At 70.6% G+C, this 192304-nt stretch carries 182 protein-coding genes, 1 tRNA gene and 7 pseudogenes; 107 read left to right on the top strand and 83 right to left on the bottom strand.

The annotated features are described in order from the left end of the window. Window positions 1–216: 216 nt before the first annotated feature. Window positions 217–798: a TetR/AcrR family transcriptional regulator gene (locus ACWDBE_RS14170; RefSeq protein ID WP_449808118.1), complete on the top strand. Its 582-nt coding sequence runs from the start codon at window positions 217–219 to the stop codon at window positions 796–798. Between the two features lie 390 nt (window positions 799–1188). Here the strand turns inward: ACWDBE_RS14170 and ACWDBE_RS14165 are convergent, their stop codons facing one another. Further along, window positions 1189–1776 carry a TetR/AcrR family transcriptional regulator gene (locus ACWDBE_RS14165; protein WP_449808117.1) on the bottom strand — a complete coding sequence of 196 codons (588 nt, stop codon included), beginning with the start codon at window positions 1774–1776 and terminating at the stop codon, window positions 1189–1191. Between the two features lie 122 nt (window positions 1777–1898). On the opposite strand from ACWDBE_RS14165, the gene ACWDBE_RS14160 reads away from it, so the two are divergent. From ACWDBE_RS14160 to ACWDBE_RS14150, 3 genes are all read left to right on the top strand, one after another. Further along, window positions 1899–2555: a DUF998 domain-containing protein gene (locus ACWDBE_RS14160; RefSeq protein ID WP_449808116.1), complete on the top strand. Its 657-nt coding sequence runs from the start codon at window positions 1899–1901 to the stop codon at window positions 2553–2555. Further along, window positions 2552–3328, top strand: coding sequence for an SDR family NAD(P)-dependent oxidoreductase (locus tag ACWDBE_RS14155; protein WP_449808115.1), 777 nt, complete (start codon window positions 2552–2554; stop codon window positions 3326–3328). Before ACWDBE_RS14160 ends, ACWDBE_RS14155 begins: the two co-directional genes overlap by 4 nt. A gap of 152 nt (window positions 3329–3480) precedes the next feature. Beyond that, window positions 3481–4353 carry an alpha/beta fold hydrolase gene (locus ACWDBE_RS14150; RefSeq protein WP_449808114.1) on the top strand — a complete coding sequence of 291 codons (873 nt, stop codon included), beginning with the start codon at window positions 3481–3483 and terminating at the stop codon, window positions 4351–4353. A 151-nt stretch (window positions 4354–4504) separates the two neighbouring features. Here ACWDBE_RS14150 and ACWDBE_RS14145 read toward each other — a convergent pair whose 3' ends face one another. After that, on the bottom strand, window positions 4505–4807 hold the full coding sequence (locus ACWDBE_RS14145) for a hypothetical protein (protein ID WP_449808168.1): 303 nt from the start codon (window positions 4805–4807) through the stop codon (window positions 4505–4507). Between ACWDBE_RS14145 and ACWDBE_RS14140 the strand changes: the two genes are divergently transcribed. From ACWDBE_RS14140 to ACWDBE_RS14120, 5 genes are all read left to right on the top strand, one after another. Further along, window positions 4694–4957: a glutamate--tRNA ligase family protein gene (locus tag ACWDBE_RS14140; RefSeq protein ID WP_449808165.1), complete on the top strand. Its 264-nt coding sequence runs from the start codon at window positions 4694–4696 to the stop codon at window positions 4955–4957. The genes ACWDBE_RS14145 and ACWDBE_RS14140 overlap by 114 nt on opposite strands. Next, entirely contained in the window at window positions 4908–5213 is a 306-nt protein-coding gene (locus ACWDBE_RS14135) for a hypothetical protein (protein ID WP_449808113.1), read from the top strand. Before ACWDBE_RS14140 ends, ACWDBE_RS14135 begins: the two co-directional genes overlap by 50 nt. Window positions 5214–5426: 213 nt before the next feature. Continuing rightward, the gene (locus ACWDBE_RS14130; RefSeq protein WP_449808112.1) at window positions 5427–6716 is read left to right on the top strand and encodes a tyrosine-type recombinase/integrase; all 1290 of its coding nucleotides are present in this window, start codon (window positions 5427–5429) and stop codon (window positions 6714–6716) included. Between the two features lie 1185 nt (window positions 6717–7901). Beyond that, window positions 7902–9146, top strand: a complete 1245-nt coding sequence (locus ACWDBE_RS14125) for a PP2C family protein-serine/threonine phosphatase (protein ID WP_449783939.1) — start codon at window positions 7902–7904, stop codon at window positions 9144–9146. A 302-nt stretch (window positions 9147–9448) separates the two neighbouring features. Continuing rightward, window positions 9449–9925 carry a DUF5994 family protein gene (locus ACWDBE_RS14120; RefSeq protein WP_449808111.1) on the top strand — a complete coding sequence of 159 codons (477 nt, stop codon included), beginning with the start codon at window positions 9449–9451 and terminating at the stop codon, window positions 9923–9925. 269 nt (window positions 9926–10194) lie between these two features. Here the strand turns inward: ACWDBE_RS14120 and ACWDBE_RS14115 are convergent, their stop codons facing one another. Further along, on the bottom strand, window positions 10195–10446 hold the full coding sequence (locus tag ACWDBE_RS14115; protein ID WP_033355443.1) for a hypothetical protein: 252 nt from the start codon (window positions 10444–10446) through the stop codon (window positions 10195–10197). A gap of 394 nt (window positions 10447–10840) precedes the next feature. Here ACWDBE_RS14115 and ACWDBE_RS14110 point away from each other — a divergent pair, with 394 nt between their 5' ends. Further along, window positions 10841–13030 (top strand): APC family permease, encoded by a 2190-nt coding sequence (locus ACWDBE_RS14110; RefSeq protein ID WP_449808164.1) that lies wholly within the window; start codon window positions 10841–10843, stop codon window positions 13028–13030. A gap of 237 nt (window positions 13031–13267) precedes the next feature. Beyond that, window positions 13268–13480, top strand: a complete 213-nt coding sequence (locus ACWDBE_RS14105; RefSeq protein WP_449783922.1) for a hypothetical protein — start codon at window positions 13268–13270, stop codon at window positions 13478–13480. Window positions 13481–13634: 154 nt separating this feature from the next. On the opposite strand, the pseudogene dnaK reads toward ACWDBE_RS14105, so the two are convergent. Next, a pseudogene (gene dnaK / locus ACWDBE_RS14100) lies at window positions 13635–15490 on the bottom strand (molecular chaperone DnaK). A 232-nt stretch (window positions 15491–15722) separates the two neighbouring features. Here dnaK and ACWDBE_RS14095 point away from each other — a divergent pair. The 3 genes and pseudogenes from ACWDBE_RS14095 to ACWDBE_RS14085 all read left to right on the top strand — a co-directional run. Further along, window positions 15723–15851 (top strand): annotated as a pseudogene (locus ACWDBE_RS14095) (serine/threonine-protein phosphatase); the annotation flags it as partial. 155 nt (window positions 15852–16006) lie between these two features. Further along, the gene (locus tag ACWDBE_RS14090) at window positions 16007–16498 is read left to right on the top strand and encodes a DUF5994 family protein (RefSeq protein WP_449808110.1); all 492 of its coding nucleotides are present in this window, start codon (window positions 16007–16009) and stop codon (window positions 16496–16498) included. A 54-nt stretch (window positions 16499–16552) separates the two neighbouring features. Continuing rightward, the gene (locus tag ACWDBE_RS14085; RefSeq protein WP_449783924.1) at window positions 16553–16801 is read left to right on the top strand and encodes a hypothetical protein; all 249 of its coding nucleotides are present in this window, start codon (window positions 16553–16555) and stop codon (window positions 16799–16801) included. On the opposite strand, the gene ACWDBE_RS14080 is transcribed toward ACWDBE_RS14085, so the two are convergent. The 3 genes and pseudogenes from ACWDBE_RS14080 to ACWDBE_RS14070 all read right to left on the bottom strand — a co-directional run bounded on the left by ACWDBE_RS14080 (window position 16774) and on the right by ACWDBE_RS14070 (window position 17549). Beyond that, a complete protein-coding gene (locus ACWDBE_RS14080) occupies window positions 16774–17310 on the bottom strand; it encodes a DDE-type integrase/transposase/recombinase (RefSeq protein WP_449803913.1) in 537 nt (178 codons plus the stop codon). The two genes, ACWDBE_RS14085 and ACWDBE_RS14080, sit on opposite strands and share 28 nt — an antisense overlap. Window positions 17311–17331: 21 nt before the next feature. Further along, window positions 17332–17421 (bottom strand): annotated as a pseudogene (locus tag ACWDBE_RS14075) (hypothetical protein); the annotation flags it as partial. A 5-nt stretch (window positions 17422–17426) separates the two neighbouring features. After that, window positions 17427–17549 carry a hypothetical protein gene (locus tag ACWDBE_RS14070; RefSeq protein ID WP_449783926.1) on the bottom strand — a complete coding sequence of 41 codons (123 nt, stop codon included), beginning with the start codon at window positions 17547–17549 and terminating at the stop codon, window positions 17427–17429. Between the two features lie 161 nt (window positions 17550–17710). Between ACWDBE_RS14070 and ACWDBE_RS14065 the strand changes: the two are divergent. Together ACWDBE_RS14065 and ACWDBE_RS14060 are read left to right on the top strand one after the other, a co-directional pair. Next, window positions 17711–17993 (top strand): annotated as a pseudogene (locus ACWDBE_RS14065) (integrase core domain-containing protein); the annotation flags it as partial. Window positions 17994–19082: 1089 nt separating this feature from the next. Then, entirely contained in the window at window positions 19083–20339 is a 1257-nt protein-coding gene (locus ACWDBE_RS14060) for a tyrosine-type recombinase/integrase (RefSeq protein ID WP_449808109.1), read from the top strand. Between the two features lie 147 nt (window positions 20340–20486). On the opposite strand, the gene ACWDBE_RS14055 is transcribed toward ACWDBE_RS14060, so the two are convergent. The 3 genes from ACWDBE_RS14055 to ACWDBE_RS14045 form a co-directional block, all read right to left on the bottom strand. Further along, the gene (locus tag ACWDBE_RS14055; RefSeq protein WP_449783928.1) at window positions 20487–20786 is read right to left on the bottom strand and encodes a DUF4193 domain-containing protein; all 300 of its coding nucleotides are present in this window, start codon (window positions 20784–20786) and stop codon (window positions 20487–20489) included. 87 nt (window positions 20787–20873) lie between these two features. Then, entirely contained in the window at window positions 20874–21239 is a 366-nt protein-coding gene (locus ACWDBE_RS14050; RefSeq protein WP_449803915.1) for a hypothetical protein, read from the bottom strand. A 331-nt stretch (window positions 21240–21570) separates the two neighbouring features. Beyond that, a complete protein-coding gene (locus ACWDBE_RS14045; protein ID WP_224277403.1) occupies window positions 21571–21774 on the bottom strand; it encodes a cold-shock protein in 204 nt (67 codons plus the stop codon). Between the two features lie 341 nt (window positions 21775–22115). Between ACWDBE_RS14045 and ACWDBE_RS14040 the strand changes: the two genes are divergently transcribed. Both ACWDBE_RS14040 and ACWDBE_RS14035 read left to right on the top strand, forming a co-directional pair. Further along, complete coding sequence (locus tag ACWDBE_RS14040) at window positions 22116–22526, top strand: hypothetical protein (protein ID WP_449783929.1); 411 nt, start codon at window positions 22116–22118, stop codon at window positions 22524–22526. Window positions 22527–22635: 109 nt separating this feature from the next. Then, window positions 22636–22827 carry a hypothetical protein gene (locus tag ACWDBE_RS14035; RefSeq protein WP_449783931.1) on the top strand — a complete coding sequence of 64 codons (192 nt, stop codon included), beginning with the start codon at window positions 22636–22638 and terminating at the stop codon, window positions 22825–22827. Window positions 22828–23768: 941 nt separating this feature from the next. Here the strand turns inward: ACWDBE_RS14035 and ACWDBE_RS14030 are convergent. Then, a pseudogene (locus ACWDBE_RS14030) lies at window positions 23769–23953 on the bottom strand (transposase); the annotation flags it as partial. Between the two features lie 261 nt (window positions 23954–24214). Here ACWDBE_RS14030 and ACWDBE_RS14025 point away from each other — a divergent pair. The 5 genes from ACWDBE_RS14025 (at window position 24215) to ACWDBE_RS14005 (ending at window position 32455) form a co-directional block, all read left to right on the top strand. Continuing rightward, on the top strand, window positions 24215–25372 hold the full coding sequence (locus ACWDBE_RS14025) for a hypothetical protein (protein ID WP_449808108.1): 1158 nt from the start codon (window positions 24215–24217) through the stop codon (window positions 25370–25372). 1069 nt (window positions 25373–26441) lie between these two features. Then, entirely contained in the window at window positions 26442–27662 is a 1221-nt protein-coding gene (locus tag ACWDBE_RS14020; protein ID WP_449808107.1) for a tyrosine-type recombinase/integrase, read from the top strand. Between the two features lie 673 nt (window positions 27663–28335). Further along, the gene (locus ACWDBE_RS14015; RefSeq protein ID WP_449808106.1) at window positions 28336–28887 is read left to right on the top strand and encodes a hypothetical protein; all 552 of its coding nucleotides are present in this window, start codon (window positions 28336–28338) and stop codon (window positions 28885–28887) included. 163 nt (window positions 28888–29050) lie between these two features. After that, window positions 29051–29536, top strand: a complete 486-nt coding sequence (locus ACWDBE_RS14010; RefSeq protein WP_449808105.1) for a hypothetical protein — start codon at window positions 29051–29053, stop codon at window positions 29534–29536. Between the two features lie 528 nt (window positions 29537–30064). Beyond that, window positions 30065–32455 carry an ATP-binding protein gene (locus ACWDBE_RS14005; RefSeq protein WP_449808104.1) on the top strand — a complete coding sequence of 797 codons (2391 nt, stop codon included), beginning with the start codon at window positions 30065–30067 and terminating at the stop codon, window positions 32453–32455. 225 nt (window positions 32456–32680) lie between these two features. Here ACWDBE_RS14005 and ACWDBE_RS14000 read toward each other — a convergent pair whose 3' ends face one another. From ACWDBE_RS14000 to ACWDBE_RS13980, 5 genes are all read right to left on the bottom strand, one after another. Beyond that, window positions 32681–33559: a phosphoadenosine phosphosulfate reductase gene (locus tag ACWDBE_RS14000; protein WP_449808103.1), complete on the bottom strand. Its 879-nt coding sequence runs from the start codon at window positions 33557–33559 to the stop codon at window positions 32681–32683. 142 nt (window positions 33560–33701) lie between these two features. Next, window positions 33702–34346 carry a hypothetical protein gene (locus ACWDBE_RS13995; RefSeq protein WP_449808102.1) on the bottom strand — a complete coding sequence of 215 codons (645 nt, stop codon included), beginning with the start codon at window positions 34344–34346 and terminating at the stop codon, window positions 33702–33704. A gap of 187 nt (window positions 34347–34533) precedes the next feature. Further along, on the bottom strand, window positions 34534–35445 hold the full coding sequence (locus ACWDBE_RS13990; protein WP_449808101.1) for a phospholipase D family protein: 912 nt from the start codon (window positions 35443–35445) through the stop codon (window positions 34534–34536). Continuing rightward, the gene (locus ACWDBE_RS13985; RefSeq protein ID WP_449808100.1) at window positions 35442–37310 is read right to left on the bottom strand and encodes an ATP-binding protein; all 1869 of its coding nucleotides are present in this window, start codon (window positions 37308–37310) and stop codon (window positions 35442–35444) included. The genes ACWDBE_RS13990 and ACWDBE_RS13985 overlap by 4 nt, the downstream gene beginning before the upstream one ends. Next, window positions 37307–38926, bottom strand: coding sequence for a DEAD/DEAH box helicase (locus ACWDBE_RS13980; protein WP_449808098.1), 1620 nt, complete (start codon window positions 38924–38926; stop codon window positions 37307–37309). Before ACWDBE_RS13980 ends, ACWDBE_RS13985 begins: the two co-directional genes overlap by 4 nt. 439 nt (window positions 38927–39365) lie before the next feature. Here ACWDBE_RS13980 and ACWDBE_RS13975 point away from each other — a divergent pair, with 439 nt between their 5' ends. The 7 genes from ACWDBE_RS13975 to ACWDBE_RS13945 all read left to right on the top strand — a co-directional run bounded on the left by ACWDBE_RS13975 (window position 39366) and on the right by ACWDBE_RS13945 (window position 49297). Next, window positions 39366–40535 (top strand): cysteine desulfurase family protein, encoded by a 1170-nt coding sequence (locus ACWDBE_RS13975; RefSeq protein ID WP_449808097.1) that lies wholly within the window; start codon window positions 39366–39368, stop codon window positions 40533–40535. A gap of 53 nt (window positions 40536–40588) precedes the next feature. Further along, complete coding sequence (locus ACWDBE_RS13970) at window positions 40589–41689, top strand: DUF4007 family protein (RefSeq protein ID WP_449808096.1); 1101 nt, start codon at window positions 40589–40591, stop codon at window positions 41687–41689. Continuing rightward, entirely contained in the window at window positions 41686–45246 is a 3561-nt protein-coding gene (locus ACWDBE_RS13965; protein ID WP_449808095.1) for an ATP-binding protein, read from the top strand. Before ACWDBE_RS13970 ends, ACWDBE_RS13965 begins: the two co-directional genes overlap by 4 nt. 2 nt (window positions 45247–45248) lie before the next feature. Further along, window positions 45249–46082 carry a phosphoadenosine phosphosulfate reductase domain-containing protein gene (locus tag ACWDBE_RS13960; protein ID WP_402598979.1) on the top strand — a complete coding sequence of 278 codons (834 nt, stop codon included), beginning with the start codon at window positions 45249–45251 and terminating at the stop codon, window positions 46080–46082. Window positions 46083–46225: 143 nt separating this feature from the next. Continuing rightward, on the top strand, window positions 46226–46828 hold the full coding sequence (locus tag ACWDBE_RS13955; protein WP_402943686.1) for a hypothetical protein: 603 nt from the start codon (window positions 46226–46228) through the stop codon (window positions 46826–46828). 32 nt (window positions 46829–46860) lie between these two features. Then, on the top strand, window positions 46861–48153 hold the full coding sequence (locus ACWDBE_RS13950; RefSeq protein WP_449808094.1) for a DNA sulfur modification protein DndB: 1293 nt from the start codon (window positions 46861–46863) through the stop codon (window positions 48151–48153). Between the two features lie 259 nt (window positions 48154–48412). Next, window positions 48413–49297 carry a DUF5655 domain-containing protein gene (locus ACWDBE_RS13945; protein ID WP_449808163.1) on the top strand — a complete coding sequence of 295 codons (885 nt, stop codon included), beginning with the start codon at window positions 48413–48415 and terminating at the stop codon, window positions 49295–49297. Window positions 49298–49387: 90 nt separating this feature from the next. On the opposite strand, the gene ACWDBE_RS13940 is transcribed toward ACWDBE_RS13945, so the two are convergent. Continuing rightward, window positions 49388–50134 carry a DNA-methyltransferase gene (locus ACWDBE_RS13940; protein WP_449808093.1) on the bottom strand — a complete coding sequence of 249 codons (747 nt, stop codon included), beginning with the start codon at window positions 50132–50134 and terminating at the stop codon, window positions 49388–49390. 570 nt (window positions 50135–50704) lie between these two features. Here ACWDBE_RS13940 and ACWDBE_RS13935 point away from each other — a divergent pair. From ACWDBE_RS13935 to ACWDBE_RS13800, 28 genes are all read left to right on the top strand, one after another. Then, on the top strand, window positions 50705–51892 hold the full coding sequence (locus tag ACWDBE_RS13935) for a C40 family peptidase (protein WP_449808092.1): 1188 nt from the start codon (window positions 50705–50707) through the stop codon (window positions 51890–51892). Window positions 51893–51960: 68 nt separating this feature from the next. Then, window positions 51961–52269 (top strand): DUF6112 family protein, encoded by a 309-nt coding sequence (locus tag ACWDBE_RS13930; RefSeq protein WP_449808091.1) that lies wholly within the window; start codon window positions 51961–51963, stop codon window positions 52267–52269. Then, the gene (locus ACWDBE_RS13925) at window positions 52269–52964 is read left to right on the top strand and encodes a hypothetical protein (protein WP_449808090.1); all 696 of its coding nucleotides are present in this window, start codon (window positions 52269–52271) and stop codon (window positions 52962–52964) included. The genes ACWDBE_RS13930 and ACWDBE_RS13925 overlap by 1 nt, the downstream gene beginning before the upstream one ends. A gap of 22 nt (window positions 52965–52986) precedes the next feature. Further along, window positions 52987–54438, top strand: a complete 1452-nt coding sequence (locus tag ACWDBE_RS13920; protein ID WP_449808089.1) for an SCO6881 family protein — start codon at window positions 52987–52989, stop codon at window positions 54436–54438. 149 nt (window positions 54439–54587) lie between these two features. After that, the gene (locus ACWDBE_RS13915; RefSeq protein ID WP_449808088.1) at window positions 54588–56057 is read left to right on the top strand and encodes an SCO6880 family protein; all 1470 of its coding nucleotides are present in this window, start codon (window positions 54588–54590) and stop codon (window positions 56055–56057) included. Window positions 56058–56091: 34 nt separating this feature from the next. Further along, entirely contained in the window at window positions 56092–56541 is a 450-nt protein-coding gene (locus tag ACWDBE_RS13910; protein ID WP_449808087.1) for a DUF6238 family protein, read from the top strand. Window positions 56542–56567: 26 nt separating this feature from the next. Beyond that, window positions 56568–58070, top strand: coding sequence for an ATP-binding protein (locus ACWDBE_RS13905; protein WP_449808086.1), 1503 nt, complete (start codon window positions 56568–56570; stop codon window positions 58068–58070). A gap of 17 nt (window positions 58071–58087) precedes the next feature. Beyond that, complete coding sequence (locus tag ACWDBE_RS13900) at window positions 58088–59353, top strand: hypothetical protein (protein ID WP_449808085.1); 1266 nt, start codon at window positions 58088–58090, stop codon at window positions 59351–59353. A 105-nt stretch (window positions 59354–59458) separates the two neighbouring features. Continuing rightward, window positions 59459–60523, top strand: coding sequence for a hypothetical protein (locus ACWDBE_RS13895; RefSeq protein ID WP_449808084.1), 1065 nt, complete (start codon window positions 59459–59461; stop codon window positions 60521–60523). A 93-nt stretch (window positions 60524–60616) separates the two neighbouring features. Next, window positions 60617–61375 (top strand): hypothetical protein, encoded by a 759-nt coding sequence (locus ACWDBE_RS13890; RefSeq protein WP_449808083.1) that lies wholly within the window; start codon window positions 60617–60619, stop codon window positions 61373–61375. Between the two features lie 33 nt (window positions 61376–61408). Further along, window positions 61409–61906, top strand: coding sequence for a hypothetical protein (locus tag ACWDBE_RS13885; protein ID WP_449808082.1), 498 nt, complete (start codon window positions 61409–61411; stop codon window positions 61904–61906). Window positions 61907–62039: 133 nt separating this feature from the next. Further along, window positions 62040–63320 carry a hypothetical protein gene (locus ACWDBE_RS13880; RefSeq protein ID WP_449808081.1) on the top strand — a complete coding sequence of 427 codons (1281 nt, stop codon included), beginning with the start codon at window positions 62040–62042 and terminating at the stop codon, window positions 63318–63320. A 101-nt stretch (window positions 63321–63421) separates the two neighbouring features. After that, window positions 63422–65203, top strand: a complete 1782-nt coding sequence (locus tag ACWDBE_RS13875; RefSeq protein WP_449808080.1) for a type IV secretory system conjugative DNA transfer family protein — start codon at window positions 63422–63424, stop codon at window positions 65201–65203. Beyond that, the gene (locus tag ACWDBE_RS13870; RefSeq protein ID WP_449808079.1) at window positions 65200–65685 is read left to right on the top strand and encodes a hypothetical protein; all 486 of its coding nucleotides are present in this window, start codon (window positions 65200–65202) and stop codon (window positions 65683–65685) included. The genes ACWDBE_RS13875 and ACWDBE_RS13870 overlap by 4 nt, the downstream gene beginning before the upstream one ends. Before the next feature lie 28 nt (window positions 65686–65713). Continuing rightward, window positions 65714–65932, top strand: coding sequence for a hypothetical protein (locus tag ACWDBE_RS13865; RefSeq protein WP_449808078.1), 219 nt, complete (start codon window positions 65714–65716; stop codon window positions 65930–65932). Further along, window positions 65933–67111: a DnaB-like helicase N-terminal domain-containing protein gene (locus tag ACWDBE_RS13860; protein ID WP_449808077.1), complete on the top strand. Its 1179-nt coding sequence runs from the start codon at window positions 65933–65935 to the stop codon at window positions 67109–67111. Further along, window positions 67108–67683: a hypothetical protein gene (locus ACWDBE_RS13855; RefSeq protein WP_449808076.1), complete on the top strand. Its 576-nt coding sequence runs from the start codon at window positions 67108–67110 to the stop codon at window positions 67681–67683. Before ACWDBE_RS13860 ends, ACWDBE_RS13855 begins: the two co-directional genes overlap by 4 nt. A 625-nt stretch (window positions 67684–68308) precedes the next feature. Beyond that, window positions 68309–69517 (top strand): MFS transporter, encoded by a 1209-nt coding sequence (locus tag ACWDBE_RS13850; protein ID WP_449808075.1) that lies wholly within the window; start codon window positions 68309–68311, stop codon window positions 69515–69517. 29 nt (window positions 69518–69546) lie between these two features. Then, a complete protein-coding gene (locus tag ACWDBE_RS13845) occupies window positions 69547–70260 on the top strand; it encodes an HAD family hydrolase (protein ID WP_449808074.1) in 714 nt (237 codons plus the stop codon). A 135-nt stretch (window positions 70261–70395) separates the two neighbouring features. Next, on the top strand, window positions 70396–70986 hold the full coding sequence (locus ACWDBE_RS13840) for a DUF4913 domain-containing protein (RefSeq protein WP_449808073.1): 591 nt from the start codon (window positions 70396–70398) through the stop codon (window positions 70984–70986). Next, a complete protein-coding gene (locus tag ACWDBE_RS13835) occupies window positions 70983–71726 on the top strand; it encodes a glycosyl hydrolase (RefSeq protein WP_449808072.1) in 744 nt (247 codons plus the stop codon). The genes ACWDBE_RS13840 and ACWDBE_RS13835 overlap by 4 nt, the downstream gene beginning before the upstream one ends. Further along, window positions 71723–72211 carry a hypothetical protein gene (locus ACWDBE_RS13830; protein ID WP_380415930.1) on the top strand — a complete coding sequence of 163 codons (489 nt, stop codon included), beginning with the start codon at window positions 71723–71725 and terminating at the stop codon, window positions 72209–72211. The genes ACWDBE_RS13835 and ACWDBE_RS13830 overlap by 4 nt, the downstream gene beginning before the upstream one ends. Next, entirely contained in the window at window positions 72211–72858 is a 648-nt protein-coding gene (locus ACWDBE_RS13825; protein ID WP_449808071.1) for a hypothetical protein, read from the top strand. Before ACWDBE_RS13830 ends, ACWDBE_RS13825 begins: the two co-directional genes overlap by 1 nt. Beyond that, the gene (locus tag ACWDBE_RS13820; RefSeq protein ID WP_449808070.1) at window positions 72855–73697 is read left to right on the top strand and encodes a hypothetical protein; all 843 of its coding nucleotides are present in this window, start codon (window positions 72855–72857) and stop codon (window positions 73695–73697) included. The genes ACWDBE_RS13825 and ACWDBE_RS13820 overlap by 4 nt, the downstream gene beginning before the upstream one ends. A 15-nt stretch (window positions 73698–73712) precedes the next feature. Next, window positions 73713–74534, top strand: a complete 822-nt coding sequence (locus tag ACWDBE_RS13815) for a winged helix-turn-helix transcriptional regulator (RefSeq protein ID WP_449808069.1) — start codon at window positions 73713–73715, stop codon at window positions 74532–74534. A gap of 112 nt (window positions 74535–74646) precedes the next feature. Further along, window positions 74647–75429: a DUF317 domain-containing protein gene (locus tag ACWDBE_RS13810; RefSeq protein ID WP_449808068.1), complete on the top strand. Its 783-nt coding sequence runs from the start codon at window positions 74647–74649 to the stop codon at window positions 75427–75429. Window positions 75430–75597: 168 nt separating this feature from the next. Then, complete coding sequence (locus ACWDBE_RS13805) at window positions 75598–76302, top strand: DUF317 domain-containing protein (RefSeq protein ID WP_449808067.1); 705 nt, start codon at window positions 75598–75600, stop codon at window positions 76300–76302. Window positions 76303–76330: 28 nt separating this feature from the next. Beyond that, entirely contained in the window at window positions 76331–76816 is a 486-nt protein-coding gene (locus ACWDBE_RS13800) for a hypothetical protein (protein WP_449808066.1), read from the top strand. Window positions 76817–76823: 7 nt separating this feature from the next. Here ACWDBE_RS13800 and ACWDBE_RS13795 read toward each other — a convergent pair whose 3' ends face one another. Then, the gene (locus tag ACWDBE_RS13795) at window positions 76824–77087 is read right to left on the bottom strand and encodes a hypothetical protein (protein WP_449808065.1); all 264 of its coding nucleotides are present in this window, start codon (window positions 77085–77087) and stop codon (window positions 76824–76826) included. Between the two features lie 194 nt (window positions 77088–77281). On the opposite strand from ACWDBE_RS13795, the gene ACWDBE_RS13790 reads away from it, so the two are divergent. The 8 genes from ACWDBE_RS13790 (at window position 77282) to ACWDBE_RS13755 (ending at window position 80114) form a co-directional block, all read left to right on the top strand. Then, entirely contained in the window at window positions 77282–77629 is a 348-nt protein-coding gene (locus tag ACWDBE_RS13790) for a DUF317 domain-containing protein (RefSeq protein ID WP_449808064.1), read from the top strand. Window positions 77630–77657: 28 nt separating this feature from the next. Next, window positions 77658–78002 (top strand): hypothetical protein, encoded by a 345-nt coding sequence (locus ACWDBE_RS13785; RefSeq protein WP_449808063.1) that lies wholly within the window; start codon window positions 77658–77660, stop codon window positions 78000–78002. 262 nt (window positions 78003–78264) lie between these two features. Then, window positions 78265–78405 carry a hypothetical protein gene (locus tag ACWDBE_RS13780; protein WP_449808062.1) on the top strand — a complete coding sequence of 47 codons (141 nt, stop codon included), beginning with the start codon at window positions 78265–78267 and terminating at the stop codon, window positions 78403–78405. A gap of 22 nt (window positions 78406–78427) precedes the next feature. Then, window positions 78428–78865: a hypothetical protein gene (locus tag ACWDBE_RS13775; protein ID WP_449808061.1), complete on the top strand. Its 438-nt coding sequence runs from the start codon at window positions 78428–78430 to the stop codon at window positions 78863–78865. 50 nt (window positions 78866–78915) lie between these two features. Then, window positions 78916–79128, top strand: coding sequence for a hypothetical protein (locus ACWDBE_RS13770; protein ID WP_449808060.1), 213 nt, complete (start codon window positions 78916–78918; stop codon window positions 79126–79128). Further along, window positions 79055–79534, top strand: coding sequence for a hypothetical protein (locus ACWDBE_RS13765; protein ID WP_449808059.1), 480 nt, complete (start codon window positions 79055–79057; stop codon window positions 79532–79534). Before ACWDBE_RS13770 ends, ACWDBE_RS13765 begins: the two co-directional genes overlap by 74 nt. A 112-nt stretch (window positions 79535–79646) precedes the next feature. After that, a complete protein-coding gene (locus tag ACWDBE_RS13760; protein WP_449808058.1) occupies window positions 79647–79883 on the top strand; it encodes a MarR family transcriptional regulator in 237 nt (78 codons plus the stop codon). Window positions 79884–79919: 36 nt separating this feature from the next. Beyond that, complete coding sequence (locus tag ACWDBE_RS13755) at window positions 79920–80114, top strand: hypothetical protein (protein WP_449808057.1); 195 nt, start codon at window positions 79920–79922, stop codon at window positions 80112–80114. Between the two features lie 591 nt (window positions 80115–80705). On the opposite strand, the gene ACWDBE_RS13750 is transcribed toward ACWDBE_RS13755, so the two are convergent. The 12 genes from ACWDBE_RS13750 to ACWDBE_RS13695 form a co-directional block, all read right to left on the bottom strand. Beyond that, the gene (locus ACWDBE_RS13750) at window positions 80706–81509 is read right to left on the bottom strand and encodes an HNH endonuclease (RefSeq protein ID WP_449808056.1); all 804 of its coding nucleotides are present in this window, start codon (window positions 81507–81509) and stop codon (window positions 80706–80708) included. Between the two features lie 71 nt (window positions 81510–81580). Then, window positions 81581–83017, bottom strand: coding sequence for an AAA family ATPase (locus tag ACWDBE_RS13745; protein ID WP_449808162.1), 1437 nt, complete (start codon window positions 83015–83017; stop codon window positions 81581–81583). A gap of 344 nt (window positions 83018–83361) precedes the next feature. Then, on the bottom strand, window positions 83362–84540 hold the full coding sequence (locus ACWDBE_RS13740; protein WP_449808055.1) for a DUF6236 family protein: 1179 nt from the start codon (window positions 84538–84540) through the stop codon (window positions 83362–83364). Between the two features lie 216 nt (window positions 84541–84756). Continuing rightward, window positions 84757–85155, bottom strand: coding sequence for a hypothetical protein (locus ACWDBE_RS13735; protein WP_449808054.1), 399 nt, complete (start codon window positions 85153–85155; stop codon window positions 84757–84759). A gap of 110 nt (window positions 85156–85265) precedes the next feature. Continuing rightward, window positions 85266–87011: a relaxase/mobilization nuclease domain-containing protein gene (locus ACWDBE_RS13730; protein ID WP_449808053.1), complete on the bottom strand. Its 1746-nt coding sequence runs from the start codon at window positions 87009–87011 to the stop codon at window positions 85266–85268. Next, complete coding sequence (locus ACWDBE_RS13725; RefSeq protein ID WP_449808052.1) at window positions 87008–87430, bottom strand: MobC family plasmid mobilization relaxosome protein; 423 nt, start codon at window positions 87428–87430, stop codon at window positions 87008–87010. The genes ACWDBE_RS13730 and ACWDBE_RS13725 overlap by 4 nt, the downstream gene beginning before the upstream one ends. 179 nt (window positions 87431–87609) lie before the next feature. After that, complete coding sequence (locus tag ACWDBE_RS13720; protein WP_449808051.1) at window positions 87610–87834, bottom strand: hypothetical protein; 225 nt, start codon at window positions 87832–87834, stop codon at window positions 87610–87612. Between the two features lie 84 nt (window positions 87835–87918). After that, window positions 87919–88938, bottom strand: coding sequence for a DUF2637 domain-containing protein (locus ACWDBE_RS13715; protein WP_449808050.1), 1020 nt, complete (start codon window positions 88936–88938; stop codon window positions 87919–87921). Then, window positions 88935–89510, bottom strand: a complete 576-nt coding sequence (locus ACWDBE_RS13710; RefSeq protein ID WP_449808049.1) for a WhiB family transcriptional regulator — start codon at window positions 89508–89510, stop codon at window positions 88935–88937. Before ACWDBE_RS13710 ends, ACWDBE_RS13715 begins: the two co-directional genes overlap by 4 nt. 109 nt (window positions 89511–89619) lie before the next feature. Beyond that, window positions 89620–90327 carry an ATP-binding protein gene (locus ACWDBE_RS13705; protein WP_449808048.1) on the bottom strand — a complete coding sequence of 236 codons (708 nt, stop codon included), beginning with the start codon at window positions 90325–90327 and terminating at the stop codon, window positions 89620–89622. After that, window positions 90327–91364, bottom strand: coding sequence for a hypothetical protein (locus tag ACWDBE_RS13700; protein WP_449808047.1), 1038 nt, complete (start codon window positions 91362–91364; stop codon window positions 90327–90329). The genes ACWDBE_RS13705 and ACWDBE_RS13700 overlap by 1 nt, the downstream gene beginning before the upstream one ends. Before the next feature lies 1 nt (window position 91365). Next, window positions 91366–91521 carry a hypothetical protein gene (locus ACWDBE_RS13695; protein ID WP_449808046.1) on the bottom strand — a complete coding sequence of 52 codons (156 nt, stop codon included), beginning with the start codon at window positions 91519–91521 and terminating at the stop codon, window positions 91366–91368. Window positions 91522–92098: 577 nt separating this feature from the next. On the opposite strand from ACWDBE_RS13695, the gene ACWDBE_RS13690 reads away from it, so the two are divergent. Next, complete coding sequence (locus ACWDBE_RS13690) at window positions 92099–92542, top strand: Secondary metabolite protein (RefSeq protein WP_449808045.1); 444 nt, start codon at window positions 92099–92101, stop codon at window positions 92540–92542. 4 nt (window positions 92543–92546) lie between these two features. Here the strand turns inward: ACWDBE_RS13690 and ACWDBE_RS13685 are convergent, their stop codons facing one another. Then, window positions 92547–93371, bottom strand: a complete 825-nt coding sequence (locus ACWDBE_RS13685) for an MmyB family transcriptional regulator (RefSeq protein WP_449808044.1) — start codon at window positions 93369–93371, stop codon at window positions 92547–92549. A gap of 422 nt (window positions 93372–93793) precedes the next feature. Here ACWDBE_RS13685 and ACWDBE_RS13680 point away from each other — a divergent pair, with 422 nt between their 5' ends. The 4 genes from ACWDBE_RS13680 (at window position 93794) to ACWDBE_RS13665 (ending at window position 97545) form a co-directional block, all read left to right on the top strand. After that, on the top strand, window positions 93794–94504 hold the full coding sequence (locus tag ACWDBE_RS13680; RefSeq protein WP_449808043.1) for an SDR family oxidoreductase: 711 nt from the start codon (window positions 93794–93796) through the stop codon (window positions 94502–94504). A gap of 102 nt (window positions 94505–94606) precedes the next feature. Next, window positions 94607–95104 carry a regulator component gene (locus ACWDBE_RS13675; protein ID WP_449808042.1) on the top strand — a complete coding sequence of 166 codons (498 nt, stop codon included), beginning with the start codon at window positions 94607–94609 and terminating at the stop codon, window positions 95102–95104. A gap of 18 nt (window positions 95105–95122) precedes the next feature. Continuing rightward, window positions 95123–96367: an MAB_1171c family putative transporter gene (locus ACWDBE_RS13670; protein ID WP_449808041.1), complete on the top strand. Its 1245-nt coding sequence runs from the start codon at window positions 95123–95125 to the stop codon at window positions 96365–96367. Between the two features lie 2 nt (window positions 96368–96369). Then, a complete protein-coding gene (locus tag ACWDBE_RS13665) occupies window positions 96370–97545 on the top strand; it encodes a cytochrome P450 family protein (protein WP_449808040.1) in 1176 nt (391 codons plus the stop codon). A 106-nt stretch (window positions 97546–97651) separates the two neighbouring features. Here the strand turns inward: ACWDBE_RS13665 and ACWDBE_RS13660 are convergent. Continuing rightward, window positions 97652–97822: pseudogene (locus ACWDBE_RS13660) on the bottom strand (IS701 family transposase); the annotation flags it as partial. Between the two features lie 166 nt (window positions 97823–97988). Between ACWDBE_RS13660 and ACWDBE_RS13655 the strand changes: the two are divergent. Then, the gene (locus ACWDBE_RS13655; protein WP_449808039.1) at window positions 97989–98492 is read left to right on the top strand and encodes an NUDIX hydrolase; all 504 of its coding nucleotides are present in this window, start codon (window positions 97989–97991) and stop codon (window positions 98490–98492) included. A gap of 60 nt (window positions 98493–98552) precedes the next feature. On the opposite strand, the gene ACWDBE_RS13650 is transcribed toward ACWDBE_RS13655, so the two are convergent. Further along, window positions 98553–99350, bottom strand: a complete 798-nt coding sequence (locus tag ACWDBE_RS13650; protein ID WP_449808038.1) for a methyltransferase domain-containing protein — start codon at window positions 99348–99350, stop codon at window positions 98553–98555. Window positions 99351–99695: 345 nt separating this feature from the next. Here ACWDBE_RS13650 and argS point away from each other — a divergent pair, with 345 nt between their 5' ends. After that, window positions 99696–101420, top strand: a complete 1725-nt coding sequence (gene argS, locus ACWDBE_RS13645) for an arginine--tRNA ligase (protein WP_449808037.1) — start codon at window positions 99696–99698, stop codon at window positions 101418–101420. A 17-nt stretch (window positions 101421–101437) separates the two neighbouring features. On the opposite strand, the gene ACWDBE_RS13640 is transcribed toward argS, so the two are convergent. The 5 genes and pseudogenes from ACWDBE_RS13640 to ACWDBE_RS13620 all read right to left on the bottom strand — a co-directional run bounded on the left by ACWDBE_RS13640 (window position 101438) and on the right by ACWDBE_RS13620 (window position 105980). After that, entirely contained in the window at window positions 101438–101578 is a 141-nt protein-coding gene (locus ACWDBE_RS13640; protein WP_449808036.1) for a hypothetical protein, read from the bottom strand. 250 nt (window positions 101579–101828) lie between these two features. Continuing rightward, window positions 101829–103127 (bottom strand): serine--tRNA ligase, encoded by a 1299-nt coding sequence (gene serS, locus ACWDBE_RS13635; RefSeq protein WP_449808035.1) that lies wholly within the window; start codon window positions 103125–103127, stop codon window positions 101829–101831. A 315-nt stretch (window positions 103128–103442) separates the two neighbouring features. Beyond that, window positions 103443–104443: pseudogene (locus tag ACWDBE_RS13630) on the bottom strand (IS481 family transposase). Beyond that, window positions 104440–105618 (bottom strand): MFS transporter, encoded by a 1179-nt coding sequence (locus ACWDBE_RS13625; RefSeq protein ID WP_033355365.1) that lies wholly within the window; start codon window positions 105616–105618, stop codon window positions 104440–104442. Before ACWDBE_RS13625 ends, ACWDBE_RS13630 begins: the two are co-directional and overlap by 4 nt. After that, the gene (locus ACWDBE_RS13620) at window positions 105615–105980 is read right to left on the bottom strand and encodes a RidA family protein (RefSeq protein ID WP_449808034.1); all 366 of its coding nucleotides are present in this window, start codon (window positions 105978–105980) and stop codon (window positions 105615–105617) included. The genes ACWDBE_RS13625 and ACWDBE_RS13620 overlap by 4 nt, the downstream gene beginning before the upstream one ends. An 88-nt stretch (window positions 105981–106068) precedes the next feature. Between ACWDBE_RS13620 and ACWDBE_RS13615 the strand changes: the two genes are divergently transcribed. Further along, a complete protein-coding gene (locus ACWDBE_RS13615) occupies window positions 106069–106881 on the top strand; it encodes a TrmB family transcriptional regulator (RefSeq protein WP_449808033.1) in 813 nt (270 codons plus the stop codon). Between the two features lie 175 nt (window positions 106882–107056). Here the strand turns inward: ACWDBE_RS13615 and ACWDBE_RS13610 are convergent, their stop codons facing one another. Beyond that, a complete protein-coding gene (locus ACWDBE_RS13610) occupies window positions 107057–107521 on the bottom strand; it encodes a GNAT family N-acetyltransferase (RefSeq protein WP_449808032.1) in 465 nt (154 codons plus the stop codon). Window positions 107522–107710: 189 nt separating this feature from the next. Here ACWDBE_RS13610 and gltX point away from each other — a divergent pair, with 189 nt between their 5' ends. Continuing rightward, entirely contained in the window at window positions 107711–109072 is a 1362-nt protein-coding gene (gene gltX, locus ACWDBE_RS13605; RefSeq protein WP_449808161.1) for a glutamate--tRNA ligase, read from the top strand. A gap of 60 nt (window positions 109073–109132) precedes the next feature. On the opposite strand, the gene ACWDBE_RS13600 is transcribed toward gltX, so the two are convergent. From ACWDBE_RS13600 to ACWDBE_RS13575, 6 genes are all read right to left on the bottom strand, one after another. Continuing rightward, window positions 109133–110227, bottom strand: coding sequence for a radical SAM protein (locus ACWDBE_RS13600; RefSeq protein ID WP_449808031.1), 1095 nt, complete (start codon window positions 110225–110227; stop codon window positions 109133–109135). A 17-nt stretch (window positions 110228–110244) separates the two neighbouring features. Continuing rightward, the gene (locus ACWDBE_RS13595; RefSeq protein WP_449808030.1) at window positions 110245–111360 is read right to left on the bottom strand and encodes a radical SAM protein; all 1116 of its coding nucleotides are present in this window, start codon (window positions 111358–111360) and stop codon (window positions 110245–110247) included. Beyond that, window positions 111357–112145 carry a nucleotidyltransferase domain-containing protein gene (locus ACWDBE_RS13590; RefSeq protein ID WP_449808029.1) on the bottom strand — a complete coding sequence of 263 codons (789 nt, stop codon included), beginning with the start codon at window positions 112143–112145 and terminating at the stop codon, window positions 111357–111359. Before ACWDBE_RS13590 ends, ACWDBE_RS13595 begins: the two co-directional genes overlap by 4 nt. Beyond that, a complete protein-coding gene (locus tag ACWDBE_RS13585; protein ID WP_449808028.1) occupies window positions 112142–113569 on the bottom strand; it encodes an FAD-dependent oxidoreductase in 1428 nt (475 codons plus the stop codon). The genes ACWDBE_RS13590 and ACWDBE_RS13585 overlap by 4 nt, the downstream gene beginning before the upstream one ends. Next, window positions 113566–114522, bottom strand: a complete 957-nt coding sequence (locus tag ACWDBE_RS13580) for a hypothetical protein (protein WP_449808027.1) — start codon at window positions 114520–114522, stop codon at window positions 113566–113568. The genes ACWDBE_RS13585 and ACWDBE_RS13580 overlap by 4 nt, the downstream gene beginning before the upstream one ends. Before the next feature lie 102 nt (window positions 114523–114624). Then, window positions 114625–115038: an ATP-binding protein gene (locus tag ACWDBE_RS13575; RefSeq protein ID WP_449808026.1), complete on the bottom strand. Its 414-nt coding sequence runs from the start codon at window positions 115036–115038 to the stop codon at window positions 114625–114627. A gap of 422 nt (window positions 115039–115460) precedes the next feature. On the opposite strand from ACWDBE_RS13575, the gene ACWDBE_RS13570 reads away from it, so the two are divergent. The 3 genes from ACWDBE_RS13570 to ACWDBE_RS13560 are packed head-to-tail and all read left to right on the top strand — an operon-like array spanning window position 115461 to window position 116874. Next, window positions 115461–116339: a helix-turn-helix domain-containing protein gene (locus ACWDBE_RS13570; protein WP_449808025.1), complete on the top strand. Its 879-nt coding sequence runs from the start codon at window positions 115461–115463 to the stop codon at window positions 116337–116339. Next, a complete protein-coding gene (locus ACWDBE_RS13565) occupies window positions 116336–116566 on the top strand; it encodes a DUF397 domain-containing protein (protein WP_449808024.1) in 231 nt (76 codons plus the stop codon). The genes ACWDBE_RS13570 and ACWDBE_RS13565 overlap by 4 nt, the downstream gene beginning before the upstream one ends. Beyond that, window positions 116563–116874, top strand: a complete 312-nt coding sequence (locus ACWDBE_RS13560) for a DUF397 domain-containing protein (protein WP_449808023.1) — start codon at window positions 116563–116565, stop codon at window positions 116872–116874. The genes ACWDBE_RS13565 and ACWDBE_RS13560 overlap by 4 nt, the downstream gene beginning before the upstream one ends. A 65-nt stretch (window positions 116875–116939) precedes the next feature. Here the strand turns inward: ACWDBE_RS13560 and ACWDBE_RS13555 are convergent, their stop codons facing one another. The 6 genes from ACWDBE_RS13555 to ACWDBE_RS13530 are packed head-to-tail and all read right to left on the bottom strand — an operon-like array spanning window position 116940 to window position 121561. After that, window positions 116940–117659, bottom strand: coding sequence for a class I SAM-dependent methyltransferase (locus tag ACWDBE_RS13555; protein ID WP_449808022.1), 720 nt, complete (start codon window positions 117657–117659; stop codon window positions 116940–116942). A 52-nt stretch (window positions 117660–117711) separates the two neighbouring features. Then, entirely contained in the window at window positions 117712–118542 is an 831-nt protein-coding gene (locus tag ACWDBE_RS13550) for a hypothetical protein (protein WP_449808021.1), read from the bottom strand. Window positions 118543–118545: 3 nt separating this feature from the next. Then, window positions 118546–119394 carry a hypothetical protein gene (locus ACWDBE_RS13545; protein ID WP_449808020.1) on the bottom strand — a complete coding sequence of 283 codons (849 nt, stop codon included), beginning with the start codon at window positions 119392–119394 and terminating at the stop codon, window positions 118546–118548. Then, window positions 119375–120220 carry an aldo/keto reductase gene (locus tag ACWDBE_RS13540; protein WP_449808019.1) on the bottom strand — a complete coding sequence of 282 codons (846 nt, stop codon included), beginning with the start codon at window positions 120218–120220 and terminating at the stop codon, window positions 119375–119377. The genes ACWDBE_RS13545 and ACWDBE_RS13540 overlap by 20 nt, the downstream gene beginning before the upstream one ends. Continuing rightward, window positions 120217–121407 (bottom strand): cupin domain-containing protein, encoded by a 1191-nt coding sequence (locus ACWDBE_RS13535; RefSeq protein WP_449808018.1) that lies wholly within the window; start codon window positions 121405–121407, stop codon window positions 120217–120219. Before ACWDBE_RS13535 ends, ACWDBE_RS13540 begins: the two co-directional genes overlap by 4 nt. Before the next feature lie 13 nt (window positions 121408–121420). Further along, complete coding sequence (locus tag ACWDBE_RS13530) at window positions 121421–121561, bottom strand: hypothetical protein (RefSeq protein WP_449808017.1); 141 nt, start codon at window positions 121559–121561, stop codon at window positions 121421–121423. 252 nt (window positions 121562–121813) lie between these two features. Here ACWDBE_RS13530 and ACWDBE_RS13525 point away from each other — a divergent pair, with 252 nt between their 5' ends. Continuing rightward, window positions 121814–122851 (top strand): NAD-dependent epimerase/dehydratase family protein, encoded by a 1038-nt coding sequence (locus ACWDBE_RS13525; RefSeq protein ID WP_449808016.1) that lies wholly within the window; start codon window positions 121814–121816, stop codon window positions 122849–122851. Between the two features lie 64 nt (window positions 122852–122915). On the opposite strand, the gene ACWDBE_RS13520 is transcribed toward ACWDBE_RS13525, so the two are convergent. Next, window positions 122916–124241 carry a DNA-binding protein gene (locus ACWDBE_RS13520; RefSeq protein ID WP_449808015.1) on the bottom strand — a complete coding sequence of 442 codons (1326 nt, stop codon included), beginning with the start codon at window positions 124239–124241 and terminating at the stop codon, window positions 122916–122918. A gap of 454 nt (window positions 124242–124695) precedes the next feature. Between ACWDBE_RS13520 and ACWDBE_RS13515 the strand changes: the two genes are divergently transcribed. The 17 genes from ACWDBE_RS13515 to ACWDBE_RS13435 all read left to right on the top strand — a co-directional run bounded on the left by ACWDBE_RS13515 (window position 124696) and on the right by ACWDBE_RS13435 (window position 141296). Then, window positions 124696–125601: a hypothetical protein gene (locus ACWDBE_RS13515; protein ID WP_449808014.1), complete on the top strand. Its 906-nt coding sequence runs from the start codon at window positions 124696–124698 to the stop codon at window positions 125599–125601. A 53-nt stretch (window positions 125602–125654) separates the two neighbouring features. Next, on the top strand, window positions 125655–127154 hold the full coding sequence (locus ACWDBE_RS13510) for an amino acid permease (protein ID WP_449808013.1): 1500 nt from the start codon (window positions 125655–125657) through the stop codon (window positions 127152–127154). Further along, entirely contained in the window at window positions 127151–128572 is a 1422-nt protein-coding gene (locus tag ACWDBE_RS13505) for a glutamine synthetase family protein (RefSeq protein ID WP_449808012.1), read from the top strand. The genes ACWDBE_RS13510 and ACWDBE_RS13505 overlap by 4 nt, the downstream gene beginning before the upstream one ends. Before the next feature lie 93 nt (window positions 128573–128665). Then, window positions 128666–130174, top strand: a complete 1509-nt coding sequence (locus ACWDBE_RS13500; protein WP_449808011.1) for a glutamate ligase domain-containing protein — start codon at window positions 128666–128668, stop codon at window positions 130172–130174. Between the two features lie 32 nt (window positions 130175–130206). Continuing rightward, window positions 130207–130725 carry a helix-turn-helix transcriptional regulator gene (locus tag ACWDBE_RS13495; RefSeq protein WP_449808010.1) on the top strand — a complete coding sequence of 173 codons (519 nt, stop codon included), beginning with the start codon at window positions 130207–130209 and terminating at the stop codon, window positions 130723–130725. Beyond that, window positions 130722–130967, top strand: a complete 246-nt coding sequence (locus ACWDBE_RS13490; protein ID WP_449808009.1) for a hypothetical protein — start codon at window positions 130722–130724, stop codon at window positions 130965–130967. The genes ACWDBE_RS13495 and ACWDBE_RS13490 overlap by 4 nt, the downstream gene beginning before the upstream one ends. Window positions 130968–131085: 118 nt before the next feature. Next, window positions 131086–131577, top strand: coding sequence for a hypothetical protein (locus ACWDBE_RS13485; RefSeq protein WP_449808008.1), 492 nt, complete (start codon window positions 131086–131088; stop codon window positions 131575–131577). A gap of 31 nt (window positions 131578–131608) precedes the next feature. Continuing rightward, window positions 131609–133504 (top strand): glycoside hydrolase family 15 protein, encoded by a 1896-nt coding sequence (locus tag ACWDBE_RS13480; RefSeq protein WP_449808007.1) that lies wholly within the window; start codon window positions 131609–131611, stop codon window positions 133502–133504. 499 nt (window positions 133505–134003) lie between these two features. Next, complete coding sequence (locus ACWDBE_RS13475) at window positions 134004–134444, top strand: NUDIX hydrolase (protein WP_449808006.1); 441 nt, start codon at window positions 134004–134006, stop codon at window positions 134442–134444. Continuing rightward, window positions 134441–135025: an AAA family ATPase gene (locus ACWDBE_RS13470; RefSeq protein WP_449808005.1), complete on the top strand. Its 585-nt coding sequence runs from the start codon at window positions 134441–134443 to the stop codon at window positions 135023–135025. The genes ACWDBE_RS13475 and ACWDBE_RS13470 overlap by 4 nt, the downstream gene beginning before the upstream one ends. A 64-nt stretch (window positions 135026–135089) precedes the next feature. Continuing rightward, on the top strand, window positions 135090–135578 hold the full coding sequence (locus ACWDBE_RS13465; RefSeq protein WP_449808004.1) for an NUDIX domain-containing protein: 489 nt from the start codon (window positions 135090–135092) through the stop codon (window positions 135576–135578). Window positions 135579–135737: 159 nt separating this feature from the next. Continuing rightward, window positions 135738–137723, top strand: coding sequence for an ABC transporter ATP-binding protein (locus ACWDBE_RS13460; protein ID WP_449808003.1), 1986 nt, complete (start codon window positions 135738–135740; stop codon window positions 137721–137723). Window positions 137724–137778: 55 nt separating this feature from the next. Next, complete coding sequence (locus ACWDBE_RS13455) at window positions 137779–138408, top strand: DUF5753 domain-containing protein (protein WP_449808002.1); 630 nt, start codon at window positions 137779–137781, stop codon at window positions 138406–138408. Between the two features lie 106 nt (window positions 138409–138514). Beyond that, window positions 138515–139132 carry a hypothetical protein gene (locus ACWDBE_RS13450; protein WP_449808001.1) on the top strand — a complete coding sequence of 206 codons (618 nt, stop codon included), beginning with the start codon at window positions 138515–138517 and terminating at the stop codon, window positions 139130–139132. Then, window positions 139129–139494 (top strand): carbamoyltransferase C-terminal domain-containing protein, encoded by a 366-nt coding sequence (locus tag ACWDBE_RS13445; protein ID WP_449808160.1) that lies wholly within the window; start codon window positions 139129–139131, stop codon window positions 139492–139494. The genes ACWDBE_RS13450 and ACWDBE_RS13445 overlap by 4 nt, the downstream gene beginning before the upstream one ends. Window positions 139495–139579: 85 nt before the next feature. Further along, the gene (locus ACWDBE_RS13440) at window positions 139580–140392 is read left to right on the top strand and encodes an SGNH/GDSL hydrolase family protein (protein ID WP_449808000.1); all 813 of its coding nucleotides are present in this window, start codon (window positions 139580–139582) and stop codon (window positions 140390–140392) included. A 130-nt stretch (window positions 140393–140522) separates the two neighbouring features. Further along, a complete protein-coding gene (locus tag ACWDBE_RS13435) occupies window positions 140523–141296 on the top strand; it encodes a phytanoyl-CoA dioxygenase family protein (protein ID WP_449807999.1) in 774 nt (257 codons plus the stop codon). A 333-nt stretch (window positions 141297–141629) separates the two neighbouring features. Here ACWDBE_RS13435 and ACWDBE_RS13430 read toward each other — a convergent pair whose 3' ends face one another. After that, window positions 141630–141911 (bottom strand): hypothetical protein, encoded by a 282-nt coding sequence (locus ACWDBE_RS13430; RefSeq protein WP_449807998.1) that lies wholly within the window; start codon window positions 141909–141911, stop codon window positions 141630–141632. 93 nt (window positions 141912–142004) lie between these two features. Here ACWDBE_RS13430 and ACWDBE_RS13425 point away from each other — a divergent pair, with 93 nt between their 5' ends. Together ACWDBE_RS13425 and ACWDBE_RS13420 are read left to right on the top strand one after the other, a co-directional pair. Continuing rightward, on the top strand, window positions 142005–142664 hold the full coding sequence (locus ACWDBE_RS13425) for a helix-turn-helix domain-containing protein (protein ID WP_449807997.1): 660 nt from the start codon (window positions 142005–142007) through the stop codon (window positions 142662–142664). A gap of 10 nt (window positions 142665–142674) precedes the next feature. After that, window positions 142675–143874, top strand: a complete 1200-nt coding sequence (locus tag ACWDBE_RS13420) for a tyrosine-type recombinase/integrase (RefSeq protein WP_449807996.1) — start codon at window positions 142675–142677, stop codon at window positions 143872–143874. Between the two features lie 115 nt (window positions 143875–143989). Here the strand turns inward: ACWDBE_RS13420 and ACWDBE_RS13415 are convergent. From ACWDBE_RS13415 to ACWDBE_RS13390, 6 genes are all read right to left on the bottom strand, one after another. Beyond that, window positions 143990–144063 (bottom strand) — tRNA-Pro (locus tag ACWDBE_RS13415). A 135-nt stretch (window positions 144064–144198) separates the two neighbouring features. Next, entirely contained in the window at window positions 144199–145575 is a 1377-nt protein-coding gene (locus ACWDBE_RS13410) for an MFS transporter (RefSeq protein ID WP_449807995.1), read from the bottom strand. A gap of 76 nt (window positions 145576–145651) precedes the next feature. Further along, a complete protein-coding gene (locus ACWDBE_RS13405) occupies window positions 145652–146443 on the bottom strand; it encodes a DUF1684 domain-containing protein (RefSeq protein ID WP_449807994.1) in 792 nt (263 codons plus the stop codon). Between the two features lie 231 nt (window positions 146444–146674). Continuing rightward, window positions 146675–147544 carry an acyl-CoA thioesterase gene (locus ACWDBE_RS13400; RefSeq protein ID WP_449807993.1) on the bottom strand — a complete coding sequence of 290 codons (870 nt, stop codon included), beginning with the start codon at window positions 147542–147544 and terminating at the stop codon, window positions 146675–146677. Window positions 147545–147778: 234 nt separating this feature from the next. Beyond that, complete coding sequence (locus ACWDBE_RS13395; RefSeq protein ID WP_449808159.1) at window positions 147779–148468, bottom strand: alpha-ketoglutarate-dependent dioxygenase AlkB family protein; 690 nt, start codon at window positions 148466–148468, stop codon at window positions 147779–147781. A gap of 436 nt (window positions 148469–148904) precedes the next feature. Further along, window positions 148905–149678 carry a transglycosylase family protein gene (locus tag ACWDBE_RS13390; protein ID WP_449807992.1) on the bottom strand — a complete coding sequence of 258 codons (774 nt, stop codon included), beginning with the start codon at window positions 149676–149678 and terminating at the stop codon, window positions 148905–148907. Between the two features lie 600 nt (window positions 149679–150278). Between ACWDBE_RS13390 and ACWDBE_RS13385 the strand changes: the two genes are divergently transcribed. Both ACWDBE_RS13385 and ACWDBE_RS13380 read left to right on the top strand, forming a co-directional pair. After that, on the top strand, window positions 150279–151118 hold the full coding sequence (locus ACWDBE_RS13385) for a hypothetical protein (RefSeq protein ID WP_449807991.1): 840 nt from the start codon (window positions 150279–150281) through the stop codon (window positions 151116–151118). Between the two features lie 192 nt (window positions 151119–151310). Continuing rightward, window positions 151311–152201, top strand: coding sequence for a hypothetical protein (locus tag ACWDBE_RS13380; protein WP_449807990.1), 891 nt, complete (start codon window positions 151311–151313; stop codon window positions 152199–152201). 178 nt (window positions 152202–152379) lie between these two features. Here ACWDBE_RS13380 and der read toward each other — a convergent pair whose 3' ends face one another. From der to ACWDBE_RS13360, 4 genes are all read right to left on the bottom strand, one after another. Further along, window positions 152380–153834 carry a ribosome biogenesis GTPase Der gene (gene der / locus ACWDBE_RS13375; protein ID WP_449789059.1) on the bottom strand — a complete coding sequence of 485 codons (1455 nt, stop codon included), beginning with the start codon at window positions 153832–153834 and terminating at the stop codon, window positions 152380–152382. A gap of 180 nt (window positions 153835–154014) precedes the next feature. Further along, the gene (cmk, locus tag ACWDBE_RS13370; RefSeq protein WP_392922892.1) at window positions 154015–154728 is read right to left on the bottom strand and encodes a (d)CMP kinase; all 714 of its coding nucleotides are present in this window, start codon (window positions 154726–154728) and stop codon (window positions 154015–154017) included. A gap of 239 nt (window positions 154729–154967) precedes the next feature. Next, on the bottom strand, window positions 154968–156065 hold the full coding sequence (locus ACWDBE_RS13365) for a DUF4419 domain-containing protein (protein WP_449789060.1): 1098 nt from the start codon (window positions 156063–156065) through the stop codon (window positions 154968–154970). Between the two features lie 72 nt (window positions 156066–156137). Beyond that, a complete protein-coding gene (locus ACWDBE_RS13360) occupies window positions 156138–157223 on the bottom strand; it encodes a prephenate dehydrogenase (RefSeq protein WP_449789061.1) in 1086 nt (361 codons plus the stop codon). A 407-nt stretch (window positions 157224–157630) separates the two neighbouring features. Here ACWDBE_RS13360 and ACWDBE_RS13355 point away from each other — a divergent pair, with 407 nt between their 5' ends. The 3 genes from ACWDBE_RS13355 to ACWDBE_RS13345 all read left to right on the top strand — a co-directional run bounded on the left by ACWDBE_RS13355 (window position 157631) and on the right by ACWDBE_RS13345 (window position 161832). Then, entirely contained in the window at window positions 157631–159832 is a 2202-nt protein-coding gene (locus ACWDBE_RS13355) for a DUF4139 domain-containing protein (RefSeq protein WP_449807989.1), read from the top strand. Between the two features lie 3 nt (window positions 159833–159835). Then, window positions 159836–161383, top strand: a complete 1548-nt coding sequence (locus ACWDBE_RS13350; RefSeq protein WP_449807988.1) for a mucoidy inhibitor MuiA family protein — start codon at window positions 159836–159838, stop codon at window positions 161381–161383. A gap of 86 nt (window positions 161384–161469) precedes the next feature. Then, complete coding sequence (locus ACWDBE_RS13345; RefSeq protein ID WP_224284232.1) at window positions 161470–161832, top strand: DUF952 domain-containing protein; 363 nt, start codon at window positions 161470–161472, stop codon at window positions 161830–161832. Between the two features lie 144 nt (window positions 161833–161976). Here the strand turns inward: ACWDBE_RS13345 and ACWDBE_RS13340 are convergent, their stop codons facing one another. From ACWDBE_RS13340 to ACWDBE_RS13295, 10 genes are all read right to left on the bottom strand, one after another. Then, on the bottom strand, window positions 161977–162984 hold the full coding sequence (locus ACWDBE_RS13340) for a helix-turn-helix domain-containing protein (protein WP_392922884.1): 1008 nt from the start codon (window positions 162982–162984) through the stop codon (window positions 161977–161979). Window positions 162985–163394: 410 nt separating this feature from the next. Continuing rightward, window positions 163395–164600, bottom strand: a complete 1206-nt coding sequence (locus ACWDBE_RS13335) for a pseudouridine synthase (RefSeq protein ID WP_449789065.1) — start codon at window positions 164598–164600, stop codon at window positions 163395–163397. Between the two features lie 62 nt (window positions 164601–164662). Then, window positions 164663–165256: an SMC-Scp complex subunit ScpB gene (gene scpB, locus ACWDBE_RS13330; RefSeq protein WP_449789090.1), complete on the bottom strand. Its 594-nt coding sequence runs from the start codon at window positions 165254–165256 to the stop codon at window positions 164663–164665. 356 nt (window positions 165257–165612) lie between these two features. After that, complete coding sequence (locus ACWDBE_RS13325; protein ID WP_449789066.1) at window positions 165613–166494, bottom strand: segregation and condensation protein A; 882 nt, start codon at window positions 166492–166494, stop codon at window positions 165613–165615. Window positions 166495–167018: 524 nt separating this feature from the next. Next, entirely contained in the window at window positions 167019–167639 is a 621-nt protein-coding gene (locus tag ACWDBE_RS13320; RefSeq protein WP_449789067.1) for a hypothetical protein, read from the bottom strand. Between the two features lie 41 nt (window positions 167640–167680). Next, on the bottom strand, window positions 167681–168748 hold the full coding sequence (locus ACWDBE_RS13315) for a ParA family protein (protein ID WP_030245868.1): 1068 nt from the start codon (window positions 168746–168748) through the stop codon (window positions 167681–167683). 425 nt (window positions 168749–169173) lie between these two features. Continuing rightward, a complete protein-coding gene (gene ald, locus ACWDBE_RS13310; RefSeq protein ID WP_392882756.1) occupies window positions 169174–170289 on the bottom strand; it encodes an alanine dehydrogenase in 1116 nt (371 codons plus the stop codon). A 261-nt stretch (window positions 170290–170550) separates the two neighbouring features. Beyond that, window positions 170551–172818 (bottom strand): AAA family ATPase, encoded by a 2268-nt coding sequence (locus tag ACWDBE_RS13305; protein ID WP_449807987.1) that lies wholly within the window; start codon window positions 172816–172818, stop codon window positions 170551–170553. A 287-nt stretch (window positions 172819–173105) separates the two neighbouring features. After that, complete coding sequence (locus tag ACWDBE_RS13300; protein ID WP_449807986.1) at window positions 173106–173753, bottom strand: NUDIX domain-containing protein; 648 nt, start codon at window positions 173751–173753, stop codon at window positions 173106–173108. Between the two features lie 124 nt (window positions 173754–173877). Beyond that, on the bottom strand, window positions 173878–175557 hold the full coding sequence (locus ACWDBE_RS13295; protein WP_392882748.1) for a CTP synthase: 1680 nt from the start codon (window positions 175555–175557) through the stop codon (window positions 173878–173880). Window positions 175558–176275: 718 nt separating this feature from the next. Here ACWDBE_RS13295 and ACWDBE_RS13290 point away from each other — a divergent pair. After that, window positions 176276–178276: a glycoside hydrolase family 15 protein gene (locus ACWDBE_RS13290; protein WP_449789070.1), complete on the top strand. Its 2001-nt coding sequence runs from the start codon at window positions 176276–176278 to the stop codon at window positions 178274–178276. 77 nt (window positions 178277–178353) lie between these two features. On the opposite strand, the gene ACWDBE_RS13285 is transcribed toward ACWDBE_RS13290, so the two are convergent. The 3 genes from ACWDBE_RS13285 to yczE form a co-directional block, all read right to left on the bottom strand. Next, window positions 178354–179532, bottom strand: a complete 1179-nt coding sequence (locus tag ACWDBE_RS13285) for a glycosyltransferase family 4 protein (RefSeq protein WP_449789071.1) — start codon at window positions 179530–179532, stop codon at window positions 178354–178356. Between the two features lie 164 nt (window positions 179533–179696). Continuing rightward, a complete protein-coding gene (gene recN / locus ACWDBE_RS13280) occupies window positions 179697–181454 on the bottom strand; it encodes a DNA repair protein RecN (protein WP_449789072.1) in 1758 nt (585 codons plus the stop codon). A gap of 64 nt (window positions 181455–181518) precedes the next feature. Then, entirely contained in the window at window positions 181519–182139 is a 621-nt protein-coding gene (gene yczE, locus ACWDBE_RS13275; RefSeq protein ID WP_449789091.1) for a membrane protein YczE, read from the bottom strand. 257 nt (window positions 182140–182396) lie between these two features. Between yczE and yczR the strand changes: the two genes are divergently transcribed. Next, window positions 182397–183896: a MocR-like transcription factor YczR gene (gene yczR, locus ACWDBE_RS13270; RefSeq protein ID WP_449789073.1), complete on the top strand. Its 1500-nt coding sequence runs from the start codon at window positions 182397–182399 to the stop codon at window positions 183894–183896. Between the two features lie 110 nt (window positions 183897–184006). Here the strand turns inward: yczR and ACWDBE_RS13265 are convergent, their stop codons facing one another. The 4 genes from ACWDBE_RS13265 to ACWDBE_RS13250 form a co-directional block, all read right to left on the bottom strand. Beyond that, the gene (locus tag ACWDBE_RS13265; protein ID WP_392882735.1) at window positions 184007–184912 is read right to left on the bottom strand and encodes an NAD kinase; all 906 of its coding nucleotides are present in this window, start codon (window positions 184910–184912) and stop codon (window positions 184007–184009) included. A gap of 93 nt (window positions 184913–185005) precedes the next feature. Beyond that, window positions 185006–185812, bottom strand: a complete 807-nt coding sequence (locus ACWDBE_RS13260) for a TlyA family RNA methyltransferase (RefSeq protein ID WP_392922917.1) — start codon at window positions 185810–185812, stop codon at window positions 185006–185008. Between the two features lie 36 nt (window positions 185813–185848). Next, window positions 185849–186124, bottom strand: coding sequence for a hypothetical protein (locus ACWDBE_RS13255; protein WP_449807985.1), 276 nt, complete (start codon window positions 186122–186124; stop codon window positions 185849–185851). Then, window positions 186108–186965 carry a hypothetical protein gene (locus ACWDBE_RS13250; protein ID WP_449807984.1) on the bottom strand — a complete coding sequence of 286 codons (858 nt, stop codon included), beginning with the start codon at window positions 186963–186965 and terminating at the stop codon, window positions 186108–186110. The genes ACWDBE_RS13255 and ACWDBE_RS13250 overlap by 17 nt, the downstream gene beginning before the upstream one ends. Before the next feature lie 182 nt (window positions 186966–187147). On the opposite strand from ACWDBE_RS13250, the gene ACWDBE_RS13245 reads away from it, so the two are divergent. Continuing rightward, window positions 187148–187495, top strand: a complete 348-nt coding sequence (locus ACWDBE_RS13245; RefSeq protein ID WP_449789076.1) for an SCP2 sterol-binding domain-containing protein — start codon at window positions 187148–187150, stop codon at window positions 187493–187495. A gap of 122 nt (window positions 187496–187617) precedes the next feature. Here ACWDBE_RS13245 and ACWDBE_RS13240 read toward each other — a convergent pair whose 3' ends face one another. Both ACWDBE_RS13240 and ACWDBE_RS13235 read right to left on the bottom strand, forming a co-directional pair. Continuing rightward, on the bottom strand, window positions 187618–188655 hold the full coding sequence (locus tag ACWDBE_RS13240) for an HAD-IIA family hydrolase (protein ID WP_449807983.1): 1038 nt from the start codon (window positions 188653–188655) through the stop codon (window positions 187618–187620). A 132-nt stretch (window positions 188656–188787) separates the two neighbouring features. Next, window positions 188788–189492, bottom strand: a complete 705-nt coding sequence (locus tag ACWDBE_RS13235) for a tetratricopeptide repeat protein (protein WP_449807982.1) — start codon at window positions 189490–189492, stop codon at window positions 188788–188790. A 92-nt stretch (window positions 189493–189584) separates the two neighbouring features. Here ACWDBE_RS13235 and ACWDBE_RS13230 point away from each other — a divergent pair, with 92 nt between their 5' ends. Further along, entirely contained in the window at window positions 189585–190955 is a 1371-nt protein-coding gene (locus ACWDBE_RS13230) for a DUF1015 family protein (RefSeq protein WP_449789079.1), read from the top strand. Window positions 190956–191055: 100 nt separating this feature from the next. On the opposite strand, the gene ACWDBE_RS13225 is transcribed toward ACWDBE_RS13230, so the two are convergent. After that, window positions 191056–192018, bottom strand: a complete 963-nt coding sequence (locus ACWDBE_RS13225) for a hypothetical protein (RefSeq protein WP_449808158.1) — start codon at window positions 192016–192018, stop codon at window positions 191056–191058. Window positions 192019–192304 lie beyond the last annotated feature (286 nt).

Genomic DNA, 192304 nt, shown 5'->3' with positions numbered 1-192304 from the left:
CGGCACAGGCCGGCCGCCCGGCCGGGGGGGGCGCCCCCCCCCCCGCCCCGGGGGGGGCCCCCCCCCCCACCCCCCCCCCCCCCCCCCCCGGGGGCGGGGGGGGGGGGGGGCGCCCCCCCCCCCCCCCACCACCCTGAGACCAGCCGCCCGGGAGCGCCCGCATATGATCACTTGACGAGCCCGTGAATCAGGACGAGCAATCTGGATACCTCCCCCGTGACGACCACACCGCTGCGCAAGGACGCCGCCCGCAACTGGGAACGGATCGTCGCCATCGCCCGCGCCCTGGTCGACCAGGGCGCCGCACTGCAGCTCAACGACGTCGCACGCCGAGCAGGCCTCGGGGTCGCCACGGTCTACCGGCACTTCCCCACCCCCGAGGCGCTGCTGGAGACCGTCGCCACCCCCTGCCTGGAAGCCCTCGCCACCTACGGCGAACAGGCGTTGGCCGACACCGACCCCTGGCGGGCGCTAGAGAGCTTCCTCGCCCGTGTCGTCGAAGCGCAGCTCACCGACGCCGCCCTGCCTCCCGTGGCCGCTGCGGCTGCGGACGCCCTGCCGCGCACCACGGAACTCAAAGAGTCACTCACGCTGGCCGGCACCACACTTCTCGACCGCGCCCGTGAAGCCGGGGCCGTCCGCCCCGACCTCACCGCCGACGACCTGGTCCCGCTCATGTGCGGCATCGCCCACGCCGTGGGTGTCCACGGCGGCACTCCCGCTGACAGGGCCGAAACCGCCCACCGTTACCTCGCCACCCTGCTCGAAGGCATGCGCCCCACGGCGCCGAGAACATAGCGCCGCGCTGGGGGCCGAGGAGGCCGGCTCGGCAGCAGTCAGCAGCGGGTCGGCCCGAACAGTCTTCGCCCAACTCGGCGCCCCGCCCGCACGGGGCTTCGGGCCCCACCTGGTCAGCGATAGAGATCCCGGCATTTCGCAGATTGCTGCGGCGGATGACGATGTGCGGAACCAGCCTCCGCACGCTCCCGCACCATAGGCAGGACTGCGCCCCATGACCCGCGCTTGCCCCGTACGCCCTGACCCTCACCTGCCCGTCGTATCCTGGCCGACCCAGGAATGCGCCGCCGTCACGTGTGTGTGACGGCAGCCACAGCGCGGTCCACGCGGGTCAAGGTTGCGCAGATATGTCCCATGACCACGCCGGATCGGCAGGGCACAGAGAAACCGCTATGCAGCGTAGGAGCGGAGCAGGACGAGAGTCTGCCGCATTGCGCGAGCGAGGTGTTGATGGGATCCAGTCGCCTTGTCGATGACCGCACCGCCTTGGAGTGCGGCGAGCATCGCGGAGGCTAGCTCGGTGACGGGGGCGCCTTCGCGCAGCAGACCGCTTGCCTGCATGGCGGCGAGCTGATCCACCAGCTCGGCAGCCCATTGTTCGTACATCCGGCCTGCCAGGTCCCGGGTGATCCGGTCGGTGTCCAGCGCCCGGCCCGCCAGGGCCGCGACCTCGCAGGCGTCGTCGCGCCCCTGCTGCTCGTGCAGCCGCAGAATCTGCTCGATCCAGGACTCCCAGTCCTGCCACGTGGCCAACGGCACCGCGGGTGCATCGGCCTGGGCAAGTCGTGCGAGGTGGCGTTCGGCGGCCGCGCGACGCAGTTCCTCCTTCCCGCCGGGGAAGTAGTGGAACACCTGTCCCTTGCTGGTGCGGGTCAGCCGCATGACCTCGTCGAGGTTGATGTCGTTCGCGGCGATCAGCAGGTCCGCCGCGGCCTCGACGATGCGGGCCTTGGTCGCTTCTCCCTTACGCGTAGGCATGGAGCAAGCCTAGTTTTCTGGACTTGATAGTCCAAATTTTGCGTGCCAGCCTTATGGACGTGAAAGTCCAAAACCCCGCAGCCCGCACACGCGGCGCAGGAGCACTCTTCACGCTCGCCGCTGTGCAGTACGCCGTGCTGGAACACGTCGCCGCCGCGGCCTGGCACAACTCCTCGTACGACTACGCCGTCGACTTCATCAGCGACCTGGGCAACCCGGTCCCCGGGGACGTCTTCCAGGGCAGGATCGTCGACTCGCCGCTGCACCTGGTGATGGACGCCGCATTCATCGCCCAGGGAGCACTGTTCATCGCAGCCAGTGTGCTGCTGCTCAGCGCCGTGAACCCGGGACGATCCACACGCATGCTGCTCGGACTGGCGATCGCCCACGGCGTGGGCGTGATCCTCCTCGGCTTCTTCCACGAGTCCTCCGCCGCTCTGCACAACGGCGTGATCGTGGTCCACAGCATCGGCGCGACCGCCGCCATCATCGCCGGGAACATGATCCCGTTCCTGGTCGGCACACGCGGCGCAGCCATGGGCGCCCCCCGGTGGCTTCGCGCAGCCGGCGCCGCGCTCGGGATCCTCGGACTGGCCGCATTCGTGCTCCTGCAGGCCGACCGGCCGCTCTACAACTCCTACGGAGGAGTGCCCGAGCGCATCTCGGTGTACACGATTCTGACGTTCGAGCTGCTGCTCAGGGTGGTCCTGCTGATCCGCCCGCCCCGCCGGAACGCCCTCCCTCCCGCGCACAACACCCCTGAAAGGCTTGCATCGTGAGCGCTCTGCCCAACTCCGCGCAGCGTCTGGTCGGCCGCCGTGCCCTGGTCACCGGCTCAACCTCCGGCATCGGCCGGTCGATCGCCACGGCCCTGGCCCGCGAGGGCGCCACCGTGCTCGTCTCCGGCCGCAACAAGGACACCGGTGACAAGGTGGTCGACGAGATCCGCTCGGCGGGCGGCACGGCACACTTCGTACGCGCCAACCTGGCCGAAGGAGCCCGGGCGGCCACATACCTGGCACAGGCCGCGGTCGAGGCGGCGGGTGGACCGATCGACGTGCTGGTCAACAACGCGGCGCTGCTCATCCCCGCGCAGTCGCTCACCGAGGTGGACGAGCAACTGGCGGACCTGGCCCTGGCGGTGAACATCAAGGCGCCGGCCCTGCTGACCGCGGCCCTGGTCCCGGCCATGATCGAGGCCGGCGGCGGCGCGGTGGTCAACGTCGGGTCGATCAACGGCGCGATCGGCATGTCCGTCGCGGCACTGTACGGGGCGACCAAGGCGGCGCTCCACTCGCTGACCGCCTCGTGGGCCGCGGAGTTGGCACCCAAAGGCATCCGGGTCAACGCGGTGGCGCCCGGCCCGACGATGACCGAGGAGAACGCCGCGTCCCACCACGCGCTGCGCGGATACACGGCCGCCACCCCGGCCGGCCGACCGGGCACCTCCGACGAGGTCGCCGACGTGGTCGTGTTCCTGGCCAGCAGCCAGGCCTCGCACATCCACGGCGTGACCCTTCCGGTCGACGGGGGATACCTGGCCACCCGATAGGGCCACGGACGGGCCGGCCTGCGCGCCCCACGCATGGCCGGCCCGTCCCGTCGATCCCCCGGAGCGACCGGCTGCCGTGGGCGCCGGCCCCGGGCGGAACCGATGCCGCAATCGCACTACCCAACCCCTACCGAAGCGGGAGAGAAACGGCGATGAAACCCAACGCACGGATCGCCGGCCTGGTCGCGGCGGCGGTCGCGACCACCGGGCTGTCGACGGTCGCGGTCACGTCCAGTGCCCAGGCCAGGCCGTCTCAGGCCAACGCCGTCTCGGCACAGACCCAGGCCATCGCGGACTGGCACGGAGCCAAGCCCACCATCGTGCTGGTCCACGGTGCGTGGGCGGACGCCGCCGGCTGGACCCCGGTCATCGAACGGTTGGAGGCGGCTGGCTTCCCGGTCAAGGCACCGCCGAACCCGCTGCGCGGCCTGGACTCGGACGCGCAGTACATCCACAGCGTCCTGGACCAGATCAAGGGCCCGGTCATCCTGGTGGGCCACTCCTACGGCGGCGCCGTGATCACCAACGCCGTCCAGGGCGACCCCAACGTCAAGGCCCTGGTCTACATCGCCGCCTTCGCACCGGCCAAGGGCGACTCGCTGGCCAGCCTCAACGGATCACCGCTGGGCAAGACCATCCCCGCGCTCCCTGCCATCGCGACGAGCTACCCGAATGCCGACGGCTCCACTGGCACGGAGCTGACCATCGACCCGGCCCAGTACCCCGGCGCCTTCCTGGACAATGAACTCCCGCTCGACCAGGAGGAGGCGCTGGCCGCCGAGCAACGGCCGCTGAGCCTCGACGCGGTGACCGAGACCTCCGGCACGCCGGCGTGGCAGACGATCCCGTCGTGGTACGTGGTGGCCGAAGGCGACCACGCCATCGCCCCGGCCCTCGAAGAGTTCATGGCCACTCGGGCCCACGCGCACACCGTCGAGGTCAACGGCCCCCACCTGATCATGCTCACCAACCCCGGAGCAGTCACCAACCTGATCGAACACGCTGCCCGGGCCACCGCCCGCTGACACCAGCCCGATGCGTTCCCGACAGGCGACGATCCTGCCGGGAACGCACCCTGCCGGGCAGCACACGCGCGACGGGAGACGCACCCGTCCACCGATTCCCGACCACGGAGGAGCACGACGATGTCCCAAGCCACGAGGCCCACCGTCGTACTCATGCACGAGGCTTCTCCGACGCCTCGGGCTTCTCCGGCGTGACCCACGCGCTGGCGCCGCCGGCCGCCACGTGGTCGCGCCGGCCTTCTGGCGACAGCAGTACCCGCCGCGCGACCTGCCCGCTGGGGCCGAGCTTCGGCCCCAGCGGGCAGGTCGCGCCCACATCGGCGGTATCCACGCCGCCGCGATCGACGCGGCCGTCGCCCACCAGGGCGGCGGCATCTACTTCGTCCGCATCGAGGACACCGACCAGGCCCGCGAAGTCGACGGCGCCGTCCAACGCTTCGACCGCGCCTTCCATCACTTCCGCGTCACCTCCGACGAGACCGACACCACCGGCCGCTACGGCCCCTACACCCAGTCCAAGCGCGCCCGTATCTACCGGACACGTCCGCGAACTCATGCGCCAAGGCCTGGCCTACCCGTGCTTCGCCACCCGGGACGAGCATGAGGCCCTGCGCGCCGACCAGCTCGCCAAGAAGGCCCCCAGCGGCTACTACGGCCAGTGGACCCCCTGGCGCGACGCCGACAGCGACGCGGTCCGCGAACAGCTCACCACCGGCACGCCCTACGTCGTACGGTTCCTCCCCCTCGACGGCCTCGATCGCGTCAAAGGCCTCGCGCAGGAGATGGACGACGCCCGCGGCTGCAGCTCGTCGAGTTCGGGGGTGCCGTCGGGTCGGCTGGTGTCCACGGTGACCGCGTAGCTCACGACACCCGCCTGCCCCATGCAACCGACACCGCGAGGCCGAACGTGGCGACGGAGCGCACTTGGCGCCACAACAAGGAATCCGCGCAGGTCAGAGACCATTTTCACCTCTCCGTGAGCGCTAAGTGATCCCGCACTCTCGACTTTCGCACGAAAGAGAGAGATCGTGTACATGACAATTTATATCTCAAGAAGAACCGAAGCGATCACCATGCGCTCCGCAGCCCACGGCGGGCACGTCTACCGCCGGTGCGGCTGCCGCGACCAGAACGGCAAGCAACTCGGAGCCCACTGCCCCAAGCTCGCCACCGACCCCGATCACGGCACCTGGACCTTCGCCCTCGACCTGCCCTCCCCCACCAAGCACCGCACCATCATCCGCCGCGGCGGCTACCCCACCGCCGACGAGGCCCGTGCCGCCCTGCGGCGGCGGCTGATCGAAAGCAAGGCCGCCGGCTTCACCGCCGACCCCAACCAGACCGTCGCCGAGTACCTCACTGCCTGGCTCAAGGACAAGAAGCTCACCCTCAAGCCCACCACCTACGTCCGCTACCGCGACTACGTCACCCCAGACCTCATCCCGGCCTTGGGGCAAGTGAGACTCGACGACCTCCAGTACTCCCACATCGCCGCTTTCACCCACCCCCAACTCGCCGACGGACGCGGCAGGGTGACCGTCCACCACATTCTCGCCACGCTCTCCAGTGCCCTCGGCGAAGCAGTCCGCCGCCACCGGCTCCCCTACAACCCGGCACGGCCCACCGTCATCCCCCGCCCCGCCGCAGCCGAACGACAGATCTGGACCGTGCCGGACGCCGCCCGCTTCCTCCACCGCTGCCGCGCCACAGACCCGGCCTTCGCCGACCTTATCGAAGTCCTCATCGGCACCGGCATCCGCAAAGGCGAAGCCCTCGGCCTCCACTGGACGGACGTCCACCTCCCCCAACGCGTCATCTACATCCGCTACACGCTCTCGGCCATCAACAACAAGATCGTCCTCACCGCGCCCAAGACCCGCAGCAGCAAGGGCTGGGTCGCCGTCTCACCACGCGTCGCCACAGCCCTACGCAACCGCGCCGGCGACAAGGGCCCGTCCATCGCTCGCGCGAACCACGGCGGTTACGTCTTCCACCGCCCCGACGGACAACCCCTCCACCCCGAATACGTCCTCAACCACTTCCACTACCTCAGCCGCGAGTTCGGCCTCCCCCGCACCACCATCCACGACCTGCGCCACCTCGCCGCCACCATCTCCATCACCAGCGGCGTCCCCCTCCCCATCGTCTCCAAGACCCTGCGGCACTCCACCCTCTCCACGACGGCGAACATCTACAGCCACCTCACCGCCGATGCCGCCCGCCGAGCCGTCAACGCCATCGACGAAGCCCTCACCGCCGCCACCCTCGACACGCCACCCGGAGCGATCACGCCCAGCACACACATCCCGCGCGCCCACAACCAGCTCACCATCACGGAGAACAACCTGCGGAAGGCAGCCTGACTGGCAATCAGCTCAACCAGTCGACACGACCAAGCGCCTCGGATCTCACAATGCACTCACAAGCCCTGGAGGACACGGAAAAGGCCGTTCCCACTTCTCAGTGGAAACGGCCTCCGACCTGCGAAAACTCGCGGTCGGGACGACAGGATTTGAACCTGCGACCCCTTGACCCCCAGCGGTCGAAAGAGTGTCCGACAGGTGCTCACCAGTCCGGATCTCGCAGGTCAGGGCCTATCTCGTCCACCCCGCATGACGCCTGATACCACCTCATGACATCCAGTCCGTGAGAGGCGCGTGAGAGGCAGCGCGCGAGCGGGAGTTCGAAAGTGATTTGCCTCACCCTCTGATGGTAAGACTTGTTCCGCTCTCTCCAGGGGCCCTCATGTCGTTCCTCGTCACGGCGCGGCTGCGGCTGTCGACTCCGGATCAAACGATCCTGCACCGCTCACCAACAGACAGCAGATGGGAAGCTGCGGCCAAGAACACGCCAATCCGCAGGTTACCGCCCGCCTCAAGACGCCGAATCCAAATAGCCCACTCGAGGGCTAGCAGGCGAATCTTCTACGGCACCGCACCCTCCGCGCCGGGCGCTCCGCCCCCGCTGCACCAGCCTCCGCCACCTACTTCACCACCGCCCGGCATCAGCGATGGCCCGGCACACAGCGCCGCCCCCAGAAAAGGCCGTCCCCGCATCTCTGCGGGGACGGCCTTCCGGCCTGCGTACGCAACGCCGACCGGGACAACAGGATCTGAATCCGCGCCCCCCTGACGCCCATCGCCCTATGATATTCCCGCCGAAAGGGCGGACATTTTTGCGATCACGAGTCGCAGAATCAGGGATCCTGCCTCACTGATCTGCATATTCGCCTCCTCGCGATCGCCCTACCGGTAACTTCTCCCGGCACTTTCCAGTGTACTCCGCACTGCGAGAATTCGAGCCCGCCGTGCACATAAATTATTATTTTGAAGATTCCCATGCGTAACGTTCGACCGAAAAGTCATCCGAGAGACACCTTGCGCCGTACCCACGGCGACAAGATCCATCCTGGCTGAGGTGTCGCAGGGTGAGGTCCAGTGCCATGCTGGGACAAGGGAAATTCCGGTGAGGCGTGCGCCGATCCACGTAGAGGCAAGGCGAGGAAGCCGGCCGAGGAAGAGGACTGCTGCGGGGAAACCGAGGTGCCCATGGCGGAATTCGCGCGGGAGAGCCGCACGGCTGCGGTGGACCGGTCGGAAGGATTCGGTGAGCGGCTGCTGGGGCATATGCTGGACCGGGCTCACGAGGTACCGCCCCAGCTCATCGCTCCGCTGGTGGCCGAAGAGGTGCGCACGATCGGTGGCCGGGACGTCTCGATCCTTCTCCAGGACTACGGCCAACTCATGCTCGTGCCGCTCCCCGGCAGGGGCCTCGCCGTTGGGGATCCGGTGCCCATTGACGCTTCCCGGGCCGGCGAGGTCTTCCTCCGTGCCACCCCTGCCGAGCACCCGCAGGCTGACGGCATACGAATGTTCCTGCCGCTCCTCGACGGCAGCGACGAGGTCGGGGTGCTCGCCGTCACCCTCGACAGCGTCGATGACAATGACCGCCGGTTGCTACGCCGTCTCGCCGGACTGGTCGCCGACATGCTGGTCACCAAGAACGGCTACACGGACCAGTTCTTCCAGGCGCGGCGTCGCGAGCCGATGAGCGTGGCGGCGGAGATCCAGTGGTCGCTGCTGCCCCCGCTGGCGATGAACACCCCGCAGGTCGCAGTCGCCGGGATCCTGGAGCCCGCCTACAACATCGCCGGCGACAGCCTGGACTACGCCCTCAACGACGACATCCTGCATCTGGCCATGATCGACGCGATGGGCCACGGCTTGAACGCCGCCGTCCTGGCGACCGTCGCCGTGGGCGCCTACCGGCATGCCAGGCGCGCCGGCGTCGGGCTCGCCGAACTGTACGCGTTCATGGACGCCGCCATCGACCAGCAATTCGGCCCAGACCACTTCGTCACAGCGCAGATGATGCGACTCGACATCGGAACAGGCCACCTGCAATGGGTCAACGCCGGCCACCCAGCCCCCCTGCTGATCCGCGACCACCGGGTCATCCAGGCCCTGGACAGCCCCGGAACCCTGCCGGTCGGCTTCGGCGGTGACACACCACAGATCAGCGAGCGGAAGCTCCGGCGCGGCGACCGGGTGCTGTTCTACACCGACGGCCTCGTCGAGGAACACCAGACCGGAGGAGAGCAGTTCGGCGAGGAACGCCTGATCGCCGTCATCGAGCGCGTCGGGCCCGCCAGTGGCGGGGTGCAGGAGATGGTACGGGACCTCTCCCACACCCTGATGCGGGAGAGAGGTGGGACCACAACCGATGACGCCAGCCTCTTCCTGGTCGAGTGGCGCGGCGGCACCGCCGATCACCTCGCCATACCAGAACGGTAGGCGGCCCCTCAGTGAGACCGGCCGCAGCCCCGCCCGGCGGGACAGCGCGCACACGCTGCGCCCGTGCGTACATGCGTTGTTCGGACGTTGCCGGCAACTCCCGTCGGCGCGCCGATCCGGCCTTCACGGGAGACGAAGGTCGACCGACGGCGACCCACCGACCGGCCCCTGCTCGCCCCGGAGGTCAGGGCTGTGGCCGGACTGTACGGTGGAAGAACTCACCGTCCACGGCCTGCGGATTACTGCGGTGCCGTGGCGGCAGCACCAGGCCCTCCACAACGAGCCCGAGGCGGGTGTTCGACATGGCCGCGACCTCCGATCCCACCGCCGCCCGGCCACCAGAGCCAGAACCCCCGGTCCGCATCTCCCTGACACCCGAGGGCGCCACCCGGGGCCGGCTGGACGGGGCCTGGTGGCCGCGCTCGCACGACCTCCTGCGCGAGCTGCCCCCGCTGGCGGCAGCACTGGACCCCACGTGGGGGAAGATCACCCGTGTCACCGTGAATCCGACGCACTGGCCGGTCATCCCCCGACGCGTCCCGGTCGCAGGCCACGTCATCCACGTCGGGTGGTTCGAACAGGAGCAGGACGCGGACGAGGTGATGGTGTGCTCCTTCATCCCTCTGCGCCTGGAGCTCCTGGTGATTCCCCCCGAGGCCGAGGCCTCCGCCGCCGAGTGGCTGATGACGGCGGCGTCCGACCCGGCCAACACCCGCACCGGCTCCGACCTCCTGACAGCCGCAGGTGTGCCGACCGCAGACCTACGGGCCGACGGGTGACAACGATCGGCAGAGGACGAAATCATTCCGTTCGCCGCCGGGCCCGACTCCGACTTCCCCCCGTCGGCTCCCGCACCCGTCGGCACCACGGATCATGCAGGCAGAGCGCGGACATCGCCCGGGCATGCGCCGCCGCGCGCCCAGATCATGCCTTGCTCCTCGGCAGCCTCGCAGTCGATGATCGGAGCCGCACCGCACGGAGGGACGTCCGGCCCAGGCACCGGTGATGCGGCGCGCCGCGCCGGTCCCTCTGGCCGCGGCTGGTCCCGCTACTCGCGTGACCACTCGGTTTCGGCCTGAGGCTCGCCGACCGAGTGTCGCCCCTCCCAGGCTCGGACCCTGATCGCCCGGGGGCCGGGAGCTGGGCTGGAGAGGGTGCGGACGAACACGTCCCGAAGGTGATTCGCCGCCTGCTGCGGCGGCCCGTCGTACTCCAGGGGGTTCGGCATGGGAGCGCCGTCCTGCTGGGACCAGCGGCCGTCGTCGTCCTGGGTCTCGAGTATCCACCGGTAGTACCGCATCCTGGCCTCCCACTCCGACGAGCCCGTGCCAGAACACGACCGTAGGGGCTGGACAGGCCGCCCGCGACCGGGGCACTTCCACCAGCACCGCCGCGCGGCCGGTGATCGCACCGAGTCGCCCGGTCGGTGCACCGGGCGAGTGCAGCGCGCACGCCCCCGATAGGGAATGGGAGACGCCCACAGACCTCGGAGGTCGCTGGTGTTCGAAGCAGGTGACATCCGGGAATGGCGAGGCCACGACGTGCTCGACGCCGCCCGCCGTGCCGAGCATGCGGCGGCCCGGCGTGTGCCTTGCCCCGGGCAGGGGACGCCATGCGTAACACTGTGTGCTGTGTCGAGTACAAGTCCGGACGATGGCGGTGCCCGGGAAGGCGGCGCGTCGAGCCCCGACGCCCTGCTGTCGGCGCTCGATGCGGAGCAGCTCGGGGTGTTGCGCCGGGTGGGGCTTGAGTGGGGTCGGGTTGCCGGGGATCCGCAGGCATGGCGACGTGCGCTGCCGGTGGATCCGGATCTCGGTCGGTATCCCGCTCCTTCGGAGATCGTGCCGGTCCGCTTCGGTCGTTTCGTGCGGGTCGCCGCGGTTGGCGGACGACCACCGGCGGTTGAGGCGACCAGCGAGGACACACGGACTTCCCGGCTCGGCCGGGTCGGTTCCAGGGTCCGGCACGTGGTGCTCGGGGCTCCGCTGAGGAGCACCGCGATCGCGCATGAGCGGATGCGCAAGCTGGTGGCGTTGCCGGTGCTCTCCGCCGACGCGCTCTCCTCGGTCGCGTACGGACCTGAGGCGATGCTGGCCGTCCTCGTCCTCGCTGGTGGCGCCGGGTTGCGGTACTCGGTGCCGGTCGCCGTGACGATCGTGTTCCTGATGCTCGCGGTCGGGGTGTCCTACCGTCAGACGATCCGCGCCTATCCGCACGGCGGTGGTTCGTACATCGTCGCCACCGCCAACCTGGGCCGCGTTCCCGGGCTGGTGGCCGCCGCCGGACTGGTGACCGACTACATCCTCACGGTCGCGGTCTCGATCGCCTCCGGGATGGCGGCGGTCACCTCGGCGATCCCCTCGCTCGAACCCGACATCGTGCCGATCGGCGTCGCCGTGATCGCTGTGCTGCTCGCCGGCAACCTGCGCGGTGTGCGGCAGGCGGGTGCGCTGTTCGCCGCACCGACGTACGCCTTCGTCCTCACGGTCCTCACACTCGTCGCCGTGGGTCTGTCCGATGCGGCCGGCCACGGTTTCCACCCGACGGCGACACCACAGCCGACCGCGACCGAAGGCATCAGCCTGCTCCTGGTCCTGCGTGCCTTCGCCTCCGGCTCGACGGCGATGACAGGCATCGAGGCGATCTCCAACGCGGTGCCCGCCTTCCAGCCGACCGAGTGGCGCAACGCCCGCACGACACTGACCTGGATGATCGGTCTGCTCGTCGCACTGTTCGCGGGCACCATCGCTCTGGTCCACCTCGACGGCGTCGTGCCCCGCGCTAACGAGACGGTGCTCTCACAGCTCGCCCATCGCACCTTCGGCTCGGGTTTCTTCTACGTCTTCACTCAGGCCGCCACCGCGGCGATCCTGCTCCTCGCCGCCAACACCGCCTACAACGACTTCCCCCGCGTCCTGTACCTGCTGGCCCGCGACAGCCAGGCACCGCGGATCTTCCTGCGGCTGGGCGACCGCCTGGCCTTCAGCAACGGGATCATCCTGCTCTCCGTCGCGGCGGCGGCGATCTACACGGCGTTCGGCGGCAAGACCGGCCCCCTGATCCCGCTCTATGCCGTCGGCGTCTTCCTCGCCTTCACACTGTCACAGACAGGCATGGTCGTGCACTGGTGGCGCCTGCGCGACCGCCACTGGCGCAAGAGCCTGGCCTTCAACGCCACCGGCGCCCTGCTCTCGGCGATCGTCTTCGTCACCGCCGGCATCACGAAGTTCACCGAGGGCGCCTGGTTCGCCGTGCTCACGGTGGGACTGTTCCTCCTGGTGACGACACGAATCCGGCACCACTACGACACGGTCGGCGCGGCGATCGCCCTGCATCCCCATGCCGTCGAAGTCCCCAGCCGCACCATCACACCTCCGAGTTCGGGGGACGGCGCGACACGAGCCACCGCACGGACACCGGGCGCCGCGCCCGGGGCGCCGTCCGAGACCACGGCCGAAGCGGAGAGCGAGGAGACTCCCGAGGAGATCCACCCCCTGTCGATCGTGCCGATCGCCTCACTGAACCTGGCCGGCATGCGAACGCTGGCCTACGCCGCCTCGCTCCAGCAACCCGTCCTCGCGCTCCACATCAGCCCCAGCGCGGACGAGGCACAACGCTTCCGCGCGTACTGGAACCAGTGGGGCGACCACCTGCCGCTGAAGATCCTCCTCTCCCCCTACCGCGCGATCGTCGCACCACTGGTCAACTACATCGAATCGCTGCACCACCAGCGCCCGGACCTCACCCTGACCGTCATCCTCCCGGAGATCGTCGTACGGCACCGGCGCCACCGTCTCCTGCACAACCGGCTCGCGGCCAGGCTACGGAGAGCGCTGCGCCCCCTGCCGAAGGTCGTCGTCACGACCGTCCCGTTCCACGTGTAGGACAGCGGCGGCACCGAGCAGCCCGACGCGTCCGACCGCGCACAGCGGCACATCCGCTTCGTCGGGCCACCGGGACGGTTCCTCGTCCGCCCCGGAAAAGCCGACCCTCGGCAAGGGCGGGCGCAACGGATAGTCGGCCCCGGGCCGACCAGGGCACGGAGGTGGACACCAGGCCCCTTGGGCGGGCATGACAGGGCTCCGATGGTGGACCCGGGCGCAAACCTGGACAATCAGGTCATGGCAGGCCTTGAGGCGAACCCCGGAACAGTGCATCTCGCCCATGGGGCGGGATACGTCAGCCCCGGCGTTGCGCTCGGCGAGTCGGTCGAGGGAATTGTCCGTATCGACGAGCACGGATGGGTGCACGTTACTCAGAAGGACGGATCCCGGGTGTCGTTCCCGCCGCACGCTGTGGAACGCATCGACTGGGGCGAGCCCGCTTCCCAGTAGGGCTCGGTCAGGTCTGTTTTCGCGCGGGTACGTCGCGGTGAGCAGGTGGGGCGGGCGCCGGACGGGCGGGGCGGGTTGTCGTGACTGGAGGGTGGCCGCTGTCACGGATGACGCCCCCGGGGCGGTCGTCCCGGGCCCGGATCGGCGGGCCGGCTCATCCGGTTTCTCCTTTCGGGGTCTGGTCGTCGACGATCTCCGCATCGACGACCTCTTCCTCATCGCCGCTCTGCGTCGGGCCGGTGCCGGCCGAGGCTTGCGGGCCGCCGGCCTGGGCGTAGAGGGCGGTGCCGATCTTCTGTGCGACGGTGGCCGCGCGCTCCATCGAGGTGCGGACGGCCGGGCTGTCCTCGCCCTTGAGCTTGGCCTTCAGGTCCGCCAGGGCCTCGTTCACCTCGGACGTGACGTCTGACGGGATCTTGTCCGGGTTGTCCTCGAGGAGTTTCTCGGTGGAGTAGACGAGGTGTTCGGCCTGGTTGCGGGTCTCGGCGGCCTCCTTGCGGCGACGGTCCTCCTCGGCGTGCTGCTCGGCCTCGCGCATCATGCGCTCGATGTCCTGCTTGGGCAGGGAGGAGCCGCCGGTGACGGTCATCCTCTGTTCCCGTCCGGTGCCGAGGTCCTTGGCCGCGACGTGCATGATGCCGTTGGCGTCGATGTCGAAGGTGACCTCGATCTGCGGCAGGCCGCGCGGCGCCGGCGGCAGGCCGGTCAGCTCGAACATGCCGAGCTTCTTGTTGTACGCGGCGATCTCGCGCTCGCCCTGGTAGACCTGGATCTGCACGGACGGCTGGTTGTCCTCGGCCGTGGTGAAGATCTCGGAGCGCCGGGTGGGGATCGTGGTGTTGCGCTCGATCAGCCTGGTCATGATGCCGCCCTTGGTCTCGATGCCGAGGGACAGCGGAGTGACGTCCAGCAGCAGGACGTCCTTGACCTCGCCCTTGAGGACACCGGCCTGCAGGGAGGCGCCGATGGCGACGACCTCGTCCGGATTGACGCCCTTGTGCGGGTCCTTGCCGGTCAGCTCCTTCACCAGGCCGGTGACGGCCGGCATACGGGTCGAGCCGCCGACGAGGATGACGTGGTCGATGCCGGACACCTTGATCCCGGCGTCGTTCACCGCCTGGTGGAACGGGGTCTTGCAGCGTTCCAGCAGGTCGGCGGTGAGCTGCTGGAACTGGGCGCGGGTGAGCTTCTCCTCCAGGTGCAGCGGGCCCTCGGCGGAGGCCGTGATGTACGGCAGGTTGATCGTCGTCTCGCTCGTCGAGACAGCTCGATCTTGGCCTTCTCGGCGGCCTCGCGCAGCCGCTGCGCGGCCATCTTGTCCTTCGACAGGTCGATGCCGTAGCCGTTCTTGAACTGCTGGACGAGGTGGTCGACGATCTTCTGGTCCCAGTCGTCGCCGCCGAGGTGGGTGTCGCCGTTGGTGGCTTTCACCTCCACCACGCCCTCGCCGATCTCCAGCAGGGAGACGTCGAAGGTGCCGCCGCCGAGGTCGAAGACCAGGATCGTCTGGTCACTCTCCTTGTCCAGCCCGTACGCGAGGGCCGCGGCGGTCGGCTCGTTGACGATGCGCAGCACCTTCAGGCCGGCGATCTCCCCGGCTTCCTTGGTGGCGGTGCGCTGGGAGTCGTTGAAGTAGGCGGGGACGGTGACGACGGCGTCGGTGACGTCTTCGCCGAGGTATGCCTCGGCGTCGCGCTTGAGCTTCTGCAGTACACGGGCGGAGATCTCCTGCGCGGTGTACCGCTTTCCCTCGACGTCGCCGGTGTCGGGGAAGCGCCAGTGCGGGTCGCCCACGTGGCGTTTGACGGAGCGGGCGGTGCGGTCCACGTTCGTGACGGCCTGGCGTTTGGCGACTTCGCCGACCAGCACGTCGCCACCCTTGGCGAACGCCACGACTGACGGGGTGGTGCGCGCCCCTTCCGCGTTGGGGATGACGGTGGGCTCGCCGCCCTCCAGGACACAGACGACGGAGTTCGTGGTGCCCAGATCGATACCGACGGAGCGAGCCATCGCGGCGCCTCCTCCCGCACGAGCGGATTCCCGGGCCAACCCCCTCTTCCTCACTCGTAAAACGTGAGTTGCGCGGTGTCAAGGGCTGGCGGGAGTCCCATTGGCGGGGGCCTGCGGCGACCGCCTGCACTGTTGATGCGATGGGAGTGTCGGGCCACCCGCCGGGGGGCGGGAGGGGCCCGAACGCTCGGTGGTGAGGAGGTTCGCCATGACTTCCGCACTGCGGTACACGGTCAACCGCGTCGAGCGCTCGCAGGCCGGGGTGCGGGCCGGGGTGCGCGCTCTCTCCCACGCCCTGAAGGAGAAGCGGGGCGGTCGTACGAGTGACGACGCGACCCTGTTCCTGATCGAGTGGCGCTGAGACACCCGCACCCCGCCGCGGCGCTCCTGAGCGGTCGGATCGGCCCGGCGCGGGCGGAGTACCGTGGGGATATCGGGGCGGCCCGAGCCGCCGCGCCCTGAGGGTCGGCCCTCGCTCAGCGGGCTCGGCCCGCGCCCGCGGACAGGTGGCGAGCCATGTCGGACGAAACCGGTGCTTCGCACTACGGGCTTCTGCCGGACCGGTTCCGGCATGCCGCGAAGCCGGGGACGGTCCTGTTGCGCCTGGAGACCACCCAGTCACGCGAAGGTGCGCTCGACGGCGCGTGGTGGCCACATTCACGGGACATCAGCGCCGAACTTCCCGGCCTGGTCCGCGCGTTGACCGAACACCTCGGCCCCATCCTGAGCGTCGGCCTGGACACGGAAGCCTGGGACGACGTCCCGGCCCGCCTGGTCGTCGACGGCCGGTCGGTGCACATCGACCGGTACCCGGTCGGCGACGACACCGTGATCATCACGCGGGGCGACCGCGATCACTTCAGCCTGCTCGTCGTCCCCCCGCAGGCGAGCCAGGAGACGGCCCTGGCCGCGATGGCCCGCGCGGTCGAGGCCGGCGGAACCGACTCGGCACGGCAGATCCTCATCGCCACCGGCATCGGTCCCCAGCCGCCGGCCGAAGCGTCCTGAGGGACGGCCTCGTGGGCAGGGCTCCTCGGGCAGACAGAAAGGCAGGACGCGGAGATGTCCGTCTACGTGAAACTCTCGGCCGACGCCCGGGCGCCGGCGGAGCCGTCGAAGGGGCCGCTGGACCTGCAGTACGAGGACGGCACGGACGACGGCGTCACCTTCGAGTACGACCTGCATCCGAGTGGCGCGCTGCGCGTCCTGCGGGTCTTCGAGGACACGCCGCACCGGATCGAGGCGTGCTTCAGTGCCGGGGCGTGGCTCCAGGTCGTGGGCACCTACCTGCGAAGCGGCTCCGAGTACTGACGGCGATCCGCGGCTGCGGGCGAACCGAAGGCCCTCGGCGGCGGTTGCCCTGGTCGCTCAGCGGTGCGCGGACCGGCCTCCGTGCCGGAACCGGACGGCGGAGAGGGCCAGTGCGACGGCCAGTACGACGATGCCGATGAACAGCAGGTAGAGCAGGCCCTTGGCGACGACGCCGACCAGCCGAGCATGATCGCCACGATGATCAGGAAGAGCACGATCTTCTGCCGCCACAGCGCCATCTCCAGCGCGTCCAGCGGCGGGTCGGCGCGCATGTGGGTGGCAATCTGCCAGCCCACGATCCGGCGCGAGTACGCGTCCAGGGCGAACGCAACGTAGACCCAGCCCGACCAGGTCCGGATGTAGGTCAGGTCGGCCAGCAACAGCTGGTGCGGGCGCTCGGCGGCGAACCGCCGGTTGACCAGGTCCGGCGGGCGCGGGGCCGCCGGCTCGGGGACGGTGGTGCGGCGGCGCTGTCCGCGGCCGACGCCCTCGATGCCAATCTCGCGCACCAGCCGCTCGACGGCGCACCGCGCGACCTGGTGGCCGGCCCGGATCAGGGCGCGGGTGACGCAGCGGGCGCCGTAGGTGCGGCCGGAGTCCTCCCACGCCGCTGTGACCAGCGGGATCAGCTCCTCGTCGCGGAGCCGGCGGTGAGGCGGTCGTCCCGCCCTCCGGCGTCGGCCTCGGCCTCGGCCTGGCGGGCCCAGGGGCGCAGAGCATCGTTGTGGATGCCGAGGTCACGGGCCACGTGAGCGACAGGCCGGCCGGTCGGCCGGACCCGCACACGGCACGCTCACGGAGCCCATCCGGGTACATACGTGGTGCCGGCACTGCTCGTGGTTCTCCCTACGCCTGGATCGCAACAAACCCAGACATCAGGGACTCCATGAAAGCCAGAGCAGCTCAGCCCGGATGCCGCGCATGAACTCCATCATGGAGCGCTGGATACAGACCTGCCGGCGCGAACTGCTGGACAGCGCCCTCATCCGGGACCAGCGCCACCTGCTCCACACCCTGCGCAAGTTCGAGTCCTTCTACAACGGGCACCGACCGCACCGGGCCCTGAGCCAAACCGCCCCGCCCCCATCCACCACCCGAACCCATCACCGAAGCGGGGCAGATCAGACACCTGGAGATCCACCGACGAGACCGACTCGGCGGCACCCTCCACAAGTATCAACATGCAGCCTGAGCTGGGAGGGTGATCAATCGACACCCACAGCCTCATCACCGCCCGACTCATCCGGTGTTTGAGCAGCCGCAGGATCTGTCGGCGCGCACTTGATCGATGGCAAAAGCGTCAAATGCAAACCCACCAGCCAAAATCTGCGATCCCGGCGAACAACCATTGAACCCCTGCAGTGATCGACAGATCGGACATATATGCAGGACGGGCGCATAAAGCCACCAGCCCACGACGCCGATCAGCCTCCGGCCACGGCGTCGAACCACGAAACCGTGAGACGAATGTGAGAGGCAGGTCCGGAGCACGCCGAAGGCCGCTTCCTCGTGAACGAGAAAACGGCCTCTGACCTACGACTTTGGAGCGAACTCCAGTCGGGACGACAGGATTTGAACCTGCGACCCCTTGACCCCCAGCAGGAAGGGTTCTCCTTTTCCTGCCTGAAATGCGCTCGCACGCACGTCGTGCGTGTGCAGATTAGTGCGTTTCGCGCACCTCACGCGCCAGCGCGCATGACGCGTGGCCCCCAGCTGGTCCCCAGGTCAGGGGCTTGACGGAGGGTCCGAGTGGCGTTCATGTCTCCAGAGTAGCGCCACTCCGAGCGAGGATCCAGCGATTCCCGAGGATCGCCCAGAACTCATCGAACAGGGGCCCTGAACTGCCGGGAGAAATCAATCCGATCCGGGCCGAACGCCAGCCAGAAATTAGCCACCGAAAATCCCGGACTCACCCATTCCCTGCGGGCTCGCGGAATTCTCGGCGTTGCGTATTCCGGGGACCGGTCCGAGGCTCGGCGCCATCACACCGCGCCTGCTCCGGGTTGTACGAGCCCAACAACCCACGGCCGACGGGCAGACGCCTTCTCCCGGCACGCGGCCACTCTTCCGAGCAGCGACCCCGTGCGGGCCGATGCTGCGCGATCAAGCTGCCCTACCCACCGAACGTGCGCCGTGATCACCCTCGCGGCGTGTCGCCAGCGCGTGTCCCGGCCAGTCGATCTTGCCTGTGCTCCACGCCCCGCCCCGCGCGCTCTGCCGCCACACCCACCGCTACCGCAACTCTGGAAACGCCATCACCACTTGGTTCAAGGAGGAGCCCATGGCGCAGCGTCCCAAGCGAGGCAGGGTGTACCGGCGGTGCGGGTGCAAGGACGGCAACAGCGGGAAGCAGTTGGGTTCGTGGTGCCCGCGGCTGGCCGCCGACACCACGCATGGCCGGTGGACGTACGCGGTGGACCTGGCGCTGCAGGACGGCAAGCGCAGAACCCGCCGGCGGGGCGGGTTCGCCAGCCGGGCGGAGGCGGCCCGGGAGATGGCGCGGGTGCTGGATGCCGAGTACCGGGGCGTGTACGAGGACCGCACGCTGCGCGTCGGGCTGTTCCTGTACGAGTGGCTGGAAGCGAAGCGCCCGGCGCTGGCCCCGAACACCTGGGCGGGCTACCGGGCGTGCATCGAGCGCGACCTGGTCCCCGCGTTCGGCGGCATGCTGCTCGTCGACCTGCGGCCCAAGCACATCGACGCCTGGGTGAGTACGCAGCTCGCCGCCGGCCGCGGGCGCACCACCGTTCACCACGCGGTGGCCATGCTGCGCAACGCCCTGAACCACGCGGTGCGCACGTGGCGGCTGCGCTACAACCCGGCCAAACACTCCGTACCGCCCAAGCCCCGCGCCGCCGAGCGCACCTGCTGGACCCCCGATGAGGCCGCGGCCTTCCTGCGGCACAACACTGAGCACTACGCCGACCGGCTCACCGACCTGTTCGAGGTCATGCTCGGCACCGGCATGCGCCGCGGTGAGATCCTCGCCCTGCACTGGTCCGACGTCCATCTCATGGACCGCCAGCTCTACGTCCGCTGGACCCTGACGGCCTTGAACAACGGGAAGATCCACCTCGGCGAACCCAAGACCGAAGCCAGCCGCGCCTGGGTGAGCCTCTCCCCCAGAGCCATGGCAGCCCTCCACCGCCAGGCCGCCCTCCAGATTGCCGCCCACCCCGACGACCGCCTCGAAGGCCTGGTCTTCGCCCGCCCGGACGGCGAGCCCCTTCGGCCCCAGTGGGTCCTCGACCAACTCCGCAAACGCACCGCCGAACTGGACCTGCCGAAGATCGGTCTGCACGACCTGCGCCACACTGCGGCCAGCATCATGATCGCCGCGGGCATCCCCCTCGCCGTCGTCTCCAAGACCCTCCGTCACTCCAACCTCGCCATCACCGTCGACCTCTACGGCCACCTCCTCAAGGACTCCGCCGACGCCGCCGTCAAGGCACTCGCCTCCGCACTCGACCAGGCAGACGCCGAGGTGGCCGGAAAGACCGATCCCGCTGTCGATCACGGCTTCGGACAGGCGGCGTGAGCGGGCCGATCCTTCTCGCATCAGGCAGCAACTGAGCCGTCCATCGGCACCTGGCGCTGGTGGGTCGTGCGTCCGGTCTGGTTCGCCGTCCTGACCGCGGTACTCGTTGCACCGACACTGTCCGCGCAGTGGGCGCGGCGACCGCTGTCAGGGGGCGCAGTCGCGGCAGACCAACCCGCCCTGGCTGTCTGTGTGGGCGATCTGGCTGCGGTGGTGGACCATGTAGCAGGTCGCGCAGACGAACTCGTCCGGCTGCTCCGGCAGGACCTTGATGGTCAGATCCTCCCCGGAGAGGTCGGCTCCGGGGAGCTCCACGGTCTCGACCTCTTCGGTCCCGTCCAGGCCGGCCGCGCCGGGTCGCCGCTCCTCACGGCGGGACTTCAGCTCTTCGAGGCTCTCCTCGTTGTCGTCCTCGGTGCGCCGTGGGGCGTCGTAGTCCGTTGCCATAGTGATCGCTCCTCGCGTGGGTCGCAGAAGTCACCCGGTGAGGCCGGGTCGGCAGGGGCTCAAGCGGATGGGGCGCGGTCGGAGCCGTCATCCCGCGCGTCGGCGGCGATGGCGGGCCGCGCCGACGATCGTCGATGCCCGGTGCCCCGGGCGGGGGGTGTCGACGGGAGGATTGCTCCCGTCGAGCCTGGTGACGGTGGTGTCGCAGACCGGGCAGGCGTGTCGGTGCCAGCGCGGCGGCCACCAGGAGTCCCCCGATGCGTCGGGGTGTTGTGAGTCGGGTTGCGTGCCGCGGGTCGACAGCCCGCAGAGGGTGAACTGCGCCGGGGCGGGCGTACGGGCGGCGGCGTGGACCCGGACGACGGGTGCCTTCGGCCTGGCGGGCTGCTTGTCGGCTGTGAGGAGCCGTATGTTCGCCGACCCGTCCAGCTCCAGCAGTGCGATGAGATCCATATCCCCACCGTGACCCGCCCGGGCACCGTGTGCATCCGGTCGTTGGCGCGCGGGAGCACTGGGTAGGCGTGAGCATGTCAGGCTCGACCCCGCCGAGCGCGCAGCTCCTGCCGGTCCTGGTGCCAGGGGACGTGGGTCAGGCCGCCGTTGCCCTCTGCGCCACCCATCGGCCCCAGCGCTCCAGCCCGGACGGGCCACCTGGCCCACGCCGATGTCAGCTCACCCTACGAATCTCCGGGTACGGCCACCAAGGAAGGTACGACTCGCGCGGCGGAGACAAAGAGGTGCCCCGCACACGGATCCGTGCGGGGCACCCGCTCATGTCTGGAGGTCAGGCGGGGCGGATGTGCTCCGCCTGCGGGCCCTTCTGGCCCTGCACGACGTCGAAGGTCACCTTCTGGCCCTCCTGGAGCTCACGGAAGCCCTGAGCGTCGATGTTGGAGTAGTGGGCGAACACGTCGGGGCCGCCGCCGTCCTGCTCGATGAAGCCGAAGCCCTTCTCGGCGTTGAACCACTTCACGGTGCCGGTCGCCATGCGCTTGCCCTTCGTGGGAACTGGTCGCGCCCACTGGTGCGGGCCCGGAGGTGATCGCCGTGGTCCGGAGAGGCGTCGAACAGCAAGAACGCCCACGGCATGTGACCGCGGGCGAGATCTTCGGAACCACGACTGCTTGATCGAAACGTTACACCGCGGGGGGTTCCGCGGCCAGGGAGGCGAGCCGGACACCGAGCGGCGTGGCTGCGGCACCCGTAGGCGCCTCGGTCGGTGCCGAGCCGCCGGCGGGCACGAACGGGGGCGAGACCACCGCGCCGAACAGGTGCGGGAGGCCTGGCGCCGGCAGACCCTGGGAGAGGGGCCGACCTCGAAGGAGTGCGATGACCGGTACCAGTGCCTCACGGGAACCGAGCGCCATGGTGCACATGTCGATCTCCGGTGCGCCACGTGCGGCGAACGTGATCGCCGACACGGTGGCGCAGTCATTCAAGGTGATCACTGTCCCTGGTCCTGGCACAGCGAGGGACTACGTCTCACCCGCCGATCAGGTGGCCCACACTCGCTGGCAGGTCGACACGTCAGCGCCGATCGCAGAAGCCGCCGCACGGCCGGTTGCCCGCGCAGGTACCGGTGCCGGCCCGGTGAAAGTGGAACTCGGCGGCCGAGCCGATGCCGTGGCCGAGGTCGATGCACTGATCCGCAACCGATTCCGCGCTGGACCGCCGGCGGGGTTCTCCCAGGCGTTCGAAGTGTGGCCGGAGAGTCCGCCGGACGCCACAGTCCAGCCATGACCGACGTGGCATGCGTCTGGCGCGGCCGACGAATTGCGCACGATCGGCATGGTCTGGGAGCGCGAGCTGATCCGCTTCGCGCGCAACCACGCGGATCCTCTCCAGCTTCGTGCAGCCGATCGTCTTTCTGTCCGTCCTCGGCTACGGCATGTCCTCGCTGATCGGCACGCCCCGCGGCTTCGACCGCGGCGTGCTGGTGATCGTACGGCGGCCGCCTGTCATCACCGTCCTCCAGCAGCGGCTGCCCTCCCCGTGGCGCGGGCTCGTCCCGCAGCGCGGCGATGTCCGCGCGACCGGGTAGCCGGTAGACCTGCTCGGCGCCGAGCACGCTCACCTTCGCCACGGACAGCCTCATCGCCGGTCGGCCGTCGTAGGCGACCATCTTGTACGCCGAGTCCAGGTACGGGGCGTCTGCCGACACCCCGACCAGGGCGCCCACCGCGAACACGTCGTCGGCCAGCACGGTCCGCCCCTCCGGCACCACCCGCACCCCGCCAGGAGCCGCGAACTGCGCAGCAGGTCGACCGCACCCGCCACTTCGCGTGCCTCAGCACGTGTGGCCCGGTCGGCCTCCGCAGCAAGGGGTGGCCGGCCACTTCCCTACCGCGCCTGTGAGCAGTGCCATGGAAAGCGCTGGGGGACGTCCGTGTGCTGCCCAGAGCCTGTCGACCCACTCAACCCGGCGAGGCAGTGCCCCTCCCAGGGAGCACGATGGCGCCTCTCCCCCCAGCGGCCCGCTACTGCGGCCACCCAGCATGCCCCTCGGGGCGCCCCTGTCCGTCCGGCTCCCAGACATCGGCAACAACACGCACGGCACGCGTCGGCCCCGCATCTTCCTGGCCTTGCTTCAGAGCCCTGCCGACCAGGAAGTCGGCGTACTCCTGAGCGGACCCATCGAAATGGTCCGTGTACGGCAGAGCCGGCTGCGTGACCGTTTCGTTGCCCTCTGCCGAGAGCACGCGCACTCGCCATCTGTATCTCGCCATGGCGGCCTCCGTCGGATTCATGCCTCATCTCGACCGTATGACAATCGCGCCGAGGTGGCTCGGCGGGTGCCGGCGATGGCAGGTGCCCACCAATCCCCCACCATGCCGCCTCGCAAGGGCGCCAGCGGGGTGAAGTAGTCGACCTCCGGTTTCGAGCCGGTCCAGCAACGAATCGGGGGCCTTCGGCAGCTTGCCGCTCCCAACGGCCCCGTTCAGTGCCTCTCCGAAAACGTGCGTGCCCGGGCGGCCCCTGAGCATCATCCGCATCGCGTTCCCTCAGCCCGGTGAAGCACGTACAGCCAGCACTTCGTCCCCTCGCCGCCGGCCCATCCCGAGGATGTCGCGGTGCCCCTCGACGGTCACGGCCATCACGACGTAGACCGGCCAGCCGGCGACCTGCCCGTCACAGATCTTGACGTTGACAGCGTCCGCGAACACCAGCCGGAGCGCAGATCGAGTTCGCCACGTCGAATGTGGACGCTGCGAGGGCGGGTTCCGCAGCGAGCCAGCGACAGTCGAATACGCAGCCACCAGCCCCAAGGCACAGCCGACGCCCGACGGTGAGCCTCATCACCTGACACGTGGTCCAGGGTTCGCGGCAACGCTGCCCGCCCTGGTACGCGATGGGATGACAGGCCGGCGATCACGATGCAGCCGCCGAAGCGCAGTGGTATGACGGAGCCGAGCTGGAGGTTCTCTGCCATGACCCGCTACTGCGTCGACCCCGCCTGCCGTGAACTCATCGCCACCTGGGGGACCGGCGAGGGCGACCTCGCCACCCGGATCGCCACCGCCCCGGCAGACACCGACCCTGCCGCGCTGTCACGCCTGGCCCGCGCGCTCACCCAGCTGTCCACGGCAGCCTGGCGCACCTACACCCACCCGGCCAGTGCCGCCGACTCCCTCGAGGTGAACAGCGAGGGCTGGCGGTGGGAGCAGGAACGCGAGGCGTTCGAGGAGGTCGCAGGTGCCGTGGCAGCGCCGAACCTCCCCGAAGGCGGCATGCTCACCGTGTCCTACACCCCGGTGCTGGAATCCGCTCACCGCGTCGGACGCGCCCTGCACGCCCTGAACAACCCCGACCTAACACAAGCCGTCCGCACCGAAACCGCCACGGAGCTGGCCGCGGTCGAGAGCGCCGAACTCGGCGACCTCACCGACCGGGCCCAGCAGGCCATGCTGCTCAGCCGCGAGGACGCCTCCCCAGTGCAGGTCGCCGCCGCCGACCGGCTGTTCGAGGAGGATCCGTTCGGCTCGCCCGCCCTGTTCACCGATGTCGATCCGACCGCCGCAGCGGTGGCCGCGGCGCACTGGCTGCACGCCGCGGCCGAAGTCGCCTCCGCAGCCTCCGGCGCCACGCTCACCACAGTGGTCCAAGCCGCCGACGACATCGAGGCGCTCGCCCACGAGACGCCCACGATCGTCCTGGAACTGCTCGACGAGGGCGCCTCCCCACACGAGGCCGTCACCTCCCTGGTACGCGACGCCCTGCAGGTGGCGGACGGCATCCTGCCCGAACCCGACACCTTCCGCGAACAGCTCGACCAGACACAGGAAATGCTCACCGAGTACGGCGACGATGCCGAGCTGGAACTGTCCGGGCTGCGCTTGACACCGCTGGACCCGCAGCGGCCGGCCCTCGACCTCCTCGAAGACCTGGTGGCCGGCATCCACGGCTGCTGGCTCATCCACGACGAATACACCGAGACCGCCGACCACGAGGGCGACGACCTGGCGGCCCCCAGCGACAAGGAGTGGGACGAGGAGGCCGCCGAGGAACTGCACCGCCAACGCAGCCGCGGGCAGTTCGCCACCCTCGTCCGCGCCACCGCCGTACGCAACCACGACCGCCTCACCTGACCGATCGCCCCTCACCTCGAACGACAGTCCGCACCGAGCCGGCCACGACCCCAGCCCCCTCCGGAACGGGAAGCGGCCAGCGCCGCAGTGGCCGTCCGTTCCTCTCCTCATCTCCAGGCTGCGCTTCGACCCCACCCGCGATTAACTACACAGCGTGACAAATGGGCTCTGGGTCTCGCGATCAACCAGCAGAGCCCAGCCGCATCAAACGATCACCGCGAGGATCCGAGAACCGCCCAACCCTCCCGCCTACGACCACATGAGCCCGATCACCGTGGCTCACCTCGGAGCACCGTTCGGCCTCCCCACGGCTCGGCCTGCCGGACGTAAGCGCGGCTGGCGCGACCGCCCGCGCCACACCCTCTACAGGACGCCGCTGCGCGGGGGGCAGCAGTATCGATCACCGGCCGGCACCCGGCGAACCCCTACTGAACCCGAGCCGGCCCGTTCCGTGACCTCCTCGCCGGCATCCACGGCTGCTGGCCCCTCCACGACGAGTACACCGAGCCCGACGACCAGGACGACGAAGAGACGACCGAACGGCACCAGCACCACAGCCGCGCGCAGTTCGCTGCGACCGTCCGCACCACCGCCGCACAGAACCGCGACCGGCTCATGCAACAGTCTCCGGCCCCGGATCCGCCCACAGAACACGCGCCCCTCACGCCCGCACCTTGTCGTCACTCACCGCCCGCCCCCGGAAATTCTCCGGGTAACTCCCGGTGATCACTTCCCGCCGTGGCGCGCAGCAGTCGAAAACTCCAGCCGCCAGTCCAGTCCTCAACCATCCGACATGCAGATGAAAGTGAAAAATGGTCACAAGCTGTCGTCTCCCTGCTTTTCGCCCTAATTCCTTCGCCGCCCCCAGATTCGACACTCCGCACCTCCGATAATCACCCCCGAATGGCCGCTACCGACCCCTTGTGCACTTTCCAAGGGGATCACCACAGCTCACAGGCCCAGATGGTCGCCCGATTCGCCTCCCCCACGCCATGATCCGCCCCCTGCCACGCCAGGCCGCTCCGCTGTGAAGCTGGGCTCAGCCCGATCGCACAAGGAGTCGAATCCCATGAACCTGACCGATCCTCAGCGCGGACGCGTCTACCGGCGCTGCGGCTGCCGTGACACCGCCGGCCGCCAGTACGGCGCCCGCTGCCCGAAACTGAACACCCAACCAGGCCACGGCAGCTGGGCCTACGCCGTGGATCTGCCCTCCCTGTCCGGCAGGCGTGAGACCCGACGCCGCGGTGGCTTCCCCGACCAGAGCGCGGCCCTCGCCGCCCTGCAGAACTTCCTGCTGACCGAGCGCACCGGCATCACGGTGGACGAGACCCTGACCGTCGCCGACTACCTGGCCGAATGGCTGCTCTCCAAGCGGGAGATCCTCAAGGCCACGACCTACGCCGGCTATCACCGCCACGTCCACCACGACCTCATACCGGCCTTCGGTCCGCTCCCGCTGACCGACCTCCGCGACCGGCACGTCACCGCCTGGTCCCGCCGCCAACTGGCCGCTGGCCGCGGACGGCCCACGGTCCACCGCTGCTGCTCCATCCTCTCCAGCGCCATGAACACCGCCGTCAGTGCCGACGTACTGGCCCGCAATCCCGCCCGCAACGCCGCGCTCAAGCGCCCCGCCGCACCCGAGCGGCTGTGCTGGACCCCGCAACAGGCCTCCGCCTTCCTGCACCACAACGCCGAAACCTACAACGACGTCTACGCCGACATCTTCGAGGTCATCCTCGGCACCGGCATGCGCCGCGGCGAGGCCCTGGGCCTGCACTGGCCTGACATCCACTTCCAGCAACGCGTCCTGTTCGTGCGCTGGACCCTGGCCTCGGTGAACAACGCCCGCCTGCACCTGCAAGCACCCAAGACCCGCGCCAGCCGCAACTGGGTCAGCCTCTCCCCCCGCGTCAGCGCCGCACTACGCCGCCAAGCCGCCCGCCACCGCGGCACCCACCCCGACCAACCCCGCCTCCAAGGCATGGTCTTCACCCGCCCCGACGGCAAACCCATCAACCCCGAGCGCCTCCTGCACACCCTGCGCCAGCGCTCAGCTGAGATCGGCCTACCCAAGATCGGCCTTCACGACCTCAGACACACCGCCGCCACCATCATGATCAGCTCCCAGGTGCCACTCGCCGTCGTCTCCAAGACCCTGCGGCACTCCACCTTGGCCACCACCGTCAACATCTACGGCCACCTGCTCCCCCAAGCCGCCCGCGAAGCCGTCACCGCCCTCGCCGACGCACTCGACCACGCAGACCTCCCCCGCGAGATCAACTGACAGGGCATCAGGTGGTGCGATCACCTCGCGCCCACCCCGCCCGCAAACTGCCAGGTCAGAGCGCCGGACGCGACCACCCTGCGACCACACGCCCTCCGGAAACGAGCGAGAGCGGGCACCTGGATTCCCAAGTACCCGCTCTCACAACCGACTTCACAGTCGGGGCGACAGGATTTGAACCTGCGACCCCTTGACCCCCAGGAAAGGGCGTCCGACTAGTGTTCGTCAGTCCGAATCCCGCAGGTCAGGGCCTACCTCGTCCGCCACACATGACGCCTGATGACACCTCATGACACCCAGTCCGTGAGAGGCGCGTGAGAGGCGGCGGACGACGGGGAGTTCGAGCGTGACTTGCCTCACACCCCTGTGGTGGCGCCGTCAGCCTCCTCTGAGCTCTCCCACCGCTCGCCGTCAACAGGCGAATGGCTGCCGATCCGAGCCAAGCGCTTCGGCAGCAACCACACCACCATTCCGGTGGTGTCTCGTCGGCGAAAACGGCTTCACCACCCAGAATTGCGTAGCGTTGCCGACGGCTTCGATTCGATCGACGAGGCATTGACAGGCCGAGCGTGTCGGCCGGACGCCTCCAATCATTCGTCGCCAGGTCCTCCGAGCGGGAACGGACTCCAATGGTCCGCGAAGCACCGTCTCAATTCCTCATCGCAGGAGCGACATGAACAGGAACAGCAAGGCCTTTCAGCAGGCCCTCGGCCAGACTCTCGCCGAGCTGGCCAGCCGAGGCGTCACTGTGGGGCCCAACAGCATCGCCGACGCGATCGAGCACAACATCACCACCGTCTCCAAGCAGCTCCGTATCCAGGAGCAGGCGGCGTGGCGGCATTTCGACGCGGCCCGGCTCGCCGACACGATCGTCGAGCAGATGAACTCTCTCGAACCGGACCTGGCCGGTGGCCAGGCCCCCTTCCCTCCGATCGACAACCCCGAACTGGCCATGATCCTCGCTGGCGTACCCGACGCGTTGGCCGAGAGCGGCGGCGACCTCTACGCGGTGATCCTCAACGTCGCGGTGAACGCCTGGATGGCCGGCCATCTCCACGGCGAGGACGGCTGCACCGGCTGCAGCTATCGCGGCGAGACCGGACACGACTGGCAGGCCCGGATGGACGCCATCACCACCGCCCAGCCGGACATCATCAAGTGGTTCGACCGGGATACCTGGACGGAAGCCCTCGATAACGTCGGCTACACCGTGGAACGCCGCTAAGACTGCTTGCTGAGGGTCCTGCGGCTCCGGGTCCAGCGACATCCGGCCGTTCATCGAGTAGCTCTTGCGTGGTGCGGTAGCGGCCCGGCAGGTCATCGTGCCGAGTCACGAGGGCGCGGTAGGTTTGGTGGCGCATAGTCAGATTCGACTGAGGGGGCATGGGGTGACGGGTATCGAAATCGCGGTGGGCTACCTGTTTGCGTGGGCTATCCGCAAGGCACGCCGGGTCGGCGACCGGGTAGATGCGGAGGTCGACTACGTCCTCGATGAAGGGATGGACCGCCTACACGACCTGGTGAGCGGGAAGCTCGGAGAGGACCCGGCGCTGCACAAGCTGGCCGAGGAGGCCGAGGCGGGGCAGGAGCAGCTCAGTAGCCGCACGGGCGATCGGGTGCGGCTGGCGCTGGAGGAGGCTGCTGAGCAGGACCCGCAGTTCGCCGGAGCATTGGAGGGGCTCATCCAGGAACTGCACGCGCTGGACCGTTCCGCTGGAGCGACAGCGGGCGCGGTCAGCAACACCATTAGCGGCGGTACTCAGTACGGGCCGGTGCTGCAGGGGCGGGACTTCTCTCACCTGTCCTTCACGCAGCCGCCCATCGCCAAGCCGGCAGTCGGTGCCGGCGACGATGCGGCGACTGGGCAGGGCTGAGCCATGACGCGAGGGACGACGAGCACCATGGAGGTGAGACACACGACCGGGTCGCCGATCGAATCGCCGATGGCGCCAAGCCGTCATCCAGGGCCGGAATCTCACCGTGCAGCTGTCGCCGCAGATCACCCCGGCCCCGTCTGGGCTGCCCAGCCCCCGCAGCCGCGTTCACCAGCCGCGCCGAACTTGTCGAACAGCTGATGAGCAGCCTCGCTCCTGACGCCTGCGGAGGCTTGCGGGCGGGCTAAGGACAGCGGTGGTGAGCGCTGGCGGAGCTGGCTGGTGTCGGAAAGACCGAAGCGGCCGTCCAGACCGCGGCCCTGGAGCTGAAGGCCCATGGCGGGTTCCCCGGTGGGTAGGTTCGAGGAGGCCATCGATGCCCACACGAAGACCGCCAGAATCTTCCGCGAACTGGCGGTCAACACAATGGAGACGAAGCACTGAAGAACCTCGAGATGTGCCGGGGTAGGGGACGTTCGGTAAGGTCGCGTGAACCTGCGGCCCTACCATCAATGCGAGGTAGCGCCCGTGACAACATCGAATGAAATCAATGACGGCATCTTCTTCAATGCAGTCGTCCAGGGACGTGCCATCACGGTTCAACTACCACCGTCAATCACGCCTGCCCTTAGCGGGCTACCCCTGCGCTCGCGAACGTTCTCTGGGCGTTCCCGAGAGCTCAGCTCCCTGCTCGATCAACTGGATCCGAGCACGCCACAGACGGCAAAGTTCGCTGCCGTCGTAGGTATGGCAGGGGTGGGAAAGACTGAGCTTGCTCTGCAGGTAGCTGCGGAGGCCGAGAAGAAAATCGGCTGGTTTCCTGGCGGGGTACTCTTCATTGATCTCTTTGGCTATGACAGCGAGCGATACCTGTCACCCGAACAAGCATTGGGCTCACTGCTCCTTGCTCTCGGAATTCCAGGCGATCAAATCCCGTCGGACCTAGGCGACCGGACACGCTTCTACCGGTCGGTACTGTCAGCATACGCCAGCCGGGGTAAGAATATCCTGCTAGTGATTGACAACGCGTCTAGCGATGGGCAAGTCGAGCCACTGCTGCCATCGCACGACGGTGGAGCAGCTATCGTTACTTCTCGCCATTCACTAGGCGTAGGTGCGCGGATCTTTGATCTAGGGGTTCTTGAGCTATCAGCCTCGGTAGAACTCATTCAGCGAGTCCTGTTCCAAGCCCGCGGAGAAGACGACTCGCGAGTCATCCGCGAACAAGAGCAGGTCCACGCCCTGGCCAAACTCTGTGGCAACTTGCCTCTAGCACTACAGATCTGTGCTGCCCTTCTTGCCGATTCCCCGTCCCGCCCTCTTTCTTCTCTCGTCCAAGCGCTTTCAGTGGCCCACACAAGGCTTGACCGTCTCAAACGCGAGGACCGCGCCGTTCGGGCAGCCTTCGAGCTCTCATACCGCAGGTTGAGCGAGCACCAGGCCCGTGTACTTCGGTTGCTGCCGCTCAATCCAGGGCCAGATATCGCGTCTCGCTCCGCCGCGCACCTCACGGGCGACCCGAATATCGAAGTCATCCTTGAGGATTTGGCCCGCTCCCACCTGATTGAGCCCGGCGCAACATGGGGACGCTGGCGGCTACACGATCTAATCCGTCTCTATGCGGACGAGAAGGGGAGGGAGCATGCCGAACTAGACGAACGTGACTTCTCGCTGGAGAAAATCCTCTACTTCTATCTCGTGACGACGACCTCGGCCAACCTCATCTTGAGGGAGCGCACTGGACACGGAGAGGATGAGGCTGAAGCCATCACCTGGCTCGAGGAAGAGCGCCCGAATCTCGTGGCTGCCGTCCAAACAGGCCACGAGATTGGAGCCGATCTCGCCGTTTCACTGGATCAGTTCTTTCATCTGCGTCGTTATTTCGACGATTGGATCGCCGTCAATGAGTCGGCACTGAAGACACTCCGACTGCAGAAGGACTTGCGCCGCGAGGGCTGGGTGTTGAGCAGCCTCGCACAGGTCCTCTATCACGTTCGGCGCTTTAGCGAGGCCCTCGAGGTCAGCAAAGAGGCGCTTGATGTCTGCGAGAGGTCTGGCCATCGATATGGCGAGGCAGCAGCCCTGAACGCGTCGTCACAGGCTTTGTACCACCTCGGTAGATATCGAGAGTCGGTCGAGGCCGGCCTCAAGGCCGCCACAATCCTTCATGAGCTTGGCAATCCCGAGGAGGCTAAGGCTCTCGGGAGTCTCGCGCTATCGCTTCAAGAGCTAAATGTCGATGAGGCGATTCAACTCCATAGACATGCTGTTTCGGACTGTCAGGACCGGGGGGACCGCCATGGAGAGGCCGCAATGCGAAATCTTCTCGGAATGGCACTAAGAAAGGCGGGTGAATTTGGTGAGTCAGCGGAGGAACACCGAGCTGCTGCCAGCTTCTATCAAGAGCTCGGAGATATCCATGGCGAGGCAGCAGCGTTCGGCAGCTACGGCCTAGCGCTGCAGGATTCCGGGCACTACGCAGAGGCCCTCGAAGCGCATGAGCGAGATGTGCGACTCTGCGAGGAAACCGGCGACCGCCACGCACTGGCTGAAGCCCTAGACAATCTGGGGCTGGCCCTTCGAAGGGTTGGGCAGGTAGACGAGGCTGTCGCTGTTTATCGCCGAGCAGCCGAAATATTCCGGGAGATGGGGGATCTCTCCATGGAAGGTATGGCGCTGGGCGGCTCGGGACGGGCCTTCGAGGAGGCGAAGAGGCTTGGCGAAGCCATCCAGGCGTATCGCGAAGCCGTGGAGTCTTTTCGCGCCGCAAACGATCTCGAGAACCTGCTTGTAGCTTTTGAGATCCTCGGGATTACACTTCTAAAGGCCGGAATGAATGAGGAATCAGATCGGGTCCGAGAAGAATTCCTAGCCCTCCTCTCCTCGGTCCAGGATCCTGGCCAATCCCGACGCCCATAGGGATGCAGGACCTGCATTCCGGCGATTTCGGATCGCGGCTGGACCCTATTGGCGCCACCCACAATCCACGGAGATCTTATAGCCACTCAGACGTGCCGGTTCCGAGTACCTCATGCCCTAGCAAAAGGCCTGGACCTGGCGCGCTCCGTCGGTCGTGCACTCTTCCGGGGGCAGCGCCCCCGGCTGTGCATGTCCGTTCAGTGCGCGGAGCGCGCCAGGATGGGCTCAGGTCATGCACCAGCCGGAGTCGCATCCAGTGTCGTCCGACTCTTCTAGCCGGCTTTCCGGTTGAGTAGGGATTGCTTCGGCGAGGGGACGTCCGTATCGGGTGAGGTACACGGAGTCGCGTCCCAGGGCGGCGCGGTGACGGTTCACCATCTGCTCAACCGCGACGGACCTGGCGAAGAGCTCGGGTTCGTTCTGGCGCTGTTCCTTCCAGGCCGCCACAGTACGAAAGGGGCAGAAGAAGCACGAGCTCTTGGGTGGCACGGGCAGGCCCGCGGCCTCAATGATCTGCTCGCAGTCGCTGCGACGCAGCCGCAGGTCGAGCAGGGGGTATTCGACCTGCTCATGCGGTTCGCTCCGTCGACGGTTGGCTCTATGGATCTCGTCGAGGGAGATTCCGATGCCGACCGTAGCGGGTTGGTTCGGCGTGGCTCCCTGCCGACGGAGCCATCGGCCGATGACCTTGATCTTGAAGTCGGCCGTGCAGGACCGGCGCCCGGGCGCGCCGTTCGCCATTCTGACTGGGATCGGGATGGACCTCGTCCCTGGTCTGGCGAGCCTGTCCATGAGGGTCTCGGTGGAGCCGTCACGGCGGGTCCGGTACAGGTGGTGGAGTTCGATACCCGCGCTTGCCGCGAAGGGCGCTGCGACGTTGCGAATGTAGGCGAGGGTGGCAGGGTGTTCGCTGTCGTCCCCGACGTTGGCGAACAGGAAGGTGCTGTAGTCGATCTCGCCCTTGGCCGCGAGGACGAGGAGGGCGGTGGACTGTACGCCACCTCCGTAGGAGATCACCTTCAGGGGCGGCTCTGATTCGCACCGAGCAGTTGCCCGATTGGCGTCGTGGGCTGGCGTTGGATGCGTCTGGACGTGGCGTGACATGAGGCCTCTCCCTGTGGCAGCCTTACTCTCAGGTGGGAGACTCTATGGATCAACATCATCTAAATCAACTGTTCCTCCCGCTGGGCGGCAGCGTGGAGATGGGAGATCGGGCAGAGACCTGCCGGTCTGCGGCGGGTGTGGGCTACCGCTTGGGGCGGATGACCGTGGTGTGTCCCTCGGAGAGCATCTCGGTGACGAAAGCAACGGCTTCGTCATGCTCGGAACTGGTGAAGCTCTGTGCTGGCGGCAAGGGCTTCTTAGGTGATCGTGGCGTGTCTGCAGTCCTGCGCCCACGGGGTTTTTGGGGTTCCCGTTCGCCGGCTTGCAGTCGCTCAACTTCTTCTGAGACGACGACGCGGCCACGCTCGTGAGCATCCGCCGTGATCGTGTCGAGCAGCCATAGGGGGGACCGGGAGATCACAAGGTCAGCTCCGGCGATCCGCTTGCGGTTTCGCCATCGGGAGATCGTCTGCTGATCGGTGCCAAGAATCCGTGCGACCTCTTGGATCCCCACGATGACGGGCAGAGATTCGCGCTCCTTCACCCGGCGTCCGCCGGGGATGCTTGCCAGGTACCGCGCGAGTCGTTCCTCGGTGACATGTCGGCCGGCCTGCCCCTCGAGGCCGAGAAGGGTGTCCAGCAGCCAGTAGGGGTTGCCGGAGGCGAGCAGGTCGGGCTTGGGCAGGATGCCGTCGCTGCGCCACTTCGCCGAGGTCTGGCGTTCGACGCCGAAGAGGTCGGCGACTTCCGTGTGCCCAAGCAGGTACGGGATCGGTGCGGCTGCCATGTCCCGAGTACCTTCTCCGCTTACACAACGCGACGAAGCCCTGATTGTCGCAGGGCGCCACCAAGATATCGCGGTGGTCCCGGGCGTGCTGGACGGCGGCAGGCTTGGGTTGGAAGTGCCACCTGCCACCGGCCTCGATGCCCGTGCTGACGCCTACGGTTTGGTCGCGCTGGCGCGCGGACGGAGGCTACTTGATCTCCTTACCCTGCCGGATCTCCCACGGCCCGACGGGCACAAGGTGGACGTCGTCGAAGTAGCTCAGCCAGGCCGCGATGGTCTCGACAGCTCGCTTGGCTTGCTCCGTTGTGAACTCCCCCGTTGCCGCCAGGTCGACTTGTGCGTCGGCCAGGTTCATACGACCGGCCTCGGTCAGGGCGCGCAGTTCAGGGATCGTCCGCAGCCGGGCAAGAACAGCTGCTCCGAACGCCTGCTCTTCCAATCCAGGTGCGACGTCCAGGTGTGCGAGGTCGCGAAGCACGCCGGCCAGTACGTCACTGCCGATATGGCGGTGCCGCCCGTTGTAAACCCGGTAGAGGCGCTCTGGGTTACGGGTCTCAGGCAGCCACCGCGTCTGCTGCTCGTCGTGCCCTGGTACAACGACGCGGGGGCCGTCCTCGTCCTGCTGCAGGAGGTTCGCCTGCTCGCGCATCTGCTCGGCCAGCTCGACGGTGCCGGGGACGGCGCTTGCCTCGAGCAGCGCGAGCACGTGTTGCACCTGTGGATGAGAGGTGGCGACCTCCACCAGGAGTTCGAGGTTCGGTGCGGGCACTCGGCCGGTGGCTTTGCCGGTGAGGTTGGCAGAGCCTACGAGGCAGCGGTCATCGGCCACAAATAGTTTCGCGTGCAGGTTGTGGCACAGCCGGATGGTGGAACGGCCGTCCAGCTGCGCCAGTTCGGCGATCTCGGGGTCGGAGACGCCTGCAGCTACCTCTGCTACCGACCAGCGGGTGACGCACGTGATCTCTTCAACTTCCGCGGGTACAGCATCGAGCGCCGCCTGGAAGACATCCTTCTTAATGAACGGGGCTACCAGGAGAACGCGGGTGGTCGCGGTGGACAGGAGTTGCGCGATCTGGCGCCAGATGTGATCGGCCGTCACTCGTCATCCTCGTCGTCGGCGTCGCTGGCTCCGAGGAACTCGCCGGCCAGACGGCCCCAGTCCTGGCGCATCCGCTTGGCGCGCTCACGCGGCTTCTCTGGCTGCTCGTCCTCGAAGCGTGCCCAGGAGATCAGGAGGAGCTTGAAGGCGTTGGCAGCGAGGGTGAGGCGTTCGGCGAGTTCTTCGCGGCTCGCACCGTCGATGTCTCCGTCGAGGACGGCGATCAAGTCGCTGTAGACCGGGTGGTCCATGTTGAGGGCGACCTGCAGCATGCCCGGGATGTACTCGACATTGAAGAAGGCCGGAGAGTCGGGGTTACGGCTGGTGAGGAGCCGAACGTGCTTGCCCTGAGACATCGTCTCTTCGATGATGCGCTGGGCGTCGGACGGGCTGTAACGGTGCGTTTCGACCAGGCTCTCGTAGTGGAGCTGCTTGCTCTCTTCCTCGGTGGTCTCCTCCGCGAGCTGGTCGGTCAGGCTTGGCCGGGTCTCGGTGCGCCGCCGCTGGACCGCCACCTCGGCTTGGACCTCGGCCGTTTCGTGCCGCTTGCGGCTGGCCCGGGTTCCCTCGGTCTGGTGGGCGAGTTCGGTGCGCAGCCGGCCGAGGAGCTTTTCGCGAATGTGGTAGACGATCTCGATGAGTGGCAGGCGCGAGTCACCCTCGGCGCGCAGCTCTTCCCGGTACTCCTCCCACGACAGCCCGGCGGCCTCTTCCCGCCAGTTGAAGTGGGCGAGGCTGGAGAAGATGGTCGCGGACTGTTTGTTGTTGGTGACGCCGAAGACCTCGTCGAGGTCCGGCGGGAAGTCGATCTCGACTCCCCACCAGCGCTCTACCGGGTCGTAGGAGTTGATCCATCCGGTGTCGAGGTCGAGCTCGCGGTCGGCCCGGATGAGGGAGATGCCCAGGTTCTTCGCGGCGTGCTTACCCCAGGGTGTCTCGCCGGGCTTGAGGCTGGGGGCAACGTTGGTGGGCCACGGCTCGTCCTGGACGTCGGTGCGGCGGGCGGCGTCCACGGCCAGGGAGGACCGGACATAGACCGGATATTCCTGCCCGTTTGCCGCTCGGACCATGAACTTCTCTTCCCCCACTTTGCCGGTGTTGCTGGCGCCAAAGGCGCGGAACATCGGCTTCTTGTCGAAGGGGGGTGGCGTGGCGCTCGGCGTCATGAGGTACAGCGGGTCGTTGGGGCGGGTGTCTCCGGCTCCAGGCAGCTGGGCCCAGCCGCGCACGGGCACGAGCTTGATCCGCCGGCCCTTCGCAATGAGGCGTCGGTAGATCCGCCCAATCAGGTTCTCGGTGTTGGCGACGGTGGTCTGGGCGCCGCGCCATTGGACGCGCTCGAGCTCCGTCCACTGCACCAGGGTGCCAGAGCGGCCGAGTCCCTCGGACAGGGCCTGCCATTCGTCGGGCACGGCGTCGAGTTTGGGTTCCGGGACCTCCTCGAGGCCCTTGGCGATCTCGTTGAGGTCGAGGTAGGTGTGCAGGGCATTGTCGGGTCCGTTGGTCCAGGACCAGACATCCACGCGGTTGCACTGCGAGATGCTCGAGTTGGGCAGGCCGACGCCGAAGCGGCCGATGCCCTTGCGCTGCTGCCGGGTGCCGGCGCCGAAGCGCAAGGACTGCCGGAGGGTTTCGGGGTCCATGCCGGTGCCGTTGTCGAGGACGGCGATCTTCTCGACGCGGTATCGGGAGCGGTGTCCGTTGTGCTCCGTGCCTTCCACGACGAAGAGCTCGACGAGGTCAGCCTCGGCTTCGAGGCCGTTGTCGATGAGTTCGGCAATGGCGTGGGCGGTGGACTTGTAGCCGCTGTCCTGCAAGGCCTTGACCGTCAGATCGGAGGTGACGATCGAGTACTTGGATGTCATCGGGCCTTCCACACGTCCTCCCAGTTGGTGAATGCTTCCGCTACGTCTCCGAAGCCCGGGAGCGCGGGGTCGATCACAGTGACGATGTCGCAGGTGGGGGTGCCGCCGGCCTTCGGGCCGCGGATGACTCGGCCGACCATCTGGCTGTAAAGGACCAGGGAGCGGGTCGGGCGGGCGATAACGGCCGCGCTCGCCGCTGGCGCATCGAAGCCGGTGGTCAGGACGCCATAGTTCGAGAGGACCATTGGACGGCTGCTGGGTCCCTTGAAACGGGCGATGGCCCGGTCGCGGTGGCGCGGGGAGGACTCGGCGGTCACCTGGTCCGCGTCGAGGCCGAGGACCGACAAGATCGCCACCAGCAGGCGGCTGTGCTCGACGGAAGCTGCGAAGAGGAGGATGCGGCGGTGATCCTGGCTGAGGTCGAGGACGGTCCGTACGACCTGCAGGTTCCACTGCACATTGCTGGCGAGCCGGGCCATGAGAGTGTCGGGGATGTCGAAGGAGGCGGCGAGGGCCTGCTTGTCCCGGCTGCTGAGCGCGGTGCCGGAGTCAGCGGCCACGGTGCGGAAGTGCGGGCGGGCGAGGTAGCCCTGCTCGATGAGGGCGGTGACGGGGTTGTCGTAGCCGTCGATCTCGAGCATCACCTTCTGGCGTGCGAAGAAGTCGGACAGCTTCTCGTCTTCGGTGATGTCGGCCCAGGTTCGGCCGGGAGTTGCCGTGAGGCCGAGCAGGCTGGCGTCGCTACGCAGGGTGAGTGCGTCGACGGTTCTGCGGTAGGTCGGGGCGATGGCCTGATGGGCTTCGTCGAAGGTGGTGAGCGTGGCGCGCAGGCCGAGGCGGTCGAGGAAGGTGGGGTCTGCATTCGCGGCGGCGGTGGCTTTGTCGAGGCCGAGGATCACGATGCCGTCCTCAATGCCTTCGAGGTCGGTCGGCGCGTCTCCCCACATCCGCACCACGGAGACCTCTCGGTTGCCGAGCGATGCCCAGGCGTTCTCGAACTCCACTGCCGCCTGCTCCAAGAGCTCACGCCCTCGGGCCAGCCATACCGCGACGGTCGGCTCGTGGCGGCGCAGATGGTCGCAGATGATGTTCATGCCGGTACGGGTCTTGCCGACACCGGTGGGCAGGTGCAGCACGACTCGCCGTTCGCCGGAATACAGCAGTCGTTGCACTCGGCCGGCCGCGAGGCGCTGGTGAGGGAAGAGTCCGTAGCGCGGCGTACTGGAACCGCGGAATGTCGGGGGCGGTTCGGGTGCCCGGTCGACGACAAGGCCGAGAAAGCCGAGGAGCGTACGGCGCTGCTCCTGTGACCAAGGCAGGGCCGCGAGGAAGTCGTCGGCGGCGCCGGTGGGTGCCCCGCCGAGGCGGTCGACGAGTTCGGTGCGCTTGGCCTGCGGGAGTAGCTGCAGGAACCCAGCGCGCTCGGCCGGGTCAGCGATGATCCGCTCAGGGGAAATGGCTGATGCCGCGACCCTCCGGAGCACTGCTTCGGTGTCCTGTCCTCGGTGCAGGAGGTCCAGGAGGTCGCAGGCATGCTCGCCGAGGAGGTTACGGATATAGGGCAGGGGTGCACCGCCGAGGACAGACTCGAACGCAACGCCGGGGGTTCCAGTCATGCCGCGGCCAGGTCCGTCCGCATCCCGCCGTCGCTGCACATAGTGCTGCTGCCCCCTCCGCCTCGCCCGCTCACGCCGCCAGGTGCGCTGTGACCTTCCCCTCGCAGCGCGGCTCGTGATCAAACCCTAGCCCTATGCACCGGCACGCCGCGGCCGGTCACGGAAATCCGGCTGCTCCGCAGCACGTCAGGCATAGGCGGTGGACGAACTCCCTTGGCAGGAGCGGTCTTTCACCCACCCGTCTGTCGCGGCCAACATGTGGGAATATTTGTTCGATTAATGCCCAATGCGCAAGCCCCAAGGGCGCGGAAGTCGAAGCCTCGACCTCGCCTGTCCTTCGATCCGGCTAGGATCGCGGGGTACTACTGGTGAGGGTTCTCGTGCCGGAGGAGAAGCTCCACCAGTTGATCGACCGGAGTAGAGCGAAATGGGGTGGAGCGTGACATTCCAGTCACCTGATGCGGGTCCGGCTTACCTTGACTACAACGCCACAGCGCCCGCCCGCCCCGAGGCTCTGGAAGCCGCTCTCGCCGCGATGCGCACGGTCGGTAACGCCTCAAGCACTCACCGGTCGGGTCGCGATGCCGCTGACCGCGTTGATTTGGCGCGCCGTCAGACAGCAGATCTCTTGAACTGCTCCCCCGGGGAGATCATCTTCACTTCCGGTGCCACGGAGGCCAACAACCTCGCCCTACGGGCAGCCTTCGCTACCGGAGGGCGGCTGGTGACAAGCTCGGTGGAACATCCGGCCGTGCTGGAGACCGCGAAGGCCCTGACGTCGGATGCGCCCGCGTCGCTCGTAGTACTGCCCGTCGACGCTGACGGCCTGGTGGACCTCGACGCCTTCCACATGGCGCTGGCGGGAGGCGGAGTCGCGATCGTGTCTCTGATGGCGGCCAACAACGAGACGGGCGTGCTGACAGAGCTCGCGTCGATCGTAGAGGCCGCCCATGACGCCGGAGCCCTGGTCCACACCGACGCCACGCAGCTGGTGGGACGACTTCCGATCGATCTCGCCGACACGGACGTCGACCTGCTGTCACTGTCCGCACACAAGTTCGGCGGCCCACAGGGAGTCGGGGCCTTGTTTGTCCGCCGGGGTGTTCGCCTCCCCTACCGCCCACTGCTCGTCGGCGGCGGGCAGGAGCGAGGCTGGAGGGCCGGCACTTTGAACGTAGCGGGCATCGCTGGCGCTGGAGCTGCGGCCGATGCCGCCCGGCTCGGCCTGGCCGACGAGGCACCCCGGATCGCGCGCCTGCGTGACGCCCTCGAGGAGGCCCTCGTTGAGCAGGTCGGCGACTGCCGGATCAACGGTGCGGTGGACCAGCGCTTGCCTGGCGTGACCAGCATCACGTTCTATGGGGCTCCAGCGGACGCGGTTCTCGCTGCGATGCCGGATGTGGCGGCATCGGAGGGGAGCGCGTGCTCCTCTGGCGCGCCTAGCCCCAGCCATGTGCTCCTAGCCATGGGGCGCAGTCGGGAAGAGGCAGACAGCACCATCCGGTTCTCCCTGGGGTACGCCACGACCATCGATGACGTCGAGCGGGCCGTGTCATCGACGGTCCGAGCTGTCCAACACGTGCGGGCTGCCCTGACAGCAGCGATATAACTCAGCCCGCCCAAAGATCATCCAAGCCCGAACGGACACGGAGAACGCCTCGCATGTCAGACAGCCGGCTCGCAGAAGCCGCCCATCCCTCCTTTGCGCGTCATGAGACCTTCGCGCCGCGCTTCGGGTGGCTCCATAAGGCGTACATGCAGGTGAAGGAGAACCCGGAGGTGTTCCTCGCCGAGGATGCCCCGGTCCTACTCGGAGTCGGTAAGAACATGGTCTACTCCATGCGCTACTGGTCCCGGGCGTTCAAGCTGACCCGCGAGCACTACGGCGACGACACCAACTCCCGAGCGATGCTGTCCTACCCCACGTGGGAGGCGCGCTGGCTCCTTGACGAGGACGGCGCCGACCCGTATCTCGAGGAACAAGGCAGCCTCTGGCTGCTGCACTGGTGGCTGCTGAGCTCCCGGCCGGGCGCCAAGAGCTGGGCGCCGTCCTGGTACGTCGCCTTCCAGCTCGCCCCGTTCGCTCGCTTCTCCGCACCCGACCTGGCCGAGCTGATCGTTCGCCATGTGAACCTCTCCTACGCGGAGGCACCGGTCGGCTCGTCGATCGAGAAGGACGTCGACTGCATCACCAAAATGTACGTTCCGTCGATGCGTGCCAGGGGCGGCGCACCCGGCGCGTTTGAGGACTTGCTGGCCTGTCCTTTCCGCGAGCTAGGTCTGATCGAGACCGTGGAGCGTCCTGTCTCTGGCCGACATGAGTGGGAGTTCACCACCGGCACGCGCATTACCCTGCCGGACCGGATCGTCGCCTATGCCTGCCTGGACTACGCCGCCACCATGACGCGCAACGCCGGCTCGATTTCTCTCGCTCGGCTCGCCAGCGAGCACGGCGGTCCTGGACGGGCCTTCCGCATCCGTGAGCCCGATATCGCGGCGGCCGTGGAGCGTGTCGCGTCCACCACGCCTGGCCTGCAGCTCGTCGAAGCCGTCGGGCAACGCAGCCTAGTCTTCAGCTCCGATCCCTTCGAGCTTGCCTGGGAGATCCTGGACGGCCAGTACGGCCACGTCCGCAAGCGGGCGGACTTCCCCACCCGGCAGGACTGGGCCCGCACCTACCCGAAGCTCGCTGCCGCCGAGGCCCGGGAGCGCCGCAACACCGTTGAGCAGCAGCTCCCCCTGATCGAGGAGACCTCCCAGTGACCACCGAGACCCCCTCGCGACCCACGGCTGCCCGCAAAACCTCCGGTGGCACCGAGTTCCCTGATGGCATCGAGCTCGTCGGCTCCCGGATGCGCTCCACCAACGTGGAGCGGGACGTGCTGGACGAACTGCACTCGCCCTACGTGGGGACCCGGGCACTGGACGTCCTCGACCGTCTGGCCAACGCCCTCTCTGACCTGCGCCGTCCCCGCTCCTGGTCGCTCACCGGCGCCTACGGCTCGGGCAAGTCCACACTCGTCAACCTTATCGACGCGATCCTCGGGCACGACGAGGCACGCCGCTCCGAAGCACAGGAGGTGCTGGCCGCCACGAGCCCCGGGCTGGCCCACCGACTTGAGGCAACCCGCGCCGAGCTGGCGCCGGCCGGCTTCCTCGGCGCCGTGACGACCGCCCGGCGCGAGCCGCTCGTCACCACCCTGTCCCGGGCCCTGCACACCGCGGCCGAGCGTCGCTGGCCGACCCGCATGCCGAAGCCGATCTCCGCGGCACTCGCGCGGTGCTCCGACCCCTCGACGGCCGAGCCCGAGGACATCATCGCCGCGGTCACCGCCCTATGCGCACAGCAGCCCCTGCTGCTGGTCATCGACGAGTTCGGCAAGACCCTCGAACACCTCGCGGGGCACAGTGAGTTCGCCACCGCCAAGACGGACCTGTTCCTGCTGCAGGAGCTTGCCGAGAAGAGCGCCGGGCCCAAGGGCCTGCCGCTATTCATGATGACGCTCCAGCACATGTCGTTCTTCGACTACGCGGCGCAGTCCAGCGAACTGCAGATCCGTGAATGGGCGAAGATCCAGGGCCGCTTCGAGAACATCACCTTTGCCCCCCACCTCGGCGATGCGGTCCAGCTGATGCGCCGCCGCCTCGACCAGTCCGGGGTCTCCGCGTCCGGGCGGAAGCTGATCTCGGCCTACGCCGAGGCGGCCCAGGAGACGTGGCGCGACCACGGCCTCAACGATGTCGTCGTCCTCAAGGCGCAGGACTTCGCTGACCTGTACCCGCTCCACCCGCTGACCGCTGCCGCAGCGCCGTTCCTCGCCGCGCAGATCGGCCAGCACGACCGCAGCCTGACCGGGTTCCTCAACAACGACGAACCCAACACCGTCCGCCGCTCCCTGGAGACGTTCTCCAGCGACAAGCCGCGCCGCGCCAGCACCGTCAAACTTCCGCAGCTGTACGACTTCTTCCTCGACTCCGGGCGTACCTCGCTGCTTGCATCCACCAACGCGAGCAAGTGGATCGAGATCGAGTCCCGTGTGACCCTGGCCAATGGCCTGTCCACCGCGGACCAGAACGTGCTGCGCACGGTCGGCATGCTCAACCTGATCGACGAGGACGGCGCGCTGCGGGCAACCGCCGCGATGGTCTACTACGCGCTGCACGAGCCCGGCGAAGCCGATCCGACGGCGTTCGCCGCGCTCGAAGACCAGCTCAACAGCCTCGTGACCCGCGGGTTCCTGGGGTACCGGTCCTTCAACGGCGAGTACCGCGCCTGGCGCGGCACCGACGTCGATATCGAGGGGCGTCTCAAGGAGGCGCGGAGCCACCTCGACGACACCGTCGTTGCCCAGCGCCTCAGCGACTACCTGCCCCTGGCCGTGGCCGCTGGCCGGCACAGCCAGGTCACAGGTATGCTCCGCGCCCTCTTCGTCCGGGTCACCACCGCACAGACAAAGCTCCTCAAGGGGCCCGACGAACTCGCCGACCACGCCGACGGCCTCCTGGTCTTCCACCTCGGCAGCATCGAGGACCGGCCCGTCATCGAGTCCTCCCTGCCGGTCGTCCTCGGCGTCACCGAGGAGCCCGACCTCGTCCTCCGGGCGGCCTTCAACCTCGTCGCGCTGGAGGAACTTCAGCGCGACAAGTCGCTCGACCCCGTCGCGCGGCGGGAGATCAGCCAGCGGACATCCGGCGCGAAGCGCGAGCTCCTGGATCTCCTCAGCGCCGCGTTCTTCCCGCCCACCCAGCGGGCGACCTGGCGACTGTGGCGCTCCGGCATCGCCGCCGACGCCGAAGACGGGGAAGTGATCGAGGGCCGCAGCCTCAGCGGCCTTGCGTCCATCGCCTGCGACCAGGTCTTCTCGGCAACACCGCACATCCGCAACGAGATGCTCGGCCGGCACGAACTGACCAGCCAGGGTGCCAAGGCCCGTCGCGAGCTGCTGACCGCGATGCTGCAGAAGTCCGGCGAACCGTACCTCGGCATCGTCAAGTACCCCGCCGAGCGGGCCATGTACAGCGGCGCACTGGCCTACATGGGTCTGCACCGCGAGAACCCTGCGGCTGCAGACGAGTCGTCTCCTTCGCTCCTGCCCTACGGATTCTCCCGGCCCGGCGCAGCCCACCCGTACACCCAGAAGGTGTGGAACGCGCTCGAGACGGCACTGACCGAGGCACACGAGCGCACAAGCCTGGAGCAGATCTTCCGGGTCCTCATGGTGCCGCCGTACGGCGTCAAGGCTGGCGTAGTGCCGCTGCTCGTGGTGACCGCCCTCATCGTGCGCAGCCAGGATGTCGCCCTGTTCGAGGACGGCTCCTACCTGCCCCGGCTGACGCCCGACGTGGTCGAGCGCATGGTGAAGGCCCCCGGCCGGTTCTCCGTGAAGGCCACACCAGTGGGCGACGGCCTGCGCCACAGCGTGGTCAAGAACCTGTCCGTGGCCCTCAAGGTGGAGCCGCCTCGTTCCCAGGCTCTGCGCAACCCGGCCCTGCTGGCGGTGACCCGCGCGCTGATGGAGCGGGTCATGGTGCTCACCCCCTATGCCCGGCGCACCCAGCGAATCAGCAAGGACGCCCTTGCCGTGCGCTCCGCCCTGTTCTCGGCGCAGGATCCGGACGAGCTGCTCTTCCAGGCCCTGCCCAAGGCCCTCGGACTGGAGCCGATCACCTCTGAGCAGCGTAAGAGCACGGCCGGCAACAAGGGCTACGTCGAGCGTCTCGCCGCCGCGGCCGATGAGATCTCCGGCGCCGACCGCGCGCTGCGCGACGAGGCTATCGAGACAATCAGCCGCGAGTTCCGTCTGCCGTCCTCACTCCCGAAGCTGCGCCAGGCCCTGGCCGCTCGGCTGAAGGGCTTTGCCGGTGTCTCCCTCAGCCTGGAGCTGCGCGGCTTCGTCGCCATAGCGCTCAACGAGTACCTGGCGGACGAGGACTGGCTGGACCCGATGATCGTTCGGCTGTCCCATGCCGCCCTCGGCGACTGGTCGGACAACGACGTCGCCGTCTTCGCCCGCCGGGTGCGTGAGATGGCCAGCGCCCTCGACCGCGTCAGCCACCTGTACAAGAACAACGCTCCTGCGGGCGGCGCAGAGGAGGAGCTCGAAGCGCGGCTGCTCACCCTGACCGACAAGGACGGGGCCGAACAGCGCACGCTGATCTACCTGCCCAAGCAAGCCCAGCGCGAGGCCGAGCACCTGGCTGTCAGTGTCCTGGAGCAGGCTGAGAAGGCGCTCGGCCCTGACGGCGCCCGAATCCTGCTCGCCGCCCTGGCCCAGCGCGTTACCGAGCCCGCCACCACCGCACTCGAGAGGACGGAGTAATCATGACCGACACCGCTTCAGGGAAGAAGGTCCGGCACGTCCTGGGCCTGTCCGGCGGAAAGGACTCCTCAGCCCTCGCGATCTACATGCGTGACCGCGTGCCGGAGATGGAGTACTTCTTCTGCGACACCGGTGCTGAACTGCCGGAGACCTACGAGTACCTCAACAAGCTCGAGGCTGCCGTTGGCAAGCCGATCGTGCGCCTGAACACCGACCGGGACTTCGACCACTGGCTCGAGGTCTATCAGGGCACCCTGCCCAGCCCCCAGATGCGCTGGTGCACGAAGAACCTGAAGATCAAGCCCCTGGAGGAATGGGTCGGAGACGACGAGGTGATCTCGTACGTCGCCATCCGCGCCGACGAGAACCGCCTCGGCTACGTCAGCACCAAGCCCAACATCACCGCGGTCTTCCCCTTCCGTGAGGACGGCATCGACCGCGACGGCGTCAACCGCATCCTCGACGAGGCCGGCACCGGCCTGCCGGCCTACTATGAGTGGCGCACCCGGTCCGGCTGCTACTTCTGCTTCTTCCAGCGCAAGCACGAGTGGCTCGGCCTCAAGGACCGCCACCCCGAGCTCTTCGACAAGGCTGTCGCCTACGAGGAGAAGGTGCGCCACCAGGACACCGCCATGCAGGGCCGCGACTACACGTGGTCCCAGGGCGAGTCCCTGCATGAGCTGATAGAGCGGCGGGAGGAGATCCAGGCCAAGCACGAGGCCAACCTCGCCCGCGCGGCCAAGCGGATCAAGCCCAACCGGCCGCTGCTGGAGGTCTTGTCGGACGCCCTCGACGCCGACGACGACGAGGCCGGCTGCTCCGTCTGCCACCTCTAGCGAAGAACCACGGTCAAGGGTCCGGTAGATGACAAACCGTCATCAACCGGACCCTTTTTCGTTCGACCACCCCAGTTGTCGGTGTCGCATGTAAGGATGTGTCCGCTCATCACACACGGTCACCCAATCGGAGCACGGGGGGAATGGCGACACCAGACACCGCTGCGCGTGCGGTCATCCGCCATCGGCTGGACGCCAGTCCCGCTCTCGAGATCCAGCTCGGCATCACACCGATGATGGACGTGCCGGCACATCAGATCCTGCAAGACGACCTCAGGCGACTCGCTTCCCCCTGGGAGCGGCTCTCCGCGACCGAGAGCATCGTCAACGCGATACCCGACGAGCCGGGCCTCTACATGTTCGTCTGGCGCCCTTCGATCAAGCTGGCCATGGCCGACCGGACCGAGGGCAGCTTCCATCAGGTCCTCTACATCGGACACGCCGGCGGAGCTGGCCAGTTAGGCAACACGCTCAGGAATAGGTACCGGGACTACCGCAAACACCTGCGGGGCAACCCCGAGAGTCTTTGGACCCGCGAGCCACCTACCAACCGGGACGACCTGCTCACCCACTATCTCGCGTTGCGTCCTCTGGAGTACTGGTTTGCGACCGTCGAAGACCGATCGGCGATCAAGAACCTGGAGGACCGCCTGCTCCACCTGTACAACCCGCCGCTCAATATCCAGGGCGGTCCCACGCTTCGAGGTCGGCTCAGCACCGTCCCTAAGCCGGCACTCCGCTCCTAGCTCGCATCCGCTCCCTGACATCGAGGTACCTCATGCCGTCCAAGACGTTCGTTCCCGCCTTCGAGGCCAAGGTGGGCAACTGGACTTACTACTCCTGCCTGATGAGCTACGCCCAGGTGGCGCGCGAGATCAACTTCGCGCACGAGCTCGGCGGCAATCGGGATCTCGGCACGATGATCCAGCGTGGCGTCGGTACCCGCACGCAGGAGATCACGGAGTACCTGCTTACCAACGAGAACCGGTTCCTCGGTGCTCTCATCATCGCGGTCTGGGGCGGTGACCCGAACTACCTGCCGGTGACGATGGATTCCGAGAATCAGGCCGTTCTCCAGGGACTGGACCGCAACTTCGGCGTCCTCACGTTCGACGGTACGCAGCAGTTCTTCGCGCTCGACGGTCAGCACAGGCTCAAGGCCATCAAGGATGCGATCAAGCAGAATCCCGAGTTGGGTAACGAGGACATCAACGTCATCGTGGTGCCGCACTTCGACACGGCAGACGGCCGTCGTAGGACCCGGCGTCTGTTCACCAACATCAACCGGAACGCCAAGAGCACCAACCTGCAGGAGAACATCGCCCTCGACGAGGACGACAGCTTCGCCATCCTCACCCGCCGCCTGCTCGACGAGGACGAGTTCCTCAAGCGCGACAAGGTCGTTCTCGTCTTCAGTAAGGTCGGCCAGGACGGAGAACTCGTTCTCGCTCAGCGCTCCATCAGCAATCAGTCGAGCCCCGCCTGGAGCACCATCGCCGTCCTCTACGACATCGTCAAGGAGATCGGCTACGACCTGCCCTGCACCACTGGCGAGGCCAAGCAGCGAGCGACCGATGAGCTCCTCGACCAGAGTTTCGAGCTCTTGGCTGTCCGTCTTCACGAGCTCCTCGATGCGTGCGGGAACCTCCGGGAGCGATACCTCGCGGCTCTGTCGGGGAAGGATCTTCGGGCGCCGAAGGGTCGTGACGGTGCCGGCCACCCGTTCATGCGCCCCGCCGTCCAGAACCAGGTCGCCAAGGTTGTGCGCCACATTCTCGAGCAGGGAGCGCTGGAATGGACGGAGGTCCTGAAGCGGCTGTCGGCGCTCGACTGGAAGATGACGTCGGCGCCGTTCTCTGCCATGTGGATCGAGACTCCGGAGGGCAAGACCAAGGGCAAGATGGCCAGTGGCAACAACCAGCTCCTGTATGACCTGCTGCAGGTGCACCTGGCACCGCGCTCTAAGGCTCAGATCAGCAGGGCGCTGCGCGCCTATTCCGACGTCATGAAGACCAAGTACCCTCTGCCGGCTGAGGAGCTGTTCGCCCTCCTGCCCGTTGATGCTGACTAACTGAGACCCACTCTGGCCGACCTTCCGACCAGGGCACCCCGACAACTGTTCCCTGCACAGGCCAGATGCAGGGAACAGTGCTCAGAACGCCTGGTAGATCACGCTGGCACCTCCCTTGAGAGGTCGATCTTTCTTCCTCCGGCCATAGCCGATGCGGAATATGGGAGTGCCGTTTTGGATTGTCCCCTTCGTACGATCGTGCGAAGGGGGCTGGGTGAGCGATCTCAAGGTGTTTCGGCTCGGGGTGGACGGCCAGGACATGGAGCTGCGTGGCTCGACGGTGGCGCTGGAGGTCGAGCTGCAGCGCCGAGTGGAGGCCGGGATGGAGCGCATGCTCGGCATCCGGTTCCTGGCGTCGGAGTACTCGACCGGCCCGTGGCACCGGGGGCGGGTGGACTCGCTCGGCCTGGACGAGAACAACGTGCCCGTCGTGGTCGAGTTCAAGAAGGGCAACGACAGCGGTGTCGTCTCGCAGGCCGTGTCCTACCTCACCTGGTTGAAGAGCTGCCGCCACGAGTTCGAGGCCCTCGTCAGAGAGAAGCTGGGCGCGGAGGCGGCCGAGTCCATCGACTGGCGCGCTCCGCGGGCGCTGTGCATCGCGGCCGGGTACTCGCATCACGACCGGGTCGCAGTCGGAGACCTGGGCCGGTCCTGGCGGATCGAGCTGGTGCGCTACCGGATCTTCGACGGCGGGCTGCTGAGCCTCCAGCTCGTCGAGCCGGTTTCCGGAGCCGTCAGCCCGGCGGCCGGACGCAGATCGAACACGGCCGTGATACCGGCCGCGGCTGCTGAGGCCGACGAGCTGTCGGTTCTCAGCGACGTCCCGGATTGCCTCCGGGATCTGTACGACGAGCTGGACGAGGTGCTCACCGCGTCGGGCGAAGTGGAGGTCCTCGTCAAGAAGCACTACATCGCGTACCGCCGCCTGCGGAACGTGGCAAGCGTCGTGTTCCGTCCGGGCCACCAGGTGATCCTGCTCAACCTGCGGCTGGACCCGGACACGGTGGAACTGGAGGAGGGCTTCACTCGCGACATGCGCGGGATCGGGCACCTGGGCACCGGGGACCTGGAGGTTCGGATCGCCTCGGCGGCCGACCTCAAGAAGGCGGGGCCGCTGATCGAGCGGGCGGTTCAGGCGGCCTGACGGAACGGCAAGGGCGGCTGGAGCTTCATGCTCCAGCCGCCCTTCTGTGTCTGTAGGTCGGTCGGTGCCGGCTGTTCGGGGTTCTCACTGTCACGCCTCCGGTCCGGCGAGGACGAAGTCGTCCTGCGTCAGTTCGGCGCGCAGGCGCTGTTCGGCGACGTCGGCGTAGTGAGGGCTGAGCTCGACGCCGAGGAACTGCCTGCCTTCGCGCAGGGCGGCCACACCGGTCGAGCCGCTCCCGGTGAACGGGTCGAGGACGGTTCCGCCTTCGGGGCAGATCTGGACGAGCTGCTGCATGATCTCCAGCGGCTTCTGGGTGATGTGGACCCGGTCCTTGCGGGGCTGGGAGGCGATGAAGTGGCCGGGCAGGTAAAGGTCCCGGCTGTTGTCGAGGGTGCCCTTGACGCCCCAGGTGATGAACTCTGCGGACTGCTTGAAGCCTCCCTTCCGGGGCCGGCTGGCGGGCTTGATCCACGGGATGGTGCCCTGCCAGGTCCAGCCGGCCATCTGGAGGGCGTCGCTCGTGGTGGGCTCCTGCCGCCAGTCGGAGAAGACCATCGCGACCGAGTGCTCGGTGCTCGCCCGGTACGCCTCGGTGAGCAGTTCGGTGAGCCAGGAGCGGTAGGAGCGCTGGTCGCGGTTCTCCCCGGGGAAGGTCTTGAGGTCGTGCGCGGAGCCGGTCTGTACGTACTTGGCTCGGGCGTCGCGGCTGGTGCGTTCGGAGCTGGTTCGCCCGCCGCTGTTGTACGGGGGGTCGGTGATGACGGCGTTGACGGACTCGTCGGGCAGGGACTTGAGCACGGTCAGGGCGTCGCCTCGGTGCAGCTTGTAGCTCACTGATTCCTCTTTCAGGGCAGGGGTGGGCCCGCTCCGGGCGACGCCCGGCGGCAGCCGCCGGGAGCGGGGATGCAGGGGAAGGTAGCGGCGATCGACGGCCGCGCCTAACGAGCGGTTCCCCTGGGACCGGCCTTGGTCGGGGGTCGTTTGGTGCGGCCGTCTTTCGCGTCTACTGTCTCGCCATGCCAACCGGGCAGGAGGCCAACTCGGCCCGGCTCGGCGCGTGTTGATCCGTGCTGTCTCGTCCAACGGGGCTGTCTACGGATCGCTGTCCCTATCCCCGCCCTGAGGAGTCGCTGTGTTCCGGCTGAGATTACGAGCGCGGCTGGCTGCCGCGCGTGACCCGCGACCGGCGTCCGGGAGCTACCGACTCCCGTGATTCGGGCCCGCCCTGAGCAAGGGCGGTTTCACCACCGGCGCGGTGCCGGCGACTTCTTCGCACGAGAGGCCGGCACCGCACCCTCCTACGAACCCCGCAAGGAGCGCTGCGATGCAGCATGCCCTGGCACACCCGTGCCCACATCCACCTCCGCCAACCGCCGGGCGCCACTCGGGTGATCGGCGGCGGCCGTGAAGAAGACCGTCGGCACGCTCGTCGGTGTCGTCGCCTGCGGCCCACTGCTGCTCGCCCTGCCGGTGGTGATCGTCGGCGCGGGCAACGCGTCGGCCACGTCCGCCTCGTGTCCGCCGGGCGGTGGTCCACAGGGTGTGGACAGCTCCGCTGTCGCGGCGCAGGTGGAGTCGATCCTCAAGGGCTCCAGTCCACTCAGCGCTCCGAGCGTGGCAGGGCTGGACAAGCCGGACGAGCAAGTCCCCAACGCCAAGACCATCCAGGCCACCGGCGTCGCCATGCACATCCCCGTCCGCGGGCAGATCGTCGCCCTGGCGACCGCCCTGCAGGAGAGCGGACTGCGGAACGTCAACGGTGGCGACCGGGACTCGCTGGGCCTGTTCCAGCAGCGGCCCTCGCAAGGCTGGGGCACGGCGGCGCAGATCATGCAGCCGGTGTACGCCTCGACGAAGTTCTACGAGGCGCTCAACCAGGTCAGCGGCTGGCAGTCGATGACCGTCACCCAAGCCGCCCAGGCGGTGCAGAGGAGCGGCTACCCCGACGCCTACGCGAAGTGGGAGCCGCTGGCGACCGCGTTGCAGAAGGCGATCGAGCCGCTGCTCGCTCCCGCCGGCACGGCCTCGCCGCCGCCCGGAGGTAACCCGACGCCGACACCGTCCCCTTCAGCCGGCGCCACCGCGAGCCCCTCACCGGGCACCGGCAGCTGCGGGACGTCGACGACGGGCGGCGACGGCACCGACTTCGGGACCATCCCGGCCGGCTCTCTGCCGGCCGGGTACGCGATCCCGGCCGACGCGCCGCAGCAGGTCCAGACCGCGATCCGCTGGGCACTGGGCCAGTTGGGCACCCCGTACCAGTGGGGCGGGTCGTGCGCGAGCGCGCACGGGCCGGACCCGATGGGCCGGTGCGACTGCTCCTCGCTGATGCAGATGGCCTACAAGGCCGCCGGCGTCTCCCTGGAGCGGACCACCTACGCCCAGGTCAAGCAAGGCACGGCCGTGTCGACGGACGCGCTCAAGCCCGGCGACCTGCTGTTCACCCGGGGCACCGCCGCCGCGCCGGAACACGTGGGCATGTTCATCGGCTCGGGGCTCGTCGTGCAGGCCCCCAAGACCGGTGACGTGGTCAAGATCTCGACCCTCGCCGAATGGCGGCCGGAGATCCTCGCGGCCCGCCGCGTCGTCTGACCGGCGCCTCTCTCCTTCCCCCTCCCCGGGCTGCCTTGGCGCGCCCGAAATGCGAACTGGAGTTCTTCATGTACCTCGCGGACGCGGTCACGCAGCTCGCATTCGACCCCGGCATCACCCCCAACGAGGGCGGCCTGCCTGGACTTTCGGTCCTCAAGCAGGTGATGGGCTCGATCAACCTCTTCGGCATCATCGCGATCGTCGGCGCCCTCGCCGTGAGCGCCGGGGTCTGGGCGTGGGGCCACCACTCCGGCGGCCACCAGGCCGAGGCCAACGGCAAGAAGGGCGTCCTGGTCAGCGCGGGCGCCGCGCTGCTGATCGGTGCGGCGAACGGCATCGTGGCCTTCTTCTCCGGACTGGGCGGCCAGGTCCACTGATGGAGAAACGTTCCTTCACCCGTGAAAGCGTGTCCGGCGGCGCATCGCGCGTGCGTCGCCGGGCGCTGCTCGGCCTCGTGGTCCTGGTGGCCCTCGTCGTCCTGGCCGGCGCGCTCGCCTACTTCACCGGCGGCACCCGCACCGCACCCAACTCCGTCCCACACGGATCCGGTTCGCCCGCCGCTGCCGCTTCGACCGCATCTGCGTCGGCGGGGCAGACGGGCGGTGCCGGTTCGGTTCCGCTGCCGCCGTCGACGCACGATCCGATCGCCTACTCGAAGGCGGCGGCGGTGGCGCTGTGGTCGTACGACACCCGCTTGTACTCGCAGCCGGAGCTGGTGGCCGGTCTGCACCGGTGGCTGACGACCGAGGGGAGTTACGCCGACGCCGACTCGGTGGACCGCCTGGTGCCCTCGCCGCTGCTGTGGGTGCGGATGGCCGACTCCGGGCAGTTCGCCACCGCGACCGCAGACGAGGCGCACTTCCCGGACACGTTCACCAGGGCGCTGCAGGCCGACCCGGGCGCTATCAAGCAGGCATACATCTACGCCATCACCGTGACCGGCAAGCAGTCGATCTCCTGGAACGGCGCTCCGCAGGGCGGGGCCGAGGACCGCTCGTCCACCCTCGCCGTCCAGTGCCGCCCCGACCGTCCCTGCGCTCTGGTCGGCGTGCTGCCGACCGTCTCGCCCTGACCCGAGGAAGGAGGTTCCCCTCATGGATGTCTGCAACATCCCGATGATCAACCAGGTCTGCGACGCGGTCGACGCGATCAACTTCGTCTCGGACCCGGGCAAGAGCATCACCGACGGCATCGGCGCGTGGATCACGAAGTCGATGACGGAGCTGGCGACCAGCGCCGTCAACCTCGCCTCACGAGCGGTCGACCAGACCACGGCCATCGACCTGAACGCCCCCTGGTTCAGGAACAATTACCAGCTCATCCTGCCGATCGGCCTGGTCCTGACCGTCGGTACGTTCTGCGCGCAGCTGATCCTGGCCGCCTGGCGCAGGGACGACCGGGCCCTCGCCCGTGCGGCCTGGGGCACCATGACCGGTGTCCTGTTCTCGTTCTGCGCGATCTCTTTCACCGCCGTGGCGGTAACCGTGGTCGATGCCCTGTCCGCCGGGCTGTTCAAGGCGGCGGGCACGTCGTTGGAGGACGCGATCCGGCGGATCATCAAGGTGTCCGAGCTCGGCTTCATGTACGGGCTCGGCTGGGCGATCCCAGCCCTGGTCGCCGTCGGATGCGCGATCGGCGCGTTCCTGTACTGGGGCGTGATGGTGGCCCGCAAGGTCGGCGTGCTGATCATGGTCGTGCTCGCCAGCTTCGCCGGGGCCGGCGGCGGCTGGGAGGTGGCCCAGCGCTGGCGGCGCGGCTGGATCGAGGCCACCGCCACCCTGGTGGTCTCAAAGCTCCTGATGACCGTCGTGTTCATCACCGGCGTGTCCGCGATCGGCAACTCCGACGCCAAGGACGGGATGGCCGCCCTCTCGGACGTCATGGCCGGTGTCGTGATCATGGTGCTCGTCCTGCTGTGCCCGTACGCCGTCTACAAGTTCATCCACTGGGCGACCGACGGCTCCGGTCACGACGACATGCACCGCACCGGCGTCGCCGGCATGGCGGTTGCCGCCGGGGCCGCGAAGACCGCCGCTGGCCTCGCGATGCAGATGGGGACCGGTGTCCCGGCCCCGCAGGGCCCCAGCCAGGTCCCGGGGATGGACGGTGGCGGCGTCTCCTCCGGCATCGACCCGACCGGACGGGTCAGCAAGGAGGGCATCGACGCCGGGCCCGCGCAGCAGCCGACGAAGTTCCGCTTCGGCGAGGACCCGAGCGCGCCCGGCGACCGCGGACGCGCCCTGGTCACCCGGCCCGGCATCCCGGCCCTGATCACCCGGGCCTCCTCCGGCGGCGTTGAGGGCCCGCCGACGTCCGGCGGCCAGGAGGCACCGGTCGCCCCGAGCATCCGGAACGCTGCAGAGGGATCGGCCGCGCCGTCCGCACCTGGCGCGTCCCCGGGACCGAGCGTGCCTGCGCCATCGACACCTGCGGTCCCCGCCGCTCCGGCACCGCCCGCGACGAGCGCACCTGCGCCGAGCGGAGCCCCGGCTGCCGACCCGGTCCGGTTCATCTACCCGAACCAGCCGAGCAACCCCGGTTCCTGACCGGTACCCCCCTCCCGGGGCGGGCAACGACCCGCCGCCCGCCCCGGGCCACCCCCTGCGACCAGTGAAGGAGTCCCTCGATGACGTCCAGAAGAGTGCTGCCGCGCCCCCGCCCGCCGCCCAAACGCTCACCCCCCTCTGGAACCCCGATGTCCTCCTCGACGCCCGACACCACCCCTGCGTCCGTCAAGTTCCCCCACCGCTCCAAGCGCGGCATCCTGCTCGGCCTCAGCGCACCGCAGCTGATCACCACTGCCGCTGCCGGCTTGCTCCTGCTCACCGTCCTCACCACCCGGGGCGTCACCGGCGCCCTCCAGTTCCTCCCCGTCTGGGGCGCGATAGCCCCGTTCGTGTTCGTCCGCTACCGAGGCCGCACCCTCGCCGACTGGGCCCCGATCGCCGCCCGCTACGCGCTGCGCCGGTTCCGCGGACAGCTGGTCTGGCTCGTCCGCCCCTCCTCCCGACCGGTGCGCGAGGGCCTGCTCCACCTGCCCGGCAGCGCGGCCAGCCTGCGCGTGGTCACCGCCCCGGACCGCCGCTACGGTGCCGTCCACGACCCGCACGCTGGCACCCTCACCGCGATCGTCAAGGTCTCCTCCCGCGCCTACGCCCTGCTCGACCCCGGCACCCAGAACGCCAACGTGAACGGGTGGGGTCGTGCGCTGGCGGCGCTCGCCCGTACCGGCCAGGTCGCCCGTATCCAGGTGATCGAGCGGACCGTGCCCGACAGCGGTGACGGGCTTCGCCGGCACTGGGAGGAGAACGGTCATCCCGACGCGCCACTCGCAGGCGCGCTGTACGGCGAGCTGATCCAGAACGCGGGCCCGGCCAGCGCCCCGCACGAGGCATACGTGGCCATCGCCCTCAACTTCAAGGCCGCCAAGCGCCTGATCGCGCAGGCCGGTGGTGGCCTGACCGGCAGCTTCGCGGTCCTCGCCCAGCTGACCAGCTCCTTCGAGCAGTCCGCGCGCACCGCCGGCCTCAACCCGACCGGCTGGCTGAACGCCGGCGAGATCGCCGCCGTCGCCCGCACCGCCTACGACCCCAAGTCCCGCGCCGCGCTGGACCGCTGGTCCGAGGACGGACGCCCGGCCGCCGACCCGGCCGCAGCTGGCCCCGTGGTCGTCCTGGAGAAGGCCGACCACATCTCGACGGACTCCGCCCACCACTCCACCTACTGGGTGGAGAACTGGCCCCGCACCCAGGTCAACCCCGGCTTCCTCCACCAGGTGCTCTTCGCCTCCGGCGTGCGCCGCACCGTCTCCCTGGCCTACGAGCCCAAGGACATCGACTCCGCGATGCGCGACGTGCGCCGCAAGAAGGCCAGCGTGATCGCCGACTCGGCCGAGCGAGCCCGCAAGGGACAGGTCGCCTCCGAGGCCGACTCGGTGGAGTACCAGGACATCCGGGACCGCGAGCGCCAGCTGATCGCCGGCCACGCCGACGTCGCCCTCACCGGGCTGCTGACCGTCTCGGCCGACACCGAGGACGAACTGCGCTCCGCCTGCGCCGTCGTGGAGACCGCCGCCGTCGGCGCCCAGCTCGACCTGCGCCCGCTCACCTGGCAGCAGGCCGCGGCGTTCACCGCCGCCGCCCTGCCCTTCGCCCTCGCCGCCTAATGCCGGCCAACCCGTCTTCCGAAAGAGCCCCCCGATGCCGGCCACCACCGCCACCGCGCAGGACTTCGTCCCCTACGCGACCGCCGCGATCGACTTCCACCGCGCGCTCAACATCCCCGCAGGTCCCCTGGTCGCCTCCCGCGCCGAACTGGACTCCCTCCACGAGCACCTCGTCGCGCTCCACCGGCTGCTGGACGCCCACGCCCAGCGCACCTCCCCGCTGCTGCCGGGCGAGGGCGACCACCTCAAGGCCGCGCGCACCTGCCTGTGGCAGGCCGCCGACCACCTCCACACCGCCTACCACTCGGCGCCCCGGCCCGGCACCGGCGAAGTCCCCACCCGCGACGCCTGCCGGGCCCGTCTGCCCGAGGGCGCGCCCGAGCTGACCATCTGCCGCCGCCACCAGGAGACGGCCCAGCTGGTCCGCCGCCGCACCACCCCCGCTGACCTGCACTCCCCGTTCACCGGCCTCGTCCGCCGCTAAACCCCGACCTCCCCGGATACGTGATCATGCCCAGGAACCGCGCCACCGCCTCCCACCTCTTCGTCCCGCGCAAGACCACCCGCGCCCAACAGCGCGCCGCCCGCGCAGAGTTCGCCGAAGCCCGCACCAAGGCCCGCCGCGCCCAAGCCCCCGCCGAGCGCCGCGAGCACGAGGGCGCCGACCTCGATCTCCAGCCCACCTACCCGGTTTCGGGTCGGCCGGGCCCCGCGTCCGCCCGCGGTGCCAAGCTTCGCCTGCCCAAGCACCGCATGACCACCGCCGTCGCCGGCGGGGCCTATCCGTTCCTCGCTGAAGCCGGCCTCGGCGCCGAGGGGATCTTCATCGGCCGCGACCTCCACGCCGAAGGCTCCTTCTGCTACGACCCGTTCGCGCTCTACAACTCGGGCCGAATAGAGGGGTTCACGAACCCGAACGCGATCCTGTGCGGCGTCATCGGCATGGGCAAGAGCGCGCTCGCCAAGTCGATCGCGACCCGCGCCGTTGCCCACGGATACAAGATCTACGTGCCGTCCGACCCGAAGGGTGAGTGGTCCGGCCTGGCCGAGGCTCTCGGCGGTCAGACCATCGCGCTTGGCCCTGGCCTGCCGGGACGGTTGAACCCGCTGGACACGCCGCAGCGGCCAGACGGGGTGAGCGAGGAGGACTGGACCGGCGAGGTCCGCAAGCGCCGCTTGCTCCTCCTGGCGAGCCTCGCGGCCACCGTGCTCAAGCGCGATCTGCTGCCGATGGAGCACACCGGCCTGTCCGCCGCCCTGGACCTGGCCGTCGTCGACGCCAACGCGAACAGCACGGTGCCACTGCTCGGCGACATTGCCCGCCTGCTCGGCACCCGCGAGCGCCTGGATGCGGCCCTCGGCGACGAAGGGCGGATCGGCCACGCCGCCGACGACCTCGCCCACGCCCTGCGCCGCCTGGTCAGCGGCGACCTGTCCGGAATGTTCGACGCACCCTCCACGGTGACGTTCGACCCGAACGCCCCGATGCTGTCCATCGACCTATCCCTCCTGGGCAGCAGCGGCGACGACACCGCCCTCGTCCTCGCGATGACCTGCGCGTCGGCGTGGATGGAGGCCGCGCTCGCCGACCCCGCCGGCGGCAGGCGGTGGGTGATCTACGACGAGGCGTGGCGAATCATGCGCCATGTCGGCCTGCTCGAGCGCATGCAGCAGCAATGGAAGCTCAGCCGCGGACTGGGCATCGCCAACCTCCTGATCCTGCACCGGCTTTCCGACCTGCTGTCCGCAGGCGACGCCGGATCGCGCGGGCGGGTTCTCGCCGAAGGTCTGCTCGCCGACTGCTCCACCCGGATCATCTACCGGCAGGAACCCGACCAGATCCCCGCTGCCATGAGCCTGCTCGGCCTCACCGGCGTCGAAGCCCAGGCCATCGCCGCACTCACCCGCGGCCGAGGCCTGTGGAAGGTCGCGGGCCTGAGCTTCATCGTGCAGCACCTCCTCCACCCGAGCGAACGCGAGCTCTACGACACCGACTTCCGCCTCGCCGCCTGAGAACGGCGCCAACTTCCGTGTCCTACAACGACAACACGTCCTACCTCGACCACTCCCACCTCACCCCGGCCGACTTCACCGCGTTCGAGCAGATCCTCGCCGCCCGCCGCGACTCCCGCCCCTACCTCGGCTCCGACTGGGACCTCGTCCTTACCCACACCAGCAGCACCGGCAAGCAGTGGGAGTCCACCTACGCCCTGTTCCGGCCCGGCGGCGCCTTCGGCACTGCCGACGAGGTGTACGTGCGGGTGTACTTCGACGAGGCCGGCCGGGCTCTGCCTGACCGGCCTCGCCGCCCCGCGCCGGCTCCGCCCCTCGCCGCCAACCTGACCGCGCAACTGCCGGGCTGGTCCGTCCAGCCTTGCCCGGTCAGCCCCGGCAGGGACCTTGCCGAACTGCTGGAGCAGACCTGGGGCTGGGGCACGCCGCCCTGGAACATCGCCGCCGCTCCGCACATCGCGCTGTCGCTCACCGGGCCGCGGGGGGAGAAGCTGCTCGCCGTCCAAGTCAGCGAGGACGCCCCGCTCCTCGTCGGCGCCCTCGTTCCCGACGGCTTCGCGCACACGATCGGAGCGGTGAAACCGCCGGTCCCCCTAGCGTTTACCGCCGACGCGACCCTGGCGACGGTCGCGTCCGAGATCACGGGGAGCCTCGCACCGCGCTACCAGCAGGCGGTCTGGCACGAACGCACGGGATTCGTCACCTATGCCACCAATCACATCCAGGACCTGACCACCGCCTGGATCCCGGCCCCCGACTGGCCGTACGGCCACCATGGCAAGATCGGCAGCTTCGAGTCCGAGGCGGCACGCAACCGAGCGGCCTGGGGCGACATCGAGACGCTGATCGACCACGGTCCGCACGTCGTGGCCGGCATCCGGGCAGCCGCCACCATCGAGGACCACCTGGACCCGGTCATCGGGCCCGACCTTCGGCGGCTCTACGTCACCGAGGGCGCCCTCACCCGGCTCCAGGAGATCCGGAGCGGCTGGCAGACGGCGACGGCCAGCATCGTCGGCACTCACCCGAAGGCCGACCAAGCGCGGCGGCGCGCCGAGGATCTGCGCAACCGGGAGGCGTGGGCCCACGCCGTACGAGCCGTCGACGGGTCGCTGCCCGTGCTGGCCGCGCACGTCACACCAAGGATCGGCTTCCCCGCCCCGGACCGCGAGGCGCAGGTCAAGGCCGCCATCGCCCGCTCCGGTCACCTCCGGGACCAGAGCGCCCCGGCCCCAGCGACGCCGGCACCACCGCGTCCAGATGCGCGGCGCCCGGCCCGGTGACCGTCCGCTGTACCAGCCGATTCCGGCCGAACCAAACTCCCGGATCTCCGCATCATCAGCGCCACCGCCCTCGGTACCCGGGGGCGACCACAGCAGGAGCACGCCATGCAACCCGACCAGCTGATCGTCCAGTTCACCGAAACCGCTTCCGGCGTCAACGCGTACGTGCACCACACCAGCCGCCCGGCGGCGCACGACCCGTTCCCCGACATCACCAGGTCGCTCGTATCACGAGGACTCCCCTGCACGACCCGGCCCGGCCCGTACGTCGAAGCTGAACTGCCCGACGACGGCCCCATGTTCATCGTCCCCCGTGCCGACCAAGGCGAGGTCGTCGGCTGGTACGCGTTCCGGGAAGATCCCCGCACCAGGACCCGCGAGGTGCTGTACGACAGCCAGCCGACCGGCCCGGACGCGCGACGCGGTCGCAGCGTCGAATCGATGCTCGCCTCCATCGGCGAGCATCTGGACCGGCTCGGCGCTCCGCCCCGACAGCAGACTCAGGCCGTGCGGGTCAGCGCGGAGTCCGTCCTTCACCGTGCCGGGTTCGTCCCCGTCGTCCGGGTGCACGAGACCTACCACCGGCTCCCGGTCGCCACGGTCGACCCCGCCGAGCACCGCGCTGCCGTGACCCAGGCCATCGACCACCTGCAGGCCAACGGTTACGCCGTTGCCTGTCCGGCCGAACTGCTCGACACCACCCTCCCGCCGGCACTGCCGCCAACACGGTCGCTGGCCCAGGTCAGCGAGGCCATCGCAGGGGCCGGGCACACCCGGGAGGTGGTCGACGCGCTGAGCGAGCTGACCGCCCCCGGCGACGGCGTCCTCGACCAGGTCGTCGGAGCCCTCCAGGAGACGGCGTCCTGGTGGGAGGGGCTGGGCGGCGCGTCCGATCCGCATTACGCGGCGCGCCTGCGCTACATCGCGACCATGGCCGAGGGCTACGTGCGGGAGATCCGGGCGATGCGCGGCGACCTCGCCGACCGGCACACCGCCCACCCCTGCCTCGCCCGGCCCGCTCCGCAGGTCGCAGCAAGCGGCGTCGACGCCCGGGTGCTCGCCGCGCTCGCCACCTCCCCCGCCTCCACCCGTACCCTCACCGGCCACCCGGCCGAAGCCGTTCTCGCCGCAGCCACCGGCACTGTCCGTTCCACCGGGCCCCGCCGCTGAACCCGCCAGGAAGGTGCCCGCCATGTCTCGCCCAACCAGACCTCTCCCGTTCCCGCGCCCCTCACCGTCCGTACCGCGAAGCGGAGTTCCACCGTGCCTGCCCCCGATCCCAGCCCGCTGCCCGAAGTCGCCATCGGGCGCCACCCCGAGCACGGCATCGTCGCCGCCCTCCCCACCAAGTCGGCCGCCGCCGAGTGGATGCTGGAACGCCTCGACTTCCAGCGGATTCCCGGCCACCCGAATCTCTTCACGCTCACCAACCAGCAGCGCGAGGCTGATGAGCGCGCCGCTTGGGCCGCCAAGCTACTCACCGGCGCCGGCTACCGCGTCGACACCGACATGTCCCTGGCCCCCGCGAACACTATCCAAGCGCCACAGGTCCTTGCACACCCCGGCGTTGACGAGCCCGAGAGCCACCAGCAGTCCTCTCCGGAACCGGACATCGCCTTCGCCGAACATCCCCGGCTCGGGATCGTCGCCGCCACCGCCGACACGGTCAACGCGGTCGAGCGCGGCGGAGAGATCCTCGAAGCCCACGGCTGGCAGTTCAACCACCCTCTCGACGTCTACACCCTTCCTTCCACCGTCGGCCGGGGCGATTCACTGGAGCGCCTGGCTTCCGCGACCACGGCGATGCACCGTGCCGGCGACCTGCGCGTGGCCGTGCAACCGCAGCTCGCCGCAGACGTCGCCGCCCACCGCGCCACGGCCCACCAGGCGTTCACCACGCGGAAGTTCCGCGTCGACGAGGCCGTCCTCGCCGCCGCGTCCTCCCGGCCGCGCGCCACTGCGGCGCCTGCAGTCCCGCCGCCGGCCGTCGATCCGCGCATCGCCTTCGCGCGTTCTCGCTGACCACCACCCCGATACCCAAGGAGCAGAGCAGGCATGGCTGTGAAGAAGGTCTGGCAGATCACCCACTCGTGCGGGCACGAGGTGGAACGGAATCTCGGCGACCGCCCGGCCGACCGGCGGGCCGGGTTCGCCGAGTGGCTGGCCAAGCAGGAGTGTACGGACTGCTGGCGCTCGGCGAAGGACGGCGACGAGGCGGAGAAGGTGGCGTGGCTGGAGGCCAAGCGGGCGGCCGAGCAGGCCGAGTCGGAAGCTTGGTCCGAGCAGTACCGGCTGCCTCCGTTGGAGGGCACCGAGAAGGGCACTGCCTGGGGCATCCGTTGCCGCCACCAGGTTCTCGCCGCCGCCTACGCCGCGCTGGTCCTGGACGGCGGGATGCCGGAGTCCGCGTGGGAGCGGATCGAGGACCAGGCCCGCACCATCACCCGCGCCGGCTGGTGGATCGACCAGCGCGCGTCCGAACCCGGGGACCTGCCCGAGCTGCTGGATGCCGCGACCGACGCCGACCGGCCAACGGAGAACCCCTTCGTGTGATCAGCGGGCGGTGCCCGGCGGCGGGCTTCTACCACCGGTCGGCGGCCGGACCAAACCGCGAATCCTGTGGATCCTCGTCCCCGTCAGCCCGCGCCGCCGGGCACCGCCATCCGATCGTCCGAGAGGGGACGCCGTGATCGCCCACCTTCAACGCGCCGCCACGACGGCGACGCTGATTCCCGCCCTCTACGGACAGGATGATCCCCGCTACCGGCTGCGGCCCCGGCTGATCGCCGCCGACTATCGCGGTGCCGACAAGCAGTTGCCCCTCTTCGGCGACCCGCAGGAGGTCCTGGGCGGCGGAGTGCTGGACGCCCCGGCCGCGCGGATCGGCGCCCGCGCGCCCGAACGGCCGGTCTGGCTGTGCTCGGTGCGCTCCGACCCCCGCCAACCGGACCTGACCGACGCCCAGTGGGCCGACGTCGCCCGGCGCCTGGTTGCCGCAGCCGGGCTCGCCCCCGAGGGCGACCCGGACGGCTGCCGGTGGGCCGCGATCCGCAACCTCGACCGCTCGGTGCACATCGTCGCCACCGTCGTCCGCGAAGACGGCCGCATCCACAGCACGTACCGGGACGCCTTCCACGTGCAGGCCCAGTGCAACCGCATCGCCACCGAACTCGGCCTCACCCGGTCCGCCCCCTCCATCACCACCGCCAAGGACTACCGGATGCCCACCCCCGCCATCACCATCAGCATCGAGCCAAGCGGCAGCGTCACCGCCAAGGGCTCCAGCGACGACCTGTCCGCCACCCTGCTCCGCACAGCCGGATTCCGGCAGACCGAGGACTGGTACGGCCGCCGACACCGGCTGCCCACCACCACCGCCGCCCCCGACCGGGCCGCCATCGCCACCCATGCCACCGAGATGCTGCGCGCCGCCCGCTACAGCGTCGAGCTCGACCCGAAGCTAGACCTCAATCGGCTGACCACGCCCACGGACCCGAACGGTCTCAAGGTCACCGGCCAGCAGGTCCTCCAGCTGACCGACCGCATCCGCGGCGCGGCCACCGCCGCCCAGGCAGCCGAGGCGATCGACCAGCTCCTCGCCCCCGACGACGGTGTCCTCGCCCGGCTACGGGAAGCGCTGGAGGTTGCGGCGGAGCAGGTCACCAACCTGGATCCCAACGAGTACGAGCTGTCCGACCGCTTCTCCACCGCGGCCGAGTGGGTCGGCACCGCGGAGGCAGAACTCGTGGACGCCGTCGGCGATCTGCGCTCCCTCGGCGCTCCTCCGGACGCGCGCGAACTCGCCCGCCAGGAGCAGACCGCGGCTGTCTACCCCTCGCCCGCCGTCACCAGCGCGGCGATCGCCGTCTCCCCTGCCGCCGCAGCTGGTCTGCGGACAACCGCTGGCCCTGCCGCACCGGTGCCGGTGTCGGCCGCAGCGGTCTCCGGCGCCGGCCGCACCCGCTGAAACGTTCCTCCACCCCCCCCGAAGGAGAGCAAGTTCCGTGAGCCGTACCAGAGCCGAGCGCGCCCCGCCCACCACCCGCTCGCACCCACCTGGAACCTCCCTTGCCTGCCCCGCGCACCAATGCACCGTCGACCAGCACCGGCACCGACGCGCTCCTCTACCTCCTGTTCGGCGTCCTCGGCGCCGCCCTCGCCTTCGGCAGCCTCTCCTGGCTGACCGGCAATCTCACCAACGCCCTCGTCGGCTCCGACGGTTGGACTCCGTTCCGCGTCACCGACGCGCTGCTCCACCCCGACCGGCTGTGGCCGCACCTCACCCCGACCGCAGTACTGATCGGCGCGCGCATCGTCCCCGGTCTGGTCACCGCCCTCCTCGGCGGCACCGCGCTCGTCATCGTGCTGCGCCGGCGCGCCGGGGCGAAGAGCGGCCTGGCCCGCAGGACGGACATCGCGCCGCTGCTCGACAAGGAGATCACCCAGAAGGCCAGGAGCCTTCGCCCGAGCCTGAAGGACCAGAAGGAGATCGCCCCGGCCGACCGCGGCATCCTGGTCGGCACGCTCTCCCCTGGCAAGGCCGAGGTCCGTGCCTCCTGGGAGGACGTGATGGTCGCCATCATGGCGCCCCGCTCCGGCAAGACGTCCGGGATCGCGATCCCCGCGATCCTCGCCGCCCCCGGTCCCGTCCTGCTCACGAGCAACAAGGCCGCCAATGACGCGTACACGGCGTGCGTCGACGCCCGCGCGAAGGTCGGGAAGGTCTGGACGCTGGACCCGCAGCAGATCGCGCACCACCCGCGCGAGATGTGGTGGGACATCCTCGCCGACGCCCGCGACCTTGCCGGCGCCAAGCGCCTCGCCGGGCACTTCGTGACCGCGAGCGTGGACGAGGCGAGCGGCTCCGACTTCTGGTCCACCGCTGCCGCCAACACGCTGGGGGCGCTGTTCCTGGCCGCCGCGAGCCACCGCCGTCCGATCACCGACGTGCTGGCCTGGCTCGCCTCTCCGGCGGACCGCACTCCCGTCGACCTGCTCGGCGACGCCGGCCATCACGCGGTCGCCGCCCAGCTCCAGGGCACCGTAACCGGCGCCACGGAGACGCGCGACGGCATCTACGAAACGGCGAGGCAGTACGCGAGTTGCCTGCTGGACCCGGAGATCGCCGCCTGGGTCACCCCCACGGCCGGTCTGCCCGAGTTCAAGCCGTTCGGCTTCGCCTCCTCCCGGGACACGCTGTTCCTGCTCAGCAAGGACGGCGGCGGCTCCGCCAGCGCGATCATCGCGGCTGCGGCGGACGCGGTGATGCGCGCGGCCGTCATCGTCGCCGAACGCAACGGCGGCCGGCTCGACCCGCCCGCGCTGTGCGTGCTCGATGAGGCCGCCAACGTCTGCAAAATTTCGGATCTTCCGGACCTCTACTCCCACCTCGGGTCACGCGGCGTCATCCCGATCACCATCCTGCAGTCCTACCGCCAGGGCCAGCGCTGCTGGGGCGAGGCCGGCATGGACGCCCTCTGGTCCGCCGCCACCACGAAGGTCATCGGCTCGGGTATCGACGACGCGGACTTCGCGGACCGCCTCTCCCGGCAGATCGGCGAGCACGATGTGCAGACCGTCTCAGTCTCCAATTCCGATGGCGGCAAGTCGACTTCGGTGTCGATGCGCACCGAGCGGATCCTGCCGCCGGACGAGATCCGCGCGCTCCCCAAGGGCAAGGTGCTGCTGTTCGCCACCGGGATGCGGGTGGCGATGCTCGACCTCAAGCCCTGGTACAAGGAGCGCTCCGCCAAGGAGATCGGCCCGGCCTCCGCCCGCGCCACCAAGGCCATCACCGAACGGGCCATCGCCAAGTCCCGTGACCACGACGGCTTCGGGCTGGCGGCATGACCATCTCGAACGTCTCCGCCCTCAACCGCTCGGGGTTCAGCTCCCAAGCCGCTGAGCCCGATCCGCCGTTCGCCGGGCCAGGCTGGCGCCAACCGCGCAGCGGCACCTGGGTCTACCAGGACGGTCCGGGACCTGCCCACGTGCAGGCGGTCCTGCTGGATGACGGGAACTGGTTCCTGGACCTGTGGTCAGCGCAGTCCCGGCTGCTCGCCTGCGGTTCGGCTCCCGCCAGCGAGGTCGCCGCCCTCGCCCCGGCGCTCACCGCCAACGCCGCCCGGTGGGAACCGCCGTCCGGCCTTGACGCCTCCCGGCGCCGCTTCACCGCAACCGCCGAGGCCGTACGCGCCCACGGCCGCCCCGTACCGGACGAGGCCAGGGTCCGCGCGGCCACCGCCGCCTCGCCTGCCCGGCCCAGGGCCCTCCCGCCCGAGACGCCGGCCACCGCACCAACTGCCGCGCCCCCAGCCCGCCTGCGCCGCTGAATCCGCCCAACTCCCCGAGGAGCTCTCCATGTCCGACAACAACTCGCCCACCCGACGTGGCCGTCCGACGCCGCTCACCGCTGCGCCGGTCGTCCGCCGGGGCAACCAGTGGTGGCTGATCACCGGCGACGGCTCGATCCTCGCCACCGACCCCACGTTCACCGGCGAGCTGGACCGCTTCGCCGCCGCGAAAGCCGCCGCCGACCGCGCGGTCGAACAGCTCCGCGCCCAGCAGCGGGAGCGGTAAATGGACCCGCTGCTTCGGGGAGAGCAGGCCGTACTCGGCGCGGTCCTGCTCGACCCGCGCCAGCTCGGCAACCTCGACTGGCTGGAAGCCCGCGACTTCTACCGGCCCGCGCATCAGGCGCTGTTCACGGCGCTGCGTCGGCTCCGCTCCGACGGGCACCCGGCGCTCACCGCCAAGGGCGCGGTGCCACTGGCGTGGCTGACCGACACGCTCGCCCAGGCCGGCCAGCACGTGCGCGGCCTCACCGCCTCGTACCCGCACACCTTGATCGCCGCCTGTCCCCGTCCGGCCCATGCTCCGGTCTACGGGCGCATGGTGCTGGAGGGCTCGATCCACCGCACCGTCGCCGAGCATGCTGCCCGCCTGCTCGCCGTCGCCCAGGAAGACGCCGGCCAAGCCGAGGTCCAGGGCGCCGTCGCCCAAGCCGACGTCCTCGTGGGCGTGCTGGAGGAACTCGCCGCCCGGTGGGGGACCCAGCCCCGCGCCGTCGCTCCCGGGGTACTACCGATCACCGTTGCCAGTGCCGAACCGGCGGCGGCCCAGCTGGAAGACGAGCAGTTCCTGCTGGCACTGCTCGTGAACCAGGACGGGGCGATCGAGGAGGTCTTCGACTGGCTGCGTCCCCAGGACTTCGCCGATCCCGGCCACGGCCAGCTCTACCGCTGCCTGGGCGCGCTGCACCACCGGGGTGAGCCGATCGACCCGGTCACCGCCCTGTGGGAGGTGCAGCGGCGCGACCTGCTGGCGGACGGCACGCTCACCGAGGAGCGGCTCGGGCCCGTGCTGCGCGACGGGGCGGCGGGTTCGGCCGAGTGGCTGGGCGAGCAGCTCCTGCGCTCCTCCGTCACCCGCGCCGCTGCCGGCGCCGCGCTGCAGATCGCCGCCCACGCCGACAACCGGCGCCTCGCTCCCGGGCAGCTGATCGGCTATGCGCTGCACGCCCTCGGCCCGCTCGACGAGGTGCGGGCCCGCTGGCGCACGGCGACGTCCCCGTCCGATCCGCAGCGCCGCCCCGATCTCGGCGAAGCGGCCCGCGTCCAGGCGGCGCTCGCCCGCAGCCCCACGCCGTCGCCCGCCCGCAGCACCCCAGCACCGGACCGTGTCCATCCCGTCGGCCCGGCACCGAGCCGGAGCCGCGAGCGCGCCACCCCGCACCAGCCCTCCCGGAGCCTCTTGTGAACACCCCCGACGGCGAGTCCCTCGCCCTCCACGAGCATGCGATCACCCTGGAGCAGCAGAGGGACCTGCTGCCCGCTGCCGGCTTCCCCGTCCAGGTGTCGGACCCTGTCGCACTGAGCCGTCAGATCGCTCAACTCGGCTCCCTCATCACGGCTATGGGCACCGAGTTCACCACCCGCATCACCGATCAGTCCGCACCCGACCATGCGCTTCGTGTCGCCGGGGCGTACGCCGAAGCGATCGGGCATCTCGGTCGGGCCGCCTCCGACCTCGGCGAGGCCGCCGAGCAACTCACCTACCTGCGCCGCACGGACGAGAAGCGCCACGATCCGAAGGCCCAGGGACTTCGCCAGAATGCCGGGCAGGTCATCGGCTTCGCCTCGGAGAACGCCCGCGGCGAGCTCCAGCAGGCCGCTCGGAGCCTGCGACAGACGGCGTCGGTCATCGCTCCGGACGACAACCGGGTGCAGGCCGCCCGCAGCCGCTCGGCCACCGCCGTGGCGGCAGGGCCCGCGCCGAACCCGGTGCCGCCCCCTGCGTCGCCGGCGTTCTCCGCCGCGCGCTTCCGCTGAACCACCCACCACGCCAGCCCCACGAACGGAGCCCCCATGCACACCCCCGCCAGTGAACCCCTCGCCCTGCAGTCCTCCAACACCCGGCTGGAAGCGCCCGAATCGAAGCTGTCCGCGCCGGCGCTGGCGCCGGACTTCCCTCACCCGCGGTCCAGCCGGAGCCGGTGAGGTGAACGAGAACCTGCTCCGACCCGCCCCGCTGATCGGGAGCTTGCGCTCCGGGCACGGGGGCTCGACCTCGGCGCCCTGGCCGCGCTCGGCGGACGGGTCGCCTGGCACGCCGAGGTCGACCCGGGTGCCTCGAGTGGATGCAAGGGCTTGAGCCGGGCTGGTGACAGCCGCCCCTGGGCTCGGCCGCCCAGCCCAGCTCACCGCTCTCGGCAACGGTGTCGTTCCCCAACAGGCCGACCGTGCCTTGGAGTTGCTGGTGCCACCGTTCTCGCGCTGCCCGCACTGCCATGCCGGGTGAGGGCGCTTCTACCTCTTTTTCCCGGCCGTACCAAATCCCGGAATCCGCGGACTCTTCTCCCCGCAGCCGCACCAACCGAGGGGGCTGTCATGCCTGCGCATGCCCCGGCCCGGCGCGCCCGCGCGCCGCCGGCCGTACGACCGAAGGACCTCTTTCTTGAGCACCACCACCGCCACCGGCCCAGCCCAGGGCAGCGGCTACCGCGCTGTCCTGGGCTCGCCGCACGTCGCCCGTCTGCTGGGCGGCACCCTGATCGGCCGCCTTCCCACCGGCATGGCGCCGATCGCGATCCTGCTGCTGGTGCGCGCCGAGCACGGCCCGCTCGCCCTGGCCGGACTGCTCGGCGCCCTCTACGGCCTCGCCGCCGCCGTCGGACAGCCGCTGCTCGGGCGCCTGGTTGACCGCCATGGCCAGACCCGGGTCCTCGTCCCCGCCACGATCGCAGCCAGCACGGCGTTCCTGCTGCTGCCGTGCACCGGCCCGGCCCGCCACCCGACGCTCGCCGCGCTGACCGTCCTGGTCGCGGGGCTGGCGACGCCGCCGCTCGAGGCGGGGCTTCGGGCGCTGTGGCCGCACCTTCTGCCCGATCCCGAACATCAGCGCGCCGCTCTCTCCTTGGACAGCAGCACCCAGGGCGTGGTGTTCGTCGCCGGTCCCCTGCTGGCCTCCGGCTTCGCCGTCGGCGCCGGGGCGACCACCGCGCTGGTGGCGACCGCGGCGCTCGGCCTGCTCGGCACCGGGCTGGTCGTCACTGCCGAACCCTCCCGCGCCTGGACGCCGGCCGAGTTCACCGAAGCGGTGCACTGGACGGGCCCGCTGCGGGTGCCGGGGCTTCGGGTGCTGTTCGCCGCGCTGATCGGCACCGGTGTCGCGCTCGGCGCGGTCAACGTCCTGGCGATCAGCACGGCCGAGCGCCACCACGCCGGGTGGCTGGCCGGGGTAATGCCGGCCGCGCTGTCCCTGGGGAGCACGCTCGGCGGCCTGGCCTACGGCCGCCACGCCTGGCCCGGCTCCCCCGCCAAGCACCTGGTCGCCGCGTCCATCGGCTTCGCGGCCGGATGGCTGCCCCTGCTGCCCGACCCCGCGCCCGCCGTCGCCGTCCTCGGCGCCGTCCTGCCCGGCACCTTCCTCGCCCCGCTGCTGACCGCCGCCTTCCTCACCGTCGACCGCCTCGCCCCGGAGGGAGAAGCGACCGAGGCGTTCGCCTGGCTCATCGCCTGCATCGGCGTCGGCCAGGCCGCCGGAACTGCCCTTGCCTCCTTCGCCGACGCCGCCGGCCCGCTGCTTGTCGCGGCCGTCCCGCTCGCCGGGTCCGCCTGCGCCCTGTGGCTGCTGCACCGCTTCAACGACCGCCTGTCCGCCTGATCACCAAGCTCGTTCCGAAGGACCCCGCTGTGAACACCGTCTTCTTCGCCGCCGCAACTCCCGCCACCCGCATGCACGTTGTGTGGGACTGGAACGGGACGGTCAAGGACGACCTCGACGACCACGTCTCCGCGCTGAACGCGACCCTGCCCGCCCTCGGCGGCGAAGCGGTCGACCGGGAGACCTACCGGGCCAAGCACACCGTGCCGATCCCGAACTTCTATGCCCGCCTGCTCGGCCGCGAGATCACCGAGCAGGAGTGGATCTCCAGCGACAACGCCTTCCTGGCCCATCTGCGCGCCCAGCCGGTGAAGGTGCGCGAGGGCGCCGTCGAGCTGATGGCCGCACTGCGCGAGGCCGGGCACACCCAGTCGCTGCTGTCGCTGTGCCCGCACGACACCCTGGTGCGCGAGGTCGAACAGGCCGGCATCGGGCACTTCTTCCAGCGGATCGACGGCCGAACCGGCCCCTCCGGCGGCACCAAGGCCGCACCGCTGACCGCCCACCTCACCGCGCTCGGCCTCGACGACCAGGCGCACCGGGTGCTGCTGGTGGGCGACGCCATCGACGACGCGGACGCCGCCCACGCCAACGGGGCGCTCGCAGTGCTGCACACCGGCGGGCTTCACCACCCGGCCAAGCTCTCCGCCGCCGGCCACCCGCTCACCGACACCCTCGCCGACGCCGTCGCCCTCGGCCTGCGCCTCGCCGCTACCCGGCGCGCTCACCCTGCCTGCGTCTAGCACGAGTTGGCGGCCGTACCAAACCGCCGATCCTGCGGATCCTCTTCCTCACCCGCACCACAGGAGCCCTGCCATGACCCGCCGAAGAAGACCCACCGCCCCGTCCCCTGTCCGTCCGAACCCCCTGGATATGCCATGTCCGACCCGATGCCGGGCGCCTCCGAGCCCGAGCCGATCCGCATCCCCGACGAGGACCTCGACGACCTCGTCAGCGCGCTCAACCGCACCATGGCCGAGGTCCGCCAGCACGGCGTGCTCCTGGACCGCCTCGGCTCCGAAGCCGGCACCGAGCCCGACGCGGGGCCCGGCTCCGAGCAGCCGGGCCCCGCTCCCGAGGGCGAACCCGAGGCCGCCCCGCCCCTGTTCATCCTGGCGATGGGCGGCGCGCAGTACGCCGCTGAGCTGGCCGGGCTGGCGAACTGGGTCACCCACCTCCTGCTGCCTACCTACGGCCGGGAGATCAGCTCCACCCGCCCCTGGTGCGCGCGCTGGTACGAGCACCCCGAGGCTGTCGCCCGCTTGCACGCCCTGTGGCTCGCGTGGCAGCAGCTGACCGCCGCCGAGGCCGGCCGTACCGGGCCCTCCACGTGGCACCGCGACCACCTCGACCACGCTCTCCTTCAACTCCGCTCCCCCGACGGACCGTTCGCCGCGTGCACCACCAGCCCGGCCCGGCCCGCCCATCGCCTCCTGTCCGCCCCCGACCAGCTGGGACGCGCCGCATGAGCACCGATCTCGACTTCGACGTCGACGGCCTGTCCCCCGCCGACGACCACTCCGACCACCTGTGGCGGTACACGTGGGAGAGCGACTACGACCTCCTGGCCCGGCATGACATCGGCGAGCGCAGCTTCTTCCTCACCTTCGACACTGCCGTCACGTGGGACGTCGAGCGGGACCTGCCGAACATCGCCACGTTCGATGTCCAACGCGACCGGGCCCGGGGAACGTTCGCGATGGACAGCTTCGCGCACGCCAACGTGGCGTTCGCGCGGAAGTGGCTCGCCGACCGCGGCTGTCCGCCCGAGGCGATGGAGTTGCGCACCCCCTTCGCCCCGGCCGATGAGCTCACCACCCGGATCGAGGACCAGATCCACCGTTCCGGCGAGCGCTATGACCTCATCGAGGTCAAGGCCGCCGATGAGGACCCGACCCGGGCGTGGACCATGGCCATGGACAGGCACGCCGCCGAGCTGCCGGTCCGGGTCTTCATCGAACAGTCCCAGCCGGACCAGGGCACCTACACGGTCCGCGAAGGCGCGTTCCCCGACTACGCCGCCGCCGAGGACTGGCTGGACGCGCAGAGCATTCCGCTCCCGCAGCCGCCCGAGTACCGCCGCGACGCCGACGCCCTGCGCACCCGAGCCGCACTCGCCGGCAGCACCGCCCCGATCACCGCCGTCGTCGTGGCGTCCGCACCCGCGGCAGCCGCCGTCGCACAGCCGGATCGGGGGCGGTCCCTGTGAGCCGCGCGAAGTACGGGTTCGCCGCCCACCCCGATGCCATCGCCGACCTGCGCCAACTGCCCGACGCCGTCCGCGACCAGGCCCTGCTGCACCTGCAGGACCTCGTGCACGGCGAGCGCGTCGCCAAGCGCCTCGATGGCCGGCTGGAGGGCTGCCACAAGATCTACCTCGGCGTCGGCGAGCAGTGGGCCAGCCACCGCCTGGTCGTGCAGTTCCGCGACGCCCCCACCGACTCCCGGCACCGACGCGAGGTGTACCTCGTCGCCGCCGGCCCTCGGCTCGACTACCAGGTCTACCGCTCCGCCCAGAACCGCCTGGGCCGCACCGGACTCAACCTCCCCTCCGGCCTCGGCCCGGCCGAGGAGGCCCGCGTCCGCGCCGCCCGCGCCCGCTCCACCGCCCCGGCTCCCGACCGCGGCACCGGCCCGGCATACACCACCGCCTCCCCCGGCTACGCCACCACCACCGCCCGAAAGGCTCGCTGATGACCACCGCTCCCACCCACGCCGACCTCGCCACCTGGCTCATCGAGGCGGCCGAGGCCGTCTCCGGCATCGTCACCGCCCAGCACCCCGCCCCGCCGTCGCGCTCCTACCTCCAGCCGATCCTCGGCCCGCTGTCCGCCGGGCCCGATGTGGTCGGTGAACTGGCCTTCCGTCTGGAGGACCTGCTGGCCGAGGAGTACCCGGCCACCCCCGCCGTCCTGTTCACCGTCGCCTCCTACGCCTCCGCCCTGGGCTGGCTGACCGAGTCCCTGGCCGAACTCACCCAGATCGTCGACCTCCTGTGCACCCACGCCGGCATCCCCGCCATCGGCACTGCAGCCACCACCCCCGATGAGGTAAAGGGCTTCGACCTGTCCGCCTACTCCCCGCAGGACCGGGAGGCCGTCACCGCCCTCGCCGCCGAGGCCGGCCTGCCGCCCGGTCTCTACCTCCGGGTTCTCGGCCGGGCCCTGGTCGCCTGCGCCGCCTTCGCCGAGGCGTGCACGGAGATCACGGGCGGCCTGTTCGAGGACGCCCGCGAGCTCATGGACGAATCGGTCAGCGCCGTCCCGCTCGGCGGGGAGGGCCCCGGCAGCCTGCCCACCCTGGTCCGCTCCCTCCTGGCCCGGATGGAGTCGGCCGAGTGAACCCCCACGACCCACTGACGAACCCCGGCGCCCACCTGGTCTTCGAGCAGCTCGGCGTCCAGAACCCCTGGGAGCTGTACGCGCGCCACCCCGGCGAGAGCCCCCTCACGCGCCTCGCTTTCATGGTCGCCACCTCCGCCCGCGAGGTCGACCGGCTCCACCAGGACCTCACCGCCACGGCACAGCAGGTGATCGAACGCCTGGCACCGATCGCCCGGGGAGACCACGCCTCGATGCGCGGCGTAAACGGCATCATGCAGTCCGCCGGCCTCCAGGTCGAACTGCTCAGCGCTCGCCGGGGCGCGGCCTTCGAGCAGCTCACTGGTGCCGTCAGCGCCTACGAGCGGTGCACCGAGGCCGGCCTGCCGGCCCCCGAGAGTCCGCTCGCTCTCAAACACGCAGCCGCCACCGCCTCGCAGGCGCCGGCTGCCGAGCCCGACCTGCCCAGCACGCCGTCCAGGTACGACCCCCGCATCCGGGAGTTCGAGGCCCTGGCGGCGATCGACCGCGGTGATCTGCGGCTGTGCGAAAGCGCCGTCTACGGCTACAAGTTCATGTCCGACGGCAGTGGCGAGCCCCCATCGGTCTGGCCGCACACCGTCGAGGCGCTGATGTCCGAAGACCTCGTCGTCGCCGACACCAGCACCTCGTCCTACCGGCCCGGACACCTGCTCTCACTGACGCCCGCCGGCCAGGCCCTCCTCGACGCCTCACGCGCCGCAGACCAGCGCGTATCCGCCGCACTTTCCCGCAGTGCCACCGGCGCCACTGCACCACCTGCCACCGGGCCTGCGCCCTCGGCACCCTCCGTATCCGCCCAGCCGACCCACTCCCGTTGACCAGGAACCACCGCCGTGTCCCAGACCCTCACCACCGAGTTCACCCGCGCCGACGCGCAGATCGTCCAGACGACCCTGCGCCAGCTCGCCCCGAAGTGGACCACCGCCTTCGTCCACACGATCGCCAAGTACGGGCCGGAGCTGCGCGTTCGCGACTTCGGCCAGTACTTCCCGACGCTCAGCCAGACGTACACCAGCAAGCGGCTGACCACGATGTCCACTGCCGGTCTGGTGACCCGCGATGCCCAGTTCGACCGTACGGCTCCTTACCGGCTTACCGACCGGACGCGCACGCTCGGCCCCGTCTACCGGGCCCTCGCCCAGTGGTCCTCGGACCATCTTGATCACACGCCCCAGGGACGGTCCGGCCGGATCGAGGACGCGCTGCACCGCCTGCAGTTGGTGGACACCACCGAGGTGGTCCGGCTGCTCTCGACAAGCGGCAGCATGCGTGTCAGCCACCTCGCCGAGCAGGTCGGCGTCTACGAGCAGCTCATCGCCACCCGCCTCAACCGTATGCAGGCGGACGGGCTGGTCACCCGGACCGGCCACCGGCACGGCGACCCCTACACCCTGACCGACGCCGGACGGGCCCTGGGCCCCGTCTTCGCAGCGGTGCAGCAGTGGGAGGACCGGCACTCCTCTGCCCCCAAGGTCAAGGTGCCGACCGCAACGAGCACCCTCAGCGCCCCGGTCACCGGAGCGAACGCTGCCCGGACCGCGGCGGCCCTGCGGCGAAGCGCCGTCCCCTCCACGCTGTTCAGCCACTCCCCGTTGCCGCAGCCGCGCGTTCCCGCTGCCGTCACGGCCGCCTCCAGTCCCTCCCGCAGCAGGTGACCGCCATGAACACCCCGGCCAGACCCGACCGCCACCGCCCCTGCGGGCTCGTGCGCCGTCAGGTTACCGCCGACGGCGCACAAGCCCGCTCCCCGCCACCAGGAGCAACCCCTTGCCCGCCTCCACCCTTCTGCTCGTCCGCCCGCTCTACCTCGCCGGCCCCGGCGACCCCTTCACCGTCACCTTCCCGCTGGACACCGCCCCCGGCTGGTCCAGGACCGAAACAGCCGACGGCCTGCGCTACACCAGCCCCTGCCAGCGCGCCACCGTCGCCCACGAGTCGGCGGCCGGACAGGGATCCTGGACCGTCCACGGCTACGGCGCCCCGGACGGCGAGGCGCTCTGGGCCGCAAGGTTCGGCCCCGGCAGCCCTGCCGAGATCACCGCCGCGTTCACGACCCCCCTCATCGACGGCCTGCGCAGCAACCACCGCGACTACCTCGAAGGCGGTCCCCGGCATCGACCGGGCAGCCCGGCCTCCCTGCTGGCCGAGCGAGGCTGGTGGCCGAATCCGAACAGCCCGAAGGGCTTTCACGACCAGATAGCCCCGGACGGCCGCGCCTACTACCGCCACCGGGTGGGCTACCAGCCGCCGGAGGCCGAGCTGGAGGGCCAGGTCCCGGCGTCCTGGAGCATGATCGCCGGCAGTCCCCACCTTTCCCTCTGGCAGGCGGACTTCACCATCGGCGTCCCCTTCTACCTCCTCTGTAACGCCGCCATCGCCCTCGCCGTGCATCCGGCCAGGCGGCTCCGGACGGAAATCCCGCGCGCGAACCGCCCCCACGTGACCACCGGACGCGCAGCACCGGCGTCCTTCTCCCTGAGCCCCGAGGAACCGCCCGCGCCTGCCGGCGCACCGAACTCGACCGGGGCCGTCGGCCCGCGCCGCCGCTGACCGAAGGAGAGCCGCCCCATGCCGAAGCACCCTTGGCTCGAGCGTCCGCGCGAGTACCGCATCTCGCCCCGCTTCCTCGCTGGCCCCACCCACACCGGCGACCCGGACTTCAGCCGCTGATCGACGCGGGCTGGAACTTCAGCCGGGACGACCTGGGGCAACGTCTTCGTGACCACCCCTGATCACACCGTCCGCTGCGGTTTCCTGCCCGAGGGCGAGCACGGTGAGCTGTGGTCGATCAGCGCGCACACCCACGCGTTCGCACCGCCGCAGTGGCTGATCACCTTCGACCTTCAGGCCCCACCGGAGATCGTCGGCGAGTTCACCACCGCTCTCGCCGCCGTCCACGCCAACGACCCCGGCACCGTCCTGGGCGGCAGCGCCAGGATCGGACTCGACACCACCAACGACATCCTGCGCAGCGGCTGGCGCATCGACCCCGGTCCCTCAGACACCGCCCCCCAGACACCCGATCAGCTCGTGACGCTGCACCGGCGGCGCGGCCACCTGCGCCACGAGGCCGAGATGGCCGGCGACACGGAACGGTGGCTGTTCGAGGTCGGGCCGCCAGAGCACCGCTGGTACGCCACCGCCTCCTCAAACGTCCCCGACCAGCTGCTCGGCGCGCTCGCCACGGCCGTCGCCAACCCCGGACCGGTCGAGCGTTACCTGCGGCCCTCCGCCCTCAACCGCCTACCGCGGCAAGCCATCGCCGTCCCGGCGGCGCCAACCCCGCTGGAGATCGCCCGCATTCAGGCCGCCACCGCCCGCTCGCCCGCAGGGTCTCGCCAGCCCGCTTCCGCCCTGGCGTACACCACCGCGACCCCGCCGCCAGCGCCCCGACAGCCCGCCCTCGCCGGGCGCTCCCACTGACCGCCCCACCAGCACCCTGGAGAACGCCGTGCCCGACGCCACCGCCCTCGACCACGCGGACGCGATGATCGAACGCACCTGGGGCCGACCCATCGCCGAACTGGAAAAAGCCGCGCCCCGCCTGCCTGTCGAGGACCCCATGCTGCGCGCGGCGATGCACACCCGGTCCCACCTCGTGGTCGTGTCCAACTCTGCCGCCGTGCACCAGGACCGCCTGCACGCCCTCACCCGGCCCGGCCGGGTCCCCGCCTTCTACGACCTCGACCGGATCACCGAATCGGCGAGCGCGCTGCGGACCGCCTACGCCGAGAGCAACACCGCGCTGCACGCGATCCGCAACGTCATCGACGCCCGTGAGCACGCGCTCAAGGCCGAAGACGGCCCGGCCGCCGAACGTCTCCGGGCCGCCACCGCCCGCACCTCGCAAGCTCCCCGCCCCCTGGGGCTGCCCGCCGGCCAGCCCGCCCCACCGGCCGCTGCCGCTGCGGCCCAGCCCATGGCGAACCGGCGGTAGCCCCTGGTCAGTCCGCGGCCTGGTCGTGGTGGGCGCCCGGGTCCACGGCGCCCACCACACGGGCCAGTTCCTCCACGGTCAGCTCAATCCGCTGACCGTCCACCAGCCGTGCCTCCACGGCCTCGATCTGCTCCCGCTCGGCACGGCTCGTCGTGGCGACGGCCCACTGGCCCTCGGCGATCATCACGACGTCGCCCATCGTCCACGACCGCCCCGTCGCCCGGACCTTGCGCACCAGCGCCGCCATGTCCCGGTCTCTGCTCGGTACCAAGCCCTTCGTCCCCCTTAGTTCCTGCACGGCCCCACGCCGTAACCCCGGTTCAGCACCCGGGGGGCCCGATCCATTCCCCGCCCAGTTCGCCCACGGCAGACCACCGGCCACCGGAAACGACTACGCACTTCGGCATGCTGCATGCCAAAGTTCTCGCGTTGGGAAAACCGCAGGTCAACGAAGGGACCGACCGAATGAACACGCCCAGCAGCCTTCTGCCCGCCCCCATCCGCCCCGCCGCCGAGGAGCGCACCTGGCTCGCGTCCGACCACAGCGCGGAGCCGGTCCTCACCCTGCTCGACGCCCTCGGCTGGCCGATGGTCGACACCCCCGAGGCGAACGTGCACTGCACCAGCCCGGACGGGCGCGTCTACGTCGGCTGGCTGCCCGAGGACCCCGGCGCCTGGCAGCACGGCATCGTCTGGCGCGTCCGGGTCCAGCCCGCCGACGCCGAGGCGTGGACCCAGGAGTTCGGCATCCACACCCCCTCCGAGGCGGTCGCCGAATTCCTCGCCGCGCTCATCGCCAACCCCAGCCGCTGATCCCCAAGCCCCCTACTCGGAGCACCCATTGCCTACACCAAGACTGGACCACCTCGTCGCCCACGGCACATCGCGCAACGCACTCGGGTTCGTCCTGCACGACTCGCACATCGTGTGCGCCGACGGCTTCTGCCTCTCAGTGCTGGCCCCCGACCCCACCGAGGTGTTCCTGCTGCCCGCCCGAACGCTCGAGGTCGGCTTCCCTACCGGGCGCCCCGAACCATGGGCCCGCTGGAGCGACTACCTCGAACCCGGCTCGGACGAGGACGACCCCACCGAGTCCGTATACCTGCACGTGCCCGTCGCCCTGGTTAGGGACCTGATCGAGGCCCACGGCGGCGAAGCCCCGACCATTCCGCACCAACGCAAGTAACCGCCCTTCGCTGCAACCGATTTCGACAAAGGAGACCACTCTGACGATCACCATCGACCTCGCCCGTATTCCCGGTCCGGCCATCGCCGCCCTCGGTCTGGCCAACGCCTTCTCCGTCCCGCCGCAGTCCGCCGCGTTCGTCCTCGGCCTCGCCCTCAGCGCGAGTGGCCTGCTGCTGGCCTTCGACGATGTCCACGAGAGCGGCCTGCGCCGGGACGCCCGTGTCGTCGCCCAACTCGCCAAATCACCCAATGGCTCGCGCGTGCACCAGATCGGCATCGCCCTCGGCCTGCGCGACCGCGCCGTCGCGAGGTCCCTCGACCGTCTGGCCGACGACGGCCTGGTGCTCCTCGACGCCGAAGGCGAATCCCTGCCCCTGCGCTCCTACCGCCTCACCCCCTGAACACCGCCAGCTGCCCCGGTCCGTGCTGGGGCGCCCGCCCACCAGGAGAGACACCGCCACGAGCGCCCACCGCGTCGACTTCCGCCCGGTCATCGCCACCGCCACCACCGAACACCGCGCTTCCCGCCGTATCTTCGCCAACCCCGCTCTTCGGATCGTCCGGGCCGACGAGGTCCTCTTCGGCGACCTGATCGTCTCCGCCTTCCCGCCCGCAGCCCCCGTCCGCTTGCGCAGCACCGACTACTTCGCCTCCGGCCCCTACCCGGCCAACCCCGGGCCCTACAACCCGGATAGCGGCTGCGGCGTCTGTGGACTGCCCGACGCCCAAGGCCCGCATGGCACCGTCGTCCTCACCAGGGGCTACCCCTGGGAAAGCTGCGACCCATGGCCAGCCGACGAGCTCGTCCTCGTCCTGCCCCGCCGAAGCCGACCGGGTCACACCCTGCTCGACCTCCCCTGACCGCCCCGCCCTCAACCGCCCACCGTTCCCAAGCCCCAGGAGGCCCCGCCATGCCCCAGTACCTGACCGTCGGCCATCTGCTCGTCCAGCTCCAGAACCTCGATCCGAGCCTCCGGGTCCGCCTCGCCGTGAACCCCGACTGGCCGTTCGCCCATCTGCTCGCCACGAACGTCGTCGTCCACGACGGCCATGCCTACCTCGCCGAGGACGGCCAGGAGGGCTACCTGCCGCCCGCCGTCAGCGACGAACTCGCCTGGACCTGAACCGAAGGAGCCACCGATCCCGACCCGCTATCGGCCCCGCACGCCCCACTCGCTCGACCGGATCGCCCTGCGGCCGCTGCCGGCCTGGGCCAGCGGAGCGCTCGTCCACACCGCGCCCGCCACCCCCGAGCGCCCGATCACGGTCCTCTGGGTCCCGAACACCGCCCCCAGACTCCCCTTCGGCCGCATCCTCCTGCGATGGGAGAACGCCACCGGCTCCGGCTGGGACGTCACCGCCCACCTTGGCCTCGCAACCACCGACGTCCTCCTCGCCAGCTGGCCCGCCGCCAGCGACGACTGGCCTCGGCTCGTCCGCCCCACCCTCCACGAGGTCACCGGCCTGTGCTCCTCCCTCCGCGTGGCCATCGCCGCGCTCGAACTCGCCAACCAGCTCGCCGAATCCTGACCACCACCGTAGAAGGCCGCCCCACGCCGCTCCCGGCAGGGGCGGCCTTGCCGTACGCCCACCCACCCGGCGCCGCGTACGCTCGTACCGAAGGACCAAGGAAGGACAGCACATGGCCGACGACCAGCAGCTCTGGGGCTACGCCGAGGTCGCCGCGCACCTGGGCATCAGCGTCGGCGCCGCCCGCAGCCGCAAGAGCCGAGGTGCCCTGCCCGCCCCCGACGACGAGAGCATCCCGGACCGCCCACGCTGGAAGCCCGCAACCCTCCGCAACTGGAAACCCCTTGGCCAGGGCTACCGCAGCGACCTGCGCACCAGCGCGCCAGCCGACGACACAACCGCCGACTGACCAGACAGGGGCCCTGCGGAAGCGACCAACTCCCCCATGCCCTCTCCGCCGTTCCTCGCCCCGGACTCCGCCGTGCTCCAGCTGATCGTCGCCAACGCCGTCAACTCCGTGCGCACCGACGAGGCCACCGTCGAGCAGGCGATCCTGCACGCCGCCGTCCACGGCTGGTACGAAGGGCACATCGAAGGCGAGGACACCTGCCCCGGGTGCGACTTCCGCGGCGCCACGTAGCACCACCGGCGGCCCGGACAGCCGCGGGAAGGGCTGTCTTCCGATGCCTGACCACCTAATCCTTCGCACCGGCGTGCTGATCGCCTGGGTCCCACCACCGCAGCGCTCGGGACGGCTACCGCGATCGCCGCCGCTCTGAACGACGCCAACGCGTTGTGCGCCGTGGGCCTGTTGGCCGTCAGGGGCTGCGCTCTCGGTGCCTACCGCACCGTGAAGGCAACCGAGGAGCGGACCGACCGAGCCATCCTCGAACGGCTGCAGCACTCCTCCGTGCCCGAACCCGCTGCACTGCCCGCCGACCTTGGCCTCCGTCCCGCAGCCGTCAAGCTCAGCCTCCACCGGCTCCCCTCACCAGCCACTCCGCCAGACCCAGCCCGCTGACCGAACGAGAAGGACCGCCGTTGCATCTAACGCAACATCGTTGCATCGGCTACGAGCCCCAGACCGGGAAACGGGTGAGGGACCGACTCGGAGTTGAAGTCCTCATAGAACCGCAGGTCGGCAGTATGTGTCGGCCACGCCGAATGTTGCATCCGATGCAACACCGTCCGTTGCCTGAGGTACGTCATGCGGAACAGCCGCGCTGGCTGGTCACGGGCCCCAAGGCTCCCTGTGGCCGTGCTCGATATACCAGTCACTGTCCGCGAGGGCCCGATACAGGGCGGCCTGCCAGCAGTTGGGGTTCTCCGCGGCCCAGACCTCAGCCCGTTCGCGAAGGTAGCTGCGGAGCTCACTGCGCGGAAGGCGGATCAGCATTCCGCTCAGCACTCTCATCTCCGGACCGGCCTGGGGAGCGTAGAGGAGACCGAGGCGAAGCACCGCGAAGTGGTGACGGGCGCGTGCAGCCAGCAGGGGTGGCATGTCGGGCGGCGGGGTGGCTTGGAAGGTGACGGAGGGCTCAGGGGCGCCGGTTATGTGGGCCGTCAGCCAGGTGTACTGCTGCGTGTCGCTGTCGAAGTAGGGGTGGAGCGTCTGTTCCTCCGCGCTGGCGGGGGCCAGCTCGCGCTTGTTCGAGTTGCAGTCGCGGCAGGCCGGGACAAGGTTGAGCGGGGCGACGGCCAGCAGTGGGTATAGCGTCTTGGGCAGCTGGTGGTCGAGAGTGGCCGCGAGTCCGTGCCCGCACAGGGTGCACCGGCCGTCGGGGGCACCGGCGAGCAACTGGTCGTAGAACGACCGGCCGGGGCTTCGTTCGGGGACCATGCGGGAGGAGTAGGAGTTGATAAGCGGTCCGTTGATGCCTGCCGGCTTGGCTGGCTTCCCGGTCGGCTTCCCGCCGGGCTGGTGCTGGAGGTGGACGAGGTCGTGTTGGGCCTGACTGGCGGCGGCGCTCTCGTACTCGGCTGCGGCGTTGGCGACTTGGATGGTGAGCTTCTGCAACTCGGTTCGGACGGTCAAGGGGCGCGCGCTGGCGGTGCACGTGGTGTAGACCGTGCGGGCGTCGAGGTTGGGCTTGGGCAGCGGCAGCATTACCAGGCGTCCGCTTCCTGGTGTTGGCCGAGGTCGCGGGCGGCGACGAGTGAGCGCGCGATGATGCGGGCCTCCCCGCCGAGTCGGCCGTCGAAGCGGTCGAGGATCTCGTGGTAGGTGAGGCCCTCGACCACCAAGCGGTCTAGGTCCCGGTGGAATCCTGATTTGGTGACTTCCAGACCGAAGACCTCGTGGGTGAGGGTGCCGACGTTCTCCCCGAACGTTTCGATGGTCGGCCGTTCCGCGACCATGCGGTCGCCGTGGCGGCGCAGCTTCCACACGCAGTGCGCAGGGACCTCTTGAAGGACCACTGGGGAGTGGGTGGCAACGACGGCGAGGCCATTGCGGTCGGCGAGGAGGTCGGACAGAACTCGAACGAATGCGGCCAGTAGTGGCGGATGAAGATGGGTCTCAGGTTCGTCGATGATGACAAGCGTCCGTTCCCGGGCAAGTTCCACCAGCCGGGTGACGGTGAGGAGTACCACTTTGTGACCGGAGCTGAGCTGTGCGAACAGTTTGCGTGCCATGGTGCGGCGTCGGTTAGCGGTGCGGGTGCCACGGAAGCTGGCGAGCCAGTTCTCCTCCAACAGGACGGTGCCGGAGTAGGACAGCGCCTGGAGAGCGTTCATCCAGCGCTCGCTCTGTTCGCCGATCAGGCAGGCTTCGAGGCTCTGCGTGAATTCCCGCTTCAGCTGCGATGGGGACTTCATTCGGTGTCTGCGGCTGCCCGCGGTCGGCAGCCGCAGGCCGACATGGTCAATCGGGAAGGCAATGTTGCCGGGCATCTGAGGCAGTTCGTCGAAGGCGCTGAAAGAGACCCAGACCAGGTTGGTGAACGAGGGTCGCTCGCCCTCCCACTCCAGGTACGCCGCTCCGACGTCGGTCGAGTCCGACAGGGGATTTGCTGCTCGGGCCAGCCGGTTTAGCAGTACGGACTTGCCGGTCCCGTTGCGGCCGGTCAGCACGTGGATGTTGCTCTGTGGGAGGCTGCCGGGCCGAACGGGGAAGTCCAGACGGAGGCCGCCGTCCTGACTCCCGTCAGGTCCGGGCAACCAGTAGTTCAGGGTATAGGAGACCACTCGCTCGCCGCCGTGTGCGATGCGACGGAACTGGACCTCGACCGCACGTGCCTTGACGAAGCGCCAAAGCGATACCCGGGTCACCTCTTCGTCCTCCGTGAGGTCGAACACCTCCGGGTCGAAGGCCATGTCCCGGAGTCCCGATAGCACGGCCACCCTGGTGTCGGTGCCGAGCGCTGCCAACCTGGAGTAGTAGGTGTCGTCCTGCCCCACGGAGAAGTACTCCCCCGGAATGGAGGTGAACTCCTCCGGTGGCTGGACTACACCCTCCGATCGTCGACTCATGCCCAGCGCGCCGATCTTGACCTCGCCGATCTCGTGGCGTCCCCGCTGGTCGATGATCGTCAAGTGGAACATGGTGGTGTACCCGAAGTCGTTCCACCCGTCCCGCACCAGCACGGCGACTGGAAGCGGGTCCGAGGGTATACGGCCATTCCGGTCAATCACCACGAACCGCACAGCCTGCGCCCTCCTCCTGGCCCCGCCTCCAGCTTTCGACGGATGAGCCGATCCTATGGCCCACCGGCAGGGGCCACCGGCGCTATCTTCCCAGTCAGTGAGCTATATACGTGGAGCAGCTCGGTAGCTCGCTGGGCTCATAACCCAGAGGTCGCAGGTTCAAATCCTGTCCCCGCTACGACGAAGGCCCAGGGCCCGCACCACATCGTGGCGCGGGCCCTGGCTCATGTCCGGCGCCGGCGTCAGATCCCCACGCCTGCGGTACGCGCCATCACCCGGCCTGCGCGCCTGAGCATCGTTGCCGGCTTCAACTCCTTCTCCACGCGCAGCAGATAGCCCGCGGGTGAGGAGGCCACCAGGGTGTCACGCTCGCGGGCGGCGGCCTGGCGGGTCGCGAGGGCGGCGAACGCGATGCCGGTGCCGACTGCCGTGGCAGTTCCTCCCAGCATCCAGGCGAGTCCGGCCCCGGGCACGGTCACCTCCGGCTTGATGGTGAGCGTGGTGAAGACGGTGTCCAGCTTCAGGCCGTTCATCGCCTTGCGGAGCGATTCCAGCGGCTGGGCGAGGTGGAAGTCGAAAGCCCCCTGGAGGTGCAGCTCGAAGGCCGCGTGGTCGGTAACCTCCTGCGTGGCGCCGACCACGTCGGCCGTCGCTGCCTCGACCGCTGCGGCGAATGCGGCGAACTCGTCGGCGTACTGCGTCCTCAGTCGGACGATCTTGTCCGCCGGGACGTGGCGCAGGTCTGCCGGTAGAACGCATTGCACGGCCATCATGGCCATCCTGGCCTGTGCAGTTTCCCGTCCGACCGTCGGCGCGGCGCCACCCAGGAGCGTGTCGGTGATGCGCTCGGCCGTCCACTCGCCTGTCGCGGTGTAGGCGTCCAGCTGGTCGGTGACCGGCGCGAACGCCGTCCGGCGCGCCAACTCCTCGGTGATCGCGCACTTGTATGTCCAGGCCAGAGCCGGGTCCACGACCACCCACGACACCTGTTGGTGCCCGACCATCTGCCGCCAGTCCCGGTAAGCGAGCCCGGCCTCCTCCAGCGCAGCCTCCAGCTCCGCGGGCACCTCCTCGGGGTAGAGGCCGGTCAGGTCTCGGGTAGTCGGGGCGAGCATCGGGGCCGACTGCCAGCGCGAAGTGAACCGGCGGTCTTCCACAGCGAAACGGGCGCGCAGCGCCTCTGCGTTGTCCCGGATCGCTTCGACGAACGCCGGCGCGACCGTCTCGACAGCCGGCCGCGGATCGGTATCGACGAGGAATCCCGAGCCCTGGTTGAGCTCCTTGATGACGTCGCGGTCTCGCACAGGAAAACCGGTCGGCACCACGCGGGCCAGGTTTCGCCAGTACAGCGCCGCCGCCTTCGCCCAGGACTCGTCTCGCAGGTGTACGTACGGGTAGTAGAGCCCAGTCTGCAGCGCCATCGATCGCCTTTCTCTCCCCCTGCCCCGACCAATCGTGATCAAGGCCCCACAGAATGTTAAGCGTCAGGCTCCCCGCGTCTCCACCGGCACTCCAGGTACGCGGGGCACCTCCGGCGCCGCCCATAGGGCTGGCGCGAACTCCTGGGACGGGAAGCCGCCAGCGCAGTCACGCGGCGCATCCCGCGCCCAGGGCGCGGGAAATGTCGACTCCGCCCGCTACTGCAGGTACAGCCCGGCAAAGACCCCGTCGAACCCCAGAGCGATCCGGGCCTCGTCGAGGGTCCGGTAGTTCGTCCAACTCGGGTTGTCGGCGAGCATGGCGTCGAAGTCCCCGCGGGTGATCTCCGGCTCCAGCCATTCCGCCCCGCAGCGGCACCGGATCCAGACGTGGCGGCGGTGGTTGATCAGCAGCCAGTCGCGCCGGGCCCGGCAGCCGGAGCAGGTCACCGGGATTCCGCGCAGGGCCAGTTCGGTGGGGCACTGCACGAGGCGGACGGCCTCCGGGCCGCTCGGAGGCTGGGTCTCGTACTCCAGCTGCAGGAGCGGGTCGGTGCTGGTCGGGGTCGGAGCGGTGATCGGGGCCGGAGTGGTGGTCTGCTCGGTGGTTCTGGGCACAGGCTCTCCGTTCGCGGTGCTCGGGTTCTTGCGTAACACCTGGTGGGACCGGGTGTCGAGAGGGTTTCGGGGTGGTCCGGCAGATGGCGGTGTGTCCGCCGGACCACCCGTCAGCGGCGGGGTGCCGGGCGGCGCGGGTCGGTCGCGGGCCAGGCCGGTGCCGGCTGTGTGGTGCGGGTCCGCGTCGGCTCGGTCCTGGACCGGGTGTCGACGGTCGTTCCGGTGCGCGGCCGTTGGGGGTTGGCGGGCAGGTCGGCGATGCGGCGGATGCGCCAGACGAGGACGTCGGTGGTGTCGCGGGCGGTTTCGAGTTCCCGCCAGGAGGTGGCCTCCGCGAGCAGCGCCTGCGGGTCGTGGCCGGCCTGCTCGGCTTCGGCGAGCACGGCGGCTAGGGCATCGTAATCGCGGACCGGGCCTGCCAGGGTGTCCGTCTGGCCGAGGGCGGCGCGGATGATGGCCTGGTGGCGGCGGCGCTCGGGCTCGGGCAGGGTGCGCCCGATCTCGCGCATCGCCCGCATCGGGGTGGCACCGGCCTGCTGGCAGGCGGCACGCAGGTGTTCAGCGGCCTGTCGGGAGGCGGCGGCCTGCTGGGCGTGGCCCCGGGCGGAGTGCCAGCGGGCGGCGGCCAGGGCGACGAGGACGAGCGTGGACAGGACCATGGCGGTGGCGCCGCCGTCCTCGCCTCGGCCGAGCGCGCTGCCGGCGTGGACGATTCCGCGGGCGGCCGAGCGCAGGGCGCGGATGTCGGCGTTCTCGGCGCGAACGTGGCTGCGGGTGGCACGTTCGAAGGCGCAGGCTGCTTCTCGGAGTTCGGCGCGGGTAGCGGCCGGGGAGGTCTGGGCGAGGGCGTCGAGGATCTCCCCGGCACCGACGAGCTGGGCGGCGGCCTGCTCGTCGTCCTGGTCGAGGAGGGCGGCAGCCCGCTCGGCGGCTCCGGCGGCCTCGCGTCGGCGGTATGCGGGTGCGGACCGGTTAGCGCGGGTCGACGTGGCGCTCGGTTCCAGGGTGTCGGTTTCGGGTCCGGCGTCGAGGCGGCGGCGGATCCGTGGGAGGGAGAGGTCGGGGGCGAGGGTGTTCCCGGCGAACCAGATGGGCTCGCTGTCGCGGTTGCGGTCGCCGGGCAGGGCGACGCTGTAGCCGAGGACGTCGCCGGAGGGGGCGTTGCGCAACTTCACCCGCAGGCCCGCCTCGCGCAGGCGTGTGAAGAACTCCTGCTCGGTGGCGGCTCCGGCAACGGCCTGGCGGACGGCTTCGCGCAGGGTCTCGCGAGGGGGCTCGGTGCGGCCGGTGCGCTCGGCCTTGAAGTGCTCCTGGCTGGTGGGGTTCTTGGCGGCGGTGCCGTCGCCGGGGTTGAGCTGTCGCAGGCCGTACTCCTTCTCGATGAGGCGGGCCTCGGCCTGGGCCTTGCGCTTGTCGAAGCTGAGGCCGGCCAGGCGGCCGTCCTGACGGACCAGGGTGGCGGCGATGTGGATGTGGTCGGGTGCGTGGCGAACGGCCACCCAGCGGCAGGCCGCGGTGTCGCCGTCGGGGGCGATGCCGGTGGCGTGGACGATGCGGCGGGCGATGGCGGCCCACTCGGCGTCGTCGAGGTGCCGGTCACCGGGGGCGGTGCGGACCGAGCAGTGCCAGATCCTGGTGGCCGGTGCCTGCTTGCCGAGGGCTTTGACGGGCTGGTCGAGTTGGTTGGCGAGCTTGGCGACCTGGTGCCGTTCGGGGTTGGGGCCGGGGTCCGGTGCGAAGCCGTTCCAACTCGCTACGAGGTGCTGGTCGGTGTGTTCCTCGTGCTTGCCGGGCCCGAAGAGGTAGTCGATGAGGGGGAAGCTGCGGTCGGTACCGGTGCGGATCTTGGGGATCACCGGCGGACCAGCCAGTCGACGGCCTCGTCGACTGCATCGATCGAGGCTTCGACACGGGCCAGGAGCGGCCGGATTTCGGCGCCCGGCTGCCCGCCGGCGTTCACGTAGTGGGTGAGCTGGTTGAGGTTGTTGCCGACGGCGCCGAGTTGGCGGTTGGACTCCATGAGTTCCTGAATGCCGCGTCGGTAGTCGGCGACCGCGGCGCTGGGGTCGGTGCTCGCGGCAGCGGCCACGGCGGCGGCTGCGGTGTAGCCGCCGGGTGCGAGTTCGGCTCGGTCGGCGGCGCGCTGGAGGAGGGTCCACTCGGCGTCGCTGAAGCGCGGGCAGATGCGGTTGGTACGCGGGACGCTCTGGCGAAGGCGTCGGCGCGGCACGATGCGGACAGCGGTCGGCGCCTGCTCGTCCCCCGTGGTCGGCACCCCTGGGCCGACTCCCCGGTCGTCGGCAGGCACCCCTGGGCCTGCCGACGACCGGGGAGCCTCCGCCCCCTTCGGGGCGGGGGCGGGGTAAGGACTCCTTACCCCACAACTTGCTCCGCCAGGAGCCTGATCACGGTCACGCTCCGGTCCCGCCGTGGTGCCGTCCTGGCCGGGCGCGGTCACCGGCTGGCCTCGGTGTCGCGCTGGCGGATCTCGCGGACGAGGTCCTCGACGAAGTCGAGGGCGAGGACGGGGTGGTGGAGGGTCCATGGGCGGGAGTGCCGGCCACGCTGGACGCTGCGGGTGCCGTCCGGGCCGGTTTCGACGCGGTGGAGGTGGCCGCGCTGGTGCAGGACGGCGAGCCAGGAGTCCGCCTCGGCCCAGGTGGCGGGGGTGGTGCGCATGCGGGGGTGCTCCCGTTCGGTGGTGGTTCGGGTGGGTGACCGGCCGGGGTGACCGTGTCGGTCACCCCGGCGGTCGGGTGGAGGTCAGTCCTGGTCTGCGGTGACCGGCTGACCGTGCTGGGCGCGGAGCTGGGCCATCAGCTGGGTCAGGGTGTCGCTGGACAGGGGGATCTGCTGACCGCGGATCGCCTCGGCGACCACCTTGCGGGTCAGCTTGTCCTCCTCCCTGACCGCCTGCCGGGCGATCTTCAGCAGGTCCTCGGTGTCCAGGTCAGTGCGGCGGTCACTGTCCCGGTCAGTGACCGGCGGAGCGGTGACCGGGGTCTTGACCGGCTGACCGGTGGCCTCGGTGCGGCTGACCGGCGGGGCGGTGACCGGCGGCTTGACCGGCGGCCGGTCGGTGACCGGCCGGTCGGCGGCCGGGTGACCGCCCAGGTCAGAGGGCTTGTGCAGGCTGACCGCGCTGACCCGGGTCAGCTGCGGCTGCGGCGTCGGTACGGTGACCGGGCTGCTGACCGGCTGACCGGAGGCGGGGTGACCCGCGCTGTCCTGACCGGCGGTCAGCGCCGCCGGACGCTCGGTCAGTGCGACCTCCTCGGTGGTGACCTGACCGGGGTCAGCCTCGGCCGGTCGGCCGCCGTGACCGTCCCGGTCAGTGGGGCTGACCGGTCCTCGGGCGATGAGGATGTAGAGGTGGACGGCGCCGGCCAGGGCGAGCGGGGCGATGGTGGACAGCACCGCGACCACCGTGTCGCCCAGCCGAAGGCCCATGGTGGTGTTCTGCTCGTTCAGTCGGACGGCGTGCAGGGCGTTGGCCCACAGGCTCGTCCCGGTGGCCGCGCCGAAGAGCGTCCACACGTAGGCGCGGGCCCTCAGCGGTGCGGTGCGCAGGACCAGCAGGGCGCGTACCCCGTAGGCGATGAACCCGTCGACGATGATCGGGAAGAGGTAGGTGAGGAAGCCCCTCACGTGGATGGCGATGGCCATCTGCTGCAGCGCGTCGTAGGAGAGCGCGCAGCCTGCTGCGCCGAGGGCGATTACGACGGCCCGGTCCCAGCCGGTGACGTGGGCGGCGGCCGGGGCGGTCACGGTGGTGGTGCTCATGCGGCCGTCCCGAAGTCGTCGCGGGTCAGCTGCTCGATGCTGGTATCGCCGTGGTCGACCGAGGCGGCGCGGGCGGCCTCTTCGGCGATCTGCCGGTGGCGGATCGCGCGGCGGGTTTCGCGGTACAGCTTGAGGGCGTGCTCGGGGGAGATTTTGAGGAGCCAGGCGAGGCGTTCGACGGGGACGTCCTGACGGTACCCGGCGAGGACGACCGCGCGGCGCTCGGCCTTGGTGAGGTGGATGTCGCGTCCGGCGAGGGTGGCGTTGACGCGGCTGTAGTCGAGGCGGTGGGCCAGCCTGGTGTGCAGGGGTTCGCGTTCCTCCTCGGTGAGGCCGCCCCGGATGCCGTGGGTGTCGCCCGTCTCCAGGGCAGCGTCCAGGCAGGTGCGGGCGACGGGGCACTGGGCGCACAGGGCCTTGGCGATGGCGATCTTGTCGGCTTCCTCCGGGCCGGGGAAGAAGGTCTCCGGGTCGACGGGGTTGTACTCGGTCGGGGTGCAGACGGCCTGGTCCTGCCAGGTGTGGTCACCGAGCGAGCGGTGGCGGACAGGGCCGGTCGTGGTGGTGGTCATGCGGGGTTGCTCCGATCGCTCTCCGCGCGCGGGCGGCGTCGGCGGAGAGGTGCGCTGGGTCGGTGAAGGTTGGGCGGCTCGCCGTGGGCGGCCAGGCGCGCGGCAGCGGTCAGGCCGCGCGCTGGAGGCGTCTGTGGTCGACCGGCTCGAAGGCGACCCGGGTGGTCATCTGAGCGAGCCGGGAGGTGACGCGGTCACCGAGGCAGGTACGGAGGTCCTTGATCGGCAGGTTGCTGGTGATCAAGGTCGGGAGCATGTGGTTGTAGCGGCGGTTGATCAGCCGGTAGGTCTGCTCTTCGACGAACTCGCTCGACTTCGCGGCGCCGAGGTCGTCGAGGATCAGCAGCGGCACCCGGCTGTAGGTGGCCAGTACCCGCTCGGCATCGGTGTCCGAGGTCGGCCGCAGTTCGGCGTAGAGGTCGGCGGCGGTGGTCGCCCGCCAGCGCACGCCGATGCCGGCCTGTACCAGGGCGCGGACGGCGCCGTACGCCTCGTGGGTCTTGCCCGCGCCGACGACCCCGGCCATCAGCAGGCTCGGGCCGGTGGCGACCTGGCGGCGGGCGCCGAGGCTCGGGGCGACGGCCTGGACGGCGACCTGCCGCACCCAGTCCAGCACCTGCGGGTGCTCGGCGACCGCGTCGCGGTAGCGCGGCGGCAGCCCGGCCGACAGCATCGCCTCCGGCGAGTACGGCTCCGCCTCGTCCGGGAGGGCGTCGACCGCGTGCTGGTCGATGCCCCGTGCGGCGAGGATTCGGGCCATCCGGTCGAGCACCGAGGGGGCGTCGGCGAGGGTCTGCGGGTCGCGGTGGGTACGCATCACAGCTCCTCGGCGTAGGCGGCGACGGCGTCGACCGGGTTGGTCCACGCCTGGTGAGCGGGCACGTTAGGCCGGATTCCCGGCCGCGCCAAACCGGCGCCTCGTGCGTTCATGGCGTCGTTGACCAGGCTCGGCAGCCGGGACGGGTGGCCCTGCATCTCGGCGAAGCGCCGCAGCCCGGCGCGGACGTGCTCGGCGGCGATGCCCTCGTCCAGGAGCTTCTTGGTGACGCGGCCGAGGTGGCCGAGCACGTCGCCCGGCGGGCGCTCGGCGCAGGCGGCCACGTACTCGCCGATCAGCCGGTTCGCCGAGACGGTGTCCGCGTCGGGCGCCTGGCGCCCCGTAGGGAAAGAAGATCCAGGATCCAAGATCCTAGATCCAGGCGCCGAGGGCTCCGGGAGGGTTCGGCGAACCTTCGGGGAGCCCTCGGCGAATATCGCCTGACCTGCGGTTTTCCTCTGCATCGGAGCCGTCGCCGGGTGGGCAGTTGCGTCAGCGCCATCGCCAGAATCAAGGCGAGCGGGCGGTGCCGACGAGGGCTCGGGGAGCTGGTCGAGCCCGGCGAGAGCGTTCGCCGAGGGCTCGGCGAACTCGCCGCGAGCACTCGGGGCTTGCTGGTCAACGGTTCCCGCAGCGTCGACGAGGGCGGCCCGCTGGATGCAGGGGCCCTTGCAGACGCCGCACCGCTCCGGCTCGCAGTGCGGGCACGCGGGCAGCCGGGACAGGCTCGGCTTGTCGATCTTCTGGTGGTTGTGCCAGGTCGGGTAGTGGAAGTACTTGCGGCCGTCGCAGCCGGTGTACCGGCAGATCGCGCCAACGGCGGCGAGCTGACGAAGGTGGTCCTCAACGTCCGCCCGGCTGATCTCGTCGCGCAGCGGCCAGATCAGGCCGTAGATGATCGCGGCTTGGTCGCGGTGCCTGCCATGGTCGTCGGCATGGTTGGTCATGCCGAGGAAGGTGACCATCGCCGGTATGGACACCTCGGCCAGCGTCTCGGAAACCCAGGTCTCCGGCTTGACCGATCGGATGCGAGCCATGTCAGCAGCCCCGACCGGCGAGGGCGAGCTCTGCGGTGTCGAGGTCCAGGGTGTGGGGCAGGCTCCAGTCGGCGTCGGGCCACGTCCGCAGCACCCAGCGGGCGGCGACCTTGGCGGTGACGCGGGTGATGTTGATCGGCTGACCGGCCGTGTCCACTGCGGAGGCATGGGGGTGGGGCCACCGGTGGTTCGGATCAGTCAGGCTGATCCGCAAAGCGGCAGCGCCGGGGATCATGTCGTTGAGCTGGGACGCGAGCCGACGGTGACGCTCTTGATCCGTGTGGGCAGTTCCCCTGGGCGTGGCAGGCATGCGATACTCCGTGGCTCGTAGGAGCGCATGCAGCGGTCTCGTGCAAAGAAGTCCCGCTGCGTGCGTGGTTGTGAATCGGCACCCTTCGGGATGCCGGCCCGGCGCCTGGGAGTTGGTAGCTCCCGGGCGCCGGTCTCATTTCCGCTCAGTTCTGGGTCTGTACAAGGCCCGGTGCGGCTGGGGCCAACCTGCTGGCCCCCCGGGCTGCTTGCGGGAGCAGCACCATAGGGGGCAGCCACGCGGCCAGTCCAGAGCGTTTGCTTGGCGCCCCACCAGGGGATTTCCACTGCTGAGCCCGCTTCGGCAGGACCAACGTACACTCCAGTTGCGCCACCGAGTCAACTGCTGTGTCGAGATTTGAGCCTCACGGGGCCGAGACCACACACTGCAGTGGCTACACTGGTCGTGACGACAGGAGGTGGGCATGATCAACGGAGCAGGGCGAACGTTCGCCGACCGGCTAGACAAGCTGTTCCGGGAGGTTCACCCAAAGGGTCGCGGCCCGTACACGTACGCCGAGGTGGCCAACGCCATCAAGGAGGCCGGCGAAGGCGCCATCACCGCCAGCGGCATCCAGCAACTGCGTACCGGTGCACGAAGCAACCCCAAGATGGCCACCATCAAGGCCCTCGCCGACTTCTTCGGCGTGCCCGCCGGCTACTTCTTCGACGATGAGGTGGCCGAGCGCACCGCCGCTGAGATCCAGCTCGTCGCCGCGATGCGGGACCAGCAGATCGCGACGGTCGCCCTTCGGTCCGCCGGCCTTTCCACCGCGAGCCTCAAGATGGTGCACACCGTCATCGAGCAGGCCCGAGTACTGGAAGGGCTCCCGTCCGACGATCTTCCAGGCGTCGACCTGAGCGAATAGCCGCTCAGTCCATGCGCATAAGGATCATGAGTCGCACGGTGGTCCGCCGAAGCGGCGCGAGGACCATCATCCGGACGGCGATCTCCTGCTCGCCGTGATACGGCAGCCGAAGCCGCCGAATGTCGCCGTCCGGATGATGGATCAGCTCCGCATGCTCCCACATCTCCCGCGCCTCCGGGCTGCCTTGGAGAATTTCGCGCGCAACCTGCTGGAGATCCGCCTTTTCAGGATTCTGGAGGCAGGCGTACCGCAGCTGAGCAAGCATCGGGCCGGCCCAGTCCTCTGCCCACCGGACGAGCTGAACGCGCGCCTCTGGGTACAGGAAAGCCCACTTCATGACATTGGGCTCGTAGGGGATCCAGGGAAACCACTCGATTTGGGGCTGGTTGTGCCCAAAGACGTTCCACGCCTCATCCGACAGATAGGCGGGATTGGGCAGTTGGTTATCCAGCAGTTGCTGCATCCCCTCGTCGAGGATCTTGACTGCTTCCGCGTCGACGGCTGGGCGCTGGCGGGGCGGGTGCCCCACAGTCCTCAGATACAGCACCTCGCGCTCCGCCTCGGACAGCCTCAAGGCTAGGGCGAGCCGGTCGAGAAAGTCCGGACTAAAGTTCGCTTGGCGCCCCAGCTCCAGCTCGCGATACCAGCGATCAGTCACGCCGGTGAGCCAGGCAACGTCCATCTGAGACAGCCCCGAGCCGCGCCGGCCCTCACGGACCAGCCCCGGAATTCGTCGAGGATCCACGCGCGCACGCCACGAACGCAGAAGCTCACTCAGAGACTGCGCGGGATCATCATGCAGACCCGACCCGATTCCCGGATTATCCACAGCCGAGAGCTTATTCCTCCGCTCCCGATTTCCAGGCTCCCCTGAAGTCGTGGCGCAACTCACAGATCAACTGACAGTTTGTCAGACCGTCTGATTTACACTTCGCTCGCTACTCAGCGCATGCGAATGTTTAACGTTCCACCGCCTGCCGCCGCTGGAATGCAACGGGCGTAGAGCGCCATGGTTAAGGGTCGACTACGCCCAGCAATCGGCGCGCGGCGCATCTCGCGCGCTGAGGTCGGCGAGGTGATCTGGCGGCGCCTCGTCACGATGCGTAAGCGGAAGCATGATTTCCCGGAAGCGTCACTTCCTCTTAACGCCCGGCATGGTTAGAGCGCAGGTTCGAGTGTCCTCCGGCGCAGAGCCGTGACGGGCTGCCTGCCCCCACCTGTCGTCGTCAGCGCGTGTACGGGAGAAGCACCATGTCGGGTCGTTCTGTTCTGGTCATCGGCGGAAGCCGCGGGATCGGTCTTGAGGTCGCTCGCCAGATGGCCGACCACGGAGACCAGGTGGCGGTCACCTCCCGGTCCGGCGAGGCTCCTGCGGGGCTGTTCGCCGTGAAGTGCGACGTGACGTCGCCCGCGGATGTCGAGCAGGCGTTCGCGGTAGTGGAAGCCGAGCACGGCCCGGTCGAGGCGGTCGTCGTCAACGCTGGCGTCACCCGCGACACCCTCCTTCTCCGCATGTCAGAGGACGACTGGGCTGCGGCCATCGAGACCAACCTGACCGGGGCCTTCCGATGTGCCAAGCGAGCCCTGCGCTCGATGCTGCGCGCACGGCGAGGCGGCAGGCTGGTGTTCATCTCGTCGGCAGTTGCGCTTGCGGGCGAGGCCGGCCAAGCCAACTACGCCGCGTCCAAGGCCGGCCTGATCGGGTTCGCCCGCTCCGTGGCTCGGGAGTACGGCAGCAGGGGCATCACCTCGAACGTGGTGGCCCCTGGTCTCACGGCGACCGATATGACCACCGTCCTGGGCCAGGAGCGGCTCGACGAGATCGTCGCCCGGGTTCCGCTGGGCCGAATCGCCCAGCCCAGCGAGATCGCGGCGGCGGTCCGCTTCGTGGCAAGCACCGAGGCCGGGTACATCACGGGGGCGGTCATCCCGGTCGACGGCGGCGCCGCCATGGGTCACTGACGCTCCTTCCCGGACGCGGGCTTCAAGTCCCGCACCGTGCTGATCGCCCGACCACGTCCTGTACGGGTTCCGCAACAGGCTCGTCTTCTTCCAGGGGTGACCATGGACAGCAGCCAGCTCCGAGCTGCATGCGAGCAGCGCCTCGCCCTCCTCGAACTGCCCCATCGCTTTGGCACCCAGCAACTCCGCGAAGCGGTAGCCACCCTGCGGGGCAAGCCGATCGTCTTCCGCCGGCTCCCGGCAGACGCCGGCAACTCCACGCCGTGCGGCATCCGAGTCGAGACGCCGTCGGCCGACCTGCTCTTCGTCGAGCAGGGCACATCCGCCGCGCACCAGATGCACATCCTGGCGCACGAGATCAGCCACATCCTCTGCGACCACCCGGGTTCCCTGGCTCTGGGCGACGGCGTCGCCGAGAGCATCGGGTTCAACCCGACACTCGCGCTGCGGATGTCGGGCCGTACCACCTACACCACGGCAGACGAGCGCGAGGCCGAACTCCTGGCCACGCTCATCCGCCAGCGCGCCTACCGCGAGAGGCTCCACCCATCGCCTCGTCCGGCTCGAGCTGACGAGCGCTGGGACGCCATCTTCTCCTGACCCTTCCAAGGAACTCACGTGATCAGCGCCATCTTCGGCGGGATGCCCATCCTCCTGCTGGCAGCTTCCCTCTACTGGGCGCTCAGACGCCGAGCTGGCCAGCGCCCGGCCGGCACAATGAGCATGTCCGCCTTCCTCGCCTGCTTCGCCGTTGCATTCAGCGCCTACGCTCCGGTGGTTCGCAAGCTGGAGGACTCAATCGCGCTCGACTTCTCCCGGCTGGTGAGCAACTCCGCGACCCTTTCCGCGGCAGCGAGTGTGACCTCGGTCCTGCTCTTCCTCAATTACCCCGCTGCGGAGGCCCGCCGCCGGCTCCGGATCCGTCTCCGGCTCCTAGCCCTGGCCGTCGCGACGATGACAGCGGCTTTCGCGCTCACGCCGCCCTCTCTCGTGTGGAGCGCTTCCGAGCGTCAAGGCTCCCTCGACGAAGCCCCCGTCACCCTGCACCTGTATTCGCTGGCCTACATCTGCTTCCTCGCCTACGCGATCTTCGACTGCCTCGCCCAGACCTGGACCCGGTCGCGCACCGCCACGCGCACCAGCCAGCGAGTCGGGCTTCGGACCACCGCCGTCGGCTGCGTCTTCGCTCTCGTCTACACGACGTACAAGACGATCAATGCCGTTGCAGCGACCCTCGGTTGGGAAGCGATCCCCGGGCATGACCGCTGCACGAGCCTGATCACTCCGGTGAACTGTGCCTTCGCTGTCACCGCTCCAGCAGTCAGCGTGCTGCTCATCACCTTGGGCTTGACCCTCCCGGCGCTCCTCTGGCCGCTGACGCGCTACCTCCAGCAGCGCTGGGAGCTTCGGTCGCTCGCCGACCTCGAGCCGCTCTGGCTCGACCTCACCGCCGCGATGCCCGGACTCGTCCTCCAACCGGACGCCGGCACGGCCGAAGCCGACTTCCTCCTGCAGCGCCGAGTCGTTGAGATCAGCGACGCCGTCCTCACTCTCCGGCCCTACCGGTCGCTCGCGGCTCAGCAGGAGGCAACCAGAGAGGTGGAACGCCATGGACTCGCCGGCTCGGCCGAGGGTGGCGCCGTGGTCGAGGCTGCGGTGCTGGCCGTCGCCCTGCGGACGATGGTCGGCGGTGGCTGCCCCGAACCCGAGCGTGCTCCTCAGGCCCCCGGCACCGAGGCCCGCGCGGGAGACCTCCGCGCCGAGACGGCCTGGCTACGCTCGGTCGCGCGGGCCTACGCCGCGAGCAGCATCGTCCGATCCGTACGACAGCCCCACTTGGTTCCCGAGACCGCGAACGGATGACCATGAGCAATCCCTTCCAGGACCCCGGCTTCTTCCGGGATCCGTACCCGACGTACGCGGCGCTCCGGCGCAACGGAGCCGTGCAGAAGCTCCCAGGCGCCGGGCACAAGGCTGGCTACGTGGTGACGGGCTACGCCGAGGCGAAGCAGGCGCTCGCTGACCCGCGGCTGTCAAAGGACACGAAGCGCTTCTTCGCCGGCAAGGAGACGGGGCGCAACCTCCACCCAGCCGTATCGCAAAGCATGCTGGCCACCGATCCGCCAGGCCACACCAGGCTGCGGCGCTTGGTCACGAAGGCGTTCACCCCCGGTGCGGTTGACCGCCTGCGCCCGTACATCGAGAACGTGGTCGACGAACTGCTCGACCACTGGACGCCCGGCGAACAAGTCGACGTCATCGAGACCTTCGCCGTCCCACTCCCCGTCACCGTGATCTGCCAGCTCCTGGGAGTACCAGAGACCGACCGGGAGTCGGTCCGCCGATGGTCGAACGACCTGTTCGCCGCCGGGCAACCCGACCGGATCGACGCCGCCTCGCACGCCGTCGCCGACTACATGGCCGACCTCATCGCCGCCAAGCGCCGTACGCCCGACGACAGCCTGCTCCACGACCTGATCCGCGCCCGCGACGGCCAGGACAAGCTCAGCGAGGACGAACTCGTATCCCTCGCGGTGCTCCTGCTGGTAGCCGGCCACGAGACCACCACCAACCTGATCGGCAACGGCCTCCTCGCACTGCTCCAGGCCCCCGACGCACTTCACCGCTTGCGCGAGAGACCCGACCTCGTCGAGGCCTCCATCGACGAGCTTCTTCGGCTCGACTCTCCGCTGAGCACGGCCACCTTCCGGTTCACCACCGAAGCGATCAGCCTCGGTGGCACGGAGATCCCGGCAGGCTCACCGGTGCTGATCGCGCCCGGCGCCGCCAACCGCGACCCCGCCCGCTTCCCCGAGCCGGACCGACTCGACCTCGACCGCGACGCCCAGGGCCACCTCGCGTTCGGGCACGGCATTCACCGATGCCTCGGCGCTCCGCTGGCACGGGCGGAGGGCGAGATCGCGCTTCGGGCACTCATCACGCGCTTTCCACAGCTTCACCTCGCCATCCCCAACAGCAAACTGCGCTGGCGGCACACACGGTTGATGCGAGGACTGGAGTCCCTGCCAGTCATACCGTGAGCGGAGCGGGCAAGGGCATTGTGGTGGCCTACTGCGCTTTCCGAAGCTGCAAACGGGGCTACCGTTGGATGCTCCGGCGTCGCGGAGCCTCATAGACCCGCCTGCCCCACTTCGCCCGGTGCAGCAGGTGCTGCATGCCGTCCGGGGTGGCGTCGCCCGCGTGCTCGGCCAGAGTCCAGCAGTTCTTGCGCGGCAGGTCAGACAGCAGGCCCAGCACCAACGCCCGTGCTCGGCGTCGGGGTTCGACCCGGGCAAACCGGCCAGCGATCCGGTCCATCGCCTGGTCGAACATCGACCGCCATCGGGCAGGCACCACGCTGTGACCTGCGGCCACCGCCTGATCTTCGTTTGTCCACACAACTTGCGGTGATCACCGGTGGCCGCAGCCGTCTTCGCGTCGGCCCTGAATACCGGCGGACTGGCCATCACGTACGGTCTGTGGCATGACGGTAGACGTTTCGAAGACCCCAGTACCCCGGGTACAGCTGGTCATTGGCATCGTCCGCAGAGGCAACGAGATCCTGCTCGTGCGAGAGAACCTCGGCGCCGACGGCGAGATTCTCTGGTCCCTCCCCGGTGGCGGGGTCGAGGACGGCGAGCTCATGCACGAAGCCCTCCGGCGCGAGCTACAGGAGGAGACCGGGCTGCTGGTGGGCGACCCAGTGCGCACCGCATTCCTCATGCACATCGACTCCCAGCAGTACCCTTCGGCGTTGGCAGCTGCTTTCGAGATCGACGAGTGGTCGGGGAACGTCGCGCCGGAGGACGAGGACATCAAACAGGCCGCCTTCTTCCCCCTGCCCGACGCCCTGAAGCTGCTCGGCGAGCTGGACAGCGCAACGCAGCGGGAGCCCATCGTTGGCTATCTGACCGGGGGTGTCGCGCCAGGAACCACTTGGTTGTACCGCAACCGGGGCAAGGAGGAGACGCTCGTCGCCCGCTGGTGATGCCAGCCAGTGGCCACCACACGAAGATCACGATCTACGGCTGGAGTAGCGCGCCTCACACTACGCCAGACGCTTGGCAGTTACGACTACTGCCGTCTCAGCGAAGAAGAACCGCGCGCCCGCAGCCGCCTCCTGCACCGCCGTGTGCCATGCCTCGACCTCCTCGATGTCTACAAGGCCCTTTCCCCGAGAGGCTGTGTGGGTCAGCGCTTGCCTCATGTTCTCGATGCGCCGTGCTGCTTGGCCGACCAGCTCAGTTGAGGACGTGACCCAGGTGGCAACCCGCTCCGAGACCAACGGCGATGCCCGGACCAGCCCGGGCAGCTTCCGGCCAATTCGTCCATCCGCGTGATCCATCCACTGCTGCTGATCATCGGTGAAGGCATGGCAGATCCGTCTGTCCAGGTCGCGGTGCGCCCCTGCAATCACGATCGAGTCGAAGTCCACGTGCGCCACGACCGCGCGGCCGCCAGGTTTGAGTAGCCGCCAGGTCTCCGCGAGGAACGCAGGCGCGTCCGGAAGGCACTCGAGCACGTTGTACGAGACAACCGCATCAGCACAGCCATCTGGCAGGGGAACGGGCTGGCGGAGGTCCGTCACCAGAACTTCGCTACCGCCGGCGTGATCAGCAAGCAGCTCCCGGGCTGCTTCGACACTTGCGGCAGAGCGATCGACGCCGGTCAGATGCACTGTCGGGAACCGACGGGCGAAGGCCGCCAGCGTGGGTCCCCTTCCACAGCCGAGATCGATCACTCGCCCGTTTGGCGGTGGTTTCGCCGAGTCGACCAGGTGATGGTGAATTGGCTCATCCTCTTCGGACATCCCGGCTTCTCCATCGGTGCTGCGGGCAGCGGACAACTGACCATCCTTGCAAGAAGAACGGTGACCGGCTGCGTGAAGCCGGAAGCACGGATTTCTCACCGCCGGCCAGTAGCGCGACGGCTGTTCTGGGTGAGCGGAGGGCGGTACCGGCCATGACATCTCGGGCAGTTCTGACCTGTGGTGATTCATAAGCTATACGTCCTTGACGGTCAATCATCGACCCTTGCCGCGGCCCGTCCGGATGATTTCGCAGCGGCGAGCCCGACAGCTGGTAGGGCAGTCGGGCTCTGCAGCAACAAGAGGGCGATCGCCGGATCTACTCCTCGTCAGATCTGCGGCTGGGATTGGACGCCTCTCCTTCGGCTCGGCTAGATTTTTGAAATGGCTAACCTGGAAGAGCTGCTGGGTCAGCGGCTCAAGTCGGCGTTCGAGGCAGTGGCGGGAACTTCCGTGGACCCCCTCCTCCGACGATCCCGGCACGCGCACTTCCAGTCCGACGCCGCCCTGCCCCTCGTCCGCGAGATCGGCGGCAACCCGCGCGAGATCGCCGCGCAGGTGGTAGCAAAGGCCAAGCTCGACGATCTGTGCTCGTCCGTGGAGATCTCCGGACCGGGTTTCATCAACCTGACCATCTCCGACGAGCTCCTCGGCCAGTTGCTGGCCGATACGCTCGATGACGCCCGTCTGGGCGTTTCGCAGGTCGAGGCCCCCGAGACGATCACTATCGACTACTCGGCCCCGAACGCCGCCAAGGAGATGCACGTCGGCCACCTCCGGTCGACGATCATCGGCGACGCCGCCGTACGCCTGCTCGAATGGCAGGGGCACACGGTGATCCGCCAGAACCACATCGGGGAATGGGGCACGCCGTTCGGCATGCTCGTCGAACACCTCCTGGACATCGGCGAGTCCGAGGCCGCCCACGAGCTGTCCGTAGGTGACCTCAACGGCTTCTACCGGGCCGCTCGCACGAAGTTCGACACCGACGAGACCTTCAAGGACCGGGCCCGCAAGCGCGTGGTTCTGCTACAAAGTGGGGACGAGACCACGCTGCGCCTGTGGCGCACCCTGGTCAACGAGTCGAAGAAGTACTTCCTCACCGTCTACAGCACGTTGGGCGTGCGCCTGAACGAGGATGACTTCTTCGGGGAGAGCTACTACAACGACCAGCTCCAGTCGGTTCTGGACGAGTTGGACGAGCTCGGGCTGCTCCGTGACAGTGAAGGCGCCAAGTGCGTCTTCCCCGGCGACTACCTCAACCGCAACGGCGACCCGCTGCCGATCATCGTCCAGAAGGGCGACGGCGGGTTCGGCTACGGCGCCACAGACCTCGCCACCATCCGGCACCGCCTGAAGAACCTGCACGCCACCCGGCTGCTCTACGTCGTTGGCCTGCCCCAGCACCAGCACCTCGAGATGGTCTATGAGACCGCCCGCGAGGCCGGCTGGCTCGCCCCGCCGACCCGTGCCGAGCACATCGGCCACGGCTCGATCCTCGGCAGTGACGGCAAGATGCTGCGCACCCGCGCCGGCATCTCCGTTAAGCTCGTCGACCTCCTGGAGGAGGCGATCATCCGGGCCTCTGCCGTCATCGCGGAGAAGAACCCGGAGCTGGACGAGGAGACCCGTGCCGCCGTTGCGCGGGCTGTGGGGATCGGCGCGGTCAAGTACTCCGATCTGTCGACCGACCGCCTCAAGGACTATGTCTTCGACTACGACCGGATGCTCTCGTTCGAGGGCAACACAGCCCCCTACCTGCAATACGCACGGGCCCGGATCTGCTCGATCTTCCGCCGCGCCGGGGTCGAGCCCGACCGCACCATCGACACATTGGTCATCGCGGAGCCGGCCGAGCGTGCCCTGGCACTGGAGTTGCTCGGCTTCGGCACCCTGATCTCCGAGATCGCGGAGAACCTGGAGTTCCACCGGCTCGCGCACTACCTCTACGGGCTGGCCAGCACCTTCACGTCGTTCTACGAGAAGTGCCATGTGCTCCGTGCCGAGGGTGACATCCGGCAGAGCCGATTGGCGCTGTGCGACCTCACCGCGCGGACCTTGGCGCTCGGCCTGGAAGTGCTCGGGATCGACGCGCCCAACCAGATGTGACGCGGTTGCCCCACCGGCTACCGCGGTGGGGCAGGGCGCCAGTTGATCAGCTCCGTCGAGGAGTACGACCGGTACCGCCGGTCGTACTCCTCGACGCTTTCCACCCCGTAGTCGAGCGCCGTACGGTAGACGTCGATCACCGATGCACCCCGCTCCACAGCGCCTCCTTGAGGCGCATGATGGGGACCCGGCGGATCGTGCGACTGCGTTCGGTCGGATCCTTCTCCAGTTGCGTCGCCGACTGTTGGCGCTGAGGGTCTGGCGCGCCTGGTCCGTGAATACGTCGATGTCCGCGCGCACCATCTCCCAGACGGCCGTAACGGCCATGTGTCCCGCATCGCCGACCTGTGCGGGACCGGGTGTAGTCCACTCGCCGGATGTGCTGTTCCGGGCCTGCCGGCGGTACGACTACCTAGGTGCTGCCGGGGTCAAGGACTTGCAGCCGAGCCAGCGTTGCAGCACCGACGGCACCGCGACGGTGCCGTCCGGCTGCTGGTGCTGTTCCAGCAGGGCCGGCACCAGGCGGCTGGTAGCCAGCCCGGAGCCGTTAAGGGTGTGCACGTAGCCGGGCTTTCCTGTTGCGGCGCGGTAGCGGATGTTGCCGCGCCGGGCCTGGTAGTCCCGGGCGTTCGACACCGAGCTCACCTCGACATAGCCGTCGATGCTGGGCAGCCAGACCTCGACGTCGAAGGTCTTGGCCATCGAGGCGCTGGTGTCCTCGGCGGCCAGCCGGGTGATTCGGTGGTGCAGGCCGAGTGCCTCGACCAAGTTGGCCGCCTTGGTCAGGAGTTCCTCGTGGGCGGCGTCGGAGGCGTCGGGGTGCGCGAACTGGAACATCTCGACCTTGTTGAACTGGTGGCCGCGAAGGGTTCCACGGTCGGCGGCGCGGTAGCTTCCGGCCTCGCGCCGGTAGCAGGGCGAGTAGGCGACGTACTTGCGCGGAAGTTCGTCCTCCGTCAGGACCTCGTCGCGGTGGAGGTTGACCAGGGCGGTCTCCGAGGTCGGCAGCAGGAACCGCTGCGGCCCGGCCGGACCCTGTTCGAGTGCGAAGACGTCCTCGGCGAACTTGGGGAACTGGCCTGCGGCGTAACCAGCCTGATAGGTCAGCAGGTGGGGCGGCAGGATTAGCTCGTAGCCGTCCTGAACGTGGGTCTCGATGAAGAAGTTGAGCAGCGCCCATTCGAGGAGGGCGCCGTTGCCTCGGTAGACCCAGTTGCCGGTGCCGGCGAGCTTGACGCCGCGCTCGTAGTCGATCAGCCCGAGTCGGCGGGCCAGATCGACGTGGTTGTGCGGCTCGAAGTCGAAGTCCGGACGAGTGCCGTGCTCGCGGACGACCTGATTCTGCTCCTTGCCACCGGTCGGCACGTCCTCGTCGGGCAGGTTGGGCAGCTGGTCGAGGAACGCCTGGCGCTCGCTGGCCAGGGCGGTGAGCTGCTCTTCGAGTGCGGCAAGGCGGGTACCGAGTTCGGTTGCCTCGGTGCGCTTGGCGACGGCGGCTGGGTCCGCCGGGTCGAGCCGCGCGATCTCGCGAGAGATCTGCTTGCGCTCGGCGCGAAGCGTCTCGACCTCGGTCGTGCCGTGCCGGTACTTCTCGTCCAGGGCGAGGAAGGCGTTGAGGTCGATGTGAACGGCTCGCTTCGCCATTGCGCGCTCGACGCGCTGGGGGCGTTCGCGGATCACGGTGATGTCCAGCATTTCGGGTCCCATCGATCAGTCGGAGTGCGACGTGATCCCTTGGGAGCGTGGGCGAGAAGGGAACTCGCGGTGCCACCACGCCTTCGCCGTCATCCGGAGGTGACGGCCTCGACAGCTCGATAACGGGAGCGAACCGGCGGGGCATTTGGGCCGCAGCCGACCGTTCCTCCCCGCACTCGGGAGGGGATTCACCGTAGGACGCGAGACTGCCTTCCCAGCTGCCGGCAGCTCTCTCGGCTCGCGTGCCCTGCGGCTACTTGTCTCCGTCAGCGCATTGCCCAGAGGATAGGACGCTCGGGCACCGCGAGCAACGCAGAATTGCCGCGTCTAGATGTATGAGGCCAGGACGTTGTTGACGCGTGCTGGGGTTCGTGATGCGGGCGGTCGTCCGCCGTGCGCTCCTTGGGGTCGGTGGTAGTTGTAGTGCCGGTTCCAGGTCGCCAGAGCGTCGGCGCGCTCTTGTTCTGAGTGCCAGGTGCGGGCGTAGAGGAACTCTTCGGCGAGGATACGGTTGTAGCGTTCGACTTTGCCGTTGTGGCGTGGTGTGTACGGGGTGATGCGCTGGTGGCGGCTCCCGGCCATCGCGTCGCGGAAGGCGTGGGCGCGGTAGCAGGCGCCGTTGTCGGTCACGATCCGCTCGATCGTCGTGATGCCGTGGTCAGCGAACCATGTCCGGGCACGGTCGAGGAACTCGACTGCCGTTGCCGCTTTCTCGTCAGGGAGTGCTTCGGTGTAGGCGAGTCTCGAATAGCCGTCGATTGCGGAGTGCAGGAACACGTATCCGGTTCTCGTGCCGCGTTTCTTGGTGCGGTCTACCGCTTTGGCCTACTCGCTACCCTTTCCGTGTACACGCCAGCCGCCACCGTCGGGGATACGGCCGACCTTCTTCACGTCGATATGGACCATGTGGCCCGGCCGCTCCGCAGTGATGCGCTGCGTTCGCGGTTCGTCTCGCCATTGGGGTCGATGAACTTCCGCTGGTTCAGGCCGAGCTGTGCGAGCAGCCGGGTGACGGTGCGGCGGCTGACCGGGGTGCCGGCTTGTTCGAGTTCGAAAGCGATACGGGATGCTGGCCATTTGTGCTCGCGTCTCGTGGACTCGATCCGCTCCACGAGTCTTCCGGGCGTGGCCGTCGGTTGCCGACCTGGGGCAGAGGAGCGATCCGCAAGGCCGAGCTCGCCGTATCGGCGGTAGCGGTTCACCCATTTCGAGGCGGTCGCGCGGGAGATGCCCATCTCGGCTGCGACGTGCGCGATCGGGCGGGTGCGGCAGCGCTCGATGAGCCGTTTGCGGCCTTCCGGGGTCAGGGGTGCGTTGTGGTGCGTCATCGTATCCGGGCTCGGGGCACAGCGAGGCATGCGGCGATCGCGGCCGCTGCCATCGCGAACAGTGTGAGGGCAGGCCAGCCGAGGGCGGTCACGACGCTTCCCGCGGTGGCGGTGCCGATCGCGCCTGCGGCGTAGTACAGGGTGAGGTAGGTGGCGTTGAGAGTGCCGGAGCGGCTCGGGTCGATCGCGACGATTCCGGCTTGGTTGGCGACTTGGGCGGCGAAGCACCCGGCGTCGAAGAAAGCGAGGGCGGCCGCGGTGAAGACGGGGCTGCCGAGCGTGAAGGTGAGCGCGAGCGCTGATACCGCCGCGACCGCCAGCCCCGTGATGACGACGGCGCGGTTGCCGAAACGATCGGTGAGGCGCCCGGCGAGGCGGGTGACGATCAGACCCAGGATGCCGGCAAGGCTGTAGAGCCCGATCATGGCGGCACTGAGGCCGAATGGCGGCTGGGCGAGGTGGAGGGCGAGCCCGACCCAGATGAGGTTGAAGGCGAAGAACCAGAGCATGCCGGCGGCGGTCGCTCGGCGCAGCTTTGGGAAGGTGCGCAGCAGGGCTGGCAGTGTCCGGAGGGAAGCGAGGTAGCTCGCGTGGCGGTGTGGCGGTGCGGTGGGCAAGAGCGGGATGACGGCCACGGCTGATGCTGCGACCAATGCGGAGAAGGTGAGAAGGGCGCCGCGCCAGCCGATCCAGTCGGTGAGCAGGCCGCCGGCGAAGCGGCTGAGCAGGATGCCAGCCGAGATTCCGGCTGAGACGACGCCCATGCGTGCCCCGCGCCGTGTGGGATGGGAGTGCTTGCCCACGACCGCACTGGACTGGGCGGCCACGGTGGTCAGCGCGCCGACGAGGACGAAGCATCCGATCAGCACGCTCGGGTTCGGCGCGGCAGCCGCCAGGGCCAGGGCGGCCGACAAGGCGAGCAGCTGCGTGCCTATGAGGGCGCGGGGGCTGATTCGGTCGGCCAGCGGCACCAGGAGGGCCAGGCCGATGAGGTAGCCGGCCATGGCGGCTGAGGCCACGATCGTGATCAGGCTGAGCGGGGCACGGAAGTCCATGGCGATCTGCGCAAGCGCCGGTTGCAGGACGTAGTCGTTGGCGATCGCGCCGCCGGCGGCGGCTGCGAGCACCGCCACCGCGGTGCCCGACAGCTGCGCGCCGGCAGTCTGCTCGGTCACGCCGAGGCCCGCACAGCCACAGCCTCGACCTCCACGAGGATCCTGTCTTCCACGAACGGCAGGGCATGCACGAGGGAGAATGCGGGCCGGATCTCGCCGTAGACCTCGCCGTGGGCGCGGGCGGCGTCCCCCCAGTGCTCGAAGTCCGCCACCACCAGGCGGCTCTGGACGACATCCGCCAGAGCGAAGCCGTTCTCGATGAGAACCTTCTCGATCGTGGCGAGGGCATCACGCGTCTGCGCGTAGACGTCCTCGCCTTCTCCGGCGGTGCCGGAGATGAAGATCACATCCCCTACGACCACGGCACGCGAGTATCCGACCTTCGACTCCCACGGTGATCCCGTGCTGACCAGCTTGCGCATCTGAACATCTCCAACTACTCGGGTAGTAAGTTGGGTCTAACTACTACCCTGGTAGTTAGTCGATGCGCAAGTTGGTAGAATCCATGCCATGCCCGCCGCCAGCGAACTCGTCGCCTCACTCACCCGCCTGGGCTTCACCCAGTACGAAGCGCAGGCATACGCCGCCCTCGTCGGGCAGGCCGCCCTCACCGGAGCCGAGGTTGGACGGCGGGCCGGCATGCCGCCGTCCAAGGTGTACGAAACCCTCTCCCGGCTCGAAGTCCGCGGGACCGTCCTCGTCAACCGCTCCGAGCCCGTGCGCTACACCGCCATCCCGCACACCGCGCTGCTGAAAGAGCTGCGCGAACGCTTCGACGCCGACCTCGCCGCAGCCGAAACCGCCCTCGACCAGCTACCGAACGAACAGGAACCCGGACTGGTCTGGTCGCTCAGCGGCAGCCATGCCATCGTGCAAGCTTTTGCGCGCACCATCGAGCAAGCCAAGCGCACGGTGTTCGCCGGCGTCTGGGACGACGAGCTCGACCAACTCGGTCCGCTCCTCGAGGCAGCGTCCGGCCGCGGCATCGAGACCCACGTCGCGATCTACGGCACTCGCACCCTGACCGGGCCACACACCTACGACATGGCCGAATGCGGTGCGAGCGCGCGCCTGCGTCTCTCCGGCCGCCGCCTCGCCGTCGTCGTGGCAGACGACAACGATGCCGTCGTGGCCGAGTTCGGCGACCGCACCCCGGACCAGGCCACCCTCACCACCAACCCGGTCATCGCACTGCTGGCGATCGAGTACGTCAAAGCCGATGTTTCCGGACGCCTCATGATCAACGCCATGAGCCCCGCCGCCTACACCGAACTGCTCACCACACCCAACATGCAGGCGATGAACCGCACGGTCACGCCGTAAGAACGGCTCCGCGCACTCGGCTGCCAGCCCTGCTCAGCGTCAACAACGTCATGGCCAGCAACATCTAGATTTGAGCCGATCACCCTGAGTGACGTCGCGCTGGGTGCGGATCGCTGTCTTGCCAGCTCAGCAGCCCCCTGCCGCCAGTCCTCGTGAAACTGGCGACCGAAGCTGATCAGCGCCGCTTGGCGACCTTGCCGGGCCCGAAAAGCCTCATGGAGCGCGCGTTCTTCTCGAAGCCGAGCGAACGGTACAGCTCTGCGCCGTCAGTGCTTGCGTTGAGACTGACCAACCCGCAGCCCTGCTCCCAGAACCAGCCGATGAGCCTGGTCGTGACCGCTCTGCCGTTCCCTTGGCGGCGGTAGCCCGGTGTCGTCCAGAGAAGGTGCACGTACCCAGTCCGCCCGCTATACGTCGGCCCTGGCGGCGCTTGGTAGATGCTTCCGAGTGCTACCGAGACGAGACTGCCGGCTGGCCCGTCGACGACGAATCCGGCCATGTCCTCAGCGCGGGTGAGTCCATCCATCAGGTAGGCGGTGAGATCCTCGAACCACCGGCCAGTCGGGGTTGCCTTGATCATCTCCGCGCGGAAGTGGGCTATCGACAGCGCATCAGTGCCTGTCGCTCTCCGTACATCCACATCGACTCATCCTTCGATCGAGTGAATTCGCGATACGCCTCTGGACGCCCGGAGCGCCGCCCCTGTCCATCATCAGGTCAACATCGATCACGGTGAACGGCAACTCGAACCCACGGGCACCGCTACCGTGTTCGCATGACTGTTGCCTCTTCGCCTGTCCGCGTCCGCTTCGCTCCGAGCCCCACTGGCATGTTCCACGTCGGTGGCGCCCGTTCGGCTCTCTACAACTGGGCGACCGCACGACAGCGCGGCGGCAAGTTCGTCCTTCGGATCGAGGACACCGATGCGGCTCGTAACCGCGAGGAGTGGACCGAGGGGATCATCAGCGCGCTTGCGTCCATCGGCATCTCGAAGGCGGACCCGGCGTTCGAAGGGCCCTATTTCCAGTCGGAGAACGAGGCTCGGCACCGCGAGGCCGCCGCCGGATTGTACGAGGCCGGCCTCGCGTACTACTGCGACTGCACGCGCGATCAGGTGACCGAGCGCACCGGTTCCCAGCAGCTCGGCTACGACGGGTTCTGCCGCGAACGCGGCCTGGGCTTCGAGGCCGGCCGGGCGCTGCGCTTCCGCACCCCGGACGAGGGGGCCACCGTGGTGGTCGACCTGATCCGCGGCAACCCCGAGTTCCCCAATGCCGCCATCGAGGACTTCGTGATCGCCAGGGGCGACGGCAGCCCGGTCTTCCTGCTGGCCAACGTGGTCGACGACCTCGACGAGGGGATCACCCAGGTGATCCGCGGCGAGGAACACCTCTCGAACACCCCCAAGCAGCAGCTGCTGTGGCGCGCTCTGGGCGCCGAGCCCCCCGTGTGGGCACACCTGCCGGTCATCGTGAACGACAAGCGGCAGAAACTCTCCAAGCGGCGCGACAAGGTGGCGCTGGAGGACTACCTGACCGAGGGCTACCTGCCGGACGCAATGGTCAACTACCTGATGCTGCTGGGCTGGGGCCCGAAGGACGACATCGAGATCCGTCCGTACGCCGAGCTGGAACAGCTGTTCCGCGTCGAGGACGTGAACGGCTCCTCGGCGTTCTTCGACATCAAGAAGCTGGCCTCGTTCAACGGCGAGTACTTGCGGGCACTTCCGGTAGACGAGTTCGTGGCGGCGTGCGCGCCATGGCTGTCCTCGCCGCGGGCTCCATGGGCGGCGGAAGCGTTCGATCCGGCGCAGTTCGCCGCCGTGGCCGGCCTGGCGCAGACGAGGATCTCGGTACTGTCGGAGATTACCGCTTACGTCGACTTCCTGTTCCTGGACGAGCCGGTGCGCGACGAGGCGTCGTGGGCGAAGGCGATGAAGGAGGGGGCGGCGGACCTGCTGCGGGAAGCGCGGCGGCGGCTGGCCGAGGCCCAGTGGGACGCGGCCTCGCTCAAGGCGGTTCTGGAGGAGACTGCGGCCGTCTTCGGGTTGAAGCTGGGCAAGGCCCAGGCGCCGGTCCGGGTGGCAGTGACCGGCCGGACGGTGGGGCTGCCGCTGTTCGAGTCGTTGGAGGTGCTGGGCCGCGAGCGGACCCTGGTGCGCCTGGACAAGGCTCTGGCCGAGCTGGCGTGATGCCGACGGGCCCGCACACCCTGGTGGTGGGTGTGCGGGCCCTGCTCGTCTTCCGGTTGCTCAGCGCAGGTCGACGAGGCGGTGCTCGGTGCCCTCTGGTTCGGCGGGCATCGACCACAGCGGGCAGACCGGGATCGTGGTCCGGTCGCAGTCGCTGCTGACGAGGGTCTTCTGCAGGTGGTCGTAGGCCGCGCAGCCGCCTCCGCAGGTGGAGCTGTGCGGGCAGGTGCGGCAGTTCGTGGAGATGGTGTTGACGAGGGTGAGCTCGCTGATGCCGTCCTGGAGACGGGGGTGGATGACCCCGTTGCGGAACTCGCCGTAGTGGAGGTCGGTGTCGAAGAACGCCGAGCAGATGTACACCCTGCCGTCGGGGAAGATCGCGAGGCGTTCGAGGTTGCGGGCGGTGCAGCCGCCGTATCCGGCGGCCCGCAGAGCGGGGAGCTGATCGGCGGTGGCGAACGCGGGCGGGTAGAAGACGCGCACGCGACGTCCGGTGGCGGCTTCGCGGATCTGGGCGCACAGCTGCACCCATTCGGTCGGCGGGATCTGGAAGTGGGGCTTGTCAAGGCCCAGGCCGGTGGGGGTGAAGTAGTGGAAGGAGAGCATCTCCAGGCCGATGGAGTCGGCGAGGTCGATGGCGTCGAACACGTCGGCCCTGTTGGCGGTGGTGACGGTGAAGATGGCGCGGGTCTGGAAGCCGTCGGCGACGGCGCGTTTCATGCTCGTGAGCAGGGGGCGCCAGGTCTTCTCGCCGCGCATCTGCTCGTGCGTCTCCTGGTGGGCGCCGTCCATGGAGAAGGAGAAGGAGTCGAGGCGGCCCTTCAGCAGGGGCCAGGTCTTCGGGGCGATGAGGCCATTGGAGGTCAGGACGGCCTTGTACCCCTGGGCCTTGCAGATGTCGAGGATGTCGCCGAACTGGGGGTGGGTGGTCGGCTCACCGCCCAGCAGGTAGACCTTGTACTGGCCGTAGGCGACGCGGAGGCTGGAGAGAATGTCCTCGACCATGGCGGGGGTCATTCGCCGCTCGGCGTCGAGGCGGTCGCCCATGTAGCAGTGCTTGCAGCGCAGTTGGCACTTCTCGGTGATGTAGAGGAACAGGAACGGTTCCTTGGCCGCAGTGGCATGGACGGCGGCGTGTTCGAGAGTGTCGGTCACAGTGGTTGTCTCCCTTGTCAGCGCAGGGCGTGCAGCGAGTCGTCTTCGCGGGCACCCCAGGCGGAGACCGTCCACAGGATGCACAGCGGTGTGGTGTCGCGGTCGCAGGAGTAGAAACCCTCGTCCTGGTAGGCGGGGATCTGGGAGTAGGCGGGGCAGCCGCCGCCGCAGGTGTCGGTGTTGGGGCAGCCGGTGCACACCGGGTCGGCGGTGAGGTAGGCGTTGAGTTCGTTGTTCGGGTCGGGGTTCAGGACGAGCCGGTCGCCGTCGAAGGTGGCGTAGTGCCGACCGTTGTCCATGAAGACGGGGCAGGCGAAGACGGTACCGTCGGGGTAGACGTGCGGGCGGTCGAGGGTGCGAGCCGGGCAGCCGGGGTAGCCCCGCTCGAACCATGCCGCCTGGTCGTCGGCCTTGACGAAGGTCGGCGGGTAGTAGACGGCCAGGCGCGGCTCGGGCGGGAAGGCTTCGATCTCGGCGCAGAAGTCCATCCACTCGGTGGGGCTGAGCGGTTGGAGGAAGCGCGCGCCGTTCCCCGTCTTGCCGAGGTTGTGGTAGCTGAGGGTGTGGGCGCCGAGTTCGGCGAGGAAGGGGATGAGGTCGAGAGCTCGTTCCCGGTTGGTCTGCGAGACGGTGCACATCACCCGGACCTGGTAGCCGAGTTCGCGTGCCTGACGGATGTGGCGGACGACCTTGTCGTAGTTGGTCGGATTGCCGCGGATCTTGCGGTGGATGCGCGGGTCGGCGGACTCCAGGGAGAAGTTGAAGCTGTTCAGAGTGCTCGGCGGGATCTTGTCGAACAGCTCGTCGTCGAAGTCGCCGTTGCTGCTGATGGTGACCTGGTAGCCGCGCTTGCGGCCCTCGCTGACAATGGCGGGCAGCTCGGGGTGCATGGTGGGCTCACCGCCCAGGAGGTAGAGCTTGTCGTGGCCCCCGGTGATCCGGAAGTAGTCCATGATCTTGATGGCGGTCTCGACACTCATGGTGTTGGCGGCGTTGAGGCGGTCGTTGCCGACGTAGCAGGTCTTGCAGCGCAGGCCGCAGGCGGTGGTGGGGTAGAGGAAGACGAACCGTTCGCGGGTCTGGCGGTAGATCGGCAGCCGCGGGGTGGGCATGCCGAGGGAGACGGTGGTCATCGGTGTCCTTCCGGTTCGGTGTGGAGGAAGGCGAGGCACTGGGCGATCAGGGATGTCGCCAGGGCGGTGCCGGCGACGACAGGCAGCGGGCAGCTGGTGCCGTCCAGAGCTGGCGCGGTGACGGGGCCGGCCTGGTGCAGAGCTTCGGATCGAGCGGGCAGCTCGGTGCCGAACCAGCGCTCCAGGCCGATTCCGACTGGAGTGTCGGTCCAGGCGTCGGTGGTGTCTCTGTCTTGCCACAGGCCGGCGAGCCGCTGTTGCGGGCTGCCGGGAGGCAGGCGCAACCGGCCCTTGTGCTCCTGGACACGGGGCATCGGCCAGGCGGAGAAGTAGGTCGCGGCCCGGGCTTCGAGCGCCGGCAGCAGGCCCGCCGGGTCGTGGACGGCGATCTTCGGGTCGGTGAGGAACTTGAAGACCACGTCGCCCTTGCGGAAAACCGACAGCGGACAGTCAGCGAGGTAGCAGGCGGACCGCTGAACGGCCGGCACAGCCGCGATGCAGTCTTCCGTGAAGGCCAGCAGGGTATTGAGGGTCTCGAGGGTGAGGACTTCTCCGCAGTGGTCGAAGTCAAGGCCGGCGGCCAAGTGGACGTCGCGCAGACGCTCGGCGAAGAGCCGCTCCCGTTCGTGGTCGCTGCGGTCGGTGACGACGAACAGGTCGATGTCGCTGGTCTTCTTGTTGCTTCCGCGTGCGTACGAGCCGCCGACGAATGAGCACAGGAGGTCGTCGCCGAAGACCTCGACGGCGGCTCGGCTGGCCGCTGAGACGGCCTGGGTGGCGGTCATGCGGACAGCCCGGTGGTGCCGCCGGGGCGGCCGGCGATGGCCTCGGCCACGGCGAGGCCGCCGACGGCGGCCTGGAGGATGCCCTGGGCCAGCCCCGTGCAGTCCCCGGCCGCGTACAGACCAGGGGCCGTGGTCTCAAGGTTGTCGGTGAGGTTCAACTCGTCCCAGAGGTTCTCCAGTTCAAGGCCGATCACGGCGATCTGGGAGGCCGTGGGGCCGGCCAGAGCGTCGCCGGTGAAGTAGGCCATCAGGTCTTCGAAGGCATCGCTCAGGGCAGTCTGGATGTCCTGGGGCAGGATGCCCGCAAGGTCGGCGACCTGGTAGTCGCGAAGCGAGGGGTGGAACCCGCTGAGCTTGGCGAACTGTTCAAGGTCGGTGCAGGCGAGGGAACGGCTGCGGAAGTCGGGGTACCACTGGAGGACGGGCTTTCCCCGTCGGTCGGTCCTCAGCGCCCGGTACGGCACCAGGAGGTTCTCCTCGACCCAGGCGGTGGTGCGCGGAGTACCGTCGGGGGCTCGTAGCTGTGCCAGCAGGGCGAAGTTCGCGGTGCTGCCCGACTTCGCCTCAGGGATGACGTGGCCGTCGAGGAGCGTGTGGTCGCCGTAGTCCGTGAACTTGATTCGGCCGCCGCCCGGACCGGCGCAGTAGCAGAACGTCTTGATCTTCACCCCGTTGGTGACGATGGTGGTCTTGAAGTCCTCGTGGATGTCGGACCCGCGCCGCAGGAGTGCCGTCGGGGCCTCGAAGCGGACTCCCACAGAGGGAGCGGGCGCGGAGTACGAGAGCCCGAGGCGCCGAAGAGACTGCTGCCACCAGCGCTGGCCGCGCCGTCCAACTGCGACGACCACCGAACTCGCGTGCACAGTCTCGCTCGTGCCGGCCTGCCCCACAGTCTCGGCTCGCCACCCTTGTCCGAGCGGACGCAGTGACGTGACCTGTGTCTGCATCCGTAACTCGGTGCCCGGGGCAGCTGTGATGCGGTGGTGGAACCGTTCGATCAGCGTGCGGACCTGCGCCGCGCTGATCGAGGCCACCGGATAGTCCTTGATCTTGAACGGTCCGGCGGTGGGGAGGGCTCCGCGGAAGGTCGGCTGCTCTGCACCGCACAGTCGCCGCACGGCCCGGTCGGCGAGATCTTCGGCCCGCTCGATGCCGAGGAGTTCAGCGAGCCTCCGGCCGCTGGGGAACTGTGAGAGCTTGACCCCGTCCCCGTAGTGGATGGAGCCGCCGAATCCGGAGATCACGTTGCAGATGCCCTTGCAGCCGTTACAGGAGCGCATGAGGTCCACCGGGCAGGTGCGACGCCGGTAGGGGCGGCCGGCGTCGACCAGCAGCACCCGGGCTCCGTTCTCGGCGAGATGATCGGCGGCGACAAGCCCAGCGGGGCCAGCGCCGATCACCAGCGTGTCGACGATCGTGGTCAACTGCGGCCTCCGTAGTGGTTCTCGATCCAGGAGGACGCCGCGCGAGCGGCCTCGACGGCCGGGCGATTGGCGTCCTCGATGAGGTCGGTGACGGCCGGATGGTGCAGGTACTGGTAGTTCGAACGCTCACGCAGGACGGGCGTCGCGCACAGGTCGACGACCAGCCGGCGGGCGGCGGCATCCACGAGGCGCGCGATGTGCTCGCGGTACTGCGGCGTGAGCCCGGACGTAGCGAGCACCAGGTCGAAGCCGCTGTCCCGAACGGTGTCGGGCAGGTCCGTGATCCGTAGAACGGTCGTCCTGGCGGATCCGGCCCGCAGGAGCCGACGAAGTTTCTTGGGGCTGCGGGTCAGAAGGAAGACGCGGCGATCATCACCGAGTTCATGTGCGACGGCTTGGGCGAGCATGCCGCCCCCGACCACGACGAGGTTGCTCGGCTGGGCGGTCGACGCGCCCAGCAGGGTTCGGGCGAGGTCGCGGTAGTCGAGTCGAGCCCGGAGGCCGAACCGGCGCCGAGCTTGGCTGGCCAGCAGGAGCACCTCTGCCCCTACCGGCCGAAGGGGGTGGTCAGCGGACAACCTGTCGAAGGCCGCGTGCACCTGCTGGAAGATGAACTGCTCCCCGAGGATCAGGGACATCGTGCCGGCTGCGATTTGAGCCAGTCTGGAGGCTGCGGCCTCGTGGCCAGTGATCCTTCGGCTGAGCCGGATCGAGACCGGCGCGGTGTCCATCAGCGCGGGTTCCGCCGCGTACCACTCAACGCGGTGACAGGTTCGTAGCAACAGCCCGGTCGTTGAGTCCGTACTGACCGCGCCGTCCAACTGCTGAAACGACGCTCCCAGTTCCCCCAGCGAGTGAGTGGTGGCGTCGTTGAAGGCGCACCATGCAATCCGGCCTATGGCATCTGCCGAGCTGATCCTCTCTTCGCATGGTGGATCAGCGGTTTCGGCCATGAGTACCTCCTCAGTTTCGAGTGGTCTGGCGCCGGCAAGAAGCGCCGGCGATGCATCGGGGCCACGGACGCGCCCGGCAATGCGACGTGGTGTTACCGCGTCCTATCTCTGGCGCTCGGTCCCATCCAGCGTGAGGCGGACGCACTTTCCCGTGAGCAGGGGGCAGAATTCGAGCCTCGCAGCCAATACGGAAAGCATGTGGAGCCCCCGTCCACCAGTCCCGCCGTCTGACAGCTCTTTGATCACGGGAAGGGCCTTGCAGCCATCGGTGACCTCGACGACGACCCCGGATTCGGTTTCGAACATGAGCAGTTCGCAGCGGTCGGTCGCAGCGTGCTGGAGGACGTTGGCGAGCAACTCGCTCACGCCCAGGGCAACCAGCTCCTCCAGTTCCTCCCTGCCCCACAGCTTCAGATGGAGGTGGGTGATGGTGCGCAGAACTCCGATGTCGCAAGGCTGGATGCCCGCCAGGACCGCGTGGTACCGCCTGGCTGGCTCAGTCACGGCGACGAACATCAACCCTCCCGGGGCTGGGGATGTCGGCACTGCCGACGATCACCGACGGGTCCGTGGTGCAGCGCAGACTCGGAACACCCCCGCGAGGCCCCGAGGCCCGAGGACAGCCCGGCTGATCATCCGCGGGCCATTCCCGCCTCGGCCAGCCGAACGCAGGGGGCGGGCGGACGGCCGAATGCCATGGATGTCCTCTCCGAGGCAAGTCGCTCGCACACAGCGATAGCACCCCGGAGCGGCGGGCATGCGCTGCGTCACATCACTAGCGTCCTCCGTCTAGTGACATCCCGTCAAGCATGTGACTGGCAAATTGCCAGTCCCGATGCCAGTCACATGAGCGGCAACGTACGCATACACTGTCCGCGACCGGGCGGAGGTGGCCTACTCTGACCGGATAGGCGCGGCTGAACCTCGGAGGGGACCAGATGGCAGCGACCGTCCCGAGCAGCCCGGCTACCGCGCGAAAGCAGTTCGGCGCCGACATACGGCGCAGGCGCGACGAGCGCGACCTCACCGCCGCGGACGTCGCGGTCAGCCTGGGGTGCAGCGTCTCCAAGGTCACCCGGATCGAAACCGGACAACGCAGCGCCACCGCCGAGGACTTCGACGTCCTGATGGGGATCTTCGAGGTCCCCGACGAAGAGCGCAGCCACCTGGAGGCGCTGTTCAAACGGGGCCGCAAACGGACCAGCATGTGGTGGGACTCCTACGCTGATGTCCTCAGCTCGCGATACGTCGAGTTCATCCGTTACGAGCACGAGGCAGCTGGCGTTTTCGACTACCAAATCGTCTACGTCCCCTCCCTGCTGCAGACCGAGGACTACGCCCGCGCGGTCACCGCCGTCGGCTTCGCCGCACTCGGCCCAGACCAGATCGACAGCCTCGTCGAGGTCAAGATGCGCCGCCAGCACAGAATCCAGCACGAGGACGAGCCGCTGCGGTTCTGCGGCGTGATCACCCAGGCTGCGCTTGAGTTCCACGTCGGCGGCCCTGCTGTCCAGGCTGCGCAATTGCGTCACCTCCACACAATGATGTCCCTACCCAATGTCGATCTCCGCGTGATCCCTTTCAGCAAGGGCGAAGAGGGAACCCTGACCGGGGCGTTCAGCACCTTCACGAACGAAGGCCAAAAGGCCCCGGAGGTCGCGTTCGCGGAGCACGTGACTGGTAGCGTCTTTGTTGACGATGCACTGGGTCTGCGGCGTCTTCACCGCTTGTCCAGCTACCTCGCCGACGCCGCCCTCAGCGTCGACGAGAGCCTCGAACTGATCGAGCAGACCGAGAGAAAACTGGCATCAGAATGATCAATGCGACGGAGCTGTACGCGGCCCCCCTTGCCGGAGCCAACTGGCACAAAAGCAAGTACACCGCCAACAACGGCCAATGCGTGGAACTCGCCCCGGTGCCTACGATGCCGGCGGTCGCGATCCGCGACTCGAAGAACCTCCAGATCCCACCGATCAGGACCAGCAACCACTCGATGCATCAGTTCGCCGCAGCGCTTCTCGCTGGCAGGCTGGTCGCGGTATGAGCCACCCGGCATGCACGGCCAAGGCAGCCCTCTACGCCCTCGATCTCAGCGCCGCAGTATGGCTGGCGGCGCCCGGCAGCGACCCTGCGGACCGCCTGGAAGTGGCATCCCTCCCGGACGGCGCCGTGGCACTCCGGCACTCGGCCGACCCAAAGGGCACCATCCTGCGGTTCGACGCCAACGAGTGGAAGGCATTCCTGCTGGGACTTGAAGACGGCGAATTCGACGCCGACATGGGCCATGCCCTGGCCTCCGTGCCAGCGCTACTCGCGATGGCTGGCGGTTCGCAGACGGTGCCGGCCTGCTGAGAAACGCGCCTGCTTGTCAGGGCACCGGGGCGGTGCTTGCCCCGGTGGCCTGGCGAAGCGCTTGCTCAAGTGTTGGCCAGCCACAGACCCTTGTACTGGATCTTGGGGTGCCGGTGGTCTCTTGTGGTGGTACCGGCCGGGGTGTAGCCGCAGCACCGCAGCAGGTCCGCCGTCGTGGACTGGTCTCGCTCCTCGTTGTAGACGCCGATGATCAACCGGCCGCCCGGGGCGACGACATGGTCCAGTAGATGGGCAACGTACGCTCCGCGCCGGTCCGCCGGCACGTAGTCCACGCCGGTGCGAACGGCGTCGAAGCGATGCGGAGGCTTCCAGCCCATCGCGTTGGCGGTCCAGATTCGACGCGCCCACTTGGGGCAGCGGGTTCGGGCGAGGTCGGCGAGGGCGGTGGAGATCTCCACCCCGTAGGGCTCGATGATGATCCCGGCTTCGGCCGCCCAGCCGGTCAGGCTCTCCATCAGGTGGCCGTTGGCGCATCCGATGTCGAGGAACGTCCCACCGTGGGGCGGGAGGAGGTCGACGAGCAGGCTGCGGGCTTCTCGCCAGCGGATCTCGTCGCCGCTGTGGCCGGACTGGGCCCGCGGGTTGTCGCCGTTGAGGTAGGCCGGTTCGATGACTCCCAGGACGGCGGCGTGCCACTCGTTGGCCGTGATCTTGCCCGCCTGGTAGGCGTCGTCGATGGGTGCCAGATCGCTCCAGCCTCGCTCCTTCGCGCTCGCGATCTCCTCGGCCTCGTGGCCGACCGGACGGCGTGTGGTGGGGTCCATGCGTTCTCCTTCCCTATTCGCTGACGGTGGCGCCTTGCAGTCAGGGTGACGTTCAGTCCCCTTGAAGAGCGTGGATCAGCCGCGCGGCCTCCCGGCGCGCCGGCCCCATTCGCGGGTCGTTCGGACCGGCGTGTGATCCGACGATCTTCGCCAGTACGAACAGCTGCATCACCATCCCGTCGCGGCTCTCAAGGTCTGCCCGGCGCTCCCTGCGTACCCGGTCCGCGAGCGCCGGTACGGCGAGGGAGGCGGCGTACAGCGACGCCGAGTCGAGTCCGCCTGGCGCCATTCCCCAGTCCTCCCAGTCGAACATGCAGAACTCACCAGGGCCGGTGACATTCGCCCAGTTCAGGTCGGCGTGAGCAGGACACCACCGCTCCACCCGAGTGTCGTGCGCTCCGGGAAAGGCGGCCTTGATGGTGTCGTCGACCAGCTGCTGCGTGATCCGTTCGGTGTCCGGGGCCGCCACCCGGGCCGTTCGTTGAAGGGCCAGCTCTGCCAGCGAGGCGTTCAGCGAACGCCACCAATCGTCCGGCAGCTCCGGGTCGACTGTCACCACCGCGGGTCCGACCGGGAGTTCGGGCAGCAGCGAGATCTCGTCCGCGTGCCAGATCGCCTGGTCGTCCGGGTCCTGCCATGTCGCCGACCCGTACCAGCGTGGCATCGCCACGCCGGGCAACACCGCTGCGGCTTCGAATCCGCCCCAGCCCTGTTCCCGCGCCCGCGACCAGGGGCGGCGCTCAACCCGGGTCCAGCTGCCGCGGTCGGTGCCGGCTCCGACCGTCCGGCGCTTGCGCACCACGCTGCGCCGGTCCAGCCTCGTGCCGAGGCGCTGCTCCACCTGGTCCAGGACGTGATCGACGGGCTCCTGCCGGAGGTCCATGGTCTACCGGACGAGGCTGGCGTCGGTGCCCTGCGGCGGGGTGACACCGGTCAGCTCACGTGCCCGCTCGGCGAGGAGCGGGGCGAGTTCTGGGTAGTACCCCCGATCGACAGCTTGGAGTATCTCCGCGAGAGCGATGAGCTGACCCACGCGTCCAGCCGGAGTGTCGAGGATGTCGGCGAACTCCGTGCGGATGCGGTCCGCGACCACGGGCACGAGGAGGCTACTGACCCACAGGACCGCAGGGTCGTAGCCGACCGGCACCAGGCCCCAGCGTTCCCAGTCGAGGATCTTGAGCGGCGCTGCAGTCAGGTTGGCCCACTGGAGATCACCGTGGCCGGTGGTCCGCTCGATTTCGGCTGGGGCCGGGACGCCGAGGTACTTCGGGAAGACCTCTTCAACCCATGTCTGGCGCAGAGTGATCTTCGTGCTCGGTGCTTCCGCGATGCCGGCCACCGCGTCCCGCAGCCCGGTCCACCAGCTGTTGTCCAGGCCGGGGTCATCGCGGAGGTCCGGGGTCGAGGAGACCGCGGAACCTACCAGGTCGAAAACGTCGGCCTGGTAGAACCAGCCGGCCTCCGTCCAGTCCACGGTGTCGTGGAGCCGGGGGCGCGGGACGGAGGCGGGGACGAGCTGTTCAGCGCCGAGGGCGCCCTGGCCGGTCGGCCGGGGCGCCCGGAGGCGGCTGCTTCTGGAGACCCGGAGCCAGAGGTCCTCGGCCCGGCGGCCGACTGTGGTGCCGGAGGTGCCGAAGACCCGCGGTCCGGTGCACACCAAGCTGAGGAATCCGGCGGCCTTCTGGTGGGCTGCTGTCAGGTCGTGCCGGGTGTCGTCATCCGGCTGAAAGGACATCGAGCACCGTCCTGAGTCGTGCGTCGGGGATCGGCTGGGCGAGAGCGTTCCGGGCATCCTCCCAGTGTTGGAGGGTGCTGGTCGAGGTGAGGACGACGTCCAGCGCGGGGCAGGCGCCGATGAGCTGGAACGCGGCGGTGTGCGGGGTCGATCCCGGCTGGATGAGGTTCACCAGTTCGGGTGTCATCAGGCCCGGCAGTTCGCCTCCGTGCAGGGGTGCGGAGGCGAACGTGGTGATCCCGGCGTCGCGCGCGTGGGCGAGCGGCCCGGCTCCGTCGAGGGCCTGGGTGATCGGCTCGGCCATGACGAGGCTGACCGGCAGCTGGACGCCGGCGAGGTGGTGGTTCGCCGACCCGGCTGCTTCGATGGCCAGCGTGATCAGTTCGGCGATGGTGAACGCCTGATCGGTGAAGCCAGCCCAGGTGGCAACGCCGTAACCCCCGATGCGGCCGGCCTGCGCGAACTCCTCCAGCACGGCGAACACGGCGCGGAGGTTGTGGTGTAGCTGCTGCTGGTCGTGGTCGGACCGTTCGGGGTTGTGGACGAAGACGATGTCGGCACGACCGAGGACGGCGAGCGATTCCTCAGTCTGGGCGCGGACGTCCAGTGGGGCGATGCTGTGGTGGCCGTCCGGGTAGAAGCCGGTCTTCGTCGTCACCTTGGCGGTCGGGTGCTCGGCGAGCACCGGGGCCAGGTCGTGGTGTGCCCGGCCGTGGCCGTAGTTAGGGGCGGTGTCGATCCACTTCGCGCCGGCCGTGAGGGCGGTGCGCGCCGCTTCGCCGGCGGCGCGCACCCGGTAGGTCCCCAGGCCGAGGTCCGGGCTCACCGGCCGACCCCGACCACGGCGAGGGTCTGGCCCTGGACGAGGATGGTGAGGACGCTGGCCAGGTCCTTGACCTCCAGCCCGGCAGCTTCGGCGAGTTCCCCAAGGCTGACCGGGTCGCCGGTCAGCAGGGCCTGCAGGACGGGCTCGACCCGCTCGGACAAGTCCCATGCGGTTCCGGCTGCGGACAGGGTGACGGTCCGGGCGGTGGGGTTGCTGGTGAGTTCGGCGCGAGGGGCGGTGATCCGCACCTTGATCTCCGGCTCCGCGGGGAGCGTGTCCACGAAGGGCAGGGACGGGGCCGGTCGGCCGAAGTGGGTGGTGCCGGAGGCCGTGGCCCAGCGGTCGATCAGGTCAGGGTCCGACAGCGCGGTGAGCACCGCACTCCTCAGATCGGCCAGATACCCGGCCTTCTCGTCCGCTCCGGCATGGAGCGGCACGTCCTTCCGCACGGCGGTGCTCTCGTGCAGCTCGCCCACCAGCCAGCCCAGGAGCGTGGCGCCGGTCTGGGCGACCAGTCCGAAGGTGAGGTGCAGCGACTCGCTGCCCTGGTCGGCAGTGACGCTATGCCACCAGCCGCGCGGCAGGTACAGGACGTCGCCCGGGTGGAGGACGACGTCCGCGACCGGCTCACCCTCGGGTTCCTCCGGGGAGTCCACGTCGCGGAAGGTCGGGGCCTGCCTGGTCGGCTCCCACAGCCGCCAGCGCTTCGCCCCGTACTGCTGGACCACGACCACGTCATGATCGTCCCAGTGCCGGCCGAAGCCCTCCTTCTCCGTCCAGGAAGCGTAGAGGTTGGTCTGCACGGGGGTGCCGATGAAGCGCTCCAACGCTTCGGCGGCGGTGCGGATCGGCGGGTGGATCTCGTCGATCGCGTCCACCACGAGCGAGGCGCCCTCGGCGAGCTGAGCGTGGAGCTGCGCGGGGTGCAGCCGATTCCAGGTCACCCCACGCCGGTTGGTCGCCGGGGTCGAGTACCGGCCGACAGGAACGGTCTGCCCGTCCAGCGACAGACGAAGCCGCGGCGGGTCAATACGGTGGGTGGCAAGGATGGTGTTCAGATCGTCCCAGGACAAGAGGGGAGCGGTGTCGGTGCCCCCGGCGGGGATCACGGCGTAGGAGCGGTGGAGCGCCTGGGTGAGGAACTGGTCCCCACCCAGGCGCACCGCCCACGAGGCGGTCTCATGCATCGTGGGCGGTCTCTCAGGTGTCGTTCTGGTCGGAACGGCCACCGGTGTTGTCGGACGGCACGTCGGCCCGCGAACGCGCGGCCTGGATGTTGCGGACGCCGACCAGCAGGCCGCCCTCCTCCTCCGGCTGGACCGCGGATGCGATGTTCTCCATCGGATCTCCTCTCCTCCTGGCGCTGCTCGGCCGTTCCGGGGACCGGAAGGTGTCGCAGCGGCTGAGTGCCCCAGTGTTCCGAGCACGGCGTGGCAGGGCCATGTCGTCCAGCTGTCATCTCGCGGGTTGATTCGCACGCAGGTGTCATCGGGGTGTCATCTTCACCACGATCACGGCCGCGAGCTGCGGCGTCTCGGCTTCGCACTACGACAGGGTGGCCAACGGGCCTTCGTTCTGGGCAGGATTCCGGGCATGGACATCTTGGTGATCGGCGGAGGCTGGTTTCTGGGCACGGCCGTGATTGAGGAGGCGCTGGGGCGCGGCTGGGGCGTGACGACGTTCAACCGAGGTCGATCCGGCGTGCTCCTGCCTGGCGTGCGGCACGTCGTTGGCGACCGCACGTCGGTCGAGGATCTGGCCAGGCTGGCCGCGCAGGGTCCGTGGGATGCGGTGATCGACACGTCAGCTGCCGAGCAGCCGCCGAACGTGGTGCTCGCTGGGGCGAGGGCGCTGGAGAGCGCCACCGAGCGCTACGTCTACATCTCGACGGTTTCGGTGTACGCCGGCTGGCCGGACCACCCGCTCAAGGTCGGTGATCCGGTGCTGGACGGGCCCGCCGACGCCGATCGCGAGTACGGCAGGAACCCCGAGGGCTGGCGAGGGCCCAATCTGCACTACGGAAGGCAGAAGGCCGGCACCGAGCGGGCAGTGGTCGAGACCTTCGGTGCGCAGCGGACCTGCCTGGTTCGTCCCGGTGTGATCCTCGGGCCCCGCGAGTACGTCGGTCGGCTCCCGTGGTGGCTCCGGAGGGCTGAGCGCGGCGGTCAGATCCTTGCGCCCGGTTCGGCGAGCAAGACCATCCAGCCGGTCGACGTCCGCGACGTCGCGCGCTTCTCCGCCGATCTCGCTGAACGGCCCGGAGGGGGCGTCTACAACGCTACCGCGCCGATCGGCCGAGACACGATGAGCAGTTTCCTGGGGTCCTGTCTCGCGGTGACAGGCGGCAAGGGAGAGCTTCGGTGGGTACCGGACGAGGTGCTGCTGGAGCACGGCGTCCGGCAGTGGACGGAAGTTCCGCTGTGGCGGACGGGCGAGGGCGTCTGGCAGGTCGACTCCGAACCGGCGTATACGGCCGGGTTCCGGTGCCGACCGTTGGAGGAGACGGTTCGGGACACCTGGGAGTGGCTCCAGGCCGGCAATGCCCCGGTCCCGCACCCGCGGGCAGCCGCTCTCGGAATCGACGCGGACCGGGAACGGGCGATTCTGGCGGCTGCCGGCTCTCTTCGCTAAGCAGGATGCAACGGATGGGCGACCGCCATGGTGGCGGTCGCCCATCCGTCGCGGTTCTGTTGTTCTACTCGATGGCTAGCCGTGCGGCGGCGCCCCCGAACTGTCGCGGGGCCGCGACTCGGGTGTACTCCTCCAGCCCCTCTCGAAGGGCGGCAGCGACCGGTGACGTCCGGACGGACTCGGTGGTGAGCAGTTTGCCGACGTGGACGACCCGTTCGACTAGACCCTTGGCGCGCCGGTCGGGTGCGAGGTCTGCGATGGGCGTGAGGACTTCGGCTGCTTCCTCTACCTCACCGTTGAGGATCAATGCTGCGGCGAGGTCCGTCCTGGCCTCGGCGTCGATCCGGGGAATCCTCTGCCCGGCAGGCAGGCTGGCTTGCAGCTCCAGCACCCGCCGGGTGTGCTCCAGCGCACTGGCGCCATCACGCAGGAGCACGAACGTGGTGCCGTGTGACCGCGCGAGCCGCTCCGGACCGTGAAGGAACTCGCCGGCCACATCGTCGTGGAGCTCGTCGCGTTCGACGGCGTCCACGTCGAGGAAGCGCGCGACCGCCGCTGCGGCCCTGCGCTGGTCACCGAGGTGCCCGTAAGCTCGGGCCTCGATCGAAGCGATGCGTGCTTGGCCAGCCGTACCGACACCGGGGAACGACTGCGCCTGCCGGATGAAGCGGAGCGCCTCACCAGGCCGCCCTTCCCAGTAGGCGAACATGCCGAGCGTGCCGGCCGCGAACGCGGCCAGCGGGGTAAAGCGGGTGACCTCGGCGTACATGCCCGCGGAACGAGCGAGTCGGCTCGCCTCGCCAAGGGAGCCGAGTCCGAATGCGGCCAGGGCCAGCAGCGCCGTCGTCTGGCCGATCGCGATCAGCAGCAGCTGCTTCTGCTCGGGAATGTGGGTGCGATCCAGAAGACCTTCGGCGTTCGTCCGAAGCTGCCGGGCTTCACGGAGCACCTCGAAGGGTGACCGGTTGTTGTAGGTGCGGGCGAGGTGGCGAACGTCGTCCTGGACCTGGTCGATGGACAGGTCTGAGAGGAAGGCGGACGCCACGGAAGCGGCGTGGTCGGATGCTTCGCGTGCGGTCATCGCGAGCTCTCTTTCGAGGTCTTGCTGGGTAACTGCCGCAGGATCTTCCTCACTTGGCGGCGCGAGGAGGTCTGCGATCGTCCTGTCGAACATGTGCTGGATCGTCTGAGTGAAGACGGAGGTCGGTCGGCTCACCGTCCCGGCAGTCCAGCGCCTGAACGTCACCTCCGACATGTCCAGGTCGCGAAACCGGGGGTCTTTAAGCGTTCGTGCCAGTTCGTTCCCGGCGCGTCGAAGTTCCCTGTGGAAGTCCGGGAATTCCCATCCCGCCTTCTCGACCAGGGCACCCAGTAGCGTCTTACTCGCCATTCCGCATGCCTCCGCCCCCAATGGTCTCGACCCCGGCCCGGCCGCCGCCTGCGCGCGGAGGACCTGGTCCAGCCATACCCGACAAGCGCCTTTCTCACAGCTGTATCTGACGAGATGACACCCCGATGACCGGGTGATGGCTACGCAAGGCGTGAGATGACACCCGGGTGCCGTGGCGCTGTTTCGGCCAGGGCGCGACAGTAGGTGGCCGATCACCTAGATCGCAGTCCGCGAAGTGAGCGCGACGCTTCTCGCTCTTCTTCCCGACCGCTGGCTGTGCCCAGCTGTCCGCCGACATTCACGCTGACGTGCTCGGGCCCCGCAGACAGTAGGCGGATTGGCGTCCCGATGGACCATGAAGGGGGAACAGGTCATGCCACCCGCGCCCAACGCTGCTGCTCAGCCCAGGCCGGTCTATCACCCTGCCGGGTTCGACGGTGCGCTCCGGACCGCAGTGGACGACCTGCGGGCCGGGCGCTGGTTGTCGACGCAGCGGCTGCTGGCCTCGACGCAGAACGCCGACCTGCGGACCTCTCGTACACAGGTCCTGGCACTGGTCGCCGCCCGCTCGACTGTCCTCGCCGACTGGGGGCGCGAGGAGCCGGACGACCCCGGGCTCGCCATACTGCGGACCAGGGTGACGGTCGAGCACGCCTTGGCCGCAGCCGAGGCCGGCTCGCCGAAGGCCGAGCCCTTGGAGCAGGAGGCCCGCGAGGCGTGCCAGGCCGCCGCCGAAGTGATGCGCACGGACCCTGTGCCGTGGGTGTGCTTGCTCGCCTTGGCGACGCTAGATCGCGCCAAGAGCCGCCCTGAGCACCGGTATCGCTCGTCGGACCCGATGCTGCCGCTCGGCCCGTGGGGGCTGCTCGACGAGGCGCTCACACGCGATCCGGGCAACCGGGAGGCCCACCATCGCATGCTCCGCTACTGGCTCCGGGTCTACCGGCCAGCGGCTTCCGACTTCGTTCACCTCGCCATGTCGAAGGCTCCGGCCGGATCACCACTCGCAGTTTTGCCGCTGTACCTGTCGGTAGACCAGTACCGCACCGAGCCGAGGCGCACCGCAGTCGTGCTCCGACAATGGCTCCGGGAGCCCCACTTCTCCCGTGCTCGGCGCGCGTTCGAGAGCTGGTCCGTGGCGGCGCCGGGGTCGTGGCCGGTCGTCGACCTCAGCCATCTCGCCCACGCGCTGTGGGCATCGGCCCAGATGGGCGCCGCCGTCGAGGTATTCGGCGCTCTGAGCCAGTTCGCATCCAAGGCGCCGTGGGCCCATGTCGCCGACTCCCCGGGCCAGGCGGAGGCTCTGCTGCTGACCGCCCGGGACCAGGCTCTTGCCGGCCGCGCGACCGCCTTGGCCTGAGCCCCGGCCACTCCCGTTCCCATCACCCGACTTCCCGCATGGAGGTTGTCCCGATGTCCCCCGCCCAGGCCGCACCACCGACCGACGAGGAACGCCTCCTCCAGCTCGGCTACCAGCCCAAACTGCGCCGCAGGATGGGCGAGTTCGGCAACTTCGCCAGCTCCTTCTCGGTCATCAGCATCCTGTCCGGCTGCATGACGATGCTCGCGTTCGGCCTGAACACCGGCGGCCCGGCGGTGATCATCTGGGGCTGGATCGGCGTCGGCGGCCTGGTCATGTTCGTCGGCCTGGCCCTCGCCGAGGTGACCTCGGCCTACCCGACCAGCGGGGCGCTGTACTTCATGGCCCACCAGCTCGGCGGCCCCCGATGGGGCTGGATGACCGGCTGGCTCAACCTGCTCGGCCTGGTGGGCGGAATCTGCGGCATCGACTACGGGGCCGCCAGCTTCGTCGGCGCCTTCCTCAACATGCAGTTCGGGTACTCGCCGACGCCGGGCGGTCTGTTCGGGATCTTCGCCGCAATCCTGCTGCTCCACGCGGTGCTGAACCTGCGGGGCGTGCGGCTGGTGTCGGTGCTCAACAGCATCTCGGTGTGGTGGCACATCGGCGGCGTCGTGCTGATCGTCGGGGCGCTCGCGATCGTGCCCACCCAACACCGAGATCTCAGCTGGGTGGTCGGGCACTTCGTCAACAACACCGGGTGGAGCAACCCGATCTACGTGAGCGCGGTCGGGCTGCTGCTCGCCCAGTACACCTTCTCGGGCTACGACGCCTCCGCGCACATGAGCGAGGAAACCACCAAAGCATCGCTGTCGGCGCCGCGCGGGATCGTCCGCTCGATCTGGGTGAGCTGGATCGCCGGCGCCGTCCTGCTCGCCGGCATGCTGTTCGCCGTCCAGGACTACGACGGCGTCCTCAACTCGCCCACCGGCGTGCCGCCCGCACAGATCTTCATCGACGCGCTCGGGACGACCGGGGCGAAGGCGCTCCTGACCGTGGTGATCGTGGCACAGGTGTTCTGCGGCAATGCGGAGACGGCGGCGGCCTCGAGGATGGTGTTCGCGTTCTCTCGGGACGGCGCGCTTCCCGGATCGGCTCTGTGGAGCCGGGTGTCGGAGCGCACCGGGACGCCGGTGGCCGGGGTGTGGCTGTCGCTCGCGGCGGCGCTGGTACTCGCGCTGCCGTCCTTGTACAGCGCCACCGCGTACGGCGCGGTGACCGCGGTCAACGTCGTGGGCATGACCCCGGCGTACGCGGTGCCGATCTACCTCCGGCTGCGCCGGGGCCGCCGTTTCAAGCCCGGGCCGTGGAACCTGGGTCGCCGGGGGCCGGTGATCGGGTGGATCGCGGTCGGCTGGGTGGCCGTGGTGAGCGTGCTGGTGTGCCTGCCGCAGTCCTCGCCGGTGACGGTCGACACCTTCAACTACGCGCCCGTGGCGCTCGGGGTGGTGCTGCTGCTGGCCTGGGCGTGGTGGCTCAAGGCAGGGCGCTCGTACGCGCCTCCGGTCCAGCAGTCGGCCGAGCTGGTCGAGCTGACCGAGGAGGTCGTGTGACCAGCCGCCGACGCCCGGGCCGTACGGCGACGATGCGGGCCGCCCGGTACCGCACCGCCGGCAACTCGCCGACCGGGCCACTGCACCAGCTGGTGGACACCTTCGGCATCACGACGGTGCTGCTCGCTGCCGTCGACGCGCAAGGCCGCCTCAAGGGCAAGGAGTTCGACGCGGCCTCGCTGGTGCAGCGGCTGCGCTCGGGTGGGCTCTCGCCGGAGATGTGCGGGTACGTGCTCGGTACCGACTTGGGGATGACGGCTGCGCGCAGCGGGTCGTTCTCGTGGGAGTCCGGGTTCGGGGACGTCGCGCTGCTGCCCGACACCCAGTACGCCCGCGTCCTGCCCTGGCTGCCGTCCACCGCCTTGGTGCTCGCGGAGCCGATCAGCGTGGGCCTGCCACACCCCCTTGCCCCGGGCACCGTGCTCGACGAGCAGGAGCAGCGCCTCGCTGGCCTCGGGCTGACGGCGAAGGTAGGGGTGGAGACAGAGTTCGTCCTCTTCGAGGGCACCGCCCGGGGCGCGGCGGCGGCCGGCTTCCGCGAGCTTCGCCCCGCCGTGTGGGACAACCGCGACTACGCCCTCGACCAGCCGCTGGCGGTGCGGGAGTTCAGCAGGCGCCTGCGGCAGGTCCTCGCGGAGGCCGGCCTTCCCGCCGAGGCCGTGAAAGGCGAGGGCGCGCTGGGCCAGATCGAAGTCACCTTTCCCTACGGGCCGGTGACGGCGGCGTGCGAGCAGCACGTGCTGTTCAAGCACGCCGCGAAGGCGGTCGCGGAAGAGCATGGCATGACAGCGTCGTTCATGGCGGCCCTGCCGGGCGGGGTGGGCAGCGGCATGCACCTGCACGTCTCGCTGCACGACGTCGACGACCAGCCGGTCCTGCTGGCCGGTCCCGAGTACGGCGGCGGCCTGTCGGAGCTGGGCGAGCAGGCAGTGGCCGGACTCCTGATGGCGCTTCCCGCCCTCGGCCCGCTGTGGGCGCCGTTCGTGAACAGCTACAAGCGCCTGCGGGACCACTCCTTCGCCCCGACTCGCCTCAGCTGGGGGCGGGACAACAGGTCGTGTGCGGTTCGGGTGGTCGGTCACGGCCGCAGTCTGCGCCTGGAGGTGCGGTTGCCTGGTGCCGATGCCAACCCCTACCTGGCGTCGGCAGCTGTCCTGGCTGGGATCCGGCATGGCATCGAGTCCGGGCTCAAGCCCCCTGCCGTCACCCGCGGCGACGCCTACCTGGACCGCGAGGCCGAGCCCGTACCGCTGTCACTGGCCGAGGCCGTTTCCGCGTTCGAGACCAGCCCGCTGGCCAGCGAGCTGCTCGACGAGCACGTCGTCGCCCACCTGGCCGCCGTCGCCCGCCTGGACCTGGACCACCACGCCGCCGCCGTGAGCGATGTCGAGCTAGAGCGCGGTCTCACCCAGGCATGAGCCCCGGGCCGGTCGCGGCGCCCAACCCCCGAGACCCGCGACCGGCCCGGTTCCAACCCCGTCCGTCCCCGACCCTGCCGAGGAATCCCGTCAATGGACACCACCACCCGCCCCCCAACCCATACGAGCCCGCGACCCACCGGAGCCGACGTGCTGACCCGGGCCCACCTAGTCGACGCCACCGCACCCGGCATGGAGGGCCTCGCGCTGTGGCTGGCCACGCGCCGGATGGACATCACCGCCAGCATCACCCACGCCGAGCAGGACAGCCCGGCCGCCGCCCGGCTGCGCACGGCCGGCGTGAAGGTCGCCGTTGGCTTCGACACCGACCACATCCAGGCCGACCGAACCGCGGTGGTGTGGTCCGGCGCGACGACGGGCCCGCTCCCGGAAACCGACCAGGCCCAGGCCCGGGGACTGCCGGTACTCACGCGCGCGCAGGCGCTCACCACGCTGACCGTGGACCACGGCGAGCCGCTGGTGGCCGTCTACGGCAGCCACGACACCGCCACGGCGGCAGCAGCCCTGGCCGCAGTCCTCGACGACGGCCGTACCTCCTGGATTCTTACTGCTTCGACCCAGGGCGGCGTTCCCGGACAGGGCATCCACGGCCAGCGCCTGGTCGTGGACCTGTGCCCGGACGCCGGCACGCACGAGGCCACCTCCTGGAGCCGCTTCCCGCACGGCCCGCAGCCCGTCCCCAGGGCGACCCCGGCCGTGACGCTGATCACCACCGCCACGATGAACGCCCCGCACTTCACGGACACCATCGAGGCTCTGGACGCCGCCACCGCCCTCGCCCGGGCTTCCGCCACGGTGGTGCTGCCGCTGTGGGACAAGGGCGCCAAGATCGTGCACGAGCGACTCAGCGACCGTCCCGGCCCCGCTGTGGTCACGGTCGGTCTGGAGGAGAGCGCCGACGTATGGGTCCTCCCGCCCCGCTGGCTCGGCACCGAGTACCTCCTGACCCTCCACCACGGGGGTGAGCGGCACCAGTTCACCGTGCCGGTCGCCGGCCGTCACCACGCCCTGGCGGTGTGCGCAGCCATCGCCACCGCCCTCGTCGTCGGGGAGGACCCGCAGGCCGTCACCCAGCGCGCCGGCGGCTTCCGCGGGGCTGAGCGGTCGCTGGCTGTGCTCGGCACTCAGGCTGGCGTCACCGTCGTGGACTCCCGTGCCCGGCACCCGCGCGAGATCGAGCAGGATGTCACGGCCGCCAGGATGCTCACCGAGGGCTCGGTGGTCGTCGTCGTGGAACCGGACGGCATCGCCCGCACCAGCGCGCACGCCGCCGAAATCGGCGCCGCCCTCGCCGACGCCGATCACGCGGTGCTGCTGCCGGTCAGCACCCCGCTGACCGAGGACACCGGGCCCGACCCGCTGGAGGCCGTCGAGCAGGCCGCTCTTCACAAGCTCGGTCAGGGCACGGTCCACCTCATCCGCCTCGGGCAGGGCGAACCCGCCCCGGAGCAGCGGATCTTCGAGATGACCGCCGAGGGCGACCTCGTCCTGGTCATCGGCACCGGCCAGGCCGAGCGGCTCGGTCCGAGGCTGCTGTTCCACCTCGCTGCCCCCGGCATGCCGATCCCTCAGCAGCTGTGACCCGCCCGAACCATCCCGCTGGAGACGACGCCGTGGCCATCGGCCCCCTGCCCGCCCTCACTGCCTCCGAGCGCCGGCTGATCGTCCTGGTCGCCGCCGGCGCCAGTCACGACCAGATCGCCGCCGACCCCGACACGAAGCTGCAACGGGACGACGTCCGCAGCGCGATCGAGGCGGTGCTCGTCACGACAGGCACCCGCACTGTGCTGCACCTCGCGGCATGGGCCGCCGCCCACCGGATCGTCACCCAGCCGGTGCACCCCAGCGGAGCGCTGACCATCAACCCCCAGTTGGCTCCGCGGTTGTTGCAGATTCTGCGCGGTTGGGCGGGCGGGCGCAGCACGCCCGAGCTGACCGCCGACTTCGGCATCGCGCCGAGCACGATGCGCACCTACTCCAAGAGCCTGCTCAGCCAGTTGAACGTCGACTCCCAGCCGCAGGCCGTCGTCGTCGGCGTCCTCGCCCAGCTGGTCTGGCTGAACTGCATCGACCCCGCGTGGCCAGCCGGCCCGCTCGTTCCCACCACAGAGCCGCAAGCGGTGGCCCCGTGAGCGCTCACCGAGGCATCGGGCGCATCGGTCTCGCCGCGCTCTGCTTCCTCCTCGGCGTTCTGATCGGAGGCGGCGCCATCTACCTGCTGGATCACCGCGCCGCCTTCAGACAGCCGCTCTACCTGGGCACCTTCGCCGTCGTCGCGCTGTGCACCCTCGGCGTGGCCGACCGCTTGGTAGGCCACCGCCCGCCGCCCCCGAACGCCTCGGATCGCCCCGGCGAGCGCCGCCGGTCCGGCTGAACAGCAACCCGCAGTACCCATGGCGGCCGTTCGGGCCAGGGCCGCACCCCTTCGACCTCAGAGAACAGATGATCATCCTCACCGTCCTCCACGGACCTACTTCCTCCGGCGGCGCCCGGTGAACCTTCGATACGTCGAGGCACCGCAGCCGTACGAGCCGGACGGCCGCCCAGCGGTGTTCCTCGCCGGAGCAACCGTTGGCTGCCCGGACTGGCAGAGCGACGCGGTCGACCTGTTCGCGGCTGCGGGCTTCGACGGCACGGTGCTCAACCCTCGACCGTCGCGCAATCCGGCCACCGACATCTACCTCGCGTGGCAGCCGTTCGGCTGGCAGGACCGCAACATCCGGTGCACCGACGTCGTCCTGTTCTGGAACCCGATCGGGCACGTGCGCGTGCACGACTGCTACGAGGCCGGTCTGTTCTCCCCGTACGGCGGGACGGTGGTCGTCGGCTGCGACCCGGGCGACCCCGTTCAACAGGCCAACCGCGTGCTACTCGCGAGCCTCATGCCGTGGCTGCCGGTAGCCGACACGCTCGCCGACACCGTCGCCGCCGCCCTCGCCGCGCTCGCAGCCCCAGCCCCAGCCCCAGCCCCCGCTCGCCGCTGACCACCCACCCACCAGCCCACGTCAGGACCCCATGCGCACCACCACCGCCCCTTCCTGGATCGAGGACCACGCTCTCCTCGGCAACACCGCGTCCGCCGCCCTGGTCCGCCCGAACGGCTCCATCAACTGGGCCTGCCTGCCCGGCTTCGACTCGCCGGCGGTGTTCGCCTCGCTGCTCGGCACCGCCGACCATGGCCTGTGGCGCGTCGGCCCGGCCGTCTACGACGGCTCACCGCCCCCCGCGGCCGACCGCCGCCACTACGTGGGCAACTCCCTGGTCCTGCGCCAGGAGTGGGACACGCCCACCGGGACCGTCGCGGTCACCGACTTCATGCCGGCGCCCACAGTCAGTGACCCCGCGGAGCCGCGAATCTTCCGGATCGTCGAAGGCGTCAGCGGCGCGGTCCGCGTCGCCAGCGTCTTCCGCCCCCGCCCCGGATACGGCGCCACCCGGCCGCGCATCGAGCGGATCACCCGCGGAGCCTCGCGGCTGTGGGTGGCCGCCCACCCGGACTCGTACTGGCTCGACGGCCCCCAGCACACCGCCAACGGGCGGGGCGTGTGCCGGGCCGACTTCACCGTCCGCGCCGGCCAGATCGTGGTGCTTACCCTCGCGTGGGCTCCCTCTCACCGTCCCGCGCCCGAGCCGCCCGACGCCTTCTCCGAGCTCGACGCGACCGCGGAGTTCTGGGAGCAGTGGGCAGCCGGCTGCACCTACCGCGGCCCGGACCGCGAGGCGGTGGTGCGCTCCGCCCTCACTCTCAAGGCGCTCTGCCACCCGGGCGGAGGTGTCGTCGCCGCGCCCACCACCTCCCTGCCCGAGCAGCTCGGCGGGGAACGGAACTGGGACTACCGCTACGTCTGGCTGCGCGACAGCGCGCTGACCATCGCCGCGCTGCTCCGGCTCGGATTCCTCGAGGAGGCCCGGCAGTGGCGCAACTGGCTGGTCGACACCGTCAACCCTGAGCGCCTCCAGCCGATCTACCGCGTCAACGGCGACGCCGACCTCGACGAGGAGGTCCTGGACCACCTGCCCGGCTACGACGACTCCCGGCCGGTGCGCATCGGCAACGGCGCCGCCGACCAGCTCCAGCTCGACGTCTACGGCGAACTCGCCGACACCCTGCTGCTCGCCGAGGACGCTGGCCTCCCCCCGTCCCCGAAGTGCGACGCCCTGCTCCTGGCGCTCGCCGAACAGCTGGAGCAGCGCTGGCACGAGCCTGACGAGGGCATCTGGGAAATCCGCGGCCCGGCACGGCACTTCACCCACTCCAAGGTCATGTGCTGGGTCGCCGTGGACCGGACGCTGCGGCTGCTGGAACGCCGGAGCGCCACCGACCCTGCCGTCCTCGTCCAGCTCGCCCACCTGCGCGCGGAGATCCACACCGACGTCTGCGCGCGCGGCTTCAGCTCCGAGACCGGCACCTTCACCCAGTCCTACGGCGGCCGGGCCCTCGATGCCTCCCTGCTGCTCCTGCCCCTGGTCGGCTTCCTGCCGCCGGACGACAAGCGTGTCATCCGCACCGTGGAGGCTGTCCAGCGCGAGCTCACCGAGCACGGGCTGGTGCTGCGCTACGCCACCCGCGGGAATGCCGACGGCAACGTGGACGGGCTCGCCGGCCATGAGGGAGCCTTTCTGGCCTGCTCGTTCTGGTTGGCCGAGAGCCTTGCCGTCATCGGCCGGCACGCCGAAGCCCGCGAGCTGCTCGGCCATCTGCTCGCCCTCCACAGCGATCTCGGGCTTCTCGCCGAGGAGTACGACCCCCTCGCCCGGCGGCAGCTCGGGAACTACCCGCAGGGCTTCTCCCACTGGAGCATGACGGACGCCGCCGTTCGCCTGGCCAGCCGACCGCAAGCCCGACGCCCGGCACTGCCCGGGCCGCGCGCCGCCGTCGACCAGGCGCTCCCCGCCACCGTGGTGGCGTAGTGGGCAGCAGCGAGGTGCGTCGGCTGAACGTTGCCGGGGCCCGAGCCTTACTCGGAGAGGCGCAATCGACCTACGCCGCCGACCTCCTCGGGCAGGCCGCCGAACGCTCTGCCGCCCGGACCCCGTGTACACCGCGAGCCTCCGGCGGTACGAAAACCGCGGAAGCACCCGCGACGCCGAGCGTCTCCGGAGCCGGATCAGCGCCCTGGCGGAGATGCGAACGCCCGCCTCCCGCCGCTTGGCGCGATTGTCAGTCCCCCGTGGCACACTGCCCTGTTCGATCCGCAACAGCCCTATCAGTATGACGAGTTGGGGCTGTTCACCGGATCGTGTGGCTTCTGCCGCGACACGCCGACGCGGCCCTGCCGGGCGGCCTACGGTGGGAAACCTGCCTACGCACTCACGTACGACGAACGATCACCAGTTTGATCGCAGCTTTGCCATGCCCTGAACCGGCCACGCTCCCCGCGCCGGTTCCCCCCTGGGAAGGAGATGTCCCGTGCCGCACACGCTGGTCGTGGGAGTCCACCTGGTCCTGATTGAGAACGGCCGGGTGCTGCTCGGACAGCGCGCCAACACCACGTTCGCCGCTCAACATTGGCATGCTCCGGCAGGCCACCTCGAAGCGGGAGAGTCCGTCCTGGCTGGCATGGCCCGTGAGGCCGACGAGGAGCTCGGCATCACCATTCGGGAAGAGGATCTCGACCTGGTGCACACCCTTCACCACCTCGACGCCGACGACGGTGCCGGACGCCTCCAGCTGTTCTTCGCCCCGCGCACCTACACCGGCAAGATCACCAACCGCGAACCGGACAAATGCACCGCCCTCCGCTTCTGGCCGCTGGACGACCTTCCGGAGCCGATCGTCGGCTACACCGCCGACGCGCTCGCGCAGATCACCGCCGGCCGCCCGCTGTCCGTCGTCGGATGGCCGGCATGAGCACCACGAGCCACCCGGGGCTCCCGGCAGCCGGGACGCCTGCGGGGAGCGCGGAGACCCGGCTCGTGGTCATTCGGGGAAACTCGGCCTCGGGCAAGTCGTCGGTGGCGGCGGGCATTCGGGACCGGTTCGGGCGAGGCCTTGCCGTCGTCGGGCAGGACAACCTGCGCCGCATCGTGCTGCGCGAGCGGGACCGGCCCGGCGGCGCGAACATCGGCCTTATCGACACCGTGGCACGGTACGCGCTGGGCGCCGGCTACCACGTCGTCATCGAAGGCATCCTGTACGCCGACCACTACGGCGAGATGCTCACCCGCCTGGTGGGCGACCACCGCGGCGTCACCCGCTGCTACTACCTCGACATCCCGATCGACGAGACGCTGGTCCGGCACGCCTCGAAGGCCGATCGCGAGTACCTGACAGCCGTCACCGAGCGTGAACTGCGCGACTGGTACCGCGAACACGACGTCCTTCCCGGCGGAATCGAGACCGTCATCGGCACCGACAGCACCCTCCACGACACGGTCGACCGCATCATGCGCGAGACCGCGCTCTCGGAGTTGCCCCCGCGCGACATGTAGAAGCGCAGGTACTCGACCGTCGCCCCCTCCATTTACCCCCTCAACCTTCAACCAGGAGCCCCTGATGCACGAGACGAACAGGCTGTCGGTCGGCGTCATCGTCCACGACCTGAACACCGACCGGATCGCCACCGTCCACTACGCCCAGCGCAGTTGGACCCCGGGCCCCGCGTGGACGATCCCGGGTGGAAAGGTCGACCCCGGGGAAGAGATCCCCGATGCTGCCGCCCGGGAGCTACGTGAGGAAGCCGGGCTCATCGTCAAGCCGTCCGGCCTGCGCCTGGTGCACACCATCCAGGCCAAGGAGGGCTGGGACGGGCTCGGCGGGTTCATGCTGTTCGTCTTCGCCACTAGCGAGTTCACGGGCGAGCTGGTCAACGTCGAGCCGGACAAGCACCTGGAGGTGCGCTGGCACCCGGCCGCAGGCGTCCTGCCGAGCCCGATGTTCCCGACCTCCAAGGCCGCGGTGGAGGCGTACCTGGCCGGCGGGCCAGCGTTCTCCACCCACGGATTCGACCCCGCCTCCGGACAGCGGCAGCTCGTCGAGACGTGACCGGCGCCCGGTCGGCACCGTGCCGGGCGGGTGCGCCCGCCGGGCGCGGTGCCAGCCGGTTCGGCCCTGCCCGGTCCGCGCCGACCGCCCGCGGCTACGCCGGTCCCTGACGGCACCGGCCCCCGACCATCGCGATCCCCCCTCTGCGAAAGGGAATATGTGACCAGCGCACCCGAGACCTCGACGGACCCGGTGCCGGACAGCGAGCAGCTGTTGTTCGGCGGGCCGATGCGCTACGACTACGGCTGGGCCAAGCATGAGATGGCCAGCGGCAAGGTGACGTTCTGGGCGGTGGCGCGGCAGATGCCGGGTTTCCTGCGTCTGGCCGGGCGGATGGCCTGGGACGCCGACCGCGCGGCGCTGGTGACCCTGGTCGGCGCCGAGCTGCTGCGCGGCCTGGCGGCGGCCGTCGCGCTGATCGCCACCAACCACGCGCTGACGGCCCTGCTCGCTCCCGGCGAGGTCGCCGACGTGCTGCGGGCCGCCGTGCCGGCGATCGTGGCGGTCGGGGTGATCGCGGGCCTGTCCTCGGTGCTGTCCGCAGCCTCGGGCTGGGCGGGCGAGCGCCTCAAGCCAGCGGTCTTCCGCAGGGCCACCATCGAGTTCCTCGGCATCGTCAGCCGCTCCGAGCTGGAGGCCATCGAAGACCCGGCATTCCTCGCCGAGGTCGACAGCGCCCGCTGGGGCGCGATGTCGCTGCAAAGCATCATCGGCCAGGCCACCTCCGTCCTCACCGCCACCTTCGGCCTCGTCTCCGCCGCCGGCGTCCTGTCCGTCCTCCACCCCGCCCTACTGCCCATGCTGGTGCTGATCGCCGCCCCGCGCGGATGGGGCGCGGTACGCACCGCCCGCCGCCACTACGCCTCCACCCGGGCCTGGCTCCAGCACAACCGGGCCAGCACCCTGCTCGCGGACATGCTCATCCGCCCCTACTCCGCGGCCGAGCAGCGCGTGTACGCCGCCGGGCCGTTCATCCTCCACCACTACGAGCAGATGGCCCGCGCCGCCGAACAGGAACAGGCCCGCCTCGCCGGAGCGAAGGCCCACACCGACCTGCTCTCCGCCGCCCTGGCCGGCGCCGCCACCCTCGGCGCGTTCGCCCTCCTCGGCTCGCTCGTCATCAACGGCACGATCCCGCTCGCCGCCGCCGGCACCGCCGTCGTCGCCATCCGCACCGGCTCCACGAGCATCGGCGGCCTCGTCTCCCAGATCAACGGCCTGTACGAGGAAAGCCTGTTCGTCCGCGACCTCGACCAGCTGCGCCGCGAGGGCCACCGCCGTGCCATCCCCACCGGCGGCACCCCGCTGCCCGAGCGCCCCGAGACGATCACCGTCGAGGACGTCTCCTTCACCTACGACGGCCGCGACACCCCCGCGCTCGACAAGGTCACCCTCACGATCCCCCGGGGCAAGGTCATCGCCCTGGTGGGAGCCAACGGTTCGGGCAAGTCCACCCTGGCCAACATCCTGTGCGGGGTCTACCAGCCGCACCAGGGCCGCGTCCGGTGGGACGGCATCGACACCGCGACCGCCGACCGCGACCAACTCTTCAGCAGCGTCGCCCTGCTAGCCCAGAACTTCCAGCGCTGGTCCTTCACCCTGCGCGCCAACCTGCTCCTCGGCCGCCCCGAAGTCGCCTGCGACCAGCGGCAGCTGGAGAGCGCCGCCGACTACGCCGATCTCCACCCGGTGATCGAAGAGCTGCCCCGCAGCTGGGACACCCTCGTCGCCAAGGGCTTCGAGGGCGGTGTCGGTCTCTCGGGCGGACAGTGGCAGAAGGTCGCCCTCGCCCGCACCCACCTGCGGCTGACCACGCCGGATGCCCACGGCCGGCTCCCCGCTCTTGTGGTGGTCGACGAGCCGACGTCCGCGATGGACCCGGAAACCGAGGTCGAGGCGTTCGAGCAGATCCGCCAGCTCACCGCCCTCGGCGTCACCGTCGTCCTCATCACCCACCGCCTCGGTGCCACCGCCAAGGCCGACCGCATCTTCGTTCTCGACCACGGCCGCCTCGTAGAACAGGGGAGCCACTCCGAGCTGATGGCCCAGGAGCCGGCCACGCGCTACCGCGAGAGCTATCTCCTCCAGGCCGCCCAGTACGACCTCGGCGACCGCCTGCCCCACCAGACCACCGCCAGTGCCTGACACGCCCACTCGGTAGTCCCCGATCCAAGCCGATCCGACCAGCAGGGAGAAGCCAGTGAGCGCACCGAACTCGCCTGAAACGCCGCAGCCGTCCGACGCCACCTCGTGGGACGACCTGCTGACCCGCGGCACCGAGCACATCCAGCGCGCCTTCCACGAACTCACCGCCGCCACCAGCGACTACGCCGGACACAGCCCCGACCTCATCTGGGGCAACCTGCAGACTCCCGCGTACGCGCAGGAGGTCCTACGCATGGTCGCCAACCTGCACCAGCTCCCCGACGACTCGCACGCCGGCGCGGCCGAACGCACCGCCCGCGCCCGCTACCTCGGGCAGGACGGCCGGACCTACCACGTCCTGCTCGGAGAACAGGCCCTCTTGACCGGCATCGGCGGCCCCGAGGTGATGCGCGCCCAACTGCAGCACCTGCTGGCTGCCCTCGACACGCCGGGCCTGCGACTGGGGATCATCCCGGCCCGAGCCTGCCTGCACGTCTACCCCGGCGACGGCTTCGGCATCCACGACGGCACCCGCGTGGAGGTGGAGGGCTACCGCGGATGCGAGACCATCACCGACCCCAAGCGCGTCGGCCTCTTCCACCGGGCCTTCCGGCTGCTCCAGGAATCCGCCGTCTACGGACAGGACGCCCGCGCCCTGATCACCGACGCTCTGCACGGCTGGTAATCCCCACCTGGCCTTGGCCGTTGCGGGCCCCGGGCTGCCGGCCCGCTGTGTCCTGCCGTGCCACAACACTGACATTGGCCCGAACCTGTCCAGATCGGAGTTCTTCATGCAGACCAATCCCAGTGCCGATTCTCGCACGGCCCTGGTGGGCGGCTCCACTGTCCGCATCGGCAAACTCGCCGGGCCCGCTCGCCCCAGCGAGGACCGCGTGTTCACCACCGACCGCGCCGTGATCGTCCTGGACGGCGTCTCCACCGTCACCGACGACCAGCCCCGCGGCGGCTGGTACGCCAACACCCTCGGCTCGTCCATCGCCGAACTCCTCACCCGCGATCCCGACATGGACCTGCGCCAGGTGCTCGCCACCGCAATCGACACCGTGGCCACCAGCAACGCGCTTGCCCCCGGCTCGTCCCCGGCCTCCACCGTGGCGATCGTGCGACGGCGGGCGCACCAGATCGAGGCTGCGGTCCTCGGTGACAGCCCCGTCATCGCCATCGGCCGCGACGGCACGCTGCACGAGGTGCGCGACGACAGGCTCGCCCCGCTCGTGGACGCTCAACCGCCAGCCCGCGAGTACCGCGACCTCCTGCGCGCCGGCCACGGCTTCGGCGAGCGCCACCGCCACGGGGCGTCGAAGAAGTCCTCGCCGTGCTCGAAGGTGACGCCGAACGTCCGGCCGAGGGTCAGTTCACTGGCACGCATGAGGCGGGTCCTTAACTGAGTGAAGGGCTGCGTCGGGCTGGGGAATCAGTTGACCACAGCGCGGAAGGGCTGCGATCTCGCCGGTCTTCTGCCCCTGGCCGAGCAGGAGGTGCAGGAGGAAACGGGCCTTGGGAGCTGACCCCGGCGGCCGTCCACACCGGCGGCATCCTGCGCCCGCAGACTGTCGCCCGCGACGACACCAACCCCTACGCGCGTCTGCTGGCCTCCTTCGCCGAACAGACCGGTCGGCCGCCCAGCTTCAACCACGAGGCGGAGCCGATTGTGTGTATGCCCCGGGACGCGGTCGCCACGTTCGCCGCCGGCCCACTGGATAGGCTCGCCATCGGCCCCTTCCTGGTGAGCGAGGACGGCCTTAACTGACTGACCGCCACTAGGTGCTCACAAACGGTACGTTGTGACCAGGCCCTCGGCCAGCATCCGAATCCAGCGAACGGGACTCTCCCCGATGACCGGCACCAGCGAGGACACCAGCGCCGCCACCCGGCTGCGCGCCCAGCGCGGCCGCGCCCTGACAATCGGCGAGGACCGGCGCGCCCTGACCCTCGGCTTCTTCGGCACGAGCATCATGGAGCACCTGGAGGGCTACAACGCCCAGCTGACCGACCAGGCGAACCTCCCCGCGGTCGGCTCGAAGGTGACCGTCGAGGGCTGGCACCAACGCGGCTGGGTCCACCGGGTCGCCCTCGGGCTCCGGGTCGGCTTCCCCCACGTCACCTTCGACATCCGCAACCACGGCGAAGGCGGCGCCACCAGCCGAGACATCGCCAAGATCGTCGCCGACGACCGCACCACGAATAGCGTCGACTACGACCTGGTGATCCTCGGATGCGGCATCAACGACGTCTGGCGCCGCTTTCAGGGCCGCATGGCCGAGGCGGTCGACATCGAGGAATACACCAGGCACATCAATGTGATGCTGGCGCAGCTCGGCGGGTACTCCCGTCAGGTCGTCGTGATCTCCGAGACGCCGTTCGGTGCGATCGAGGAGCCGGAGACCGTCGGGAAGATGAACGCCGAGCTGGCCCGCTACAACGAGGTCGCAGCCAAGGCTGCTGCCGACCACGGCGCGCTGTTCCTCGACGTGTGGGCGCCGTTTATCGCGACCGCCCGACAGTTGGCCTCAGCGCCCGCCGACCACGGGGTTGCCGGACTGTGGAGCGATGGCGTCCACCTGAGCGAACTCGGTGACACGGTGCTCCTGCAGCGGGCTGAGCGCTTCCTCGCCGCGCACCGGACCGTGGAGAAGCTCCTGGACTGACCACTTGCCGGCCAAGACACCCGCCACGAGTAGACCGCCGGAGAAACGAGCGGTCCGGGGGCAGGAAGCCGGGCCGCGCTGAAATCCCGTTGCCCGGGCCGCTCTCCGGCGCTTCCATGGCCTGATGGAGATGACAACTCCCCGTGCTGTCAGCGCATTTCGCCGTGACGGCTACTGCGTCATGCCCGGCATCCTCACCACCAGGCAGATCCGCCGCTGGCGCGGGCTGCTCGCTCACCACCTCTCCCTCACGCCGCCCAGCTCCGACCACACCGGCCCGTACTTCCTGTGGCCGGCCCTCGCCGACGACGCCGATCTGCGCGCGCTCTACGAGGACAGCGGCATCAACGACATCGTCCGCCCGTTCCTGCGGGCCGACCTCGGCCTGCCCGTACCCGAGGTCGCCCAGCTGGCGTTCACGCTCCCGCCGCACCCGCACCACCCCGGTGCCCCGCACATCGACGGCCTCACCCCGACCGAAGACGACGGCCGCCCCGGCACCTTCACCGTTCTGGCCGGCCTCCCGCTGACCGATCAGAGCCAGCGCGACCGCGGCAACCTGTGGGTCTGGCCCGGAAGCCACCTGCGTACCGCCACCTGGCTGCACGAACACGGAGCAGACGCGCTGCGCGACGCCATTCCGTACCCGCCCGTCGAGCTGCCAGCCCCGCTCCAGGTCACCGGTCCAGCCGGGAGCCTGGTCCTCGTCCACTACCTGCTCGCCCACAACATTGGCGGGCACTTCGGCACCGCAGCCGACGAGCGCCGGGAGACCGTCTACTTCCGGCTGCGAGCCAGCGGCCACCGCGAGCGCTGGCGCGAGGCGGTCACCGATCCGCTACTGGAGTTCACTACGCCAGCACCAGACTCCAGCCCCGGCGCCGCCAAGGACGGCGAACGATGACGACCTCCGTGCGCACGGCCTCCCCGAATATGCCCGACGGATCGGCGGACAGCAGGCCTCGCGCACTCGGTCGTGAGTGCCTTCGCGTCCGAGCCGTGTTGGCGCGGACTGCCGAAGTTGTAGGACAGCTGCAAGCCCACCACCTCGTCCACCGTGCGGGTAACCACGCGGCCCCAGCGCGCGGTCTCGATCCGGGCGAGCGGGGAACGGCCAGCACGTCCTGGTGCCGCTCTTGTGGGTGGCGAAGGTCCCGCGGTCGACCTGGCGCTCAGATCCCAACTTGATGACCGCATTCATCCTGGCCGCCTGGCATGGGCGGCCAGGATGAGCTTTCTATGCGCACAACTTGTGTGCCTCTTCCACCCCGAGGGCCCCGTGGCCCTCGGCCGCCCCTCCGTGGCCCGTGACGCCGAGTAGCGCCAGCAGGTCCGCGGTCACAACGCGGTAGGCACTGCCGAGTCGCAGGACGCGGACGGGGTACTCGCCTGCCTTCGCGAGCGCATACCCGGTGGACCGGCCGATCCTCAGCGCCCGGTTGGCCGTGTCGAGGTCGATCGCCACCGGAAGGGCGAGCAGTTCGGGCGCGCTCATGCCGTCGGAGGTGGGTGCCGCCATGATGCTCTCCTGGTCGCTAGACGTGCTGCAGTGATGCCGTCAGTTTGTATCACGGAGTTGCAGCAGCACTTTTTCTGATCGTAAAGTGCATCCATGACCCCAGAGCATTGGTCGACGACCTTCACCACCCGGGTAGCCCAGTCCATGCGCGAGGCCCGGAAGGCGGCTGGCCTCACGATGTCGGCGGTCGCGGACGGCTGCGCCGCTCGCGGCCTGCCGGAGATCACCGATCAGACGATCAAGAACCTGGAATCAGGGCGCCGGAGCACCATCACGCTCACCGACTTCGCTGTCCTCGCAGACGTGCTCGGGGTGCCACCGATCACCCTGCTGTTCCCTCTTGGTTCCGCCGAGACCGTCGAGGTTCTGCCCGGCCAGGAGGTCCCCACCTGGGATGCACTTGCCTGGTTCACCGGGGAGACACCGGCCGCAGATCCGGCGCCACCGGGGAGCGCTCGCGACGTGCTGGACACCTTCCGGGCGCACGCCGACCTCGCCGCCGCCGCCAGAGCATCCGCAGCACTGGCAACAGAGCGGCGCCGGGCCGCGAGCACCACACCGGCCCCGGACCGCAAAGCCGCTCTTCTGGAGCTGGCCGCTGGTTATGAGGAGTACGCGGACGCTGACCGCAAGGAGCTGGCCTCCTTCCGGACGCGGATGCGTGAGCGGGGTCTCGTCCCGCCCGTGCTCCCCGACGATCTCTCGGCCGTCGATCAGGCCGAGGACGCAGTACGCACAGAAGACAGAGAATGAAGGAAGCTACGTGAAGGAACCCATACGCAAGATCGTCCACAAGGACGGCAGCGTCCGCTACCGCCTGGTCGTTGACATCGGCGTCACCGCCGAGGGCAAGCGCAAGCAGCTCACTCGGACCTTCAAGACCAAGAAGGAGGCGATGGCCGAGCTTTCCCGCATACGTCACGAGCTCGGCACCGGCTCGTTCGTGGCCCCGAGCAAGATGACGCTGAACGACCTGCTGGACATCTGGCTCAAGAGCGCGACGCGCGACGTCGAGGAAGGGACCGCATCCAACTACGAGAGCGCGATGGTGCCGGTGCGCGCCCACAGCGGCCACAAGGAACTCCAGAGCCTCACCGAGGACGACATCGAGGCCCTCGTGGACTGGATGCTGACGAGCGGTCGCCGTCGCGGCGGGCGACCCGGCACCGGACTCGGCGTCAGGAGCGTGCGACTGGCCCTGGGCCGCCTGCGCGCCGCGCTGAACCTCGCCGTACGCCGCGGCCTGGTGGTGCGCAACGTCGCCCAGCACGTCACGATCTCACGCGATGCCAAGAAGAAGGCTGAGGCGAACAAGCCCAACAACATCCCGTGGCACGAGGCCGAGGTCAAGGCGTTCCTCGGCGCCATCAAGGGTCACCGCCTCTACGCCGCAATGATGCTGGCACTCATCGCCGAACGCCCCGCCGAAGTCTGCGGCGCACGCTGGGACGAGGACGTCGACCTCAATGCAAGCGGCACGATCGCCGTCCAGAACACCCGCACCATCGTCTACGACCGCACACTGGAGAAGGGATCGCGCAACAAGGTCGTCGAGAAGGACACCAAAACCGAAGCCGGAAAGCGCACTCTTCCCCTGCCGGCACCCGCCCTCAAGGCCCTGAAGAATTTCAAGGCGATCCAGGCGGCGGAGAAACTCGCGGCCGGAACCGCCTACAACGACACCGGATATGTTCTCGTGGACGAGCTGGGAAACCCGCTCAAGACGGACAAGCTCCGGCGCGAGGCGTACAAGCTCATGGAGACCGCCGGCGTTCGAAAGGTTCGCCTCTACGACGCCCGCCACGCCACGCTCTCCTGGATGGCCAACAACGGCGTCCCGGACACCGTGGTCTCCGCCTGGGCCGGTCACTCGGACCTCAGCTTCACGAAGCGGGTCTACGTGCACCCCGACCCGCAGAGCCTCAAGGCGGGTTCGGAGAAGCTCGGCGAGCTGCTCGGCTGACCATGATCATTACCGATGTGAGAAGTTGTGAGAGGCAGGCCCTGAAAACGATCAAGGGCCCCGCTCCACTCTCGTGAAACAAGGCCCTGACCTGCGACAATGGAGCGAACTCCAGTCGGGACGACAGGATTTGAACCTGCGACCCCTTGACCCCCAGTCAAGTGCGCTACCAAGCTGCGCCACGTCCCGTGGTCTTGGTGCTTACGGCGGGGCCTGGGGGGCTCCGCTGTGGGCTTCTCGACCTTGTCTCCGGTTGTCCCGGCGACGTGGAAAACAATACAGCACGTCGGGGGGTGCTCGCTGCCAGGTTCGGGGTTGGGTGGTTCAGGGGGTGGGGTGGCGGGCGTCGTAGGCGAGAAAGGCGGGGCGGCGGGCGGCAAGGAGGAGGACGGCGGCGACGCAGGCGAGGCCGCCGGTGATCACGGAGGTGGCGGGGTTGGTGAGGGCGGCGACGGTGCCGGACTCGAAGTCGCCGAGGCGGGGGCCGCCGGCCACGACGACGATGAAGATGCCCTGGAGGCGGCCACGCATCTCGTCCGGGGCTGCGACCTGCATCATCGTGTTGCGGAAGATCATGCTGATGGTGTCGGCGCAGCCCGCGACCGCGAGCAGCAGGAGGCCGAGCCAGAGGTTGTGGAGGGCGCCGAAGGCCGCGATGGCCAGGCCCCAGGCGGCGACGGCGGCGAGGACGGCGAGACCCTGACGGCGCACGCGGCCGACCCAGCCGGAGAAGAGCGCGCCGACCAGGGCGCCGACGGCCGGGGCGGAGACCAGCAGGCCGACGGTGCCGGCGTCGCCGCCGTAGAAGGTGATCGCGATGGCCGGGAAGAGGGCGCGCGGCATGCCGAAGACCATCGCGGCCAGGTCGGCGAGGAAGCTGGTGCGCAGGTTGGGCTGCTCACGCAGGAAGCGCAGGCCGTCGAGGACGGAGGCGCGGCCCTTGCGCTCGCCGAGCGGCCGCATGGCGGGCAGGCGCCACATCGCGTAGAGGGTGGCGGTGAAGGCGACGGTGTCGATCAGGTAGGCGGCCTGGGCGCCGTACGCGCCGATCAGGACGCCGCCGAGCATCGGGCCGACGGTGAGGCCGAGGTTCATGCTGACGGTGTTCAGAGCGTTCGCCGCCGGGAGCTGGTGGCTGGGCACCAGGCGGGGGATCATCGCTGAGCGGGCTGGCGAGCTGATCGCGAAGAAGCCGGCCTGGACTGCGACGGCGGCGTACAGGACGGCGACCAGGCCGAGGCCGGCGAGCGCCTGCGCGGCCAGGACGGCGGAGACGACCGCCAGGCCCGTCGAGCCGATCAGGCCCAGCCGCCGCCGGTCGACGGTGTCGGCGATGGCGCCGCCGTAGAGGCCGAAGGCGACCAGCGGGACGAGGGAGAAGATGCCTACGAGCCCGGTCGCGAAGGCGGAGCCGGTCAGGTCGTAGACCTGGACGGAGACGGCGACGGCCGTCATCTGCTGGCCTATGGAGGAGATGGCCTGTCCGGCCCAGACGCGGCGGTAGTCCGGGTGGTCGCGCAGCGGGCTGAGATCGGCGAACGCCCGCCGGTACCAGGGCGCACCGGCAGCTGCCTCCGGCCCGGGGCCGTCCCCCGGCCCGGGATCGAGTTGGGGTTCGGGTTCGGGCTCCGCGACGGACGACGGAGGGGGCGAAGCGGGCGAGGGAGAGGAGGACGGGGTGGAATGTTGATTGTTCGACATAGCCCCCCATGCTCCGCTCCGCCCCCGGACGCCCTCGCACCGGGCCCCGCCGCGAGCAGGGCGCCGCCCCCGCCCACTACCGGCTCAGCACCTGCTTCTCCCCCGCCTCCACCGCGAAGTCCAGCCGGTTGCCCGGCGGCGGGAACGGACAGATGAAGTGGTCCGAGAAGGCGCACGGCGGCAGGTAGGCCCGGTTGAGGTCGAGGACGGTACGGCCCTCGGCGTCGGGTGCCGGCAGGGTGATGAAGCGGAAGCGGTAGGTGTCGATGCCGCTGGTCGCGTCGGCGATCACACCGCTGAGCCGCTCGCCCGACCTGCTGACGGTCAAGGTGCGGTGCTCGCCCGCCACGGTGAAGGCGATCTGCCCGGAGACGGCCAGCGGGCGCTCCCGCCCGTCGGCGTTCGGGACCACGACCGACTGCGCGTCACCGTCCTCGAACGGGGTGAAGACGGCGGGCACCGCCCACTCGGGCGCGTACGGGTAGGCGGCGATGCCCGCGAACGCGGTCCGCCGGGGTGCCGCCGGGTCGAAGACCCGAAGGGCCAGCTCGCCCTCGCGTTCGATCGGGACGAGCAGCAGGGCGCCCAGGGTGGCGGTGCCGGCGGCCGGGTCGCTGTCCGGGCGGAGCAGCACGTCGCCGTCCACCGGTGCGCCGGCGCCGTCGACCATGATGCCGTCGGACGCCTCCGCCCGGACCCGGACGCCCTCGGCGTCGGACCACCAGCGCCCGGGCAGGCCGGGGATCTCGGCGGGCTCCGGCTCCAGCCAGTGCGTGCCGGTGAGTGCGAGCTGGCCGTGCGGCGCGCTCACCGACGCCGCCCGACCGTCGCTCCAGTGCTTCCAGTCCTCCGCGGCCGTCGCCGTCATCGGTCCACCCTCCCGGTCTGTCCGTGGACGGCCCGCCGTTCGGGCCGCCCGCCTCGGTCATCCACAACACCGTCCACGCGGACGGATCATTCCCGTCGGCTCGAAACCGCCGAAACCGCAACACGGCGGCAACGCACCGAAACGGGGCACAACACACGTCGGCACGACACAGGGCCCGACAACACCAGGCACGCCAGCACCGGGCACGGCGACACCGGCCACGGGCATCACCTACCCGTCGTGGCGCTTCAGCGGACGGAACAGCCCTTCCTGCACCACGGACACCACCAGACGGCCGTGCCGGTCGAAGATCTGCCCACGTGCCAGGCCGCGCGCGCCGTGCGCGATCGGGGACTCCTGCTGGTACAGCAGCCAGTCGTCCGTCCGGAACGGCTGGTGGAACCACATCGCGTGGTCGAGCGAGGCCATGTCGAAGTTCCGCTCGCCCCACAGTGGCTCGACCGGGGCCCGGACGGCGTCCAGCAGCGTCATGTCACTGGCATAGGTGAGGGCGCAGACGTGTATCAGCGGATCGTCCGGCAGCGGGCCGTTGGTGCGCAGCCAGACGCCGCTGCGCGCCTCGACTCCCGCCAGCTCCTCCTTGCTCCACCGCAGCCGGTCGACGTACCGGATGTCGAAGGGCTGGCGGCGACTGATGAACGGGGGCAGCTCGCCGAGCCGGGAGCCGACCTCGTCCAGCGCGCTCGGCAGGCCCTCGGGGGCGGCGACGGCAGGCATCGGGTACTGGTGCTCGATACCCGCTTCCTCGGGTCTGTGGAAGTCGGCCGTGAGCGCGAAGATCGACCGGCCACCCTGGATGCCTAGCACCCGACGGGTGGTGAAGGAGCGACCATCCCTGATTCGGTCGACCTGGTAGACGATCGGCACACCGGGGACACCGGGGCGCAGGAAGTAGGCGTGCAGCGAGTGGACCGGGCGCTCGTCATCCACCGTGCGCCCTGCCGCGACCAGCGCCTGCCCGGCGACCTGACCGCCGAACGTCCGCTGCAGCGCCTCCTCGGGGCTGCGCCCACGGAAGATGTTGAGTTCGATCTGCTCGAGGTCGAGCAGATCGACAAGATCGTCGACGGGGGTACTCATGCGCACACGCTTCCTCTCCTGACTCCGAACGAATTCTCCAGCTCACTCGAATTCTCCGGCGACCCTGGTCATTCCCGCACAGCGGCCCGGAACCCCCAGTTCACTCGAACGAGTAGACGAGTCGGCGAGTCGGCGAGTCACTCAGTCAGTGAGTCGGTGAACTGGCAAGTCGGTGAACCGGCGAACCAGTGGCGGACGGGACGACCTCGCGCCCCCCAGGGAAACCCTCCCCGGCTACTCCCCCAGCCCCGACTCCCGCACCGTGATGTTGAGCCGCCCGGTCAGCCCCAGCGCCGGATCGGCCGTCCCCGGCAGCGTCCGCACGACCCCGTGGTACGCGAACCGGACCGGGCCGCCGAACACCAGCAGGTCCCCGCTGCGCAGTTCCAGGTCCGTCCACGGCCGGGTCCTGGTCTCGGTGTTCCCGAGCCGGAAGACGCAGCCGTCGCCCAGCGAGAGCGACACCACCGGCGCGTCGGCCCGCTCGTCGCGGTCCTGGTGGAGACCCATCTTCGCGCCGTGCGCGTAGTGGTTGACGATCGCGATGTCCGGCGCGTACGTCACCGCGCCCGCTATCTCCCCCACCGCGGCCCCGTACGCCTCGGCGACGGCCCTGCGCGCCAGGTCCCCGAGCAGCGACGGGAACGGTTTGACGGGCGCGCCGTCCTCGGCGACCCGCCGGTACCCGTACGGGTACCAGTGCAGGCCGAGGCTCACCATCCGGACGGACATCATCCCGCCGGTGGGCATCCGCACGGTGTGCAGGCCGGCCGGCGGACGGGCCCACTCCCGGCAGGCACCGACCAGCCGGCGCTGCGCTTCGAGGTCCAACCAACCGGGGAGCAGAACGGCGCCGGGGGCCGGCTCGGAACGATCGCGCCCGCCCGGGAACCCGCTCGGATCGCTGAACAACTCGCCCTGGATCACCCCACCATCCTCCCGCACCGCGACCGCCCGGGCCCAGCCCCACCACCGACGGCGGGCGCACCCCGGGAGTCCCAACTCCCGCCCGCAGGAAGGCCGGCGACGCCGCCACGGTGACACCCGGGCACCCGGGCACCACGCCGAACACCGCAGAGCAGCACCGAACACCGCCGAACACCGCGAAGCATCGCAGAACACCACGAGACGCCGCGAAGCGTCGCGGGAAGCCGCGAAACGCCGACGGCCGCTCCCCCGACCGGCGGGGGAACCCGCACGGTGGAGAAGCGGCCGTGGGAGCCGAACGCCTCGACCCAGGAAGCCGAACACCTCGGCACATCGACACGTCGACACAGTGGCGCCCGACCGGGCACCGGCACCGTGAAGCCCGAGCAGCCGGTACCGGCTCCCCACAGGGCCTCGAGTGCTGGGCGAGACCTCAGATGCTGAGGGCCTGGCCCGGGAAGATCAGGTCCGGGTTGCCGCCGATGACCTTGGCGTTGTTCTTGTACAGGTCGTGCCAGTCCACGCCCTGCGCGGCGGCGATGGAGCTCAGGGTGTCACCGGCCTTGACGGTGTAGCTGCCCTTGTCGGCCGGCTTGGCGTCGTTCGAGCGGTTCCAGGACTTGGCACCCTGGTCGGCCTTCGGCGCGGGCTTCTGGGCGTCGGTCTTCGGCGCGGCAGCGTCGTTCTTCGGCGCGGCCTGGGCCTTGGGGGCGGCCTTCGGGGCCTCGGCCGGCTTGGCGGCGGCCTTCGGGGCCTGCGCCGGCTTGGCGGCGGTCGAGCCCGCCGAGGTGTCGACGGCGGCCGGGGCGCCGCCCTTGGTCAGACCGGCCTTGACGGAGCAGACGGGCCAGGCGCCCGGGCCCTGGGAGGCGAGGACCTTCTCGGCGACGGCGATCTGCTGCGCCTTGGTGGCCAGGTTGGCCTGCGGGGCGTAGGCGGTGCCGCCGAACGCGGCCCAGGTGCTGGAGGTGAACTGCAGACCGCCGTAGAAACCGTTGCCGGTGTTGATGGCCCAGTTGCCGCCGCTCTCGCACTGGGCGACGGCGTCCCAGGTGGCGACGGAGGCAGCGGAGGCCGAGGTGGCCGTGACGAGGCCGGCCACCGGCAGGGCCGCGACAGCGGCGCCCGCCACGACGGCCATCCGAACGCGGTTGCGCTTGGTGGCGGCGGAGGTGATGGCAGCGGCGGTCTCGTTACGGAAGGTCATGGGGTTCCTCTCGACAGCCCCGGGCGGGCATGCGGAACCAGGCCCTGGGGAGGGCCGCGATCGCTTGCCGCGTCCGTCGGACGGCCGTGCACGTGTCGGACGTGCCGCTGCCGCCCCGGCCACCCAGCCGCTCGCCGAGCGACCTGTTCGAGCGATCGCGTCGGCGGGCACCAGCCACGCCCGGCGAACCGGGGAGCCGTGCGTCGGGGGTGAACCCGGGTGGCGCTCGTTGCGCCGACGAAGAAGCTACGAGCCGGTCGGTGCGGAAACCAAAACCTCGGCGGTCTGCCCAGCTCAGCCAGGGGTTACCGAGGGTAACAACCAGAAAAGTATGCCCGAAATGTCCGCTTTAGCCGTCGATTCCTAGATCAAACATCCAGGCCGCGTGACTCACCTCACTGCTTGACTTCGGCAGCCTTGGCACCGACATCGACAGATTGCGACCACGAGAACACGCCGTGCGGTCGGATCCGACGCAATTCCCGTCAGCCTCGACGGGCACCCGTGACGCCTGACACAAGGGCCCGTTGGGCATGACGACCTCCCCGTGTCCGCCCCCGAACCCCATCCACACCCATCCGAGGAGACCCTGTGCCGCGCATGCTCGACGTCAGCGACGAGGTCCGGTCCGAGATCGGCGACGACGAGGCCGACCGCCTGCTAGGCGGCGACCGCGCCCCCGACAGCTACGAGTGCACCTCCTGCCGAACCCCCGGCGACACGCACGTGGAACCCACCAGCACCGTGCTGTTCGTCGGCGACGAGACGGCCGTCCTCGCCTTCGCACACGCCCGCTGCATCCCCTCCCAGGTCGTACCGGTCTCCGAGGAGCAGCTGGCCGGTGCCGTCCGCAGCATCAGCCAGTCCCAGCCCGGCGGCCCGGACCTCGCCGTCCCCGCTGCCGTACCGCAAGCCCCCGCCCCGGCCCCGCCCGCCGGTCCGACCCCGACCCAGCCGAGCGCCCCCGGCCAGGCCGCCATTCTCGGCATCACCTGCGGGCTGGTCCTGCACGGCAAGGTCGGGCACGCCGCGCTGGTGGTCGAGCCGACCGGCCCGGTCGGCCGCCCCGGCAGCACCTCGGGCGAGGACGAGTTCCTCGACCTGCTCCAGGACGCCGGCTTCCAGCCGGTCACCGACCTGGACGAGACCCCGGAACAGCTGCCCGGCTGGTCCGTCCTGGTCGCGATGGGCAAGCTGCACGCGGTCCTCCAGCCCGCCGCGGCCGGCGGCAGCACCGGCTGGTGGCAGGCCCACCAGCCGCTCCAGGTCACCGACGCCTGGCGGATGGCCGCCAGCCAGCTCTCCGAGGTGACGATGTACGCCGTGCCGGCCGGCATGGTCGGCCGGCAGCCCCGCGAGGACCTGCTGCGCCAGGCGCTGGAGCGGGCGGTGGCGCTGGGTCAGGTGGTGGCCGCCTCCCTCCCGCTCGCCGGTACCTGATCCGCCTCCGCGCCCGACCCGCCGGAAGGCGGCCGCCCACCCCCACGGCCGCCTTCCGGCGGGCGCGTGCCCGCCGCGCCCCGGCGTGCCTGCACTCCGCCCGGCGCACCCGCCCCTCCACGCCCCGGCGTGTGGGTGCGCCCGCACTCCCGCGCCCCGCATCCCCCGCCCCTCTCGCTCGTTGGCCCCTACGTGTACAGCTACGACGTCTCCGCGTCCCCCGGCAGGTCCGCCACCGCCTCGCGCTCGATCCCGGGCATGCGCCCCTCGTACGACGCCGAGCACCCGCACTCCGCCACGCCGATCTACGACGAGCTGTACTCCGAGTACCGGCGCCTCTTCCGTGCCCTTCCCGGCGACCGCTCGGGCGAGGAGGACCTGAAGTTCACCGGCTTCGCGGTCCGCGACGGTTACCCGCTGCTCGGCGAACAGCGCTCGTACCCGCCCCAGCAGCAGGCGTTCCACACCCTCGCGGGCCAGGTGCCGGGCCTGCCCCAGTTCGTTCCGGGCCCCCAGAGCCACGGCTCGGGCCCCACCGGCGGCCAGCAGTCCGGTCATACCGGTGGGCACGACCGGGGGCACACCAGCAGTCACACCGGCGCCCAGCAACACGGCCACTCCGGCGGTCACACCGGCACCCACACCAGCCCCCACCCGGGCAGTCACACCGGGGCCCACACCAACCCCCACCCCGGCAGTCACACCGGCGGTCACACCGCTGAAAGCCACATCGGAAGCCACAGCACCGGCCACCACCGCCACGGCCACTCCGCCGGCCGTCCCGAGCCCACCGCCCCCACCAGCGACGGCCTCGGCCACACCACCTCGGCACCCGTCCAGGCCCAACCCGCCGTGCCCGCTGCCCAGTTCACCAACGGTCAGGGCTGGGTGGCGGCCGGCTACCTGGGCGCGGCCCCACACTCGCTGCCGGTGCCGGCACCCGTACCGCCGACGCCACCCGCGCCCGCCCCGGTGATGGGCACGGCCACCGGCCTCGCCCCCGCCCCTTCCTCGCCCGGCGGCGGCGGTCGCCACCGCCAGATGCTCTCCCTGCCCCCGGGCTCCACCGCCGGCCACCGCTGACGCCCGGCCCACACCCCGAGCAGGACCCGACCACCGCTGACGCCCGGCCCACACCCCGAGCAGGGACCGCAAACGGGAACCCCGGCCGAGCCCGGAAACGCCGGAGGGCCCCGCCACCACCGTGGCGAGGCCCTCCGGCCGGCGGTCGGTCGATCAGCGGACCGACCGCTCCTGCCCACTACTTCTTCTTGCGCTTCTCCCGGACCCGCACCGAGATCGAGATCGGGGTCCCCACGAACCCGAACTCCTCGCGCAGCCGGCGCTCGATGAAGCGCCGGTAGCCGGCCTCCAGGAAGCCCGAGGCGAACAGCACGAAGCGCGGCGGACGGATGCCCGCCTGGGTGCCGAACAGGATGCGCGGCTGCTTGCCACCCCGGATCGGGTGCGGGTGGGCGGCGACCAGCTCGCCCAGGAAGGCGTTCAGGCGCGCGGTCGGGATGCGGGTCTCCCAGCCCTCCAGCGCGGTCTCGACCGCCGGGACGAGCTTCTCCATGTGCCGGCCGGTCTTGGCCGAGACGTTGACGCGCGGGGCCCACTGCACCTGGACGAGGTCGCGCTCGATCTCGCGCTCCAGGTAGTAGCGGCGCTCCTCGTCCAGCTGGTCCCACTTGTTGTAGGCGATGACGACGGCGCGCCCGGCCTCGACGGCCATCGAGATGATCCGGGTGTCCTGCTCGGCGAGGGTCTCGCTGGCGTCGATCAAGACGACCGCGACCTCGGCCTTCTCCAGCGCGGAGGCGGTGCGCAGCGAGGCGTAGAAGTCGGCGCCGGCGGTCAGGTGGACCCGGCGGCGGATACCGGCGGTGTCCACGAACTTCCAGGTCTTGCCGCCGAGCTCGATCATCTCGTCGACCGGGTCGCGGGTGGTGCCGGCCAGCTCGTTGACGACGACGCGCTCCTCGCCGGCGACCTTGTTCAGCAGGCTGGACTTGCCGACGTTGGGCCGGCCGATCAGCGCGATGCGGCGCGGGCCGCCGGGGGCGGCGTCGCCGAAGGTCTGCGGCGGGGCCTCGGGCAGGGCGTTCATGACGGCATCCAGCAGGTCGCCGGAGCCGCGGCCGTGCAGGGCGGAGACCGGGTACGGCTCGCCGAGGCCGAGCGACCACAGGTAGGCGGCCTCGGCCTCGGTGGAGGGGCCGTCGACCTTGTTGGCGCACAGGACGGTCGGCTTGCCCGCCCGCCTGATGATCTTGATCAGCGCCTCGTCGGTGTCGGTGGCACCGACGGTGGCGTCCACCACGAACAGCACCGCGTCGGCCTGCTCGATGCCCAGCTCGGCCTGGGCGGCCACCATGGCGTCGATGCCGAGGACGTCGATCTCCCAGCCGCCGGTGTCGACGACCTTGAAGCGGCGGCCGTTCCAGCTGGCCTCGTAGGTGACCCGGTCGCGGGTGACGCCCGGCTTGTCCTCGACGACGGCCTCGCGGCGGCCGATGATGCGGTTCACCAGGGTCGACTTGCCGACGTTCGGGCGGCCGACCACTGCCAGTACCGGCAGTCGGACGTGCTCGGCACCGTCCACGGCGTCGAAGCCGTCGAGGTCGAAGCCCTCCTCGGCGGCGAGCGCCATGAACTCGGCGTAGTCGGCGGCGTCCAGCTCACCGTGGCCGGTGGCGGCGTGCTCTGCGGTCATGTTCGTCTGTTCCGTTTCCCGGCCCGGCCCTTCCCAGGGGCGTGCCGTGCGTACCTGCCCCGTTCGGGGCAGCGCGGTGGTTGTCTCCGCGGCGCCTCGACGGCCCGCGGTTCACTCGTTGGTCGGCCCGAAGGCCCGAAGGCCGGTCGGACCGGTCCTGATCGGACCGGCGGCAGCCGGTCAGACCGCGGACAGTCCGGCCCGCTCCTCCACCAGCCCGGCGATCCGATCGATCACCTGCTCCAGGGTGAGGTCGCTGGTGTCCACCAGGACCGCGTCCGCGGCCTGGGTCAGCGGGGCCGTCTTCCGCGAGGAGTCGGCGGCGTCGCGGCGGGCGAGGTCGGCGGCCATCGCGGTGATGGTCGCCTCGTCCACGCCCTTGGCGCGCAGCTCGGCCGCCCGGCGGGCGGCCCGTGCCTCCTCGGAGGCGGTCAGGAAGACCTTGACGGTAGCGTCCGGGAACACCACGCTCCCCATGTCCCGGCCCTCGGCGACGATGCCGCGCTCGGCGACCTCGGCGCAGCCGCGCTGGAGCTCCACCAGCCGGGACCGTACGGCCGGCACCGCGGACACGGCGCTGACCTTGGCGGTCACCTCGGGGCCGCGGATCGGGCCGGACACGTCCTGGCCGTCCACCGTGATGGTGGGGCCGTCGGCGTCGGTGCCCGAGACGATCACCGGCTTGCCGCACGCGACGGCCACGGCCTCCGGGTCGTCGACGTCGACGTCGTTGGCCAGCATCCACCAGGTCATCGCCCGGTACATGGCGCCGGTGTCCAGGAAGCTCAGGCCCAGCCTGGCGGCGACCGCCCGCGAGACGGTCGACTTGCCGGAGCCGGAGGGTCCGTCGATGGCGACGACGACCGGGGCGTGCGCTCGGTCGGCAGTGTCCACGGGGCGAACCTCTCTCTGAGCATGGGACCGGAGCCTGGGCAGGCTGACGGCCGGGATTGTCTCCACTCAAGGTTAATGGACCGCCGACGTGACCCATTCCGCGCCGTCCGGCCCGACCGGTCTCCCGGGCCTCCGACCAGTCGACCCCGCCCCGACCGGTCGACCCTGATCAGTCTCGCCCCGACCAGTCGTCCCTGATCAGTCCCTCCCGACCAGTCGGTACCGACCATCCCCGGCCGCTACCCCGCCGCCTCCAGGACCGCCGTCCCCAGCCGCGGCCGCAGGTACTCCCCGTCCCGTTCGACCCCGAGGACCCCGCCGACCAGCACCATCGGCACCTCCCGCCCCAGCACCTCCCACACGAACGGCACGCTCGACAGGTGCGACGGGAAGTCGTTCACCTCGAACGCCCCCTGGTGGTACTCGCGACCCGCCGCCTCCCGCCAGTCGAAGGAGCGCCGCAGCCTGGGTCCGTCAGGCGTCTGGGTGTGGGCGAGGAAGGCGGTGAGCCAACCGGTCACCCGCGGCCCTCCGGACATCTCTCGCCACTTGAACAGCGAGCGCCAGAACTCCTCGTCGACGGGACCGCCGGCCGCCGTCGCGGCGATCTCGTCCACCACCGGCCGCAGCTGCGCGAACCATGGCGCCAGCCAGCCGAAGCGTCGCGCCAGCGCGCCCACCCCGGCCGCCAGCCGCGCCCAGTCCCCGGCCGTGCCCTCCAGCCGCACCCGCGGGATCCCGCAGCGGGTCTCCCAGCGGAAGTCGTAGTACGGACTGACCACGTCCATCAGCGCCACCAGCGCCGAGGAGGCGTCGTCCGGCGTCGTGGTGGAGAAGTCCGGTCGGAACAGGTCCACCAGTTCCGCGCCGACGGCCGCCGCGAGCGGCTCCCGCACCAGTCGGACCGATCGCGACCAGTCCGGCTCCGACCAACCCGCCGACGGCCCTGCCAGGGTGTCGTCCCGCACCACGATCGGGCCCCGTCGCCCGCCGACGGCGCCGAACAGCGCCCGGTAGCGCGGCGGGTACATCCGTACGTGCACCGCGACCTCGTGCACCACCGCGTACCAGAGCACGTCCGGGGACAGGCTCAGCGGCAGGTGCTCGGCGAACGCGGCGTGGGCGGCCCGCAGCAGCAGGCTGAAGGTCGGCTCCGGCTCGGCGAAATCCGGGTACGGCGGTACGGGCCGGAGCCGCTCGTACATCACCTCGACGCTGCGGTGGCGGATCAGGTGCCCTCCGCCCAGTACCGCCCGCAGGAACCGCTCGTTCCCGAGGTCCACCAGGTCTCCGGCGCACCTGTGCCTGGTCTCAGCCAACGGCAAGTCGATGATCACACCCGCTCCCTCCCCGGAACGCCCCACCGCGGAAACGTCTGCCCCGGACACGTCCGCCCCGGGCTCGGCGACTCAGTCCCGGACGCTCCAGCCGCTCGCCCGCAACGCCTTGGTCAGCCGCTTCACCGCCGTCGGCGCCACCGACAGCTGGACGAAGCCGACCTGCTGCCCGGTCGAGTGCTCGATGACGACGTCCTCGATGTTGACCCCGGCGTCGCCGACCTCCCCGAACAGCCGGCCCAGCTCGCCCGGCTGGTCGCCCAGTACGACCGCCACGGTCTCGTACCGGGTCGGCGGCGCGCCGTGCTTGCCGGGGATGCGGGCCTGGCCGGTGTTGCCGCGCCGCATGACCGCCTCGATCCCGGCCGCGCCCGCCTGGCGCTCGCTCTCCTCGACCGCCTCCATCGCGCGCAGCGCGGTGACCGTCTCGCCGAGGTCGCGGGCGACCCCCTCCAGGACGTCCGCGACCGCGCCCGCGTTGGCGGAGAGGATGTCGACCCACATGCCGGGGTTGGAGGCGGCGATCCTGGTGACGTCGCGCACGCCCTGGCCGGAGAGCCTTATGGCCGTCTCGTCAGCGTTCTCCAGCCGGGCCGCGACCAGCGAGGAGACCAGCTGCGGGGCGTGCGAGACCAGGGCGACCGCCCGGTCGTGCTCGGCCGCATCCATCACGATCGGCACCGCTCCGCAGAGCGCGACCAGTTCCAGCGCGGCGTTGAGCGTCTCGGTGTCGGTGTCCGCGGTCGGGGTGAGCACCCAGGGGCGGCCCTCGAAGATGTCGGCGCGCGCGGCCAGCGGACCGGAGCGCTCGCGGCCGGCCATCGGGTGACTACCGATGTAGTGGACGGTGTCGCAGCCCAACTTGGCGATCTCGCTGCGCGGTCCGGCCTTCACACTGGCGACGTCGGTGTACCAGTGCGCCAGGTTGCGGCGCTGGCAGTCGGCGAGCACGCTGCCGACCAGCGCGGGCGGGACGGCGATGATCGCCAGGTCGACCGGGCCGTCGACCGGGTCGGTGATGCCGGCGCCGAGCGACTCGGCGGTGCGGGCCGCGTCCGGGTCAGCGTCCTCCAGATGGACGGTCAGCCCGCGAGCGGTCAGGGCGAGCGCGGCGGAGGTGCCGATCAGTCCGGTGCCGACGACGACGGCAGTGCGCATGGCGGGTCGCTCTCCTCATCACGATTCTCGACAGGTGCCGGAACCGTCCGGGAGCACCCGCGCCCCATCCTCCCTCATCAACCGCGCCGAAGTCCCCACCCGGCGCCCGGCAACCGGGACGACGGTCCGGCAGCTTGCGGCGCTGGCAACCGCGACGGGCCCGCCCCCGTCCCACACAGTGCACTCATGCCGCACCGGAAATCCTGCGACGCCCGCCCCCGAGCCGGGCAGACTGGCCGCCGGGGGAAGGCAACGGACAGGCCCGAACCCGCGCGGCACGACCAGCGGCCAGCGTCAAACGGCAAGCGGCAAGCGGCAAGCGGCAAGTAACAAACGGCACGCACGAGCGACAAGCGACGAACGACGAGCGCCACGCGGCGGGCGACACGCGAACGAAGGGGTTGCGCATGGACGATCAGCACAGCGGCCGGAGCGGGCAGACGAAACCGCCGGCCGTACCGGCCCACCCCTCGGTCCTGGACTCCGTCGTGGTGTACTCCGAGGGCGCGGTGTGCCGCCGACGGACCACCGTCCCGCTCCCGCCCGACGGCCGGCTGCGGCTGACCGGCCTGCCCGCCGCCCTGGACGGCCGCTCGCTGCGCGCCCGGGTGCTCGCCGGACCGGCCGGCACCGCGGTCACCGAGGCCCGGCTGGAACGACTCGCCGAACTCCGCGAACCGAACGAACTTCCGGAACTGCAGCGGGCCCTGGACGAGGCCGCCGAGCGCCGCAGCGCGCTCGCCGAGCGCCTCCGACTGGTCCTGGCCGCGATCACCGAGACGGCCGCGCTGCGCGCCGTCCCGCCGCAGCGCCGACGCGACGAACCGCTGCGCCGCACGCCCGCCGACGCCTGGCTGGAGCTCGCCGACTTCGTCGACGAGCGGCTGGCCCGGCTGCAGGAGCGCGCCGAGGGGCTCACCCAGGAGCTGGAACTCGCCGACCACGAACGCGACCTGGCCGCCGACCGGCTGGAGCGGGCGTCCACGGCCGATCGGGCCGACGCGGTCGGAACCAGCACCACCGTCCTGCTCACCCTCACCACCGCAGGCACCTCCGACGCCACCGCGGCGGACACCACCGAAGGCGCCGCCCCCGGCAGCGACCACCTCGACCTGGAACTGGAGTACGGCGTCCCCACCGCCCGCTGGGTGCCCGCCTACCGGCTGTCCTACCGGACCGGCTCCGACACCGCCCACCTGGTTCTGCGCGCCGCCGTCGCCCAGCGCACCGGCGAGGACTGGACGGGCGTGCGCCTCGCCCTGTCCACCGCCGACCTCGACCGCCGCACCGACCTGCCCCGGCTCGCCTCGCTGCGGATCGGCCGTAGCCAGCCCGCCCCGCCGCCCTCCGGCTGGCGGGAGCCCCCGGCCGGCCTGACCGACCTCTTCACCGGCTACGACGCGGCCGGCTCCGACCGCCCCGCGCCGCGCCGCGCGCCCCATCTCGACCTGTACCGCCCGATCGCCGCCGCCGCTGTGGCCCCGACCCCTTCCCCCGTCCCGGCCACCGCCCGCTCCGCCCGTCTCGGCGGCGCCCGTCCGGGCGGTCCCCGGGCCGAGGCCTTCGCGGCCGACGAGCAGATCGCCCCCGCCGCCGGACCGTACGGCGGCGGCCTGCTGAGCGCCGACCAGCCGATGCCCGCGCCCCCGGGCGCCCCCGGCGGCTTCGCCGGCTACGGCGCCCCGCCACCGCCCCCGGCCCCTGTCGCCCCCTCGGCGCCGCTGCCGAAGGCCCCGGGCGGCCCCCCGCCCACGGAGACCGGCCTCGCCCCGGACGCCGCCCTGCTCGACTACCCCGACCTCGTCCTGGCCGGCCCCCAGGAGCCCGCCGGCTGGCGCGGCACCCTGCATCCCCGCGCCGAGCGGACCGAGCGCGCGGAGGCGTTCTGGACACCGCCCGGCGCCGGCGGCACCAGCCGGCTCCGTGACCTCGCCCTGCCCCGGCACGCCGTCCCGCCCCGCGAGTCGGCCGGCTCCTTCGACCACCGCTTCGACGCCGCCGCCCCCGCCGACATCCCGTCCGACGGCACCTGGCACACCGTCACCGTCGGCGAGATCCCGCTCGCCGTCCGGCCCGAGTACGTCACCGTCCCCGCCGTCGAGGAGAAGGTGTACGCGACCCTGGTGCTCGCCAACCGCACCGACCAGGCCGTCCTGGCCGGCCCGGCCGAGGTCACCGTGGACGACGAGTTCCTGCTGACCGCCGCCCTGCCCACCCTGGCGCCCGGCGGCACCCAGCGGCTGGGCATCGGCGTCACCGAGAGCATCGAGGTGGCGCGCCGCACCGAGCTGCACGAGTCCACCACCGGCGTGCTGAAGGGCAACGGCACCGTCCTCGACCACCGGGTGCACGTCCTGCTGGCGAACCGGCTCGGACGGGCCGTCACGGTGGAGGTCCGCGAACGGGTGCCGGTCACCTCCGACGCCGAGATCCGGATCGAGGAACGGGCCGACTGGCACGCCCCGACCGTCTCCACCCCGGACTGCCCGCCCAGCACCCGGCTCTGGCGGGTCGACCTGCCGCCGGGCGGCCGCACCGAACTGGACGGCGGCTACCTGATCAAGATCCCGGCCGGAAAGGCCATCGTCGGCGGAAACCGGAGGAACTGAGCGATGACCGTCGAGACCCTTCCCCTCCCCGTCACCGCCGTGACCTGCCTGGAGGACCGCAGCCAGGTCGAGCGCACCAGGACGGTCGGGCTCGCCGCGGGCGTGCAGCGGCTGCGCCTCGGCCCGCTCACCGCCCTCGCCGTCGATCGCACCCTGCGCGCCGAGTCCGCCACCGACGGCGTCCGCGTACTGGACGCCCGGCTGGTGCGCAGCTGGACCCCGCGCGCCCCGCTGCCGCCCGGCCCGGAGGACTCGGAACTGCGCCACCGCCTGCACCGGCTGGACGCCGAGACCCGGCTGACCGACCAGACCCGGGCCCGGCTGGAGGCCCGGCTGGCCCTGCTCGCCCAGCTGTCCGCCGATCTCCTGCGCGAGATCGGCGAGGGCGCCGGCCTCGGCGAACTCGAACCCAACCGCTGGGCCAGGGAGCTCGGCCGGGTGGACGCCGAGCGGGAGCGCTACGGCGAGGAACTGCGCGCCACCCACTCCCGCCTGCGCCGCCTGGAGCAGGAACGCTCGCAGGCCCTGACCGCTCTGGACGAGGCCGAGGAGGAACCGGTCGAGCTGACCGCCCACCTGGAACTCACCGTCGAGGCGGCGCGGCCCGGCCCCGCCGAGCTGACCGTCTCCCACCTGGTGCCCTGCGCACTGTGGCGCCCCTCCTACCGGGCGACCCTGGACGACGGCGAGCTGCGCCTGGAGTCGGAGGCGGTGGTCTGGCAGCGCACCGGCGAGGACTGGACGAACGCCCGGCTCACCTTCTCCACCGCCCGCTCCGCCCTCGCCGCCGCCCCGCCCGCGGTCGCCGAGGACGTCCTGGTGCTGCGCGAACGCACCGACGAGGAGCGCCGTACGGTCGAGGTCGAGCTGCGCGAGGAGGCGGTCGCCACCCTGGGCCCGGCCTCCGCGGTGCCGGGCGTGGACGACGGCGGCGAGGTCCGGGTGCTGCCCGCCCCCGCGCCCGCGACGGTGCCCTCCGACGGCCGCGCGCACCGGGTGTCGCTGGGCTCCTTCACCGGCCCGGCGACCGGCGAGTACGCCTGCGCCCCGGAGCTGTCCCCGCTGGTCACCCAGGTGGTCCGGTTCCGCAACGCGGCCGGACACCCCCTGCTGTCCGGCCCGGTCGAGCTGGTCCGCGGCAGCGGCTTCACCGGCCGCGGGGAGCTGCGCTTCACCGCCGCCGGCGCCGAGACCGAACTGTCCTTCGGCAGCTCGGACGGCTACCGCGTGGTCCGGGAGACCGAGGAGCGCCAGGCCACCGGCGGCCTCACCGGCCGCCAGACCACCATCCGGACGGTCCGGCTGCACCTGTCCCGCTTCTCCGGCCCGGAGGAGCGCGACGAGCGGGTCGTCACGGTGCGCGAGCGGGTACCGGTCTCCGAGGTGTCGGCGGTCGAGGTACGGCTGCGCAAGGAGGACTGCTCCCCGGCACCGGACTCGTTCGGCTCCGAGGGCATCGTCCGCTGGGACGTCCCGCTCGCCCCCGGCGCCCGGCGCACCCTCACCCTGGTGTACGAGGTGTCGGCCTCGGCCAAGGTGGCCGGGCTCTGACCGCTGCGGCCGGTCGGTGGCGGACACCGCCGTGGCGATGACGGCCGCTCAGGACCAAACCGGAGACAACGGGTAGAAAAGGAAGCATGATCCTCCACCTTGCTCCCCTGGACGACTGGCTGGCCGACCCCGGTCGCCCGTACGCCACCGCGTCGCTGCTCACCGACGGGTTCATCCACTGCTCGGCGGACGAGCAGACGGCGCTCGCGGTGGCCAACGCCTTCTTCGCCGACACCCCCGACCCACTGATGGTGCTGCTGATCGAGGAATCACTGGTGGAGCCGATGGTGAAGTGGGAGGCCCCGCACGGCGCCCCGCCGCCCGGGGCCACTCCCGGCGTGCTGTTCCCGCACATCTACGGGCGGCTGAACCGCACCGCCGTGGTCGGCCTGGAGAAGGTCGAGCGCGGCCCGGACGGCCGCTGGGCCTCGCTCAGCCCCTGGAGCTGACGGGGGCGCGGCCGGGAAAAGTTATGACTTTTCACGAGGATCCCGTGGTTCCAGCGGCTCCCGCCGAACACACGGACCGTCGCAACACCGCGGACAACCACGCCCCCGCACCCGTCGCGACGCCAGGAATTGTCACAACATTCCCTACAGCCACCCCCGCTCCCGGGCCGCCATCCCGGCCTGGAAGCGGGTGGTGGCGCCCAGCGAGCGCATCAGGCTCTGGAGCCGGCGCTGGGTGGTCCGGGCGCTCCAGCCGAGCGACCGTGCGATCGACTCGTCGGTGAGCCCGGCCGCCAGCAGGCCCAGCAGCTTGCGGTGGTCGGCCTCCGGCCCCGACGGGGCGTCCCCGGTGCCGGCCTCCGCCTGCAACCGCACGGCCCGCTCCCATTCCGCCTCGAACAGCGTGTCCAGCGCCTGGAGCAGCGCCGAAGGGTGGATCACGTACGCGGCGTCCAGCACGCTGTCGCCGACGCTGATCGGAATGATCGCCATCCGGTCGTCCGAGATGATCATCTTCATCGGCAGCGTCGGCCGGACCCGCGCCTCCTCGCCGTCCGCGACGCCGACCAGGATGTTCTTCTCCAGCCGCCCCGGCCAGGCCACCGCCTCCCGGTCGTAGACCGTCCGGAACTTCACACCCTCGCGCAACCGCCGCCGCTGCAGGGGCATCGGCGCCACCGGGTCCTGGATGTACGGCGGGCGGTCGAAGCCGCGCACCTGGTACTGACTGGTCTCGGTGATGTGCTCCAGCCTCTGCGCGATCGCCTCGCCGCCCGTCAGCACCTCCACCGAGTGCGCCGGATCGGTGTACCGCGAGGCCTCCCGGAAGGCGTCCATCAGCCGGTGCATCTCGGCCCGGGCGTAGCGCAGTTCCGACTCCCGGTGGCCGATCAGGGTGCCGATCGCGACGTCCGGCGGCACCGGCAGGTAGCGGTGCCGGTCCACCGGAGCCCGGGTGGCCATGCCCTGCTGCGCCAACCGGTCCAGTGCGCGCACGCTCTGCTGGAACGTCAGCCCGCAGCTCTCCGCCAGTTCCTCCGCCGTGGACTGCGGGTTGGCCACCAGCGCCGCGTAGACCTGCCCGTCCGGCTCCGCCAGTCCCAGTGCGCCGAGGGCCTGTCCGCCGGCCCGTCCCAGTGCTGCATCGGACACGACGCCCTCTCCCCCTGCTCGCCCGTTCCCGTTGACCCTGTCCAGTCGGCCCGGCCCCGCCCCGACCCCGCGCGCGGCCTCGTACCTGCGCCGCCCCGTGCCGACGCGGTCCCGTACTGTCGCAGTCCCGCACTGGCGCAGTCCCGCCACACGGCGGGGTGGTGCTCCGGTGGCCATCCTCGGCCACGGATCATGACGCTGACAAGGCCGTGACCAGCGGTTGCGTCCCGGCTCACACGACTCGTCCGAAACGTGGACATCCGCTCCCGAACGCCCGCGTGCCACTCCCACCCCGGCCCACACCACCCCACCGCGGCTCCCACACCCGCCCCACACCCCCGCCCCCGACAACGCCGGAGCCCCCGGCCGCAGCGCGCGTGCGTCCGGGGGCTCCGGTGGAGCGGAAGGGCCTACAGGCCGACCTCGTGCATCAGCTGCCCGACCTCCGGGTTGGTCAGCCGGCGCAGCCAGCCCGACTTCTGGTCGCCCAGGGCGATCGGGCCGAAGTGGGTCCGCACCAGCTTCTCGACCGGGAAGCCGACCTCGGCCAGCATCCGGCGGACGATGTGCTTGCGGCCCTCGTGCAGGGTCACCTCGACCAGGTAGTTCTTGCCGACGTTGGAGATCACCTTGAAGCTGTCGGCACGCGCGTAGCCGTCCTCCAGCTCCACGCCCTGGGCGAGCTGCTTGCCCAGGTCGCGCGGGATCGGGCCCTGGATCGCGGCCAGGTAGGTCTTGGTCACGCCGTAGCGCGGGTGGGTCAGACGGTGGGCCAGCTCGCCGTGGTTGGTGAGCAGGATGATGCCCTCGGTCTCGGTGTCCAGGCGGCCCACGTGGAACAGCCGGGTCTCCCGGTTGGTCACGTAGTCGCCCAGGCACTGGCGGCCGTCCGGGTCCTCCATGGTGGAGACCACGCCGGCCGGCTTGTTCAGCGCGAAGAACAGGTAGGACTGGGTGGCGACGGTCAGGCCGTCCACCTTGATCTCGTCCTTCTGCGGGTCGACCCGCTTGCCCTGCTCGGTGACGCGCTTGCCGTTGACCTCGACCCGGCCCTGCTCGATCAGCTCCTCGCAGGCGCGGCGGCTGCCGACGCCAGCCCGGGCCAGCACCTTCTGGAGGCGCTCGCCCTCGGGCTCGCCGAAGGTCTTGGGCAGCTTGACGGCGGGCTTGTCGTGCCGGGCGAGGACGGCGTCCTCGATCTTGGCCTGGAGCTCGCGGGAGCGCTGCGGCTGACGGCGCGGGTCGCCCGGGGCACCCTGGCCCTCGCGACGCGGACGCGGGGCCGGGCCGGGGCGCCGGCCGGCGTAGCCGCCGCGGGCCGGGGTGGCGTTGGGGCCGCCGCCGTACTCGGGGCGGTCGTACTTGCGCTCCTCGGGCCGCAGCGGGCGGTCCGGGTAGCGCCGGTCGTCCCGGCGCCCCTCGCGCCGGTCGTCACGACCGTACGAGCCCGAACCCGAGCCGCCACGGCCGCTCCCACCACCGTAGGAACCCCCGCGCGCGCCCGAGCCGCCGCGGCCGCTGCCGCCGCCGTAGGAGCTGCCGCCCCGGCCCCCGCCCTGTCCGCCGCGGCCGCTCCCGCCGCCGCTGCTGTTCCTGCCGTTGCCACTGCTACGCATCAAAGTGTCCGTACGTCGTTCCGTCTGGGATGTGCGGTCGTTTCGGCCGACCTCACCGCCCCCTACCGATCGGGCCCGGCCCGACCGGCCTCGCCACTGCCGTCCGCGGCCTGCGCGGCAGCGGCGGCGACCGCCTCCGCGATCATCGTGCCCTCCAGGGACTCCGCTTCCACGTCGTCGACCTCGGGCAGGAAGGGAGCGAGTTCCGGCAGCTCGTCCAGGCCGCGGAGCCCCATCCGTTCCAGGAAGTAGTTCGTCGTCCGATACAGGATCGCACCTGTTTCGGGCTCGGATCCGGCCTCTTCCACCAGTCCTCGCTGTACCAGGGTACGCATCACGCCGTCACAGTTCACACCGCGGACTGCGGAAACCCGCGATCTGGACACCGGCTGCCGGTAGGCGACCACCGCGAGGGTCTCCAGCGCGGCCTGGCTGAGCCGGGCCTGCTGGCCGTCCAGGAGGAACCGGTCGACGGCCGCGGAGCAGGTGTCACGGCTGTAGAACCGCCAGCCGCCCGCGACCAGCCGCAGGTCGAAGCCGCGACCCTGGGCCGCGTACTCGGCGGACAACTCGCGCAGCGCCGCGGCCACCTCGGCCCGGGGCCGTTCCAGCACCCCGGCCAGCCGCTCCTCCGCCACCGGCTCGTCGACGACCATCAGGACGGCCTCCAGATCGGCCCGCAGCCCTGCGTCGGCGGGGCCCACGGCACCGGAAGTCGACGGGGCCGACTTCTGGTGCACGACACACACCTCCGCCCCGACTCCGGCGGCCTCCACGGACTCCGCCGGCTCGACCGACCCCACCGGCTCCACTCGCACCCCGGGCCCCACCGGCTCCCCGGGATCCCCGGGTCCCACCCGTACCCCGGGCTCCATCACCCCCGCCGCCCCCACGGCCTCCACCGGCTCCGGCAACAGCTCGAAGACCGGCTCCAGCCACTCGTCGGCCCGCGGCCGCCCCGGCAGCCCCAGCGGGCGCCGCACCGGCCGCCCGCCCTCGTTCCCGCCGCTCGTCACCGCTCCTCCTCCTCCTTGACCTCGCCGGCCGGCCGGTCGAACTCGTCCGTCACCTCGACCGCCACCCGCCCCTCCTCGGCCACCCAGCGCACCAGCAGCTCGCCGAGCGCCTCCGGCTGCTCGAAGGCGAGCACCCGCTCCCGGTACAGCTCCAGCAGCGCCAGGAAGCGGGCGACCACCACCAGGTCGTCCGGCGCGTCCTCGACCAGCCGCTGGAACGAGGCCTCGCCCAGCTCGGTGAGCAGCCCCACGACCAGCCCGGCCTGCTCGCGCACGCTCACCGGCGGGGTGTGGATGTGGTCCACGTACACGACCGGCGCGGGCCTGGGCTCCATCGCCTTGGCTGCCAGTTCGGCGAGCCCCTGCGGCCCGACGGTGAGCACGACCTCGGGAAGCAGCTCGGCGTGCCGGGGTTCCAGGGCGGCCGTCCGGGGCCGGCGCAGCAGCTCGGCCGCCCAGCGCTCGCCGAAGAGTGCCGCCGCCCGCTTGTACGCCCGGTACTGGAGCAGTCGCGCGAACAGCAGGTCACGGGCCTCCAGCAGGGCGATGTCCGCCTCGTCCTCGACCTCGGCCACGGGCAGCAGCCGGGCGGCCTTGAGGTCGAGCAGGGTGGCGGCCACCACCAGGAACTCGGTCGTCGCGTCCAGGTCCCAGTTCGGGCCCATCGCCCGGATGTGCGCCATGAACTCGTCCGTCACCGTGGCCAACGCCACTTCGGTGACGTCCAGCTTGTGCTTGGCGATCAGGCTGAGCAGCAGGTCGAAGGGGCCCTCGAAGTTGTCCAGTCGTACCCGGAAGCCGCCCCGCGACTCGTCCTCGGTCGATCTCACGGCAGTGGCGGCTGGTTCGGCGGTGCTGGGCATGGCGGTACTGGGCATGGCGGTCCATCTTCACCCGTCCCGGCCGCCGGCCCCGCCCCGGGGCCACCGACACGCCGTCCCGCCGGGCCCGGACCGGACGTCCACTCTGTACCCACGGGCCCGTACGCGGCCCTCGCCACGCGCTCCCGCCCCGACTGTCCGACCAACCGACTGTCCGACCGGACGACGGGCCGACTACCCGACGGACGGACCGTCCGACCGGCCGTCCGCCCGCAGAGCCCCGCCAAAGCCCCCCACGCCCCCAGGAACGGCCCCGCGGCACCCAACACGCCTTGGGTGCCCCGCGGCCCGCCCCGGCCCCGCCCCGCACCCCTGAGGCCTCTCGCCGACCCTCCAGCGTCCGCCGGTGCCGCCGACACCCGGCGCCCCACCGCTCGACCGGCGGCCTCCCCACGCCGAGCCCGCGGCCCCCTCGACGCCCGACGCGAACCCGCCGGCCGCCCTCCACACCGCGTACCACTCAGCGCCTGACGCTCAGCACGCACCACTCGGCACGCAACGCACCACGCGGCGCCGGCCGCCTACCGGCCGCGCAGCCGCCGAACCAGGATCGAGGCCTCGCCACGCTGCTCCAGGTCCGCCAGGACGACCGCGATGGCCTCCCGGACGATCCGCCCGCGGTCCACGGCCAGGCCGTGCTCCCCGCGCAGCACCAGCCGGGTGTGCTCCAGGTCCATGAGCTCCTCGGCGGACACGTACACCGTGATCTTCTCGTCGTGCCGCTCGCGCCCGCTGGGCCGGCGCGGCGCGCGGCCACGCGGCCGGGCACGTCCGGCGGCACCGGGCTGCTCCTCGGCGGCGCCCTGGTGCGTCCGGGGCCCCGGGGCGGAACCGGCACCGCGACCGCCCGAGATGCCCTTCCCGGCCGCGGCGGCGCCCGAGGCACCCACGGTGCCCGCAGTGGACGCGGGCCCGGCCGGGCCGGAGCGCTGAATGGGCGGCTGCGCGGCCACCGGCACCCCGCCGGCCGCCTGCTGCTCCGGCGTCACCTGCCGGTCGCCCCGGTCGCCCTGTACACCCTGGGTGCCCTGGGCGGACTCGGCGCCCTCCGCGCCGTCCGGTTGGCCGTTGACGGTCCGCGCGGTCTCCGGTCTGGATGCCTCGGCGGCCGGACGCGGCGCGAGGGAGGGCGACAGTGCCATCCCTCCCGTGGTCCGGAACAGCTCGTCGGCACCCGGGAGACTCACTCGGCGGGGCGGCACCGGTCGAGCACCTCCCTGGCGAGCTGGCGGTAGGCGGCGGCACCGACCGAGTTGGTCGCGTACGTCGTGATGGGCTCGCCGGCGACGGTGGTCTCCGGGAAGCGCACGGTCCGCCCGATGACGGTGTGGAAGACGTGCTCGCCGAACGCCTCGACGACGCGCGCCAGCACCTCACGGCTGTGCACGGTGCGCGAGTCGTACATGGTGGCCAGGATGCCGTCCAGGCGCAGCTCGGGGTTGAGCCGCTCGCACACCTTCTCGATGGTCTCCGTCAGCAGCGCGACACCGCGCAGCGCGAAGAACTCGCACTCCAGCGGGACGATCACGCTGTGAGCGGCCGTCAGCGCATTGACCGTCAGCAGGCCCAGCGAGGGCTGGCAGTCGATGATGACGTAGTCGTAGTCGGGCAGCAGCGGCTTCAGGGCGCGCGCCAGCGCGGACTCCCGGGCCACCTCGCTGACCAGCTGCACCTCGGCGGCGGAGAGGTCGATGTTGGACGGCAGCAGGTCCATCCCCGGGACCGCCGTCTTCAGCAGCACTTCGTCGGCCGTCAGGCCCCGCTCCATGAGCAGGTTGTAGACGGTGACGTCGAGCTCCATCGGGTTGACGCCGAGGCCGACCGAGAGCGCGCCCTGCGGGTCGAAGTCGACGAGCAGCACCCGGCGGCCGTACTCGGCCAGCGCCGCGCCCAGGTTGATGGTCGACGTGGTCTTGCCGACGCCGCCCTTCTGGTTGCACATGGCGATGATCTGGGCGGGGCCGTGCTCGGCGACCGGCGCGGGGATCGGGAAGTACGGCAGCGGGCGGCCGGTCGGGCCGACCCGCTCGCGGCGCTGGCGCGCGGCGTCGGGGGCCAGCGTGGCGGCGTACTCCGGATCCGGCTCGTACTCGGCGTCCGGGTCGTCGTAGGCGCCGTAGGCGAACTCGCCGTAGGCCAGGCCGTAGGCCGCCAGGTCGGCGTCGTGATCGGTCACCGTGGTCACCTGTGCTGTGTTCTGGCGTGCTTCGAAAGTACGGAGTGCGACCGAGCCGACCTCGGCCGAGCCCACGGAGGGCTGCCGGGCCCCGGGCTCCTCACTCGGCTGGCCGGCGGTGAGTTCCGCCAGTCCTGGCTGACCACCCCCGGGAGCAATTGTCGACTCATTCACAAGTCGTCTTACCTCCTTGGGCATCCAGGACTCTATGTCGATTCGTCAGCGTGGCAGCATGCCGACGGTTTGCGACTCTAGGCCGTTCAAGGCGTTCGCAGCAACACAATCCACGGTAGTGGGCAGGATGTGTCGACTATCGAGCGGGCCGCTGTCAAGGGATGAGAGGGTCACCAGCCCCAACGTTTCTGCGGGCGGGTGACATGACCGACGGATATTGACGACAGAGCGACGTAGCCGGCCGACCCGCTGATCACGGGCACGGCGAAGCCCCCGGCCCGAAGGGATCGGGTCGGGGGCGAACGACCGCCGGGCGGTCAGGGTGTTCAGGCGAGCACGCTCTCCAGGGAGACCGACTCCAGGCCGAAGGCCTCGGCCACGGCCGGGAAGGTGATCTGGCCCTCGTGCACGTTCAGGCCCTTGGCGAGCGCGGCGTCGCGGCGCAGCGCGTCCTTCCAACCACGGTTGGCCAGCTCCAGCACGTACGGCATGGTGGCGTTGGTCAGCGCGTAGGTGGAGGTGTTCGGGACCGCGCCCGGCATGTTGGCCACGCAGTAGAAGACCGAGTTGTGGACCTTGAAGGTCGGCTCGTCGTGCGTGGTGGCGTGCGAGTCCTCGAAGCAGCCGCCCTGGTCGATGGCGATGTCGACCAGCACGGAGCCCGGCTTCATGCGGGAGACCAGCTCGTTGGTGACCAGCTTCGGGGCCTTGGCGCCCGGGATCAGCACGGCACCGACGACCAGGTCGGCCTCCAGGACGGCCTTCTCCAGCTCGAAGGCGTTCGACACGATGGTCTTGACCTTGGTGCCGAAGATGCGGTCGGCCTCGCGCAGCTTGTTGATGTCGCGGTCCAGCAGGGTCACCTCGTAACCCATGCCGACGGCGATGGTGGCCGCGTGCCAGCCGGAGACGCCACCGCCGATGACGACGGCCTTGGCCGGGTGGGTGCCGGGAACGCCGCCCGGCAGGGTGCCGCGGCCGCCGGCCGGGCGCATCAGGTGGTACGAGCCGACCTGCGGGGCCAGGCGGCCCGCGACCTCGGACATCGGGGCGAGCAGCGGCAGCGCGCCGTTCGACAGCTGCACGGTCTCGTACGCGATGGCGGTGGTGCCCGAGGCGATCAGCGCGTCGGTGCCGGCCCGGTCGGCCGCCAGGTGCAGGTACGTGAAGAGGGTCTGGCCCTTACGCAGCCGGTGGTACTCCGAGGCGATGGGCTCCTTGACCTTCAGCAGCAGGTCGGCGGTGGCCCACACCTCGTCGGCGGTGGGGAGGATGGTGGCGCCGGCGGCCACGTACTCCTCGTTCGGGATCGAGGAGCCGACACCGGCATTGTCCTCGATGTAGACCTCGTGTCCGTTGCGGACCAGCTCATGCACGCCGGCGGGCGTGATGGCCACGCGGTACTCGTGGTTCTTGACCTCGCGGGGGATGCCGACCTTCACGGCTAAACACGTCCTCTTGCCATGGGGGTCCCGACCGGAGAAGACCGGTGGGCGACGCGCACGTGGGGAAGCCTCCGGGACAGCCCGGGGCGGGGATCGCTGCGCGACTGAGTTCGAGTGTAATGAAGCCCAGTCGGCGTGTCAGCCTTCCAAAGTGAATAATTTTCCCGCGCGCATTGGCAGGTTCGTAGGCTTCCCCTCCGACTTACCCACCGAAGAGGTCTTAACCGGGCATCTTCGACAATACCTCTGAAACGCCCATCACCACGCGGCGTCCGCGCGTTCCCGCAGGTCCGCGAGGGCAGCCCCGACGGCCTCCACGGCCCGCTCGTCGCCCACCCGGCGCAGCACCGCGAGCGCGGCCCGGTACTCCCGGTCCGCCTCGTCGAAGCGGCGCTGCGCGGTGTGCGCCTCGGCCACCCGGGCGAGCAGCCGGCCCTCGGAGGCGTGGTCCCCGAGGGCCTGCCGCAGCCCGAGCGCCCGGCCGTACCAGTCCGCGGCCCGCACCGCGTCGCCGAGCGCCCGGTGGCAGTTGGCGGCGCTCTCCAGGGCCCGGGCGCACAGCGGTTCGTCGTCGGCCCTGCGGGCGTGCTCCAGGGCGGCCCGGTAGTGGACGGCGGCCGGGGACCAGCGGCCGGCCGAGGCCTGGAGGTCGCCCAGGTTCAGCAGCGCGGCCGAGGCCCGGCGCGGGCGGCCGTTGCGCTCGGCGACGGTCAGCACCAGCTCGTGCAGCCGGTACAGGTCGATGGGGGCGGCGGCCCCGGTCAGCGGCAGTGTCCGCAGCAGCGCGGTGACCAGCCGCCCGGCCGAACCGTCCAGGTCCCCCTGGCCGATCGCGTCGGCGACAGCCCCGAGCAGCAGCTCCCGTTCGCCGAGCAACCACTCGCGGGCGTGCGCCGCCGAGCGCAGCCGCAGCGGCGCGGGCAGCGGCTCCGGAGCGGGGCCGGCCGCCGGGTCCAGCAGCGCGCGGGCCGACTCGGTGAGCCGGACCAGCCGCTCCAGCAGCCGGGCCCGGGCCAGCTCGGTCTCGGCGGGCCGATCCTCCTGCTCACGCAGCCGGACCAGCCGGGGGTAGAGCCGCCCGGGCACCCGGTAGCGCGGGGTGCCGTCGGCGGCGGGCGCCTCCTCGCCGAGCAGTTCCCGCTCGGCCAGCGTGGCGAGCGTCACGGCGGCGTCCGGCACCGGGCAGCCGACCAGGGCGGAGGCGGTGCGCGGGTCGGCGGTCTGGGCCGGGGCCAAGGTGAGGGTGCGCAGCATCCGCGCCTGGGCGGCCGGCAGTCCGCGGTACACCAGGGTGAACGCACCGAGCAGCGGGTCGTTGTCGGGGACGGGCACCGGCTCGGCCGGCCCCGGACCGGGCTTCACCCAGGTCGCCGGGTCACCGGCCGACTCGGTCACCGCGCCGGCGGCCGCCACGACGGGCTCACCGGCCCGGCCCTCGACCGCCCTCCGCGAGAGCGGCGTCCCCGGAACCGGCGTCCCCGTGAGATCCCGCACACCCGCGACGGGCCCCGCCGCCCCGGCAGACCGTACGGGCCCCGCCGCCCCGGCCGCGGGAGCGCCGGGAGGCTTCGCCCCCCGCTCCCCCTCCTTATTGTTCTTCCCCGCTCCCCTGCCCTGCCCCTTCCCCTTCGGGGTCCCCGCCCCGGCCCCCGTCCCCTTCTCTCTCACCACCGCCGCCATGGCCTCGACGGGCGCGACGGGCGCAGCAATCGCGGCGGGCTCCGCGGAGCCCCTTCCCACCACCGTCTCCTCCCCCACCACCCGGTTGAGCTCGCGCGCCGCGTCCGTGACCGCGATCTTCGGGTTCCCGCGCAGCCACCCCGCCATCAGCCGCAGCGCGGCCGGCCGGGCGGCGCAGGCCTCGGCCAGGTCGGCCCCGCCGACCGGGTCGCAGGAGATCCGGGTGCCGCCGAGCAGGTCGGCCAGCAGCTCACCGGAGGCCGGCCGGTCCAGCCCGCCGAGGATCACCGGGTCGATGTCCTCGATTCCGGTGAGCGGCCCGGCCGTGGTGGCGAGCACCAGGCAGCCGGGTTCGTCGGCCAGCAGCGGCCACACCTGTCCGGCGTCCCGGACGTCGTCCAGCACGAGCAGCACCCGCAGCCCCGCGAGCGCCTCGCGGAGCGCCACGCAGCCCGGCTCGTCCCGCCCGTCCTCGCCAGCCCCGGGCAGCGGCACGGCGGTCTGCGGGTCGAGCTGCTCCAGCAGCAGTCGGGCGGCCCGGGCGGGCGGCATCCGGCCGCCGTCCGGGGCGGACAGCCGCACGAAGAGCACGCCGTCCGGATAGTCGGCGGCGACGGTACGGGCGAAGCGGGCGGCCAGCGTGGTCCGTCCGGAGCCGGGGCGCCCGGCCAGCACCAGTACGGGGCAGCGCCCGCTCGCCGGGCGGGCGGCGGCCGCCCGCAGCGCGGCCAGTTCGGCGCGCCGTCCGACGAACAGCGCGGGCCCGGCCGGCAGCCGCTCCAGGCCCGGGACGGCCCCGGCGGGCGTGCCGGGGCCGGGGTCCATCGTCGCCGTCTTCCTCGCCACCCGTGCCACTCCCGATGTCGTCCCGCGCTCGGCATCCGACGCTCGGCATCCGGTGCCCCGCCTCCGGAGCTCGCCCGGAGCCCAGCGGAGGCGGCCCGGGGCGGGCGCCCTGTCTGCGAAGCGTAGTTCGACCGTCCGGCTCAGCCGAGGTGACATCCGGTCGTACGAATCCGCAAATCACCCCAACGACTCAACGCACGGACCCGGTCGCCCCTCGACCGGCCCCTCGGCCGGCCGCCCGACCGACCCGGCCCGGCCCGGCCCCGGTCTGCCCGGACCCGACCCCCTCAGGCCTCGAAGGGCCGGGCCGGCCACGGCGAGTCCGCCGCGCGCAGCGCGTCCAGCCCGTCCGGGCCGGTGAGCGCGGCGTGCACCGCGAGGGTGCCGGTGATCAGCGTCGGGTTGTGCAGCCTCCCCGCCTGGATCAGCCGGATCAGCTCCGGCACCGGCACCCAGGCGACCTCGATCTCCTGCTCCTCGCCCTCGGCGGCGTAGCGCTCGCCCTCGGCCGGCGCCAGGTCGGTGGCGAGGAACATCCGCAGCGCCTCGTCGGTGCCGCCCGGGGAGGTGTAGTAGTCGGCGAGGATCCGCCAGGTGCCGGCCTTGCAGTACGCCTCCTCGTACAGCTCGCGCTGCGCGGCGTGCCACGGGTTCTCGCTGGGGACGTCGAGCAGGCCGGCCGGCAGCTCCCACAGACGCTGGCGCACCGGGTGGCGGTACTGGCGCAGCACCAGCACCCGCTGCTCGTCGTCCAGGGCGAGCACCGAGACGGAGCCGGGGTGGGTCTGGTAGTCGCGGCGGGCCCAACTGCCGTCGGGCATCCGGACCTCCTCGCTGCGCACCCCGGTGACCTTGCCCTGGAACGGCGTCCCGCTCGCCCGGACCTCCCACTCCTCGGCCACGTCGAAGATCCCCTGGCGGCCCTGCTCGTCCATCGCTCTCCCCTTTTCGTCAGTACGACACAATCTAACGCCGGACGGCGGCCCCGCGGGAATCGCGGGGCCGCCGTCCGGTGAGCGACCGCTGTCGACGACGACGGCCGACTGCGGCGAGGGAGAACTACTTCGAGGCCGCGGTCTTGATCTCGATGGCCGCCTTGACCAGGCCCGCGAACAGCGGGTGCGGGCGGGTCGGACGGGACTTCAGCTCCGGGTGGGCCTGGGTGGCCACCAGGTAGGGGTGCACCTCGCGCGGGTACTCGACGTACTCGACCAGGTCGCCCTTGGGCGAGAGGCCGGAGAACACCAGGCCGGTCTTCTCCAGGTCCGCGCGGTAGGCGTTGTTGACCTCGTAGCGGTGGCGGTGGCGCTCCTCGACGTACTGCTCGCCGCCGTAGACCTCACGGACGATCGAGCCCTCGGCGAGCTTGGCCGGGTACAGGCCCAGGCGCATGGTGCCGCCCAGGTCGCCCTTGCCGTCGACGATGGCCAGCTGCTCGGCCATGGTGGAGATGACCGGGTGCTTGGCGGCGGCGTCGAACTCGGTGGAGTTGGCCTCCGGCAGGCCGGCCAGGTTGCGGGCCGCCTCGATGACGACGCACTGCAGGCCCAGGCACAGGCCCAGCAGCGGGACCTTGTTCTCGCGGGCGTAGGTGATGGCGCCGACCTTGCCGTTGACGCCGCGGTCGCCGAAGCCGCCGGGGATGCAGATCGCGTCGACGTCGCCGAGCTGCGCCTGGGCGCCCTCGGGGGTCTCGCAGTCGTCCGAGGTGACCCACTTGATCTCGACCCGGGCGTTGTTGGCGAAGCCGCCGGCGCGCAGCGCCTCGGTCACCGACAGGTAGGCGTCCGGCAGGTCGATGTACTTGCCGACCAGGGCGACCTTCACGATGTGCTGCGGCTCGTGGACGCGGCGCAGCAGGTCGTCCCAGGTGGTCCAGTCGACGTCGCGGAACGGCAGGTCCAGGCGGCGCACCGCGTAGGCGTCCAGGCCCTCGCCGTGCAGCACCTTGGGGATGTCGTAGATCGACTTGGCGTCGATGGCCGCGACCACGGCCTCCTCGTCCACGTCGCACATCATCGAGATCTTGCGCTTGATCGCCTGCGGGACCTCGCGGTCGGCGCGCAGCACGATCGCGTCGGGCTGGATGCCGATGTTGCGCAGCGCGGCGACGGAGTGCTGGGTGGGCTTGGTCTTCAGCTCGCCCGAGGGGCCGATGTACGGCAGCAGGGAGACGTGCACGAAGAACACGTTGTCCCGGCCGACCTCGTGGCGGACCTGGCGGACGGCCTCCAGGAACGGCAGCGACTCGATGTCGCCGACGGTGCCGCCGACCTCGGTGATCACCACGTCGACGTCCTCGGTCGCCATCCGGCGGATCCGGGACTTGATCTCGTTGGTGATGTGCGGGATGACCTGGACGGTGTCGCCCAGGTACTCGCCGCGGCGCTCCTTGGCGATGACGGTCGAGTACACCTGGCCGGTGGTGACGTTCGCCGAGCCGTGGAGGTTGGTGTCCAGGAACCGCTCGTAGTGGCCGATGTCCAGGTCGGTCTCGGCGCCGTCGTCGGTGACGAACACCTCACCGTGCTGGAACGGGTTCATGGTGCCCGGGTCCACGTTGAGGTACGGGTCGAGCTTCTGCATCGTCACGCGCAGGCCGCGGGCCTTGAGCAGCGCGCCGAGGCTGGAGGCGGTGAGCCCCTTTCCGAGAGAAGAGGCGACACCCCCGGTGACGAAGAGGTGCTTGGTCGTCACGGCGCGGCCGTTCGCTGCCTTGCCGGAATGGGGCTGTGCCAAGAGGGGGCTCCCGTGGGTCGCGTGTCGAAAGTGACGTGGGCGGGAGGCTCGGGGTTCGCCGGGCGACGGGAGGCCGGCGCGGTGCGCGGCGCTCTTTGGGTCGTCGGTTCGGCTGGTCCGGGGCGTTTTGATCCCGCCGGTCCACGGGATACCAGGGTAACAGTGACGCGGACCGGACGCCGTTCGGGCCGCGCGCGCCGCGCCGGGAGCGCGCGCGGGGCGCACCACCGGCGCATCACACGCCGCTCGTGTCACACCGGTCGCACAACCCACCGGACCGGGCCAGGGCGCGCCATCCGTCCGGACCATTCCGGCTCCTCCGGCCGGACCAGCCGGAGGTGATCCTTCCGGACCATCCTGCGCCGCGTCCTCACGATGCACGGCATTTCCGCCGAATTGCGGCGCCACACCGGGCTGCGTCCGCGTGCTTCGCCCCTTTCGTCCGTCGTAAGCTGCACGGACGCATCGCCGACAGCACGAGCACGCGGAGGGCGTGGGAGGGTCAGGACACTCCCGGTCCCCGATGCGCGACCGGACCTCCCCGTATTCCCGCTCATCCCCACCCACTCCAGGGGCTCGACCGAGCCCCGCGGACACTCCAGCAAGGCCCGCCACCACCCCGGCAGGCCGGACGTCCCGGGGTGGACCTCCGGCCCCGCAGACCGCTCGCTCCCTCCGCTCGCCGATGCCCTGACCACATTGCGAACTGGAGATCCACGTGGCCGGCCGTATCGAGGACTACGCACTCATCGGGGACATGCAGACCGCTGCCCTGGTCAGCAGGGACGGGGCGGTGGACTGGCTCTGCCTTCCCCGCTTCGACTCGCCGGCCGTGTTCGCCGGCCTGCTCGGCACCGATGAACACGGTTTCTGGCGGATCGGCCCGGCCGAGGCCGTCCTGACCGAGGTCCCCGCGCCGGCCGCCACCACGCCCCCCAGCGGCACCGGCCGGATCCGCATCGCCGACACCGCCGACCTGCGGGTGCCCCCGCCCACCGCCGCCGCGCCCGCCCTGCCCGCCGACCGCCGCCACTACAGGGGCGACTCGCTGATCCTGGAGCAGGAGTGGGACGCCCAGGGCGGCACCGTCCGGGTGATCGACTTCATGCCGCCGCGCCCGCTGGCCGGCAAGGACGCCGTCCCCCAGGTGATCCGGATCGTCGAGGGCGTCTCGGGTACCGTGCGGATGCGCTCGGCCCTGCGGATGCGCTTCTCCTACGGCCGGGTGGTGCCCTGGGTGCACCGCGTGGAGCAGGCCGACGGCGGCCACCGCACCGTCGCCATGGCCGGCCCCGACTCGGTCTGGCTGGACGGCAAGGCCGAGACCTACGGCCGCGACCTCACCACCTACGCCGACTTCACCGTCACCGCCGGCGAGCGGATCGCCTTCGCCCTCACCTGGCAGGCCTCCCACCTCGACCCGCCCAGGCCCCCGGACGCCGAGGAACTGCTCGACGCCACCGCCGACTTCTGGCACGAGTGGGCCGACCAGTGCACCTACCAGGGCCCCTACCGCGAGGCCGTGATCCGCTCCCTGATCACCCTCAAGGGCCTCACCTACGCCCCCACCGGGGGCATCGTCGCCGCCCCCACCACCTCCCTCCCGGAGGACATCGGCGGCGAACGCAACTGGGACTACCGCTACACCTGGCTGCGCGACGCCGCCATCACCCTCTCCTCCCTGCTGCGCACCGGCTACCGCGAGGAGGCCCGCGCCTGGCGCGAGTGGCTGCTGCGCGCCGTCGCCGGGGACCCGGAGAACCTCCAGATCATGTACGGCATCGCCGGCGAGCGCGAGCTCACCGAGTCCTCACTGGACTGGCTGCCCGGCTACGAGGGTTCCCGGCCCGTCCGGGTCGGCAACGGCGCCGCCGGACAGCTCCAGCTCGACGTCTACGGCGAGGTCGTCGAAGCCCTCCACCTCGCCCACATGACCGGCCTGGTCCGCAACGACCACGCCCACCACCTCCAGCTGCGCCTGATCGAGTACCTGGAGGACCACTGGCAGGAGCCGGACGAGGGCATCTGGGAGGTCCGCGGCCCGCGCCGGCACTTCGTCCACTCCAAGGTGATGGCCTGGGTCGCCGTCGACCGGACCATCAAGCTGCTGGAGCAGGCCCCCGAGGACGAGCCCTCCGACGGGCACCTGGAGCGCTGGCGGGCGCTGCGCGCGCAGATCCACGCGGACGTCTGCGAGAAGGGCTACGACCCGGAGCGCAACACCTTCACCCAGTACTACGGCGGCCGGGAGCTGGACGCCTCGCTGCTGCTGATCCCCCAGGTCGGTTTCCTCCCGCCGGATGACAAGCGGGTGATCGGCACCATCGAGGCGATCCAGCGCGAACTGTCCACCGAGGACGGCTTCGTGCTGCGCTACCCGACCCACGACGAGTCGGGCAACAACGTCGACGGTCTCTCCGGCCACGAGGGCGCCTTCCTGGCCTGCTCCTTCTGGCTGGCCGACGACCTCGCCATGATCGGCCGGGTGCAGGAGGCCCGCGAGCTGTTCGACCGACTGCTGGCGCTGCGCAACGACCTGGGCCTGCTCGCCGAGGAGTGGGACCCGCGGCTCAAGCGGCAGGTCGGCAACTTCCCCCAGGCCTTCAGCCACGTCCCGCTGATCGACACCGCCCTGCGGCTGACCGCCTGCGGCGCCGCGTACCTGTCCGCCCAGCCGGACGGTCCGGCCGCCGACCGGGTCGAGCGGGCCACCGTCTAGCGGGCGACCCTCCGGCCGGCCACCGTCGGCCGGCCACCATCCGGCCGGCCACCGGCGACGGTCCGCCCGGCGCGGACCTACCCTCGCTGCACCAGCTCGTCGTAGGTGCTGAGCACCTGGGCGACGGTGGCGGCCTCGTCCGGCCAGGTCTCGGCCTGCTGCCGGCCGGCCGCCACCAGGTGCTCGCGGCGGGCCGGGTCGGCCAGCAGTGCGCGCACCGCGCGGCCGAGCGCCGCCGGGTCGCCGGGGGGCACCAGTTCGGCGGCGTCGCCGACCAGTTCGGGGATGCCGCCGACGGCGGTGGCGACCACCGGCACGCCGGCCCGCATGGCCTCCTGCACCACCAACGAGCGGGCCTCCCAGCGGCTGGAGACCACCACGACGTCGGCGGCGGCCAGCAGGTCGGGCACGTCGGTGCGGTAGCCGAGCAGCCGCACCGGCAGCTTCTCCGTGGCCACCCGCTCGCGCAGCGCACCCGCCTCCGGACCGTCCCCGGCGAGCAGCACCAGCGGCTCCGGGTCCAGCGTGGACAGCTCCCGGGTGGCGTCCAGCAGCAGCCCGAAGGCCTTCTGCGGGACGAGCCGGCCGACCGCCAGCACCAGCGGACGGTCCGGGCCGCCGCCGAGCAGTTCGGCGCGCGCCTCGGCGCGGCCGAGCAGGCCCTCGGGCATCGGCGGGGCGGACACCGGGCCCAACCGGGCGTCGGTTGCGCCCAGTTCGCGGGCCCGGGCGACCAGGTCGGAGGAGGCGCCGAGGACCAGGTCGGCGGCGCGCGCCACCCGGCGCTCCATCAGCCGCTGCAGCCGCCGCTCCAGACCGGTGGCCAGCAGCGCGTGGTGCGAGGTGACCACCAGCGGGGTCTCCGGGCGCAGACCGGGGAAACGGCCCGCGGTGCGCAGCGCCAGGTCGGACAGCAGGCCGGCGCGCAGCCCGTGGGCGTGCACCACGTCGGCGCCGGTGAAGGCCCGGCGCAGCTCGCCGATCGCGGTGGCGTCGCTGCGGGCGCCCGCGGTGGGGGTGATCTCGACGGTGTGGAACCTGGCGCCCGTACGGGAGAACCCGAACAGGGCGTCCGCACCGGCCGGCGCGCAGACAGTGACGTTCACGCCGTGCGCGACCAGGCCCTGGGCCAGGGAGCGCACGTGCGCACCGATGCCGCCGCTGCTGGCGGCCAGGACGAGTACCACCTGCAGCTGCCCCGGTTCGGGGACGGCCGCGGTGGCCCGGGCGGCGGAATGGTCCACGTCGTCTCGCATCCGACTCGATCGGGTTCGCGCGCCGCTTCGCGAGGATTGCCCGCCGGGCGGCGCTCGGGGCTGGGAAGCCAGTGTCCAGCCGCCACCATGCCAGGTCGGCGGCCCTCTTGGACAGTCGGCGCCACCGGGCGCGTCGCCGACGTCCGAGGGGCCGCCGGCGGCCGCTACCGGCGGCGCGGGGCGCGGGCCGTGGCCAGCAGTTCCTCGGCGTGGGCACGGCCCAGTTCCGAGTCCTCCAGGCCGGCCAGCATCCGGGAGAGTTCGCGCACCCGCTCCTCGTCGTTCAGCACCTTGACGCCGCTGCGGGTCACGGTGCCGTCGTGGGTCTTCTCCACCACCAGGTGCCGGTCGGCGAACGCGGCGACCTGCGGGAGGTGGGTGACCACCACGACCTGGGCGGACTCGGCCAGCTTGGCCAGCCGGCGGCCGATCTCGACCGCGGCCTTGCCGCCGACGCCCGCGTCCACCTCGTCGAACAGGTAGGTGGGGACGGGGTCGGCGCCCGCGAAGACCACCTCGACGGCGAGCATCACGCGCGACAGCTCACCGCCGGAGGCGCCCTTGGCGATCGGGCGCGGCTGGGCGCCGGGGTGCGGGGCGAGCAGCACCTCCACCTCGTCCACGCCGTGGGGACCGTAGGCGACGGTGCGCCCACCGACCTCGATCCCGGCCAGGTCGTCGACCTGGCTGATCGAGAAGGTCACCCGGGCGTGCGGCATGGCCAGTTCGGCGAGTTCGGCGGAGACCGCCTCGGCGAACCGCCCGGCCGCGGCGTACCGGGCCCGGGAGACCTCGGTGGCCAGCTCGGCCAGTTCGGCCCGCAGCTCGGTCTCCCGGGCGCCGAGCTCGTCGATCCGGTCGTCGTCGCCGTCGAGCTCGGCGAGCCGGGTCGCCCCGGCCTCGGCCCAGGCGATCACCTCGGCGAGCGAGTTCTCCTCGCCGCCGTACTTGCGCAGCAGCTGGGCGAGCACGGCCCGGCGGTCCTCGACGGCGGCCAGGCGCACCGGGTCGGCGTCCAGGTCGTCCGCGTAGCCGGCCAGGTCGCCGGCCACGTCGGCGAGCAGGTAGCCGACCTCGTTGAGGCGGTCGGCCAGGGCGGCCAGCCGCTCGTCGTGGTGGCGCACGGCGTCCAGGGCCCGGCGGGACTGGGCGAGCAGGGTGCCCGCGTCCAGTGCCTCCGGGTCGACCGGGTCGCCGGCCAGGGCGGCGTGGGCGAGGGTCGCGGCGGAGGACAGCGCGTCGGCGTGGCCGAGCCGCTCGGCCTCGGCGGCCAGCTCCTCGTCCTCGCCGGCCACCGGCTCGGCGGCGGCGATCTCGTCCAGGCCGAAGCGCAGCAGATCGGCCTCCTGGGCGCGCTCGCGGGCCCGGGTGGTGAGCTCCTCCAGGGTCGCGGAGACCTCGCGCAGGGTGCGGTAGGTCTCCCGGTAGCGGGCCAGCGGCTCGGCCACCGAGGCTCCCGCGTACCGGTCCAGCGCGCCGCGCTGGCGGGCCGGGCGCAGCAGGCGCTGCTGGTCGGTCTGGCCGTGCACGGCGATCAGGTCCTCGCCGATCTCGGCGAGCAGGCCGACCGGGACGGACCGTCCGCCGACGTGCGCCCGGGAGCGGCCCTCGGCGGAGACGGTCCGGCTGATCAGCAGCGCGCCGTCGTCCAGTTCGGCCCCGGCCTCGATCGCGCGGGCCGCCACCGGGGAGCCGGACGGCAGTTCCAGCCGGCCCTCCACGACGGCGCGTCCGGTGCCGTTGCGCACCAGGCCCGGATCGGCGCGGCCGCCGAGCAGCAGGCCGAGGCTGGTCACGACCATGGTCTTGCCGGCGCCGGTCTCACCGGTCACGGCGGTGAAGCCGGGGGCCAGCTCGACCACCGCGTCGTCGATGACCCCAAGATCCCGTATCCGCATCTCGTCCAACACGGAGACGACCATACGAGGTTCCACCCCCGGCGCGCGACGAGCGGCAACGGCGCGCGGCAACTCCGTGCCCCGAAGTTCATCCCTTCCGGGAGTCCCCGGCGGGCACCGGCACCGTGCACCAGGGCAGGAAGAGCTGCACCATCGGGCCGATGGCCAGCGCGTACGCGACGGTGCCGACCCCGACGGTGCCGCCGAGCAGCAGGCCGACGGTGAGGACCGTCACCTCGATGCCGGTGCGGATCAGCCGCAGCGAACGTCCGGTGCGCCGGTGCAGGCCGGTCATCAGGCCGTCGCGCGGGCCCGGGCCGAGCCGGGCGCCGATGTAGAGGCCGGTGGCCAGGCCGTTGAGGGCGATCGCCGCGGCCGACAGCGCTATCCGCGCGGGCAGGGAGCCGGGGCTGCCGAGGGCCTCCAGGGTGAGGTCCATGGCCGCGCCGATCACCAGCACGTTGGCGACGGTGCCCAGGCCCGGGCGCTGGCGCAGCGGGATCCACAGCAGCAGGACGAGGGCGCCGCAGATCGTCACCCAGGCGCCGACCGAGAGCCCGACGGTGCGCTGCAGGCCCTGGTGCAGGACGTCCCAGGGGTCGAGGCCGAGACCGGAGCGGAGCATCAACGCCATGCTCGCGCCGTACAGGGCGAGGCCGGCGAACAGCTGCGGGATCCGGCGGCCCAGGGCTCGGGTGTCACCGAACACCCGAACGGCGAGGCCGGCGCCCGGGGCGGCGGCGACCGACGCGGCCGGTACGGGCGTGGCGGAGTCTGACGTCGGTGGCGGTGCGGTCGAGGCGGCGGTCGGCGTCGGCGGTGTGGTCGCGGTGGCCAATGGTGCTCCTGCGGTGGTGCTGCACCACCGGGGCTCCCGGTGGTGGCGGCCGGCCTGGCCGCCCTGCCATGATGGCCAGGCCAATACGACCCACTCCAGGGCCAATACCGAGCAAGTGGACTGATCGCATGGCCGACTGGCACACCACCGTCACCCCGCCCGCCCTGGCCCGGCTGCTCGCCACCGCCCGGCTCCCCGAGCCGGCCGCCGCCCGCCGCCCCGCCTACCGCACCCTGGCCGGACAGATCCGGCTGCTGGTCACCGAGGGCCGGCTGCCGGTCGGCGCCCGGCTGCCGGCCGAACGCGAGCTGGCCACCGCCCTGGCGATGAGCCGCACCACCGTCGCCACCGCGTACGAGACCCTGCGCGGCGACGGCTACCTGCGCAGCCGGCGCGGCGCCGGAAGCTGGACCGCCCTACCCGAGGGGGCCCCGCCGCCCAGCGAGGCGCTGCACCCCGTCCCGCCGGACGAGCAGGGCCGCGTCCTGGACCTCGGCGTCGCCGCCCCGCCCGCCCCGCAGCCCTGGGTCGGCCAGGCCGCCGCCCGGGCCGTCGAACAGCTGCCGCACTACACCGCCGGGCACGGCCACTACCCCACCGGCGTCCCGGTGCTGCGCGAGGCCGTCGCCCGCCGCTTCACCGAGCGCGGCCTGCCCACCACCCCCGACCAGATCCTGATCACCACCGGCGCCATGGGCGGCCTGCACCTGGTCCAGCGGGCGCTGATCGGCCGCGGCGACCGGGTCGCCGTCGAGGCACCCAGCTACGCGAACACCCTGCAGTCCCTGCGGCTGACCGGCGCGCGCCTGGTCCCGGTGCCGTACGCGTGGACTGCGCAGCCCTCCTGGGACCTCGACGAGTGGCGGCGGGTGCTGCGCGGCGCCGGCCCCAAGGTCGCCTACGTGATCCCGGACTTCCACAACCCGACCGGCGCGCTGATCGACGAGGAGCAGCGCCGCCGGCTGCTGGCCGCCGCCCGGGCCGCCGGGAGCATCGTGCTCGCCGACGAGACCACCGCCGAACTCGGTTGGGGCGTACCGCCGTCCACACCGCTGCCGCGCCCCATGGCGGCACTGGACCGCTCCGCCCAGGTGGTCACCGTCGGCTCGGCGGGCAAGCTGCTCTGGGGCGGGCTGCGGATCGGCTGGGTCAGGGCCGCGCCCGCGCTGGTGCGCCGACTGGCCACCGAGCGGGTCTACAGCGACGTCGGCACCCCGGTACTGGACCAGCTGATCGCCGCCGAACTGCTGGGTGAGCTGCTGCCCGACGTCCGGGAACACCAGCTGACCCGGCTGCGGGCCACCGCGCGGGCCTTCGCCACCGCCCTGCCCGAACGGCTCCCCGGATGGAGCTTCACCATGCCGTCCGGCGGCCTGTCCCTGTGGGTCTCCACCGACGGCCTGTCCGGCGCGGCACTGGCCCGGGCCGGGGAGCGCGGCGGGGTCCGGATCGCCTCGGGCAACCGCTTCGGCGCGGACGGCGCCTTCGAGCACCACATCCGCCTGCCGGTCACCGTGCCCGCCGCGACCGTCCCCGCCGCCGTCGAACGCCTCGCCGCCCTGGCCGCCCACGCCGCGAACGGAGGACGGCTCGAAGCGGCCGACGAGACCCAGACACTGGCGGTCTGACGGTCAGTCAGCGCCCGGTGCGTGCCCCCGGCCGGGTGAACGGCCGTGGCGCGCACCGGATTCGGCACATGTGTACGGGCGTCGGCCCGCCGTACGGCCGCCGACCGGCGCTAGTGGTGGTCCGCCCGGCCGCGCCAACCCGTCACCGGCAGAGCGAACTTGGCCACCAGCCGGTCAGTGAACGGCGCCCGGTGCAGTCTGGCCAGCCGCACCGGCGTCCGACCCCGGCGGACCTCCACCCGTGCCCCGGCGGGCAGTTCGACCGAACGCCGCCCGTCACACCAGAGCACGCCGTGCGGGGTCTTGGGCTGCACCTCCACCGCCAGCACCGACTCCGGCGAGGTCACCAGCGGGCGGGCGAACAGCGCGTGCGCGGAGATCGGCACCATCAGCAGCGCCTCCACCTCCGGCCACACCACCGGCCCGCCACCGGAGAACGCGTACGCGGTGGAGCCGGTCGGCGTCGCGCACACCACGCCGTCACAGCCGAAGTTGGAGACCGGACGGCCGTCCACCTCGGTCACCACCTCCAGCATCCGCTCCCGGGACGCCTTCTCGATCGAGGCCTCGTTCAGCGCCCAGTCCTCGTGCACCACATCGCCGTTGGTGCGGACGATGACGTCGATCGTCATCCGCTCCTCGACCTCGTAGTCGGCGTCCACCACCCGCTCGACCACCACGGCCAGGTCGTCCCGCTCGGCCTCGGCGAGGAAGCCCACCCGGCCCAGGTTGATCCCGAGCATCGGCAGCCCGTGCGAACGCGCCAGCTCCGCCCCGCGCAGCAGCGTCCCGTCCCCGCCGGCCACCAGGATCAGCTCGCAGCCGTCCGCCGCCCCGGGGCCCTCGGACACCTTCTCGACGCCCTCCGGCAGATCCAGGTCCACCGCCTCGGCCTCCAGCAGTCTGATCCGGAGCCCCGCCTTCAGCAGCCCGTGCACCAGACCCTCGACGCTGCGCAGCGCCGCCTCCCGGCCGGTGTGCGCGATCAGGAAGACCGTACGTTCTTCATCGCTCATGCCGCTGCCCTCTCCCTAACGCCTGCCGGGTCGCCCTTGGCCCCGGTGCGGCCGCGCCATACGACATGACGCGCCGGACGCTCGCAAGGCACCCTACCGGGGCCCCTCCGCCACGGCCCGGTCCGCCTCCGCGGGGTCCAGCTGCGGAGCGTCCCGGCGCAGCCAGAGGAAGTACTCGACGTTGCCGGACGGCCCCGGCAGGGGGCTCGCGGTGACCGCGCGCACGCCCAGCCCGAGCTCCCACGCCTGCCCCGCGACCTGGCGCACCATCTCGGCGCGCAGCTGCGGGCTGCGCACCACCCCGCCGCTGCCCAGACGCTCCTTGCCGATCTCGAACTGGGGCTTGACCATCAGCACCAGGTCCGCGTCCTCGGCCGCGCAGGAGGCGAGCGCCGGGAGCACCAGACCCAGCGAGATGAACGACAGGTCGCCCACCACCAGGTCCACCAGGGTGCCGCCGATCAGGTCCGGGGTCAGCTCGCGCACATTGGTGCGGTCCATCACCGTGACCCGCTCGTCGCTCTGCAGCGACCAGGCGAGCTGCCCGTAACCGACGTCCACCGCCAGCACGTGCGCGGCCCCGGCGCGCAGCAGCACGTCGGTGAACCCGCCGGTGGAGGCCCCGGCGTCCAGCGCCCGGCGGCCCTCGACCACCAGGCCCTGCGGCACGAAGGCCGCGAACGCGCCGGCGAGCTTGTGGCCGCCGCGCGAGACGTAGTCGGGGTCGTTGTCGTCCTTGGCCACCACGACCGCCGCCGAGGTCTCCACCTGGGTGGCCGGCTTGGTCGCGGTGGTGCCGCCGACGGTCACCCGCCCGGCGGCGATCAGCTCGGACGCGTGCTCACGCGATCGGGCCAGCTTGCGGCGGACCAGTTCCGCGTCGAGTCGGCGTCGTGCCACTGCCACTGGTGTTTCAGCTCCTACGGATCCTGCGGGTCATTCCTGGTCGAGCGCGGCCAGTGTGTCGACGAGCCGCTGGTGAACATCTTCGTACACCGCGACGTGTGCCTCGGCCGGGACCCCGTCCAAGGCCTCCAGCCGGGCCAGGCCCGCGTCCACGCCGGGGTGGCCGGTGGGCGCCGGCTCGATGCCCAGCGGCTCGGCATCCAGCGGCTCGGTGTCCCGTACGGGCTCGGTGTCCTGGACGGGCTCGGGAAAGCGGGAAGGCTCGGGCGGGCGGGCGGCCGCGGGCGGTTCACTCGTCGTGGGCATCGGGCTTCTTCGTGCTGGTGGCCTTGCGGACGGTGGTCTTCCTGGTCGCCGCACGCTTCGCGGGCGTCCCCGGCTCGGCCTCGGCCTGCTTGGCGGTGGCGGTCTTCTTCACGGTGGTCGTCTTCTTCGCGGCCGCCTTCTTGGCCGTCGTCCTCTCGGCTGCCGCCGTCTTCTTCGCCGCGCTCTTCTTGGCCGCGGACTTCTTGGCCGCGGACTTCTTCGCCGGTCCCTTCGCCGCAGTGTCCTTCGCGGCGGTGCTCTTCCCCGCGGCAGCGGTCTCCGGCGCAGCGGGGGCCTCCTCCTTCGGGGCCTGGGCGGCCATCGACCCCGGCGGGACCGGCGGTTCGACCTCGACCGGCTCGTCCACCTCCACCCGCTCTGCGACTATCGGCTCATCCGCCGTCCGGGCGGCCGACCGCTCCTCCTCGAACTCCCAACCGCGCCCGAACAGGTCGCCGGCCCGCGGCGCCGGCACCGGCTCCTCGGCCCCGTACGCCCCCGGCCCGGACGCGGCCGCCGGGGCTTCCTCCTCGACCTCACGCAACTTGGTCTCCAGGTACGCCAGCACCACGCCGACCTTGGTCACCTGGTCCCCGACCTTCTCGAAGACCTTCTCCGCCTCGTTGCGTGCCACGCCGACCGCCAGATCCACCCCGGCACGTCCGGCGGTGACCGCCTCCCCGGCCAGGGTCTGCAAGGTCTCCACGGACGGCGGGAACTGACCGCCCAGCCGGCGCTCGACCCCGGCGACATCGACCCCGGCCTTCTCCAGGATCGAGGTCGCCGTCCCGACGACCATCTTGCCGACCTCCTCGACCACCCCGGCGGCGGTCTCCACCACTCCCCGAACCGTCCTCGGCAGCATCCGGGTGCCTCCCAATCGCCTACGCGTGTCGCTCCGTCGCCCTCAGTACCCGGGCGCCGTCGCGGGCACCCCACTGACGACGCTACCGCCAAAACCCTCCTGAGGTACCGTGGCCCGCAGTCAGCACCGTAGCGACCGGGGGAGGGAGGAGCCGCCCCGTGGCGAACGCCGAGGAGTGCCGGGAGGCACTGGAGCAGCTCAGCCGGAACATGGCGAAGTCCACCGGCGACGTCCGCAAGGCCGCCGCCCTCGACCGCTCGCTCAGCTGCCGGATCACCGACCTCGACCTGACCTTCACCGGACAGCTGCGCGACGGCCGCATCCAGGACATGGTCGCCGCCCCCGGCCCCCCGGCCGAGAAGGCGGCGATCCGGCTCACCATGAGCAGCGACGACCTGGTCGCGATGGTCGACGGCCGGCTCAACTTCGCCTCCGCGTGGGCGAGCGGCCGGGTCAGGCTCGAGGCGGGCTTCCGCGACCTGCTGCGGCTGCGCACCCTGCTCTGAAACCGGCACCGCCGAAGCTGCCGTTCCCGGACCGGGCGCCGCCGAGCCGGGCCGGTCATCGGACCAGGGGCCACCGAGCCGGGCTCAGCCGGGGGCGGCCCCCGTCGACCGCGGAACCGTCCTCAGAACCCGAGATCGGCCAGCGCCTTACGGCCGTCCACCGGCGCACCGCCCGCGTCCAGCACCGTCCACGCCGCCGCGCACAGCGCCCGCAGGCCGTCCCAGCGGTCCCCGGCACCGGACAGCCGCAGCACGCCGGCCTCCACGCCCGCGACCACGCCACCGCACGCGAAGCCGCCGGCCACGGCCGTCACCTCCGGATGCGGGACGAGCAGTCCGCGCAGGTCCTCTGCCAGATACGTCGGCCGGTGCTCGACCGGGGCCGAAAGCAGCAGCTCCGGGACGGTCACGCCGGTGAACACCAGCAGGCTGTCCACGCCGCCGTTGAACGCGCCCTCGATGTCGGTGTCCAGCCGGTCGCCGACCACCAACGGCCGCTCCGCGCCGGTGCGCAGCACCGTCTCCCGGTGCATCGGCGGCAGCGGCTTGCCCGCCACCTCCGGCTCCACCCCGGTCGCCGCCTGCACCGCCGCCACCAGGGTGCCGTTGCCGGGCGCGATGCCACGGGCCCTCGGCACCGTCAGATCCAGGTTGGACGCCACCCAGGGCAGTCCGCTCTGCACCGCGTACGAGGCCTCCGCAAGGTCCGTCCACCCCACCGAGGGGTCGAAGCCCTGCACCACCGCGAGCGGCCCGTCGGCCAGCGAGCGGACCGCTACCAGGCCCAGCTCGGCCAGCGCCTCCTCCAGCCCGAGACCGCCCACGACCAGCACCTTCGAGCCGGCCGGCACCTTCTCGGCGATCAGCCGGGCGGCGGCCTGGGCCGAGTTGATCACGTCGGAGGGCTCGGCCGGGATGCCGAGCTCGGTCAGGTGCTCGGCCACCACCCGCGGCGGGCGGGAGGCGTTGTTCGTCACGTAGGCGAGCCGCATTCCGGCCGTCCGGGCGGCGTCCAGCGCCTCCACCGCGTGCTCGATCGCGTGCGCGCCCGTGTAGACCACGCCGTCCAGGTCCAGCAGCGCGGTGTCGTAGGCGTGGGTCAGCGGCCGCTCGCTGCCGCCGGGGGCGGTCCGTCGCACGGGGGTGGCCGTCTCGGTCATGGCTGCGCTACCTCATTCACTGCGTCGTCGTTCACTGCTGCGTCCGCTGCTGCGTCCACTGCGTCCGGGTCGCCGCATACGGGTCGCGTCGTCCGTGACGCACCGCGTCGTGCGTCAACGGCGTCCGCCCGGTCAGGCGCCGCCGTCGGTACCGGTGCCGGCACCGGTGTCGTCCACCGTTCCGCCGGCCGGGTCCCCGGCCCCCGCCGGAGGCTCCACGTACCCGGGTGCTCCTGGCAGCAGCGGGCCGTAGGCCCCCGCACGGGCCGCCAGGGTCGCCCGGGTCTGCCGCAGTGCCTGCCGGTAGTGGTCGGACTCCGGCCGCATCGCCACGGCCAGCGCCAGGTGCTCGGCGGAGGTCTCGAAGTCGCCCAGCCGGGCCGCCGCGACTCCCCACCCGAACTGAGCGTAGTCGTCCGCCGGGTCCGCCAGCGCCACAGCGCGGAAGTTCTCCAGCGCCGCCGCGTACGAGCCCGCGTCGAACTGGGCCCGCGCCAGCGCCTCGCGAATGCTGCGCGAGTGCGGCTCGGCCGCCACCGCCCGGGCGAGCAACTGCTCGGCGGCCGCCGGATGCCCCTGGGCCAGCAGCCGGGCTCCCCGGCGGAACCACTCGTACACGTCCCCGGCGGGCTCGCCGGAGCGGCTCTGCGGCGGCACCCCGCGGACCGGCACGCCGTCGCCCGGAGCGCCGTCACCCGGAGCCCCACCGACCGATGCGCCGTCGCCCGGTACGCCGTCCGGTACGCCGTCGGCCGGAGCGTCCCCGCGGGTGGCGCCCACCGGCCCGCCCGACTCGGCCGGGCCGCCGCCGTCCACCCGTTCCTGCCCGTCGTCCATGCCGTACCTCGCCCTCGGTCCCACACCCGCCCCACAACTCGGCGCGGGCATTCCGATCTCTCAACAACGCGTACCCGGTTACGATGCCCAGAATGAGCACACCCAGTGCAGAAGACGGAGTCGAGACTCCCGAGGGCGGCCCCGGCGATCCCGGGCACGTCGCCACCGCCGGCCTGTCCCTGTCCCCCTTCCGCGGCCTGCGCTACGTCCCCGACCGGGTCGGCACCCTGGCCGCGGTGACGTCCCCGCCGTACGACGTCGTGGACCCGGGCCGCCGGCTCGACCTGGAGACCGCCGACCCCCACAACGTGGTCCGGCTGATCCTGCCCAGGCCGGAGCCCGAGGACGCCGGCGACCGTCCCGACCGCGACACCCGCTACCGGCACGCCGCCCGGCTGCTGGCCGCCTGGCAGCGCGAGGGTGTCCTGGCCGCCGACCCCGAGCCCGCGCTCTACGTCTACGAGCAGCGGGTGCCGGCCACCGACGACTCCCCCGAACTGCTCCAGCGCGGCCTGATCGGCGCCCTCGCCGTGAGCGGCCGCGAAGGCGGCGTGGTGCTCCCGCACGAGGACGTGATGCCGCGGCCGGTCGCCGACCGGGTCGGCCTGATGCGCACCACCCGCGCCAACCTGGAACCACTGCTGCTCACCTACCGGGGCAACGGCGGCGCCTCCGGCGTGATCGAGCGAACGGTCGAACGCGAGCCGCTGCTCTCCACCGCCACCAGCGACGGGACCCACCACCGCCTGTGGGCGGTCACCGACCCGGCCGAGATCGCCGAGATCAGCCGCGACCTCGCCACCTGCCGGGCACTGATCGCCGACGGCCACCACCGCTGGGAGATGTACCTGCGCCTCCAGCGCGAGCACCGCCACCTGCCGCGCAGCCCCTGGGACCGCGGCATGGTGCTCCTGGTGGACACCGCCCGCTACCCGCTGCGGGTCCGCGCCATCCACCGCGTGCTGTACCGGCTGCCGGTGGCCGAGGCGCTGGAGCGGCTCGGCGACCAGTGGAAGGTCAAGGAGGTCCCAGGACCGCTGTCCGCCGCGCTCCAGGCCCTCGCCGAGCAGAAGCGGCACGGCGGCAACGGCTTCGTCGTCACCGGCGGCGACGGCGTCTACTGGCTGCTCAGCGAGCCCGAGGAATCCCTGCTCGACGCCACCGTGCCGCACGGCAGACCCGAGGAGTGGCGTCACCTGGACGCCACCGTCCTGCACGCCACCCTGCTCGACCACACCTGGCACGTCCCCGACGGCCCGGACGACATCGGCTACCTGCACACCGCCGTGGCCGCCGAACAGGAGGCCGCCCGCACCGGCGGCACCGCCGTCCTGCTGCACCCGGTCCGGGAGTCCGTGGTGCGACGGCTCGCCGAGCAGGGCGTCACGATGCCGCGCAAGTCCACCTCCTTCGGACCGAAGCCGGCCACCGGGCTGGTGCTGCGCAACCTCGCGCTGGGCTGACACCGCGCCGTCGGCCCGACCAGGCCCGAACGCCGTGAGGCCCTGCCGTTCCCGAAGTTCCGGGAACGGCAGGGCCTCACGGCGTTGACCGGGGAGCTGATCAGCTCTTGTCAGCGTCGGCGTCGGCCTTGACCTCGGCGGCCTTGGTCTCCTCGACCTCGGTCTTCTCGACCTCGGACTCCTCGGCCTTGCGGTCCTCGGCGTCCTGGGCGCGCTCGGGGACGACGCCGTCGAAGTCGTCGTCGATCTCGAGGTCGTCCTCGTCGTAGTACTCCTCGACGTCCTCCTCGTCCTCGAAGATCACGCGGTCGTCGGCGTTGTCGCCGCCACCGCGCTTCTTCGTCGGGGCGTCGACCGACTCGGCCTCATCCTCGTCCAGCTCCGGGTCGAGCGTGTCGGTGAACTCCACGCCGTCGATCTCGGCCAGCCGCTCCGAGGCGTTGGTGGTGCCGTCGGTGTCGGCCTCGGCGGCCTTGGCGAACCAGTCACGGGCCTCGTCGGCGCGGCCGGCCGCGATCAGGGCCTCGGCGTAGGCGTACCGCAGGCGAGCGGTCCACGAGTGCACGGCGCTGGAGGCCAGCTCCGGGCTCTGCAGCGTCACCACGGCGGCGTCGAACTGCTCCATGTCGGTGCGGGCACCGGCCGCCACCAGGCGCATCTCGACCTGGCCAGCCTTGTCCAGCTGCTTCACCTCGGGCTCACCGGCCATCGCCAGCGCCCGCTCCGGGCGGCCCAGACCGCGCTCGCAGTCGGCCATCACCGGCCACAGGTCCGCACGGCCGGTCATCCGACGGGCGGCACGGAACTCGGTCAGCGCCTCGGAGTACCGCTGCGTCATGTACGAGGCGAAACCGGCGGCCTCACGGACGGCGGCCACGCGGGAGGCCAGACGGAGCGCGACGCGCGAGTACTGGTAGGCCTCCTCCGGCTCGCTGTCGAGCAGGCGGGCCACCATCACCAGGTTGCGGGCGACGTCGTCCGCGAGGGTCTTGGGCAGGCTCTTGAGCTCCTGACGCACGTCCGCGTCCAGCTCAAAGCCGGTGACGTCCTCCGGGATCGGCAGACGCTTGACAGGCTCGTAGTTGCCCCGGCGGTCGTCGTAGTCCCGACGGTCACCGCCGCGGTCGTCCCGGTCCCGACGGTAGCCGCCGCCCTGGCGGTCGTCACGACGGAAGCCGCCACGGTCGCCACCACGGTCATCGCGACGGAAGCCGCCACGGTCACCGCCGCGCTCGCGGTTGAAGCCGCCGCCCTGGCGGTCGTCACGACGGAAGCCGCCACGGTCGCCACCACGGTCATCGCGGTCACGGCCGTACCCGCCCGACGGACGGTCGTCACGACGCGGACGG

Source organism: Kitasatospora sp. NPDC001132 (genome assembly GCF_053598415.1).
The sequence above is the reverse complement of the archived record's forward strand: the minus strand, read 5'-3'. Positions and strand labels throughout refer to the sequence as shown.

What these genes read in the sequence shown, in the direction of transcription:
- ACWDBE_RS13960 (WP_402598979.1), top strand. Translation starts at nt 45,249, where the DNA reads ATGACCGACACCGCTTCAGGGAAGAAGGTCCGGCACGTCCTGGGCCTG.
- ACWDBE_RS13860 (WP_449808077.1), top strand. Translation starts at nt 65,933, where the DNA reads ATGGACCCGCTGCTTCGGGGAGAGCAGGCCGTACTCGGCGCGGTCCTG.
- ACWDBE_RS13235 (WP_449807982.1), bottom strand. Translation starts at nt 189,492, where the DNA reads ATGGACGACGGGCAGGAACGGGTGGACGGCGGCGGCCCGGCCGAGTCG.
- ACWDBE_RS13285 (WP_449789071.1), bottom strand. Translation starts at nt 179,532, where the DNA reads ATGCGAGACGACGTGGACCATTCCGCCGCCCGGGCCACCGCGGCCGTC.
- ACWDBE_RS13480 (WP_449808007.1), top strand. Translation starts at nt 131,609, where the DNA reads ATGCGCACCACCACCGCCCCTTCCTGGATCGAGGACCACGCTCTCCTC.
- ACWDBE_RS13345 (WP_224284232.1), top strand. Translation starts at nt 161,470, where the DNA reads ATGATCCTCCACCTTGCTCCCCTGGACGACTGGCTGGCCGACCCCGGT.
- ACWDBE_RS13500 (WP_449808011.1), top strand. Translation starts at nt 128,666, where the DNA reads ATGGACACCACCACCCGCCCCCCAACCCATACGAGCCCGCGACCCACC.
- ACWDBE_RS13240 (WP_449807983.1), bottom strand. Translation starts at nt 188,655, where the DNA reads ATGACCGAGACGGCCACCCCCGTGCGACGGACCGCCCCCGGCGGCAGC.
- ACWDBE_RS13885 (WP_449808082.1), top strand. Translation starts at nt 61,409, where the DNA reads ATGGCTGTGAAGAAGGTCTGGCAGATCACCCACTCGTGCGGGCACGAG.
- ACWDBE_RS13970 (WP_449808096.1), top strand. Translation starts at nt 40,589, where the DNA reads ATGTCAGACAGCCGGCTCGCAGAAGCCGCCCATCCCTCCTTTGCGCGT.
- ACWDBE_RS13760 (WP_449808058.1), top strand. Translation starts at nt 79,647, where the DNA reads ATGGCCGACGACCAGCAGCTCTGGGGCTACGCCGAGGTCGCCGCGCAC.
- ACWDBE_RS14025 (WP_449808108.1), top strand. Translation starts at nt 24,215, where the DNA reads ATGACCCGCTACTGCGTCGACCCCGCCTGCCGTGAACTCATCGCCACC.
- ACWDBE_RS13895 (WP_449808084.1), top strand. Translation starts at nt 59,459, where the DNA reads ATGCAACCCGACCAGCTGATCGTCCAGTTCACCGAAACCGCTTCCGGC.
- ACWDBE_RS13325 (WP_449789066.1), bottom strand. Translation starts at nt 166,494, where the DNA reads ATGCCCAGTACCGCCATGCCCAGCACCGCCGAACCAGCCGCCACTGCC.
- ACWDBE_RS13575 (WP_449808026.1), bottom strand. Translation starts at nt 115,038, where the DNA reads ATGTTCGTCGCCGTGACTGAGCCAGCCAGGCGGTACCACGCGGTCCTG.
- ACWDBE_RS13565 (WP_449808024.1), top strand. Translation starts at nt 116,336, where the DNA reads ATGATCAATGCGACGGAGCTGTACGCGGCCCCCCTTGCCGGAGCCAAC.
- ACWDBE_RS14055 (WP_449783928.1), bottom strand. Translation starts at nt 20,786, where the DNA reads ATGGCAACGGACTACGACGCCCCACGGCGCACCGAGGACGACAACGAG.
- ACWDBE_RS14050 (WP_449803915.1), bottom strand. Translation starts at nt 21,239, where the DNA reads ATGGATCTCATCGCACTGCTGGAGCTGGACGGGTCGGCGAACATACGG.
- ACWDBE_RS13720 (WP_449808051.1), bottom strand. Translation starts at nt 87,834, where the DNA reads ATGCGCACCACCCCCGCCACCTGGGCCGAGGCGGACTCCTGGCTCGCC.
- ACWDBE_RS13525 (WP_449808016.1), top strand. Translation starts at nt 121,814, where the DNA reads ATGGACATCTTGGTGATCGGCGGAGGCTGGTTTCTGGGCACGGCCGTG.
- ACWDBE_RS14000 (WP_449808103.1), bottom strand. Translation starts at nt 33,559, where the DNA reads ATGTCACGCCACGTCCAGACGCATCCAACGCCAGCCCACGACGCCAAT.
- ACWDBE_RS13825 (WP_449808071.1), top strand. Translation starts at nt 72,211, where the DNA reads ATGACCACCGCTCCCACCCACGCCGACCTCGCCACCTGGCTCATCGAG.
- ACWDBE_RS13930 (WP_449808091.1), top strand. Translation starts at nt 51,961, where the DNA reads ATGTACCTCGCGGACGCGGTCACGCAGCTCGCATTCGACCCCGGCATC.
- ACWDBE_RS13535 (WP_449808018.1), bottom strand. Translation starts at nt 121,407, where the DNA reads ATGCATGAGACCGCCTCGTGGGCGGTGCGCCTGGGTGGGGACCAGTTC.
- recN (WP_449789072.1), bottom strand. Translation starts at nt 181,454, where the DNA reads ATGGTCGTCTCCGTGTTGGACGAGATGCGGATACGGGATCTTGGGGTC.
- ACWDBE_RS13905 (WP_449808086.1), top strand. Translation starts at nt 56,568, where the DNA reads ATGCCCAGGAACCGCGCCACCGCCTCCCACCTCTTCGTCCCGCGCAAG.
- ACWDBE_RS13755 (WP_449808057.1), top strand. Translation starts at nt 79,920, where the DNA reads ATGCCCTCTCCGCCGTTCCTCGCCCCGGACTCCGCCGTGCTCCAGCTG.
- ACWDBE_RS13995 (WP_449808102.1), bottom strand. Translation starts at nt 34,346, where the DNA reads ATGGCAGCCGCACCGATCCCGTACCTGCTTGGGCACACGGAAGTCGCC.
- ACWDBE_RS14060 (WP_449808109.1), top strand. Translation starts at nt 19,083, where the DNA reads ATGGCGCAGCGTCCCAAGCGAGGCAGGGTGTACCGGCGGTGCGGGTGC.
- ACWDBE_RS13590 (WP_449808029.1), bottom strand. Translation starts at nt 112,145, where the DNA reads ATGACCGCCACCCAGGCCGTCTCAGCGGCCAGCCGAGCCGCCGTCGAG.
- ACWDBE_RS13910 (WP_449808087.1), top strand. Translation starts at nt 56,092, where the DNA reads ATGCCGGCCACCACCGCCACCGCGCAGGACTTCGTCCCCTACGCGACC.
- ACWDBE_RS14120 (WP_449808111.1), top strand. Translation starts at nt 9,449, where the DNA reads ATGGCCGCGACCTCCGATCCCACCGCCGCCCGGCCACCAGAGCCAGAA.
- ACWDBE_RS13255 (WP_449807985.1), bottom strand. Translation starts at nt 186,124, where the DNA reads ATGCCCACGACGAGTGAACCGCCCGCGGCCGCCCGCCCGCCCGAGCCT.
- ACWDBE_RS13545 (WP_449808020.1), bottom strand. Translation starts at nt 119,394, where the DNA reads ATGTCCTTTCAGCCGGATGACGACACCCGGCACGACCTGACAGCAGCC.
- ACWDBE_RS13870 (WP_449808079.1), top strand. Translation starts at nt 65,200, where the DNA reads ATGACCATCTCGAACGTCTCCGCCCTCAACCGCTCGGGGTTCAGCTCC.
- ACWDBE_RS13615 (WP_449808033.1), top strand. Translation starts at nt 106,069, where the DNA reads ATGCCCGCCGCCAGCGAACTCGTCGCCTCACTCACCCGCCTGGGCTTC.
- ACWDBE_RS13955 (WP_402943686.1), top strand. Translation starts at nt 46,226, where the DNA reads ATGGCGACACCAGACACCGCTGCGCGTGCGGTCATCCGCCATCGGCTG.
- ACWDBE_RS13595 (WP_449808030.1), bottom strand. Translation starts at nt 111,360, where the DNA reads ATGACCACCGTCTCCCTCGGCATGCCCACCCCGCGGCTGCCGATCTAC.
- ACWDBE_RS13450 (WP_449808001.1), top strand. Translation starts at nt 138,515, where the DNA reads ATGCAGACCAATCCCAGTGCCGATTCTCGCACGGCCCTGGTGGGCGGC.
- ACWDBE_RS13265 (WP_392882735.1), bottom strand. Translation starts at nt 184,912, where the DNA reads ATGAGCGATGAAGAACGTACGGTCTTCCTGATCGCGCACACCGGCCGG.
- scpB (WP_449789090.1), bottom strand. Translation starts at nt 165,256, where the DNA reads ATGGTCGTCGACGAGCCGGTGGCGGAGGAGCGGCTGGCCGGGGTGCTG.
- ACWDBE_RS13920 (WP_449808089.1), top strand. Translation starts at nt 52,987, where the DNA reads ATGGATGTCTGCAACATCCCGATGATCAACCAGGTCTGCGACGCGGTC.
- ACWDBE_RS13350 (WP_449807988.1), top strand. Translation starts at nt 159,836, where the DNA reads ATGACCGTCGAGACCCTTCCCCTCCCCGTCACCGCCGTGACCTGCCTG.
- ACWDBE_RS13560 (WP_449808023.1), top strand. Translation starts at nt 116,563, where the DNA reads ATGAGCCACCCGGCATGCACGGCCAAGGCAGCCCTCTACGCCCTCGAT.
- ACWDBE_RS13835 (WP_449808072.1), top strand. Translation starts at nt 70,983, where the DNA reads ATGAGCACCGATCTCGACTTCGACGTCGACGGCCTGTCCCCCGCCGAC.
- ACWDBE_RS13400 (WP_449807993.1), bottom strand. Translation starts at nt 147,544, where the DNA reads ATGAGTACCCCCGTCGACGATCTTGTCGATCTGCTCGACCTCGAGCAG.
- ACWDBE_RS13335 (WP_449789065.1), bottom strand. Translation starts at nt 164,600, where the DNA reads ATGCGTAGCAGTGGCAACGGCAGGAACAGCAGCGGCGGCGGGAGCGGC.
- argS (WP_449808037.1), top strand. Translation starts at nt 99,696, where the DNA reads ATGGCTAACCTGGAAGAGCTGCTGGGTCAGCGGCTCAAGTCGGCGTTC.
- gltX (WP_449808161.1), top strand. Translation starts at nt 107,711, where the DNA reads ATGTTCCACGTCGGTGGCGCCCGTTCGGCTCTCTACAACTGGGCGACC.
- ACWDBE_RS13435 (WP_449807999.1), top strand. Translation starts at nt 140,523, where the DNA reads ATGACAACTCCCCGTGCTGTCAGCGCATTTCGCCGTGACGGCTACTGC.
- ACWDBE_RS14020 (WP_449808107.1), top strand. Translation starts at nt 26,442, where the DNA reads ATGAACCTGACCGATCCTCAGCGCGGACGCGTCTACCGGCGCTGCGGC.
- ACWDBE_RS13665 (WP_449808040.1), top strand. Translation starts at nt 96,370, where the DNA reads ATGAGCAATCCCTTCCAGGACCCCGGCTTCTTCCGGGATCCGTACCCG.
- ACWDBE_RS13440 (WP_449808000.1), top strand. Translation starts at nt 139,580, where the DNA reads ATGACCGGCACCAGCGAGGACACCAGCGCCGCCACCCGGCTGCGCGCC.
- ACWDBE_RS13705 (WP_449808048.1), bottom strand. Translation starts at nt 90,327, where the DNA reads ATGCGTACCCACCGCGACCCGCAGACCCTCGCCGACGCCCCCTCGGTG.
- ACWDBE_RS13550 (WP_449808021.1), bottom strand. Translation starts at nt 118,542, where the DNA reads ATGGACCTCCGGCAGGAGCCCGTCGATCACGTCCTGGACCAGGTGGAG.
- ACWDBE_RS13925 (WP_449808090.1), top strand. Translation starts at nt 52,269, where the DNA reads ATGGAGAAACGTTCCTTCACCCGTGAAAGCGTGTCCGGCGGCGCATCG.
- ACWDBE_RS13580 (WP_449808027.1), bottom strand. Translation starts at nt 114,522, where the DNA reads ATGGCCGAAACCGCTGATCCACCATGCGAAGAGAGGATCAGCTCGGCA.
- ACWDBE_RS13520 (WP_449808015.1), bottom strand. Translation starts at nt 124,241, where the DNA reads ATGGCGAGTAAGACGCTACTGGGTGCCCTGGTCGAGAAGGCGGGATGG.
- ACWDBE_RS13570 (WP_449808025.1), top strand. Translation starts at nt 115,461, where the DNA reads ATGGCAGCGACCGTCCCGAGCAGCCCGGCTACCGCGCGAAAGCAGTTC.
- ACWDBE_RS13425 (WP_449807997.1), top strand. Translation starts at nt 142,005, where the DNA reads ATGACCCCAGAGCATTGGTCGACGACCTTCACCACCCGGGTAGCCCAG.
- yczR (WP_449789073.1), top strand. Translation starts at nt 182,397, where the DNA reads ATGGCCGACTGGCACACCACCGTCACCCCGCCCGCCCTGGCCCGGCTG.
- ACWDBE_RS13915 (WP_449808088.1), top strand. Translation starts at nt 54,588, where the DNA reads ATGTCCTCCTCGACGCCCGACACCACCCCTGCGTCCGTCAAGTTCCCC.
- ACWDBE_RS13390 (WP_449807992.1), bottom strand. Translation starts at nt 149,678, where the DNA reads ATGACCTTCCGTAACGAGACCGCCGCTGCCATCACCTCCGCCGCCACC.
- ACWDBE_RS13555 (WP_449808022.1), bottom strand. Translation starts at nt 117,659, where the DNA reads ATGGACCCCACCACACGCCGTCCGGTCGGCCACGAGGCCGAGGAGATC.
- ACWDBE_RS13985 (WP_449808100.1), bottom strand. Translation starts at nt 37,310, where the DNA reads ATGACATCCAAGTACTCGATCGTCACCTCCGATCTGACGGTCAAGGCC.
- ACWDBE_RS14045 (WP_224277403.1), bottom strand. Translation starts at nt 21,774, where the DNA reads ATGGCGACCGGCACCGTGAAGTGGTTCAACGCCGAGAAGGGCTTCGGC.
- ACWDBE_RS13740 (WP_449808055.1), bottom strand. Translation starts at nt 84,540, where the DNA reads ATGGCGCTGCAGACTGGGCTCTACTACCCGTACGTACACCTGCGAGAC.
- ACWDBE_RS13790 (WP_449808064.1), top strand. Translation starts at nt 77,282, where the DNA reads ATGAACACGCCCAGCAGCCTTCTGCCCGCCCCCATCCGCCCCGCCGCC.
- ACWDBE_RS13770 (WP_449808060.1), top strand. Translation starts at nt 78,916, where the DNA reads ATGCCCCAGTACCTGACCGTCGGCCATCTGCTCGTCCAGCTCCAGAAC.
- ACWDBE_RS13355 (WP_449807989.1), top strand. Translation starts at nt 157,631, where the DNA reads ATGGACGATCAGCACAGCGGCCGGAGCGGGCAGACGAAACCGCCGGCC.
- ACWDBE_RS14115 (WP_033355443.1), bottom strand. Translation starts at nt 10,446, where the DNA reads ATGCGGTACTACCGGTGGATACTCGAGACCCAGGACGACGACGGCCGC.
- ACWDBE_RS14015 (WP_449808106.1), top strand. Translation starts at nt 28,336, where the DNA reads ATGAACAGGAACAGCAAGGCCTTTCAGCAGGCCCTCGGCCAGACTCTC.
- ACWDBE_RS13230 (WP_449789079.1), top strand. Translation starts at nt 189,585, where the DNA reads ATGAGCACACCCAGTGCAGAAGACGGAGTCGAGACTCCCGAGGGCGGC.
- ACWDBE_RS13320 (WP_449789067.1), bottom strand. Translation starts at nt 167,639, where the DNA reads ATGGCACTGTCGCCCTCCCTCGCGCCGCGTCCGGCCGCCGAGGCATCC.
- ACWDBE_RS13360 (WP_449789061.1), bottom strand. Translation starts at nt 157,223, where the DNA reads ATGCGCACTGCCGTCGTCGTCGGCACCGGACTGATCGGCACCTCCGCC.
- ACWDBE_RS14040 (WP_449783929.1), top strand. Translation starts at nt 22,116, where the DNA reads ATGACCGGTACCAGTGCCTCACGGGAACCGAGCGCCATGGTGCACATG.
- ACWDBE_RS13655 (WP_449808039.1), top strand. Translation starts at nt 97,989, where the DNA reads ATGACGGTAGACGTTTCGAAGACCCCAGTACCCCGGGTACAGCTGGTC.
- ACWDBE_RS13405 (WP_449807994.1), bottom strand. Translation starts at nt 146,443, where the DNA reads ATGACGGCGACGGCCGCGGAGGACTGGAAGCACTGGAGCGACGGTCGG.
- ACWDBE_RS13675 (WP_449808042.1), top strand. Translation starts at nt 94,607, where the DNA reads ATGGACAGCAGCCAGCTCCGAGCTGCATGCGAGCAGCGCCTCGCCCTC.
- ACWDBE_RS13470 (WP_449808005.1), top strand. Translation starts at nt 134,441, where the DNA reads ATGAGCACCACGAGCCACCCGGGGCTCCCGGCAGCCGGGACGCCTGCG.
- ACWDBE_RS14130 (WP_449808112.1), top strand. Translation starts at nt 5,427, where the DNA reads ATGCGCTCCGCAGCCCACGGCGGGCACGTCTACCGCCGGTGCGGCTGC.
- ACWDBE_RS14090 (WP_449808110.1), top strand. Translation starts at nt 16,007, where the DNA reads ATGTCGGACGAAACCGGTGCTTCGCACTACGGGCTTCTGCCGGACCGG.
- ACWDBE_RS14105 (WP_449783922.1), top strand. Translation starts at nt 13,268, where the DNA reads ATGGCAGGCCTTGAGGCGAACCCCGGAACAGTGCATCTCGCCCATGGG.
- ACWDBE_RS13710 (WP_449808049.1), bottom strand. Translation starts at nt 89,510, where the DNA reads ATGACCACCACCACGACCGGCCCTGTCCGCCACCGCTCGCTCGGTGAC.
- ACWDBE_RS13300 (WP_449807986.1), bottom strand. Translation starts at nt 173,753, where the DNA reads ATGGACGAGCAGGGCCGCCAGGGGATCTTCGACGTGGCCGAGGAGTGG.
- ACWDBE_RS13745 (WP_449808162.1), bottom strand. Translation starts at nt 83,017, where the DNA reads ATGTTCCACTTGACGATCATCGACCAGCGGGGACGCCACGAGATCGGC.
- ACWDBE_RS13840 (WP_449808073.1), top strand. Translation starts at nt 70,396, where the DNA reads ATGTCCGACCCGATGCCGGGCGCCTCCGAGCCCGAGCCGATCCGCATC.
- der (WP_449789059.1), bottom strand. Translation starts at nt 153,834, where the DNA reads ATGACCGCAGAGCACGCCGCCACCGGCCACGGTGAGCTGGACGCCGCC.
- ACWDBE_RS13765 (WP_449808059.1), top strand. Translation starts at nt 79,055, where the DNA reads ATGCCTACCTCGCCGAGGACGGCCAGGAGGGCTACCTGCCGCCCGCCG.
- ACWDBE_RS13680 (WP_449808043.1), top strand. Translation starts at nt 93,794, where the DNA reads ATGTCGGGTCGTTCTGTTCTGGTCATCGGCGGAAGCCGCGGGATCGGT.
- ACWDBE_RS13510 (WP_449808013.1), top strand. Translation starts at nt 125,655, where the DNA reads ATGTCCCCCGCCCAGGCCGCACCACCGACCGACGAGGAACGCCTCCTC.
- ACWDBE_RS13950 (WP_449808094.1), top strand. Translation starts at nt 46,861, where the DNA reads ATGCCGTCCAAGACGTTCGTTCCCGCCTTCGAGGCCAAGGTGGGCAAC.
- ACWDBE_RS13620 (WP_449808034.1), bottom strand. Translation starts at nt 105,980, where the DNA reads ATGCGCAAGCTGGTCAGCACGGGATCACCGTGGGAGTCGAAGGTCGGA.
- ACWDBE_RS13690 (WP_449808045.1), top strand. Translation starts at nt 92,099, where the DNA reads ATGATCAACGGAGCAGGGCGAACGTTCGCCGACCGGCTAGACAAGCTG.
- ACWDBE_RS13945 (WP_449808163.1), top strand. Translation starts at nt 48,413, where the DNA reads ATGGAGCTGCGTGGCTCGACGGTGGCGCTGGAGGTCGAGCTGCAGCGC.
- ACWDBE_RS13980 (WP_449808098.1), bottom strand. Translation starts at nt 38,926, where the DNA reads ATGACTGGAACCCCCGGCGTTGCGTTCGAGTCTGTCCTCGGCGGTGCA.
- ACWDBE_RS13530 (WP_449808017.1), bottom strand. Translation starts at nt 121,561, where the DNA reads ATGGAGAACATCGCATCCGCGGTCCAGCCGGAGGAGGAGGGCGGCCTG.
- ACWDBE_RS13385 (WP_449807991.1), top strand. Translation starts at nt 150,279, where the DNA reads ATGCTCGACGTCAGCGACGAGGTCCGGTCCGAGATCGGCGACGACGAG.
- ACWDBE_RS13700 (WP_449808047.1), bottom strand. Translation starts at nt 91,364, where the DNA reads ATGGCTCGCATCCGATCGGTCAAGCCGGAGACCTGGGTTTCCGAGACG.
- ACWDBE_RS14165 (WP_449808117.1), bottom strand. Translation starts at nt 1,776, where the DNA reads ATGCCTACGCGTAAGGGAGAAGCGACCAAGGCCCGCATCGTCGAGGCC.
- ACWDBE_RS13865 (WP_449808078.1), top strand. Translation starts at nt 65,714, where the DNA reads ATGTCCGACAACAACTCGCCCACCCGACGTGGCCGTCCGACGCCGCTC.
- ACWDBE_RS13410 (WP_449807995.1), bottom strand. Translation starts at nt 145,575, where the DNA reads ATGTCGAACAATCAACATTCCACCCCGTCCTCCTCTCCCTCGCCCGCT.
- ACWDBE_RS13465 (WP_449808004.1), top strand. Translation starts at nt 135,090, where the DNA reads ATGCACGAGACGAACAGGCTGTCGGTCGGCGTCATCGTCCACGACCTG.
- ACWDBE_RS14150 (WP_449808114.1), top strand. Translation starts at nt 3,481, where the DNA reads ATGAAACCCAACGCACGGATCGCCGGCCTGGTCGCGGCGGCGGTCGCG.
- ACWDBE_RS13715 (WP_449808050.1), bottom strand. Translation starts at nt 88,938, where the DNA reads ATGAGCACCACCACCGTGACCGCCCCGGCCGCCGCCCACGTCACCGGC.
- ACWDBE_RS14125 (WP_449783939.1), top strand. Translation starts at nt 7,902, where the DNA reads ATGGCGGAATTCGCGCGGGAGAGCCGCACGGCTGCGGTGGACCGGTCG.
- serS (WP_449808035.1), bottom strand. Translation starts at nt 103,127, where the DNA reads ATGGGACCCGAAATGCTGGACATCACCGTGATCCGCGAACGCCCCCAG.
- ACWDBE_RS14135 (WP_449808113.1), top strand. Translation starts at nt 4,908, where the DNA reads ATGCGCCAAGGCCTGGCCTACCCGTGCTTCGCCACCCGGGACGAGCAT.
- ACWDBE_RS14085 (WP_449783924.1), top strand. Translation starts at nt 16,553, where the DNA reads ATGTCCGTCTACGTGAAACTCTCGGCCGACGCCCGGGCGCCGGCGGAG.
- ACWDBE_RS14145 (WP_449808168.1), bottom strand. Translation starts at nt 4,807, where the DNA reads ATGGAAGGCGCGGTCGAAGCGTTGGACGGCGCCGTCGACTTCGCGGGC.
- ACWDBE_RS13430 (WP_449807998.1), bottom strand. Translation starts at nt 141,911, where the DNA reads ATGGCGGCACCCACCTCCGACGGCATGAGCGCGCCCGAACTGCTCGCC.